Annotated in this window: 217 protein-coding genes, 2 tRNA genes and 1 pseudogene (1 of these 220 running past the window's edge); 116 read left to right on the top strand and 104 right to left on the bottom strand. The window is 64.4% G+C overall.

Features of this window, described 5'->3' with window-relative positions:
• The 8 genes from J6595_RS09095 to motA form a co-directional block, all read right to left on the bottom strand.
• Positions 1–283: the 5' portion of a flagellar basal body protein gene (locus J6595_RS09095; protein WP_209594135.1), read on the bottom strand. The gene continues 98 nt to the left of window position 1, outside the view; 283 of the gene's 381 nt are visible here — the first part of the coding sequence; the start codon lies at positions 281–283; its stop codon lies off the left edge, out of view.
• A 659-nt stretch (positions 284–942) separates the two neighbouring features.
• The gene (locus J6595_RS09090; RefSeq protein ID WP_209594134.1) at positions 943–1344 is read right to left on the bottom strand and encodes a hypothetical protein; all 402 of its coding nucleotides are present in this window, start codon (positions 1342–1344) and stop codon (positions 943–945) included.
• Positions 1345–1373: 29 nt separating this feature from the next.
• Positions 1374–2459: an EscU/YscU/HrcU family type III secretion system export apparatus switch protein gene (locus tag J6595_RS09085; RefSeq protein ID WP_209594133.1), complete on the bottom strand. Its 1086-nt coding sequence runs from the start codon at positions 2457–2459 to the stop codon at positions 1374–1376.
• Between the two features lie 117 nt (positions 2460–2576).
• Complete coding sequence (locus J6595_RS09080) at positions 2577–3623, bottom strand: FliG C-terminal domain-containing protein (protein ID WP_209594132.1); 1047 nt, start codon at positions 3621–3623, stop codon at positions 2577–2579.
• Between the two features lie 6 nt (positions 3624–3629).
• Positions 3630–4019: a flagellar motor switch protein FliN gene (fliN, locus tag J6595_RS09075; protein WP_209594176.1), complete on the bottom strand. Its 390-nt coding sequence runs from the start codon at positions 4017–4019 to the stop codon at positions 3630–3632.
• Positions 4020–4164: 145 nt separating this feature from the next.
• Positions 4165–4542, bottom strand: coding sequence for a hypothetical protein (locus J6595_RS09070; RefSeq protein WP_209594131.1), 378 nt, complete (start codon positions 4540–4542; stop codon positions 4165–4167).
• Positions 4523–5461, bottom strand: a complete 939-nt coding sequence (locus J6595_RS09065) for a FliM/FliN family flagellar motor switch protein (protein WP_209594130.1) — start codon at positions 5459–5461, stop codon at positions 4523–4525. The genes J6595_RS09070 and J6595_RS09065 overlap by 20 nt, the downstream gene beginning before the upstream one ends.
• Positions 5462–5465: 4 nt before the next feature.
• A complete protein-coding gene (gene motA / locus J6595_RS09060; protein WP_209594129.1) occupies positions 5466–6329 on the bottom strand; it encodes a flagellar motor stator protein MotA in 864 nt (287 codons plus the stop codon).
• Between the two features lie 219 nt (positions 6330–6548).
• Here motA and flgF point away from each other — a divergent pair, with 219 nt between their 5' ends.
• Both flgF and fliI read left to right on the top strand, forming a co-directional pair.
• Entirely contained in the window at positions 6549–7283 is a 735-nt protein-coding gene (gene flgF, locus J6595_RS09055) for a flagellar basal-body rod protein FlgF (protein WP_209594128.1), read from the top strand.
• Positions 7280–8620 carry a flagellar protein export ATPase FliI gene (gene fliI / locus J6595_RS09050; protein ID WP_209594127.1) on the top strand — a complete coding sequence of 447 codons (1341 nt, stop codon included), beginning with the start codon at positions 7280–7282 and terminating at the stop codon, positions 8618–8620. The genes flgF and fliI overlap by 4 nt, the downstream gene beginning before the upstream one ends.
• Positions 8621–8824: 204 nt before the next feature.
• On the opposite strand, the gene J6595_RS09045 is transcribed toward fliI, so the two are convergent.
• The 4 genes from J6595_RS09045 to J6595_RS09030 form a co-directional block, all read right to left on the bottom strand.
• Positions 8825–9397 carry an SMI1/KNR4 family protein gene (locus J6595_RS09045; protein ID WP_209594126.1) on the bottom strand — a complete coding sequence of 191 codons (573 nt, stop codon included), beginning with the start codon at positions 9395–9397 and terminating at the stop codon, positions 8825–8827.
• A 223-nt stretch (positions 9398–9620) separates the two neighbouring features.
• Positions 9621–10943: a TRAP transporter large permease gene (locus J6595_RS09040; RefSeq protein WP_209594125.1), complete on the bottom strand. Its 1323-nt coding sequence runs from the start codon at positions 10941–10943 to the stop codon at positions 9621–9623.
• Between the two features lie 18 nt (positions 10944–10961).
• The gene (locus J6595_RS09035; protein WP_209594124.1) at positions 10962–11522 is read right to left on the bottom strand and encodes a TRAP transporter small permease; all 561 of its coding nucleotides are present in this window, start codon (positions 11520–11522) and stop codon (positions 10962–10964) included.
• Between the two features lie 174 nt (positions 11523–11696).
• On the bottom strand, positions 11697–12776 hold the full coding sequence (locus tag J6595_RS09030; protein WP_209594123.1) for a TRAP transporter substrate-binding protein: 1080 nt from the start codon (positions 12774–12776) through the stop codon (positions 11697–11699).
• 326 nt (positions 12777–13102) lie between these two features.
• On the opposite strand from J6595_RS09030, the gene J6595_RS09025 reads away from it, so the two are divergent.
• Together J6595_RS09025 and lexA are read left to right on the top strand one after the other, a co-directional pair.
• Entirely contained in the window at positions 13103–14212 is a 1110-nt protein-coding gene (locus J6595_RS09025) for a 5-methyltetrahydropteroyltriglutamate--homocysteine S-methyltransferase (RefSeq protein ID WP_209594122.1), read from the top strand.
• Between the two features lie 179 nt (positions 14213–14391).
• A complete protein-coding gene (gene lexA / locus J6595_RS09020; protein WP_209594121.1) occupies positions 14392–15159 on the top strand; it encodes a transcriptional repressor LexA in 768 nt (255 codons plus the stop codon).
• A 164-nt stretch (positions 15160–15323) separates the two neighbouring features.
• On the opposite strand, the gene J6595_RS09015 is transcribed toward lexA, so the two are convergent.
• Positions 15324–17732, bottom strand: a complete 2409-nt coding sequence (locus J6595_RS09015) for a ComEC/Rec2 family competence protein (protein WP_209594120.1) — start codon at positions 17730–17732, stop codon at positions 15324–15326.
• Between the two features lie 115 nt (positions 17733–17847).
• On the opposite strand from J6595_RS09015, the gene gltX reads away from it, so the two are divergent.
• From gltX to J6595_RS08990, 5 genes are all read left to right on the top strand, one after another.
• Complete coding sequence (gene gltX / locus J6595_RS09010) at positions 17848–19269, top strand: glutamate--tRNA ligase (RefSeq protein WP_209594119.1); 1422 nt, start codon at positions 17848–17850, stop codon at positions 19267–19269.
• 141 nt (positions 19270–19410) lie between these two features.
• Positions 19411–20703 carry a citrate synthase gene (gene gltA / locus J6595_RS09005; protein WP_209594118.1) on the top strand — a complete coding sequence of 431 codons (1293 nt, stop codon included), beginning with the start codon at positions 19411–19413 and terminating at the stop codon, positions 20701–20703.
• Between the two features lie 335 nt (positions 20704–21038).
• A complete protein-coding gene (gene exbB, locus J6595_RS09000; RefSeq protein ID WP_245197721.1) occupies positions 21039–22136 on the top strand; it encodes a tonB-system energizer ExbB in 1098 nt (365 codons plus the stop codon).
• A gap of 5 nt (positions 22137–22141) precedes the next feature.
• Positions 22142–22627 (top strand): TonB system transport protein ExbD, encoded by a 486-nt coding sequence (gene exbD, locus J6595_RS08995; protein WP_209594117.1) that lies wholly within the window; start codon positions 22142–22144, stop codon positions 22625–22627.
• Between the two features lie 6 nt (positions 22628–22633).
• Positions 22634–23713 (top strand): energy transducer TonB family protein, encoded by a 1080-nt coding sequence (locus J6595_RS08990; protein ID WP_209594116.1) that lies wholly within the window; start codon positions 22634–22636, stop codon positions 23711–23713.
• A 60-nt stretch (positions 23714–23773) separates the two neighbouring features.
• On the opposite strand, the gene J6595_RS08985 is transcribed toward J6595_RS08990, so the two are convergent.
• From J6595_RS08985 to J6595_RS08960, 6 genes are all read right to left on the bottom strand, one after another.
• Positions 23774–24370 (bottom strand): MerR family transcriptional regulator, encoded by a 597-nt coding sequence (locus J6595_RS08985; RefSeq protein ID WP_209594115.1) that lies wholly within the window; start codon positions 24368–24370, stop codon positions 23774–23776.
• Between the two features lie 35 nt (positions 24371–24405).
• Positions 24406–24747, bottom strand: a complete 342-nt coding sequence (locus J6595_RS08980) for an integration host factor subunit alpha (protein WP_209594114.1) — start codon at positions 24745–24747, stop codon at positions 24406–24408.
• 106 nt (positions 24748–24853) lie between these two features.
• A complete protein-coding gene (locus J6595_RS08975) occupies positions 24854–25834 on the bottom strand; it encodes a beta-ketoacyl-ACP synthase III (RefSeq protein WP_209594113.1) in 981 nt (326 codons plus the stop codon).
• Positions 25831–26904, bottom strand: a complete 1074-nt coding sequence (gene plsX / locus J6595_RS08970) for a phosphate acyltransferase PlsX (RefSeq protein WP_209594112.1) — start codon at positions 26902–26904, stop codon at positions 25831–25833. Before plsX ends, J6595_RS08975 begins: the two co-directional genes overlap by 4 nt.
• A 93-nt stretch (positions 26905–26997) precedes the next feature.
• The gene (locus tag J6595_RS08965) at positions 26998–27561 is read right to left on the bottom strand and encodes a DUF177 domain-containing protein (protein WP_209594111.1); all 564 of its coding nucleotides are present in this window, start codon (positions 27559–27561) and stop codon (positions 26998–27000) included.
• A gap of 3 nt (positions 27562–27564) precedes the next feature.
• A complete protein-coding gene (locus J6595_RS08960) occupies positions 27565–28089 on the bottom strand; it encodes a ubiquinol-cytochrome C chaperone family protein (protein ID WP_209594110.1) in 525 nt (174 codons plus the stop codon).
• Positions 28090–28427: 338 nt separating this feature from the next.
• Here J6595_RS08960 and J6595_RS08955 point away from each other — a divergent pair, with 338 nt between their 5' ends.
• Positions 28428–28898, top strand: a complete 471-nt coding sequence (locus J6595_RS08955; RefSeq protein ID WP_425342136.1) for an outer membrane protein assembly factor BamE — start codon at positions 28428–28430, stop codon at positions 28896–28898.
• A gap of 90 nt (positions 28899–28988) precedes the next feature.
• Here the strand turns inward: J6595_RS08955 and J6595_RS08950 are convergent, their stop codons facing one another.
• Positions 28989–30104: an anhydro-N-acetylmuramic acid kinase gene (locus J6595_RS08950; protein WP_209594109.1), complete on the bottom strand. Its 1116-nt coding sequence runs from the start codon at positions 30102–30104 to the stop codon at positions 28989–28991.
• A 419-nt stretch (positions 30105–30523) separates the two neighbouring features.
• On the opposite strand from J6595_RS08950, the gene J6595_RS08945 reads away from it, so the two are divergent.
• Positions 30524–30600, top strand: a tRNA-Arg gene (locus J6595_RS08945).
• A 541-nt stretch (positions 30601–31141) separates the two neighbouring features.
• On the opposite strand, the pseudogene J6595_RS22940 reads toward J6595_RS08945, so the two are convergent.
• Together J6595_RS22940 and J6595_RS08930 are read right to left on the bottom strand one after the other, a co-directional pair.
• Positions 31142–32113 (bottom strand): annotated as a pseudogene (locus tag J6595_RS22940) (recombinase family protein); the annotation flags it as partial.
• 32 nt (positions 32114–32145) lie between these two features.
• Positions 32146–32445 carry a hypothetical protein gene (locus J6595_RS08930; protein WP_209594107.1) on the bottom strand — a complete coding sequence of 100 codons (300 nt, stop codon included), beginning with the start codon at positions 32443–32445 and terminating at the stop codon, positions 32146–32148.
• Between the two features lie 236 nt (positions 32446–32681).
• Between J6595_RS08930 and J6595_RS08925 the strand changes: the two genes are divergently transcribed.
• The 7 genes from J6595_RS08925 to J6595_RS08895 all read left to right on the top strand — a co-directional run bounded on the left by J6595_RS08925 (position 32682) and on the right by J6595_RS08895 (position 39827).
• On the top strand, positions 32682–33449 hold the full coding sequence (locus J6595_RS08925) for a hypothetical protein (RefSeq protein WP_209594106.1): 768 nt from the start codon (positions 32682–32684) through the stop codon (positions 33447–33449).
• A gap of 27 nt (positions 33450–33476) precedes the next feature.
• Positions 33477–33899, top strand: coding sequence for a hypothetical protein (locus J6595_RS08920; RefSeq protein ID WP_209594105.1), 423 nt, complete (start codon positions 33477–33479; stop codon positions 33897–33899).
• A gap of 79 nt (positions 33900–33978) precedes the next feature.
• Complete coding sequence (locus J6595_RS08915; protein ID WP_209594104.1) at positions 33979–34257, top strand: type II toxin-antitoxin system TacA family antitoxin; 279 nt, start codon at positions 33979–33981, stop codon at positions 34255–34257.
• Position 34258: 1 nt separating this feature from the next.
• Positions 34259–34750, top strand: coding sequence for a GNAT family N-acetyltransferase (locus J6595_RS08910; protein WP_209594103.1), 492 nt, complete (start codon positions 34259–34261; stop codon positions 34748–34750).
• Between the two features lie 305 nt (positions 34751–35055).
• Positions 35056–35301 carry a hypothetical protein gene (locus tag J6595_RS08905; protein ID WP_209594102.1) on the top strand — a complete coding sequence of 82 codons (246 nt, stop codon included), beginning with the start codon at positions 35056–35058 and terminating at the stop codon, positions 35299–35301.
• Entirely contained in the window at positions 35298–35630 is a 333-nt protein-coding gene (locus J6595_RS08900; protein WP_209594101.1) for a DUF3768 domain-containing protein, read from the top strand. Before J6595_RS08905 ends, J6595_RS08900 begins: the two co-directional genes overlap by 4 nt.
• Before the next feature lie 456 nt (positions 35631–36086).
• Entirely contained in the window at positions 36087–39827 is a 3741-nt protein-coding gene (locus tag J6595_RS08895; protein WP_209594100.1) for an NACHT domain-containing protein, read from the top strand.
• Here the strand turns inward: J6595_RS08895 and J6595_RS08890 are convergent.
• The 5 genes from J6595_RS08890 to J6595_RS08870 form a co-directional block, all read right to left on the bottom strand.
• The gene (locus J6595_RS08890) at positions 39814–41235 is read right to left on the bottom strand and encodes a type IV secretory system conjugative DNA transfer family protein (protein ID WP_209594099.1); all 1422 of its coding nucleotides are present in this window, start codon (positions 41233–41235) and stop codon (positions 39814–39816) included. The two genes, J6595_RS08895 and J6595_RS08890, sit on opposite strands and share 14 nt — an antisense overlap.
• Entirely contained in the window at positions 41232–41465 is a 234-nt protein-coding gene (locus tag J6595_RS08885; protein ID WP_209594098.1) for a hypothetical protein, read from the bottom strand. Before J6595_RS08885 ends, J6595_RS08890 begins: the two co-directional genes overlap by 4 nt.
• A complete protein-coding gene (locus J6595_RS08880; protein ID WP_209594097.1) occupies positions 41462–41962 on the bottom strand; it encodes a hypothetical protein in 501 nt (166 codons plus the stop codon). The genes J6595_RS08885 and J6595_RS08880 overlap by 4 nt, the downstream gene beginning before the upstream one ends.
• 61 nt (positions 41963–42023) lie before the next feature.
• Positions 42024–43331, bottom strand: a complete 1308-nt coding sequence (locus J6595_RS08875; protein WP_209594096.1) for a relaxase/mobilization nuclease domain-containing protein — start codon at positions 43329–43331, stop codon at positions 42024–42026.
• Entirely contained in the window at positions 43328–43813 is a 486-nt protein-coding gene (locus tag J6595_RS08870; protein ID WP_209594095.1) for a hypothetical protein, read from the bottom strand. The genes J6595_RS08875 and J6595_RS08870 overlap by 4 nt, the downstream gene beginning before the upstream one ends.
• Before the next feature lie 562 nt (positions 43814–44375).
• Here J6595_RS08870 and J6595_RS08865 point away from each other — a divergent pair.
• Positions 44376–44642 carry a hypothetical protein gene (locus tag J6595_RS08865; protein ID WP_209594094.1) on the top strand — a complete coding sequence of 89 codons (267 nt, stop codon included), beginning with the start codon at positions 44376–44378 and terminating at the stop codon, positions 44640–44642.
• 83 nt (positions 44643–44725) lie between these two features.
• On the top strand, positions 44726–45004 hold the full coding sequence (locus tag J6595_RS08860) for a DUF7218 family protein (RefSeq protein ID WP_209594093.1): 279 nt from the start codon (positions 44726–44728) through the stop codon (positions 45002–45004).
• A gap of 79 nt (positions 45005–45083) precedes the next feature.
• Here J6595_RS08860 and J6595_RS08855 read toward each other — a convergent pair whose 3' ends face one another.
• Entirely contained in the window at positions 45084–46040 is a 957-nt protein-coding gene (locus J6595_RS08855; protein WP_245197719.1) for a diacylglycerol/lipid kinase family protein, read from the bottom strand.
• Between the two features lie 246 nt (positions 46041–46286).
• On the opposite strand from J6595_RS08855, the gene J6595_RS08850 reads away from it, so the two are divergent.
• The 7 genes from J6595_RS08850 to J6595_RS08820 all read left to right on the top strand — a co-directional run bounded on the left by J6595_RS08850 (position 46287) and on the right by J6595_RS08820 (position 56161).
• Positions 46287–46451 carry a DUF1328 family protein gene (locus J6595_RS08850; protein ID WP_209594092.1) on the top strand — a complete coding sequence of 55 codons (165 nt, stop codon included), beginning with the start codon at positions 46287–46289 and terminating at the stop codon, positions 46449–46451.
• A gap of 164 nt (positions 46452–46615) precedes the next feature.
• Complete coding sequence (locus J6595_RS08845) at positions 46616–48370, top strand: PRC-barrel domain-containing protein (protein ID WP_209594091.1); 1755 nt, start codon at positions 46616–46618, stop codon at positions 48368–48370.
• Between the two features lie 257 nt (positions 48371–48627).
• Complete coding sequence (locus J6595_RS08840; protein ID WP_209594090.1) at positions 48628–49977, top strand: efflux RND transporter periplasmic adaptor subunit; 1350 nt, start codon at positions 48628–48630, stop codon at positions 49975–49977.
• Positions 49974–53144: an efflux RND transporter permease subunit gene (locus J6595_RS08835; protein WP_342453136.1), complete on the top strand. Its 3171-nt coding sequence runs from the start codon at positions 49974–49976 to the stop codon at positions 53142–53144. Before J6595_RS08840 ends, J6595_RS08835 begins: the two co-directional genes overlap by 4 nt.
• A gap of 96 nt (positions 53145–53240) precedes the next feature.
• The gene (locus J6595_RS08830; RefSeq protein ID WP_209594089.1) at positions 53241–53552 is read left to right on the top strand and encodes a type II toxin-antitoxin system TacA family antitoxin; all 312 of its coding nucleotides are present in this window, start codon (positions 53241–53243) and stop codon (positions 53550–53552) included.
• Between the two features lie 11 nt (positions 53553–53563).
• Entirely contained in the window at positions 53564–54088 is a 525-nt protein-coding gene (locus tag J6595_RS08825; RefSeq protein WP_209594088.1) for a GNAT family N-acetyltransferase, read from the top strand.
• 240 nt (positions 54089–54328) lie between these two features.
• A complete protein-coding gene (locus tag J6595_RS08820; protein ID WP_209594087.1) occupies positions 54329–56161 on the top strand; it encodes an ABC-F family ATP-binding cassette domain-containing protein in 1833 nt (610 codons plus the stop codon).
• 292 nt (positions 56162–56453) lie between these two features.
• Here J6595_RS08820 and J6595_RS08815 read toward each other — a convergent pair whose 3' ends face one another.
• Positions 56454–56966, bottom strand: coding sequence for a copper chaperone PCu(A)C (locus tag J6595_RS08815; RefSeq protein ID WP_209594086.1), 513 nt, complete (start codon positions 56964–56966; stop codon positions 56454–56456).
• Between the two features lie 71 nt (positions 56967–57037).
• Positions 57038–57445 carry a hypothetical protein gene (locus J6595_RS08810; protein WP_209594085.1) on the bottom strand — a complete coding sequence of 136 codons (408 nt, stop codon included), beginning with the start codon at positions 57443–57445 and terminating at the stop codon, positions 57038–57040.
• A 202-nt stretch (positions 57446–57647) separates the two neighbouring features.
• Here J6595_RS08810 and J6595_RS08805 point away from each other — a divergent pair, with 202 nt between their 5' ends.
• The 3 genes from J6595_RS08805 to J6595_RS08795 all read left to right on the top strand — a co-directional run bounded on the left by J6595_RS08805 (position 57648) and on the right by J6595_RS08795 (position 61670).
• The gene (locus tag J6595_RS08805) at positions 57648–58769 is read left to right on the top strand and encodes a D-alanyl-D-alanine carboxypeptidase family protein (RefSeq protein ID WP_245197717.1); all 1122 of its coding nucleotides are present in this window, start codon (positions 57648–57650) and stop codon (positions 58767–58769) included.
• A 458-nt stretch (positions 58770–59227) separates the two neighbouring features.
• A complete protein-coding gene (locus J6595_RS08800) occupies positions 59228–60595 on the top strand; it encodes a DEAD/DEAH box helicase (protein ID WP_209594083.1) in 1368 nt (455 codons plus the stop codon).
• Between the two features lie 763 nt (positions 60596–61358).
• On the top strand, positions 61359–61670 hold the full coding sequence (locus J6595_RS08795; RefSeq protein WP_209594082.1) for a polyhydroxyalkanoic acid system family protein: 312 nt from the start codon (positions 61359–61361) through the stop codon (positions 61668–61670).
• Between the two features lie 90 nt (positions 61671–61760).
• Here the strand turns inward: J6595_RS08795 and J6595_RS08790 are convergent, their stop codons facing one another.
• The 10 genes from J6595_RS08790 to J6595_RS08745 form a co-directional block, all read right to left on the bottom strand.
• Positions 61761–63440: a thiamine pyrophosphate-binding protein gene (locus J6595_RS08790; protein ID WP_209594081.1), complete on the bottom strand. Its 1680-nt coding sequence runs from the start codon at positions 63438–63440 to the stop codon at positions 61761–61763.
• A 208-nt stretch (positions 63441–63648) separates the two neighbouring features.
• A complete protein-coding gene (locus J6595_RS08785; RefSeq protein WP_245197715.1) occupies positions 63649–64884 on the bottom strand; it encodes an alpha/beta hydrolase in 1236 nt (411 codons plus the stop codon).
• A gap of 47 nt (positions 64885–64931) precedes the next feature.
• Positions 64932–65693: a TetR/AcrR family transcriptional regulator gene (locus J6595_RS08780; RefSeq protein WP_209594080.1), complete on the bottom strand. Its 762-nt coding sequence runs from the start codon at positions 65691–65693 to the stop codon at positions 64932–64934.
• 190 nt (positions 65694–65883) lie between these two features.
• Positions 65884–67152: an MSMEG_0569 family flavin-dependent oxidoreductase gene (locus J6595_RS08775; RefSeq protein ID WP_209594079.1), complete on the bottom strand. Its 1269-nt coding sequence runs from the start codon at positions 67150–67152 to the stop codon at positions 65884–65886.
• A 13-nt stretch (positions 67153–67165) separates the two neighbouring features.
• On the bottom strand, positions 67166–67453 hold the full coding sequence (locus J6595_RS08770; protein ID WP_209594078.1) for an MSMEG_0570 family nitrogen starvation response protein: 288 nt from the start codon (positions 67451–67453) through the stop codon (positions 67166–67168).
• Positions 67446–68450, bottom strand: a complete 1005-nt coding sequence (locus J6595_RS08765; RefSeq protein WP_342453135.1) for a sll0787 family AIR synthase-like protein — start codon at positions 68448–68450, stop codon at positions 67446–67448. The genes J6595_RS08770 and J6595_RS08765 overlap by 8 nt, the downstream gene beginning before the upstream one ends.
• The gene (locus J6595_RS08760) at positions 68447–69010 is read right to left on the bottom strand and encodes an MSMEG_0567/Sll0786 family nitrogen starvation N-acetyltransferase (RefSeq protein WP_209594077.1); all 564 of its coding nucleotides are present in this window, start codon (positions 69008–69010) and stop codon (positions 68447–68449) included. The genes J6595_RS08765 and J6595_RS08760 overlap by 4 nt, the downstream gene beginning before the upstream one ends.
• A complete protein-coding gene (locus J6595_RS08755) occupies positions 69007–70143 on the bottom strand; it encodes an MSMEG_0568 family radical SAM protein (protein WP_209594076.1) in 1137 nt (378 codons plus the stop codon). Before J6595_RS08755 ends, J6595_RS08760 begins: the two co-directional genes overlap by 4 nt.
• Positions 70136–71158 carry a Nit6803 family nitrilase gene (locus tag J6595_RS08750; protein WP_209594075.1) on the bottom strand — a complete coding sequence of 341 codons (1023 nt, stop codon included), beginning with the start codon at positions 71156–71158 and terminating at the stop codon, positions 70136–70138. Before J6595_RS08750 ends, J6595_RS08755 begins: the two co-directional genes overlap by 8 nt.
• An 80-nt stretch (positions 71159–71238) precedes the next feature.
• Entirely contained in the window at positions 71239–71721 is a 483-nt protein-coding gene (locus J6595_RS08745; RefSeq protein ID WP_209594074.1) for an MSMEG_0572/Sll0783 family nitrogen starvation response protein, read from the bottom strand.
• A 274-nt stretch (positions 71722–71995) separates the two neighbouring features.
• Between J6595_RS08745 and J6595_RS08740 the strand changes: the two genes are divergently transcribed.
• The gene (locus J6595_RS08740; protein WP_209594073.1) at positions 71996–73366 is read left to right on the top strand and encodes an aminotransferase-like domain-containing protein; all 1371 of its coding nucleotides are present in this window, start codon (positions 71996–71998) and stop codon (positions 73364–73366) included.
• Between the two features lie 27 nt (positions 73367–73393).
• Here the strand turns inward: J6595_RS08740 and J6595_RS08735 are convergent, their stop codons facing one another.
• Entirely contained in the window at positions 73394–74449 is a 1056-nt protein-coding gene (locus J6595_RS08735; RefSeq protein ID WP_209594072.1) for a LacI family DNA-binding transcriptional regulator, read from the bottom strand.
• Between the two features lie 166 nt (positions 74450–74615).
• On the opposite strand from J6595_RS08735, the gene J6595_RS08730 reads away from it, so the two are divergent.
• The 6 genes from J6595_RS08730 (at position 74616) to J6595_RS08705 (ending at position 80942) form a co-directional block, all read left to right on the top strand.
• Positions 74616–75806 carry an ABC transporter substrate-binding protein gene (locus tag J6595_RS08730; RefSeq protein ID WP_245197713.1) on the top strand — a complete coding sequence of 397 codons (1191 nt, stop codon included), beginning with the start codon at positions 74616–74618 and terminating at the stop codon, positions 75804–75806.
• Positions 75807–75921: 115 nt separating this feature from the next.
• Complete coding sequence (locus tag J6595_RS08725) at positions 75922–76812, top strand: carbohydrate ABC transporter permease (RefSeq protein WP_209594070.1); 891 nt, start codon at positions 75922–75924, stop codon at positions 76810–76812.
• Between the two features lie 146 nt (positions 76813–76958).
• Positions 76959–77804, top strand: a complete 846-nt coding sequence (locus J6595_RS08720) for a carbohydrate ABC transporter permease (protein ID WP_245197817.1) — start codon at positions 76959–76961, stop codon at positions 77802–77804.
• Complete coding sequence (locus tag J6595_RS08715; protein WP_209594068.1) at positions 77801–78994, top strand: ABC transporter ATP-binding protein; 1194 nt, start codon at positions 77801–77803, stop codon at positions 78992–78994. Before J6595_RS08720 ends, J6595_RS08715 begins: the two co-directional genes overlap by 4 nt.
• Positions 78995–79023: 29 nt before the next feature.
• Positions 79024–79791, top strand: a complete 768-nt coding sequence (locus tag J6595_RS08710) for a sugar phosphate isomerase/epimerase family protein (protein ID WP_209594067.1) — start codon at positions 79024–79026, stop codon at positions 79789–79791.
• Positions 79792–79808: 17 nt separating this feature from the next.
• Positions 79809–80942 carry a Gfo/Idh/MocA family protein gene (locus J6595_RS08705; RefSeq protein WP_209594066.1) on the top strand — a complete coding sequence of 378 codons (1134 nt, stop codon included), beginning with the start codon at positions 79809–79811 and terminating at the stop codon, positions 80940–80942.
• Positions 80943–81293: 351 nt separating this feature from the next.
• Here the strand turns inward: J6595_RS08705 and J6595_RS08700 are convergent, their stop codons facing one another.
• Positions 81294–81734, bottom strand: coding sequence for a hypothetical protein (locus J6595_RS08700; protein WP_209594065.1), 441 nt, complete (start codon positions 81732–81734; stop codon positions 81294–81296).
• Positions 81735–82276: 542 nt separating this feature from the next.
• Here J6595_RS08700 and J6595_RS08695 point away from each other — a divergent pair.
• The 3 genes from J6595_RS08695 (at position 82277) to J6595_RS08685 (ending at position 85480) form a co-directional block, all read left to right on the top strand.
• Complete coding sequence (locus J6595_RS08695) at positions 82277–83275, top strand: ABC transporter substrate-binding protein (RefSeq protein ID WP_209594064.1); 999 nt, start codon at positions 82277–82279, stop codon at positions 83273–83275.
• A gap of 308 nt (positions 83276–83583) precedes the next feature.
• Positions 83584–84420: an ABC transporter permease gene (locus J6595_RS08690; RefSeq protein ID WP_209594169.1), complete on the top strand. Its 837-nt coding sequence runs from the start codon at positions 83584–83586 to the stop codon at positions 84418–84420.
• Positions 84413–85480: a quaternary amine ABC transporter ATP-binding protein gene (locus J6595_RS08685; RefSeq protein ID WP_209594063.1), complete on the top strand. Its 1068-nt coding sequence runs from the start codon at positions 84413–84415 to the stop codon at positions 85478–85480. The genes J6595_RS08690 and J6595_RS08685 overlap by 8 nt, the downstream gene beginning before the upstream one ends.
• A gap of 185 nt (positions 85481–85665) precedes the next feature.
• Here the strand turns inward: J6595_RS08685 and J6595_RS08680 are convergent, their stop codons facing one another.
• A complete protein-coding gene (locus tag J6595_RS08680) occupies positions 85666–85899 on the bottom strand; it encodes a hypothetical protein (protein ID WP_209594062.1) in 234 nt (77 codons plus the stop codon).
• A gap of 187 nt (positions 85900–86086) precedes the next feature.
• On the opposite strand from J6595_RS08680, the gene J6595_RS08675 reads away from it, so the two are divergent.
• Both J6595_RS08675 and J6595_RS08670 read left to right on the top strand, forming a co-directional pair.
• Positions 86087–87019: a homocysteine S-methyltransferase family protein gene (locus tag J6595_RS08675; protein WP_209594061.1), complete on the top strand. Its 933-nt coding sequence runs from the start codon at positions 86087–86089 to the stop codon at positions 87017–87019.
• Between the two features lie 208 nt (positions 87020–87227).
• Positions 87228–90392, top strand: a complete 3165-nt coding sequence (locus tag J6595_RS08670; RefSeq protein ID WP_209594060.1) for an EAL domain-containing protein — start codon at positions 87228–87230, stop codon at positions 90390–90392.
• Between the two features lie 121 nt (positions 90393–90513).
• Here the strand turns inward: J6595_RS08670 and J6595_RS08665 are convergent, their stop codons facing one another.
• The 3 genes from J6595_RS08665 to J6595_RS08655 all read right to left on the bottom strand — a co-directional run bounded on the left by J6595_RS08665 (position 90514) and on the right by J6595_RS08655 (position 93476).
• Complete coding sequence (locus J6595_RS08665; protein WP_209594059.1) at positions 90514–90846, bottom strand: DUF1491 family protein; 333 nt, start codon at positions 90844–90846, stop codon at positions 90514–90516.
• 112 nt (positions 90847–90958) lie between these two features.
• Positions 90959–91705 carry a peptidoglycan-binding domain-containing protein gene (locus J6595_RS08660; protein ID WP_209594058.1) on the bottom strand — a complete coding sequence of 249 codons (747 nt, stop codon included), beginning with the start codon at positions 91703–91705 and terminating at the stop codon, positions 90959–90961.
• On the bottom strand, positions 91683–93476 hold the full coding sequence (locus J6595_RS08655; RefSeq protein WP_209594057.1) for a sensor histidine kinase: 1794 nt from the start codon (positions 93474–93476) through the stop codon (positions 91683–91685). Before J6595_RS08655 ends, J6595_RS08660 begins: the two co-directional genes overlap by 23 nt.
• Positions 93477–93905: 429 nt before the next feature.
• On the opposite strand from J6595_RS08655, the gene J6595_RS08650 reads away from it, so the two are divergent.
• Together J6595_RS08650 and J6595_RS08645 are read left to right on the top strand one after the other, a co-directional pair.
• Positions 93906–94499: a DUF5330 domain-containing protein gene (locus J6595_RS08650; RefSeq protein WP_209594056.1), complete on the top strand. Its 594-nt coding sequence runs from the start codon at positions 93906–93908 to the stop codon at positions 94497–94499.
• Positions 94500–94638: 139 nt separating this feature from the next.
• Entirely contained in the window at positions 94639–95058 is a 420-nt protein-coding gene (locus J6595_RS08645) for a SufE family protein (protein ID WP_209594055.1), read from the top strand.
• 63 nt (positions 95059–95121) lie between these two features.
• On the opposite strand, the gene J6595_RS08640 is transcribed toward J6595_RS08645, so the two are convergent.
• Both J6595_RS08640 and J6595_RS08635 read right to left on the bottom strand, forming a co-directional pair.
• Positions 95122–95655, bottom strand: a complete 534-nt coding sequence (locus tag J6595_RS08640; RefSeq protein ID WP_209594054.1) for a DUF6456 domain-containing protein — start codon at positions 95653–95655, stop codon at positions 95122–95124.
• Positions 95652–95999, bottom strand: a complete 348-nt coding sequence (locus tag J6595_RS08635; RefSeq protein WP_209594053.1) for a helix-turn-helix domain-containing protein — start codon at positions 95997–95999, stop codon at positions 95652–95654. Before J6595_RS08635 ends, J6595_RS08640 begins: the two co-directional genes overlap by 4 nt.
• A 370-nt stretch (positions 96000–96369) precedes the next feature.
• On the opposite strand from J6595_RS08635, the gene J6595_RS08630 reads away from it, so the two are divergent.
• The 6 genes from J6595_RS08630 (at position 96370) to J6595_RS08605 (ending at position 100603) form a co-directional block, all read left to right on the top strand.
• A complete protein-coding gene (locus J6595_RS08630) occupies positions 96370–96882 on the top strand; it encodes a hypothetical protein (RefSeq protein WP_209594052.1) in 513 nt (170 codons plus the stop codon).
• A 132-nt stretch (positions 96883–97014) separates the two neighbouring features.
• Positions 97015–97170, top strand: coding sequence for a hypothetical protein (locus J6595_RS08625; protein WP_209594051.1), 156 nt, complete (start codon positions 97015–97017; stop codon positions 97168–97170).
• Positions 97171–97219: 49 nt separating this feature from the next.
• Entirely contained in the window at positions 97220–97984 is a 765-nt protein-coding gene (locus tag J6595_RS08620; protein ID WP_209594050.1) for an ABC transporter ATP-binding protein, read from the top strand.
• A complete protein-coding gene (locus J6595_RS08615) occupies positions 97977–98711 on the top strand; it encodes an ABC transporter ATP-binding protein (protein ID WP_209594049.1) in 735 nt (244 codons plus the stop codon). The genes J6595_RS08620 and J6595_RS08615 overlap by 8 nt, the downstream gene beginning before the upstream one ends.
• Positions 98712–98717: 6 nt before the next feature.
• Positions 98718–99605 (top strand): branched-chain amino acid ABC transporter permease, encoded by an 888-nt coding sequence (locus J6595_RS08610; protein ID WP_209594048.1) that lies wholly within the window; start codon positions 98718–98720, stop codon positions 99603–99605.
• A 2-nt stretch (positions 99606–99607) separates the two neighbouring features.
• Positions 99608–100603: a branched-chain amino acid ABC transporter permease gene (locus tag J6595_RS08605; RefSeq protein WP_209594047.1), complete on the top strand. Its 996-nt coding sequence runs from the start codon at positions 99608–99610 to the stop codon at positions 100601–100603.
• Positions 100604–100740: 137 nt separating this feature from the next.
• Here the strand turns inward: J6595_RS08605 and J6595_RS08600 are convergent, their stop codons facing one another.
• Positions 100741–101244, bottom strand: coding sequence for an A24 family peptidase (locus J6595_RS08600; RefSeq protein WP_209594046.1), 504 nt, complete (start codon positions 101242–101244; stop codon positions 100741–100743).
• Between the two features lie 236 nt (positions 101245–101480).
• A complete protein-coding gene (locus J6595_RS08595; protein ID WP_209594045.1) occupies positions 101481–101660 on the bottom strand; it encodes a Flp family type IVb pilin in 180 nt (59 codons plus the stop codon).
• 348 nt (positions 101661–102008) lie between these two features.
• On the opposite strand from J6595_RS08595, the gene J6595_RS08590 reads away from it, so the two are divergent.
• The 8 genes from J6595_RS08590 to J6595_RS08555 all read left to right on the top strand — a co-directional run bounded on the left by J6595_RS08590 (position 102009) and on the right by J6595_RS08555 (position 108530).
• Complete coding sequence (locus J6595_RS08590) at positions 102009–102479, top strand: pilus assembly protein N-terminal domain-containing protein (protein WP_209594044.1); 471 nt, start codon at positions 102009–102011, stop codon at positions 102477–102479.
• 207 nt (positions 102480–102686) lie between these two features.
• Entirely contained in the window at positions 102687–103295 is a 609-nt protein-coding gene (locus J6595_RS08585; RefSeq protein ID WP_209594043.1) for a TadE/TadG family type IV pilus assembly protein, read from the top strand.
• Entirely contained in the window at positions 103295–103885 is a 591-nt protein-coding gene (locus J6595_RS08580; protein WP_209594042.1) for a TadE/TadG family type IV pilus assembly protein, read from the top strand. Before J6595_RS08585 ends, J6595_RS08580 begins: the two co-directional genes overlap by 1 nt.
• Positions 103886–103981: 96 nt before the next feature.
• Complete coding sequence (locus tag J6595_RS08575; RefSeq protein ID WP_209594041.1) at positions 103982–105178, top strand: phosphopentomutase; 1197 nt, start codon at positions 103982–103984, stop codon at positions 105176–105178.
• Entirely contained in the window at positions 105175–106230 is a 1056-nt protein-coding gene (locus J6595_RS08570) for an adenosine deaminase (RefSeq protein WP_209594040.1), read from the top strand. Before J6595_RS08575 ends, J6595_RS08570 begins: the two co-directional genes overlap by 4 nt.
• Before the next feature lie 39 nt (positions 106231–106269).
• Positions 106270–106899, top strand: coding sequence for a uracil phosphoribosyltransferase (gene upp, locus J6595_RS08565; protein ID WP_209594039.1), 630 nt, complete (start codon positions 106270–106272; stop codon positions 106897–106899).
• A gap of 256 nt (positions 106900–107155) precedes the next feature.
• A complete protein-coding gene (locus tag J6595_RS08560; protein ID WP_209594038.1) occupies positions 107156–107713 on the top strand; it encodes a DUF992 domain-containing protein in 558 nt (185 codons plus the stop codon).
• Between the two features lie 199 nt (positions 107714–107912).
• Complete coding sequence (locus J6595_RS08555; RefSeq protein WP_209594037.1) at positions 107913–108530, top strand: ribonuclease D; 618 nt, start codon at positions 107913–107915, stop codon at positions 108528–108530.
• A gap of 354 nt (positions 108531–108884) precedes the next feature.
• Here J6595_RS08555 and J6595_RS08550 read toward each other — a convergent pair whose 3' ends face one another.
• The 3 genes from J6595_RS08550 to ubiA all read right to left on the bottom strand — a co-directional run bounded on the left by J6595_RS08550 (position 108885) and on the right by ubiA (position 111679).
• Positions 108885–109715, bottom strand: coding sequence for a metallophosphoesterase family protein (locus J6595_RS08550; RefSeq protein WP_209594036.1), 831 nt, complete (start codon positions 109713–109715; stop codon positions 108885–108887).
• Positions 109712–110530, bottom strand: a complete 819-nt coding sequence (locus J6595_RS22835; RefSeq protein WP_209594035.1) for a 4'-phosphopantetheinyl transferase family protein — start codon at positions 110528–110530, stop codon at positions 109712–109714. The genes J6595_RS08550 and J6595_RS22835 overlap by 4 nt, the downstream gene beginning before the upstream one ends.
• Positions 110531–110671: 141 nt before the next feature.
• A complete protein-coding gene (gene ubiA, locus J6595_RS08540; RefSeq protein ID WP_209594034.1) occupies positions 110672–111679 on the bottom strand; it encodes a 4-hydroxybenzoate octaprenyltransferase in 1008 nt (335 codons plus the stop codon).
• Between the two features lie 167 nt (positions 111680–111846).
• Here ubiA and purD point away from each other — a divergent pair, with 167 nt between their 5' ends.
• Positions 111847–113118, top strand: a complete 1272-nt coding sequence (gene purD, locus J6595_RS08535; RefSeq protein ID WP_209594033.1) for a phosphoribosylamine--glycine ligase — start codon at positions 111847–111849, stop codon at positions 113116–113118.
• A 66-nt stretch (positions 113119–113184) separates the two neighbouring features.
• On the opposite strand, the gene J6595_RS08530 is transcribed toward purD, so the two are convergent.
• A complete protein-coding gene (locus J6595_RS08530; protein WP_209594032.1) occupies positions 113185–113697 on the bottom strand; it encodes a GNAT family N-acetyltransferase in 513 nt (170 codons plus the stop codon).
• 121 nt (positions 113698–113818) lie between these two features.
• Positions 113819–114199: a PH domain-containing protein gene (locus J6595_RS08525; RefSeq protein WP_209594031.1), complete on the bottom strand. Its 381-nt coding sequence runs from the start codon at positions 114197–114199 to the stop codon at positions 113819–113821.
• A gap of 245 nt (positions 114200–114444) precedes the next feature.
• Between J6595_RS08525 and J6595_RS08520 the strand changes: the two genes are divergently transcribed.
• Positions 114445–115653, top strand: coding sequence for an aminotransferase class V-fold PLP-dependent enzyme (locus tag J6595_RS08520; protein WP_209594030.1), 1209 nt, complete (start codon positions 114445–114447; stop codon positions 115651–115653).
• Between the two features lie 328 nt (positions 115654–115981).
• Here the strand turns inward: J6595_RS08520 and J6595_RS08515 are convergent, their stop codons facing one another.
• The gene (locus tag J6595_RS08515; RefSeq protein ID WP_209594029.1) at positions 115982–116719 is read right to left on the bottom strand and encodes a crotonase/enoyl-CoA hydratase family protein; all 738 of its coding nucleotides are present in this window, start codon (positions 116717–116719) and stop codon (positions 115982–115984) included.
• Entirely contained in the window at positions 116719–118527 is a 1809-nt protein-coding gene (locus J6595_RS08510) for an acyl-CoA dehydrogenase family protein (RefSeq protein WP_209594028.1), read from the bottom strand. The genes J6595_RS08515 and J6595_RS08510 overlap by 1 nt, the downstream gene beginning before the upstream one ends.
• A gap of 223 nt (positions 118528–118750) precedes the next feature.
• On the opposite strand from J6595_RS08510, the gene J6595_RS08505 reads away from it, so the two are divergent.
• Positions 118751–119593 (top strand): fumarylacetoacetate hydrolase family protein, encoded by an 843-nt coding sequence (locus J6595_RS08505; protein WP_209594027.1) that lies wholly within the window; start codon positions 118751–118753, stop codon positions 119591–119593.
• Positions 119594–119640: 47 nt separating this feature from the next.
• Here J6595_RS08505 and J6595_RS08500 read toward each other — a convergent pair whose 3' ends face one another.
• From J6595_RS08500 to J6595_RS08490, 3 genes are all read right to left on the bottom strand, one after another.
• Positions 119641–121746 carry a 3-hydroxyacyl-CoA dehydrogenase NAD-binding domain-containing protein gene (locus J6595_RS08500; protein WP_209594026.1) on the bottom strand — a complete coding sequence of 702 codons (2106 nt, stop codon included), beginning with the start codon at positions 121744–121746 and terminating at the stop codon, positions 119641–119643.
• A 76-nt stretch (positions 121747–121822) separates the two neighbouring features.
• Positions 121823–123109, bottom strand: a complete 1287-nt coding sequence (locus J6595_RS08495) for an acetyl-CoA C-acetyltransferase (protein ID WP_209594025.1) — start codon at positions 123107–123109, stop codon at positions 121823–121825.
• Positions 123106–125382, bottom strand: a complete 2277-nt coding sequence (locus J6595_RS08490) for an acyl-CoA dehydrogenase (RefSeq protein WP_209594024.1) — start codon at positions 125380–125382, stop codon at positions 123106–123108. The genes J6595_RS08495 and J6595_RS08490 overlap by 4 nt, the downstream gene beginning before the upstream one ends.
• Before the next feature lie 377 nt (positions 125383–125759).
• Between J6595_RS08490 and J6595_RS08485 the strand changes: the two genes are divergently transcribed.
• Together J6595_RS08485 and J6595_RS08480 are read left to right on the top strand one after the other, a co-directional pair.
• The gene (locus J6595_RS08485; RefSeq protein ID WP_209594023.1) at positions 125760–126419 is read left to right on the top strand and encodes a glutathione S-transferase family protein; all 660 of its coding nucleotides are present in this window, start codon (positions 125760–125762) and stop codon (positions 126417–126419) included.
• 154 nt (positions 126420–126573) lie between these two features.
• Positions 126574–127164 (top strand): NADPH-dependent FMN reductase, encoded by a 591-nt coding sequence (locus J6595_RS08480; RefSeq protein WP_209594022.1) that lies wholly within the window; start codon positions 126574–126576, stop codon positions 127162–127164.
• 99 nt (positions 127165–127263) lie between these two features.
• Here the strand turns inward: J6595_RS08480 and J6595_RS08475 are convergent, their stop codons facing one another.
• Positions 127264–127908: a LysE family translocator gene (locus tag J6595_RS08475; RefSeq protein ID WP_209594021.1), complete on the bottom strand. Its 645-nt coding sequence runs from the start codon at positions 127906–127908 to the stop codon at positions 127264–127266.
• A gap of 100 nt (positions 127909–128008) precedes the next feature.
• Positions 128009–128872 (bottom strand): outer membrane protein, encoded by an 864-nt coding sequence (locus tag J6595_RS08470; protein WP_209594020.1) that lies wholly within the window; start codon positions 128870–128872, stop codon positions 128009–128011.
• A gap of 224 nt (positions 128873–129096) precedes the next feature.
• Between J6595_RS08470 and J6595_RS08465 the strand changes: the two genes are divergently transcribed.
• From J6595_RS08465 to J6595_RS08450, 4 genes are all read left to right on the top strand, one after another.
• Positions 129097–130317, top strand: coding sequence for an argininosuccinate synthase (locus tag J6595_RS08465; protein ID WP_209594019.1), 1221 nt, complete (start codon positions 129097–129099; stop codon positions 130315–130317).
• Between the two features lie 515 nt (positions 130318–130832).
• Positions 130833–131954, top strand: a complete 1122-nt coding sequence (locus J6595_RS08460; protein WP_209594018.1) for a tetratricopeptide repeat protein — start codon at positions 130833–130835, stop codon at positions 131952–131954.
• Positions 131955–132030: 76 nt separating this feature from the next.
• On the top strand, positions 132031–132792 hold the full coding sequence (locus J6595_RS08455; protein ID WP_209594017.1) for a class I SAM-dependent methyltransferase: 762 nt from the start codon (positions 132031–132033) through the stop codon (positions 132790–132792).
• 235 nt (positions 132793–133027) lie between these two features.
• On the top strand, positions 133028–134077 hold the full coding sequence (locus J6595_RS08450; protein ID WP_209594016.1) for a hypothetical protein: 1050 nt from the start codon (positions 133028–133030) through the stop codon (positions 134075–134077).
• 151 nt (positions 134078–134228) lie between these two features.
• Here the strand turns inward: J6595_RS08450 and J6595_RS08445 are convergent, their stop codons facing one another.
• On the bottom strand, positions 134229–134375 hold the full coding sequence (locus J6595_RS08445) for a DUF3563 family protein (protein ID WP_209594015.1): 147 nt from the start codon (positions 134373–134375) through the stop codon (positions 134229–134231).
• A gap of 269 nt (positions 134376–134644) precedes the next feature.
• Positions 134645–136201 (bottom strand): catalase, encoded by a 1557-nt coding sequence (locus J6595_RS08440; RefSeq protein WP_209594014.1) that lies wholly within the window; start codon positions 136199–136201, stop codon positions 134645–134647.
• A 137-nt stretch (positions 136202–136338) separates the two neighbouring features.
• On the opposite strand from J6595_RS08440, the gene J6595_RS08435 reads away from it, so the two are divergent.
• From J6595_RS08435 to J6595_RS08415, 5 genes are all read left to right on the top strand, one after another.
• The gene (locus J6595_RS08435) at positions 136339–137250 is read left to right on the top strand and encodes a LysR substrate-binding domain-containing protein (protein WP_209594013.1); all 912 of its coding nucleotides are present in this window, start codon (positions 136339–136341) and stop codon (positions 137248–137250) included.
• Between the two features lie 142 nt (positions 137251–137392).
• The gene (locus J6595_RS08430; protein ID WP_209594012.1) at positions 137393–139147 is read left to right on the top strand and encodes an adenylate/guanylate cyclase domain-containing protein; all 1755 of its coding nucleotides are present in this window, start codon (positions 137393–137395) and stop codon (positions 139145–139147) included.
• 139 nt (positions 139148–139286) lie between these two features.
• A complete protein-coding gene (locus tag J6595_RS08425) occupies positions 139287–140435 on the top strand; it encodes a PQQ-dependent sugar dehydrogenase (RefSeq protein WP_209594011.1) in 1149 nt (382 codons plus the stop codon).
• Between the two features lie 112 nt (positions 140436–140547).
• A complete protein-coding gene (locus J6595_RS08420) occupies positions 140548–141609 on the top strand; it encodes a Gfo/Idh/MocA family protein (RefSeq protein ID WP_209594010.1) in 1062 nt (353 codons plus the stop codon).
• Positions 141610–141758: 149 nt separating this feature from the next.
• Complete coding sequence (locus J6595_RS08415) at positions 141759–142172, top strand: VOC family protein (protein ID WP_209594009.1); 414 nt, start codon at positions 141759–141761, stop codon at positions 142170–142172.
• A gap of 39 nt (positions 142173–142211) precedes the next feature.
• Here J6595_RS08415 and guaB read toward each other — a convergent pair whose 3' ends face one another.
• Positions 142212–143711 carry an IMP dehydrogenase gene (gene guaB, locus J6595_RS08410; RefSeq protein WP_209594008.1) on the bottom strand — a complete coding sequence of 500 codons (1500 nt, stop codon included), beginning with the start codon at positions 143709–143711 and terminating at the stop codon, positions 142212–142214.
• Between the two features lie 285 nt (positions 143712–143996).
• On the opposite strand from guaB, the gene purU reads away from it, so the two are divergent.
• Positions 143997–144848 carry a formyltetrahydrofolate deformylase gene (gene purU / locus J6595_RS08405; protein ID WP_209594007.1) on the top strand — a complete coding sequence of 284 codons (852 nt, stop codon included), beginning with the start codon at positions 143997–143999 and terminating at the stop codon, positions 144846–144848.
• 487 nt (positions 144849–145335) lie between these two features.
• On the opposite strand, the gene J6595_RS08400 is transcribed toward purU, so the two are convergent.
• Positions 145336–145411: transfer RNA gene (locus J6595_RS08400), tRNA-Phe, on the bottom strand.
• Between the two features lie 174 nt (positions 145412–145585).
• A complete protein-coding gene (locus J6595_RS08395; protein ID WP_425342135.1) occupies positions 145586–146587 on the bottom strand; it encodes a KpsF/GutQ family sugar-phosphate isomerase in 1002 nt (333 codons plus the stop codon).
• 250 nt (positions 146588–146837) lie between these two features.
• Here J6595_RS08395 and J6595_RS08390 point away from each other — a divergent pair, with 250 nt between their 5' ends.
• On the top strand, positions 146838–148592 hold the full coding sequence (locus tag J6595_RS08390) for an outer membrane beta-barrel protein (RefSeq protein WP_209594006.1): 1755 nt from the start codon (positions 146838–146840) through the stop codon (positions 148590–148592).
• A 138-nt stretch (positions 148593–148730) separates the two neighbouring features.
• On the opposite strand, the gene galU is transcribed toward J6595_RS08390, so the two are convergent.
• Positions 148731–149618: a UTP--glucose-1-phosphate uridylyltransferase GalU gene (galU, locus tag J6595_RS08385; protein ID WP_209594005.1), complete on the bottom strand. Its 888-nt coding sequence runs from the start codon at positions 149616–149618 to the stop codon at positions 148731–148733.
• A 30-nt stretch (positions 149619–149648) separates the two neighbouring features.
• On the opposite strand from galU, the gene J6595_RS08380 reads away from it, so the two are divergent.
• From J6595_RS08380 to J6595_RS08370, 3 genes are all read left to right on the top strand, one after another.
• Positions 149649–149894, top strand: a complete 246-nt coding sequence (locus tag J6595_RS08380) for a hypothetical protein (protein WP_209594004.1) — start codon at positions 149649–149651, stop codon at positions 149892–149894.
• Positions 149895–149940: 46 nt separating this feature from the next.
• Complete coding sequence (locus J6595_RS08375; RefSeq protein WP_245197710.1) at positions 149941–151152, top strand: lytic murein transglycosylase; 1212 nt, start codon at positions 149941–149943, stop codon at positions 151150–151152.
• Positions 151153–151238: 86 nt separating this feature from the next.
• Complete coding sequence (locus tag J6595_RS08370; protein WP_209594003.1) at positions 151239–152606, top strand: SGNH/GDSL hydrolase family protein; 1368 nt, start codon at positions 151239–151241, stop codon at positions 152604–152606.
• A gap of 96 nt (positions 152607–152702) precedes the next feature.
• On the opposite strand, the gene J6595_RS08365 is transcribed toward J6595_RS08370, so the two are convergent.
• Complete coding sequence (locus tag J6595_RS08365) at positions 152703–154157, bottom strand: glutamate synthase subunit beta (RefSeq protein WP_209594002.1); 1455 nt, start codon at positions 154155–154157, stop codon at positions 152703–152705.
• A gap of 417 nt (positions 154158–154574) precedes the next feature.
• Positions 154575–154811, bottom strand: coding sequence for a hypothetical protein (locus J6595_RS08360; protein ID WP_209594001.1), 237 nt, complete (start codon positions 154809–154811; stop codon positions 154575–154577).
• A gap of 257 nt (positions 154812–155068) precedes the next feature.
• Here J6595_RS08360 and J6595_RS08355 point away from each other — a divergent pair, with 257 nt between their 5' ends.
• The 3 genes from J6595_RS08355 (at position 155069) to J6595_RS08345 (ending at position 157597) form a co-directional block, all read left to right on the top strand.
• On the top strand, positions 155069–155773 hold the full coding sequence (locus J6595_RS08355; protein ID WP_342453133.1) for a Crp/Fnr family transcriptional regulator: 705 nt from the start codon (positions 155069–155071) through the stop codon (positions 155771–155773).
• A gap of 144 nt (positions 155774–155917) precedes the next feature.
• The gene (locus J6595_RS08350; RefSeq protein WP_245197708.1) at positions 155918–156310 is read left to right on the top strand and encodes a DUF2794 domain-containing protein; all 393 of its coding nucleotides are present in this window, start codon (positions 155918–155920) and stop codon (positions 156308–156310) included.
• A 126-nt stretch (positions 156311–156436) separates the two neighbouring features.
• Positions 156437–157597 (top strand): YihY/virulence factor BrkB family protein, encoded by a 1161-nt coding sequence (locus tag J6595_RS08345; RefSeq protein WP_209593999.1) that lies wholly within the window; start codon positions 156437–156439, stop codon positions 157595–157597.
• Between the two features lie 11 nt (positions 157598–157608).
• Here the strand turns inward: J6595_RS08345 and J6595_RS08340 are convergent, their stop codons facing one another.
• Complete coding sequence (locus J6595_RS08340) at positions 157609–158187, bottom strand: GNAT family N-acetyltransferase (protein WP_209593998.1); 579 nt, start codon at positions 158185–158187, stop codon at positions 157609–157611.
• A gap of 154 nt (positions 158188–158341) precedes the next feature.
• On the opposite strand from J6595_RS08340, the gene J6595_RS08335 reads away from it, so the two are divergent.
• The 6 genes from J6595_RS08335 to J6595_RS08310 all read left to right on the top strand — a co-directional run bounded on the left by J6595_RS08335 (position 158342) and on the right by J6595_RS08310 (position 163375).
• Positions 158342–160240: an ABC transporter ATP-binding protein gene (locus tag J6595_RS08335; protein WP_209593997.1), complete on the top strand. Its 1899-nt coding sequence runs from the start codon at positions 158342–158344 to the stop codon at positions 160238–160240.
• A gap of 110 nt (positions 160241–160350) precedes the next feature.
• Complete coding sequence (gene dapB / locus J6595_RS08330) at positions 160351–161160, top strand: 4-hydroxy-tetrahydrodipicolinate reductase (RefSeq protein ID WP_209593996.1); 810 nt, start codon at positions 160351–160353, stop codon at positions 161158–161160.
• Positions 161161–161280: 120 nt separating this feature from the next.
• Positions 161281–161901 (top strand): 2,3-bisphosphoglycerate-dependent phosphoglycerate mutase, encoded by a 621-nt coding sequence (locus J6595_RS08325; protein ID WP_209593995.1) that lies wholly within the window; start codon positions 161281–161283, stop codon positions 161899–161901.
• A gap of 479 nt (positions 161902–162380) precedes the next feature.
• Entirely contained in the window at positions 162381–162710 is a 330-nt protein-coding gene (locus J6595_RS08320) for an HNH endonuclease (RefSeq protein WP_245197707.1), read from the top strand.
• Positions 162711–162803: 93 nt separating this feature from the next.
• Positions 162804–163085 carry a type II toxin-antitoxin system ParD family antitoxin gene (locus J6595_RS08315; RefSeq protein WP_209593994.1) on the top strand — a complete coding sequence of 94 codons (282 nt, stop codon included), beginning with the start codon at positions 162804–162806 and terminating at the stop codon, positions 163083–163085.
• Positions 163082–163375 carry a type II toxin-antitoxin system RelE/ParE family toxin gene (locus tag J6595_RS08310; protein WP_209593993.1) on the top strand — a complete coding sequence of 98 codons (294 nt, stop codon included), beginning with the start codon at positions 163082–163084 and terminating at the stop codon, positions 163373–163375. The genes J6595_RS08315 and J6595_RS08310 overlap by 4 nt, the downstream gene beginning before the upstream one ends.
• Before the next feature lie 134 nt (positions 163376–163509).
• Here the strand turns inward: J6595_RS08310 and J6595_RS08305 are convergent, their stop codons facing one another.
• From J6595_RS08305 to minC, 4 genes are all read right to left on the bottom strand, one after another.
• Positions 163510–163659, bottom strand: a complete 150-nt coding sequence (locus J6595_RS08305) for a hypothetical protein (protein WP_209593992.1) — start codon at positions 163657–163659, stop codon at positions 163510–163512.
• Between the two features lie 75 nt (positions 163660–163734).
• Positions 163735–163998: a cell division topological specificity factor MinE gene (minE, locus tag J6595_RS08300; RefSeq protein ID WP_209593991.1), complete on the bottom strand. Its 264-nt coding sequence runs from the start codon at positions 163996–163998 to the stop codon at positions 163735–163737.
• Positions 163995–164810 (bottom strand): septum site-determining protein MinD, encoded by an 816-nt coding sequence (gene minD, locus J6595_RS08295; RefSeq protein WP_209593990.1) that lies wholly within the window; start codon positions 164808–164810, stop codon positions 163995–163997. The genes minE and minD overlap by 4 nt, the downstream gene beginning before the upstream one ends.
• 35 nt (positions 164811–164845) lie before the next feature.
• Positions 164846–165619, bottom strand: coding sequence for a septum site-determining protein MinC (gene minC / locus J6595_RS08290; protein ID WP_209593989.1), 774 nt, complete (start codon positions 165617–165619; stop codon positions 164846–164848).
• 211 nt (positions 165620–165830) lie between these two features.
• Here minC and J6595_RS08285 point away from each other — a divergent pair, with 211 nt between their 5' ends.
• Entirely contained in the window at positions 165831–166760 is a 930-nt protein-coding gene (locus tag J6595_RS08285) for a LysR substrate-binding domain-containing protein (protein WP_245197706.1), read from the top strand.
• A gap of 143 nt (positions 166761–166903) precedes the next feature.
• Here J6595_RS08285 and J6595_RS08280 read toward each other — a convergent pair whose 3' ends face one another.
• The 7 genes from J6595_RS08280 to petA all read right to left on the bottom strand — a co-directional run bounded on the left by J6595_RS08280 (position 166904) and on the right by petA (position 174503).
• Positions 166904–167839: an OmpA family protein gene (locus J6595_RS08280; RefSeq protein ID WP_209593988.1), complete on the bottom strand. Its 936-nt coding sequence runs from the start codon at positions 167837–167839 to the stop codon at positions 166904–166906.
• Positions 167840–168114: 275 nt separating this feature from the next.
• Positions 168115–169980 carry a Na+/H+ antiporter NhaC family protein gene (locus tag J6595_RS08275; RefSeq protein ID WP_209593987.1) on the bottom strand — a complete coding sequence of 622 codons (1866 nt, stop codon included), beginning with the start codon at positions 169978–169980 and terminating at the stop codon, positions 168115–168117.
• Positions 169981–170619: 639 nt separating this feature from the next.
• The gene (locus tag J6595_RS08270; RefSeq protein ID WP_209593986.1) at positions 170620–171177 is read right to left on the bottom strand and encodes an adenine phosphoribosyltransferase; all 558 of its coding nucleotides are present in this window, start codon (positions 171175–171177) and stop codon (positions 170620–170622) included.
• Positions 171178–171184: 7 nt separating this feature from the next.
• A complete protein-coding gene (hmuQ, locus tag J6595_RS08265; protein ID WP_209593985.1) occupies positions 171185–171505 on the bottom strand; it encodes a heme-degrading protein HmuQ in 321 nt (106 codons plus the stop codon).
• Positions 171506–171667: 162 nt separating this feature from the next.
• A complete protein-coding gene (locus J6595_RS08260; RefSeq protein ID WP_209593984.1) occupies positions 171668–172603 on the bottom strand; it encodes a cytochrome c1 in 936 nt (311 codons plus the stop codon).
• Positions 172604–172627: 24 nt separating this feature from the next.
• The gene (locus J6595_RS08255; protein ID WP_209593983.1) at positions 172628–173923 is read right to left on the bottom strand and encodes a cytochrome b; all 1296 of its coding nucleotides are present in this window, start codon (positions 173921–173923) and stop codon (positions 172628–172630) included.
• A gap of 19 nt (positions 173924–173942) precedes the next feature.
• A complete protein-coding gene (gene petA, locus J6595_RS08250; RefSeq protein WP_209593982.1) occupies positions 173943–174503 on the bottom strand; it encodes a ubiquinol-cytochrome c reductase iron-sulfur subunit in 561 nt (186 codons plus the stop codon).
• A gap of 550 nt (positions 174504–175053) precedes the next feature.
• Here petA and J6595_RS08245 point away from each other — a divergent pair.
• Positions 175054–175401 (top strand): response regulator, encoded by a 348-nt coding sequence (locus tag J6595_RS08245; protein WP_209593981.1) that lies wholly within the window; start codon positions 175054–175056, stop codon positions 175399–175401.
• Positions 175402–175492: 91 nt separating this feature from the next.
• Here the strand turns inward: J6595_RS08245 and J6595_RS08240 are convergent, their stop codons facing one another.
• Both J6595_RS08240 and betA read right to left on the bottom strand, forming a co-directional pair.
• Positions 175493–176173, bottom strand: a complete 681-nt coding sequence (locus tag J6595_RS08240) for an endonuclease III domain-containing protein (RefSeq protein ID WP_209593980.1) — start codon at positions 176171–176173, stop codon at positions 175493–175495.
• A complete protein-coding gene (betA, locus tag J6595_RS08235) occupies positions 176173–177861 on the bottom strand; it encodes a choline dehydrogenase (protein WP_245197705.1) in 1689 nt (562 codons plus the stop codon). The genes J6595_RS08240 and betA overlap by 1 nt, the downstream gene beginning before the upstream one ends.
• Positions 177862–178376: 515 nt before the next feature.
• Here betA and J6595_RS08230 point away from each other — a divergent pair.
• The 3 genes from J6595_RS08230 to J6595_RS08220 all read left to right on the top strand — a co-directional run bounded on the left by J6595_RS08230 (position 178377) and on the right by J6595_RS08220 (position 181479).
• Positions 178377–179975, top strand: coding sequence for a bifunctional metallophosphatase/5'-nucleotidase (locus J6595_RS08230; protein ID WP_209593979.1), 1599 nt, complete (start codon positions 178377–178379; stop codon positions 179973–179975).
• A gap of 141 nt (positions 179976–180116) precedes the next feature.
• Positions 180117–180701: a DUF2585 family protein gene (locus tag J6595_RS08225; RefSeq protein ID WP_209593978.1), complete on the top strand. Its 585-nt coding sequence runs from the start codon at positions 180117–180119 to the stop codon at positions 180699–180701.
• 208 nt (positions 180702–180909) lie between these two features.
• Positions 180910–181479 carry a tyrosine-protein phosphatase gene (locus J6595_RS08220; protein ID WP_209593977.1) on the top strand — a complete coding sequence of 190 codons (570 nt, stop codon included), beginning with the start codon at positions 180910–180912 and terminating at the stop codon, positions 181477–181479.
• Between the two features lie 69 nt (positions 181480–181548).
• Here the strand turns inward: J6595_RS08220 and J6595_RS08215 are convergent, their stop codons facing one another.
• The 3 genes from J6595_RS08215 to J6595_RS08205 all read right to left on the bottom strand — a co-directional run bounded on the left by J6595_RS08215 (position 181549) and on the right by J6595_RS08205 (position 185292).
• A complete protein-coding gene (locus J6595_RS08215; protein ID WP_209593976.1) occupies positions 181549–183171 on the bottom strand; it encodes an alanine/glycine:cation symporter family protein in 1623 nt (540 codons plus the stop codon).
• A 70-nt stretch (positions 183172–183241) separates the two neighbouring features.
• A complete protein-coding gene (locus tag J6595_RS08210) occupies positions 183242–183673 on the bottom strand; it encodes a universal stress protein (protein ID WP_209593975.1) in 432 nt (143 codons plus the stop codon).
• 398 nt (positions 183674–184071) lie between these two features.
• On the bottom strand, positions 184072–185292 hold the full coding sequence (locus J6595_RS08205; protein WP_209593974.1) for an ROK family transcriptional regulator: 1221 nt from the start codon (positions 185290–185292) through the stop codon (positions 184072–184074).
• Positions 185293–185565: 273 nt separating this feature from the next.
• Here J6595_RS08205 and J6595_RS08200 point away from each other — a divergent pair, with 273 nt between their 5' ends.
• The 3 genes from J6595_RS08200 to J6595_RS08190 all read left to right on the top strand — a co-directional run bounded on the left by J6595_RS08200 (position 185566) and on the right by J6595_RS08190 (position 188682).
• Positions 185566–186594, top strand: coding sequence for a sugar ABC transporter substrate-binding protein (locus J6595_RS08200; RefSeq protein WP_425342134.1), 1029 nt, complete (start codon positions 185566–185568; stop codon positions 186592–186594).
• Positions 186595–186829: 235 nt separating this feature from the next.
• Positions 186830–187900 carry an ABC transporter permease gene (locus J6595_RS08195; protein ID WP_209593972.1) on the top strand — a complete coding sequence of 357 codons (1071 nt, stop codon included), beginning with the start codon at positions 186830–186832 and terminating at the stop codon, positions 187898–187900.
• Positions 187876–188682 (top strand): ATP-binding cassette domain-containing protein, encoded by an 807-nt coding sequence (locus J6595_RS08190; protein ID WP_209593971.1) that lies wholly within the window; start codon positions 187876–187878, stop codon positions 188680–188682. Before J6595_RS08195 ends, J6595_RS08190 begins: the two co-directional genes overlap by 25 nt.
• 201 nt (positions 188683–188883) lie before the next feature.
• Here J6595_RS08190 and J6595_RS08185 read toward each other — a convergent pair whose 3' ends face one another.
• The 6 genes from J6595_RS08185 to J6595_RS08160 form a co-directional block, all read right to left on the bottom strand.
• Complete coding sequence (locus J6595_RS08185; RefSeq protein ID WP_209593970.1) at positions 188884–189138, bottom strand: BQ00720 family protein; 255 nt, start codon at positions 189136–189138, stop codon at positions 188884–188886.
• Between the two features lie 36 nt (positions 189139–189174).
• Positions 189175–189624, bottom strand: coding sequence for an Hsp20 family protein (locus J6595_RS08180; RefSeq protein WP_209593969.1), 450 nt, complete (start codon positions 189622–189624; stop codon positions 189175–189177).
• Between the two features lie 475 nt (positions 189625–190099).
• A complete protein-coding gene (gene msrB / locus J6595_RS08175) occupies positions 190100–190606 on the bottom strand; it encodes a peptide-methionine (R)-S-oxide reductase MsrB (protein WP_209593968.1) in 507 nt (168 codons plus the stop codon).
• Positions 190607–190855: 249 nt separating this feature from the next.
• On the bottom strand, positions 190856–191443 hold the full coding sequence (locus J6595_RS08170; RefSeq protein ID WP_209593967.1) for a fasciclin domain-containing protein: 588 nt from the start codon (positions 191441–191443) through the stop codon (positions 190856–190858).
• Between the two features lie 269 nt (positions 191444–191712).
• The gene (arfB, locus tag J6595_RS08165; protein ID WP_209593966.1) at positions 191713–192147 is read right to left on the bottom strand and encodes an alternative ribosome rescue aminoacyl-tRNA hydrolase ArfB; all 435 of its coding nucleotides are present in this window, start codon (positions 192145–192147) and stop codon (positions 191713–191715) included.
• A 188-nt stretch (positions 192148–192335) separates the two neighbouring features.
• On the bottom strand, positions 192336–193946 hold the full coding sequence (locus J6595_RS08160) for a phosphoenolpyruvate carboxykinase (RefSeq protein ID WP_209594163.1): 1611 nt from the start codon (positions 193944–193946) through the stop codon (positions 192336–192338).
• A 643-nt stretch (positions 193947–194589) separates the two neighbouring features.
• On the opposite strand from J6595_RS08160, the gene J6595_RS08155 reads away from it, so the two are divergent.
• From J6595_RS08155 to J6595_RS08135, 5 genes are all read left to right on the top strand, one after another.
• Entirely contained in the window at positions 194590–195303 is a 714-nt protein-coding gene (locus J6595_RS08155; RefSeq protein ID WP_209593965.1) for a response regulator transcription factor, read from the top strand.
• A gap of 180 nt (positions 195304–195483) precedes the next feature.
• Complete coding sequence (locus J6595_RS08150) at positions 195484–197310, top strand: stimulus-sensing domain-containing protein (RefSeq protein WP_425342133.1); 1827 nt, start codon at positions 195484–195486, stop codon at positions 197308–197310.
• Entirely contained in the window at positions 197216–197776 is a 561-nt protein-coding gene (locus tag J6595_RS08145) for an HPr kinase/phosphorylase (protein ID WP_342453131.1), read from the top strand. Before J6595_RS08150 ends, J6595_RS08145 begins: the two co-directional genes overlap by 95 nt.
• Before the next feature lie 407 nt (positions 197777–198183).
• Positions 198184–198585, top strand: a complete 402-nt coding sequence (locus tag J6595_RS08140; protein ID WP_083591679.1) for a PTS sugar transporter subunit IIA — start codon at positions 198184–198186, stop codon at positions 198583–198585.
• A gap of 68 nt (positions 198586–198653) precedes the next feature.
• Positions 198654–198983: an HPr family phosphocarrier protein gene (locus J6595_RS08135; RefSeq protein ID WP_209594161.1), complete on the top strand. Its 330-nt coding sequence runs from the start codon at positions 198654–198656 to the stop codon at positions 198981–198983.
• A 281-nt stretch (positions 198984–199264) separates the two neighbouring features.
• Here the strand turns inward: J6595_RS08135 and J6595_RS08130 are convergent, their stop codons facing one another.
• Complete coding sequence (locus J6595_RS08130; RefSeq protein ID WP_209593963.1) at positions 199265–199645, bottom strand: TIGR02300 family protein; 381 nt, start codon at positions 199643–199645, stop codon at positions 199265–199267.
• Positions 199646–199951: 306 nt separating this feature from the next.
• On the opposite strand from J6595_RS08130, the gene aroA reads away from it, so the two are divergent.
• The 3 genes from aroA (at position 199952) to rpsA (ending at position 204167) form a co-directional block, all read left to right on the top strand.
• Positions 199952–201310 (top strand): 3-phosphoshikimate 1-carboxyvinyltransferase, encoded by a 1359-nt coding sequence (gene aroA / locus J6595_RS08125; RefSeq protein WP_209593962.1) that lies wholly within the window; start codon positions 199952–199954, stop codon positions 201308–201310.
• Between the two features lie 211 nt (positions 201311–201521).
• Positions 201522–202175 (top strand): (d)CMP kinase, encoded by a 654-nt coding sequence (gene cmk / locus J6595_RS08120; protein WP_209593961.1) that lies wholly within the window; start codon positions 201522–201524, stop codon positions 202173–202175.
• Positions 202176–202463: 288 nt separating this feature from the next.
• Complete coding sequence (gene rpsA / locus J6595_RS08115) at positions 202464–204167, top strand: 30S ribosomal protein S1 (protein ID WP_209593960.1); 1704 nt, start codon at positions 202464–202466, stop codon at positions 204165–204167.
• 176 nt (positions 204168–204343) lie between these two features.
• On the opposite strand, the gene J6595_RS08110 is transcribed toward rpsA, so the two are convergent.
• Entirely contained in the window at positions 204344–204883 is a 540-nt protein-coding gene (locus J6595_RS08110) for a glycosyltransferase family protein (protein WP_209593959.1), read from the bottom strand.
• A gap of 126 nt (positions 204884–205009) precedes the next feature.
• Here J6595_RS08110 and J6595_RS08105 point away from each other — a divergent pair, with 126 nt between their 5' ends.
• From J6595_RS08105 to J6595_RS08065, 9 genes are all read left to right on the top strand, one after another.
• A complete protein-coding gene (locus J6595_RS08105) occupies positions 205010–206167 on the top strand; it encodes a PA0069 family radical SAM protein (protein ID WP_209593958.1) in 1158 nt (385 codons plus the stop codon).
• Positions 206168–206319: 152 nt separating this feature from the next.
• Entirely contained in the window at positions 206320–207069 is a 750-nt protein-coding gene (locus J6595_RS08100; RefSeq protein ID WP_209593957.1) for a ribonuclease HII, read from the top strand.
• A 331-nt stretch (positions 207070–207400) separates the two neighbouring features.
• Positions 207401–207793 carry a DUF4345 domain-containing protein gene (locus tag J6595_RS08095; protein ID WP_209593956.1) on the top strand — a complete coding sequence of 131 codons (393 nt, stop codon included), beginning with the start codon at positions 207401–207403 and terminating at the stop codon, positions 207791–207793.
• Positions 207794–208063: 270 nt separating this feature from the next.
• Positions 208064–208624 carry a F0F1 ATP synthase subunit delta gene (locus J6595_RS08090; protein ID WP_209593955.1) on the top strand — a complete coding sequence of 187 codons (561 nt, stop codon included), beginning with the start codon at positions 208064–208066 and terminating at the stop codon, positions 208622–208624.
• A complete protein-coding gene (atpA, locus tag J6595_RS08085; protein WP_209593954.1) occupies positions 208624–210153 on the top strand; it encodes a F0F1 ATP synthase subunit alpha in 1530 nt (509 codons plus the stop codon). The genes J6595_RS08090 and atpA overlap by 1 nt, the downstream gene beginning before the upstream one ends.
• Before the next feature lie 70 nt (positions 210154–210223).
• Positions 210224–211111, top strand: coding sequence for a F0F1 ATP synthase subunit gamma (locus J6595_RS08080; protein WP_209593953.1), 888 nt, complete (start codon positions 210224–210226; stop codon positions 211109–211111).
• A gap of 26 nt (positions 211112–211137) precedes the next feature.
• Complete coding sequence (gene atpD, locus J6595_RS08075; protein ID WP_209593952.1) at positions 211138–212577, top strand: F0F1 ATP synthase subunit beta; 1440 nt, start codon at positions 211138–211140, stop codon at positions 212575–212577.
• Positions 212577–212780 carry a glutathione S-transferase gene (locus tag J6595_RS08070; protein WP_209593951.1) on the top strand — a complete coding sequence of 68 codons (204 nt, stop codon included), beginning with the start codon at positions 212577–212579 and terminating at the stop codon, positions 212778–212780. The genes atpD and J6595_RS08070 overlap by 1 nt, the downstream gene beginning before the upstream one ends.
• A complete protein-coding gene (locus tag J6595_RS08065; RefSeq protein WP_209593950.1) occupies positions 212770–213174 on the top strand; it encodes a F0F1 ATP synthase subunit epsilon in 405 nt (134 codons plus the stop codon). Before J6595_RS08070 ends, J6595_RS08065 begins: the two co-directional genes overlap by 11 nt.
• 161 nt (positions 213175–213335) lie before the next feature.
• Here the strand turns inward: J6595_RS08065 and J6595_RS08060 are convergent, their stop codons facing one another.
• Positions 213336–214085 (bottom strand): transporter substrate-binding domain-containing protein, encoded by a 750-nt coding sequence (locus J6595_RS08060; protein ID WP_209593949.1) that lies wholly within the window; start codon positions 214083–214085, stop codon positions 213336–213338.
• 75 nt (positions 214086–214160) lie between these two features.
• Positions 214161–214682 carry an RNA pyrophosphohydrolase gene (locus J6595_RS08055; RefSeq protein WP_209593948.1) on the bottom strand — a complete coding sequence of 174 codons (522 nt, stop codon included), beginning with the start codon at positions 214680–214682 and terminating at the stop codon, positions 214161–214163.
• Between the two features lie 217 nt (positions 214683–214899).
• Between J6595_RS08055 and cysG the strand changes: the two genes are divergently transcribed.
• The 3 genes from cysG to J6595_RS08040 all read left to right on the top strand — a co-directional run bounded on the left by cysG (position 214900) and on the right by J6595_RS08040 (position 217336).
• A complete protein-coding gene (cysG, locus tag J6595_RS08050) occupies positions 214900–216441 on the top strand; it encodes a siroheme synthase CysG (protein WP_425342132.1) in 1542 nt (513 codons plus the stop codon).
• Positions 216442–216588: 147 nt separating this feature from the next.
• Positions 216589–216831 (top strand): type II toxin-antitoxin system Phd/YefM family antitoxin, encoded by a 243-nt coding sequence (locus J6595_RS08045; protein ID WP_209593947.1) that lies wholly within the window; start codon positions 216589–216591, stop codon positions 216829–216831.
• A 1-nt stretch (position 216832) separates the two neighbouring features.
• Positions 216833–217336, top strand: coding sequence for a type II toxin-antitoxin system VapC family toxin (locus J6595_RS08040; RefSeq protein ID WP_209593946.1), 504 nt, complete (start codon positions 216833–216835; stop codon positions 217334–217336).
• 59 nt (positions 217337–217395) lie between these two features.
• On the opposite strand, the gene J6595_RS08035 is transcribed toward J6595_RS08040, so the two are convergent.
• From J6595_RS08035 to J6595_RS08020, 4 genes are all read right to left on the bottom strand, one after another.
• On the bottom strand, positions 217396–218304 hold the full coding sequence (locus J6595_RS08035; protein WP_209593945.1) for a dihydrodipicolinate synthase family protein: 909 nt from the start codon (positions 218302–218304) through the stop codon (positions 217396–217398).
• Positions 218305–218520: 216 nt separating this feature from the next.
• On the bottom strand, positions 218521–219351 hold the full coding sequence (locus J6595_RS08030) for a CDP-alcohol phosphatidyltransferase family protein (RefSeq protein ID WP_209593944.1): 831 nt from the start codon (positions 219349–219351) through the stop codon (positions 218521–218523).
• Positions 219351–220235: a phosphatidylserine decarboxylase gene (locus J6595_RS08025; RefSeq protein WP_280890569.1), complete on the bottom strand. Its 885-nt coding sequence runs from the start codon at positions 220233–220235 to the stop codon at positions 219351–219353. Before J6595_RS08025 ends, J6595_RS08030 begins: the two co-directional genes overlap by 1 nt.
• Before the next feature lie 15 nt (positions 220236–220250).
• Positions 220251–222170 carry an ABCB family ABC transporter ATP-binding protein/permease gene (locus J6595_RS08020; protein WP_280890567.1) on the bottom strand — a complete coding sequence of 640 codons (1920 nt, stop codon included), beginning with the start codon at positions 222168–222170 and terminating at the stop codon, positions 220251–220253.
• Positions 222171–222464: 294 nt separating this feature from the next.
• On the opposite strand from J6595_RS08020, the gene nspC reads away from it, so the two are divergent.
• Positions 222465–223562: a carboxynorspermidine decarboxylase gene (gene nspC, locus J6595_RS08015; protein WP_209593943.1), complete on the top strand. Its 1098-nt coding sequence runs from the start codon at positions 222465–222467 to the stop codon at positions 223560–223562.
• Positions 223563–223600: 38 nt separating this feature from the next.
• Positions 223601–224848 carry a saccharopine dehydrogenase family protein gene (locus J6595_RS08010; RefSeq protein WP_209593942.1) on the top strand — a complete coding sequence of 416 codons (1248 nt, stop codon included), beginning with the start codon at positions 223601–223603 and terminating at the stop codon, positions 224846–224848.
• Positions 224849–225177: 329 nt separating this feature from the next.
• Here J6595_RS08010 and J6595_RS08005 read toward each other — a convergent pair whose 3' ends face one another.
• From J6595_RS08005 to J6595_RS07995, 3 genes are all read right to left on the bottom strand, one after another.
• Positions 225178–225564, bottom strand: a complete 387-nt coding sequence (locus J6595_RS08005; RefSeq protein WP_209593941.1) for a hypothetical protein — start codon at positions 225562–225564, stop codon at positions 225178–225180.
• 106 nt (positions 225565–225670) lie between these two features.
• Entirely contained in the window at positions 225671–226162 is a 492-nt protein-coding gene (locus J6595_RS22740; RefSeq protein WP_209593940.1) for a MarR family winged helix-turn-helix transcriptional regulator, read from the bottom strand.
• Between the two features lie 19 nt (positions 226163–226181).
• The gene (locus J6595_RS07995) at positions 226182–226607 is read right to left on the bottom strand and encodes an organic hydroperoxide resistance protein (protein ID WP_209593939.1); all 426 of its coding nucleotides are present in this window, start codon (positions 226605–226607) and stop codon (positions 226182–226184) included.
• Positions 226608–226879 lie beyond the last annotated feature (272 nt).

Here is a 226879-nt window from a genome sequence, read left to right as displayed (position 1 = left end):
CTTCCTCGATCGTCACGCTCTTGTCGGTGGCGGCCACGGTCCAGTCCTGGTGACCGGTGCGCGCTACGCCTTCGCTCGAACCACCGCCCAGCGCGATATGCGCCTTGTCATCTGCCGCCATGCGCATCCCGACGTCCTTCATGACGTCATCGAAGGCAGCAATTTCCTTGGTCTTGTAATCTGGCGTATCGGCATTGGCGACGTTCTCGGCGACCACGGCCTGACGAGCGGTCAGCCACGAGTTGCGCTGCGAGGTGAGGCCAAAGAGATAAACATTGTCCATTTCGAAACTTCCGTTGCTTCGACTGGCCCGGTTCTATGACGAAGCACTTGTCCGAAACTTGTAGGGAAGCCCCGACGCTGGCGCCGGCAGGAGCAAATACTGGTGATGGCGGACTGAATCGATGGTCCGAATCGGACCTGCCGCGTGCAGCCTTGCGCATGCAATCAAAAGACTTTGGGGAAACGGACAGGCCCCGATCGCCTGTCGTGGCCCGGCAACTCAAGGCCCGTCATCGAAGGCAGGAAGCGGTAAGGTCCAGGACTTGTGCTAAAGGATTTCGTGCGGACGCAAACGCCCCCCGGCGGATCAGCAACTCCGGTAATGTCGTCGGGAGAAGACGGATCGACGAGCCCGGACGGCGACCGGCACGAGCCGTGCGCCGCGCGTTGAAGAGCCCGCCGGAAGAAGGCTGCGAGACGGCAGAAGCCCAAGGCCCATCATCCGAATTTTCGTGCGGCGCCTGAGGCGGCTCATCGATTATCCGGGACGACGAACGCTGCGGCTTGAAACCTTGTCGCAGGCTGGCGGACGGTGGGGCCGGACGCCGATCGGGAAAACAATTTTGAGATACGCCATAAGGGCGAGCAAGCGGGCGGGCAAACGCTGAAGCGTTGCAACCCGCCCGATCTGCCGTCGGCCAATGACCGTGCCGACGACGGTCAGTCCGGCATCTTCAGATGAGCGTCGGCGATGGCGTTCATCAGATGCACCAGTTCCTCGTCCTGGGTGGCAGGGCGTTCGTCGAAACTGATATGGACAATGTCGACCGCGGCCGTGGTCGCGCCCAGTTCCAGATGGAAATGAGCCGTCACCCCGGCGTGCCGAAACTCCAGAGCAAGCATGATGATGGGAACCTCGCCCCATTTCAGTTGCACCTCGCCGCCATCGGCGAAGCGCAGGACGCCCGGCTTCAGATAGAGCTCCGAAGAAGACGTGATGATGTCGGCGAGGTTGCCGAACCGTTCGAGACGAAGAAAGGCAACGTAGTCGACAACGTCGACGAGCCGCAGTTCCGCCGCCACTTCCTTGATGCCGTCCGCGAGCGCACGCTCACGCGACATGGTCGATCTTTTTCTGATATCGAGCATGACTAAGCCGTGGCAACTCCCATTTTGATCCCCGACCGAGTGTAAAGATAATAGATGATTTCGGCGACGGCCTTGAAAAACTGAGGCGGTATCATCTGGTCGATTTCTACATGATCGTACATTGACCTTGCCAAGAGCTTGTCTTCGATGACGGGAACGTTATTGGCTTCGGCAAGTTCGCGAATTTTCAGGGCCAGTAGATCGGTTCCTTTTGCAACTACCATCGGCGCGCCGCCCTCTTCACGCGAATAGCGAAGGGCGATGGCGTAGTGGGTCGGGTTGGCGATGACGAGCGTGGCTTTCGGCACTTCCGCCATCATCCGACGGCGGATCCGCTCGCGCGCGATCTGGCGCTGGCGGGCCTTGACCATCGGGTTGCCCTCCATCTGCTTGGCCTCGTCCTTGATGTCCTGCTTCGACATCATCAGATCGCGCTTCCAGTGCATGCGCGAAAGCGCGATGTCGGCCGCGACCAGCAGGATCGTCGCGATCGAGACCGACGACAGGAGCTTCATCGCCATTTCCAGGATGAGTTCCGGCAACAGCACGGGATCGGCGTACATGCTCTTCAACATCGTCGGGAAACCCGAAACGAGGATGGAGCCGACAATGACGCCAACGGCGATAAACTTGAACATGGACTTGCCGAACTCCGTCACGCCCCTGAGGCCGAATATTCGGCTGAAACCGGACGAAATGGAAATGTGCGAAGCCTTCGGAACGATCCGTTCGAAATTGATCTGCGGCGCATTTTGCAGAAGCGATGCGACAACGCCGCCGCCGATGAACAGCAGCAGCGCAGGCATGACGAAGCGATAGGTCTCCACCGCGAAGAGTGTAAGCACGTGTAAGGCATCGGCCCCCGTCTCCAACTCCCATTGGAGCGGATTTTCCATCGTCGACTCGAGAGCAAGGAGAAGGTGCGACGCACCCTCCCTCACCTGAAGGACGAAGAAGGCCATCGCCGCCAGAAGCGAAGCGAGGATCGGAGCCTCACGCGAAACCGGAAGGTTTCCCTTCTCCACGGTGTCGCGGATTTTCTTTTCCGTCGGCTGCTCTGTCTTTGAGGATTTATCCTCGTCCGACAACGATCTACCCCCTCAAGCCGTTGACGTTGGATGAACCAAAAGCCGCCGGTCTGATATTACGGTTGCGTATCCGTTACTTTGCGGAGAGGCGAGGGCCAGGCCGCGACGGCCGGACCGTTATTCGTCGGCCTGCTCGCGCAGGACGAGCTTGCCCTCGCCGGCAAGCCGCAACGCTTCCTTGGCGATCTCCCGGCGAGCGCCGTCGATCTCGGCTTTCGGGACGGAAGCCTCCTGCTTGAGCTCGGCCTCCGCCATGCGCCGGGCCCTGGCACCGAGCGATGCGAGAACGAGTTCGACGATCTCGGTGCTGGCGCCGCGCAGAGCCTTGATGAGGACATCCGATTCGACCGCGTCGAACAGGGTAAGCCTCGAGCGAAGCGGCAGCGACGGCAGGTCGTCGAAGGCGAACAGCAGCTTTTCCAGAGCCTCGGCGTCCTTCGGACGCGTCGAGCGGAGCGAGCTGAGGATTTCCTCCGACGAATCCTTGTCGAGCCGATTGACGATTTCGGCGAGAAAAGCATGGCTACCGCCATCCTCGCTGTCATTCGACAACGCCAGGAAGTTGCGGCGGATCTGCCCTTCGAGGACGCTCTGCACCGTATATTGCAGCGGCTTCAGGGTCAGGATCCGGCGCATGATGTCATTGCGCATGGCCGGCGCGAACTCGCGGATCATCGAGGACGCCATGTCCGGCTCGACCTTGGCGAGAACGATCGCCACGAGCTGCGGATGCTCTGCGAGAAGCTTCTGCGCAAGCTGAGCCGGCTCGGCGGCCGCGACCGCTTCCCACACATTGCCTTCGTTCTGCATCTCGACCAGATCGGCCAGCGCGGGATCGCGACTGTCGGGATCGAAGATCGCGACATATTCTTCGCGCGACAGGGCGCTTTCGAGAAGTTCGGCCATTTCCTTGGCCGGCCCGGTCAACGCCGCGCCCTTCTTGAAGTAGCCTTGGAAATGCTCGACGACCTCGTCGATCTGCTCTGGTCCGACGGTCGGCAGCCTGGAGGCGCTCTCCCGAACGAGACGGATCTCGTCGGGCGAAAGATGTTTCAGGAGGCGGCCCGCGCCTTCGGCTCCAAGCGCGAGCAGCAAGATGGCTGCACGCGCTGTGCCGTCGTCGGGCATTCCTATCTGATCGGAGTAGGCGGCGACGATGGACATGGCGGATCAGGCGGCGCGCGACTTGCGGGCCTGCAGCTTGGAGCCGGGCTTGGCAACGTCCGTCAAAGTGATTCCGAAGCGCTGTTCTTCCTTGTCGATGACGACGATCTCGCCGCGGGCGACGATCCGGCCGTTGACGACCACGTCGACCGTCTCGCCCACCTTGGTGTCGAGCTTGACGACGGCGCCGCGGCCGAGCTTCAAGATGTTGGCGACGGTCATCGTCGCGGAGCCCAGAACGACCTGCATCGTCACCGGCACGTCCATGACGAGGTCGAGATCGACCCGCTCGGAGACGGGCTGCGCCGGCGCTACCGGTGCCTCATCATCGTCTTCGTCGTCGTCGGCCGCTTCGGCCGCTGCCAGCGCCGCGGCCGGATCAAATCCCGAGGGCATCTCGAAGCCGCCGAGATCGGAATCGTCATCGTCGCCGGTGTCTTCGAGATCTAGGTCCAGTTCGGAATCGATCATGGCGTGGTCTTCCCAAGTCTTGAATCATCGTACGGTTGGCGGTTCGGCGCAGCTTGCCCCTCGTCGAGGACTAGCGTTTCAGGCTGGCGTGAAGCCTGTCCTGCGCAGCCGCGAAGAAATCGCGATAGGTCTCGTGCTCCTGGGACTCGGCCGCCGGGGCGATTCGAACGATGTTCGCATCGGCGCGGCCGACGAGTTCGGCGAGGCGCTCGGATACTTCGTGGGCGTCCGCAAGCTGCCGTTCCAGGGCGCGAACCGCATCGACACCCTCGTGGCGCGCGGCGACGAGAGCGCCCGCCGCCCGGTTGAGCGAAGCTTCCGTATCGATCAGCGCCTGGGCGAGATCGGTCTGGCGCAGTTCGCGCAGTTCCGTGTGCATGCGACCGCACCGAAGAGCGGTGACGACCAGCGCGACCACGAGAAGAAGATCAATCAGATAGGATGTCATCGATGAATTCCTGAGCCGGGTCGATCCGTTCCTCGATTCGCAGGACATAGGAATCGCGAGAGCGCCCCACCTGCCCGCGAAACATCGGCCGATCCTCGCATTCGAGGGCAATGAGGCTGTTCAGGGCGACGTCGAGTTCGACGGTCGCGCCTACATGGAAACGGGCGACTTGCGAAAGCGGGATGTTCTTCTTGCAAAGAACCGCCTCGATCCTGAGGTCGCTCTGGGCAAAGCTTGCCTGGATGCCTTCCTTCCAGGCCTCGTCGGCATCCATGACGGGCTTTTCGGGCGTTCCGCTGAGATACCGGCGATGCGGCGTCAGGAAACTCTTCGGCAAGGCGAGCGCGAAGCCGGCCTGCAAGCCGGCCACCTCCATCTCGAATCGAAAGACGAAATATTGCTCCGGCTCATCGCCGAGCATCTCGGCGAGATCGGCCGCGCTCGTGAAATTGCCGAGGGACATCTCGAACGGCGCCATCGGCCGGAAAACCTTCGAGGCTGTCTCCAGCACCTTGGCGTAGAACAGCCGGACGAAGTGCTGGTCGAGCGCCGTCGGTTCGCGGCTTTCTGCAAGCTCCGGCGAAGGCTCGCAGCCAAGGAAGGTCGCAAGGATCGCCTCGACCAGCTTGCGGTCTGCGATGACGAAACTCTGCCTGGGAAAGCGATTCGACAAGAGCGGCGCAATCAGCGACCTGGCCAGTTCGGCATCGTCGGGATCGGGCGCGTTCTCGAGCTCGCACTGCTGGTAGGCGATCTCCAACTTCCCGGAGGCGAGGTCCTTGAGCCTTGCAGTCAGCTCTTCGGTCCAGGTCTCGCAGATGTAAGCCAGCCGGGGAAGCCGCGCCGGATCCAGCTCGTTCGCGTTCTTGAGACGAGCATGGATTTCGGCCGGGTCCGATGCGAAAGCAACCTCACTCATCGGATCAGGCACCCGAGCCGCCGCCGATGGTCTCGTTCTCGACCTGATCGATGGTCGGACGATCCGCGGCGGATATGACCTTGCGGCCGTATTCGAGAGCGACCTGCGGCATCGCGCCGTTCATGTAGGCGATCAGCGTCGCCTTGACGATGACGAAGACGCGGACCTGCTTCTCACGGACATATTTGATCTTCGCGCCGATCGGGCCGAACACGCCGTAGGAGAAGAAGATGCCGGCGAAGGTGCCGACGAGCGCGGCGCCGATCAGGTGACCGAGGACTTCCGGTGGCTGGTCGAGCGCGCCCATCGCCTTGATGACGCCGAGAACCGCAGCGACGATGCCGATCGCCGGCAGGCCGTCGGTGACGTCCTGGAGAGCGTGCTTGGCCTTGAGCAGGTCGTGGTGAATGGTCTGGATCTCTTCTTCCATCAAAGCCTCGATCTCGTGCGGACGGGCGTTGCCGATGATGATGAGCCGGGCATAGTCGCAGATGAAGTTCAGCATCGAGGTGTTCGCGATGATGTTCGGATAGGCCTGGAAGATCGTCGACTCCTTCGGGTCGTCGATATGGGCCTCGACCTCGCTGCGCGACTTCGACCGCATCTCGCGCATCAGATTGTGCAGGAGACCCAGAACCTCGAGATAGTCGCTCTGGTGCGGCACCTTGTTCTTGAGGGCTTCGCCCATCGCCTTGCCGGTGTCCTTGATCGTCTTGGCGGAGTTGCCGATGATGAAGGTGCCGAGCGACGTGCCGAGAATGATGACGTATTCGAACGGCTGTACGAGCACTTCCAGATGACCGCCCATCGCGACGAAGCCACCGAGCATCGCGCCGAGTGCGACCACAAGGCCAATCAGAATTCCCATTTGAACCTCGAATACGCGTTTCTTCCGCCAAAGGGACTAAGGCAGAAGCGCTTGTGCGAGGCTTGTCCGGCGCCGCCATCCGCCCCCTGAAATTGCAGGGGCCTTGCCTGCCAGTCTGGGACAAGGCTTGACCCGCATTGTTCTGCCGACACTCCCGGGGCTCGTGGCCATTGTCGCGCCGCCTTCGGATCCTGATTTTCGTTCGTGAAAAGGATGATCATGGAAGCCTCGTTTCCGGTCGCCTTGTCGGCCCAGCTTGCCATCGAGAAACGGCTCGACACCCTCGCCCACAATCTCGCCAACATCAGAACCGCCGGCTTCCGCGCCGAGGAAGTGAAATTCGACGAGATGTTGAAGAAGGGCGACGGGTTCGGCGCCGATCCGATCAGCATGGCGTCGGAGGGAACGAGCTTTCTGTCGACGAAGAACGGCGAACTGACACAGACCAGCAATCCGCTCGATATGGCCGTCGCGGGAGACGCCTGGTTCGGCTTCCAGGGCCCGAACGGCACCGTCTACACCCGTGACGGGCGCATGCGGATCAACGAGGCGGGCACGGTCGAGACGCTGACCGGCTACCCGCTGCTCGATGCCGGCGGCGCCCAGATCCAGGTCGACCCGAATGGCGGCCCGCTGAACATCGCCCGCGATGGCATGATCACCCAGGCCGGCCAGCAGCTCGGCGCCGTCGGCCTGTTCACGATTCCGCCCACCGCAAAACTGACCCGTTTCGACACGTCCGGCGTCGTTCCCGACCAGGCGGCGCAGCCGGCGCTCGACTTCTCCCAGGCCGGCGTCATGCAGGGCTTCGTCGAGGGCTCGAACGTCAATCCGGTGCTCGAGATGACCCGCCTGATCTCGCTGCAGCGCGCATTCGAGAGCGCCGCCAACCTCGTTCAGTCGAACGAGCGCAGCCTTGGTGACGCGATCCAGACGCTTGGAGGCTCCAAATGAGCATAGCCACTGAAAAGCTCTCCGATTTCTCGGCACTCGAGGCACCGCGCATCTCGGTGTCGGGCCGGATCGTCGATGTCGGGCCGCAGTCCTTCCGCGTCGCAGGGCTGTCGCCCTTCGTGCGCCTCGGCGACTGCATCTCCTGTCCGGGCTCTTCGGGCGAGGAGATCGGCGAGGTCGTGCGGATCGAATCCGACAACCTGACGGTCAAACCCTTCGGGATCCGCTCGACGCTCGGCGTGAAAAGCCCGGCACGCCGGATCGGCCCCTACACCGTCGCCCCGACCGCCCAGTGGAAGGGCCGCGTCGTCAACGCCTTCGGCCAGGCCGTCGATGGCCTCGGACCGCTCGAAAAGGGCGAGCAGGAGCGCATTGCCGACGGCTCGCCTCCCCCGGCGCTCAAGCGCGGCCGCGTCGGCAGCCCGGTGCAGACCGGCATCCGCACGATCGACATCTTCACGCCGCTGGTCAAAGGCCAGCGCATCGGCATCTTCGCCGGTTCCGGCGTCGGCAAGTCGACGCTGATGGGCATGCTGTCGCGGGCAGAAGGCTTCGACACCGCCGTCGTCGCCCTTGTCGGCGAGCGCGGCCGCGAGGTGCGCGAATTCCTCGAGGAGACCATGGCCGGCGGTCTCGACAAGCTCGTCACCGTCGTCGCCACCGGCGACGAGAGCCCGATGATGCGCCGCCTCGCCCCGAAGACCGCGACGGCGATCGCCGAATATTTCCGCGACAAGGGCGAAAACGTCCTCCTGATCATCGACAGCGTCACCCGCCTCGCCCATGCCGCACGCGACGTCGCGCTGGCCGCCGGCGAGCCGCCGGTCGCCCGCGGCTATCCGCCGAGCGTCTTTTCCGAACTGCCGCAGCTTCTGGAGCGGGCCGGTCCCGGCTTCGAGGGATCGGGCACCATCACCGGCGTCTTTTCCGTCCTCGTCGACGGCGACGATCACAACGACCCGATCGCCGACGCCATCCGCGGCACGCTCGACGGCCATATCGTCCTCGACCGGGCGATCGCCGAGCAGGGCCGCTTCCCGGCCGTCGACGTTCTCAAATCGATCTCGCGCCTTGCCGGCCGCGCCTGGAACGCCCAGGAGCGCGAACTCGTCACGAGGCTGCGGGCGATGACCTCCCGCTTCGAGGACACGCGCGATCTCAGGCTCCTCGGCGGCTACACGAGGGGCTCGGACGCGACCCTCGACCAGGCGGTCGATCTCGTTCCCCATATCTACGACTACCTCGTGCAAAATCCCGGCGACCCGGTGACCGACAAGCCGTTCAAGGACCTGTCGAAGAAGCTCAAAGAGGCGTTCGCGCCGCCGTCGGCGGGGTAATCCGCAAGCGCCGATCGAAGCTGCTCGGCCGGAAAGGCCGAAATTGTCCTCTGTCCTCTAGAACAGGGGGCAAGCGCGGTATCAGCTCGCAGAAGCCACCAACTGACGATAGCTTCCGACCCATCGCCGTCGTTATTGACTTATGCTCCGCGCCCCCGAAAGCGGTCGTTTGAGGAGGAGATCCCTGCCAAGCCGGTGTCGCCGTTAGTCTGCGCCTTCGATCAGCCCATGCTCGTCGATACGGCACGCCCCGCTCCGAAGCCGTTCCGCCAAGTGGCGCAGCAGCGCCTCCATGTCGGACGCGACGAGAGGGCGGTACGTCTCGTCGTGGTAGTAGGTAAGAAGCTGTCCGGGCGTGCCCGCTTCGGCCGGGTCGAGATCGACGCACACATGGTCGCCTCCGCCATTCTCCATGATCGGGATCCAGCCGCGCGACCACCAGACAGCGCGGATTTCAGGCGGCACGTCGATCTGTGCGTGATCCTCGTCGTGGACGTTGATGCCATCGGGGAACTCATCGTTCAGGAACGCCGCATTCTCCACCACATCCTTGAGCGGGACGAGTTGGAACGCCCCCCATAAGCTGATGCGGTCGGGCGGCTGCCCGTCCGCCAGTTGGTAGAGGCGCCGGATGGCGGGTGGAAGGGCTACGCCCAGACGACGTTCCGCCTCGTCGATCTGATGATCGGACGCGGGCGGGTTGAAGGCGGGCGCCTTCTTGCCGTCCTGTGCCCCGATCCAGTCGGTGATGGTGCGGAAATTTTCGTCCAGTGTCATGGCAGATGTTCCATCGGGCGTCCTGTCATCGTTTCCATATCCTGGCCCCATCGACAAGAACGAGACGGCAAACACGAGTCCGCTTCCGATACCCAAAGACGCAAAGCGGACCATCCCCTTTCCACCTGTCCCAGCCATTCTCAGCGGTCGTGCCACACGACAGTCGCGGACCTTTGCGACCGGACACCGCGCGATCGGCGGCGCCCGAGCAAGCCCCCTCTCCTCAATACAGCCACCGCACCAGAAACAGCGTGATCGCCGGGAAGGCGGTCAGGACGATCGTGCGGACGATGTCCGAAGCGACGAAGGGCGCAGCGCCCTGGAAGGTGCGGATCATCGGCGTGTCCTTGGCCATCGAATTGATGACGAAGAGATTGAGCCCGACGGGCGGGGTGATCAGCCCCACCTCCACGACGATCAGCACGAGAACGCCGAACCAGATGGCGAACTCGTCCGGCGACAGGCCGTAGTCGAGCCCCGAGACGATCGGAAAGAAGATCGGCACGGTGAGGAGGATCATCGACAGCGAATCCATCACGCAGCCGAAGGCGAGATAGGTGAGGAGAATCACCGTCAGCACCATCCAGGGCGAGAAGCCCTGGGCTACCACCCAAGCCGCCGATTCCTGCGGCAGCTGGCTGAGCGCCAGGAAGGAATTGTAGACGCCGGCGCCGAGGATGATCAGGAAGATCATGCCGGTCGCCACCGCCGTCTCGCGGATGCTGTCGCCGAGCGCGCCGTCCTTCAGCCCGCCATTGAACAGCGCGATCAGCCCGGTGCCGGCGGCCCCGATCGCCGCACCCTCGGTGGGCGTGAACCAGCCGAAATAGATGCCGAAGACGACGAGGAAGAACACCAGAAGCACCGGCCAGACCTCGAAGGTCAGCCGCAGCCGTTCTTCCATCGGCGCCTTGTCGCGCTGGCCGCTCGAGCCGGGCTTCAGCCGCACATAGATGGCGATCGTCAGCATGTAGCCGAGCATGGCGAGAACGCCGGGAACGACGGCGGCGAGAAACAGCTTGGCGATGTTCTGCTCGGTGAGGATCGCATAGATGACGAGGATCACCGAAGGCGGAATGAGAATGCCGAGCGTGCCGCCGGCGGCGAGCGCTCCCGTTGAAAGCCCGCCGTCATAGCCGAAGCGCTTCAGCTCCGGCAGCGCCACCTTGCCCATGGTCGCGGCGGTCGCGATCGACGATCCGCAGATCGCCCCGAAGCCGGCGCAGGCGCCGACCGCCGCCATGGCGACACCGCCCTTGCGATGACCGAGCCAGCCATTGGCGGCGCGAAACAGCGCCTGGCTCATGCCGCCCTTCGCCGCGAACTGCCCCATCAGGAGAAACAGCGGAATGATCGACAGCGAGTAGCTGGAAAAGGTGGTGAAGGTCAGCGTCTTCATCTGGGCGAGGATCGGCGTGAAGCGGCCGAGCACCAGATAATTGCCGAAGAAGCCGCAGATCAGCATGGCAAGCCCGATCGGCATGCGCAGGAAGATCAGGACCAGGAGAACCGGAAAGGAAAGAAGGGCGATTTCGAGATTGGACATCGGTCTTTCAGTGCCGGTTTAGCCGTGAGTGGGCGCGGCCGAAGCCCCGCCGCCGGAGATTTCGAGGATCGAGCGCCAGACCGTATAGGCGCTGACCAGAGCGAAAGCGGCGGCGCCGACAAGCGACATCGCGTAGCCCCACCACAGCGGAATCGCCAGAATGAACGTCGTCTCGCCGCTTCTCAGCTTGTCCTGAAAGCCGAGTTCGAGCCGCCAGAAAATGACGACCGCCGCCGCGGTCATCAGGACGTTGCCGACGAGATCGGTCAGCAGCACGCCGCGCCTGCCCAAAAACCCGCTGAAGATGTCCACCGTCACATGGCCTCGCTTCAGCTGGCAGAAGGGCAGGAACAGGAACACGGCGACCGCCGAGGCGATCTCGATCATCTCGACGTCGCCGGGCACGGGCCCGCAGCAAAGATCGAGGGTCAGCAGCGTTCGCCCGGCGATCGAAACGCAGGTCAGGGCGACGATGAAGAGAAGGAAGAGCCCACCGACGAAGGCAAGGCCTGAGCCGAGCGCATCGACGATGCGTCCGAACCGTCCCGTTTCGCGGCCGATTTCCGAGGTTTCGCTCACCGATTTCCCCTCCTGGCTTTTCGGGCGCAATACGCCGCACCTCTGCCGCGGCCTGCCCGCGCGTCTTTGGCCAAGAGCGCGGCACAGGCCCTGTCGATGCCGGCAAAGGGCGGAACCGGCCGGGCCGGTCCCGCCCCTGGCATGTCGTTCTGATGCTTGGCTCTGAAGGCGGCGCTACTGGCTCTTCGCCTCGCCGCTCGCGGCGTCCTTTGGCATCCCGCCGCCGGCCGCCTCGTTCTGAGCCGTGTACTTTGCGATCAGCGCCTTGGCATCGTCGAGCAGCGCCTGGCGGCCATCCCCCTGCGCGACCCATTCCGCGATGACGTCCTCGCTCGCATCCTTGAAACGCTGGGTTTCCTGCTCGTCCAGCGTCACGATGTTGTTGCCGGCGTCCTCGGCCTTCTTCAGCCCCACCGCGTCCTGCTTGGCCATCGCCTCGCCGGCCATCCGGGCGAGTTTCATGCCAGAATTGTCGTCGATCACCTTCTTCAGATCGTCCGGCAGGCCGTCATAGACATCCTTGTTCATGGCGATGGCGAAGGTCTGGGTATAAAGGCCGTTCTTGCCGGAAAAGCCGGTGTGATTCTTCACCAGCTCGGAGACGCGCAGGGGAAGCGTGACTTCCCAGGGAATGGTCGTGCCGTCGATGACGCCCTTCGACAGGGCCTCGGCCACCGCAGGCACCGGCAGGCCGACGGGCGTCGCGCCCAGCTTGGTCAAAAGCTCGTTGATCACCCGCGAGCCGCCGCGGATCTTCATGCCCTTGAGATCCTCGAGCTTGGTGATCGGCTGCTTGGTGTGGAACAGGCCCGGGCCATGGGTGTGGACGGCCAGAAGATGAACGTCCGCAAACTCCTCCTGATCGTTCTTCTCGACGAATTCCTGGAACGCCTCGGAGGTCGAGACCGCGTCGGTCATGATGAAGGGCAGTTCGAAGGTCTCGGCCTTCGGGAAGCGGCCGGGCGTATAGCCGAGCACCGTCCAGATCACGTCAACGACGCCGTCGCGGGCCTGATCGAAGAGCTCGGGCGGCGTGCCGCCGAGCTGCATCGAGGGATAGAGTTCGACCTTGATCCTGCCGCCGGATTCCTTCTCCACGGCCTCGCCCCAGGGGGCGAGAACGTCGTGGGGAATGGTCGCCTGCGGCGGCAGCATCTGGTGGATGCGCAAGGTGACGTCCTGCGCTGCCGCATAGCCGCTTGCCGCAGCGATGATGGCGCCCGCAAGCGCCGCCCTGATGATCGTCTTGAACATGTTTCCTCCCGTGTGGCTGCCGAGCTCTTGCGCCCTTGGGCGCACCTCCCGCGCGGTGCATCATTTCAGCGTGGTCGAAACTTCCCCTCAAAGCAACGTCACGACGGCCGGCCGCTCCCCGTTTCGACCGCCTGACGAAGATGATATGAACAAAGCGAGCGGTAAAATGACTTTGCTGGCGATTTTCATAACTAATGAGTTATATCCTCTCGGGATTATCGCCCGAAAGGCCCGGATCGATCTTGGCATTGACGCCAGTCCGCTCCAGTTCGAGCAGCAAGGATAACTCCTTTGCCGCGCAAACACGAACCAGGCAGGAAACGACCATGACCACAGCCCCCTTCAAGGCCGACCATGTCGGCAGCTTCCTCAGGCCCGAGCGGCTGCAGGCCGCGCGCGCGCAATTTGCCGACGGCAAGCTTGCCGCCGAAGAATTGCGCGAGATCGAGGATGAGTGCATCCGCGAGGTGGTCAGGCGCCAGGAAGACGTCGGCCTGAAAGGCATCACCGACGGCGAGTTCCGCCGCACCTTCTTCCACGTCGACTTTCTGGAAAAGCTCGATGGTGTCGACGTCACCTATGGCGAGTTCAAGACGCATTTTCGCAAGGACGACGGCTCGGAGGTCGGGTTTGCCCCGCCGACCATGCATGTCAACGACAAGATCATGCATTCGCAGGCAATCCAGGGCGCCGACTACGACTTCCTGAAATCCGTCGTCACGCAGACGCCGAAGGTCTCGATTCCCGCGCCCTCGATGCTGCACTTTCGCGGCGGCCGCGAGGCGATCTCCTCCAGCATCTATCCCGACCTCGACGGCTTCTACGACGATCTGGCGGCAGCCTACCGGGCCGAGATCAAGGATCTGGCCGATCGCGGCTGCCGCTATCTGCAGATGGACGATACCAACCTCGCCTATCTGTGCGACCCGGAAATCCGTGAGCGCACCGCAAAGCGGGGCGACGATCCGGACGATCTGACGCGGCTCTACTGCCGGCTGGTCAACGACGCGATCAGGGACCGGCCGTCGGACATGGTGATCTCGGTCCATCTGTGCCGCGGCAACTTCAAGAGCGCCTGGGTCGCCTCCGGCGGCTACGAGCCGGTGGCCGAGATTCTCTTCAACGAAATGGCGATCGACGGCTTCTTCCTGGAATATGACGACGAGCGCTCCGGCGATTTCGCACCGCTGCGGCACATGCCGAAGGGCAAGACGGTCGTCCTCGGCCTGATGTCCTCGAAATCGGGCAAGGTCGAGCCGGCCGACGCCGTGAAGAAGCGCATCGACGAGGCCTCCCAGTTCGTCGACCTCGATCAGTGCGCCCTCTCCCACCAATGCGGCTTCTCCTCCACCTCCCACGGCAACGACCTGACGCAGGACGACCAGTGGCGCAAGCTGGAGCGGTGCGTCGAGGTGGCCCGCTCCGTCTGGGGTTGATGGCGCCCCCCGGGCGGGCGGTGCCGGCCCGGGGGTCTCGACCACGCGATGAATTGAATTGCCATGTGAGCGGGACGAAACGCCGCGCGATCACAAATTGGAACAGAAAACACCGGGGGACTTGCGGAACACAACTAGAACAGATAACTTTGTTCAGGGTTTGTTTTTAGAGGTTCCCCATGCTCACGCGCAAACAGCACGACCTTCTGTTGTTCATCAACGAACGGCTGAAGGAGAGTGGCGTGCCCCCCTCGTTCGACGAGATGAAGGATGCGCTGGAGCTGCGGTCAAAATCGGGCATTCACCGGCTGATCACGGCTCTGGAGGAGCGCGGCTTCATCCGGCGGCTGCCGAACCGGGCGCGAGCGCTGGAAGTTCTCAAACTGCCCGAATCGATGCGCAACGCCCGACCGCAGAGCGCCCCGAAGAGCGGCTTCACGCCGAGCGTCATCGACGGCAGTCTCGGCACCGCCAGGGGCGAGGCCGCCGAGCGTAGCGCATCTCCGGCGCGCAGGCCGGCGGCGGTGTCGTCGGCCTCGCGGCAGGCCGAGCCCGCCCGCGATAGCGCCGTCTCGGTGCCCGTCATGGGGCGGATCGCGGCCGGCGTGCCGATCTCGGCGATCCAGACCAATACCCATACGATCCAGGTCCCGCCGGAAATGCTCGCCAGCGGCGAGCATTTCGCGCTCGACGTGAAGGGTGATTCGATGGTCGATGCCGGCATTCTCGACGGCGACACGGTCGTCATCCAGAGAGTCGATACGGCATCCCCCGGCGATATCATCGTCGCGCTCGTCGACGACGAGGAAGCGACGCTGAAACGGTTTCGCCGGCGCGGCGATACGATCGCGCTGGAGGCTGCCAACCCCGCCTATGAGACGCGTATCTTCGGGGCCGACCGGGTGAAGGTCCAGGGCCGCCTGGTCGGCTTGATGCGGCGCTACTGATTTTTGGTCCCGTCTGGTTTCGTCGGCGGTTTGGGTCGCCCGCGTGTCGAATCCGTACCGAGCTGAGACATTCGCATGCAGCGAGGCTGTCTTTACTGCGAACCGCTCACGCAATCCGGCCGCAAAGTTCGACGCAGATGACGCGGAAGTGGCTCGATCCGGCGTCAGCGGCCTTCCGGCTTGGCAGTCGCCGGAATGCGAGGCTCCGCGGCGATGTCGCCAGCAGGTGATGCGGCAGGCTTTCGCCAGTATTCGGGCCAGGGCGCCAGGCGGTGGCGGTTCCAGGGCGGCGGGTCGGGCACGATCGACCGGATGGCGACGGGGCGGTCGGTCTGCGGATCGCGAAAGAATGCGAGAGAGCCACTGGCGCGCAGTGTTCGCAGAGTGACGAGGACCGCGCCGGATCGGCATGCCGTCAATCGGATCGCCCGGGCGACGATCGCCACATCGCCGCCGTCGCAGGCCTCCCCGGTGCGTTCGTAATCGCTGGTCCAGGAGACTTTGAGGCCATCGCGCGTCTCGAATTGGCAGAAGTCGTCCGCGCAGCCCGGGCCGAGCCGCGTTGACGCTGCGGGCGTTCCCGGCGATCCGCTCTCTCCAGCTTTGGCTGGAATTGGCGTGAGGCCGAAGCTTCGCTCCCACTGGTCGGTGACGAAGCGCTTGGGCCGCGCGCCGAGATAGCTGACGGCGTCATCAGCACCGATGACGGCAATGGTTTTGCCGTCCTCGTAGACGAGCAGTTGCGGCAGTGCGCCGGTGTCGCGGATGGTCAGAAGACCGATCAGCGCCAGCGGCAAGGCGGACCATCGAAGCTGGCTGGCGAAGAACGAGGCGGCAAAGAGCGCGGCGGCCAGAAACGCGACGCCGACCCCGGAAATCGGCCCCGTCCCGCGATCGGGCAGGACACCGTAGAGCCACTTTGAAACCAGAAGGACGAATTCGAGCGAAAGCCCCATCAGGTGGAAGCACCAGGCGTCGAGGCCGAAGGGCATCAACAGCGAGCCGACGAGGCCGAGCGGCATGACGATCAGCGTGAAGAGCGGCAGGGTCAGGACGTTGGCGACGAGACCGAAGGGTGCGACGCGGTGAAAGTGATAAGCGGCAAAGGGCGCCGTCGCAGCCCCGGCGATGATCGAACTCGCAACAATGCCGAGGATCGTCGTTGCGACGAGCCCGGCGAGCTTCACGACCACCGGCCGTGCGACGGGCGGCCCTCCTGTGCCCCGGTGCCGCATGAAGGCGCCATAGCCGGCGACGAGGGCGAGCGTCGCGGCAAAGCTCATCTGGAAGCTCGCGGTCGTCACCGAATGGGGTGCAGCGAGAACGACGACGAGCGCGGCGATCGAGACGTTGCGAAGGGTCAGCGCGGGCCGGTCGGCGATGACGGCGGCCAGCATCACCGCCAGCATGACGAAGGCGCGCTGGGTGGCGACGTTGCCGCCGGACAGCATCAGATAGAGCGCGGCGACGAGAAGGGCCGCGATCGCCGCGATCTTCTTGACGGGATAGCGCAGCGAAAGGGCCGGAATCAGCGCGAGACAGCAGCGCAGGATAAGCAGCGCCGATCCCGCGACGATCGCCAGATGAAGCCCGGAGATCGACAGGACATGGGCCAGGCCGACACCCCGCAGCCACGTCTCGGCGTCGTCCGAAATGCCGGCCCGTTCGCCAGTGACGAGGGCGGCTGCGATCGCGCCCGCCTCGCCGCCGCCGGCGGCTTGCGTGATCCTCTCGGTCATCGCGGCCCGAACCCGTTGAAGGGCAATGCCAAGGCTCGCGAAAAAGCCGGGATCGGGCGGCGGGACGAGGCCTTCGGCGGGCCCGTCATCGGGTTTGCCGAGGGAAAAGCCGAGCGCGCCGACACCGGCAAAGAATGGCTGATACGCGAAATCGTAGCTGCCCGGCGCGGCGGGTCCGGAGGGCGGGCCAAGCCGGACGAGGCCGTAATAGGGATCGCCGGGCACCTTCGCCGAATGCCGCGCGGTGACCATGATGCGGGCGCTTTCCGGCGGCCGCGACAGCACCGGCCGCACCGTTCCGGTGATTGCGACGAGGTAGCGCATCCGGCCCTTTTCGTCCCGCGAAGCCTGCAGCACCCTGCCCGCGATCCGGGTCGTCGCCGTGCCCGATATGATGGTCGTCTGCGTCGTGCGAGCCTCGATGATCGAGACCAGCGCGGCGGCGAGAACCCCAGCGAGCGCAAGGCACAGCACCCGGACCGTCGGCATAGCCGATGCGCGAAGACTGAGGATGAGAAAAACCACCGCCGCAACGGCAGTCGCAACGAGATTCGGCCGCCAGTCCAGCGCGAAGACGGCGGCCGCACCGACGATCAACGAGACCGGCAGGACATGGAAACCGGAGCGTTGCGCCGCCTCGACATCGACCTGCCGGGCAAGCCAGCCCCGCAAGGCCGCAAGCCGGCCCGTGTCCTCGGCGAGACGCGGGTCGAAACCGGCAGCTGCGTCCGCGCCGCTCCCGCCGAAGGGCGGGCGCAGACCGAACGGCCAGCGACCCGGCTGTGCCGAACCGCTCGGGCGCTCTCGCCCCTCTCCCGGTGGCGCCTGCGGCAAAGGCTTTCCTGTCCTTGCTTGCACCTCGACGCGCCTATGCTACACAGCCGGCGCGCGAATGCGACGGTTTTTGCAAGATCCTCGCCACGACCAAGGTTCAAACACTGGAGCTGACATGGCGGATACCGTCGTCACCCGCTTTGCCCCCTCGCCCACCGGCTTCCTGCACATAGGCGGCGCACGCACCGCCTTGTTCAACTGGCTCTATGCCCGCGCCAAGGGCGGCAAGATGCTGCTGAGGATCGAGGACACGGACCGCGCCCGCTCGACGGACGAGGCCGTCAAGGCGATCATCGAAGGCCTCGAATGGATGGGCCTTGCCGCCGACGAACCGCCGGTTTCACAGTTTCAGCGTGCCGATCGCCACCGCGAGGTGGTCGAGGAGATGCTCGCCAAAGGCGCGGCCTATCGTTGCTATGCCTCACAGGCCGAACTCGACGAGATGCGCGAGAAGGCCAAGGCCGAAAAGCGCCCGCCCCGCTACGACGGCCGCTGGCGCGACCGCGACCCCTCCGAGGCGCCGGCCGGGGTCGCCCCGGTGATCCGCCTGCGGGCGCCACTCGACGGGGAAACCGTGGTCGAGGACGAGGTTCAGGGAACGGTGCGTTTCCCGAACAAGGACCTCGACGATCTCGTGCTGCTGCGCTCGGATGGCTCGCCGACCTACATGCTCGCCGTCGTCGTCGACGACCATGACATGGGCGTCACCCACATCATCCGCGGCGACGATCATCTCACCAATGCCGGCCGCCAGACTCTGATCTACCGGGCACTGGGATGGGACGTGCCGGTGATGGCCCATATCCCGCTCATCCACGGACCCGACGGCGCGAAGCTTTCCAAGCGCCACGGCGCACTCGGCGTCGAGGCCTATCGCGAGATGGGCTATCTGCCGGTCGCGCTTCGCAACTATCTCGTGCGCCTTGGCTGGGCCCACGGCGACGAGGAGATCATCTCCACCGAGAAGATGGTGGAGTGGTTCGATCTCCCGCAGATCAACAAGGGCGCGGCGCGATTCGACTTCAAGAAACTCGAGGCGATCAACGGTCACTGGATCCGGCAGAGCGACGACGAAGACCTCGTCGCCATGCTGATGGACAGCCGCGACGTCCTGCCCAATGGCGCTGTGCTCAAAGGGGAAAGCGACGAGACCGTTCGGGCCAAGCTCACCGAGGCGATGCCCGGTCTGAAGGAGCGGGCAAAGACGCTGGTCGAGCTTGCCGACGGCGCGGCTTTTCTTTTCGCCGCCCGCCCGCTGGCGATGGAGGAAAAGGCCGAGGCCATTCTCGCCGACGGCGGCCGCAAGATCGTGGCTGATCTTCTGCCGCTTTTTGCGGCAGCCGAGGAATGGCGTGCAGAGGCGCTGGAGGCGATCGTTCGGGGTTATGCCGAAAGCGCCGAAATCAAGCTCGGCAAGGCGGCCCAGCCGCTGCGCGCCGCGCTGACCGGCCGCACCACCTCACCGGGCGTGTTCGACGTTCTCGCGGTTCTCGGCCGGGACGAATCTCTCGCCCGCCTGGGCGATCAGTCGCACTGATGGTCGCCGTCGCATATTGCGCCGCAGCAGGCTTCGGATCATAACTTGTCGAGGTCCAGCCTTTGGAGTAGGCAGGGCATGGCTGAAACGTGTGCGCTGCGAAAGTTGCGTCCGTAGCCGCGATTCATGGAAGGACGACGCATGACAGAACAGTCGGCGAAACTCAATTTCGGATCGACGAATGCCGGTCTTGAGATGCGCAGCGGCACCCTCGGCCCGGATGTGATCGACGTGACGACCCTCTACAAGCAGGGCGGCGTCTTCACCTACGATCCCGGGTTTTCCTCGACGGCGTCCTGCGAATCGAAGATTACCTATATCGACGGCGACGAGGGCGTTCTGCTCCATCGCGGCTACCCGATCGATCAGCTCGCCGAACAGGGCGACTATCTCGAGACCTGCTATCTCCTGCTCTACGGCGAATTGCCGACCCAGCGGGAAAAGGATGATTTCGTCTACCGCGTGACGCGGCACACGATGATCCACGAGCAGATGAGCCGCTTCTTCACCGGCTTCCGCCGCGACGCCCACCCGATGGCGGTCATGTGCGGCTCGGTCGGCGCGCTTTCCGCTTTCTACCACGACTCCACCGACATCGCCGATCCGCATCAGCGGATGGTGGCGAGCCTGCGCATGGTCGCCAAGATGCCGACGATCGCGGCGATGGCCTATAAATACCATATCGGCCAGCCCTTCGTTTATCCGCGCAACGACCTCTCCTATGCGGAAAACTTTCTGCATATGTGCTTCGCCGTGCCGTGCGAGCCCTACCGGATCAACCCGGTTCTCGCCCGCGCGATGGACAGGATCTTCATCCTCCACGCCGATCACGAGCAGAACGCCTCGACCTCGACCGTCCGGCTCGCCGGCTCGTCGGGCGCCAACCCGTTTGCCTGCGTCGCGGCCGGCATCGCCTGCCTGTGGGGCCCCGCCCATGGCGGCGCCAACGAGGCGGCACTCAACATGCTGATGGAGATCGGTTCGAAGGACCGCATCCCCGAATTCATCGCGAGGGCCAAGGACAAGAACGATCCGTTCCGTCTGATGGGCTTCGGCCACCGGGTCTACAAGAACTACGACCCGCGCGCCAAGATCATGCAGCAGACCTGCCACGAGGTGCTCGATGAGCTCGGCATCAAGGACGATCCGCTGCTCGAAGTCGCGATGGAGCTCGAGCGCATCGCGCTCACCGACGAGTATTTCATCGAGAAGAAGCTCTATCCGAATGTCGATTTCTATTCCGGCATCACGCTGAAGGCGCTGGGCTTCCCGACCGCCATGTTCACGGTGCTCTTCGCCGTGGCGCGCACCGTCGGCTGGATCGCCCAGTGGAAGGAGATGATCGAGGACCCGAATCAGCGTATCGGCCGTCCCCGCCAGCTTTATACGGGCGCGCAGACGCGGGATTACGTCAAAGTCGACGATCGCGGCTGATCGACGTCCTGCAGACAACGCTTTTTTCGAGAACGAAGCCGCGCCAAGAGCGCGGCTTCGTCGTTTCGGGATGATATTCCTCTCCGCCTGCAGGAAAGCGGTGACGACACCACTCGCCTGAAGCTCCTCGGAGCAAGGCTGACGGCGCGCATCGGCCGCGGACAGGAGCCCTGACGGCTTGGCCGATCGCAAATTGGCGTGCCTTCGAGACAGCCCTTAAGTTGACTAAACGCCTCATCTTTTCATAAGGAAGACGCAACGAACGGAGCTCTCGCGCAAAACCTCGCGAGCCACGCTCCGGATATCGGCAAATCCTCTGCAAGGGTCCGCCAACCATGCGTCTCGGTTCAGTTTCACCTCTGCGGTCGGCGACGGCAGCGCTTCTTCTCACGCTTCTGGCCGCGCTGCCGCCGGAAATGGCCTGGTCTCAGGAAACTGGCGCAGCCCAGCCGATTGCGCCGGCCGCGGGCAGCCAAGCCCCCGAGCAACCATCGGCGACGCAGGAAGGCGCCACCGCCTCCGGCGAGGCGCGTGAGCCCGACACCGATTCGCAACCTGCCGACGCAGCGGACACTTCCGGCGCGTCGCAGCCTGAGAGTGAAAGCAGCGCGACGGGGAAGGCAGGCGCCGGGCAGCCGCCTGCCGAAGATCCCGCTGCCGCCGAAAATGCATCCGCCGAGGCGGTTGCCGCGGTGCCCTTCGTGGAACCGCGCGACGAAAAGCTGCCCCATGATCTCTCGCCGCTCGGCATGTTTCTCGCCGCCGACTGGGTCGTCAAAGGCGTCATGATCGGCCTCGCCCTTGCCTCTCTCGCCACCTGGACGATCCTTCTGGTCAAGGGTTTCGAGGTGTTTTCGGCGAAGTGGCGGGCCCGCGCCGGCGTCAAGCGACTGGCACGCGCAGACTCGCTCGACGCCGCCATCGGCGACGACAAAAGCGCGGCGCGCTGGCGCGGCCCCGTCGGCGCCCTCGCCAGATCCGCCGCCCATGAGTGGCACCGGTCCGGCGAGCTGTCGGCAGAGGGTATTAAGGAGCGGGTCGCCATCGCCCTTGCCCGCATCGAGGCGAACGCCGCGCGCTCGCTCAATCGCGGCACCGGCGTCCTTGCCACCATTGGCTCCATCGCCCCCTTCGTCGGCCTGTTCGGCACGGTCTGGGGAATCATGAATTCCTTCATCGGCATCTCGGAGGCCAACACCACCAATCTCGCGGTCGTTGCTCCCGGCATCGCCGAAGCGCTGCTGGCGACCGCGATCGGCCTCGTCGCCGCGATCCCCGCCGTCGTCGTCTACAACGTCTTCGCGCGTTCGATCGCCGGCTACCGGGCGATCGTCTCGGACGGTTCGGCGCTGGTCATGCAGCATCTGTCGCGCGACATCGAGCGAAGCGAGGCTATCGGCCAGCGCGCCCGCCTCGCCGAAGCGGCCGAGTAGGCGCCATGGCGGTCAAGCTCGACAACAACGACGACGGCGTCGGCGAGGTCTCGGAGATCAACGTCACGCCCTTCATCGACGTGATGCTCGTCCTTTTGATCATCTTCATGGTCGCAGCACCGCTCTCCACCGTCGACGTCCCGGTCGACCTGCCGGTCTCCAATGCCGCGCCCCAGGAACGGCCGGACGAGCCGGTCTATCTGACGATCCAGGAAGACCTGTCGCTCAGCCTCGGCGAAGAGCCGATCACGCGCGAGGCGCTCGCCGCCGGTCTCGACGCGAAGACCCGGCAAAACCGCGACGAGCGCATCTTCCTGCGCGCCGACGGTTCGGTTCCCTATTCCGACATCATGGACGTGATGAACACGCTTCGCTCCGCCGGCTACCTGAAGATCGGCCTCGTCGGCCTGGAGGATCCCGCGCGAGCGCAGGCTGCAACCGATCGGCCCGGCGCTGGCGTTGAGCCATCTTCGAACGGCACCGGACAGTAGGCCACCATGGCGCGCCCGGCAGCACGGTCTTCGACCGCCGATCCCTTTGCCGGCCATACCGGCCGCCGCAGCGCCGAGCGCTGGCTCATGGCCGGCATGGTCGTGCTCTTCGCCCATGGCGCTGCGGCCTACGCGCTGATGAACACGACAGCCGAAGCGCCGCCGCGTGGCGCCGAACAGGCTCCGGTGCTGATCGATCTCGCGCCCCCGGCCGAGTCCGAAGCCTCCAACGCGATCGAAGAGGCGGCGCCAGCCGAGGAGACCGTCGACAGCACCGAGCCCTCGCCGACCGAGAGCGAAGCCGAAACGCCCGAAAGCGCCCCCCCTCCCGAGCCGGAGGCGCCGCCCGAACAAATTTCAGAACCCGAGCCAGAGCCAGAGCCAGAGCCGGTTCAGCCCCCGGAACCGGAAATTCAACAGCCGGACGAGACCGCCCCGCCAGAGCCGGCCGAACCCGCCGTGAACGAGGCTGCAAAGCCGCAGCCGGCCCTGCCCGAGCCGGAGGAGGCGACACCGCCGCCACCGGATGCGGTTCCGCTTCCGGCGACGCCGCCCGAAAAGCCGGAACCGGCAGAGCCCGACACTGCCGCCCTGCCGCTCGATGTCCCGCTGCCGACCGCACGGCCGACGCCGCCGAAACCCGTGCGCGAAGCCGTGCGTCAGAAGCCGAAGGAGACGAAGCGGGCGACGCCCCGCAAACGCGAGGCCAAGCAGCCGACGCGCCGGAAGGAACAGACCCGCCAGCGCCGCTCGGCACAGCCCTCCGTCGCGTCCCGCGGCTCATCCCGGAGCCAGGCCTCGCAGGGCGCCAGCGTTTCGCGCGCGGCCCTCGCCCGCTGGCAGTCACAGATCCAGGCACGGCTGAACCGGTTCAGCCGGAATTTTTCAGGTCGAGGCTCCGGCACGACGCGGATCGCCTTTGCCATGGATGGCAATGGCCGCGTCACGAGCGTGCGCGTCGCCGGGTCGAGCGGCAACCGCACGCTCGACAGCCTGGCAGTACAGCTCGTGCGCCGGGCAAGCCCGTTCCCGGCACCGCCCTCGGGCAAGCGCGTGTCGCTGACCGTGCCGGTGCGGATCCGGTAAGGACGAAAATGGCCCGCGAGGGGTTGGTAGATCGGGAGTTTGCGGCCGCGCGGCCGGTCGTCAGCGGACCTGGTCGAGTTGCCGTTTGCACTCGAGGAGGTCGAGCAGAACCTGATCGAGCGTCTCGATGCTCTCACGCGGCAGCTTGAGCCGCTCGCCGTCCGTGTCCCGTTCCCGCCTGAGGAAACCACCGAGCGCGCGCGGCCTCGGCCGCTGTGCCGGTGCCGCCTCGTCTTCCGGAGCCGCCAGATCGATCGCGGTGACCGCCTCGGGCTCGGGGTGAATGAGGTCGAGATCGTCGATATGCGCATCCGCCGGCTCGGCATCGAAACCGCGCCCGTCATCGCCACCCGCATCCGACAGTCCGTCGAGACCGGCGAGATCACCCGAGCCGATCGCCACGACGAACCGGCTGCCATTCTCCTTCAACAGGCGCTGCACGCCCTTGATGGTGAAGCCCTTGACGTAAAGAAGGTATCGAATGCCGCGCAGAAGCTCGACGTCGTCCGGCCGATAGTACCGGCGGCCTCCGCCGCGTTTCAGGGGACGAATCTGTGCGAATCGGGATTCCCAGAATCGCAGGACGTGCTGTGGAAGATCGAGTTCTTCGGCGACCTCGGAGATCGTCCGGAACGCATCCTCACCTTTGTCGGACATGGATCGACTACCGATGCGTCAGAGTGGGCCGCTGCCTATTCGGCGGCTCGCATCAATTCCAGCCCCGAGGCGGCACGCTTGCCATGGGCTTCGAGAATGCGGTCCTTGAGGACGTTCGAAGGCTTGAAAACCGCGACCCGGCGCGGCGAGATCGGCACTTCCTCGCCGGTCTTCGGATTGCGGCCGACACGCTCGTTCTTGTCGCGCACGAGAAACGAACCGAAGGACGAAATCTTCACGGACTCGCCACTGGCGATCGTCGAGCAGATCTCCTCGAGCACCATCTCGACGAGCTGCGCCGACTCGGTGCGGGACAAGCCAATCTTGCGAAACACCGCTTCGGCGAGATCGGCCCTTGTGAGTGTCCTGTCCCCCATCGTCGTCCCCTGATCGATGTCCAACAACGCGCTGCGCCAATCGGCCGCGCCTCACATCTTACTTTTGCGTTACCTTACCGAAACCGCCATATGAATCAAGCGGTATCTACCACCTGACGAGGACGGCACCCCAGGTAAAACCACCGCCCATTGCCTCGAGCAGAACGAGACTGCCGGGCTTGATGCGCCCGTCCCGTGCCGCCGTGTCGAGCGCGAGCGGTATCGAGGCGGCCGAGGTGTTGCCGTGGCGATCGACGGTGATCACGACTTTTTCGGGAGCGATGCCCAGCTTCTTCGCCGAGGCGTCGATGATCCGGCGATTGGCCTGATGGGGGACGAACCAGTCGATGTCCTCGGCGGTGATCCCGGTGGCGCCGAAACAGGCCTCGATCACGTCGGTGATCATCCCGACCGCATGTTTGAAGACCTCGCGGCCCTGCATGCGCAGATGGCCGACGGTTCCCGTCGTCGATGGCCCGCCATCGACATAAAGCTTGCCCTGATGGGCGCCGTCCGACCGCAGCTTCGAGGCGATGATGCCCTTTTCACCGCCCTCTTCGTCTTGAGTGACGCCTTCGAGGACGAGCGCCCCAGCGCCGTCGCCGAACAGGACGCAGGTGGAGCGATCTTCCCAGTCGAGAATGCGCGAGAAGGTCTCGGCGCCGATGACGAGGGCGCGGCGGGCCTGCCCGGTCCGCAGATACATGTCCGCCGTCGTCAGCGCGTAGAGGAAGCCGCTGCAGACCGCCTGAACGTCGAAGGCGAAGCCATGCGACATGCCCAGGCGATGTTGCACCTGAACGGCCGAGGCGGGAAAGGTGTTGTCCGGCGTCGCGGTGGCGAGGACGATCAGATCGATGTCGGCCGGCGACACGCCGCTTGCCTCCAGCGCCCGGCGAGCGGCTGCCTCGGCCAGCGAGACGGTCGTCTCGCCTTCGCCGGCGATGTGGCGCTGCTCGATGCCGGTGCGTTGCCGGATCCACTCGTCGGAGGTCTCGACCACCCCCTCGAAATCCCGGTTGCGCATGATTTTGGCCGGCAGCGCCGAGCCGGTGCCGCGCACGACGGAGACGATCCTCGCATTCATGAATTGCCGCTTTCGGAAATGCTGGCCGCTTCCTCGGAAATGCGGCGATGATAACTGGCGAGATCGGCCTCGATCTTCTCGCGCAGGCCGGCGCGCGCCATGGCATGGGCAAGATCGATGGCGGCGGCGATGCCCTCCGCGTCGGTGCCGCCATGGCTCTTGATGACGATCCCGTTGAGGCCGAGAAAGACGCCGCCATTGACCTTGCGCGGATCCATCTTGTCGCGCAGCCGGTCGAAGGCGCTCTTGGCAAGGAGATAGCCGGCGCGCGCCAGCCATGTCCGGGTCATGGCCGCGCGAAGATAGGAGGCGATCTGCCGGGCCGTTCCCTCTGCCGTCTTCAGCGCGATATTGCCGGTGAAACCTTCGGTCACGACGACGTCGACCGTCCCCTGGCCAAGATCGTTGCCCTCGACGAAACCGCGATAATCGATGCCGGGAAGCGGGGTTTCCTTCAAAAGCCGGCCGGCTTCGCGAATGTCGTCCTGGCCCTTCACCTCCTCGACGCCGATGTTGAGAAGACCGACGGTCGGGCGCTCCAGCCCGAGCAGCGCCCGCGCCATCGCCCCGCCCATCATCGAGAAGTCGATGAGCTGCTGCGCATCGGCGCCGATCGTCGCTCCGACATCGAGGACGATGCTCTCGCCGCGAAGCGTCGGCCAGATCGCCGCGATCGCCGGCCGTTCGATATTGGCCATGGTGCGAAGGCAGAATTTCGCCATCGCCATCAAAGCACCGGTGTTGCCCGCCGAAACCGCGACGTCGGCCTCGCCGGTCTTCACCGCGTCTATCGTCCGCCACATCGACGACTTGTAGCGGCCCTGGCGCAGCGCCTGGGACGGCTTGTCGTCCATGCGGACCGAGATCTCGCAGTGGTGAAATGTCGAGGCCGCTTCCAGAGCGGGGTGCTTGGCCAGCACCGGACGGACGGCCGCCTCCTCGCCGAAGAGAATGAACCGTGTGCCGGGGCGGCGCTCGAGCGCGACGGCCGCGCCCGCCAGGACCACCTCCGGCCCGTGATCACCGCCCATGGCGTCGAGCGAAATGCTAATGCCGGCCGTTGAGGTCAACTCGTTCCCACCTTGATCCGTCGATGCCCCCGGGCCTTTCGACGCGGCGCGAAAATATCGAAATCCCGCTCACTTACAACCGGCGTCTTGAGATCACTCACGTCCGTCGTCCCGATCTTTCGAAATTTTGGCGAGGACGGCAAAGGGCGAGGGCCGCTCGTCTGCCTCCGGCACGTCCTCGACGACGGTGCCGAAACTCTCGCCCGGACGCTTGGGATAGGGCTCGACCGCAAGCGCCAGCGTCTCGTAAAGCCGCGCGCCGAGATCGATCCGGTCGCCCAGGATCGGCTCGGGCGGATCGTCGGCTTCGGGATCGACGAAAATTTCCCCACCGGCGGCAGCGTCCACCCCGCGCGGCAGGCGGGGCGGCGGGAGAAACGTCGCGTCGAACGCCTCGTCGATGCGCTGCTCGACCGGCTCGAGCGAGACGACGCTCTTCTGGACGACGACCGCAATCAGCCGGCCCGAGACGCGGACGCCGGCCCGGCGAAACGGGCGCGCGAGAAGTTCGGCCTCGATCGAGGCAACGCGATCGACCTCAAGCAGAGCGGCGACGCGAGCGCATTCCTCCTCGCTCGCAGCGTAGTCGATCGGGCGCCCTTCCGCCGGCAACGGGCCGATCGGAAGCAGCATCTGAAGCGGCGAAACCGCGTCCATGGTTCAATCTCCAAGGTCGAGCGAGCCGGCGAGGATGTCCCCGGCGGAGACGGCGCCCAGCCGCCCACTCATCGTCAGCATGTAAGTCGCAAGCTGCGCCGCCGCATCGTCCGGCGCCGCATCGTCGAGGGCCCGCCCGATCAGCGCCGTCTTCAGCGCTTCGTGCTGCGCCTCCTGATCGAAGGCGGCATCGTAGATCCGCACCCGCTCCAGGAAGACGCCGGCAAGCTTTCGCATGCGCTTCGGCACGGACTGGTCGCCCACACCCAGCTCACGGATCGTCGAATCGACATCGGCGGTGAAGCGATCGACCACATCCTGGGCGACCGGCTCCAGCGCGGCTTCGCCCCGGCAGCGCCGCAGGAAGAGGAAGACGTGAAGCGCGAGGGCCTCGAAGCGCCCCGAAAACGTATCGGCGATGCCAAGGCCCTCATAGAGCTTCGGCTGACGCGTCAGGGCGACGAGGCTCTGATAGAGCCGTTCCACGACCACGCGGTTCTGGCGGGCGATCCTCCACCGTTTCAGCATTTTCGTTCCGCAATTGGTCGCCAGCGCCCGGACGCATGGGACGGATCGGGCCGGTTCGACGATGGCCTGCGCCGCACGGCCACTCACCGCCGCGGCTCGATGAAATCGCGATCAGCCGCGGTCGGCGCCCGTGGGCGACGTAGGTGCCCTCACCCGTTCATTTGCCGGACGAGCGCATTCCCACAGGCGGTGCCATAGGTTCGGGGCGATTGCAACGTCGCTTAAGGTGGATTACCAACGCCCGGCCGCTGCGGCTTTCATACTTGCCTCGATATGGCCGCGGATGCCGGGCATGGAAAAGAAAACGAACCGGTTGGCTGGAACGGAGTTGGAATAGCGTGAGCAAGAAGACGCCTGCGACGCTGGCATTCGCCCTTGGCATTGCCGTGCTCTCTGTCTCGTCCCTGACCGCCTGCACGACCAGCGAAGTGCTCAACCAGGGCTACATCGTCGATCCGAAGTCGCTGGAACTCGTCCCGCCCGGCTCGTCGAAGGAGCAGGTGCTGCTCGCGCTCGGCTCGCCGTCCACGAAGGCGACCTTCGACAATGAAGTGTTCTACTATATCTCGCAGAAGCGGATCCGCCCGGTCGCCTTCATGAGCCCCCGGCTCGTCGATCAGCGGATTCTCGCCGTCTACTTCAACAAGGACGACCGGGTCGAGCGCATTGCCGATTACGGGCTGAAGGACGGCAGGGTGTTCGATTTCGTCACGCGCACGACGCCGACAGGCGGCAAGGACGCGTCCTTCCTCGGCCAGGTTCTTTCCGACACGGTCGGTGACGCAGGCGGCCCGACCAGCCTGTTCTGATCACCGTCGGCTGCCGGCCATCGAGACCGCTCTTTCTCATGCGATCTTTCCAGAGCGTCGTTCGCCCACCCGTGAGCGGCCGGCTCGCTTTCAGGGCCGGTTGACGATTCCCCCGGTCATCGGGCGGGGCACGCCCGTGGTCAGCGGGAAACTGATCGGCAGATCGCGGATACGCCGCATCGCCAGATGGGCGAAACACTCCGCCTCGACCGCATCGCCCCGCAATCCGCAACGATCGGCATCGACCGTCGCGACCTTTGCCCGCGCAGCGATTGCGGCCATGAGCGCCGGATTGCGGCGGCCGCCGCCGCACACGATCAATCGCTCGGGGCGAATCGCCAAAAGGTCGAGCGCCTTGCCGACGGCAGCGGCCGAAAAGGCCGTCAAAGTCGCCGCGCCGTCTTCCAGCGACAGACCCTCCGCCATGCCCATCCTGAAGCTGAACCGATCGAGGGATTTGGGATAGGGCGCGGTCAACCAGGGGTGTTCGAGCAGCCCTGCGAGGCGCTTCTCGTCGACCATGCCGGCAAATGCCAGCCGCCCGTTGATGTCCATGTCGCCCGCCTTATGCGCCTTGACCCAGTCGTTCATCGGGGCATTGGCGGGGCCGGTGTCGAAGGCGATCAACGCTTCGCCGTCGACGACGGTGAGATTGGCGACACCGCCGAGATTGAGAACCGCGGTCTCGCCTCCCGCGCCGAGCCTTTCCAGCATCGCCCGATGGTAGATCGCCGACAAGGGCGCCCCCTGCCCCCCGGCCGCGACGTCGGCCGAGCGAAAGTCGTGGACCACCGTCAGCCCGAGCAGTTTTGCCATCATGGCCCCGTCGCCGAGCTGCCGGGTGCGGCCGGTGGTCGATCCATGCGGCGGCCTGTGGAGAACGGTCTGGCCGTGAAAGCCGACAGCCGCGATTTCGGCACGCGGCAGTCCATGGCGATTCAAAAATCCGGCGACGGCTTCGGCCTGCGCCCGCGTCAACTGCGCCTCCGCGATCGCGAAGCTATCGGGCTCGCGGCCCGAAAACTGCCATTGAAGCGCATCGGCGACGGCGGTTTCGATCAGCGGCGTGACCGCGCCATCGTAGGGCACCAGCTCATACGGGCCGAATTGCGAGATCGTCTCGCCGTCGGTCCGGATCGCCGCCACGTCGATATGACCATCGAGGACGGTCCCGGTCATCAGGCCGATGGCCCATCCACTCTGCATCGCCCGTCATTCTCCCGTCGATCATCCATCCGTCGCACCATCGCGCCCGAACCCGCCGTGGCCGAACGGCCGCAACCCGCCCGCCGACCAATAAACCGGCTCGAGGCTCCTTGTCAGCAGTTGGAACGGGCATCCAACGGCCATGCTCCACCACCCCGCCTTGCTCCACCACCGCGCCTTCGACGAAAGCCCTGTCCCGGCCGTCGTCATTTGCGAGCGGGCGCCGGGCATATCGGCAGCCACCGCCCTGTCGATCCTGACCGATCGAGTAAACCGCCCGTCCTGCCGATCCCGAACGAGCCTGGGACGGACGAAAAGATTGCAGTTCGATGACGAAAGGGTGCTTGCAATCGGCGCAAGGAGCGGCTACCTACCGCGCCAACGAGGGCGGCCAGCCGGTCTTCACCTCGCTTTCAAATGCGCCCGTAGCTCAGCTGGATAGAGCACCAGACTACGAATCTGGGGGTCAGAGGTTCGAATCCTTTCGGGCGCGCCATCCCTTCTTCAGCACCGCATAATCGCTTTAACACCTTGAACGGCAAACTCATTTCTGCCGTTCTAAATCCTTTTTCACGGTCGTAGCGAAGCCGGTCCGTGAAGGCCAGTTTCAGCACTGTTCGACGGTCCTCCAGACGCCCTCCCGCCCATATATTCCAAGGGTTTGCAAGGAAGCCGAGGGCCGTTCTAACTGTATCGTCGAAGCTGCTCACGGGTTTTGCGCCGATTGCCCGCTTCTCGTTAATGACGATCTTGTCTTCTTCAAGCGCCTTCACCTTGCGCTCATAGGCACTGATGACGCTCGGCACGTCCGACGAGACGATGCGATCCAGAAACTGGCCGATCTGCTTTTCGATCTTGAGCAGCTGCTCGCCGAGCGCCTTGGCGTGATTCTCGGCTTGCTCCAGGCGATGGTCCCACAGCTGCCGGAACATGCCGGTGGCAACCTTGAACAGCCGCTCGGTCGGCTGGACCGACTGCAGCAGCGTCTCAAACTGCGCTTCCAGCTCATCGCGACGTATCGACTTCCCGTAGCTTGGACATCCTCGCTTGCGGCAGAGGTAGTACGGATAGCGTGCATGCGAGCCCGTCGACCAGGAAGCGGTCAGCGGCGTGTCGCAGTCGCAGCAGAGAACGAACCCACGCAGCGGAAAATCTTCGTTGAGGTTGCGGCGCTTCGGCAGCCGGTTCACGCCGTTGAGACGGTCCTGAATCTGCTTGTAGGTCTCGAAGGAGATCAGCCCCTCGTGCTGGCCCGGACGCAGACTTACGCCCCATTCCGGCGCTTCGATATATCCGGCATAGACGGGCTGCTTGAGCATGACGGCTACGCGCTCATTGGTCACGCGGCCTGCCGCCGGTTTGGGGAAGAAGGGGCTCTTTTCGAGGAAGCGCATGACATCCGCCTGCGTCTCGAAGCGGCCCGAGGCATAGCCTTCGAGCGCTTCGATGATGACGGACGCCACCGGCTCATCGCGTTTGAGCATCTTGCCGCGCCCCGAAACGCGCTCATAGCGATACCCCACGGGAGCCTGAAAGACGTGATAGCCATTCTGCAGGCGCGCCCGCATCCGGTTCTTGGTCTGCTGGCCGTTCTTCTGCCGCTGGTGCTGCGCGACCGTTGCCAAAAGGTTTTCGACCATGATTGAGTCGGGGTCTTCCCCGAACTCGATGGAGGGAGACTGAAGAACGCCGCCGGCTTTGAGGATCTTGGCGCGCAGCTGCAAATGGGCATCGAGCCCGCGCGCGAGGCGCGACACGTCGTCAATGATAACGGCGGTCTGCTCGCCCTTGCGCTTCTTGATATAGGCCAGCATCGCGGTCATGCCGGGCCGCTCGGCCTTGGAGCCCGAGACGTCATCGGTGAAAACGTGAAGGACCTCGTAGTTCTTCATCCGCGCAAACTCGCGGCACCTGGTCTCCTGGCTGCGCAAGCCGTCGCCTGCCGTGGTCTGCTTGATGCTGGACACCCGGCAGTAGATGACGGCAAAGCGGTTCTCGGTAACGGGCATGGCGGGTCTCCTCGTGGGCAAAAGCGGTGCGGCTATCGCGTCTCCGGTTTGTTGGTGTGGGACGAGTCTACGCCCGCTGAATCGTCTTCGGGAAGCAAATAATCTTCACCGAACACGGCGGAACAGACATCAACCTCGAAGCCGAGATCGACAAAGCCGCGCATGATCGACCACAGGGTCTGCAGCAGCTCGCGCTTTTGCGCCTCGGTCATGTCGAAATCATCGAGTTCGCTCATGTAAGCGTCCACGTCGAGATCGAGCGACCGGACGGGTGTCTCATTTGCTTTGGCAGCATCGCGCGTGGCGAGCGCCAGTTCATCTTCATTCGTCATGGCCTGCCTCCTTTCGCTTACCTGCCACGGAGGGCAAGTATACAGAACAATACAGGAACATACAAGGAAATAAATCCTATATGCGCCGAGCGAACTCTGCGCAATTCATCTGTTCGTTGCGGTCAGGAGAATCATAATCTAGCTTTGCGCGGCAGTTCCTCGTGCATTCCTCTTGGTGCATAAAAATGGCATTCAGGCACTACAGCGCGTACCAGCTCACTTTCATTCGATCCCGCTTGCTCCTCTATCACGAGAATTCTCTAGTTAATGGCAAGCCGATGTCATGGAGCCGAATTGCGCAGCGTATGATGGCGGACGAGATCGACGGAACGTTGTATGACTACGAGGAGCACGGTTTGATCGAGGGCGAGGCCCTTCGACGATTTGCAGCACAAATATCCATGCTTACCGAACCAAAGCTTGATTGGTGTGTGAATTGGTTGCGATCACAAAAGCAACTGAAAGAACAGGACTTCGAAACAATCTTCCCTGAGTTTGATACCGGCATGCATAACAGGCGCCCCAGGGATGATCCGTTTTTCACAAAATGGCATGGATATTGGCGCGTCATCCATAGCGACGACAATCAGGATGCACGAAAGCGCCGGAAGATACTATTTGAACTTAGCGGAAACGACCTCTCTTCATTCAGTGTAACCGAATTTGTTGAGTTCGTAGGAAATAAAGGAGACGGACTGGCTACTTCTGCAATCAAGCCACGTGAAATTATTATAGGGACTGGAGCACTTTATGAGGTTAGCTCGGTAAACCATCTGATACGTATTTCCGATCAGAAACGCATGGCGATCAGGCATTATTATGTGGTTGCCGACTTGAAGACTGCGCTGGTTGCTGTGCATGGCAACTCATTATCATCTTCCGACGCCCAGAAATTCATTGAGGGCTGGCGGAGGTTCGACTATGCGAACGATGTTCCTCGTCCATATAATACAATGCCTCCACTGGCACACTTGATGAATGTTGCTTTATTTACGAAAATGTAGGACAAAAGCTCAATAATTGAGGAAATTATGACAGTTCCTTCCGGCGACAATGCAAAATCATTGGCCATTATGATGGAGGAGCTGCTGTGGGAATTATCCCAAGATGATTGGCATGATTTTTATGAGAATACAGCAATGCGTAAGACTAAAGATTTGGCAGATTCAGTCTGGAACGACTGTTCGCTAAGGTTTGCTAAGAAATACATTCAGTCTGATATCGACTTTTCCTACAAAAGCCCGGAGACGAATTATACTCTATATCATATTGCTGCGGCTATGGGGCGCAAGGATTTGTTCGATCTTTTTTGCGAAGCTGCGCGTCCGGATACAGAGGCCGTTGATGCTCTGGGCAGATCGCCCGGAGATTTGGCTATGATGTTGGCGAATGATCCAGCTCTTTGTGAGCACGTGCACCGAACATTTGCTCAGTTTCGCAGACATGAACGGTAGTCCAACATGCTGATTGCATTATACCCACGTTTGTGGGTATAATAATCGAGAGAAGGCAGGTGCGACGATGGACCGAACGATGACGAACACACCGGACAAGGGCGACATGCTCAAAGTCCGCATGGATGCGGTGACGCTGTCCATGATGGACACGGCGCGCGCCTATCTCAAGCTCGACAAGAGCAAGTTCATCCGGGAGAGCGTCCGCGAGAAGGCGGAGGCGGTCATCGCCGAGCATCAAAAGACGCGATTTTCCGCTGAGGACTGGACCGCTTTCTTCGGCGCGCTCGATACGCCCGTCGCGCCGACGCCGCGGATGAAGAAGGCGGCGACGAAGTTCCGCGAGCTCCAGCGATAAGGTGGAGTTCGCCGCGCTCGATCCGAAGGGCCACGACCGCAAATCATTCGATTGCGGCGTTCCGGCCCTCAATCTCTATCTCCAGCGCTACGCCAACCAGGACCTCAAGCGCAGCCTGACGCGCATCTACGTCCTGGCCGACGGTCCCACCATCATCGGCTATTATTCTATCAGCGCGCATTCGGTCCGCCGCGATCATCTGCCGGATGACGTCCAGGCCGGCCCTTACGAAGACATCCCGTTTCTGCTCCTCGGGCGTCTCGCCGTCGATAGGCGCTCGCAGGGCCAGGGCTATGGCGACGCGCTCATCGTCCATGCCTTCCACACCACTCGTAAAGCGGCGAGCCAGATCGGCATCCTCGGCATGATCGTCGAGGCGAAGGACGAGAAAGCCGCCGCCTTTTATGAAGGGTTCGGTTTCCGGCGTCTCACCGCCACGACGAACCGCCTCGTCCTGCCGATCACGGCCATGGACGCACTCCTCGGCACCTGATCCGTCTCCACTGTCATACCCAACCTAAGCGGTAATACGGTCGAAGCGCCTGCAGTGCCGACGTTTTTGCGCGTTGCCGCGTCCTGACAATCCCCTTCGATCCGGCTGCCGGCCTGACCTCCAGCCGTGATGATGCGCTGTGTACCGTCCTCGGGACGGCTCTCCGGGTCAATGGCCTGCCCGCTCCATTCGCCTTCGCTGTCGCTCGGCTCCCGTGTTGGCCATGACCCGCGCCGCCCGGTCCGGTCTCCTTTGCGCATCGGCTGGATGGTCCAGCCCGTGCAACCAAACAAGGAGACGTTACCATGAGCACGACACACCAAGCAGACCGCCCTCTCTACCGGGTTACGTTTTCCCGCATCACCGGTCAGGACAGGGAGGGCAAAGACATCCTCTCCCGGCCCAAGGAGATCGGCGCCGTCTGGCCCCGGAAGAACGGCAAGGCGGGCGCGATTCTGAACCTCGACCTTATCCCGGTCGAACTGCCTCAGAGAAAGGGCGTCATCGTCCTCCTGCCCGTCGAAACCGCGAACAACGGGGGCCGGCGATGAGCCCCCGCACCGCGCGCATCGCGGCACTGAACGATGGCCTGCGCACCACCTTCACCGGTGGGCGCGTCCTCTGGACCCAGGGCATTGCCGCCTTGTCCGCCGAAGGACGGGCCGAGATCCTGAACCGGGTGCGAACCTTCGACGTATTCACCGGCGATAACGATCCGCACGGCGAGCACGATTTCGGCGCGTTCGACCAAGCGGAAGCCGGGAAGGTGTTCTGGAAGATCGACTATTACGATCTCGCCTGTGAAGGCCACAGCCCGGACGCGTCCGATCCGGCTGTCACCAATCGGGTGCTGACGATCATGCTGGCGTCGGAGTACTGATCGATCCGCCCGCATGTCCGGCAGCCTCAACCAGGCTGCCGGAGTTCCCGCGCTCATGTGGAAAGAGGAAAGCGGCGGTGGAATCGGTGGGCAGCGGAGGAGACGTCGGGCAGCTCGGCTGGACAGCGCGGCGGGAGCGGATAGGGTGGGCGGCAGCTGAAACGTCGGGCGGCTGAAATGGGAGAGGAAGGCGGCCAGCGGAGAGGGCGCAAGGCGGCGTCAGATGGTTCAGCCCAACGGCTCAAATCCTGTCCAGGCGTCACTATCGCAGATCGCAAGATGTGCGGGGTAATACCCCGCATCTTGGCAAGGGGGGCAAAGCCCCCCGTTGCATCCCCCCTGCGCCGTTGGCTAGTTTCAGTACGAACAACTAACGGTTGACAATGATACGCAAACATCTCTTAACATGTTTAACAAACCTTCGCTTGAAAGCTGCTGACTAGGGCCGGGAACGAAATGTATCATTATGAAATTTTGGGCGACGAAAAATTCCAACAGTTATGCCAGGTTTTGATCACTTCATCATTTCCTGAGGCACAAGCTCTTCCGGTCGGTCAGCCCGACGGAGGACGAGACTCTTTTGTCCGTCACCAAATACTTTACAACCGAACCGCTGCAAAGCACGGAAAAGAACTCAATGTGTTTCAGGTCAAGTTTGTCAAAGACCCGAACTCCAAAACAGAAAGAGAAATGATTGAAGCCTTGATCAAAAGTGAGGCTCCTAAAATTGAGCGGCTGAGAGCCCGTGGAATGAAAAACTACTTCCTTATAACCAATTTGAAAGGAACCTCTCATATCGATGCCGGGTCTATTGATCGAGTCAACAACCTTCTTTCAGAATTTATTGGTGTCCCGAGTTATTGCTGGTGGCGCGATGATTTAGACGCCAGACTAAATGCACAACCTGCCATCAAATGGAGTTTTCCGGAAATACTAAAGGCTACCGATTTATTAGACAGCCTTATGCGCAGTGAGCTTGGCGAGAATAGTGAACGGCGGATGTCTGCTATAAAAGCGTATCTCAGCTCTCAATACGATGATGACCAAGAGCTTAAATTCAAGCAAACAGACTTGCGTAGCACAATGACCGACTTATTTGTCGATCTCCCTATGCGTGTCACGAAATCTAACCCACAAAGAGTTCACAGATCCATTCGCTACGTCGGAGCAAGCCCACGGGTCGTCTATAGTAACGCAAGAGAGTATATTGTGGGTTTCGGCGATAACAGCGAACTCGCCGCTGACTTTATATTGCAAACAGCGCTTTCGTCCGTCAGGCGAATAGTCATTGAGGGTGCGCCGGGGCAGGGAAAATCCACAGTAACACAGTTTATATGTCAGGTGCTGCGTATGCATCTATTGAACAAAAAATCTGATCTTGCTAATATTCCGAAATCGTTCTCTGGGATTCCAATCCGTGTGCCTTTTCGTGTCGACCTGCGGGATCTTGCGAAATGGATCTCAGGCACAAATCCCTTTGTATCAAAAGCAACTTCTCTGCCTGATAGCGAACCTCGTTCCCTTGAGGGGTTTTTGGCAGCTCAAGTTCGACTAACCTCTGGCGGGCATGAATTCAATGTATCGGACCTAACGCAGATCGCCCGCGCAAGTCAAATCTTGATGGCGTTAGATGGGTTTGACGAGGTTGCAGATGTAGGGTTGAGAAAGCAGCTTGTCGAAGAAATAAGCCGTGGTGTGAACAGGATCTCGAATTCCAGTGAGCGACCTGTTATGGCTATCGTAACAAGTAGACCCGCTGCCTTTGCCAAATCCGTAATTTTTCCGAGAGAGAGCTGGTCGTATTTCGAGTTACTACCGCTTGAGCGAAGACAAATCGATGATTACACAAAACGCTGGACGAAGGCGAAAGGCCTGAAGGGAAACGAGGCGTTGCAACTCCAGCAAACACTGGACGTAAAGATGCAGGAGGCGCACACCGAATACTTGTCAAAGAATCCAATGCAGTTGACGATCCTGCTCTCACTAATAAACAGTCGTGGTTCGTCCCTCCCGGAAAAGCGAACGTCGATGTACGATGCTTACATGGACACATTTTTTTCCCGCGAGTCGGAGAAAAGTGAGATTGTGCGCGAAAACCGCGAGATATTGATCGATATTCATAGGTATTTGGCTTGGAAGCTTCAGACTGCTGCAGAAGGCGGAGAAAACGGGAGTATTGAGTATGGTGCGCTGCGCAGTGAGTTATTTCAATATCTCGATCGTGAGGGCGAGGATACTACGATTATAAATGACTTGTTCGACGGAATAATTGAACGGGTTGGCGCATTGGTTTCGAGGGTACAGGGAACATACGAGTTTGAGGTGCAACCCCTAAGAGAGTATTTCGCCGCGCGACACTTGTTCGAGACAGCACCCTACTCCGTATCCGATGAGCACTATAAAGGCGACAAATTTGAGCGGTTTAAAGCTTTAGTATCAAATCCGTATTGGCTGAACGTCGCTCGCTTCTATGGTGGTTGTTTTACCAAAGGAGAGCTTCTTACATTAGCATTTGAACTTGAGGAGATGTCAAAATCATCCATTTTTAAAAACACGAGTCACCCGCGAAGCGTTGCAATGATGCTTTTAAGCGACTGGGTGTTCAGTGCGTATCAACATGCGGTTAAAAGAGTTGTCAATTTTATCGGCGAGTATCCAAATCTTCGTCAACTTGCAGCCAACCCTGAGGAGGTTGGTTCGTCGCACTGGTCAAGCTTGCCAGACCGAAGCGGTAGGCAGGATTTTCTTGAAATTCTTTGGAAGCAAATAATTGATTCGTGCAATTCAGACGAACGATTTGCTTTGGCGTCTATTTTAAATAAAAATTCCTCTGTAGAAGAACGAATTGAGAAATGGATCAGCCTTATCGGCCATGTTGGAAAAGAAGCACATGCCGAAATTGGTATCGCGCTAAAAATATTTTCAGAACTTTCGCTCCATGATGTTGAAAAGCGTGGTATCCATATTGAGATTAGTATGATACGTGGTATGCTGATGTTCGATAGATTTGATTATCTCGAACGTTCAAAGTATGAAGCAGAAGCAAAGGCCCTTATACTCGCCGACGTACCGATGCCGCTAACGACTGTTGGTCCTCGCGAGAACGTCTTGTTGTACAATATGGCGTCTATGTTCAATGTGTATCAATATACACTTGCACTAAGTGACGAGAATACGACACTGGTAGATGTATTGTCCCAGCGTTTTTCACCTTATCGTGGTGGAAGCAAACGGCGCGAAAAGATTGAAAACGAACAGAAGGACGCTCGTGGTTTTACCGCCTCAGAAGAAGCAGTTATCAGTGAGTATAATAGATTTATCCATACTGATACGGCGTCGCTATCAAGCTCTCTTGAGCATTGGAGTTTGCTAGTTGAGAAAATGCGCGCGGCTTGGGGCGATCAGCCTGCAATTGATCGGGTTGCGCTTATAGCGGCGGGTATACGGTCGAGCGGAATCTCAGGTGATGGCGGCTCGCTAAGCAAGACGGATGATCTTGTAAGTGTAGCTCGATATATTCGTCTTAAGTCGGGTGCGTATCGTTGGTGGGAAAGTCATCTCTCAGATGAGTATGATCCCGCATCACTAAAGAGGATGTTGATATTTTTGCAAGTCTGGGGCACACCCGCCACGATTTGGAAAATTCGCAATGTGGTCAGTGAGGCATTGAAGCGCTTGGCTCCTGATGATTGGCAGGACGTAACGCGCGAAGCTAACCATCTTCGAGTAATCACAAGACAGGGCGCATTGGGCCTTGACCATGAACAAGCCAATGAGGTCGCCAACATGTCGTCTCGAATGTGCGTGTTCCTTGGTCGACGCGTTACCCCTGCTGAGCAATACAAGTTAGTTGTTGCGCTTTTACAAAGTTCCGTTGAGTTGACCCGCGAAGAGACCTCTTTCTGTATGGGAGCTATGATGGAATATTGTACAGATGAAGGAAAGCGCGGCGTCGCTATACCATTAATTAAAGAGTTGTATAAGCGGGGGGTGAGCACCCCGATGGTTTATGGTTATTGGAGGGATCTGCCGCTTGGTCTTGCCGTTGAAGTCTCAAAGGACGTCGATTTATTTCCGTTGCAGCTCGTGGGTGAAGCGGACCGGAAACTTAAATCGCAGGCTGGCTCTAGAGCGGTTGCGCTATTAGACACAGCTCGTTCGCAAGGCTGGTTCGAGACTAAAGCTATGAGTGATTAGTATTCATCTTCGGACCGTCTATATTATCCTTGATGGAACGTAACAGACCTCTTAACTGTAATCTTTCCCAGAACTCTGGCAGGTCAACGATGAAATACCCTTGATCCCTCGATTCGAGCAAGCCTGTCTCGCCACCTGTGGCTTCGCGTATGTCCTCGACCTGGAGCAGGGGCACGGCTTGTTCGACCAGATTGTCGCCCGAGCCGCTGACCTGGTTCTGGTTGACGTTGAATCCCCGGATCATAACGGAGGTTTTGCCGGACCGGTGTTCGATCTCTTTCAGCGTGTCGGTATCCGGCAGGCCGCGATAGAGGGTGTGCGCCACGGCTTTTTTCCAGATGCGGGCGATCTCCTTGCCATATCTCGCCTCGATCTGCGCCGGGGCGTTCTGGAACACGCCGACGAAGTTGATGCCGCCCGCGCGGTAAAGGGTCAGGATTTCATGGAAGTTCGAGACATAGAGCTGTCCCCATTCCTCGCCGATGAGGAGGGCGCGTAAGGGGCCGGGCGCGGCAGCGAACCGCTCGACGATGGCCGCCGTCATTGCGCCGACGAATGTCCGGCTCGTCTCGGACGTCGCCGCGCCCATGATGAACAGCGCCGTGCGCTCGGTCTTCATGTCCGCCGGATCGAAGGTGTTCGATGACGTGACCTCTCGCGCCGTCGTGCCGGGCTGGAAGCCTTGGAGCCGTTCCACCATCATCGAGGAATAGGCATTCCACTGATCCTGGCTGTCGGTCCAGCTGGCCACCAGCCGGCACATGCCGGAATCATCCTCCATCCTATTGTCTGCTGCCCACACCAGAAGATCGTCGGCAATCTCGAGCCGGCCCCGCCCGAAGAAGTCCCACAAGCCCCCCGGCGAGCAGGACCAGCGGCGGGAGGGAAAAAGGGGGGTGATCTTGTTGTAGAGGGCAAAGGCGGTGCGCACGCCCTGGCCGATCCAGCGGTTCTTGATGTCGCTATCGACCGGAACGAGATAGCTGGCCGCGTCATACGCCGCGTCATTCACCGTGCCGCGCAGGGCCGGATCGGTGGCCACTTCGAGAAGGCGCGTGTTGATGTTGAAAGACTCGGTCGGATAGCCGTGGATGCGGCGGGGATTGATAAACCGCACCCGGTAGCCTTCCCGCTCCAGCGTCTTCCAGCTGATCCAGGCCAGCTCCGCGTCCTTCGGATCGGTGATGATCTTGGTGAAGTGCGCGGTGCGCGGCGAGACGAGATTGACGCCGAGAAAGCGCGTCAGCTTGCCCTTGCCGGCCTGGGCGTCGATGGCGACGGGCTCCGTCCCGTCATAGATCAGCGGCTGACCATTGAAGAAGCCAAGCTCGATGCCGCGCCGGATAGTCCGGCGCGGCGCGTCTGCAAGGTCCGCCAGGAAGGATGGCGTCAGGTCCGTCCCGGTCATGGCAGGAGACCGGCGCGGCGCAGCGCCTCCTCGTCATCGAGGTGCGCGTGGCCCAGCGACCCGCTGGGGTTGGCGTCCAGCATCGCCTGAAGCTGCTGCGCGGCCAGTCGCTCGCTGCGTATTCGCGCGCGTCTCGCTTCCGCTGCATCGCGCCAACCCAGACGCTGCTGCGCGTGTGATTCAAACATCCAGGCGATCTCGTAGAGCTCGAACAGGCGGCGGACGCTCATTTGAACTCCTCCTCGTCATCCCAGCTGGCAAAGCGGAAGGGTTCGGCAGACCGCGCCGGACCTTTCATGCGGACCGGCTCGCGGCCCTCATGGCGCACGCGGGCCGGCGGCTCCAGCGCGCTCGGTGCCGGCATGGGCGGCGCGTCTTCCGCCTTGTCTTCATCCTCGTTCGATGCTTCGAGGATGGCGATGCCGACCGAGCCCACGACGTAACCGCCGACCACCATGTAGAACCACCAGTCTGGATTGATTTTGAAGCCGATGAGGATGGCGGAGAAGACCACGAAGGCCGGGACGAGGACCGCGCCGGCCAGCCCGCGATAGATAAAGAGACGCGCCTCATGCGGCTCGACGGTGATGCTGCCAAGTTTGAGCGGCTTCATCCAGGCGCACAGCGCCAGGATGGTCATGATGACGGCGAGAAACGCCAGCACGGCAAAGAGAAAGATGCCGATGAAGGCAAGGCCCGCACCCACGAGCGCGATGGCGAACGCCATCCCGTTATCCTGACTGTTGTTCGATGACATGCCTGTTCACTCCTCTTGATAAGAGCGCGGCCTATCGCTCCAGGCGAAGCCCCCGGCTTCTCTGGCGTCCGGTCCCGCGTTCCGGTTGACGGGCGCGGCTTGGATCACGCGCCGGGCCATCCCGCCCGGTCGTGAAGGCGAGGAAGCGCCCGATCTCCCCGCGCAATTCTCGAAGCTGCCTGGCCTGCTCGTCCCGCAGCGCCTTGATGCGATCCTGCAGGGCGGCCCGTTGGCTCAGCTGTTTGTCGATCAGCGCCTGCCGTGCGTCCGCCTGCCGCTGCCACAGCTCGGCCATCGCCGCCTCGTTGCGGCGGCGCATGTCCTGATACTGCCCGCTGACCCGCTGCCAGATGCCGGGAAGCCCGCGCGGCAGGGCGGCCGAGCGGCTTTTGATCTCGGCATGCCATTGCGCTTTATGCTCGGCTTCGAGGCGGACCCTTGCGCGGCGATGCCGGGCGGTCATTTCCGCCTTCTGATCGTTCAGCGCCTTGGATTCTTCCGCAAACTTCGCCTTGCTCTCCGCCACATGGCGGCGGATCGCCGGCGTCATGCGCTCCGCAATGCGCGCCTTGGTCTGATCGACGGACCGAAGATCGGCGCCGTCGCCGAGCCGGGCGCGCACATCCTTGGTCTTAAGGTCCAGCATTCGGGAGAGGGCGTGAACGCTGCCGTCATGATCGACGATCACATGACCGCGCCGATCACCGCGCGCGAGGAAGAAGCCTTTGCTTTCAATCGCGGCCTCGAAGCCGCGTTGGCTGTCCGAACTCTTCCAGCATTCCTGGACGATAAGTTTCTGCCAACGCGGATCGACGCCCTGGCGTTTACCCTGCTGCCATTCGGCGAGGGTGAAGCTGGTGGGATCGCGCGCGGCCTTGTCCAGCATGCCGCGCGGCATGTCCCAGCCGTGATCGAGATAGAGGGATCGCGAGACGCCCTGCAGCTTGGTCTTGAAGAACGACATCTGCTTTGCCGTCATCGTCTCGGCGTCGATGCGGCTCCAGACGCAGTGCGCATGCCGCCGTCCTTCCTTCTCATGGAAGACGACGGCGCGCGGCTGGCCCTGCAGCCCGAGCTTCTCCTCGACCTGGCCGATGGCCGCTTCGAACTGCGCCGCGCTGACGCGGGCGCTCTCCGGCGGGCTCAGGCTCAGTGAGAAGAGATATTGCTTGCAGCGCGTGCCGCGCGCGATGGCCTCGGCTTCCTTGAACGCGCCCTTGAGATCGTCCGAGGCAAAGCCGCGTAGCTCATGCACACGGACATGCTCGTTATCCTCGACCTTCATCAGATGGCGGGCGAGGTCCTGTCCTCCGCCGCGCTGCGAGCCTTTGAGGATCATGACGCGGCCCCGCCCATCTGCAGGCCGAGCGCCTCCATGAGCAGGCGGCGGAGTTCCCGCACATCCGCCAGCGTCTCTTGCAGTTGCGTCTGCGTCTCGGGATCGACGGGCAGGGAGCCGGAGCGGGCGGCACTGGCCAGCTCGGCGAGGTGCGCGCCCAGCTCGGATTTGCCGAGCAGGCCCAGCAGCCTCGCAAGCGCCTTCCGGTCCTCAATGGGTTGGCCGGTGCGCCGCTTGCGCTGACCGCTGCTATCCAGAACCTTGACCCGGATATAGGTGCCAAGCGGTTCGCCGCCGGCTTCTAGCGCCAGCTGGGCGCGCTCCTCTTCACTGAGGCGAATGCTGAACGGCGCGGCGCGTTTGCGCTTCGGCCCGTTCGCCGCTTCAGGCGGCGCGCGCCTGACAGGCGCAGGCCGAGGTTTGGAAGGCGGAACGTCCGGCAGGCCGGTCGCACTGGCGAAGACATCCCCTACAGAGAGCATGGCGGCACCTGAAAATCCGAGGATTTTCGGTGCTCAAGCAGGGTATTCCACGCCTCCAGCGTCTCGAAGAGCTCGTTCGAGGTCTCGCTGTCCAGGTGCGCCATTTTCCTTTTGTCCGTCTGCCGTCCTGTCGTGGGTGTTTCATGAGCCCGTTCGGAGTCTGGTATTGCCGGGCATGAGCGACCTACGGGAACGGCGAAACAGCTTCGCCTGACCGGTACTTTCGAGGCGGCCTCTGCCTCAATCGCAAAAGCCGGCGCTGCGCTGCGGCCTTCCCCATGCGAAACTGTCTTGCCCGTCCACTGCGCCCAGAAGTCGCAGCCGGAACGGGATTGGTCGCATCTGCGTTTCATCGTCACAGATCGGCATTTCAGGCGCGTCCTGCACAAGTTGGGCGATGGACTTGGCCCGATCGACCGGCAACCGGGCGATGACGCTTGGAACAGATCGGTTTCTTAAAACCCATTCACTCGCGCGGGGACGCGGACCGCCGGCCCCATTTCCACAGGAGCCCGGAGACGAGACGGTTCGACCCGGGCGCCTCGACAAGGAAGACGATCACATGACCAATCTCAACGACGAAAATGCCCGGCAGGGTCGCAGTGGCAGACCGGTCCTGGTCGTTCTCATTGCAGCTCTGGCGTTGTGCGTGATCGTTTTCGTCGGCCTGCAATTCTTCGGTGCCAGCGAGCCGAACTCCGATCTGGACGGTTCCGGGACGGCGGCGAGCGAAGCTGCGCCGGCTCAAAACAGCGCGCAGAGCAGCGACGACACCGTCGTCCAGCCGGATGCCGGCGGGGTGACGGGCACCGACAACGGATCGAACTGAGGCGGGCGAGGCGCTGGAACCTTTGAAGAGTTCGGCGCCTTCCCCCGCCGCGAGGAGATCGCGGCACGCAGAGGAGAGGAACGATGGCAGGGAAGCGGGACGAGACCAGCGACAACTCCTCCCTGAAGGATCCGGAACTTTACGAAACACTGCGTGACCAAGGCTATTCGAAGGAGAAATCCGCGCGGATTTCCAACGCCAGGGCCAATCCGGACATGCATCCGTCCAGGACGGGCGGGAAATCGCCGCCTTATGAAGAGTGGACCAAGGACGAACTCTACGAAAGAGCGCAGGAGATCGGCATCGAGGGACGCTCGGACATGTCGAAGGACGAGCTGATCGACGCCTTGCGCAACCACTGAGGACGAGCCCCTCCGGCGAGCGGAGCGGCAGAAGCGGCGGCGGCCAGTTCAGCGGCCGTCATGACGACGCGATGTCCCTCTACTCCACGACGGCCTGGTCGAGATAGGTCGCTTCGGCCGGCACGAGCACATTCAGCGACAGCGGATGCAACTCGACTTTCGACAGATCGTCCAGCACCTCCAGCTCGCCATCGCGCACGGCACGGTTCGAGCGCGGCTTGCCGCGGTGGGCGAGATCGACGTGCTTGGCGGATTTCACGATCAAATCCGCATTCTGGCGCCACTTGCCGGTGAAGATATCGAGCGTCAGCTTGGCAACGCGTGAAAGCCGCCGTTCCGTGCAGATATAGACGCCGAGCACCCCCCCCTTCGGATTGTCGGCGAATGGCAGATGTCCCGATCCGTAGAGGTTGTTGGAGATGGCGATCGCCGTACATTTCAGCCGCTCCGTCCGACCGTCGACATTGATCACCAGCTCGACCTTCGGAAGCCTGCGGAACGCAAGGGCGATCGCACGGGTCGTCGCCCACATCTTGCCCACCCGGGAGCCATAGGCGATCCTCTCGCGAAAGCGCACCATTCTGGCGTGGAGACCCGTGGCGAACTGGTGGACGAAGGGTTTCCCATTGACCGTTGCCACGTCCACCGCCGTGATCGTGCCGCCCGCCAACGCCTTGACCGCCAGTTCCAGCGCCAGCGGGATTTGCAGCGTCCGGGCAAAGAGGTTCATCGTCCCGGCAGGCAGAATGGCGAGAGCCGTCTCGGTGTCGTAAAGCGCCCCGACTGCCGCGGAGACCGTCCCGTCGCCTCCGCCGACGAGAAGGACGTCGAAGTCCGCACGCTTGGCGGCGTCTTCTATCTTCGAAACGATCTTCGAGCCGGGGCATATCTCGACCGAGACCTCGTGACCGTGAACGCCGAACTCGTCGCGGATCAACGCCGACAACCAGTCGAGGTCAGCCGTTTTCAGGGTGCCACCATCCTGATTGAGAAGCGCTAGTATGTGCATCGACAGAAAAACCACCCGAAACTTCAAGCGCCGGTCTTTCGCGCGCCGAAGTGTCTGACTTAGGCGGTCACCGGCGAAAGTCGACGCCCTCGCGCATACGCGTGTCCTGTGGAAAGCGTCCCTTCCGCCGCGGCGGCAACGGACGAGATCATCAATGCATCAAAGGCGAGCTTCGCCGGCCGCTCCATCCAAATCGTCGGGGACAGCCCTAAATGCTCGAAAGAGGCCGGCCGCAGCCGTTTCTCTCACTGAAGGTTTGCAAAGGAGTTCCATATGATCGAATGGATCATCATATTATTAATCGTCGCAGCGATCGCCAGCCTGCTCGGCTTCCGAGGCATAGCCGGCGTTTCGGCCGGTATAGCGAAGATTTTGATCTTCATTGTGCTTGTAGGCCTTTTGCTGCTCATCATCTTCGGCGTCCTCGTCATCGGATAGCGCGACGCCGGCGCCCTTGGCTGCAAATCGATCGTCGGACACGGATTTTCGGGAACCGATTGCCTAACAGTCCGTTCATCAATCATCCAAACCCCGCGCATCCTGACAAGAACGATCAGGCTGCGCGGCCGGTCTATCACTAATATAGACGAAGGTTATTCACGATGATTCGCAAGCTTCTCGCAACCACCGCCGTTGCCGCTCTTCTGACCGCGCCGGCCATGGCGCAGGACGCCAATTCGACCAACCAGCAGACCCAGCAGCCGGCCGCGACTCAGTCCGGCACGAATGCCTCGGGCGCAGCGTCCACGGACATGTCGGGCGACATGGCCAAGGCTTCGGCCTCGGGCAACTTCTTGACCAACCTGTCCAGTGATCAGTATCTCGCCTCCAACCTGACCGGAAAGTCCGTCTATGAGGGCGAAGGCCAGGACGCCAAGTCGGTCGGCGACATCCAGAACTTTCTCGTCGGCAGCGACGGCAAGGTCGTGGCGGCGATCGTCAGCGCGACGATCAACGACGAGTCCAAGGTCGTCGCAGTGCCGTTCCAGCAGATCGGCTGGACCATGGGCGAGAACAACGAACCCCGGGCCATCTTGAAGGCGAGCATGGACGAGCTGTCCAGTGCGCCGACGTTCCAGACCCGCGAGGAGCAGAAGGCCGCTCAGGATCAGGCATCCGCCGAGTCCTCTTCGGCTGGTGGCACGACCGCTCCGGCCGATGGTTCGGGCGAGCAGATGGCCTCTTCGAACACCGCCGAGGGGCAGACCGCCGAGGGTAAGACGGACCGCCAGACCGCTTCCAACGAAGCCGGCTCGGGCGAGTATCCGGCGACGGTCGGCTCTGACCAGTACCTGACCGAGAACCTCATCGGCGCCGACGTCTATTCGGGTCCGGGTGAGGATGCCAACGAGATCGGTGGCATCAACGATCTCGTGCTCGCTTCGTCCGGCACCGTCGATGCGGCAGTTGTCGGCGTCGGTGGCTTCCTGGGCATCGGCGAGAAGGAAGTTGCCGTCCCGTTCGATCAGTTGCAGATGGCTCGCAACGACAGCGACGAGCCGCGCATCACGGCTGCGCTCGACAAGGAGAGCCTCGAGCAGGCACCGTCCTTCGAGGCGGACAAGACGTCGGACAACATGGCGTCGAATGAAAGCGCCCAGCCCGCCGATCAGCAGTCCAACGACCAGATGGCCGCAACCACGACCGGTGCCGCGACGGGCGCGGCTGCGGGTTCCGCAGCAGCGAATGCCGGCGACAACGCCCAGCAGGCTGCCGACAACGCCGCCACCCAGACCGAGCAGACGGCCGAGAACGCCGGCCAGGCCATGGACAATGCCGGCGACAACGCCGAGCAGGCTGCCGACAACGCCGCCGCGCAGACCGAGCAGACGGCTGATAACGCGGGTCAGGCCATGGACAGTGCCGGTGACCAGACGCAGCAGGCTGCCCAGAACGCCACGACCGACACGTCGGGCGACGCGACCGTCACCGCTTCGACCGGTGGCGACCAGCGCCAGGGCATGACCAAGGTCCAGGACGACGCGCAGCTGACGGCCGATGACCTGATGGGCACCACCGTCTATGGTCCGAACGACCAGAGCGTCGGCGAAATCGGTGACATCGCGATGAGCGCCGATGGCAAGGTCGACGCCGTGATCGTCGACGTCGGCGGCTTCCTCGGCATCGGCGAAAAGCCGGTCGCGGTCGGCATGGACAACCTCAACTTCATGCGCGACAAGAACGGTTCGCTTTACCTCTACACGCAGTTCACTGAGGATCAGCTGAACAACGCGCCGGAGTACAACAAGGACACCTACGCCGAGAACCGCGACCAGATGCGGCTGGAGAGCGGCGACGCCGCCACCACCGACCAGTCGGGTCAGTCGGGTGAAGGCAGCGGTCAATCGTCGAACTGATCTTACTCATCTCGGGAAAATGATCGAGGGCTCGCCGCAAGGCGGGCCCTTTTTGCATTGCGTTCGTCTAGGGTCGCGGCAGCGACATGCGGGATTCGACCAGACCGTCGCGTCGGCCATCGAAGCCCGCTCGCAACTGGGCTTCGGTCTGCAATTGCAATTTGTTGCGAAGCGGCGGCAAAACCGCCTGATTTATGAATATGCTGCGGCACACACGTCAGGAATAGACAGTCGAAATTCATGGAGAACCGCGGCGCATGACCATGATCCGGCAGATCCTCGTCACTCTGGTCGTGCTGGTGCTGATGGGAGGGGCCTACATCTCGCTTGAGCCCCAGGCCGGGCGAGCTATCCTGTCCTCCGACCTGCCACTACCAGCGCCCGTCAGGGAGGCGATTGCATGGCTCGCCCCTGCGCAAAGTGATGCTCCCGTTTCGGAAGCGAGCGGGCGCCCTCGCGGCGGCCGGTTTGGCGGCGGCGCGCAGCTCGTCGTTGCCGATCCCGTCGAGACGGGCCGGACCAGAACCCAGATGCGCGCGATCGGAACGGGCGATGCGGCCCGCTCGGTCACCGTCTATCCCGACAATACCACCGGCATCATCGAAACCGTCGCGGTCAGGTCCGGCGACGCGGTGGAGGCCGGAGCGCCACTGATCATCCTCGATCATTCCTCTGAAGAACTCGCCGTCAGCCGCGCCCGCATCGCCGTCGATGCGGCGGAGGAAAAGCTCGCCCGCTATGAGCGGCTGGCGCAGTCGCGCACCATTTCCAGCGTCGAGGTCAACGACGTCATTCGCGAACGCGACAATGCCAAGCTCGACCTGGAGGCCGCGCAAATCGCCCTCGCCAAGCGCACCGTCCGTGCGCCCATCACCGGGCGGATCGGCATTGTGTCCGTCGACGAGGGGGACCTCGTCAGTTCGCAGACGGCCATCGCCACGGTGGACGATCGCCGGGAAATCAAGGTCGTCTTCTATACGCCGGAGAGTTTCGTCGCCGACCTGAGCCTGGACGCTCCCGTCGAGGCGGTTCCCACGGCTCAGCCGGATCGCATGTTCAAGGGCCGGATCAGCGCCATCGACAGCCGGCTCGACGAGGCCAGCCGCACGCTTCGCACCGAGGCGCTGGTCGATAACGAGGGCGACACGCTGCGACCGGGCATGTCCTTTTCCGTCTCCCTGTCGCTCGATGGCGAGGAATATCTCTCGGTCGATCCGCTCTCCGTCGTCTGGGAGCGCAGCGGGCCGATCGTCTGGAAAATCGTCGACGGCAAGGCGGTGAAGGCGCCGGTCAAGATCATCGAGCGCAATATCGATCGGGTGCTCCTGGCCTCGGACGATCTGAAGGCGGGCGATCGGGTCGTGGTCGAGGGGCTGCAATCGATGCGCCCCGGCGTCGACGTGCGAACCGCTGAAGACGCCCCGCGCTCGCCCGTTGCCGGTGGCGCGCCGGGCGAGGCCGGCACCGAGGGCGCGAATGCATCCGCCGGACGGCGCTCGTCGATCGATGCGGCAAAGAGCGCTTCATCCGGCCTCATTCGCGCCGCCGTCGCCGGAGAGATGCCGGCTTCGGCCCCAGCTGACCCGCAGAAGGCGGCCCGCCAGTGACGCCGGAGCAGCGCATCGACGGGCTGACGGCCTTCACGAGCCTCTTCATCCGCCGGCCGGTCCTCACCATCGTCCTCAACCTCTTGATCGTCGTCGCCGGCCTCGCCGCACTCAGCGCCGTCGAGATCCGCGAACTGCCCAATGTCGACCGGCCGGTGATCACCGTTTCGGTCGATTTCGACGGGGCGAGCCCCGAGACGATCGACCGTCAGATCACCAGCCAGATCGAAAGCGCCGTCGCGCGCGTCAGCGGCATCGAATCGATGTCGTCGGAATCGGAATTCGGCGACGCCCGGGTGACCATCGAGTTTTCCGACGCGACCGACCTCAACGTCGCCGCGAGCGACGTGCGCGACGCCGTCAGCCGCATGGCCAACCGCCTCCCCGAGGGCGCCGACGAGCCGCGCATCGTCAAGGCCGATGCCGACGCCCAGGCGATCATGCGCCTCGCCGTGACGGCCAAAAACATGAAGATCGAGGATCTGACGACCCTCGTCGAGGATCGCATCGCCGACCAGCTCGCCGCCGTCGACGGCGTCGCCGACCTGCAGGTCTATGGCGAGCGCGAGAAGCTCATCTATGTCGACATCGACCCGGACAAGCTGGCAACCCGGGGCCTCACCCTCGGCAATGTCGCAACCGCGCTCCAGAATGCCGCGCTGGACGTTCCGGCCGGTTCCCTCGCCTCGCCGAGCCAGCAGCTGATCGTCAGGGCCGACGCCAACGTCACCTCGCCGGAAGCCTTCGAGGCGATCTATCTCGACGCGCGCACGCAAGTCGGCGACGTCGCCTCGGTCCGTTTCGGACCCGACGACGCCGGCTCGCAGCTGCGGCGCAACGGCGAGACGGGGATCGGCCTCGGCGTCGTCCGGCAGGCCGGCTCCTCGACGCTCGACATCTCAGACGGCGTCAGACGGGAGGTGGCAAACCTCAACCGGACGCTGCCCGACGGCGTCCATGTCGAGGTGACGAGCGACGACGCGACCTTCATCAACGGCGCCCTGCACGAGGTGCAGCTCGCCATCGGGCTTGCGGTCGTCATCGTCGTCGCGGTGATCTTCCTGTTTCTGTTGAACCTCCGCGCCACCTTCATTCCCGCCGTCACCATGCCGATCGCCCTGATCGGCGTCGTGTCCTTCATCTATCTCGCCGGCTTTTCCATCAACATCCTCACCCTCCTCGCCCTCGTGCTGGCGACGGGCATGGTGGTCGACGACGCCATCATCGTTCTGGAAAACATTGTGCGCTGGCGCGACATGGGGGCAAAGCCCCGGGCCGCCGCCGTCATCGGCGCGCGCGAGATGTTCTTCGCCGTCATCTCCACGACGGCGACGCTCGCCGCCGTCTTCGTGCCGATCTCCTTCCTGCCCGGACAGGCGGGCGGGCTGTTCCGCGAATTCGGCTATGTCCTCGCCGCGGCCGTCGTCATTTCCTCCTTCATCGCGCTGACCCTTTGCCCGATGCTCGCGGCGACCTTTCTGAAGGCCCGCGAGGACGAGAGGAAGCCGGGGGGCTTCGCGCGCGCCATCCTCTGGACCGGTTCAAAGCTCGGCGGCTTCTACGCCCTCACCCTTCGCTTCTGCCTCGCCTTCCCGATCGTCGTCGTCGCGGCGGCGGCTCTGTTTTCCTTCAGCGCCTACACCGTCTTCAAGACGATGCCGCAGGAGCTGACGCCCTCCGAGGACCGTGCCGTCGTCCTGATGAGTATCAGCGGGCCGCAGGGGGCGAGCCTCGACTACACCAACGCCCAGGTCCGCAAGATCGAGGACATCCTGATCCCCTATGTCGGCACGAAGGAGGCGAAAAACGTCTTCGCCATCACCGGCCGGGGCGGCGCCAACCGGGCCTTTATGGTGCTCAGCCTCGCCGACTGGGCCGATCGCGCCAGAACCCAGCAGGAGATCGTCGCAGAGATCAACGGAAAGCTGCGCAACATCGCCGGTGTGCGGGCCTTCGCCATCCAGCCGAATTCGCTCGGCATCCGGGGCGGCGGCCGCGGCCTGCAATTTGCCATTGCCGGCCAGAATTTCGATGAGCTGGCGGCGAGCGCCGACGAACTGGTGGACAAGATGCAGGCCGATGGCCGCTGGGGCACGGTGCGGCTGTCCAACGACGCGACGCAGCCGCAGCTCTCGGTCGTCATCGACCGCGCCCGGGCCTCCGATCTCGGCATCGACATCGACGGTCTCGCCACCGCGATGCAGGCGCTGCTCGACGGGCGCGAGATCGGCCAGACCTATATCGGCGACAAGGAAGTGCCGATCCAGCTGATCTCGACCAGCGACCCGGTCAACGATCCCAGCGACCTGCGCAACGTCTTCCTCAAGGCCTCCGACGGGCGCATCGTGCCGATGTCGACCATCGCCACCGTCGAGGAAAAGCCGATCGCACCGTCGCTGAGCCGGGAAAACCGCAGCCGCGCGGTCGCCATCACCGCCTCGATCCCTGACAATTACGCCATTCAGGATGCCTGGATCGACACCCAGGCCTTCGCCAAGACCATCCTGCCGCCCTCCCAGCGGCTGATCCCGCTCGCCGAGGCCGCGACGCTCACCGAGACCAACAACGGCCTCGCTCTGGTCTTCGGCTTCGCCATCGTCGTCATCGTCCTCGTTCTCGCCGCCCAGTTCGAGAGCTTCGTCTCGGCCTTCATCATCATCGCGACGGTGCCGCTGGGCGTTGCCTGCGCGATCTTCGCCCTCTCCTTCTTCGGGATGAGCCTCAATCTCTACAGCCAGATCGGCCTCGTCCTTCTCGTCGGCATCATGGCCAAGAACGGCATCCTCATCGTCGAGTTCGCCAATCAATTGCGGGAAAGAGGCCTGCCGCTACGCCAGGCGATCGAGGACGCCTGTCTCATTCGCCTGCGCCCGGTCATGATGACGATGGTCGCCACGGTCGTCGGCGGCCTGCCGCTGGTCTTCGCCTCCGGCGCCGGCGCCGAGGCGCGCATCGCACTCGGCTACGTCATCGTCGGCGGTCTCGGCCTCGCCACCTTCTCGACGCTCTACGTCACGCCGGTCGCCTATCTGATCCTCGGTCGGTTCTCCAGGCCGGTGTCGGAACGCACCGCCGAACTCCACCGCGACGTGGCGGCGGCGGAAGCCGAGAACGAGGGGCGCCGGGAAGGCGACGAAAAGGGCGGGCATCCGGCGCCCGCGGAGTAGGGGCGGACAGGACAAGATCGCGTCAACCGGTATCAGCTTCTTGCATTGTGCGCCGCTTTGGCGTACATTCTTGGGGTTATAAGGGAGGCCATGGCCATGAGTTCTTCGCCGGATAGGCCGACACGCGACGACGAGCGGGCCAGCGAGCGCATGAACTTCCGCACCAAGCCCCGCATCAAGCGGACCATCCAACAAGCGGCAGCATTGAGCGGTGTCGATGATTCCGTCTTCACGATGACCGCGGCTTACGAGGCCGCACTGAGGACCATCGCCGCACATGAGGTGACGAGGCTGACGCCGGCCGATCACGCCGCCTTCTTCGAAGCGCTCGACAATCCGCCCGAGCCGACCGAGGCCCTGCGGGCCGCATTCTCGCGATATCGGGACACGGTCGATTCGCGAAAGTGACGCAGCCGCGGATGATCATCGAGACGTTCGATCCGGAACGACATGATCGCACGTCGTTCTCATCCGGGGTCGGACGGGTCGACAATTTCTTCCACAAGACGGCGAACAAGCTGCAGAAGGCGGACAATCTGCGGGTCCGCGTCATGCTCTCTCCAAATGGAGACCTGATCGGCTTTTACGCCATCAACGCCCACGCGGTCGCATATGCGGAGCTTCCAAGCCGGTTCGCGAAAAATCGGCCCGGCCATGGTCGGATCCCCGTCGGGTTCATCTCCATGATTGCGGTCGATCAGCGGTTTCAGGGCATGGGTTACGGCGGCGATCTCCTCCTCGACTGCCTCGCGCGGATGAGCCGCATCTCGGACGAACTCGGGATCGCTGCCGTGATGCTGGACGTTCTCGACTGCGGCGATGCCACATTGGTCGAAAAGCGACTGGCGCTTTATCGCCGCTACGGTTTCGAATCTCTGCCCTCCAACCCACTCAGAATGGTTCTCCCGATGGCAGTCGTCCGGAAATTGCTCTCGGGTCGGTAGCATCGTTGCCGGCAAGCAGGCACATGCGCCGCGGGCCGGCTCGTTCGAGGCCGCTCATCAGTTCGGGAAATGCCAATCGGCCAAATCCGGACATCGCCCCCATTCCCTCCGATCCCGCAATTGCTTAGAGCGCCGTGCGTCCGAATGGACGCACAAAGGACGCTCTAACCTATTGAATCTACGCATCGTGCTTTCCAAAAATCGATTCCGATTTTTGGGCCGATGCTGTAGAAGCCCCCCATGGCACCCCCTCCCCTTCTGCGCCTTGATGGCGTCGCGCTCACCTTCGGCGGCACACCGCTTCTGTCCGGCGTCGAACTCAACGTCCTGCCCGGCGATCGCATCGCGCTGGTCGGGCGCAACGGCTCCGGCAAGTCGACGCTTCTGAAGATCGCCGCCGGTCAGGTCGAGCCCGATCGGGGCGAGGTGTTCCTGAAACCCGGTACGACGCTGCGCTATCTCGCTCAGGAGCCGGATTTCGGCGATTTCCAGAGCGTCGGGGACTATGTCGCCGATGGCCTCGGCCCGGCCGACGATCCTTACCGCGTCACCTTTCTGATCGAAGCGCTCGGCCTCACCGAGGACATGTCGCCGGCCAATCTTTCCGGCGGCGAGGCGCGGCGGGCGGCGCTGGCGAAAACGCTCGCCCCCGAGCCCGACGTCATCCTCCTCGACGAGCCGACCAACCATCTCGATCTGCCGACGATCGAATGGCTGGAAGGCGAAATTCGCCAGATGAAGAGCGCCCTCGTCGTCATCAGCCACGACAGGCGTTTCCTGCAGACCGTGACGAAGGCGACGGTGTGGCTCGACCGCGGCGGGGTGAAGCGCATCGACGAGGGGTTCGGCTCCTTCGAGGCGTGGCGCGACAAGGTGCTTGAGGAAGAAGAGCGCGACCTGCAGAAGCTCGACCGCAAGATCGTGCGCGAGGAGCACTGGCTGCGCTACGGCGTCACCGCCCGCCGCACCCGCAACATGCGCCGGCTCGGCGAGCTCCACGCCATGCGCCAGCAGCGCCGGGACACGCGGCGGGCCGTCGGCCAGGCGGTGATGCAGGCCGGCGAGACCCGCGAGAGCGGCAAGCTGGTCATCGAGGCGGACGGCATTTCCAAGGCCTATGACGGCCGAGTGCTGGTCGATGATTTCTCCACCCGCATCGCCCGGGGAGACCGGATCGGCCTCGTCGGGCCGAACGGCATCGGCAAGACGACGCTGTTGAAGATGCTGATCGGCGAGTTGCAGCCCGACACCGGCAAGATCCGCCTCGGCACCAATCTCGATCTCGCCTTTCTCGACCAGAAGCGGGCCAGCCTGAAGGACGATGTCGGCGTCGCCGAAGCCCTGACCGACGGGCGCGGCGACCAGGTGATGGTCAATGGCGAGCCGCGTCACGTCGCTGGCTATCTGAAGGACTTTCTGTTCCAGCCCGAGCAGATCCGCACCCCTGTCGGCCAGCTTTCCGGCGGCGAGCGGGCGCGGCTTCTCCTCGCCAAGACGCTGGCGACGCCCGCCAATCTCCTCGTCCTCGACGAGCCGACCAACGATCTCGACATGGAGACGCTGGATCTTCTGGAGGAGCTGATCGCCGGCTATCCCGGCACGGTGCTCCTCGTCAGCCACGACCGCGACTTCCTCGACCGGACGGTGACGGGCGTCATCTCGCCGGCCGAAAATGGCGTCTGGCTCGAATATGCCGGGGGCTATTCCGACATGCTCGCCCAGAAGCGGGACGCGGCGGCATCGCAAAAGGCGCAGAAGCCGGCAGCTTCGGGAAAGGCCAAGGCTGCATCCGGCTCAGGCCCCGCTGCGCCGGCCGCAAAGCCTTCGGGCAGCTCGTCGAAGCTTTCCTACAAGCAGAAATTCGCCCTCGAAACCCTGCCCAAGACCATTGCCGAACTGGAAGCCGCGATCGCCGAAGCCGAAGCGGAGATGGCGGACCCGAGCCTGTTTTCCAGGAAGCCGGAGCGGTTCCAGCAACTGGCAAAGCTCATCGACGAAAAACGCGCGGCGCTGGCAAAGGCCGAGGACGAATGGCTGGAGCTGGAAATGCTCAAGGCCGAAATGGAGGGGTGACGCGGATAAAACATTGGAAAGGCTGGCTTTTCCAAGCGAACAACACCCCTGCGCCGTCATCCTCGGGCTTGTCCCGAGGATCTCCTGCCGTCGGCTGACGGGGCCGCGCGTCCATGACTGGCTCTTCGGAAACGCTTCTGATCCGGCTGCAGCGGTAGATCCTCGGGACAAGCCCGAGGATGACGTGATTTCGATGGGGTCGGCCGGAATTCCAGCCTCGGATGCAGTCGATGGCGACGCCACCGGGCTATCCTCGGCGTCAATGTGGACCGCCCACATCAAAATCCGGCACCTACTTCATCTTCATTGCCCCATGCGCTTCATGATCCACACCGGTCGCGCCGCCCGGCCCCATGGCGTTGGGCTTATCGACCGCCAGCTCGACCTTTACCTCCCCGGCCTTTTCGAAGCGCAGAGTCAGCGGCACGCGGTCTCCCTCCTTCAGACGCCCGGCCGGCTTCGTCAGCATCAGGTGATAGCCGCCGGGCTTGAGGGTAATGGTCTCGCCGGCGGGAATCTCCAGCCCGCCCTCGACCGGGCGCATCTTCATGACGTCGCCATCCATCGTCATCTCGTGGATCTCGACGCGCTCGGCCGCCGGCGTGGAACCGCCGATCAGGCGGTCGGCGCTCTTGCCGGTGTTGGTGATGGTCATGTAGCCCCCCGCGACCGGAGCGTTGGGCAGGGTCGCGCGGCTCCAGGGATGGGCGATCTCGAGGTCGCCGACCTTGTAGGAGTGGGCGCTCGCGCCGGAAACGGCAGCGACAAGGCTCGCGGCCGCAAGGGCCGTGGGGATGAAACGCATGGAAATTCTCCGAAGGAAGAGAGGCAAGGCCCCGCGGGTCGTCCGATCGGGGCTGATGACAGATCGCGTGTTCAGGCGGAGAAATCCGGCGGGTCGCGCAGGCGAAGCTGCCCCTGAGCCAAGGCAAGGGACGGTGGCGGGCCACCCTGCGCCAAGCGCTTGATCCCGCCCGGAGTCTCAAGCGCGAAGGCCGGTGCCGCCTCCGCAGTCTGCGTGGTGACAGACGGATGACCCTGGCCGCCACAAGCGATGGCGCAGGCGCAGCCCGGGCAGTGGTCCGACCCCGCGTCGCGCCGGGCCTCCACACCGTCCTGCGGAACGAGGCTCCCCGAGCACAGCACCTGCGGCCCTTCGGCGAAGGTCATGGCAAGGCAGTTCTGGCCCGCGACGAGCATCTGGAGCAGCATCAGCTGCGCCAGGACGGCGACGAACGCCGCCGCCGAGACCTTGTCACGCAGGAAGTGCCGCACGGTTCGCATCGAAGATTTGTGGCAAAGATCGCTTGCCTTGTCACCCGTGCGTCTGGACGCTGATCAATCCGGCAGGCGGCGCCAGACAACGCCCCGTCTCCCGTGCCGACCAAAGTTGCGTGAAGCGCTTGAAGCGCAACGCCTCCTTGGATACGCAACGGGCATGTGGAGATGCCGTTTACCCGCCCCTTTCACCGGACTTGCCAGCCTGTTGCAGGCCCTCTTGCTCGTGGTCGTCTTTGCCGCACCGGCAGGCGCGTTCGAGACGACGGCCCCGACGGCGATCCTGATCGACGTCGGCACGGGGCGCGTTCTTTACGAAAAGAATGCCGACGATCCGATCCCGCCGGCGAGCCTCGCCAAGCTGATGACCGCGACCGTCGTCTTCGACATGATCAAGAAGGGCGAGGCGTCGAGGGAAGATACCTTCGAGGTCTCCGAACATGCCTGGCGCGAGGGCGGCGCCAATTCCGGCGGCTCGACGATGTTCCTGCCGGTCCACAAGACCGTCAGCCTCGACGATCTGATCAAGGGCCTGATCATCCAGTCCGGCAACGACGCGGCGATCGTGATCGCCGAGGGGCTGTCCGGCAGCGAGGCGAAATTCGCCGATAGGATGAACGCCGAAGCCAGGGCGATCGGCCTATCCCATTCGCATTTCGTCAACCCCCATGGCCTGCCGGCGCCTGGCCAGGAGGTGACGATGCGCGATCTCGCCATCCTCGCGGAATATCTGATCAAGACGTTTCCGCAGGAATACCCGCTGTTCTCCGAGCAGAGCTTCACCTTCAACGGCATCACGCAGAAGAACCGCAACCCGCTTCTGGAACTGGGTGCAGACGGGCTGAAGACCGGCCATACCGCGGCCTCCGGCTATGGCCTCGTCGCCTCTGCGGCCAAGGGCGGCCGGCGCATCGTGCTGGCGATGTCCGGCATGCAGTCCCTGGCCGAAAGAGCGCGGGAGGCAAAACGCGTGATGGACTTCGGCCTGCAGGACTTCGAGGAGGTGACGCTGATCTCGGCCGCAGAGGCGATCGGCGAGGCGAAGGTCGCGGGCGGATCGCAGGAAAGCGTTCCCCTCTTCGCCCGCGAGGACCTGACGATGCTCGTTCCCCGCGGCAGTCTTGCGGATGTGACGCGCGTCATCGAGGGCAACGGCCCGATCCCCGCCCCCGTCAAGAAGGGCCAGCGCGCCGGCTGGGCAGTCTTTTCGCGCGGCGGCGAGCCGATCCGCGAAGTGCCGCTCTTTGCCGGCGAATCCGTGGAAAGCGCAGGCGTCTTCTCGCGCATCGCCGGGACGGTGGCAGCGCAGTTTCGCAGCGACGATCGCTGACGACGGAAGGACAAGCTGTCCGCCAAACGGCCGCGCGTTCGCTGCCGCTCGCGATTGGCCTGATCTCCCCCCTCGTGGGGGAGATGCCGGCAGGCAGAGGGGGGCGCGACGTGCGCCAACATCTCCCGGCCTTGGCGCGACAAACCCTGGGCTCTGTACACATCCCGCAAAAGTGGAGATCGAAGCGGCAGCGGCGGCGCCAGCCTTCGCAACGATCGCCCGCCCGCCCTTGACGCGGCGCAGCAAAAGGGCGATATGACCCTCATCACGCCGTGATCGCGCGATCGCCGTTCAGTCCGCTTGCTTTCGCAATTGGCACCATCCGGCGAATTCGGATCTGCCCAGTGGCTCCCCGCCGCCAGCCAGCCCGACACGGCCCGTCGAACCGTCCGCCCGCGCGAAGATGATCGACATTTCCTGCGGAGCCGCACCGGCCCGCACGCATCCATAGGCATGCTTTGACTTCTCAAGATTTTCAGGCGTTCGGCCTTGCCGAAACGCTTCTTTCCGCGCTTGCGCGTCTTTCCATCACCCAGCCGACGCCGATCCAGGCCCAGGCGATCCCGGCGGTCATGTCCGGCCGCGACGTCCTCGGCATCGCCCAGACCGGCACCGGCAAGACGGCCGCCTTCTCGCTGCCCGTCATCCACGATCTTCTCAAGAAGGGCGGCCGCCCTGCCCCGAGGCAGGTCAAGGCGCTGATCCTGACGCCGACCCGCGAGCTCGCCTCGCAGATCGCCGACAACGTCAAGTCCTATACCGTCGGCACCAAGATCGGCCATACGACCGTCTTCGGCGGCGTCTCGATCCGGCCGCAGATCACGACCCTCGCCAAGGGCGTCGACATCGTCATCGCCACGCCGGGCCGGCTGCTCGACCTGATCAATCAGCGCGCCGTCGATCTGTCCGGCGTCGAGCACGTCGTCCTCGACGAGGCCGATCGCATGCTCGACATGGGCTTCGTGCGCGACGTCATGAAGATCGTCGCCAAGCTGCCGAAGGAGCGCCAGTCGCTCCTGTTCTCGGCCACCATGCCGCGCTCGATCGAGGATCTCGCCGCCAAGATCCTCACCAAGCCGGTCCGCGTCGAGGTGACGCCCGAGGTGATCACCGTCGAGAAGATCGACCAGAGCGTCTATCTGGTGCCGCAAAAGGCCAAGAAGCACTGGCTGATCGACCGGCTCGCCGACGCCTCGCTCTCCAAGGTGGTGATCTTCACCCGCACCAAGCACGGCGCCAACCGGCTGGCCGGCGATCTCGAAAAGGCCGGTATTCCGGCGCTGGCGATCCACGGCAACAAGAGCCAGGCTGCCCGCCAGAAGGCGCTCGCCGCCTTCCAGAAGGGCTCGGCACGGGTGCTCGTCGCCACCGACATCGTCGCCCGCGGCATCCATGTCGACGAGATCTCGCATGTGGTGAATTACGAGCTGCCGGAAGAGCCGGAGAGCTATGTCCACCGCATCGGCCGCACCGCACGGGCCGGCCATTCGGGCGCAGCGATCTCGCTGATCGATCCGTCCGAGCGTTCGAAGCTCAAAGCGATCGCGCGGCTGACGCGCCAGACGCTGGAGCCACAGCCAACCGACTTCAAGGTGCCGGAAGGGGCAATGAACGAGCCCGACGATCGGCCGGCGCGCGGTCCGCGTCAGCCGCGGGGACGCAACGGCCAGCAGCAGCGCCGCGGCAATCCCGGCCAGGGCGCGCCGCGCAATGCCGGCGGCGGCGAAAACCGTCGCCAGGACAAGCCGGGCGGCGGCCAGCAGCGTCGCCGGCGCCGCAGCGGTGGCGGCGGTGGTGGACAGAGCCGGGCCGTCGCCGGCGCGTGAGCCGCATCGACTTGTGCGAATGAAAAGGAGCGCGGAGGCAACTTCGCGCTCTTTTTCGTCATTAGGATGCGGGGCGTCCGAATGGACGCCAGTGTGCACGACACGATCCTCGAGGGCCGGCCACGACTTGATCGAGAAGGCGCACCATTCGACGCTTCGTCATTCTCGGGCCCCGTCCCGAGAATCCAGAGCCGTTTGAAACAACAGAAGCTTAATCGGCGCACTGGATGCTCGGGACGGGCCCGAGCATGACGAGCGCGATAAAAGCGGACACCTAATCTCAAACTGTCAGGCACTCGATATGCGCCGTTCGACGAGAATGTCGTGCACACTGAACGGACGCATTTAGGATGCTCTAACCTACTGAATCTACGCATCGTGTCCGACGCCGTTGGCCGTGCCCCCCGAAAGACGCGAGATCCGTGTGGCAGACCTGCCGCAAAGCCGGACGCTTCGTCATCCCGGCCTGCGAGCCGGGACCCATTCCTCCGCGTAGAATTTGCAGTTCGCTTCAGAACAAACACTCCCTTGACGAGGGCTTGCGAGATGTCGTCACCGATTTGGAATGGATCCCGGATCAAGCCCGGGATGACGAAGCGGTGATGTTTCGCGTCCCGCCCGGCGAATGAGCGGCCGCCGCGCGAATGACCAGCTACAGCGTGGGCGCGACAGTTGACGCCGTCCCGCCCATTCCGCGGCACGACGTTGCGCGACAGGCGGTCGATCGCCATATCCCATGCAAGTTGAACGTTAGGAGAACCCGATGGCCGAGACGGTGAAGGTCGACATCCCCCACAAGCTGACCCGCGAGGCGGCGAGAGGCCGGATCGAGGGCGGCTTTGCGAGCCTGCGCCAGGACATGCTGGGCGGTGTCGTGAAGTTCGAGGATACATGGACCGGCGACCATCTCGACTTTCGCGCCAAGGTGATGGGCCAGACCGTCACCGGCCGGCTCGACGTGCTCGACGACAACGTCCATGTCGAGATCGACCTGCCGGGTTTCCTCGCCGCGATCGCCGGCAAGCTCAAGGGCAAGCTGCAGAAGGAAGGCACGCTGCTTCTCGAAAAGAAGTAGGTCGCCGAGCGCCCGCCACTGTCGAAGCCTGCCAGCGTCTCGTCGAGACGGGGCGCCGATCTCCTTGCATGGGACCTTTCGGGTCTTTCATCAATGCGCGCCCTTGCCGGCCGAAAGGGCGGCTGCGCGCATCTCGCTCAAGGTCTGGCGCGGGGTCAGCACTTCCGGCGAGATCGCAAGATCAAGCACCGCGCCGGTCGTGGAGGCCAGCGCCCGCTCGAAGGCGGCCGGAAAATCGGCCGTCGCCTCGACCCGCTCGCCGTAGAGGCCGTAGGAGCGGGCGAGCATGGCAAAGTCCGGGCTGATCATGTCCGTGCCCGAAACCCGGGCCGGATAGTTTCGCTCCTGATGGGCGCGGATCGTGCCGTAGATGCCGTTGTTAAGAACGAGGATGATCGGCGCCGCGCCGGCCTGCCTTGCCGTTGCCAGCTCCTGCAAGGTCATCTGAAAATCGCCGTCGCCGGCAAAGCAGACGACGGTGCGCCGGGGATGGGCGATCTTCGCGGCGATGGCCGCCGGCACGCCATAGCCCATGGCCCCTGACTGCGGCGCGAGCAGCCGCGCCTTCGGGCCGTAGCGGAAGAACTTGTTCGGCCAGACCGTGAAATTGCCGGCGCCGTTCGTCAGGATCACGTCGTCCGGCAAGACCTCGCGCAGATGCGCCGTCACCTTGCCCATGTCGACGGGCGAAGCGAGATCCGGCAGGTCGAAGCCCGCCTCATAGGCTGCCCGCGCCCTCTCCCGCCATTCGCCCCAGCTTCCCGTCACCGGTTCCAGGGCGCCCAGCGCCTCGGCAAAGGCGTTGGGACCGGCATGAATGCCGAGTGCCGGGCGATAGACCTTGCCGATTTCGAGATCCGAGCCGTGGACATGGACGATTTTCTGCCGCGGCTGCGGCACGTCGAGCAGCGTGTAGCCATCGGTCGAGTTCTCGCCGAACCGGGCGTTCAAGGCGATGACGAGATCGGCGTCGCGCAGCAGCGCCTTGACCTGCGGCGCCATGCCGACGCCGGCCTCGCCGCAGAAGGTCGGGGAGAAATTGTCGAACTGATCCTGGTAGCGAAACACCGAAACGACCGGGATGTCGGAGGCTTCGGCAAATCTCTGGACCGCCCCCATCGCGCCCGGACGCCAGTTGCAGCCGGCGTAAAGGATGACCGGCCTCGCCGCTTCGCGAAGCATGTCGCGAAGCCGGCTCATGGCCTCGGCCGGCGGCGCGGGCTCGAAGATCTCCGCCGGGCCGGACAGCGGCGCGGCGTCGGTCAGCGTCGTCAGCATGTCTTCCGGCAGGGCGATCACCACCGGGCCGGGCCGGCCGGTGACGGCGAGCGTCCAGGCCCGGGACACGATCTCGGGGATGCGCTCCACCCGGTCGATCTCGACGGCCCATTTGGCCATGGTGCCGAAAACGGCGCGGTAGTCGAGCTCCTGAAACGCCTCCCGTCCCTTCATGTCGGTGCCGACCTGGCCGACGAAGAGCAGCATCGGCGCCGAATCCTGCATCGCGGTGTGAACGCCGATCGCCGCGTTGGTGGCGCCGGGGCCCCTCGTCACCCAGGCGATGCCGGGCGACCCCGTCAGCTTGCCCCAGGCGGCCGCCATGAAGGCCGCGCCGCCCTCCTGCCGGCACAGCACGTAGTCGAGCCGGCCTTTGGTGTCGTACAGCGCGTCCAGCGCCGCGAGATAGCTCTCGCCCGGCACGCCGAAGCTCTTGGTTGCGCCGAGCCCCAGAAGGCATTCGACCAGAAGCTGTCCACCATTGCGCATCATCGATCTTCCTTTCACGAGCGAATGGAGATCGGTCCGGCCGACGCCCCTTCAGCATCCTGCCGAAGCCTTCCATCGCTTCATGCCGGGATGCCAGCCTTTGCCGCCGCGAGCAATGGCCGCGGCCAGTCGAGGAGGAGGGCGAAAGGAAAAAAGCCCTGGCTTTCGCCTGCCGCGCAACGGTAGGACGGCCGCCGCGCCGGCGCCGACTTCAGCGCCCGCTAGCCGTCCTCAGCGAACCCGCGAAAGCCTCGCGCGAATTGAAGAATTGCTGGCGGAGCCGTTGTCGCGCGGCGGGATCGACCACCGCGATCGGCGCCGTGACGCCGGCGCCGATTGCCGAACCGACCCCTTGCGCCGCACCGAGCGCCGTCGCCCCGACGGTCTCCCCGAAGCCCGGCCTCTGACCGGAGATGTCATCACCCGCGGCAAGTCGCTGGCCGATCGCCAACACCATCCTCGGGCTGTCGGCGAAATTGATGTGGTTGAGGCCGTCATTGCTGTTGGCGTCGCTGAGATCGATGGCGGTGATGCCGTGTTGGACGAGCGCCTGCCTGATCGCTGGATTGCGGATGTCGATGGCGCCGAGCCGCTGATCGCCGCCGGCGAGCCGTCGTGAAACATCGAGGGCGATGTCGTCGGTCGCGGTGAAGATGGTGATGCGTTTGGACGCGTCGCCGATCTGGTCGAGCTGGGTCCTGAAGACGTCGACGTCGATGTCCGGCGAGGCGAGGACGATGTTGGCGAGCTTCCTGGGAAGCTTGCCCTGGTGGCGGATGGCCATCTGGCGCACCGCCTCCATCGCCAGCCAGCCGCCCATGGAATGGGCGAGAAGCGTGATCTCGCTGACGTTCCGGCTGGCCGAAATCTGCTCGATCATCTCTTCCAGTGCATCGCGGGAGTAGTTGGCGCTGTCGCGATCGTAGAGATAGTCGAAGACCGAGCCGCCAGAGGGCCAGGTGAAAAGCACCGGCGCGGCGTCGACCGGCATGTCGGTGCTGATCTGGGCGAAGCGCAGGACGGCGTCCTCATAGGTGTTGTTGAAACCGTGAACGAAGATCAGCACCCGCTTCTTCGGCCCGGCGACACGATCGTACCAGGCGATGGCGCCCTTCAGGGCCAGCGGCCGGATCTTCTGGACGACGAATTGCTTGGCCGGATCGCCCGGATTTTGCGGTGGATAGATCACCTCGCCCGGCCTGCGGACGTTATCTGGCGGTACGGAGACCACGACGTTGTCGAACGAGACCTTGCCGCCACGACGCCCGCTGAACACCTCCCCCGGCACCTTCGAGGGCGCCCGCGTCGTGACCACCAGCATATCGACCCGATGCGCGCCGGGGACGGTTTCCGGCACCGGTTCGAGCGTCGTGCGCGGAACGCCGGCGCAGCCGGCGACAAGCATCACCAGACAAAAGACCGGCACGAACGTAAATTGAAATCTCATTGGGCTTCGAGCCTGACTTTCATCCTTGGAACTGCAATTTGGAAAGCTCACGCCCCAGGGCTCGACGCGGTTTCGCCGGGCTCCGCCCGCCCGCCCGCTGCCCCGCTCACGGCTGGTGAGCGGGGCTCGATCGCCCTCAGGAAGAGTGAGACGGCTGCCTGGCGCCTCTCCTCAAGCGCCGCCTCCTCACCTTCGACGGGCAGGAGCGGCATGCTGACATAGGGGCCAGTGACCATCGCGAGGAACAGATCGGCAGCGAGTGTGGGATCCTCGATCGTCACTTCGCCCCGCCGGGCATAATCCTCGAGGAGGGTCGCGACCGCCCCGATGACCCGCAGCCGGCCCTCCTTTTCGGCGAGATCGGCGAGTTCTGGAAAATCGGGCGCCTTGGCGATGAGGATTCGCTGCAGCGATATCGCCTCGGGCTGGCGCAAGACATCGACCATGTGCCGGCTGATGGCGTCAATTCTCTCGGCGAGATCCGTTCCGCCCCGGCGCTCGCCCGCCTGCGTTTCCGTGGATTGCGACAGCGGCTCCAGGCTGAGGCCGATCCGAGCTCGCAGAACTTGCGCGAACAGGCCGCGCTTGTCGGTGTAATGGGCATAGAGCGTCGCCTTGCTGACACCCGCCGCCTGCGCGACCGCCTCGATCGACGTCGCGTCGAAGCCGCGCTCCAGAAACAGGCGGGTTGCCGCATCCATGACCTTGAGCTGGCGACGTTCCGACTCTTCGCGGGTCGGCCGCCCACCCCTGGCCTTTGCCGCGCGGGAAAGTCTTGCCCGCGCAAGAGCCTGTCTCGACCACGCCATCGATCCTCCGATCCGGGCAGGAAATGCCCTCCCGCGAAGGAACTAAACGATATCGTTTAGTTGATACAGGGACGATCCGTCGCAGCCCCCGCCGATTGCGGACGAGCGTTGCAAATCTGCCATCACGGCGGTCAGGCGATCATCTCGGCAGGTTCAGAGCGTCGCTTGGGACATGATGCCGCGCGACGGATCACGCCTTTTCGAGAACGCCTTCGCGCGCAACGGTTTGGATCATCTCGGCGAGATAGCGGCTGTCCTCGTCGATGGCGAGAAAGCGGCCGGATCCCCAGGTGTTGAGCCATCCGAGACCGACGAAGTAAAAGCCCGGGACCTTTGTGACGCCGCGATCGTAGACCGGCTTGCCGAGCTCGTCGAAGACGGGAACCTCGATGAAGGAATAGTCCGGCCGGAACCCGATGGACCAGACGATCGCAGTGATGCCTTCGGCCTTCGCGTCGATCTCGGTGATCTCGCGCTCCGGCCGCCAGACCTTCTCGAAGGGCGGCTCGACGGGCGCCTCGATGCCGTTCCTTTCGATATGGGCGTCGATCGCCTCGCGGATGCCGACATAGCTCCTGTCGGCGTCGTCGAGGTTCTTTTCCAGATCGGGCAGGAAGCCGATCTTCGTCCCGTCCATGCCGCCCAGCGTGCCGTAAAGCGCAACACCGTCGTCCAGGGCATAGCGGCGAAGGTCGATCTCCTTGCCGCCGTCGCGTCCGGACATGTAGTGGTTGGTCTGGCTCACCGCCTTTTGCGGGTCGGGGTGCTCGCGAATCGTCATCGCATAGTGGCCGGCGTCATAGAGCCAGTCCGTCGCGTCGCGGCCGCGATATTTGCGCGGGCTTCTTGGCGCCGAGCCGACCGCGAGATGCACCTTGCGGCCATCGAGAACGAGATCGTCCATGATCTGGACGCCCGACTGGCCGGTGCCGACGACCAGCGTCGCCCCCGCCGGCAGCTGCGAGGGCCGGCGATAGTCGCGCGAATGGATCTGGACGATCGAAGCGTCGAGATCCTTCGCATAGGGCGGAACGATTGGCGTGTCGTAGCCGCCATTGGCGATCACCACCTGATCGGCGGTCCACACACCTCGTGAGGTTTCGACGCGGTAGCCCTCGCCGGTCGGCGTGATCCGGGTGACGGCGACGCCTTCGATGAGCGGCGGATCGAAGCTGTCGGCAAAGGCGTCGAGATAGGCGACGATCTCGTCCTTCGGCATGAAACCGTCAGGGTCGCCGCCTTCGTAGGGAAAATCCGGAAGACGGCACTGCCAGTTCGGCGTCACCAGACAGAACGTGTCCCAGCGGTTCTCCCGCCAGGAATGGAACCGCCGGTAGCGCTCGAAGACGACATGCCCGATGCCGCGCTTTTGCAGATGCCGGCTGACGGAAAGGCCGGCCTGACCGCCGCCGACGATCACGACGGGGACATGTTTCGACGCGGCGGGATCGCTGGTCATCGCCCGTTCCTCTTCATTCGTCGACGGCAAGACAGGCGACGCTGGCGCCTTCGCGGCCAAGGAAGGGCTTGGCCCGCGCCTCGATATGGGCGAGCTCGGCCATGGCCGAGGTGCAGGCAAAGCCGTATTTCGCCGCCACGCGCTCCGAAGCGGCGTTGAGGCCGTCTCTGGCCCGGGTCAGGAACTCGCCGAGCGGATAGGTCTCGCCGGGCGCGACGTAGCGCTTGATGGCGGTCGAGGGCGAATAGCAGCGCTCCTCCTCCCCGTCCGGCCAGCGGATGGTGAAATGAACCTCAGGCATGGTGAGCCTCCGAAGATGGGGCAGCGGGGCGCAGATAGGGGGTCTCGCGCCAGTCCCAGAAGACGGCGGAGCTTTGGCCGGAATGAAAGGTCACCCTGGAGGACCGCTCGACCTTGCCGATGGCGCCGGCGAAAATGCTGCGCTCAAGGAACAGCTCGGCGGCGCGCTGAACCTTGTCCGGCTTAATGGAAAACAGGAATCCGAAGCTCGGAAAGCTCCGCATCCAGCGCTCCAGGGAGATGCTGCCCGGCGGGTAAGGCATCCACACACGGTCGAGATCGAGGGCGATGCCGACGCCGGAGGCCTCGGCCAGCATCAGCGCCGTGCCGGCGATGCCGCCCTGGCTGATGTCCTTGCCTGCCCGGAAGAAGCGGCGCTCGGCAAGGTCCGAGACCAGCGCCAGATCGCCGCGCAGCTGCTTTGCCGGAACGTCGAGCGCGGCGCAGAAATTGTCGTAGTTGCGGTATTCGCCGCGCATGTCGACGGCGATCATCAGCGCGTCGCCGGGCTTGGCGTCGAAGCTCGTGACGAGCGCGCGCGAGCGGCCGAGGACGGAAACGGCAAGGCCGAGCTCGGGGGCGCCGAAATTCGTATGGCCGCCGACGATCGGCACGCCGTAAGCCTCCGAGGCCGCCTTCAGCCCGTCGAGCAGCGGCTTGGCGGCTTCCGGCGACGGCGCCCAGACCTGATCGATCAACGCGACGGCCCATCCGCCCATCGCGGCGATGTCGGACAGATTGACCATAACCCCGCACCAGCCGGCGAACCACGGATCGTCCTTGACGAAGGCGGGGATGAAACCCTCGCCGGCGAGAAGGTCATAGCCGCCGGCGGCGTTTTCCAGAACCGCCGCGTCGTCGCCGGGCCGGCCGATGCTCGTCGCGGCAAGGCCGAGCGCCCCCGTCGCCCCGCCGATGGCGAGCTTGCCGCGGATCGAGGGATGCTGGCGCAGGCTCTGTGCCAGCGCCTCGGGGTCGATGGCCATGTCCTCGCTCACCAGGCGATCGCCGGCGGCGGCGCGCTGCGCTTGGCCAGCGCCAGGAAACCCGCCTCGGGATCGGTGATCGGCGGATAGGCGGCAAGGTCGGCGCGCATTCGCGCATGGGGCATTCCGTGAAGCACGATCTCCTCCTCGACACGCCAGTGAAGAGCCTCGAACATCGGAACGTTCTGGGCCTGCACATGGGCGCTAAAGCTTCGGCAGCCTCGGCCGTTGGCGGTCGAGACGGCGAGCCGGATCAGTTCCCGGCCGAGCCGGCCGACATGGCGGAAGCGGCTGTCGACGGCCAGGCGCGAGCCCCACCAGAGGCCGGGCGCCTCCTCGTGGATGCGCACCGTCCCGACCACCTCGTCGGCCTCGTGGGCATAGGTCGAAAGCGCGACCAGCGAGGTGCAATCCTTGTCGATTTTATCGCGATCATGGACGGGAAACAGGCCCTGCTCCTCGACGAAGACCCGATGCCTCAGCCGCGCCGCGCCGGCCTTCTCCCAGCTCGCCATCGCCGCGCGGATGAAATAGCCGGGCGAATGAAAGACGGAGTGGTCGATCGCGCTCATCGCTCTGTCCGTTGCTCGTGGTTGGCCGGCGTCCCAGGAACCGCCAGTTTCTCGTAGGTCGACAAGGCCGAGCAGGCGCCGCAGCGGCCGCAGCCGGCCTTGATCTCTTCCGACGACATGCCGGCCGCGCGGATCATCGTCGCAAGCGGCCCGAGAACCTGCGCCATGAAGTCCGCGCCCGGCGACGGATGGCTTTCCAGCGGCGTGCCGGAGATCGGCACGAAGGGCACGACGAAGGGATAGACGCCAAGGCCGCACAGCGTCTCGGACATTGCGAGGATCGCCTCGGGCGTATCGCCGAGCCCGGCGAGAATGTAGGTGGAGACCTGACCGCGCCCGAACACCTTCACCGCCGCCTCGAAGCTCGCAAAATACTTCTCCAGCGGAACCGAAGCCTTGCCGGGCATGATCTTCGCCCGGACATCTGGGGTGACGGCTTCGAGATGCATGCCGAGGGCATGGACGCCGGCGTCGCGCATGCGCTGATGCCAGGCGTCGTCCTCCGGCGGCTCGCATTGCGCCTGGATCGGCAGGTCGACGGCCGCCTTCACGGCACGGGCGCTGTCGGCGAGGATGGCGGCGCCGCGATCCTTGCCGGGCGGCGTGCCGGTCGTCATCACCATGTGCTTGACGCCGTCGAGCTCGACGGCGGCCCTGGCGACTTCGGCGAGTTGCTCGGGGGTCTTGCGGGCGATGGTACGGCCGGCCGCCAGCGACTGGCCGATCGAGCAGAACTGGCAGGTCTTCTTGCGGCTCTCATAGCGGATGCAGGTCTGCAGGACCGTCGTCGCCAGAACGTCGCGCGAGTGGAGGACGGCGATCTTGTTGTAGGGGATGCCGTCGGCCGTAGACAGATCGTAAAAGCGCGGGCGCGAGGGGAAACGGACTTTGGCGACCTCGACCCGATCACGCGTCACCCGTGAGACACCGGCGGCATCCGGTGCATCGACGAGATAGGGGCTCTCGAAGGCCGGCGCGGTGTGGACCGGCACCATCACGGTGGTGCCGCCGATCGTCACCGCCTTGTGGTCGGAAGGCCCGGCGCCACCACGGCGGCTGTCATTGCCGGCGCGCGGATCGACGAGGCGCATGCCGCGGGTCTGGAGGTCGTTGATCAGTGCGGCGTCAGACATGATCCGCCTCCTCGTTCGGCCTTGTCGCCGCCGGCATCATTTTGTGACGCTCCGTCTCTTCGCCCGGCGCAACCGGCGGCGGCACGGTGATCTGATGGATCGGCAAAGCGGGCTGGGCGTCATGAACGAGCGACAACAGCTCCGGCCGCGCATAGTGGCCGACCGAATCCATCATCCGCTTGCGCTTGGCGATCAGCCGCATGTCGAGATCGGCGATCAGGATGCCCTCGCCCTGTGTCAGCGGCGGCGCCAGATGGCGTCCCTCCGGCGAGACGATGCAGGTCATGCAACCGTCTCGCAGCCCCTTCTGGAGCTTGGGATCGGGATGGATCCCGGCGATCTGTTCCTCGGTCAGCCATCCGGTCGCGTTGACGACGAAACAGCCCGATTCCAGCGCATGGTGGCGCATCGTCACCTCGATCTGCTCGCCGAAGATCGGGCCGACCAGGCTGCCGGGAAAATGGCTTGCATGGATCTCTTCATGCTGGGCCATCAGCGCGTATCTTGCGAGCGGGTTGTAATGCTCCCAGCAGGCGAGCGCGCCGACCCGCCCGACGGCGGTCTCGGCCACCTTCAGCCCGGAGCCGTCGCCCTGCCCCCAGATCATCCGCTCGTGATAGGTCGGCGTGATCTTGCGGCGCTTGAGGACGATCGTCCCGTCGGCGTCGAAGACGAGCTGGGTGTTGTAGAGCGAGCCATGGTCGCGCTCGTTCACCCCGAGAACGATCACCAGCCGGCGCCGCCGCGCGGCGTCGGCCACCGCGGCCGTCTCGGCGGAGGGGACGACGACCGCCTCCTCATACAGTTTCAGATGCGGCGCGCCCTGTTGGACCGGCGGCAGCACGAAGGAGAAATACGGATAATAGGGAACGAAGGTCTCGGGAAAGACGATCAGCTGCGCGCCCTTGTCCGCCGCCTCCGCAATGGCGTTGAGGACCCGCTCCATCGTGCCGGCGCGGCCGGAAAGATCCGGCGCGATCTGGACGGCGGCGGCTCTGACGTTGTCGGTTCGCATGCAAGGGCCCTCGCTTCGACCTCACTTCGGCAACAGGCGGACACCGGCATCGGCCGGCGGCCGCTTCGCTCAAGGACGCCTCAGACCGTCCAGGTGTCGAGGATGACGGCGTTGGCCTTCTTGTGCAGGAGGATGCAGTCGAGCACGTCCTGCGGGGCGATCGGGGTGATGCCCGGAAGCAGCGACGGCTCGCCATGGCCGTAGAGCGCCTGCAGCGCGAAGCGGCAGGCGAAGACCTTGCCGCCCTCGTTCATGAACTTGTTGAGGTTGACCGCGAAGTTCTGGTGGCCCGGAAACGCCTCGTCGCCGAGCTTGGGAAAGCCGCGCTGGATGCCGAGCGTGACGCCTGGGCCGTAGAGCAGGATCGAGGTCTCGAAGCCCTTTCGATTGAGCCGGATCGCGTTGAGGATGTTGACGAGGCCGATCGAGCCCTCGAAGGCGACGGTGTGGAAGGTGACGAGGGCTTTTTCGCCGGGTGCCGCCTTGACGTCCTCGAACACCTTCTCCTCGTAATCGACGAAATAATCGCCATCCTTGTGGGCTTCCTGACTGACTGCCGGCATCGGTGCTCTCCTCTTGTGCCGTGATCCGGAGGCGAGACTGGAAGCCTGGAATATATCCCGTCAATCTCCATTCGATATTCCATACAATTATTTCATCTGCCACACATGCATATGCCCATGCAAAACCCAATTGCCAGCTTTTTCATCCATGATTTGCTGGAGAAAGAGGCAGTTTTCGCATGATTATGGCTTGCCTTGCCGACGAACAATCTCCATACAATCGGCGAGACGTGGCAGAGCAGCATTTGACTGCCTTTCCGGCAGAGACCGCATCATGATCGACTGGATCCCCGACCTGCCGAGAAGCGGCAAGCCGCTCTATCTCGACATCGCCGACGCCATCGGCGCCGACATCCGCGCCGGACGGCTGAAATCCGGCGACCGGCTGCCGCCGCAGCGGCGCCTCGCCAAGCGCCTGTCGATCGACTTCACCACCGTGTCGCGCGCCTATGCCGAAGCGCGCACGCGCGGTCTCGTCGACAGCCATGTCGGTCGCGGCACCTTCGTCGAAGCCGCGCAGGCGATCGATCATCAGCCGGACGCGACGCGCGAAGAGGCCGAAGACCTCACGATGAACATGCCGCCCGAACCCGTCGACCCCGTGCTCATCGGCAAGATGCGCGACGGGCTTGGCTATGTCGGGGCCAATCTTCTGCCGCTGTTGCGCTATCAGTCCTCGACGGGGAGCGAGAAGGACAAGGTCGCCGCCTCGTCCTGGCTGTCGATGCGCGGCATGGTGCCGAAGCTCGAGCGCATCGCCGTGACGCCGGGCGCCCATCCGACCATCACCGCGATCCTGTCGATCCTGGCGAAATCGGGCGACACCATCCTGTGCGAGGCCATCACCTATCCCGGCCTCCGCGCGATCGCGCGCCTTCTGAATCTCGAACTCGTCGGGCTTCAAACGGATCGCGACGGCATTCTCCCGGAAGCTCTGGAGGCGGCGATCCGGCGGCACGGCCCAAAGGCGCTCTACGTCAATCCGACGCTGCAGAACCCGACCACCGCCACCATGCCGACCGAGCGGCGTCTTGCCGTCGCCGAAATCCTGACGCGGCACGGCCTGCCGGCGATCGAGGACGACGCCTACGGCTTCATTCCCCTCAAGGCGCCGGCGCCGCTCGCCGTCAGCGCGCCCGACCTGATCTGGCATATCGGCGGACTGGCGAAATGCATCGGCGCCGGCCTGCGCCTTGCCTATACGGTGGCGCCCACCGGCAAGGACGCGCTGCAACTCGCCCAGGCGCTAAAGGCGATCAGCGGCATGGCCTCGCCGATCTCGGTGGCGCTGGCGACGCAGTGGATCGAGGATGGCACCGCCGACGGCATCCGCCGCTTCATCCGCGCCGAGAGCGAGGCGCGGCAGAAGATCGCCGCCCAGGCCCTCGACGGGTTCGACTATGATACCAATCAGTATGCATTCAACATCTGGCTGCGCCTGCCCAAGGGGTTCGGACGCGCCGACCTGATGGGCCGCATGGCCGGCCGCCATGTCGGCATCATGCCGTCCGACGCCTTCACCGTCTCGGGGACGCCCGAGGAGACCGTGCGCGTCGGCCTTGGCGGGCAGATCACCCGCGACCGGCTGCAGACGGAACTGATGATGATGGCGAATGCGCTGCACAGCCCCGCCTGGGGCGGCTGAGCGAAAGGAGCCAGCGGGAGGACCGCTCTATTCGACCGCCCGCGTGCTGTCCCGCGCCAGAAGTCTGCCCTGCATCACGATCCGGCCGCTCTCGGGCATCACGTCGCCGGGCTCGTTACCGTCCAGAAGATCGACCAGGAGCCGTGCGCCGACCCGCCCGAGCTCGAAACGCGGCTGCGCGATCGTCGAAAGCGTCGGCTCGCAGAAATCGGCGAGCTCGATCCCGTCGAAACCGATCACCGAAAGATCGTCAGGAACGCGCAATCCGGCGGAGCGAACGGTCTTGACGAAGGCAATGGCGGTCTCGTCATTGCCGCAGATCACCGCGGACGGCCGATCCGACAGCGCGAGATAGGCTTCGCCCCCCGATATTCCCCCCGTGAAGGCAAAGTCGCCCCGATATTCGATCAGCGCCTCCGGGCTCAGCCCCCCGGCTTCCAGCGCCGAGACGATGCCGCGCTGGCGCATCGTCACATTGTAGTTGCCTTCCGGGCCTGAGAGGTAGAACAGGCGCCGGTGGCCGAGGGCGATCAGATGCTCGACCTGCATCGCCGCCGCCCGCTCGTCGTCGAGCAACACGGCCGGCAGACCCGCAACTTGCGGGTCGGCGCAGATCGCGACGGCCGGCAGGCCCGCATCGAGGATCGACCGGCCGCCGACATTCGGCAGATCGCCGGAAACCGTCAGAAGCCCGGCGACATGGCCGGAAGCGGCAAGCTCGATCAGCCGCAGGTCGTGATCGTGCCCCTCCATGTATCCGGTGATGAGCACGTACCCCGCCTCCGCCAGCGTCACGTCGATACCGTGCAGCACCTCGGCGAAGAACGGCGGATTCGTCCGCTGCGGCACGATCACCAGGACGAGGCGGGAATTGCCGGCCCGAAGCTGCCGCGCGACCGAATTGGGCGTGTAGCCGAGCGCGGCGACGGCCGCCAGAACCTTGTCCCGCGTCTCGGGCTTCAGCTTGTCCGGCGCCGACAGGGCCCGCGACACGGTGGCGACCGAGACGCCTGCCGCATCCGCAACATCGCTGATCCGGGGCGCACGCCGGGGCTGTTCGCGCCGGCGTGCGCTATCTCGCATCGAATTTCAGCATGTGCTTGTCATTATGATTTTTTCGTCTTACCATTGATGTAATCGATTACAGAACTTGTGATCTCAGAGACCAAAAGGTCCGAAATCGGGAGGAAATGCAATGAAGGGTTTGGTTCGATCCATTCTCGCGAGCGCAGCCATAGGCGTGGCCGTTATGCCGGCGGCAGCCCAGGAGAAGCCGCGGGCCGAGGTCATGCACTGGTGGACGTCGGGCGGCGAGTCCGCCGCGATCAAGACCTTCGCCGACGCCTATAACAAGGCCGGCGGCGTCTGGGTCGACACGGCGACGGCGGTCGGCGAGAACTCGCGTGCGGCGACGATCAACCGGATGATCGGCGGCAAGCCGCCGACGGCCGCCCAGTTCAACACCGGCAAGCAGTTCGACGATCTGGTCACGCAGGGGCTGATCAGGCCGATCGACGATCTCGCCGAAAAAGGCGGCTGGAAACAGGTGATGCCGGCCTCGCTGGTCGCTGCGGCAAGCCGCGACGGCGAGATGTATGCCCTGCCGATCAACATCCACGGTCAGAACTGGATCTTCTACTCCAAGGCCGCTCTGAAGAAGGCCGGCCTTTCGGAGCTTCCCAAGACCTGGGAAGAGATGGTTCCGGCGATGCAGAAGATGAAGGATGCCGGTCTGACGCCGCTCGCCCTCGGCGGCCAGCCCTGGCAGGAGCGCTCGCTGTTCAACGCCATCCTGCTGCAGCAGGGCGGCAAGAACCTCTACATGGAGGTCTATCAGGACAAGAACGAGGAGGCGGTGCGCTCGGAGGGATTCCGCAAGGCGGTCGAGACCTACGGCAAGCTGCGCCAGATGGTCGATCCCGGCTCCCCGGGCCGCAGCTGGAACGACACGACGGCGCTGCTCATCAAGGACGAGGCCGGCCTTCAGGAGATGGGCGACTGGGTCAAGGGCGAATTCATCAACGCCGGAAAGAAGCCGGGCGTCGACTATGGCTGCACCATCGGCCTCGACGATTCAATGCTGATGGTCGGCGGCGACGTCTTCGTCTTCCCGAAGATCGACGACCCGCAGCAGAAGAAGGCGCAGGATCTCCTCGCCGAGACAATGATCTCCAAGGACGCGCAGGTCGCCTTCAACCTCGCAAAAGGATCGATGCCGATCCGCAAGGACGTCGACACCTCGGCCTTCGACGAATGTGCCCAGAAGGGCCTGAAGCTCCTGCAGAGCGAGGACAGCCAGGCGCCGGTCTTCGAGATCCTCGTCTCGGCGAGCCTTGCCGGAGCGGTGGACGACGTCATCACGCAGTTCTGGAACAATCCTTCGGCCAGCCCCGACGACATGATCGAGGGCTTCGTCAATGCCTTCGAACTCGAAGGCTGACACGGATTGCCGAGACCGGCCGGCGCCTTTCGCGCCGCGCCGATCCGGCAAGCCGGATGCCGCGACCGAGCGGGCCTGCCCGCTCAGACAGCTTCGTTCCGGGAGATGATGTGCCATGGCGGCGCAGCGCAAGCGGCTGAACACCGCAACCCTCGTTCTTTTACCCTTCTGGGCGGTGGTGCTGGCCGCCTATGTCGGCACCATGCTCTGGACCGTGCAGATCTCGTTCACGGCGTCCAAGCTCCTGCCCGTCGATGAATATGTCGGCTTTGCCCAATACGAGCGGCTGTTCGGTTCGACCCGCTGGTCGGTCTCCATGCAGAACGCCGTGATCTTCGGCGTTCTGTTCATCGGCGGCGCCCTCGTCCTCGGTTTTCTCCTCGCCGTCGTTCTGGACCAACGAGTGCGTTTCGAGAACACGCTGCGCACCGTGTTTCTTTATCCCTACGCCATGTCCTTCATCGTCACCGGCCTGATCTGGCAGTGGCTGATGAATCCCGGTCTCGGCATCCAGAAAGCGGTGCGCGACTGGGGTTTTACGAGTTTCGATTTCGCCTGGGCGGTGGATCGCGACATGGCGATCTATGCGCTCGTCCTTGCCGGGCTCTGGCAGGCCTCCGGCCTCGTCATGGCGCTGATGCTGGCCGGGCTTCGCGGCGTCGACGAGGAAATCTGGAAGGCCTCGCGCATCGACGGCATCCCCGCCTGGCGGGTCTATCTCTTCGTCATCGTCCCGATGTTGAGGCCACTCATCGTTACCGCCGTCGTGCTTCTGGCGATCAGCGTCGTCAAGGCCTTCGACCTGGTGGTGGCGCTGACCAATGGCGGGCCGGGCATATCCTCGGACATGCCGGCGAAATTCGTCATGGACAATCTCTTCACCCGCCAGAACATCGGCCTCGCAACGGCCGCCGCGACCGTGATGCTGATCACCGTCGCCGCCGTCCTCGTGCCATGGATCTACACCGAATATTTCCGCAAGGCGCGGGTGGGAGGAACGGCGTGAGCACCGAAACCGCCACGCCTCGCGGTCCCCATGCCGAGAGCGCCCGTCTGGCCTTCGACCGGGGCGAGCGCGACCGGGGCGAGCGCCCCACGAGCCGGGGCACGACCCGCGAAGGAACGACCGCGCGTGGCCGGAAGCCCAAAACCCTGACGATCGGACGGATCGGGCTCTACGGCTTCGTCGTCGTCGCCGCGGCCTTCTTCCTCCTGCCCGCCGTGGTGATGGTCCTGACCTCGCTGAAATCGATGCCGGAAATCCGCGACGGCTCGATCTTCGCCCTGCCGCAAAGCCTCGATCTTTCCGCCTGGGCCAAGGCCTGGTCCAGCGCCTGCACCGGGCTCGACTGCGAGGGCATCCGTGTCGGCTTCTGGAACTCCGTCATCATCACCGTGCCGAGCACCATCGCCTCGATCGCGGCCGGCGCCCTCCTCGGCTACGCCCTCTCCTTCTGGCGGGTGAAGGGGGCCGACATCCTCTTTGCGGTCCTCCTGCTCGGCGCCTTCCTGCCCTACCAGATCTTCCTCTATCCGATGGTCCGGGCCTTCTCGATGGTCGGCCTCTACAACACGCTTTCCTGCATCGTCATCGTCCACGTCATCTTCGGCCTGCCGATCATGACGCTGATCTTCCGCAACTTCTATGCCGGCCTGCCGGTCGAGCTGTTCAACGCCGCACGAGTCGATGGCGGCGGCTTCTTCCGGATCTTCTGGAACGTCATGCTGCCGATGTCGACGCCGATCCTCATCGTCGCGGCGATCCTGCAGATCACCAACATCTGGAACGACTTCATCCTCGGCCTGGTCTTCGCCGGCCGCGACAACCTGCCGATGACGGTGCAGCTGAACAACGTCGTCAATTCCACCTATGGCGAGCGGGAATACAATCTCAACATGGCGGCGACGATCCTCACCGCCGCCGTCCCGCTCCTCGTCTATTTCGTATCCGGCCGCTGGTTCGTCCGTGGCATCGCAGCGGGAGCCGTGAAGGGATGAGCCAGACAAGCGCCACCTCCGTCCGCACCGCCGAAGACCGCGAAGGCTACCCGCAAACGGCCGGTGCTGCCGGGGCGCAGGCTGGCGAGCCTTCGGTCTCGGTGCGTGAGCTCGACATCGCCTTCGGCGCCCACAAGGTGATCACCGGCCTCGACCTCGACATCGCCCCCGGCGAGTTCCTCGTCCTCCTAGGACCGTCGGGCTGTGGCAAGTCGACCCTCCTCAACGCCATCGCCGGCCTTCTCGACATCGCCGACGGCGAGATCTGGATCGACGGCAGGAACGTCACCTGGGCCGAGCCGAAGGATCGCGGCATCGGCATGGTGTTTCAGTCCTATGCGCTCTATCCGCGCATGAGCGTCGAGAGGAACCTTTCCTTCGGCCTCAGGATCGCCGGCCTGCCGAAGGCCGAGATCGCGCCCCGGGTCAAGCGCGTCGCCGAACTCCTTCAGCTCGACGGCCTGTTGAAGCGCCGGCCGGCCGAGCTCTCCGGCGGCCAGCGCCAGCGCGTCGCCATCGGCCGGGCGCTGGTCAGAAACGTCGACGTGTTCCTTTTCGACGAGCCCTTGTCCAACCTCGACGCCAAGCTGCGCAACGAACTGCGCGTCGAGATCAAAAAGCTGCACCAGCGTCTCGGCAACACCATGGTCTACGTCACCCACGACCAGATCGAGGCGATGACGCTGGCCGACCGCATCGCCGTGATGCGCGGCGGCGTCGTCCAGCAGCTCGGACCGCCGAAAGCGATCTACCGCCGGCCGGTCAACCGTTTCGTGGCCGGTTTCATCGGCTCGCCCTCGATGAACTTCTTCTCCGGACGGCTGGAGCGCGAGGCGGACCGGCCCGTCGTCCAGCTCGACGGCGCGACCGTCCCGCTGGAGCGCTACGAGTTCTCCACCCGCCCCGCCAACAAGGAAGCGATATCCCGCAAGCGGGAAGTGACATTCGGCATCCGGCCCGAGCACATCACCCTCGGCGATCAGCCGGACGCCGCCTTCGCAGCCGAAGGCAAGGTCGACCTCGTCGAGGCGATGGGTGCCGACACGATCGTCTGGACGAGCTTCGCCGGGGCTCCGCTCACCATCCGCACCGACGGCGAGACCGAGATCCGCCCCGGCGAAACCATCCGCTTCGGCTTCGACCCCGCCAATGCCTGCCTGTTCGACGACAAGACCGACCTTCGGCTCTGACCCCTCCCCATTCGATCGAGGACCACACGATGGCACCCACCGCGCCGATTTCCTTCCAGCTCTATTCCGCCCGCAACGCTCCGCCCGAGGCGAATGTCCTGAAGACGCTGGCCGAGGCCGGCTTCACCAATGTCGAGACCTATCGGCCGAACTACGAGGATGCGACGGCCTTCCGCAAGGCGCTCGACGAGGCCGGCCTCACCGCAAGGAGCGGCCATTTCGATCTGACCCTCGCCGAGGAGAATTTCGACCGGGTCGTCGAACTCTGCCGCACGCTCGGCATCGAAACGGTGGTGATCCCCTATCTCGTCCCCGACGCAAGGCCGAGGGACGAGGCCGGCTGGCGTGAACTCGGCCAAAGGCTCGCCGAATTGTCCGCCGAATGCAATGACGAGGGTCTGCGCCTTGCCTGGCACAACCACGATTTCGAATTCGTGGCACTTCCATCCGGCATCTATCCGATCGAGCTGATCCTCGCAGACGGCGTCCTTTGGGAGGCCGACGCGGCTTGGATCGTGCGCGCCGGCGGCGATCCGGCCGAGTGGATCGAGCGCTTCGCCGGCCGCATCGTGACGGTCCACGTCAAGGACATCGCGCCCGAGGGCGAAAATCTCGACGAGGACGGCTGGGCCGACGTCGGCACCGGCATCGTGGACTGGGACCGGCTCTGGCCGCTTTCGGTCGCCTGTGGCGCGACCATGATGATCGCAGAACACGACAATCCATCGGATTTTGGCCGCTTTGCGCGCGTCAGCGCAGCGAAGATGCGACAATTGTCCGGCGCAAACGCCTCCTGACCCAGAAAGCCCGAACCATGACCCTACGCATCGGCCTCGTCGGCTGCGGCAACATCTCCGACATCTACCTCATCAACGCCCCGCGCTTTCCCGGCATCCGCTTCGTCGCCTGCGCCGATCTCAAGCCGGAAGCCGCAATGCGGCAGTCGGAGAAATACGGGATCGAGGCGGTGAGCGTCGCCGAACTCCTTGGCCGTGACGACATCGACATCGTCCTCAATCTGACGGTCCCCGCGGCCCATGCCGAGATTTCCCTCGCGGCGCTCGAAAACGGCAAGCACGTCTATTGCGAAAAGCCGCTGGCAGCCACGCTGGAGGACGGCATGGCGATTGTCGAAACCGCCCGGGCGAAAGGCCTGAGGGTCGGAAGCGCGCCGGACACGGTGCTCGGCGCGGCCATGCGCGAGACGCGGCGGCAGATCGACGCCGGCGTGATCGGACGCCCTGTTCTCGGCACCGCCGCGGTTCTCTCGCACGGCATGGAATTCTGGCATCCCGACCCGACCTTCTTCTTCAAACCGGGCGGCGGGCCGGTCTTCGACATGGGGCCCTATTATCTGACGACGCTGGTCAATCTGCTCGGGCCGGTCGCCAGCGTTCAGGCGGCCGGCATGGCGGCCTTCGACACGCGGACGGTGACGACGCCCCATTCGCCGATCAGGGGCCGGGAGATCGCCGTCGAGGTCCTGACATCGGTGCAGGCGCTGCTCTGTTTCGAGAGCGGGGCACAGATCACCTTCCTCGCAAGCTGGGACGTCTGGCGTCATGGCCTGCGGCCACTGGAAATCCATGGCACGCAGGGCTCGATGCGACTTCCCGATCCGAACTGGTTCGGGGGCAAGGTGCGGACGGCCATCGCGCGTGGGGACTGGGAAACGACCGCGACGAGCGATCGGGCCTTCGGCCGCGCCAACTGGCCACAGGGCGAAGATCGCTACGCGAACTATCGCGGCCTCGGTATCGCCGAAATGGCCGACGCCATCGAGACCGGCCGGCCGCACCGGGCAAATGGCGACGTCGCGCTGCACGTGCTCGCCGTCATTGCGGGGATCGACGAGGCGGCGAAATCGCAGGCCCGTGTCGAGATCGGCCCAAGCTGCGACAGACCCGAACCGCTCGACGAAAGGCAGGCCGCGGCTCTTCTCGGCTAAATGCAATCTCTGACTGCATTTGAATATTTTCACACGCATATGATTGCGCGGTGTTGCTTTGCCCGAAAACAGAAGCAAAAGCAGCGACGGGGCGTCCGAAATAGACGGGAAAACACCGGATGTGCCGCCGCGATACGCGAAACCAACTTCGAAGCCAGCCACATCCGGTGTCGAAGACAGTTCTAGCGAAAGGCGGTTACCGTTCTCTTTACTTGCCCGAACCGGATCGAATTTTTGTGCAGAGGCATCGATCGGGGACGTGACACCTGCCTCGTGCCGGCCCGCTGTGTGCCGGGAGGGCCAAGCTGCGACGCGCAGCTGAAACCATCTTTTCTACCCGGCTGACCCGGCTCAGCCCTGCGCCGACAGGCGATCGCCATTCGCCTGCAAACGCGTAAGGCTCGGCGCGAGACCGGCCGCGAAGATCATATCGGCCGCTTCGAACATATGCCATGGAAAGAGCCGGCCGCTGATCGTTTCGGCCTGAAGCGCCAGGAAAGCCGCGAGTGTTGCGGCTTGGGCGGCAGCCACGCCCTCGAAGAAAGCGCCGGATTTCTCCGAAAGCGACAGACGCGTCTCCTCGCGATCGACCGGCGAGAAGATGGCAGTTTCTCCGATGAGGAGCGGAATGCGCAGGGAAAGAACGACCGGCACTTCGCAGGCCATCGCCATCAGCGTGTGAAACGCGCCCGGGCTCGTTTCATCGGTCTTTGAGCCACCTGCCGCAGCGTCGTGCTCCGGCTCGCCATCCGGCGGGAGGAGCGCGGGATCACATGGGTCGGCGTCAAGCACGTGCGGTCTCCGGACACGGGATGTCTGACTTTTGCGGCGTCAAGCCCGTGCCGCGCCCGCCCCCGGTCACTTCATCGGCATTTTCGGACACGGACGCCCTGCGTCAGGCGTCGGCCGAAGCGACCGTCATTGTGCAGTGCAATATACCTTTGCCGTCCCCGGTTCAATCACCCTTCGCCCGCCGGCGCGTCTTGCCGGCCCAAAGCCCGGCTCCGTCTGACATCCGGTGGCAGGACGGCAGCGCAGACGACGCGGCCGCTCGAGAGCTGGAGCATCACGCAGACTGCCCGATCGGCCGCCAGTCACGACTGGTGGCAAATCAGCGCATCGACCGGCAACAGCCAGCTTTCCGGTAAAATTATGTCCTGCCCGGTTGGCATTGCGCGCCATGCAGTCTAGTTTCGCCGCTGTATCAGCATGATCGTCGGTGGCTCGCGGACGCAATTCGGCAATCAGTTCGTCTGTCGCACCAACCTTCGTGGCTATATTCAGCAGGTATCAAGGACGATACTTGTCCATTTCGACCTACACAGGGAGAACATATGAAGACGCTTCTCGCATCGTCTCTTTTCGCCGCTACTCTGCTTGGCTTTTCTTCAAACGCGCAGGCGCAAGACAGCTGCGACCTGACGATCTCCAACATGAACTGGGCGTCGGCCGAGGTCATGGCTTCGATCGACAAGATCATTCTCGAGGAAGGCTACGGCTGCACGGCAAATCTCGTGCCCGGCGACACGATGCCGACCTTCGCCTCGATGACGGAGAAGGAAGAGCCCGACGTCGCCCCCGAAATGTGGGTGAACCAGTTCCGCGAGCAGATCGACAAGGCGGCGGAAGAAAAGCGGGTTGCATTCGGCGCCGAGGTCCTATCCGACGGCGGCGAGGAAGGCTTCTGGATTCCCGAATACATGGCCAAGGAGCACCCCGAGATCAAAACGGTCGCGGATGCTTTCGACCATCCCGAGCTCTTCCCCTCCAAGGAAGATCCGTCCAAGGGCGCCTTCTACAACTGCCCGGCCGGCTGGGGCTGCCAGATCACCTCGGCGAACCTCTTCAAGGCCTATGGCGCCGGCGACAAGGGCTTCGTCCTCGTCGACACCGGCTCGGCCGCCGGCCTCGACGGCTCGATCGCCAACGCCTACGAGAAGAAAGAGCCGTGGTTCGGCTACTACTGGGCGCCGACCGCGATCCTCGGCAAGTACCCGATGGTCAAGCTCGACTTCGACGTGAAGCACGATCCGCAGGAATGGCAGAACTGCACGACCGTCGCCGATTGCGCCGATCCCAAGAAGAACGCCTGGACCAAGTCCGAGGTCTACACGATCGTCACTCCGAAGGTCGAGAAGATGACCAACGGCGTCAAGGAATACCTCAACACCCGCTCCTGGGGCAACGACACGGTCAACAAGCTGCTCGCCTGGAAGGAAGACAACCAGGCGACGGGCGAGGACACGGCCTATTATTTCCTCGAGAACAACGAGGACATCTGGTCGAAGTGGGTCTCGCCGGAAGCGGCCGAGAAGATCAAGGATTCGCTTTGATTTGAGCGAAGCAGCCACTGCACCGGGAGGGATGGCGTTGTTTGACGACGCCGTTAGATGCCATCGGCACCGAAATGGTGTCCGGCTGGCGACGCTCTCGGCTCTGTTCCGGCTTTAATCGAGACCCCGGACGGTGACCGCCGTCCGGGGTTTTTGGCATGTGGCTCGCGCCGCTGCTCAAGGAAACAATCCGAACGGAGCAACAAGCTCCGCCAAGAAAGGACACCTGACACGTGCAATCGCTGTTCGAGGGCCTGCCTGACTGGCTGGTCGAATTTCCACAGATCGCCGGCCGCACCTTGCGGCTGATGTCCCGTTCCATCGATCAGGAATATCGCGCCTTCTCGCGCGAATGGGGCGACGCGATCGAGAATTTCTTCCGGCCGCTGCTCGACTTTCTGCTCTGGTTCGAAAACCTCCTGATCCATACCCCCTGGTGGATCGTGATCGCGGCGATCGTCGCCATCGTCTGGTTCTCCAGCCGCTCCGTGAAGATCAGCGTCGGCACCTTCGTCGCGCTCATCCTCATCGGCCTGTTCGGCATGTGGGAAGACACGATGCGCACGCTGTCGATCATCACGGTCTGCACCTTGATGTCGATCCTGATCGGCATGCCGATCGGCATCCTGATGTCGCGCTCCGACAAGCTGCAGGCGGTCGTCAATCCGATCCTCGACGTCATGCAGACGATGCCGTCCTTCGTCTATCTCATCCCCATCGTCATGCTGCTCGGCATCGGCCTGATCCCCGGCCTCCTCGTCGTCGTCATCTACGCCATGCCGCCGATCATCCGCCTGACGAATCTCGGCATCCGCCTCGTCGACAAGGAGGTACTGGAAGCGGCGAACGCGTTCGGCTCCTCCGGCTGGCAAAAGCTCGTCGAGGTCCAGCTTCCCCTGTCGCTGCCGACCATCATGGCGGGCATCAACCAGACCATCATGATGGCGCTCGCCATGGTCGTCGTCGCATCGCTGATCGGCGTCAGGGGGCTCGGCCAGCCGGTTCTTCAGGCGATCACCAATCAGTATTTCACCCAGGGCGTCCTCAATGGCCTCGCCATCGTCGCCATCGCCATCATCTTCGACCGCACCAGCCAGGCCTACGGAAAGCGGCTGCAGCGCCACCGGGAGGCGTCACATGGCTGAGCCGGCAATCAAGATCCGCAACCTCTACAAGATCTTCGGCCAACGCGACCGCGAGATGGTCGAAAAGGTCAAGGCGGGAATGTCGAAGACCGATCTTTTGGCCGAGCACGGACACGTCCTCGGCCTGAAGGACATCAACATCGACATGAAGCCGGCTTCGATCCAGGTCGTGATGGGGCTTTCCGGCTCCGGCAAGTCGACCCTGATCCGCCATCTCAACCGGCTGATCGAGCCTTCCGCCGGCGAGGTGATCGTCGACGGCGTCGATGTCCTGCAGATGTCCGACAAGGATCTGCGCGAATTTCGCCGCCACAAGATCTCGATGGTCTTCCAGCGTTTCGGGCTTCTGCCCCACAAGACGGTGATCGACAATGTCGCCTACGGGCTTCACGTGATGGGCAAGTCGGCGAGCGAACAGCGCGACGGCGCCATGCGCTGGATCGAGCGGGTCGGTCTCGCGGGCTACGAGGACAACTACCCCGCCCAGCTTTCGGGCGGCATGCAGCAGCGCGTCGGCCTTGCCCGGGCGCTGGCGACGGATGCGGACATCCTTCTCATGGACGAGGCCTTCTCCGCCCTCGATCCCCTGATCCGCACCGACATGCAGAGCGTCCTTCTCGATCTTCAGAAGGAGCTCGCCAAGACCATCGTCTTCATCACCCACGATCTCGACGAGGCCCTGCGTCTCGGCGACCAGATCGCCATCCTGAGAGACGGCGAGATCGTCCAGCAGGGCACGGCCCAGCAGATCGTGCTCGATCCGGCCGACGAATACATCTCGTCCTTCGTGCGCGAGGTGAATCGCGGCCGGGTGATCCAGGCGGAGACGATCATGGATACGCCGGCGCCGCCCGGCCAGCCGGCCTCGGGCAGCATCCGCGTCGAGGAAGGGACGGTGCTCGAAGAGGTCGCCCGCCGCATGACCGAAGAGGATAGCGATCGAGCCCATGTGGTCGACGAGACGGGCGACTCGATCGGAACCCTGACGATGCGTTCGGTCATGGCGGGAATGGCGACGCCGGTCCTGAAAGACGTCGTCGAGGACGACGCTGCCCGATAGCCTTGGCGGCTGTTGCAAACGGCGAACGACTTGCCGGCTGCCTTCGGGCGGCCGGTCAAGGTCAGCGGCGAGCGCCGCGTGCTGATCGGGACGCGGGACGGAATGCTGGAAATTTCCGATTCAACGGATCGCGCTTGCCGGAGATCGCAATCGATCGTCGGCAGGACCGGTGGTGGCGTGGGCGGTCAGGCCGCCCGCTGCGCACCCGGAACGGCCGGCCGACTGACATCCGCATGCATTGCAGCGCTCGCCTGCGTGAGCTTTTGATAGCACTCTGCGAGAAGATCGAGATCGACCGGCGCCTGACGGATCAGCGCTTCCTCGATCGTCTCGCGGCCATAGCCCGCCTTGAGCAGCGCGCCGACAAGGGCGCCGATGAGTTCCGGGTCTTCCAAACGCTTCACGGAGCGCTCATACATCGGTTTCGATCCCCTGCTGATCGCTCCTGCGGCGACAGGCCAGTCTTCGCGTTCGGAAGCGGCCTGCTTCCCTAGCGAGACGCGCTAATTGACCATCCGAGCCTGTCTCGGAACTTGTCGCCGGGCGGCCCGAACCTTCGGAGACCGCGGCATTCCAACGCAGTGAGAGCGAGCGGCACGACCCGCCATGACCCTATCGCCGACCCTTGGCCTTCTGGATGACACCGTCATGCTGGCGGACGGCGCGATCGGGACGAACCTTCTGTCGGCAGGTCTTTCACCCGGCAGCGCCCCGGAAGGCTGGCTGGAAGACCGGCCGGACGCGATCGCGGCGCTTCATCATGGCTTCGTTGCGGCAGGCTCGGACATCATCCTGACCGCATCCTTCGGCGCCAATCCGCCACGTCTTTCGCTGTGGGGCGCCGCGACACGGTGTTTCGAGCTCAACCGCCGTGCCGCGGAACTGGCGCGGCAGGCCGCGGATCGCGCAGCGCGGCGCGTCTTCGTCGCCGGATCGCTTGGACCGACCTGGCGCCAGCCGCCCGCCATCAACCAGAGCATCGAAGACGACGGCGAGACCGCGCAAATCTACGCCGAGCAGATCGCCGGATTGCAAGCTGGCGGTGCCGACTTCCTCTGGCTGGAGACGATGGTGACGGCGAGCGAGGCTCGCGCAGCGGCAAAGGCAGCGATCGCGGCGGGACTTGCCTATGTCGCGACGGCGAGTTTCGGCTCGGATGGGCTGACACCCGCCGGGCTGTCGCCTGCCGGTTTTGCCGCCGCTTTTGACGGCTTGCCGGTACCGCCTCTGGCAATCGGTGCCAACTGCTGTGAAGGCCCCGGGACGACACTCGCCAGTGCCGGTGCCATGCTCCGAAGCGACGGCCAGACCCTCGCGGTCAAGGCAAGCTGCGGACTGCCCGTCCTGGTCGACGGGAAAGCCGAATATGCAGTTGGACCCGCAGCCATGGCCGCTTATGCAAGACGCGCCATCGGCGCCGGTGCCCGGATCGTCGGCGGATGCTGCGGCACCACGCCGGACCATGTGCGGTCCATGCGGCAGGCGATCGACGACGAGATCGGCATCTGGCCAGCGCGGCGAATGCGACCCCAGACCTGATTGGACCTGATGACCTCGCCTGCGGCCGGGTCACCCAAAGTTGCCGTCCGCCTTGCGGCGAAAGTCTTCGTAGAATTCCAGGCGGCGGCCGTCCGTCACTGTCCGGATCGCGAGATCGCCGCTCCAGACTGGTTATGTGTAAAGATATTCAGTCAAACTTCATAAAAACCCGTTCAGATATGTCCAGCGTTACTGGCATGGTTTGGTTATGCGATATCCCATTTTCACGGTCGCACTCTACCTCGTTTGCAGCAACACCGCTCACGCTACAGGGGTCGACACGTCGATCGTGAGGCATGGCGGTGACGACGTCCATGTCTGGGTGCTCATCTCGGCAGGCCTCGTCCTGTTGATGCAGATCGGTTTCCTCCTTCTGGAAGCCGGCCTCGTCCGCTCGAAGAACTCGATCAACGTCGCCCAGAAGAACCTCCTCGATCTTCTCCTGTCGATCGTCGCATTCGCGGCCCTCGGCTTCATGCTGGCCTTCGGGCGCGACAGCGGGCTGGGGTTCGGCCACGACGGACGCTTTGCCTTCCTCAGCGACCTGACACCGTCAGAGCTCGCCTTCTTCGCCTTCCAGGTGATGTTCTGCGGAACCGCGGCGACCATCGTCTCGGGCGCAGCGGCCGAGCGTTTGCGGCTTGCCGTCTATGGCGTCGTCACGATCCTGATCGCCGCCCTGATCTACCCGATCTTCACCCACTGGGCATGGGGCAACGCGCTCCATCCCAGCCGCTCCGCCTTCCTTGCCAATGCGGGTTTCATCGATTTCGCCGGATCCACGGTCGTCCACTCGACCGGCGCCTGGATCTCGCTTGCGGCCTGTATCGTCCTCGGTCCGCGTATCGGGCGGTTCATGCCGGACGGCACGCCGCGGCGCATCCAGGGCCACAGCGTCGTTCTGGCCACGGCCGGCGCCATGATCATCTTCGTCGGCTGGATCGGCTTCAATGGCGGCTCCACCATCCACGCGACGCCCGCAATCGCGGGTATCGTCGCCAACACAGTCCTCGCGGCAGCCTGCGGCGGGACGGCAGGCTATCTCTACGGGCTATGGCGATATGACGGCATGACAATGCCGGAATTGCCGATCTGCGGCCTCATTGGAGGTCTCGTCGCGGTCACCGCCGGCTGCCATGTCCTGGACGGCTTCGGCGCGATGGCAGTCGGTCTTGCCGGTGGCCTGATCGCCATTGTCGGCAACGACCTCGTCGAACGCTGCGGCATCGACGACGCCGTCGGAGCCATTGGCTGTCACGGCTTTGCCGGCATCGTCGGCACCCTCGGCCCCGCTCTCCTGGCTCCGAGCGAGATGCTCGTCGAAGGCGGCCGCATGGCGCAATTCGGCATCCAGGCCGCGGGAGCCGGCATCAATTTCCTCTGGACCTTCCCGATCGCCTATCTCTTCTTCAAGCTCGCCGATCGCATCGAGCCGATACGGGTCAGCCCGGCCGACGAGGAACGTGGCTTGAACCAGGCAGAGCACGGCGCCGTGCTCGGCACGGGCAGCCTCGAGACGGCCCTCTCCGCCTATATCTCGGGGCGCATCGATCTCAGCCACCGCCTGCCGGTCGAGATCGGCGACGAGGTCGAGCAGGTGACCCGCTTGTTCAACGCCTTTCTCGACGAAATCGAAAATTCCGAGATCGCCAAGCGAGACTCCGAAGCCCTGCGGCGCACGACGCAGGAGGCCGAGCGTCTAGCGGCGATCGGCGACGCCGCCTTCGAGGGACTGGCCGTCGTCATCGATGGCCGGGTCGTCGACATGAACGCGGCCTTCGCTCGAATGCTCGATCGCCCCGTCATGGCGCTTGCCGGTTCGCCCGTCGCCGACCTCGTCGGCCCCGGAAGCGAGGCAATCCTCGCGCAGGTGATGGCTTCGGATGTCAATAAGGTTTTCGAACTGCGGCTTCGGCGCCATGATGGCGTCGCGATTCCGGTCGAGGTGCGATCGAGAGCGATCGTCATCCGCGGCGCCGCCGCGCGCGTCATGGCCTTCGCGGACATCAGCGAGCGCAAGGTCGCCGAGGAAAAGCTTCGCTTCACCGCCCACCACGATCCGCTGACCCACCTGCCCAACCGGGCTCTCTTCACCAGCCGGCTCGATGCGATCATCCTGAAGGCCAGGGAGACCGGAAGCAGCGCTGCCCTGATCAGCATCGATCTCGACCACTTCAAGGATATCAACGATCTCTACGGCCATCCGGCCGGCGACGCCGTTCTGCGCGCCACGGCGAGCCGGTTGTGCGAGGCGGCCGGACCGACGAGTTTTGTCGCTCGCCTCGGCGGTGATGAATTCGCGATCGTGCTCACGGAGATTTCCTTCCGCAATCAGGTCGCCGATCTGGCTTTCCGCATCGTTCGCGCAATGTCGCAGCCGGTGGATATCGGCAACGGCGCCAAGATCCGTCCCGGCGCAAGCGTTGGATTTGCCCTCGCGCCGCAAGATGCGGTGGAACAGGAAGCGCTGATTTCGCGGGCCGACGTTGCGCTCTACCACGCCAAGCGCAACGGCCGGAATACCTTCGCCGGCTTCGAGCCGGGCATGGACACGGATCTCAAGGCTCGGCGCGAACTCGATGCCGATCTCGCACAGGCGGTCGAGCGCGGCGAACTGTCCCTCGCCTTCCAACCGCGGGTTGGCCTGAAATGCGGGTCTTTCGTCAGCTACGAGACGCTCGCTCGCTGGCATCATCCCAAGCGCGGCGAGATAAAGCCAAGCCTCTTCATTCCGATCGCCGAACAATCCGGCAAGATCAACGAGATCGGCAACTGGGTGATCCGCGAGGCTTGCCGGCAGAGCCTCGACAAACTCGGCGGCGCGCCGATTTCCGTCAATGTCAGCGGCCACCAGCTACGCACCCGCGACTTCGTCGAAAACGTTCTCGCGATCCTTGAAGACGTCGGCTTTCCTCCCGATCGTTTCGAGATCGAGTTGACGGAAAGCATCCTTGTGGAAGACCGCGACCGCGCTCTGACCGTTCTCAAGGCGTTGAAGCGCCGCGGAATCCGGCTGGCTCTCGACGATTTCGGCACCGGCTATTCGTCGCTGAGCTATCTGCGTGCCTTCCCCTTCGACACGATCAAGATCGACCGCAGTTTCATCATGAACCTCGCCACCGACAAGAGTTCGCTCGCGATCGCCGAGGCGGTGATGGATCTCGGCCGGGCTCTCAACCTGTCGGTCGTCGCCGAGGGGGTCGAAACCGTCGAACAGCTGACGATCCTTGCAAGCCGCCATTGCGACGAGGTCCAGGGTTATCTGTTCTCGCAGCCGCTGCCGGCCGACAAGGTCGCCCATGAGGTCGACAAAAATCTCGCAAGGATCCTTGGCAGCACCGTCGCCGATAATCACGCGACCGCAAGCGCCTGAGCCGGTCGTAAGTTTCGAGATCAAGCCGATTGCGTCTCCCACGCTGCGAAGCAGCGAAACGCGGCCGGCGGGCTCCGGCCCGCACTCGAAAAAGGGATCTGCCGGCTCTTCCCGTCGAATGTCAGCCTTCGACGATCTCGAGGAATCTTTCGGGCTCTGCCGTCTCGATCTCGATCACCCAGAAATCCGGATCGAACCGCGCTTCGCGCAGGAATCTCGCTTCCAGCGCGGCGTCGTCGTTTGCCGGCTCTTCCATGAAGCGACGCAAGCCGTCCTCCTCGAACAGGCTCTGGACGGCCGGCCCGAACAGACGCAAGCCCCCCTCCCGCGATCGCGCAACGATGAAGATTGCGCCCGCCGCCTCCGCCCCGCGGCGAATGACGGTCGCAAACTCGCCGTCCTGGAACAGACGGCGGGTGAGTTGGGCGACAAAGAGTTCGCTGGTGATCCGCACGCAGCGGGGCTTACAGCATCGGCCCGAAAATCGAAATCGATTTCTGGAACGCATGATGCGGTAGTCTGAAAGGCTGGGCTTCCTTTCTGCGTCCGTTCGGACGCACGGCGCTCTATTGCACGAGGCCGATTTCGGCAAGCCGCTGCAGGACCTTGGCATCCGGTTTGCCGGTGACGTCCATGCCCTCCAGAGCTTCGAAGGTGCGGATCGCGGCCTTGGTCTTCTCGCCGAGAATACCATCGACGGAAAGATCGGCGACCTGTGCCGAGGCAAGCGCCGCCTGGATGCGCTTCACCCGCTCCGCCTCGCTGAGCGATGCGAAACGGCCGGACGAAGCCGCGCCGTGGCCACGGGCCGCAGCATGGGGTGTTGGAACGACACGCCCGCTTTGGTGCGCCGTGATCGAGGCGGTCTGTTCGGGATCGGGCTGCGGCAAAGGCCGCGGCGCGGGCGCCGGAACGCCGGAACGATCCGCCGACGCCGTCTTCTCTGTCGCTTCGGCCGAGGACGCGTCCTCGCCCGCCGCGCGGGCGAATGCGCCAGCCACGCGATCCTGCGAGAGCGCTGCCGAACGAGGCTGGCGCACGGCGTCTTGAGCCGCCTGCGAGGACGCCGATGCGACGTTCTCGGCTGGCGCAGGCTCTTGCACCTTGCGCGTCACCAGCATCGGATTGGGATGCCGGCCGCTCTGTTCGTAGAGGCCGTTGATCGAGACGCTGGCGAAGATCACGCCAAAGGCCGCGATGCCGGACGACAGCGCCGGACGCCGCGCAACGGCGCGCAGGGCGCCCATGGCACCGCGCGTCGAGAGCGTCGCGACCGCGTCGAGCAGGCCTTCAGGCCGAGCGTCTTTTTTCACGGATCTGCGCTTGGAAGTTCGTTTTGCTGCGGGCATCACTCAACGCGACGATGTTTTCAGGGGTAGAGGCGGAAGGCTCAAGGTCGGCCGACGGACCATCGACCGGCACACGAACGGTGACCATGGTCCCGACACCGGGCTGGCTCGTGACGCTCATCGCGCCGCCATGCAGCTCGGCGAGACCCTTGACGAGGGAGAGACCGAGGCCGGTTCCCTGGTACCGGCGCGACAGTCCGGAGGAAAGCTGAACGAAGGGCGCACCGAGGCGACCGATATCGGCTTCGGCGATGCCGATGCCGGTGTCGCTGACAAGCATCTCGCAGTCGGACCCGCAAAGGCGGCTTTCCACGGTGACGACGCCGCTCTCGGTGAACTTCAGGGCATTGGAGACGAGATTGAGGAGGATCTGCCGGCAGGCCCTGCGATCGGCGACGAGTTCCAGACCCCGCGCCGGCCTCACGTCCAGGCGCAAGCCCTTGCAGCGGGCCTCCTCACGCATCAGATCGCCGATTTCCCGCATCAGGACCGACAGATCGAACGTCTCGGGATCGAGGTCGTAGCGTCCGGCCTCGATCTTCGAGACATCGAGCAGCGTGTTGACGATGGACAGAAGATGCTGGCCCGACTGGCGGATCAGACCGACATATTCCTTTTGCTTCACGCTTTCGAATCCGCCGAAATACTCGTGGTCGAGAACGTCCGAAAAGCCGATGATGGCGTTCAGCGGCGTACGCAATTCGTGACTGACCGTCGCCAGGAACTGGCTTTTGGCAGCCGAGGCCTTGCACGCCGCCTCGAGATCGGCGCTGAGGTCGGATTCCGGCGCCAGAACGAGGCTTTCGGCGATGACGAGGACATCGCGGTCGTCGTCGCCGTCCTGCGCGAGCGGGCCAAGCTGGCGGATGGTCAGACCGAAGCTGCAGAAACGCCCTTCTGCCACCTTCAGCCTCGCCGCGAAAGGCGCCGGCCGATTGCCGGAGCGCGCATCATCGATCGCCTGCATAACGGCCAGCCGGTCGGCGACATGGCAGAGCTCGCCGAACAGGTCACCCGAGCAACTGTGACCGCCGCCTGCGATGACCTCGCAGGCTTTCGAAGACGCGTGATCGATCCGCCCGCTCTGGCGGACCTCGAAGATCAACGTGCCGAATTCCTCGGCCGCCCGGCGGCGCGCCCGCCGCTCGTCGTCATCACGCTCGTGACGGTCCAGACCGCGATCCGCAGCGCCGCGAACGACGAGCCTCAGGCCGTAGAAGACGGCTGTCAGGCCGAGCAGCAGGCTGCCGGCCGTCATGCCGGCCTCCTCCAGCGCCGCTGTCGCCGCGAGCAGGCCGCCGCAGGCGAGCGACACGGCGACGAGACCTGCCGCCAGCCGGTAGCGCTTCGCGTTTCCCGCCTCGAGCGGCAAAATGGCGAGCGCCGCGATGGCAAATTCCGGCGGCAACGCCCGGTTCAGCGCCATCAAGGTGAGGCTGATCGAGACGATCGTCCCCCAGAACCAGAGCACCGCGTCGGCTCGTCCGGCGATCGACAGCCAGGCAGCGGAGGCCAATGCGACGGCGGCGAGTATCAGCGGCAGCGCGGCGACGGAGGCCGCTGCCCCGAAGAAAAGAACAAGGGGAAAGCACAAAGCCCCGCCGAGAGCGAAGGCCAGAAGAACGCAGAGCACACGGGCCTGGAAGCGACGTTCACCGCCCCTCGTGACCGAGGGCGCGACGAATTCGTCGAGCCGCGTATTCATGAAGCGGACGGCGGCCTGGGAGACACGCAAACCGGTGTCCTTTGGACGCTTCGCAGCTTGCCTCATTCTCGGTCTCACCCTGGCAGATCATCTGTCAGCCGGCCGAACTCGCCGAAAGGGGCGTTCGAACCGACATTCACGATCATGCCGGGCGCGCATTAAGGAAGCCATAAACCGGCTCGCCCTCAAGCTGGCCTGAAGCCTGCATTCCCCAGAAAACTACGCTTTTCATATGATGCTCGGCTTCGAACATGGTTAATGAAAAGTAAACGCCGTGACGATGACGGTCGCGCCGAAGACGTTGGTCTCACGCTTGTCCGAATCAATCGGAATTACCTAAAATTTTCATCGCAATTTCAACGTGAGATTCCGCTCCGCCTGTCATGCTCTCCCAATAGAAGCTGCGACCCGTGACGGAACGAGGATCGCGGCCCGGGATGAACGGACGGGGAAAGAGCGATGATTCGCTTCGTCATCAAGGTGGCCTTCTTTCTGGGCCTGATCGCCATGATCGTGCCGGGCGGCGAGCCGCGCGACGGCGAGCCCACGATCAACATGTTCGCCGTGCTCTACGGAGCCCAGGCCGCCTTGTCCGACCTTTCGGGCATTTGCGATCGCACGCCGGCCGCATGCGCCGCCGGAGCGGACGTCGCGCGCTTTGCCGGCGAACGCGTCGGCGATGGACTTGCGATCGCCTACGGTTTCATCGACGACGCCGTCGCGAGGCGCCAGCGCTCCGAGCCGGCGAAAGAGGAGGCAGAACCGTCGAGGAGCAACGTGGCGGCGAGTGCTGTCAAACACACCGCGCCGTCGCCGCGGACCGACAAGATCACCACCGCCGCGATTCCGGCCACCGGCCTTTCGCCTGCCCCGGTCCCGCAGGATCGGGCGGAGGGAACGCGCGGCACCGAAACGGCCTCGCAGACCAGCACCCCGCCGCTCTCGGACCATCTGCCGGCTGCGCGAAGCCGCCCGCTGCCGCCGAGGACGACGCCAAGCGATCACCACCTCGCAACGCGAGTGCCGCTGCCGGTTTCCGCGCCCCGGACCTGACAGGCTCGCCGATCGCGCCTATATGTCGGCGAAAGCGTCGGCGGACGCCGGCTTCCTTCAACGGAGCCGGATCGGTCTGAGACAGCGCTTCGCCGCAGTCTCGTTCCGCCACTTTCGCCTACAAGTTCCCGGAGCGGCCATGCAGACGATCGACGAGATCACCACGGATTTCGAGCTTCTCGACGATTGGGAGGATCGCTACCGCTATCTCATCGAGCTCGGCCGGGCGCTGCCCGACCTTTCGCCGGAGGAGATGACCGACGCGACCAAGGTCCGCGGTTGCGTCAGCCAAGTATGGCTGGTGAGCGAGAGCGACGGAAAGAGCCCGCCCCATCTGACCTTTCGCGGCGATTCCGACGCGCATATCGTCAAGGGCCTCGTTGCGATCGCCCTTGCCCTGTTCTCCGGCCGCAGCGCCGACGAAATCCAGACCATCGATGCCGAAGCGGTGTTTTCCCGCCTCGGCCTCCAGGACCACCTGACGCCGCAGCGCTCCAACGGCTTGCGGTCGATGGTGACGCGGATCAAGACCGATGCGCGCGAGGCGGCCGCCGCCTAGATAGAGGCGCCGCAGCCTCCCTCGCCTGCCGGCGGGAGCACGGCCCGCCGCGGACAGGCCGGCTCAGCCATTGCGGCCCGAGGCAGTCTCTCGTGATGCGCCACTGCCCGGCCTGTCCCCCTCCTCCTTCGGCGCGCGCCAGCGACGGATGCGTCCCTCGCGGCTGCCGCCCTGCCGGTCGAAGCCGTAGTGCCGCGCCAGGATGGCAAGCCCCGTCTTGAGGAGGAGTTTTGCCGAACGGGCCGGCCATTGCCGCTCTCGCTCCACGCTTTCGAGCCCCTTCAGGAAACAGCAGACGTCGAGGATGAGGCCCGAAAGCTCCGGCCCGACTGCCTCGCAAGCCTCCGCGACCCGGCGCCTGGCATCGATCGCGGTATCGGACAGATCGTTCGAGCCGCCATGGCGTGGCGCGCGCGGCATCGCGTCCCAGCGCTGACCGAGCGACGGCGTCATCTGGCCGCGGGTGAAATCCGCCCGGATCCGCTCGCCGGCCATCGCCTCGGCGGGCGCCAGGAACGGCTCGCCGCCTCGGCCGCGCCGGGTCGCAAGCCGCGTCAGCGGCGTCTCGTCCTCGTTGAAACCCGGCCCCCCGCTCATGGCTGCGCCTCCGCGGCCATTTTCACCGCAACGCCGCTGTCGATGGCCCGGCAGGCAGCCGTCGCAAGTCCCTCCAGTCTCTGCAGCGACTGCTCGAAAGCCTCGTCGTCGCGCCATTCCTCGACCCGGCGAACGGCATAGGCAATGCTCGTGCGGTCGCGGCCGAAAGCGAGCGCGATGCGGCTCAGCGAAATGCCGAAGGTCGTATTGGCCAGGTACATGGCGACATGGCGCGCGTCGCAGGCCCGATTCTCGGCGCGGCTCGGCCGGCGGATCTCGGCGACGGGCACATCGAAGCCGACGGCGGCGATCTCCTGCGCCAGCCGGCATGCGGCAGCGGCCATGCGGTGCCGGCCCCGCGAAGGCGAGCAGGTTTCGCCGGCGAATGAAGGTCCATGGCCCGGCGGCGCGTCGCAGCGCCAGACCGCATGGGCGATGTTGCACCCCTCGGTCGCATCGGTTCGTTCTGGCGGCCTTGGAAACTGCATGGGTCCGTCTCCCTGCTGGAATGATCGCAGGTTTATAAGCGAACTTGCCCAACATGTGAATATCTTCCTAGTCCTGAAAGATTCTCCCTGGGTCCCTTTTTCCATATTTTCCGGACCACAGCGCCGAGAGTGCGGCGCGAATTTCCTGCGGTCAACAAGGAAGATATCCCCACCCCCTCGGCAACGGGCGATGCTGGTCGGCTCTCATGTCGCCTGGAGTTCCGCGATGACAACCGCCGATGACCTTTCCCCCTTTCTTGAAATTTTCGCCGCTCGCATTCGCCGTCAGGTAGAAGCAAGACGCGAGCAAGACCGGCTCGCCATTCAGCGGCTCGAGCTGCAGGCCGCGCTTCGCCGCTACGGCGCCGAGGGGCCGAACCTCGCCAGGGCCTGCCGAATGGATGACCCTTCGAAGCTGGAAGCGGCCACGCGCGCAACGATCGCCGAGAAGGTCAGCCGGGAGGCGCGACGCCAGGCGCGCTTTTGCCGCATCCGGGACGCCCGCTACGACATCAACCGCCATATCGTCGTCGCCCGGCTGATGCGCTGGCTTGCCGGTGACGGGCCGTGGATCCGGCAGCCCCCAGGCGAAGCCGACCCCAAGCCCGTCCGACGCGAGACCGCAAACGGCAGGAGAGATCCTTCGCGAGCAAGCCCGAACGCCGGGCCATCATCCCATGCAACTCGGCGCCACACCCCGTCACTGCGGCGGCAAAATCGACATTGTCCTAAAGTATGAGCCTGCCGGCTCGTATCGCCGATTGCCGATGAAGCCGTTGACATCGGCCTCCGGCCTGTCTCTCATTCGTGGCGAATGGAAAGTCCAGGGAGGACGACGGACTTTTCGTGTTTCGCTCGGGAGGAGCAGACAATGCGAGTGGACAAGACAGCCTCGGTCGCGGCCGGCATCGCCGGCCGTGCCGCGCCGGTGAGCGCGATGGCGCTGCCGGTGATCAGTCCCGCCGTCACGACCGGCCGCTTCGGCGGCCCGTCCGGCTGCGACGGTCGGCGCGCGGAAGAGTGCTGACGAAGATGCGGATCACAGCGAAGGCCCGCGACCGGAGAAGAGGACCGCAATGAGTTCTTCCCCGGCAGATGCGATATTGTCGGCCCGCGGGCTCACCAAGGAGTTCTTAGGCTTCAGGGCCGTGAGCGACGTCGATCTCGACGTGCGCGAAGGCACGATCCACGCCCTGATCGGCCCGAACGGCGCCGGCAAGACCACCGTCTTCAACCTTCTCACGAAGTTTCTGACGCCGAGCTCTGGAACCATCTTCTTTCGCGGCGACGACATCACCGGGGTGAAGCCGGCAGACGTCGCCCGGCTCGGCCTGGTCCGCTCGTTCCAGATTTCCGCCGTGTTCCCGCATCTGACCGTTCTCGACAACGTGCGCGTGGCGCTCCAGCGAAAGGCCGGCCTCGACACCCAGTTCTGGCGGTCGAACCGCGTGCTGGACCGCCTCGACGACGAGGCAAACCGGCTGATCGACGCCGTCGGCCTCTCCGCCTTCGCCGGCCACGACGCCGCCGAGCTGCCCTACGGCCGCAAGCGCGCGCTGGAGATCGCGACGACGCTCGCCCTCGACCCGCCGGTGCTTCTGTTCGACGAGCCGATGGCCGGCATGGGCGTCGAGGACATCGGCCGCATTTCCGATCTCATCCGCCGCATCGCCAAGGGCCGCACGGTGCTGATGGTCGAGCACAATCTCTCCGTCGTCGCCGATCTGTGCGACCGGGTCACCGTCCTGGCGCGCGGCGAGATCCTCGCCGAAGGCGACTACGACACCGTCAGTTCCGACAAGCGCGTGCGCGAGGCCTATATGGGGAGCGAGGATGAGTAGAGGCCAGCCGGAACGCGCGAACGGCGCCGAGCCGCTCCTCAAGGTCCGCGATCTCAACGGCTGGTACGGCGAAAGCCACGTGCTGCACGGCGTTTCGCTCGACCTTGCCGAAGGCGAGACGATTACCCTCGTCGGCCGCAACGGCGCCGGCAAAACGTCCACCTTGCGGGCGATCATGAACCTCCTTCCCCGCCGCGAGGGCGAGATCCGCATCGCCGGCGAGGACATGATGAAGGTGCCGGTGCACCGCACGGCCCATTCCGGCATCGGCTACGTGCCGGAGGAGCGCGGCATCTTCGCGACGCTGTCCGTCTCGGAAAATCTCATGCTGCCGCCGAAGGTCGCCGAGGGCGGCATGAGCGTCGAGGAGATCTACGACCTCTTCCCCAATCTGGCCGAACGGCGCAACTCGCCGGGCACCAAACTCTCCGGCGGCGAGCAGCAGATGCTTGCGATCGCCCGGATTCTCAGGACGGGCGTCAGGATCATTCTCCTCGACGAGCCGACCGAGGGCCTCGCGCCGGTGATCATCCAGCGCATCGGCGACGTCCTCATCGAACTGAAGAAGAAGGGCATGACGCTGCTCCTCGTCGAACAGAATTTCCGCTTCGCCAAGAAGGTCGCGGATCGCTTCTATCTGATGGAGGACGGGCATATCCTGGAAAGCTTCCCGACCTCCCAGCTCGATGCCAAGATGGACCGGCTCAACGAAGTGGTGGGAGTCTAAGCCGATATGACGATGATTTTCGGTGTTCCTCTGCCCGCCCTTCTCGGCCAGCTTTTCCTCGGCATCATCAACGGCTCGTTCTACGCGATCCTGTCGCTCGGCCTCGCGGTGATCTTCGGCCTGTTGCGGGTGATCAACTTCGCCCATGGCGCGCAATACATGCTCGGCGCCTTCGCGGCCTATCTCCTTCTCGCCTATACCGGCATCGGCTTCTGGCCGGCGCTCGTCATCGCGCCGCTGGTCGTCGCCGCCGTCTCGGCCGTGATCGAGCGCACCATGCTGTCGCGGCTCTACGACCTCGACCACCTCTACGGCCTCCTTTTCACCTTCGGCCTGGCGCTGATCATCGAGGGCTCCTTCCGCTGGTATTTCGGCGCGGCGGGCCAGCCCTATTCCGGCCCGCAGATCCTGTCCGGCGGCACCAATCTCGGCTTCATGTTCCTGCCGAACTATCGCGGCTTCGTCGTCGTCGCCTCGATCGTCATCTGTCTCGCCGTCTGGCTTCTGATCGAAAAGACCCGGCTCGGCGCCTATCTGCGCGCCGCGACCGAAAACCCGCAGCTCGTCCAGGCCTTCGGCGTCAACGTGCCGCTGCTCCTGACACTCACCTACGCGCTCGGAGCCGGTCTCGCCGCCCTCGCCGGGGTTCTTGCGGCGCCGATCTATCAGGTCTCGCCGCTGATGGGCTCGAACCTCATCATCATCGTCTTCGCCGTCGTCGTCATCGGCGGCATGGGCTCGATCGGCGGAGCGATCGTCACGGGCTACATGCTCGGCATCCTCGAGGGCCTGACGAAGGTGTTCTATCCCGAAGCCTCGAACATCGTCGTCTTCGTCATCATGGCGATCGTCCTGATGCTGAGGCCCGCCGGCCTGTTCGGCAAGGAGGTCTGACCATGACCAGCCTGACGCAATCCGGCCCGGCCCGCCCAGAAGACAAAGCTGCGACCGCGGCCCACGACCGGCAGAAGAACCTCTCACGGATCGGTCTTGTCGTCGCCGTGATCGCGATCATCGGCCTGATCGCGGCGCCCTTCTTCGTCTATCCCGTCTTCGTCATGACGGTCTTGTGCTTCGCGCTCTTCGCCACCGCCTTCAATCTTCTGCTCGGCTATACCGGGCTCCTGTCCTTCGGCCACGCGGCCTTCTTCGGCGGGGCCGCCTATTTCACCGCCCATGCCGCCAAGGTCTGGGGATGGGAGCCGCTTTCGGCCATCCTTCTCGGCGCGGCCGGCGCCGGCCTCATGGGCCTCGTCGTCGGGTTCGTCGCCATCCGGCGCCAGGGCATCTATTTCGCCATGGTGACGCTGGCCCTGTCGCAGATGGTCTACTTCATCTTCCTGCAGGCGCCCTTCACCCACGGCGAGGACGGTATCCAGAACGTCCCGCGCGGTGATCTCCTCGGCCTCGTCGATCTCAACCGGCCGCTCAACATCTATTATTTCGTGCTTTTGATCTTCCTCGTCGGATTCTTTGCCGTCTGGCGGATCGTCAATTCGCCCTTCGGCCATGTTCTCCAGGCCATCCGCGAGAACGAGAACCGGGCGATCTCCCTCGGCTACCGGGTCGAGCGCTACAAGCTCGCCGCCTTCGTCATGTCGGCGACGATCGCCGGATTGGCCGGGGGCACCAAGGTGATCGTCCTGCAGATCGCGACGCTGACCGATGTCGCCTGGCAGATGTCGGGCGAAGTCGTCCTGATGACACTGCTCGGCGGCATGGGCACGATCTTCGGGCCCTCGATCGGCGCGACGCTGGTGATCACCATGCAGAACTACTTCGCGACCTCCGACGTGCCGGTCACGGTCATCGTCGGTGTGATCTTCGTTCTGTGCGTCCTTTTGTTCCGCCGCGGCATCGTCGGCGAGGCGATCCGGCTGATGAAGCGATAGAGCATGATCGCGATAAGTGGGGACCGGTTTTCGGAAAAGATCATGCCTCGACAAGAGGACAGACCGGGAGGGTGAGCGAAGCTCATCTCATCCCGCTCCAGCCGTAGGCTCCGATCGATCGGCCGGGCGCATCGGCCTCAGCCGACGGCGGCGGTCAACCAGAAGCTTTGGGAGTAAACGACGAGGCCGGCCGCGCCGAGGGCGATGCCGTATGGCACGCCCGTGTCCTTTTCCATCAGCCGGTCGACGAAATCGACACCGGTGATCGGCAGAAGTTGACCCCGCATCAGCAGGATCACGATGGTCAAGCCGCCGCCCATCAGGGCGCCGTAGAGCAGATATTCCACCGCGAGCATGCTCGGGCCGAACCACAGCGCCGTCGCGGCGATCAGCTTGGCGTCGCCGCCGCCCATCCACCCGGCCGCGAACATCGCAAAGGTGACGCAGAGGCAGACAAAGCCCAGGAGCAGATGGCTGGCGAAGACTTGCCAGGGCATGCCGATGAGAAAGGCCGCCGGCACGAAGGTCGCGGCCAGAACGATCATGATCCGGTTCTCGATCTTCATCTCGAGAAGATCGGTCGCGGCGCTGTAGATCATGGCGAAGGGAAAGACGGTGAGCAGCAGCGTGGCGGTCAGCATGTCGGTGAACGGTCTCCCCAGTGATCCGGGTATCGAGCCGACTTGGCCCGGTCTTCGTCGCCCGCAACATCGCGGAAAAATCTTAAGTCTTTGGGTGCGTCCTGCGTGAGGTCGCCAAAGGCGCAAGCTCCGGCCGCGCAGGCCGGGCTCAGAAAAAATTGCGGGCGGCGGTTTTGAACCGCCACCCGCAAGAGAATTCTTTTCGATCGGTCACGCTGCAAAGCGCGACCTGCCGATTACTCGCTGACGCCGTCTTTCATCGTGGTGGCGACGTTGTCGAAGGTGCTCTTGAGCTGCGGGGCGAGCATGCCGAAAGCGGCGATCAGCGCGACGGCCATGATACCGGCAATGAGGCCGTACTCGATGGCGGTGGCGCCGGACTCGTTCTTGGCAAAGCGTGCGATAAGGTTGGACATCGTGACTCCTTGAGATCCCGTGGTAGCGCTCCCGTCGACTGTCCCGTCGTTCGGGTGGGGGCCACGCTATTCGGCGGCTGTTGCGATGACCTTAAGACGAATGGTTGATTTTTACTTATCGGCGCTCTGGCTGCGCGACATTACGCCGCCGGCCGGGACAAGTTGACGCAGCAGGATGTCGCAATGTCCTTCGCGCAGCTTCGGATGCAAGGCATGAATCCGCGACGTTCAAACGTCTTGCGAGCATTTACCGGTTACGGCCACCGAGCCATGTTAATGGTTCGTTCAGCCTGATCAACAATACTGACGATAATTCGCCCGCAAGCTCGATCGATCGGATCAACACCCATGGTATTGCGCCCGGCCCTTGCCGCCCTGATCTCCAACGTCCTGATCTTCAGCCTTGCGTCAGTGCCAGCGCTGGCGGCCGGACCGCTGATCAATGTCGAAATGGATCAGGCCAAGGTGATCGAACTCGACAAGGCCGCCTCCACCGTCATCGTGGGCAATCCGGCGATCGTCGACGTTCAGGTCCTTTCCTCGAACCGGCTCGTCTTGACCGGCAAGAGCAGCGGGATCACCAACATGGTGATCCTCGGCGAGGACGGAAAACCCTTCATCGACGAGGAGGTTTCGGTCCAGAGCTTCGAGGCCAACACCGTGCGCGTCTACCGCCAGGCCAGCCGGTCGACCTACGCCTGTACGCCAAAATGCGTGCCCACCATCACCATCGGCGACAATATGGAGAACTTCAGTTCTGCGGCCCAGCAGCAGACCCAGCGCCAGAACATCATCGATCAGGCCGCTCAGAGCCGCTGAGCGCGCCGACATCCGCATCGACATCTTCATGGGTTCCCTTAAGACATCGCCTCGACGTCAGAGCGATTTTCCGACGTGACGTAACCAATCTCTAAGTGTTGCCAGGGAAAATCTGCGCTGCTGCTTTCATGCCGGCGCGGCACCAGACTGGACAACGGCCGCTTTGATCCATCAGCGGAACTCGGCATCGATTTTTTGGAAAGTCAGATGCTCACATTATTCAGATCGACCCCCGTTTTGAAATCCACCGAAGCGCGGCAGCGTGAAGACGGCGATCGGGCTCACAAGATTGCGCGCCAGACGAAGCCGAGCGGCAAGGCATCGTTCATCCGCAACCGGGATGGCGCCGTCGCGATCGAATTCGCCATGCTCGCCCTTCCCTTCTTCCTTCTCATGACGGTGCTGATCGAGACCGCGACGATCTTCGTCGCCGAACTCGTCATGGATCGGGCCGTGGCCAAGATCGGACGCGAAGTGCGGACCGGCCAGATCACCAGCGCCGATCTCACGCAGGCCGAATTCGAGCAGAAGCTCTGCGACGAGGTCGACTTCATGTTCGACTGCTCGAAGCTCGAGGTCGATCTCAAGAGCTACAGCTCCTTCGGTCTCGTGCCGACCAGTGTCCCCATCAAGGACGGGGATCTCGACAGCAGCGGCTTCAGTTTCACCAAGCCCTCCGGCGAGACCATCGCGGCCTTGAAAGCCTATTACAAATGGCCGCTCTACCTGGACGTCCTCCGCGAACTTGCGACCGGAATGAACGACCATTCCTTCGTCATCGTCGGCAGCGCCGCTTTCATGACGGAGCCTTACTGATGAACGGCTGGATCGAACGTCTTCGCCACCTCATGAGCGACCTGTCGCTGGCCTTTGGCCGGTTCAAGGGCAATCTGCGCGGCTCCGCAGCCGTCGAGTTCGCGCTCGTCTTCCCGTTCATGGCCATCGTCTACATGGCCGGCTCCGATACGGCGATCGCGGTTTCGATCAACCGCAAGATCCACAATGCGGCCGACACGATCGGCGATCTCGTCGGGCAGGTCGAAGCGACAACACCGAGCCAGCTCGATTCACTCTTCGACGTCACCGCGTCGCTGATGCAGCCCTACAACGCCTCGAACGTGTTCCTGCGCATCACGCAGGTGAAGATCGACGACGATGGCAAGGCGACGGTCGATTGGACCGTATCCCACAACACCCTTGTCGGCACCACAGCGCTCACCAAGGGCCAGACCTACACGCTGCCGAGCGAATTTGCGGACGAAAAAGATGTCTATCTGATCGTGACGGAAGCCTACTATTCCTACGATACGCTGGGCGGTTTCGGCCTCGTCGGTCCGATCGTGATGGGGGAAAAGAGCTATCACGCGCCGCGTCTCAGCGATAAAGTCGCCTGCTCCACCTGCTGATACGCCTGTCAAACTCCGCTGCCGGGTCCACATCTTCAAATGTGGCGGTCTTCAGCGAGCCGGCGACCGCTCTTTTCTTGCAGGCAGGAGGCGGACATGGCGCGGGCAATCATCATGGTGCTGGACTCATTCGGCATCGGAGCCGCGCCCGACGCGCAGGCTTTCGGCGACGAAGGGTCGAACACCTTCGGCCACATCCTTGCGGCTGCGAGCGCCGGTGCGGCCGACGGCGAGGGCCTTCGGACGGGGCCGCTCGATCTGCCCAATCTCGAGCGGCTCGGCCTCTTTGCTGCGGCGGGCCTCGGCAATTCCGCCAAGCGCCCCGAGGCCATCTGGGGCTCGGCCCGCGAGATCTCGCATGGCAAGGACACGCCGTCCGGCCATTGGGAAATCGCCGGCGTTCCGGTGCTGTTCGACTGGGGCTATTTTCCGCAGACCGTCCCGGCCTTTCCGGCCCAGCTGATCCAGCAGATCTGCGACGATACGCAAATTCCCGGCATTCTCGGCGACAGGCACGCATCCGGGACGCAGATCATCGCGGAGCTCGGCGAGGAGAGCATTTCGAGCGGCAAGCCGATCTTCTACACCTCGTCAGACAGCGTCCTGCAGATTGCCGCCCATGAGACGCATTTCGGCCTGGAACGGCTCTACGGGCTTTGCGCCGCCGCGCGAAAGCACGTCGATCCGCTCAATATCGGCCGGGTGATCGCGCGGCCCTTCCTCGGAGAAACGGCGCAAGACTTCACACGCACCGCCAATCGCCGCGATTATTCGGTGCCGCCGCCGGGACAAACGCTCCTCGACCGGGCCGTCGCGGCCGGCCGCAACGTCCATGCGATCGGCAAGATCGCCGACATCTTCGCCCATCGCGGCATCACCCGGACGCTCAAGGGCGACGGCAACATGGCGCTGTTCGACCGCATGCTCGAAGCGGTTCGCGAGGCGAATGACGGCGATCTCGTCTTTGCTAATTTCGTCGATTTCGACATGATCTACGGCCATCGCCGGGACGTCGCCGGCTATGCCGCGGCGCTCGAGGCCTTCGACGCAAGGCTTTCAGAGCTGGACGGCGAGATGAAGCCTGGCGACCTCGCCATCGTCACCGCCGATCACGGCTGCGACCCGACCTTCCGGGGCACGGACCATACCCGCGAGATCGTTCCGGTTCTCGCCTATGGCCCGGGCATCGAGCCCAAGCCGATTGGCCGGCGCGAGAGTTTCGCCGACATCGGCGCCAGCGTCGCGACCCATCTCGGGCTCGCTACCGGCGAATACGGCAGGAGCTTCCTGTGAGCGCGGCCGTCGCCCCCCGCGGATCGGCCGGGCTCCGCGGATCAGCCGGAACGCGCTTTCCGCTCGCCGAGCTTCACTGTCATATCGAGGGTGCGGCACCGCCGCCCCTCGTGGAACGGCTCGCCGCGCGGCACGGGATCGACGTCTCGCCGATCATCGCCGACGGGGCCTATGTCTGGCAGGGCTTTTCGGGCTTTCTCGCCGCCTACGACCTTGCCGCCAGCGTCTTCAAGAGCGAGGAAGACTTCGCCGATCTCGCCCATTCCCACCTGTCTGGTCTCGCCGCACAGGGTGCGATCTATGCCGAGATCTTCATCTCGCCGGACCATGCACGGGCAAGCGGCATCGAGCCGGCGATCTACGCCCGCGGCCTTGCGGCGGGTATCGAGCGGGCCAGAGGGGAGACGCGGATCGAGGCCCGCATGGTCGTCGTCGGTGTCCGCCATCTAGGCCCCGACGCCGTGGAAATGGCCGCGCGATTTGCCGCCGAGCCCGGACGGCCGCTGATCACCGGATTCAATCTGGCCGGCGACGAGCGCGTCGGCGAGCCGCGCGATTTTGAAAGGGCCTTCGACATCGCCCGTGACGCCGGCCTCGGCCTGACCGCCCACGCGGGAGAACTCTGCGGGCCACAAAGCGTGCGCGCGGCGATCGAATCGTTCAGGCCCGCCCGCATCGGCCACGGCGTACGTGCGATCGAGGACGCGGGTCTTGTCAGCGAAATCGTCGAGAAAGGCATCGTGCTGGAAGTCTGCCCCGGCTCGAATCTCGCGCTCGGCATCTATGACGACATCAAGGCCCATCCGCTGAAGCAATTGGTCGATGCAGGCGTCAGGGCGACTGTCAGCTCGGACGATCCGCCTTTTTTCCACACCGATCTTTCCCGCGAATACCGGTTGGCGGCGCAGAACGGCCTCGGCGAAGCCGAACGGATCGCCCTCACCCGCACCGCTCTGGAAGCGGCCTTCGTGGAAGAGGACGTCCGGCGCGCGCTCATCGACCGGTTTCAGATCGCCGCGCTTTCGCTTGGCGCGCCGGCCGCATCCGACTAGACCGGGAATACGCGAAACACGAAGCGAGAGAGAGTCACCATGGAAGGCGTTACCGTCATCGATCACCCGCTGGTCCAGCACAAGCTGACGATCATGCGCAACAAGGAGACGTCGACGGCGAGCTTCAGGCGGCTGTTGCGGGAGATCTCGACGCTGCTGTGCTACGAGGTCACGCGCAATCTCGACCTCACCACGGTTCAGATCGAGACACCGCTGACGACGATCGATTCGCCGGTTCTGGAAGGCAAGAAGCTGGTCTTCGCCTCGATCCTGCGGGCAGGAAACGGGCTTCTTGAGGGCATGCTCGATCTCGTGCCGGCCGCGCGCGTCGCTCATGTCGGCATCTATCGCGACCACGAGACGCTGCAGCCCGTCGAGTATTACTTCAAGGCGCCGGAAGACCTTGCTGACCGGCTGGTCATCGTCGTCGATCCGATGCTGGCCACGGCCAATTCCGCCATTTCGGCGATCGAGAAGCTGAAGGAGCGCGGGGCCCGCAACATTCGCTTCCTGTGCCTTCTCGCCGCGCCCGAGGGCATCGAGCGGTTCAAGGCGGCGCATCCGGACGTCCCCGTCTTCACCGCCTCGATCGACAGCCATCTCAACGAGAAGGGCTACATCGTCCCCGGCCTCGGCGACGCCGGCGACCGGATGTACGGCACCAAATAGGCCGATCGCGACAAAAGCGCCCAGGCTTCGCTCGGGCGTGGAGCGCTCGACGCCGGTCTTGCGGGCGCCTTCCTGCTCCGGCTGGCGTTGAAAGGCGGCCTTTTCAACGGGACGGTTCCGACCTGAAAAAGTCGGGCGGAGGGGCAGACAGGGGTAAAAAAACCGTCTTCCCCCGCGTCAGAAGATGGAACATGCGACGAGGTTCGACGGTTTGCCCCACCCAAAGCGGACAAACGCTGAACTGAGGTCAATTCCCATGAAATTCCACCACACGGCACTCGCACTCGCCACTGCAACCGCGCTGTCGCTCCCCCTTTTCGCCATGCCTGCCTCCGCCGCTTTGAAGGCCGGCACCCTCGGGTGCCACAGCAAGGGATCGACCGGCTTCATCATCGGCTCGTCTGACGATCTCGTCTGCGAGTTCACCCCCGCCGGTGGCGGCCCGCGCGAGGTCTATACGGGCACATTGAACACCTTCGGTCTGGATGTCGGTGTCACGGGCCGCACCGTCATGACATGGGCGGTGGTGACCGAGGACGGCAACGCCTATCGCAACGGCGCGCTCGCGGGCACCTTTGTCGGCGCGACGGCCGATGCGTCGGCGATCGTCGGTGGCGGGGCCAATGTCCTCGTCGGCGGCGCCAATGACAGCTTCTCCCTGCAGCCTCTGAGCGTCACGGCGCAGGAGGGCATCAACGCCGCCGTCGGCGTCGCCAAGCTCACGTTGCAGCCAGCCGCCGCCGTGCCGGCCGCGCCGGCTCCCGCCGTCGTCCCCGCGCAGCCCGTCGGAAATGGCGAGGTTCGCCCGGACTGAGGGTTCGACTTTCGGCTTCACCGGACCAGCGTCCCGGTGAAAGGCAGATGGGAGGGCAGCGTCACCAGCGCTGCCCTTCTTGCATTCCGCAAGCTTTGAGCGCCGCCGGGCCTATGCCTCTTGCGACGGCGGTTTTGGGCTTTCTCCGGAAATCCGCTATCGATTTGTCAAAATCCGCGAATCGAAACAAAGGCAGATCATGACCATCCGCGTGCACAAGGGCGACCTTCCCGATCTCTCGCGCTACAACGGGCCCGTGGCCATCGACACCGAAACGCTCGGCCTCGATACGCGGCGGGACAGGCTTTGCGTCGTCCAGCTCTCGCCCGGCGACGGCACGGCGGACATCGTCCAGATCGCCAAGGGGCAGAGCGAGGCGCCCAATATCGCGGCGCTTCTGAAAGATCCTGCCAAGACCAAGATCTTCCATTACGCCCGCTTCGATGTCGCCGCGCTCTATCATGCCTTCGGCGTGATGACGCAGACGATCTTCTGCACCAAGATCGCCTCGCGGCTGACGCGTACCTATACCGACCGGCACGGGCTCAAGGATCTCGCCCGCGAACTCATCGGCGTCGACATCTCCAAGCAGCAGCAGTCCTCCGACTGGGCCGCCGAGACGCTGTCGCAGGCCCAGATCGAATATGCCGCCTCGGACGTGCTGCATCTCCACGACATCATGGGCGTCCTCTACAAGCGGCTCGAGCGCGAGGAGCGCATGGAGATCGCCAAGGCCTGCTTCGGCTTCCTGCCAACGAGGGTGAAGCTCGACCTCGCCGGTTGGGAGGACGAGGACATTTTCTCCCATTCGGCCTGAGCGTCGGGGCAATCCGGCTAGCGGCTTCGCCCGCCGATCTTTGCGAAAAATTGACCGAAGCTGACGAATGTGCGGGTTGCGTCACGGCGTGTCGCAAACCGGATGCCGTCGCGCGTTCGAAACAGCCACATGCGTGGCCGAACGCTCACGCCATCCACGAGACCCGCGCCATGATCACCAAGCTCCTCCGCCACGAATTCGCCCAGACGGTCGCCGTCACCGGCCTCATCTCCGCCGCCCTGTTCCTGACGGTCGGTTTCCTGCATCTCGTCGCCTGACCGACGCCGGGACAGTGCCGGCCCGCGCTTGACGCTTCGGGCGACAATATGGGCCTTCCGAGCCGGATTTGACGGCTCACACAACGATCCGGCGCAGGGCGTCGTCCGGCGCCCTTCGCCCCTGCCACTGCTTCGGATAGCCGAAAGAGACTTCCTCGAAGCGAACGCCGTCGATCACCCGGCTCGACGGCATGTGCAGATGACCGGAAACGACGGCGGCCGCATTGTACCGCCTGTGCCAGTCCTCCGTCTTGCGGGTTCCGCACCAGAGCGAAAAGCGCGGGATCCGCGGCGGCTTCGCCAGTTCCTCGCGCAGCGGCCAGTGATTGACGAGAATGCGCGGCGCCTCCTCCTCGCCGAGGCCGAGAAGCCGCGCCTCCGTCGCCTCGCAGAGCGAGCGACACCATGCGGCGCGGCTTGCATGGGGATGCGGTGACAGGAACTGCTCGTCGGCGCAGCGCACACCGCCCTCCCGCGCCCAGGCGAGAGCATCCGCGTCGGCGATGCCGGGCGGGCGAAACGTATAGTCGTAGAGCAGGAACATCGGCACGAGCCGCGCCATCGTGCCCTCGACGTCGATCAGCGGATAGTCGTCCTCAGGCGTCAAGACGCCGTATTCGCGGCACAGATCGACGAATGCGAGATACCGCTCCTCGCCCCGAAGAGCCGGCTTGCCGGGCTCGTCGTCGCGTCCCGCGACGGCCCAGAGCTCGTGATTGCCAGGCACCCAGACCAGCCGCCTGAATTTCGGCGACAGCGCATCGAAGGCAAGGCGCATGTGGCGGATGGTTTCGCCGACATCGCCGGCAAGGATCAGCCAGTCATCGGGCCGAGGCTTGATTTCGGCCAGAGCGTCACGATTGGCGGCAAAGCCGAGATGAAGATCTGCGACGGCGAAAAGTCTCACGAGGCGTGCCGCCCCTCGCCGCGCAGCAGCACGACCTCGCCCGGAATGCGAATGCCGGCTCTGTCCTTCACGCCGCGATCGCCCTCGTCGCCGCGCATCAGCGCTTCGGCCCACTGGAAGCGCACGCGAATATCCGGCTCGAGCGACGCGACTGCCAGAGCCAGCCTGTGGCGGTCTCCGACCGGCCGTCTCAGAAACCGCCAGCGTGCCGGATCGTCCGGGCAGCTCGGCTCGAAACGGATGGTCGGCGGCTCATGGGTGATGTCGTAGGCAAAGCCGTCCAGCGGCAGGGCGAGCCCCATGCCGCGTGCCTTGATATAGGCCTCTCCCAGCGTCCAGAAGGCAAAGAATCGTTCGGTCAGCTCCTCGCCTTCGGCCGCCCGCACATGGGCGGTTTCGTCGGGGGCGAAGTAGCGGGTGCAAAGTTCGGCGAGACGGCTTTGGCGATCGATCCACTCGATATCGAGCCCGAGCTCACAATCTCGGCCGACGGCGAGCGCCACGAGGCCGCGCGTATGCGACAGGTTGAAGACGAGCCCCGGCGCCTTTGCCGCCTGCTCCGGCGCGATCGCCGGTCGGCCGTACTGGTTGGCTTCGAAGCGCCAATCCGCCGGGGCAATGGCCGCGTAGCGCGACAGGGTGGAGCGCACGAGCGCGCGACCCGTGAGATATTCCCGCCTGGCGCCCTCGACCTTGAACCGGTCGCAGCGCGCCCGCTCGGCCGGGTCGAGAAGCGCGAGCCAATTGTCCGCCGCAGCTCCCACGGCAACGGCCGGATCGGCTATGTGGATATCGATCGAGGACGAAGAAATCACGGAAGGATCACGACTGGAGTTTCAAAGCCGCCGGGGACGGACCGGCGCAGGCCTCGATGAGGAAATGCCGCAACGCGGCGGCCGGGCCGCGATCATCAAGAGCGCCCGCGGGCACACTTCATTTGGGGATGCGCCGGGCGATCAGCCAACGGCGACCGGAACCGACAACGACCACAAGGCCGAGAAGACAAGTCCGAAGAAAATGATCCAGCCGAACACGGTGTTCGACTTGAACAGGACGAGGCACTGGTCGGGATCGTCGATGTCGAGGCTCGTCAGCTGCCAGATCATCTGGACGGCACCGACGGCGAGCGCGGCATAGGCCGGCCAGGACGGTCCGCCGGCCGGCCCGATGCCGGACGTCGCGAAGGCGGCCAGGAACAGGGCGATCGTGCCGAGATAAAGGACCGCGAGCGCAAGCCGCGTGTGGCGACCGAACAGCCTCGCCGTCGAGCGCACGCCGACGAGGGCGTCGTCCTCCTTGTCCTGATGGGCGTAGATCGTGTCATAGCCGATCGTCCACAGGATCGAGCCGGCATAAAGCAGGAGCGGTGCCAGCGACAACGATCCCCAATGCCCGGCCCAGCCCATCAGCGCCCCCCAGGAAAAGGCAAGGCCGAGGCCGAGCTGCGGCCAGTCGGTGACGCGCTTCAGGAACGGATAGATCGCGACCGTCGCGAGCGACAGGATCCCGAGAAAGACGGCGAAGACATTGAACTGGATCAGCACCAGGAAGCCGAAGAGCGCCTGCAGTACGAGAAAGATCTTGGCCTGGCGGCGGCTGACCCGCCCCGACGGCAGCGGGCGCGAACGCGTGCGCGCCACCTTGTCGTCGATCTCGTGGTCGACGAGATCGTTGTAGGTGCAGCCGGCGCCGCGCATGGCGATAGCACCAAGGAGAAACAAAGCGAGATGCCACAAGCTCGGCAGCCCGGTATGCACCGCGCTCGGCGCGACCGCTTGGGGCGCCAGCGCCGCGGACCACCAGCACGGCCACAAGAGAAGCTGCCAGCCGATCGGCCGGTCCCACCGCGCCAGCTGCGCATAGGGCCAGATGGCCTTTGGCAGCATACGGTAGACCCAGTTGTAGACCGGCGCATCGGAGACCCGATCGGAAGGTTCAGCCAGGCTGGATTTGGGATTCGCCATGGTGACAGAGTCAGTGCATCGATGCTGCAGTCAAGTGAAAATCTCGTCGCGATCGAGGTTTTGCCACGTTTTCGTCCGTTCGTCGCGCTTGACCTGCCCCGGTCGTGCCGCCTATCGCCTCTGCGACGACGAAAGCTGCCGAAGGCGCGGCGCGCAAGGGAACGCGAATGAATGTCCTTTTGATCGGTGCGGGCGGCCGCGAGCACGCTCTGGCCTGGAAGATCGCCCAATCGCCGATGCTGGACCGCCTTTATGCCGCGCCCGGCAATCCCGGCATCGGCGAATGCGCCGAGCTCGTGCCGCTCGACCTCCTCGATCACGACGCCGTCCGCGATTTCTGCCGCGAGAAATCCGTCGATCTCGTGGTCGTCGGACCGGAAGCCCCGCTGGTGGACGGGCTCGCCGACAGCCTGAACGACGCCGGGATCTGCGTCTTCGGCCCGTCGGCCGCCGCAGCGCGGCTCGAGGGCTCCAAGGGCTTCACCAAGGACCTGTGCTCGCGCCACGACATTCCGACGGCCCGCTACAAGCGCTTTTCCGACGTTGCGGCGGCCAAGGCCCATCTCGACGAGAGCGGCTACCCCATGGTCATCAAGGCCGACGGGCTGGCGGCCGGAAAGGGCGTCACCATCGCGGCGAGCCGCGCCGAGGCGGAAGCGGCGATCGATGGCTGTTTCGAGGGCGATTTCGGCGGCCCGGGCGCCGAGATCGTCGTGGAAGAATTTCTGGAGGGCGAAGAAGCCAGCCTCTTCTGCCTTTGCGACGGAACCCGCGCGCTGGTCTTCGGCACGGCGCAGGATCACAAGCGCGCCTTCGACCGGGACCGGGGCCCCAACACCGGCGGCATGGGCGCCTATTCGCCGGCACTCGCCCTCAACGACCGGATGGTCGAACGGGTGATCAGCGAGATCATCGAACCGACCCTGAAAGGCATGGCCGAAATCGGCGCGCCCTTCTGCGGCGTCCTTTATGCGGGGCTGATGCTGACCGAGACCGGGCCGAAGCTGATCGAATACAACGTCCGCTTCGGCGATCCCGAGGCCCAGGTGCTGATGATGCGGCTCGAAAGCGACCCGCTGCCGATCTTTCTTGCGGCGGCAAAGGGCGATCTGTCGGGCATCGCGGTCGAATGGTCGGGCGATCGCGCGCTGACGGTGGTGATGGCGGCGGACGGCTATCCGGGCGCTTACGACAAGGGCACGGAAATCTCCCGGCTGCCGGAGAACGACGCGACGACGCAGATCTTCCACGCGGGAACCAGCCGGGACGGCGGTCGCCTGCTCGCCACCGGTGGCCGCGTCCTCAACGTCACGGCGCGCGGCAGGACGGTCCGCGAAGCGGCCTCACGCGCCTATGACGCGGTCGAAAAGGTCCAATGGGAGAAAGGCTTCTTCCGCACCGACATCGGCCATCGCGCCATCATGATCGAGGACAGCTGAACCGGTCTGCCCTTCGCAGATCCCCGCCGGGCGATGGCGTTCGCCGCGTCCGCCTGGCGGCTGATACTATTTGACGTGCCAGCCATAGGCGATCTTGCGCAGTTTCGTCCCCGCAAAGCACTCCTCGCCCTCGGCCAGCGGCGTGCCGCACAGATGCTCGTAGAAGCCGGTGGCGAGCGAGTTCTCGCAAAGCGCCCAGACCGCATGGCTCGACAGCCCGCGCTCGCGCAAGAGTGTCTGCGAGGCGGAAAAAAGGCGCCGGCCAAAACCGACGCCCTGATAGGACGGCTTGAGATAGAGTTCGTAGATCTCGCCGGAGACGGCGAGCGCGTCGGTCCGGTTGCGCCCCATGGTCGCGTAGCCGACTGTCTCGCCGCAGTAATCGGCGACGAGGATCGCGGCTCCGCCCCGTATGGCGCGCTGCCACCAGTCCGATTGCCGGCGTTGCACCATGGCATTCAGGCATTCGTGCGGAATGATGCCGGCATAGGCTCCGCGCCAAGCCGCTTCATGGACGCTGGCGAGAGCCAGAGCGTCTTTCGGTTCGGCAAAACGGATGGCGGTCATGATCGTCGGCATCGCCGCTTAACACGCTGGCGATGAATTCGATCCATCAATCTTGAAACTTTTTTTCACCGACAGTGAATTATCCGTGAACCGGAGATCGCCGGCACCGAGATCCGAGCTGTCCTCTCCTGCGTCATCGCCGGCCGAGGACACCTTCCGCCAGGGCTTTCTGAATGCCGGCAATGTTCGAGCGCCTGGAGAGCTCGCGATGCAGAGGCGGCTGGCCGCTCATCCAGATGGTCATCTCGGAATCGGTGTCGAAGGTACCGGCCGTCTCGATCGAGAAGGTCGTGATGGCACGGTAGGGGATCGACTGGATCGTGCGCTTGCGGCCGGTGACGCCCTGCTTGTCGACGATGATCAGCCGGAGATCGGTGAAGACGAGAATGTCCCGCACCACCATGAAGGCGAGAACGATCTCCTCGCCGTCGATCATGATCGGCCCCAGCTCCGCGCGGACCTGTTCCACATCGACGTCGCTGGTGAGGCCCATCAGGCCAGAAAGAAGTCCCATCGCCGCTCGGGCCTCCGTTGCTAGAAAAAGGATGTTCGATCCCCCGCCGCGGGCGGTGTCTCTCGCCGGCAGATAAGGCAGAAAAGCCCGGATGTCCGCATGCCGGTAAAATAAACTTTCTCCCTTGATCAGAAATTGAAAGTTCCCGTTACATCGCTCGTGTGGGTACTGTCGTTTCAAAAACTGGGCGCCGATGGCGCCCTGCTTGTGCGCTCGCCTGGCGAAAGCGCTTTCGGGAGGACGATATGAAACACGGCATCACGCAGCTTTTCATTCCAGGCCCCACCAACGTGCCGGACCGCGTCCGGCGCGCGATGAACGTTCCGATGGAGGATCAGCGCTCACCGGACCTGCCGGCGCTGACGCTGGGCCTCTTTAAAGATCTCAAGACGGCGTTCAAGAACGAGACGGGCCGCGTCTTCATGTTCCCCTCTTCGGGCACGGGCGCCTGGGAAGCGGCGATCCAGAACACGCTTGCGCCCGGCGACAAGGTGCTGATGGCGCGCTTCGGCCAGTTCTCGCATCTGTGGGTCGAGATGGCCGAGCGGCTCGGCCTCGAAGTCAACCTCATCGAAGTCGAATGGGGCAAGGGCGTTCCGCTCGACGCCTACGAGCAGGCGATCGCCGCCGACAAGGCCCACGACATTCGCGCCGTCTTCGTCACCCATAACGAAACCGCGACGGGCGTCACCTCCGACATTGCCGGGGTGCGCAAGCTACTCGACGCCCATTCGCATCCCGCGCTGCTCTTCGTCGACGGCGTCTCCTCCATCGCCTCGATCGATTTTCGCCAGGACGAATGGGGCGTCGATCTGGCGGTTGCGGGCTCGCAGAAGGGCTTCATGCTGCCGGCCGGCCTGTCGTTTCTCTCGGTTTCGGAAAAGGCCCTCGCCGCCAATAAGGACAACCGGCCGAAGATGCCGCGCAGCTATTTCATCTTCGCCGACCAGATCACGCTGAACGATCAAGGCTATTTCCCCTACACACCGCCGACGCAGTTCTTCCATGGCCTCAGGGCCTCGCTCGACATGCTGTTCGAGGAAGGTCTCGAAAACGTCTTCGCCCGGCATCATCGCCTCGCCGAGGGCGTCAGGCGCGGGGTGGAAGGCCTCGGGCTGAAACTCGTGGCGGCAGGGCCCGAATGGTATTCGGACACGGTGTCGGCGATCTACGTGCCCGAAGGCGTCGATGCCAACCGGGTGATGAAGATCGCCTATGAGCGCTACAACACCTCCTTCGGCGGCGGTCTGGCGAAGCTCAACGGGAAGGTGTTTCGGATCGGCCATCTCGGCGATCTCAACGAGGTGATGTGTCTCGCAGCGCTCGCCTCGGCGGAAATCTCGCTCGCCGATGCCGGGGCGAAGATCACGCCCGGGGCCGGCGTCGCCGCAGCCCACGCCTATTACCGGGAGGCGCACGCCAACACCGGGTCTGAGCGCGCCGCGGCGGAATAGGCTGGCCTCAGAAAAGGCTCTTCCGCGGCGCCGACGCGGCGGAGCGAGGGCAGGCATCGAGATCTCGTCATCCCGGCCTTAAGCCGGGAGCCTTTCCTCTGCGGCCAAACGATCCTCTTCGACGCAGAAGAATCGATCTATTGGCAATGCGACGCCATAGCAGCGTCGATGATTTGGAATGGATCCCGGCTCAAGGCCGGGATGACGAAGCTTTGATGCTCATGACCATTCTGCACGCCGGCGTGACGGGCCTATGCGACGAAGCATGGTTCCACCAACGCCGCCCGGAAGAGACGTTCAGGCCACCCCCAGAGGACGATAGCGCTGCCTAGCGATTGAGGAACGCTGCAAAAGCCGCCCTCGCCTCGGCGGACCGCAGGCGTTTGGAGAAGATCTCGATCTCCTCGTCCATCCGCAAAAGCACGTCGGCGCGGCGACCGCGCAACAGGTCGCGGGCGATCCGCAGCGCCTCGGGCGGCTTTTTCGCCAGCGCGGCGGCAGCCGTCGCCGCCTCGGCTTCGGGGTTCTCCACCACCTTGTAGACGAGCCCTGCCACCCGCGCGGCCTCGGCGTCGAAGCCCTCGCCCAGCACCAGAAGCGCAAAGGCCCGCTGGTCGCCCATCATGCGCGGTGCGATCAGGCTGGAGCCCGCCTCAGGCGTCACGCCGAGGTCGAGGAACGGCGTCCTGAACAGCGATCGGGGGCTGGCGAAGGCGAGATCGCAATGCATCAGCAGCGTCGTGCCGATGCCGATCGCAAGGCCGTCGACGGCCGCAACGAGCGGCTTGTCGAAGCCGGCGACGAGATGGAGAAAGTCCCGTGTCTCGGCCGGCAGCGAGCCGCCCTCGGCGATCGCCATGAAGTCCTTGATGTCGTTGCCGGCGCAAAAGGCGCCCGGCGCGCCGGCGACGACGACGGCCCGGGTTTCAGCATCACCGGAGGCCGCCGTAAGCGCCTCGCTCATCGCGACATACATTTCGCGATTGATGGCGTTCTTCTTGTCCGCCCGGTTCATGCGGATCGTGGCGACGCCACCCTGCGTGGCCGTCTCAATCAGATCGGACATCACGCAGCTCCCGCAAGAAGAAGATCATGGGCGGCCGACAGGCTTGCCGCGCCACGCACGACCGTCTGTTTGAGACCAGCCGTTTCGGGAACGAGGTTTTCGGCAAAGAAGCGGCAGAGAGCCACGCGCTCCGCATGGTCCCCCGCAAGGGCGCCCTTGGCGAGCCACACGCCACCCGCCGTCAACCCGAAGAGTTTCAGATAGGGCGTCGCGCCGGCGAGCGCGGTGTCGGTCTCGCCGTGTTTCAGGCATTCGAGCAGATAATCCGTCGCAGCCCTCAGATCGGCCAGGGCCGCCTCGAGGCAGCGGCCCGTCTCGCCGAATTCCGGCGTGTTGCGGCGGGAAAGTTCGGCCAGCGTCTCGTCGAACTCGGCAAACAGCGCGGCCGCCGTCTCGCCGCCGGACTGGCCGATCTTGCGGGCGACGAGATCGATCCCCTGAATGCCGTTGGTGCCTTCGTAGATCGGCGTGATGCGGGCATTGCGCAGGAGCCGTGCCGCACCCGTCTCCTCGACGAAGCCCATCCCGCCATGGACCTGGATGCCCATCGAGGCGACATCGCAGGCGGCATCGGTCGAAAATGCCTTGGCGACGGGGGTCAGGAGATTGGCACGCTCCTGCCAGGCTTTCGCCTTGTCCGGATCGCTTTTGCCATAAGCGCGGGCCCGATCGATGGCGATCGCGCAGGAAAAGGCGATCGCCCGCGAGGCGTCGGTGAGGCTCTTCATGGTGAGGAGCGTGCGGGCAATGTCGGGATGGGCGACGATCGGGCTCATCGCGCCGGACTTCTCCGCATCCGGCGCGAGCCGTGTCGCCCTGCCCTGCTGGCGATCCCGCGCATAGGCGAGCGCCCGGTCATAGGCCGCATCGGCGAGCCCGACGCCCTCCATGCCGACCATCAGCCGGGCGTTGTTCATCATCGTGAACATGCAGGCGAGGCCGCGATTTTCCTCGCCGACGAGATAGCCGATCGCGCCAGGCTCCTCACCGTCCACGGTGCCCTCGCCGAACAGCATGGTGCAGGTGGGCGAAGCATGGATGCCGAGCTTGTGCTCGATCGAGTGGCAGACGACGTCGTTGCGCTTGCCCGGATTGCCCTCCTCGTCGGGCAGGAACTTCGGCACGAGAAAGAGCGAGATGCCCTTCACGCCGGCCGGCGCGTCGGGAAGCCGCGCCAGCACCAGATGGACGATGTTGTCGGTGAGGTCATGCTCGCCATAGGTGATGTAGATCTTCTGGCCGAAGACGCGGTAGCTGCCGTCGTCCCGCCGCTCGGCGCGGCTTCTGAGCGCGGCGAGGTCCGAGCCCGCCTGCGGCTCGGTGAGGTTCATCGTGCCCATCCATTCGCCGGAGACGAGCTTTGCCAGATAGGTCTGCTTGAGTTCATCCGAACCATGCTTGTCGAGGGCTTCGACCGCGCCGATGGTCAGAAGCGGGCCGAGCGCAAACGGCATCGAGGCGTGGTTCCACATCTCGGAAACGGCGGCGGCGAGCGCCGTGCCGAGTTCCTGGCCGCCGAATTCCGCCGGGCCGGCGATGGCGTTCCAGCCGCCAGCGGTCCAGTCTCGGTAAAGCTCGCGCCAGCCTTCGGGCATAGTCACCGCGCCGTCGTCGAAACGCGCGCCCTGGCGATCGCCGACGACATCCATGGGCTCCATGCGCTCGCTGGCGAACTTCGCGGCCTCCTCCAGCACAGCCTCGACGAGGTCGGGCTCCAGATCGGGGAACAATCCCTCCTCCATCGCCGCGTCGAGGCCGGCGATCTGCCTTAAGGTGAATGCGATGTCCTTGACCGGTGGTCGCGGCATTGTCTCGTCTCCTCCTTGAAGAGGGGCGGCCGGCCGTGGCGCAGGCTTTGCCACCTCTCGAATAATTTATGCTTCTGCCCTGCGCCGTTATCGACGGCAAGGCGCCCGTCCCAGTATGAGACGGGCTGTGATTCGCCTCCCGGCCACCGAAGGGGAGAGGCGGCTACACGGAACCCGGCGGGCCCTCCAGCCATTCCGGCGACAGAGTGTCTGGGAGGTATCGATGCGGCTTGTTCGATTTGGTGATCGCGGCGCGGAGCGTCCGGGTCTCGTCGACGAGGCGGGGACCATTCGCGACCTCAGCGAACATGTCACATCGCTCGACGGCAGGGAACTCGACCCCGACCGTCTCGCGGCTCTCGCCGCGATCGATCCGGCGACATTGCCCAAGGTCGCGGCCGGAACGCGGCTGTGCAAACCGGTGGACCGGATCGGCAAGATCGTCGGCGTCGGCCCCAACTTTTCCGACAGCGCCAGGCTCGCCGGCTTCCGGGTCAATCCCGAGCCGACGCTGTTTCTGAAATCGGCCACCGCCGCCTGTGGCCCGACCGATCCGATCGAGCTGCCGAAGCTCGCCACCCGCGTCGACTGGGGCGTCGAGCTGGCGGTGGTCATCGGCCGCGTCGCCAAATATGCCGGCGTCGAGGACGCCCAGCGGGCCGTTGCCGGCTACTGCCTCGCCAACGACGTGACCGAGCGCAACTTCCAGCTTCAGCGCGGCGGCCAGTGGACCAAGGGCAAGTCCCACGACACCTTCTGTCCGCTCGGCCCCTATCTCGTCACGCCCGACGAGCTGCCCGACCCCGACCGGATCGAACTGTGGCTGGAGGTCAATGGCGAACGCCAGCAGGTGGGTTCTCTGGAAGAGATGATCTTCAAGATCCCCTATCTCGTTTCCTACATCTCGCGCTTCATGCGGCTCGAGCCCGGCGACGTCATCCTGACCGGCACGCTTGCCGGCGTTGGCCTCTCCTACGATCCGCCGCGCTTTCTGAAGCCCGGCGACAGGGTGCGCCTCGGCGGCACACGGCTCGGCGAACAGGACAATCTCTGCGTCTCGATCTGACGCAGTGGCCGCGAGAGCCTCGGTGCCCCGTTTCGCACGGACCGTCGTCATCGCGCCTTGAGCCGTTCCCAGCCGGGATGCGGCTCGAAACGCGGCCCGTGCTTGCCGGCGAGATCCTTCATCCGGCCGACGATCTCGTCAATGCCGCGCTGGCGGGCGTAGTGAACCGGCCCGCCGCGGAAGGGCGCGAAGCCGGTGCCGAAGATCATCGCCCCGTCGGTGATCTCCTCGTCGGTGATGACGCCCTCGTCGATGCAGGCGACGACGGCATTCAGCATCGGCAGGATCAGTCGGTCGAGCATGTCGGCATCGTCCTTGGAATCATCGGGCAGCGCTTCGGGCGAGATCTTCTTCGGCTTGCCGTCCTCGTCATAGTCGTAGAGCCCGCGTCCGGTCTTTCGCCCGAGCCGCTTCTCCTCGACCATCTTCGTCAGCCATTCCGGAGCGGCGGGCAGCGTATCCTCGCCGAGGCGCTCCCTCAGCGACGTCGCGACGTCGAGGGCGATGTCGAGCCCGACCTGGTCGGTCAGTTCGATCGGCCCCATCGGCATGCCGAACTGTTCCGCCCGCCGGTCGATCCGCTCTTTCGGAATGCCTTCGTCGAGCAGAACCAGCGCTTCGGCCATATACGGCGTCAGCGCCCGGTTGACGAGGAAGCCCGGCGCCGAGGCGACGGGGGCGGGAAGCCGCGAGATTTCGGCGGCGAAGGCCGTCGCGCGGCGCTCGGTCTCGGCGCCGATCTTGTCGTGGCGCACGATCTCCACGAGCTGCATGCGCGAGACCGGGTTGAAAAAGTGCAGGCCGACGAAACGCGACGGGTCCTTCAGCCCGGCGGCAAGGTCCGCGAGCGGTAGGGCCGAGGTATTGGTGGCGAGCAGCGCGCCTTCCTTCAGCTGCGGCTCGATCTCGGCATAGATCTTGTGCTTGAGTTCGATCTTTTCCGGCGCCGCCTCGATGACGAGATCGGCATGGGCGATGCCGAGCCCGTCCGGGTCCGGGATCAGCCGGTCGAGCGCGTCGCGAACCTTCAAGGGGTCCTTCAGAACCGCCTTGAACATCTTCGCCGCCTTGGCCACCGCCCCGCCGATCGGCTCGACCTTGATGTCGCCGAGGGTGACGCGCAGGCCCTGCCCGGCCGCCCAGGCAGCGATGTCGCCGCCCATGGCGCCAGCGCCGATGACGTGGAGATGCTTGACCCCGGAGGAGCCTTCTTTCAGCCCCTTCATCTTCTCGCGCAGGAAGAAGACGCGCACGAGGTTCTTCGAGGTATCCGACTCGATCAGCTCGGCGAAACTGTCGATCTCGGCGCGCTGCATGGCTTTGGGATCGCCGCCATGGGCTTCCCACAGATCGATCAGCTTGAAGGGCGCGGGATAGTGTTCCTTGCTCGCCTTCTCCGCCGTCTTCTTGCGCATCATCCGGGCGGCGAACTGGCGCGCCGGCTTGAAGCCCATCGCCTTGCCCTGCAGCGACTGCGGTTTATGGCGCAAATCGCCGTAGAAGGCGGCCTCGACCGCCGCCTCGACATGCCGCTCTTCGACCACGGCATCGACGAGGCCGACCGACTTCGCCCGCCGTGCCGGCATGGAGCGGCCGGTCAGCATCATCGTCATCGCCTCGACCGGATCGGCGACGGCCGGCGCACGGAAGGTGCCGCCAAGGCCCGGATGAAGGCCGAGCATCACCTCGGGGAAACCGAGCGTGGCATCGGAGACGGCGATGCGCCGGTCGCAGGCCAGCGCCAGTTCGAGCCCCGCTCCGAGGCAGTGGCCGTGGATCACGGCGATGGTCCGGCAGGGGAGCGCCGCCAGCCGGTCGAGCACCTGATGGCCCTGATCGAGCGCGGCCTTGATCTCGGCGGTCGAGGCCCCGACGAACTGGTTGATGTCGGCGCCGGCGGCAAAGCCCGCCTTCTTGCCGGAGCGGATGACGACGGCCGCCGGCTTTTCCTTTTCGAAGCGCTCGATATGGGTGGCGAGTTCTTCGAGCACCGGGCGGTCGATCGTGTTGACCCGCTTGTCGGTGCGGTCGAGCACCATCCAGACGACGCCGTGGAGATCCGTCGCGACCTTGAAATGACCGCTGGCCTCGGCGTTCCTGGCCGGTCCCATTTCGAGAGAGCGCTCGGAAAGAGCGTTCAGCATCCTGCCCATGTCGTTCGTTACCGTCCGCTTTTCTCGCGTTTCTCGTTGCATGCGCGGGCCATGCTGCCGCGCAGGTCGGGTGTCGTCAGGCTGCTTCCAGAAGCATTGCGCCGCCGAGGCCGCCGCCGATGCACTGGGTGGCGATGCCGCGCTTCTTGCCGAGGCGCTTCAGCGTGGTGGCGAGATGCAGCGTGATGCGGTTGCCCGAGGTGCCGACCGGATGGCCGAGGGCGATCGCCCCGCCATCGACATTCAGCCTGTCGTGGTCGATCCGCCCGCCCCGGCCTTTAAGGCCGAGCACGTCATCGGCGATGTCCGGCTGATCGAGCGCGGCGACGCAGGACAGAACCTGCGCGGCAAAGGCCTCGTTCAGCTCCCACAGATCGACATCGGCGACGCTCATGTTCTGGCGGTTGAGAATCGGCGCGATCGAGGTGACGGGTCCAAGCCCCATGATCGACGGGTCGAGGCCGCCCCAGTCGCTGTCGACGATCCGCGCGAGCGGCTTCAGCCCGTATTTCTCGACCGCCGCTTCCGACGCCAGGATGTTCCACGACGCCCCGTCGGTGATCTGCGAGGCGTTGCCGGGCGTCACCTTGCCATAGGGCCGCTCGAAGACCGGCCTCAGCTTGGCGAGGTCTTTGACCGTCGTACCGGGGCGAATGCCGTCGTCGTGATCGTAGACCTTGCCGTCCTTCGCGACGGCCGGGAGCATCTCGCCTTTGAGATACCCGTTCTTCGTCGCCTCGCCGAGGCGGCGATGGCTCTCGACGGCATATTCGTCGGCCTCGCGGCGCGAGACGTTGAAGAGATGGGCGAGAATCTCCGCCGTCTGGCCCATGTTGAGATCGGTGATCGGATCGGTGAGCCCGCGTTCCAGGCCGATGACCGGCTTCAGATAGCCGGGCTTCAGTTGCGAAAAGACCTTGGCCCGATCACCCATGGTCCTGGCGCGGTTCAGCCGCGCGAACCATTCGACGGCGCCGCGCGTCAGCACCAGCGGCGAATGGCTGAGCGCCTCTGCCCCGCCGGCGAGGACGATCTCGTGGGTGCCGCGCTCGATATAGCGGAAGGCCGTGTCGAGCGACTGCATGCCCGAGCCGCAGTTGATCTGCACCGTGAAGGCCGGCGTCTCGTCCGAGATGCCGAGCCGAAGCGAAGCGACGCGCGCCGGGTTCATCTCCTCGGCGATGACGTTGACGCAGCCGAGGATGACGAGGTCGATCGCCGAGACAGGGAAATCCTGCCTCAGCAAAAGCGGCCGGCCGCACTGGACGGCGAGATCGACCGGCGTGAACGGGCCGGGGCGGCCGCGCGCCTTGATGAAGGGCGTGCGGGCGCCGTCGACGAGATAGACGGGTTGCGAATTCACTCGGCCGCCTCTCGCGTCTGCAGCTCCTCGGTGCCGGTCCGGCGCTGGGTGACGTGCTGATCGGCGATCGGCGAGACGTCGTGCGGGTCGTGGGCGTCGACGGCGACCACCTTGGCGACCGCTTCCTTCACCTTGCCGAGACGCTCGTATTCCTCCGCCGTGATGACGCCCTGATCGCGCGCGGCGACCGGGTCCTTGATCTTCTTCTCGCGCATCTTCTTCTCGATCGGGGCTGCGTCGCAGACGAGCTCGAAGGCGGTTTCGAGATCCTTGATCCGGTGTTCGGCATGACGCTCACCGAGATAAAGATCCGGCGACAGCCGGTCGCGCTGGGAGGACGGACGCATCATGATGCCCGCCACCTCGCTGGTCAGCTCGTCGGACGGCTCCTCGTAGGGCACTCCGAGCGGGAAGGCGAGGAAGCGCACGAGCACCGCCGCCCAGCGGGCCGGCAGATTGTCGAGCACGCCGTTGAAGGCGATGGAGAGCCGGCAATAGCCCTTCTCCATGATGTACTCGACCAGCGGCTTGTCGGCCTCGGGCCGGCCTTCCACCTCGAACCGCTTCAAGACGGCGCCGAGAAGATAGAGCTCCGACAGGATGTCGCCGAGACGGGCCGAGAGCATCTCCTTGCGCTTCAGGGCGCCGCCCAAGGTGAGCAGCGAAAGATCGGCCAGAAGCGCGAAGGCCGCGGCATAGCGCGAGAGCTGGCGCCAGTGGCCGGTGAAGGCCGCGTCTTTGGGGGCCGGCGCTGCGAGGCCGCCGGTCCAGCCGCGCGCGAATGTGCGCCAGGCATTCTTCAGGGCATGGCCGACATGGGCCCAGAAATGCTCGTCGAACTCGGCGAGCCCCTTCTCCCTATCCGGATTGGAAAGGGCCAGCATCTCCTTCAGCATGTAAGGATGCGCGCGAATGGCGCCCTGACCGAAGATCATGAGATTGCGCGTCAGGATGTTCGCGCCCTCGACCGTGATGCCGATCGGCACCGACTGGTACATCGGCGCGAGATAGTTCTTGTCGCCTTCGATGATGGCCTTGCCGCCATGGATGTCCATCGCCCGCTCGACGCATTCGCGCATGCGGTAGGTGGCATGGGCCTTCATGATCGCCGAGAGGACCGAAGGCTTGTGCCCCTGGTCGAGAGCGGCGACCGTCAGCCGACGGGCGGCGTCGATGAGATAGGCGTTGGCGATGATCTCGGCGAGCGGCTGCTGGATGCCCTCGAACATGCCGATGGGCACGCCGAACTGGGTGCGCACACGGGCGTATGCACCGGTCACGCGGGCGCAATAGGCCGCCGCGGACGCCGACTGCGAGGGGAGAGAGATCGAGCGGCCGGCGGCGAGCGCCGTCATCAGCATCGTCCAGCCCTGGCCGATCTGCTTTTCGCCGCCGAGGATCCAGTCGAGCGGGATGAAGACGTCCTCGCCGGAAAGCGGGCCGTTCTGGAAATAGGTGTTCAGCGCAATGTGCCGGTCGCCGCTCTTCACGCCCGGCGTCGATGTCGGCAAGAGCGCGACGGTGATGCCGAGTTCCTCGCCCCGGCCCAGATGGTTCTCGGGATCGCGCATCTTGAAGGCGAGACCCATCACGGTCGCGATCGGACCGAGGGTGATGTAGCGCTTGTGGAAGTTCAGGCGGATGCCGAGAACCTCCTTGCCCTCGTGCTGGCCGTATTCGACGACGCCGGTGTCTGTCATCGCAGCCGCATCCGAGCCGGCATCGGCCGAGGTCAGGCCGAAACAGGGGACGTCGCGACCATCGGCAAGCCGGGGCAGCCAGTAATCGCGCTGCTCGTCGGTGCCGAAATGCATGAGCAGCTCGCCTGGTCCGAGCGAGTTCGGCACCATGACGGTGACGCCGGCGACGACCGAAGCCGAGGAGACCTTTCGCACGATTTCCGAATGGGCCGTGTTGGAAAAGCCGAGGCCGCCATATTCCTTGGGAATGATCATGCCGAAGAATTTCTTCTCCCGCAGGAAAGCCCAGACGTCCTCGGACAGATCGCGATCACGCGACGAGATCGTCCAGTCGTCGATCATGCCGCAAAGCTCGTTGACCGGCCCGTCCATGAAGGCCTGCTCTTCGGGCGAGAGCCTCGCCGGCGGGGTCTTGATCAGCTCGTCCCAGTCGGGATTGCCGGAAAACAGCTCGCCGTCCCACCACACGGTACCGGCGCCGATCGCCTCCTCCTCGGTCTTGGAGATGGCGGGCATCACGCCCTTGGCCCATTTGAAGATCGGGCGGGTGATCTTGTCCTTGCGGAACGACATGGAACGGCTCCCTTTCAGCTCCTCACCCACGATAATGCCGGAGTGGCCCCGCAGGTTTCGACTTTGGCAGTGTGATAGCGAACTTTTACGTAAACGTCAAAATACGGCGCGTGAAAAAATCCGGTGTTTCGCCCCGCCGGTGATCTCCACACTACGCGCCGGAAGGCTCGACAGATATCCCCGCCAAGCTGCGCAACATCAGCGCAAGCGGGCGCAGACGCCCGCTGCCGGCAGATCCGTTCGCCGAGGTTTACAGGGGCCTTCAGGCCAATGGCCAGCGCTTGCGCGATGGCATTGCCCGCGCGAGCGCACTACATCGTGATGCAAGATCGTCGGTCGTGACCGCCCGCCTCACACCTTTTTCGGGAATTTCAACCTTGCTTACCGTCCACCACCTCAACAATTCCCGCTCCCAGCGCGTTCTCTGGCTGCTCGAAGAACTCGGCGCGCCATACGACGTGAAGCACTATCAGCGCACCAAGGACCTGCAGGCGCCCAAGGAGCTGAAGCAGGTTCATCCGCTGGGCAAGTCACCCCTCGTCACCGACGAGGGCCGCACGATCGCGGAGACCGGCGCGATCGTCGAATACATCCTGACGAAATATGGCGAGGGCCGGCTGATGCCGCCGGTCGGCAGCGACGACTACTGGACCGTGCGGCATTTCCTCCATTACGCCGAAGGTTCGGCGATGCCGCCGCTGTTCCTGATGCTCGTCCTGCAGATGATCCCCGACCGGGCGCCGTTTTTCGCCAAGCCGATCCTCAAGACCGCGATGGAAAAGGTCGACGAGATGCTCGTCCAGCCGCAGATGACGCTGCACATCAATCACTGGGAGCGATCGATCGAGAAGACCGGCTGGTTCGCCGGGCCGCAGATGACCGTCGCCGACGTGATGATGAGCTTTCCCGTCGAAGCCGCCGCCACGCGTTTCGGCTACGAGCATCACCCGCGCCTGCGCGAGTTCCTCCAGCGCATTCACGAGCGCCCGGCCTATCGTCAGGCCCTGAAGCGCGGCGGCCCCTATGCCTATGCATGAGGGGTTTGAGGGCGACGGATCGGCGCCGATCGACGCCGCGCCGCGACCCGTGCTTTCGAGCGTCCTTTCGGCTTCACGGCGATTTGGCTGCCAGACCAGCCCCGCCGGGCTATGATCCCGCCCGCGGCTTGGCAGAGCGGGAGGGAGACGTCGCATGGCTTTGAACATTCTGGTGTTCTACGGCTCTTACCGGCGCGACCGGATGGGCATCCGGCTCGCCAGCTACGTCGTCGAGAGCTTCAAATCACGCGGCGATGCCTGCGAACTGGTCGACGCCAAGGCCGTTGATCTGCCGATGCTCGACCGCATGTACAAGGAATACGATCCGGGCACCGCGCCAGCGGCGCTTCAGGCTCTGGCCGCCAAGATCAAGGCGGCCGACGGCTTCGTCTTCGTGACCGGCGAATATAACTGGGGCGTTCAGCCGGGGCTGAAGAACCTGACCGACCACTTCCTCGAGGAGTGGTTCTGGCGTCCCGCCGCGATCGCCAGCTATTCGGCCGGGCGGTTCTCCGGAGTCCGGGCCGCGATGGCCTGGCACGGCACGCTGTCGGAGATGGGGATAGTGGTGATCTCGTCGGCGCTCTCCGTCGGCCCGATCGCAGCGACCCTCGACGAGAATGGCAATCCGACGGGCGACGCCGGCGGCCATCTGGAAAAGGCGTTTCCCCGCTTTGCGAGCGATCTTCAATGGTGGGCCGAGGCCGCGAAAGCGCAAAGGCAAAAGATCCCGCCGCCCTATTAAACAGCTTTCACCTCCCTTTGGCGAACGCCCTGGCAAAGCCGCCTCGACGGCGCCCTGCCCCGCTCGGCGGAGGCTCGATCCGGCCGAGCCGGATACGCTTCACCGCCCCTGCGTCATCAGGATCTTCACCGCGAAGACCGAGAAGACGCTGGCAAAGATCCAGTCGATCGCCCGCGTGATCTTCGGCCGACGTCTGAGCGCCGCCGACAGGCCGTCGGCGGCGAAGATCATCGCCACGCAGAACGGCGCCGCAAAGACGATGAAATAGACCCCGAGGAAAAACAGCTTGGCCCCGGCATGGGGATCGCCGGCCTGGATGAACTGCGGCAGGAAGGTCACGAAGAACAGGATGATCTTCGGGTTCGACAGGTTGATGCCGATGCCGGTCAGCCAGCTGGCCTTGAGCGAGCGGGGTTTCGGCGCGCCCTTCGTGTCCACGCGGAAGGTCGAGCCGGAGCGGATCGCCTGGACGGCCAGAAAAATCAGATAGCCCGCGCCGAAGATCTTCAGGACGAAGAACGCCTCCGGCGACGCCGCGATCAGCGCCGACAGGCCGACGGCGGCGAGCGTCGTGTGGATCAAGGATCCCGTCGAGGCGCCGGCAAAGGCGGCGATCCCGGCGGCCCTGCCCCCGGCCAGCGTGCGGCCGAGGAACAACGTCATGTCCGGCCCCGGCGTGATCGTCAGGATGAAACAGGCAAGGGAGAAGGCAAGAAGGGTCGAAAGATCGGGAATGAAGGTCATGACGCGCCTGCCGAAAGCTCCTTGATCATCAGGAGGCTCTACGCCGACTGCCCAACCCCCGCAACGACAACTTCTTCAGCCTTCGCCAGACACCCCCAGCTCAGAAACGGAAGCTGAAACCGAGTCGTGCCTCATGGACCTTGGTATCGAATTGGACATCGAGGTCTGGCAGGTCAGAGGATTGGAAGACGTAGCGCTGTGTTCCCAGATCGGTGAAGGCATACTCGCCTCTCAGCGAAATGTTCTCGTCGACGAGATATTCCAGTCCCCCACCGACGGTGTAGCCGAATTGGATTTCGTTCTCGGAGACCTCGGCGAGATAGTCGGAACGGCCGACCAGCTCACCATCGACCCGGCGTTCCGATGCGATCCGGCCTGCATAGTCGATATCGGTGCGGCCGACACTTACGCCGCCTGTCACGAAAGGCATGAAGCGACCGACCACATAGCCGGCTCGCAGTTTGGCGGAAACAGTTTCGCGGATCCTCTGTCGGTAGGTTTCGGATATGTCGATCTGCCGTTCGCTGACGCTCGGCGAGACTGACGAGCCCGGCTCTGTCCCGGCCGCCGCCCCGATACCCTGACCTGCGAGAGCGCCGCCCCCGACCGAGGAACCGCTCCATCGACTTGCGAATTCGTCCGTCCCGGCAACGCCGTCATCGTCGTAAAATCGAACGTCGCCCTCCGTGCCGAGATAGAAGGCGCCATAGGTCGTGCCGTAGCCTGAATGGAAGCCGGCCGACGCCTGATCGCTCGCCTCTTTCGCAGATGGCAGGAGCCCGAAATTCGACGAAAAGTCCCGCTCCGCCCGAGAAAAACCGCCGCTGAACCCGACATAGGCTCCATCGAAAGAGAGGACTGACTGGAAGTTGTCAGGGGAATCGAAAGAGCCGGCGTCTTGCGCCTCCGCCACCCCGAACGGCGAAAAGACGACGATGGCGATCAGTGAATTGCGCTTCAACATCAGTCTCTTTCGCGGATTTAGCCGGTTTACTCGGCTGCGATCGACGAGGCGCGCGAAACAACTCAAAGCTGCCATCACCGCTGTCAGACGGACTTATCAGATGACGACAGGAAAGGGTGTGCTCTTGACAACACATGCCATGAGAATGCCTTGCCTCTGTCAGACGCGGCCATAAAGTTCGGCCGAAACCGGAATTTCGACGAAAACAGGATCCCAGCCCCGCCATGACCCTCCCACGCGACGTCAAAAAGGTCGTCCTCGCCTATTCCGGCGGGCTCGACACTTCGATCATCCTGAAATGGCTGCAGACCGAACTCGGCGCCGAGGTGGTGACCTTCACCGCCGATCTCGGCCAGGGCGAGGAACTGGCGCCGGCGCGCGAAAAGGCCGAGCGGGCCGGCGTCAAGGACATCCGGATCGTCGACGTGCGCGAGGAGTTCTGCCGGGACTTCGTCTTCCCGATGTTCCGGGCGAATGCCGTCTATGAGGGCACCTATCTCCTTGGCACCTCGATCGCCCGGCCGCTGATCTCCAAGCACCTCGTCGACATCGCCCGCGAGACTGGCGCCGACGCGATCGCCCATGGCGCCACCGGCAAGGGCAACGACCAGGTGCGCTTCGAATTGTCGGCCTATGCGCTCGCCCCGGACATCAAGGTCATCGCCCCCTGGCGGGACTGGGAGTTCAAGTCGCGCACCGCGCTTCTCGATTTCGCCGAAAAGAACCAGATCCTCGTCACCAAGGACAAGCGCGGCGAAGCCCCCTTCTCCGTCGACGCCAACCTCCTGCACTCCTCCTCCGAGGGCAAGGTGCTGGAGGATCCGGCCGAGACGCCGCCGCCTTACGTCTTCATGCGCACGGTCAGCCCCGAAGAGGCGCCGGACAAGCCGACGATCATCACCGTCGGCTTCAAGAACGGCGATCCGGTCTCGATCGACGGCAAGGCGATGAAGCCGCACGAACTGCTCGCCGCGCTGAACGATCTCGGCCGAGACAACGGCATCGGCCGGCTCGACCTCGTCGAAAACCGCTTCGTCGGCATGAAGTCGCGCGGCATCTACGAGACGCCGGGCGGCACGATCCTGCTCGCCGCCCACCGGGCGATCGAGAGTATCACGCTCGATCGCGGCGCCATGCATCTGAAGGATCAGCTGATGCCGCAATATGCCGAGCTGATCTATAACGGCTTCTGGTTCTCGCCCGAGCGCGAGATGCTGCAGGCGGCGATCGACAAGAGCCAGGAGCACGTCGAGGGCGAAGTCCGCCTCAAGCTCTACAAGGGCAATGTCATCGTCGAGGGCCGCTCCTCGCCGAAATCGCTCTATTCCGACGCCCTCGTCACCTTCGAGGACGACCACGGCGCCTACGACCAGAAGGACGCCGCCGGCTTCATCAAGCTGAATGCCCTGCGGCTGAGGACGCTGGCGAAGCGGGACGGGCGCTGACGCGTCGGCTTGCCAGAATTGCCACAATCAAGGCCCATCGCTTCAGCGCGTTTGGAATGAGACCCGTGGCCGGTCGTGGTCGTATCGGGTCAAAGCCGGCGGCTCCGGCCGCCATCGCCCAACCGGGCCGCGCAGTGCAAGGAAGCCGAGAGACGTCGGACGTCTGAGGCTTCTTGGCAAACCGGCCGAAAAGCCGATAAGACCCTCGCCTGACAGCCCGATTCGGGAACCGGAAGATCGTATGCACAGCATGTTACTCCCTGAAAAGCCTGTCTTCCCGGGGAGAGTGAGCATCTTACGAACCCGCGCTCGCGTAGTTCATGCGGACGCAGTGCCAATCAACTTAACCGGTGGCTGCAAGCGCCATTGACCACACCGTTGATGGATAAGGCGAAGAATTGTTGTTCGGGAAGAAGGACGCGCGACGTCAGTTGAGTAAAGACGATCCTTTCGAGCTGCTAAGGCAAGGCGTAACCCTTAGGAACAAAGGCGAGCTGCACGAGGCAGAACGAACGTTGCTCGCAGCCAAGGAGGCGCAGCCGGACAACTTCCAGCCTAGCTACGAACTTGGCATTCTCTACCAGAGCGAGAAGCGCAAGGCCGATGCGCTTGCTGCCTTCTCCTATGCCTATGACCGAAATCCGTCCGACGCGAGAACCGTCATGGCCTTCGCGTTGCATCTGGCGACCGACGGCCATACGGATGCGGCCCTGAGCGTTCTGGAAAGAGCTCTTCCCAGAAGCATCGAGACCCTGCGCAATATCGGCATGGCATCGCAGTTCACGCGCTTTGTCACCGACTTCCGCCACGAAGAGGCAAATGCGCTGCACGAAAAGGCGAAGCCCTTTCGCACGACCCTCGACAACATCAAGAAGAGCATCACGAACGCCGTCCAGACCCAGACGCCTTTCGCCATGGTGCGGATCGGCGACGGGGAAGGCACCTGGCTCCACCGCTCGACGCGCGATGAAACCCGTTACGGTGCCCTTTACGATCGCAACCGCGAGGAGTTCTGGAACATCTGGTTCGGGGCAGACCAGATTTCGGCGCAGGGCGGCTTCTACGCGGCGCTGACCGATCTGCGCCATGTCCTGCGCACGGCAGACGTCATCGGCTCGCCGTCCCTGAGCTGGATCCGGCACGAATACGAGATCGCCAGCATCCGCGGCGTCCCGGGAACGATCAACGCCCTGCGCTGCGCTTTGGAACTGAAGTCCCGCAAGGCCGCGCTCTTCACCGAATCCCTGCACTATCAGCTCGATTCGTCCGGCTTTTTGAAAGAGCTCCTGGCCTCGCAGAGCCGGGTCGGCGTGATGTCATGCCATCCCGATATCGTGGACCACATCAAGGGGCAGTTCGGCGTCAAGGACGTCGATTACTATCCGATTCCCGGCGAACCCTCGCGCCGGCATCTCCACGGCGAGGGAACCGTCACGGGCCGCCACTTCCCCGACTTCTTCCACAAGAACATGAAGTTGATCGCCGAAAACGATCAACGTGGACGGGTGGTCTTGGTCGGCGGCGGAATATTGGGTAAGCTTTACGCATTGCGGTTGAAACGTGAGGGAGCGATCGCTCTCGATATCGGCTCGATTGCAGACAAGTGGATGGGAAAGAAGACGCGACCGGGGTTCTAGGGTCGCTCGGACACCGGAACCTGCGGAGGTCGCATTCATTCGAGATGAGCCCTCCGCAGCTTCGCTTCTGTCCGCAATGGTGCGTTCCGTACTCGCCTCGGGGACAAAGCTCGTCATCGACGGCTCCTTCTATCGCGAGATCGGCCCGCTTCTGGCCCGCTCGGATGAGCTGGTACGGGGCCCCGAGCACCTCCTGGCAAAGGAAAGCTCCGGGAGCGGGCAGACGCTCCTGGACTTCGGATGCGGGACCGGCGCCTACCGCAAGGCCTGCGAGCGATACGGATTTCGCTGGACGGGCCTGAACTATGCCGAGGGCATGGCGGCTTCGGCGCACGACGCCGCCCGAGGCGTGAACGACATCATCTTTTACGACGGCGTGAGGATCCCGGCCGAGGACGGCGCCTTCGACGTCGTGTTCTCCATGCAGGTCTTCGAACATCTCACCGACATTCCCCGGACCTTTTCAGAAATCTCGCGGGTGCTGAAACCTGGCGGTGCCATTGTCGGTTCGGTCTCGCAGCTGGAGCAGATGCACGACTTCAGCACCTTCAATTTCACGCCCTATGGCTTGAAGGTGGCAAGTCAGGCGGCCGGGCTTGAGCTTGAGAAAGTCTATCCGCGCTTCGATGGACTGACCTTCCTGCTTCGCCGCCTGCTCATCGTCACACGCGGGACCAATCAGAATTCCCTCGCCGGCGAGCTGCAGCCCGACAATGCGGTCATGCGGGAGATCGAACGTTACGGCGCCAGGATCGGTGCAGACGAAATGCGGATCAATCTGATGAAGCTGATGTTTTCATCGCACTTCGCGTTCATCGTCCGCAAGCCGGGGCCGTAGAGATCGCGGTTTCGGGCGGCCACCCGTGGGCTGCCAGACCTTCTGCCGCCTCGCCGCCCCTCGCGTCGCCCCTCACCTAGCGAATGCCGGCGGCTCACGCCAGATTTCCCGTCACGCCCCTCGACCATCAGCCATGCGACCACTTGCGCGGTGAGCAGAATCGCTAATCGAGTGGAAATGTTCTATGCGAGCGCGCTCCAGCCGTTCGTCGCAATGCCCAGGAAGAAAACCTGCCATGCTGTACCTAGTTTCGGGATCGCACTCCGCCTATAGCCGCTTCGGCTTTTCGATGGTCCAGGCGATCGGCAGGGCTGCGCATGGCGACGTCCAGCCGGCCCAGTTCTCCCGGCTCGAGCAGTTCTACGACGCCTACAAGGATCGCAAGACCGACGCGTTCGTCGCCTTCATCCATGCCGGCGACAACCGGGTCGCCAAGCTTCTTCAGAGAACGCAGTCCAAGGTCGTTCTCTTCGACGACGACCTCTCGCAGACCGTCGGGCGAATGCTCACCGATCCCAACAAGGAGTTCCGCAAGGTGCTCTGTTCCGCCACCATGGCCTCGGCGACGCTCTCCTATCTCGCCGAAACCACCAATGCGATGGTTTATCCCCGGCCGGACACCAACTCGCTGCTCCTGCCCTTCATTCAGTCGCTGGCGTGGTTCTTCGGCATCGAGCCCGATCAGGCGCTGGTGGACACCGTCGTCGCGCGCCTGAAGCTGGGCGCCATCACCCCGAGGACGACGATCATCGAGGGGATGAACGCGTTTGCCTCAGACTACAAGGACGCGCAGGCCGCCATCGACGCGCTCAACGACGACGAGATCGCGCTGCTCGGGGCGGTGCGGGAGGCTTATGGAGTGGGGCGCGGGCAGATCGAGGGCGGAACGATCTCCTGGCCGATCCAGTCGCTTTTCGATCCGCGCAACCGCCAGGAGCCCGCGCCCGAATACATCGAACTGCTCGGCAAGGCGCGGCGCCTGCTCAACGGGCCGGAATACCGCCTCGTGCCGGGCAACTGGCTCTGCGAAGTGGTCATCCGGGTCAGCGATAACCCATCCAAAAATCGCCTGATCTGGCTGATTTCGGAACTCGACAAGCGCCGCGGAATGCTGTCCTGCGACCTTCCCACCGAAGGGCGGCTTGCGCTGACCCAGGAGTTCACGGTCGAGAGCGCCGCCAACCCGATCACATTCGCCTTCGACATGAAGGAAGGCGCGATCGAGGGGGTGTTTTCCGTCGAAACGATCCGCCTTCGCAGAGTGAAGGCGGCGCCGCTCGAGTGACGGCACGATGAAGAGCCGCTGCGGCCCCTGACCGAAGGGGTGCCAGGGGTTTGGTCATCTGGTCTTGCCCGGGCGGGAACAACCGCTTGTCCGCGACGAGCGATGCGCTGAGCCCAAGACAAAACGGGCCCCTCGGCGTCCCGGTCGGACCTTAGCGCTGGCGGAACATGCCGCGGTCGATTTCGCGCTGACGGCGCTCGAGATCGGCCATCGAGACGGACTGGTCGAGATAGCGATGTTCACGGGTCTGCTGCGTCTCAGAACCAAGCAGCGAGCGGATCGTCTTTGCAAACTTCATGGCTTTTCTCCTTTGTTGCCATGAAGCTATGTCTTCTTGTGCAATGCAGCAATCGGGGCAGATGCAACGCTCCTATGCACCAGGAGAAGGCGCAGCTTCACTGGAGCTTTACGGATTTGGTGTCCCGGCGGCCGGCATTCGCGCGACCGGTTTGCCGTCGACACGGCCGCTCGAAAGAGAGGCCCCTGACAAAAAGGGGCCGGGCAAAAAGCCCGACCCCATTGGTCTCATCGGCAACAGAGCCCTTGTCGGGCGCTCCTCGCCGATGATTATTCGGCCGCCTGCGGGCGATTACCGGCATTGTTGCCGGAAGTCATCTGCGGGGTGTCGTCGGTCACCGGGTGCGAGTTCGGCGAGTAGCCGGAAGAGGCGTTGGCCTCGTTCCATGCCGCGCGAACGCCAGCCTCGTAGTCCGGATGCACCTGCTTCAGATGACCGAACCAGCGCTCCGCGATCTGTGAGGGAATGCCGGCCATGGCGCCGCCCATGTTGGCATAGAGCCGCTGGCGCTGGGCCTCGTCCATGACCTCCATGACGAGCGCGCGGACCTGCAGGTAGTCGTCATATTTGGTGTGGTCGTAGCGGGCCGCATCGCCCGAGATCCGCAGCGGCGGCTCCTGGGCCGAACGGTCTTCGACGGCCGCGCCTTCGTCTGCGAAGGAGTTCGGCTCGTAATAGGCGTTCTCGTTGCCGGTCCGAACGCCGCCGAAGACGTTCATCTCGCCATCCTTGTGGTAGTTGTGCACTTCCACGATCGGACGGTTCACCGGGATCGTCTCGTAATGGGTGCCAAGCCGGTAGCGATGGGCGTCTGCATAGGAGAAGACGCGAGCCTGCAACATCTTGTCGGGCGAAAAGGAGATGCCCGGCACGACGTTCGACGGCGAGAAGGCGGCGTTCTCGATCTCGGCGAAGTAGTTGTCGGCGTTGCGGTTCAGCTCGATGTAGCCGACGTCGATCATCGGGAACTGGTCATGCGGCCAGACCTTGGTGAGATCGAACGGATTGAAGTCGCACTTGTCGGCGTCCATCTCCGGCATGACCTGGATCTGGAACTTCCAGCGCGGGTACTTGCCTTCCTCGATCGTGTTGAACAGCCGCTCCTGATAGCCCTCGCGAGTCTTGCCGATGATCTTCTCGGCCTCGGCGTTGGAGTACCAGTCGTGGCCCTGCTGGGTCTTGTAATGGAACTTCACCCAGTAGCGCTCGCCGGCGTCGTTCCACAGCGAGAAGGTGTGCGAACCGTAGCCGTTCATGTGCATCGGCGACTGCGGCAGGCCGCGGTCGGACATCAGGATCGTCACCTGATGCAGAGCTTCCGGCGACAGGCCCCAGAAGTCGAACATGGCTGTCGGCGAGCGCATGTTGGTCTTCGGGTGACGCTTCTGGGTGTGGATGAAGTCCGGGAACTTGTAGGGGTCGCGGACGAAGAAGACCGGCGTGTTGTTGCCGACCATGTCCCAGTTGCCGTCCTGGGTGTAGAACTTCAAGGAGAAGCCGCGCACGTCGCGCTCGTGGTCGGCGGCGCCGGCCTCGCCGGCAACCGTGGAGAAGCGCGCCAGCATCGGCGTCTCGACGCCCTTCTGCAGGCACTTCGCCTTGGTGTATTTCGAGATGTCCTCGGTGATCACCATCTTGCCGTGGGCGCCCCAGCCCTTGGCGTGCACGGTGCGCTCGGGGATGCGCTCGCGATTCTGATGGGCGAGCTTCTCGATTAGCTGGTAGTCCTGGATGAGAAGCGGGCCGCGTTCGCCGGCCGACAGCGAATCCTGATTGTTCGGCCACGGCGCACCGGCGGATGTGCGTAAGGTGTTGCGATCAGCCATAAATGGCCTCCCTCGTCTTGATTGTCGGCTCGCGACATGGCGCAAGCCTTTGAAGTGTTCCAAGCTACTATGTAGGATCCGCGCGATCAGCTCCAATCGTATTTGTCCTCGCCCACGATCAGCATAACTTATCGCGCATGTTCACACTCCGGCAGATCCGCTATTTCCAGGCCCTCGTCGAAACGCGTCATTTCGGCCGTGCGGCCAAGCGCCTCAACATCAGCCAGCCCGCGCTTTCCGGCCAGATCTCACAAATGGAGACGGAGATGCACGCGGCGTTGTTCCGGCGCGAGCCGTCCGGCGTTCATCTGACGGCCGACGGCGAGCTGGTCGCAGAGCGCGTGCGCCGAATCCTGTCCGAGGTCCGCGAGCTCGAAAGTCTGGCAGAGCGCAGCGCCAGCCTTCTCGGCAGACGCTTCAGGGTCGGCATGATCGCCACCGTCGCCCCCTATCTCCTGCCTCGCCTCTTGCCCGAGCTCTCGCGGGCCTTTCCCGACCTCGAATGCCAGGTGCGCGAAAGCATCACCGAGACTTTGCTGGCCGACCTTCGCATCGGCGACATCGATTGCGCTGTCGTCGCGCTGCCCCTCGAAAACGACGCGGACATCGAGACGATCACCCTGTTCGACGATCCGTTCTGGCTCGCGGTCCCCGCGGCCGAAGCAGGTCTCCTGCCCGATCCCGTGCCGGTCGAAGCGCTTCTTCGGCAACGCATGATCCTCCTCGAGGAAGGGCACTGCCTGCGCACCCAGGCCCTCGACATCTGCCGCATGGCGGCAGATCAAGACTTCGCGAGCCTCGGCGCCACGAGCCTGACGACCGTCCTGCGGATGGTGGCCGGCGGTCTCGGCACGACCCTCATCCCCGCCATGGCCGTTGCCGACGAAGCAAGGGCCGAGGGCATCACCGTTCTGCCACTCGAACGTCCGGTGCCATCGCGCCGCCTCGTTCTTGCCTTCCGCCCGACATCCGTGCGCCGGTCCGACTTCGAGGCGTTTGCGAAAATCATCTGCCGGTCGATGGACAAGACATCTTGGCCGGGAGCATAGGAAACGGCTGCGAGCCTCATCGTTCTAACGGGCAGCCGCCGGAACGCCGTGCAAGCAACTAGGCGCGACACGATTTGGTCGCCGTTCTGCGCGCAGGGTGGCCACTTGATTCAATTTCCCGAAAGCACCCCGAGGACCGGTCTTGAAGTCTGCTGCCATCGAAGGGGCTCGCCGGCCCGGCGCCATCGGCCGGGCACTTCGCCGAAAGATCCCGCTCCGGCTGCGCGATCCGCTGAGGTGGCGGCAGGGGACGGGCATGGTGCTGTTCGCCTATGCCACCACCCATCTTCTCAACCACGCGCTCGGAAACATCTCGCTCGACGCGATGTTCTTCGGAGCGTCCGTCAAGCGGCTGATCTGGGACAATCTTGTCGGAACGGCCCTGCTCTACGGCTCCCTCGTCCTGCACGTGATCCTGGCGCTCCAGACCCTGGCAAAACGCCACAACTGGCGCATGCCGACCACCCAGGCGCTGCAGATCGCGACCGGCCTCACCATCCCGGTCCTTTTGTTTCCCCACATCGTCGCCACCCGCGGCGCCGAGATCCTGTTCTCCGAACGTGTCGGCTATTCCCGCCTGCTCGCCCAGATCTGGCCGACCGGCGCCGTGTTGCAGACCCTTCTCCTGGCATTCGTGTGGATTCACGGCTGCCTCGGGATGCGCCAGTGGCTGCAGACCAAGCCCTTCTATCAGAAGGCCGCGCCCGGCTTTGCCGCAGCGGCTACGGCGATCCTCGTCTTCGCCTTCACCGGCTTCGTCTCCAGCGGCCGCATGGTCGCGGGCGCCGCCACCCCGCCAGACGCCTTGCCCGAGGCGGTCCTGGCCGCCGCCCAGGTAACCCGCACGGGCGTTTACGCCGCACTCGCGATACTGGCGAGCCTCTACGTACTGAAACCCGTCCTCCGACGGCGCCGCCGGCGCATCGTCATCCTCTATGACAATGGCGACGCCGAGAGGCGTGCCGTCGTCGCGAGAAAGGGGGAATCCATCCTCGATGCGAGCCGGGGCGCCGACATCCCCCATGCTTCCGCCTGCAATGGCCGCGCCCGCTGCTCGACCTGCCGGGTTCTGGTGCTGAAGGGGCACGACAGCGAGCGCGATCAGCCCGGCGCGGCGGAAGGCGCGCTCTTGAAGAAGATCAAGGCGCCGCCGAATGTGCGGCTCGCCTGCCAGTACAAGCCGAGCGGCAATGTCACCGTCAGGCGTCTCGTCGGGGCTGGCGAGATCTACGACGCCTCCACCCTCGACGACCCCTACCGGTTCGGCGTCGAGCGCGAGGTGGTGGCGCTGTTCGCCGACCTCCGGGGCTTTACCGGCATTTCGGAGCGCTGGCTGCCCTACGACGTCGTCCACCTCCTCAACGCCTATTTCGACCGCGTCACGCGACGCATCGAGGCCAATGGCGGCGAGATCGACAAGTTCATGGGCGACGGCGTCATGGCGCTGTTCTCGCGCAAACGACAAATGGAGCGGTCGGCCCGCCAGGCGCTGGCGGCAGCACTCGACATTCTCAAGACTGTCGAGGCGATGAATGCGGAAAACACCGACGAGTGGGAGGTGCCCCTGCGGGTCGCCATCGGCATTCATGGCGGCCTGGCGATCCTCGGGCAGATCGGTGGCGGCAACCATGGCCAGACGTCCCGCACCGCCCTCGGCCGGACCATCAATGCCGCGTCCCGGCTGCAGGACTTCGCCAAGACGAAAGAGGCCGCCCTCGCCGTCTCCGCCGATATCGTCAGGCTCGCCGGTCTTGCCGAGGACGCCGGCGGCGAGAGGGTCGTCGCCGAGCTGAGGGGATCGACCAGGGCCCTCGACGTCGTCGTCTTCGCCGATTCGGCATCGCTCGAGCGAGCGCTCGAAAGCGCCGGTGAAAAAAGCCTGATCACGACAGGGTGAAACGGGATTGACCGGCACGGGGCTCTCGCGATGGCACCCGCCTCCCATATCCGGAACGATGATCCGACGAAGCTTACGAAATTTCGATGGCTTCGACCCGCCGCTGAAAGCCGGCACACACGATTTTCGCGAGGAAACGATGCTCACGAGCCAGACATTCGGCAAGATCGCCGGCGCCCCGCTCTTCGGCGCGCTGCTGTTCACCGTGCCTGCCGCAGCCCAGACGACGGTCGAGAGCGACAAGGGAAGCACGATCAGGGTCCAGCCCGTCGCGACTTTCGACGAGCCCTGGGCGATGACCTTCATGCCCGACGGCTCGATGCTCGTCACCGAAAAGGCCGGCACGCTGATGCATGTCTCGGCCGACGGCAGCGAGAAGACGCCGGTCGCCGGCGTTCCGGCCGTCGCCTATGGCGGCCAGGGCGGTCTCGGCGATGTGGTGCTGCATCCGGACTTTGCCGAAAACGGTTTCGTCTATCTCTCCTTCGCCGAGGAGGGCGAAGGTGGGCAGGGCGCGGCCATCGCCCGCGCGAAACTCGTCACGGCGGGCGACCGGCCGACGCTCGAAGGCGTCAAGGTGGTGTGGCGGCAGGTGCCGAAGGTCTCCGGCATGGGGCACTATTCCCATCGCATCGCCTTTTCGCCGGACGGAAAGATGTTCGTGACCTCCGGCGAGCGCCAGGAGAAGACGCCGGCGCAGGCGATGGACACCAATCTCGGCAAGGTGCTGCGTCTGGAGGACGACGGCACGGCGGCGAGCGACAATCCCTGGCAGGACGATGGCGAAATCGCCAAGCAGTTCTGGACCATCGGCAACCGCAACATGCTCGGCATCGACTTTGCCGCGGACGGCAAGCTGTGGGTTCACGAGATGGGGCCGAAGGGCGGCGACGAACTCAATCTGATCGAGAAGGGCGAAAACTACGGCTGGCCGGTCGTCTCCAACGGCGTCAACTACAGCGGCAGCCCGATCCCGGACCACGACACCCGGCCGGAGTTCAACAAGCCGGAAATCTCCTGGACGCCGGTGATCGCGCCGGCCGGTTTCGTCATCTATGACGGCGAGATGTTCCCCGACTTCAAGGGCGACGGCCTCATCGGCGGGCTCAAGAGCCAGGCGCTGGTGCATGTTTCCTTCGACGGCAGCACCGCCCGTGAGGTCGAGCGCTTCGACATGGGCAACCGCATCCGCGAGGTCGAACAGGGTCCGGACGGAGCGCTGTGGCTCCTGGAAGATGGTTCGGGCGGCCGGCTCCTGAAGCTGACGCCGGAAGGCGCGGACGGCTGAGGCCCTCTGGCCTTGCACGAACCGCCTTCCCACGCCCCGACCTCGCGGCTAACGTCGTCTCGATGCGCGCCGCCCGTTGCGGCGGCCCCGCATCCAGACGGGAGCGGCACGAATGACGGCATCGCCGATTCGCTGGGGCATTATCGGCACCGGCCACATCGCCCGGCGCTTTGCCGGCGATCTCCGCCATTCTGCCACAGGCCGGCTCGTCGCCGTCGGCTCGCGTGATGCGGGCAAGGCGGCGGCCTTCGCGGCGCAATTCGGCGATGAGATCGCCTCCGGCGAGACGGCGGCCGTCCTCGAGCGCGGGGATGTCGACGCGGTCTATGTCGGCACGGTCAACCGCGCCCATGCGCCGTTGGCGCTTTCCGCCCTCGAGGCCGGCAAGCCGGTGCTGGTCGAAAAGCCCCTCGCCCCGACATGGCGGGACGCCGAGGCGGTTCGCGCAGCGGCGTCGGCACGCGGGCTTCTTGCGATGGAGGCCATGTGGATGGTCTTCACGCCCGGCATCATCAGACTGAAGGCCATGTTGGCCGAAGGCGCGATCGGCTCGGCGCGCAGTCTCTCGGCGAACCTCTCCTATGCCCGCCCCTATCGTCCCGGCGAGGAGATTTTCGACCCCGAGACCGGTGGCGCGCTGCTCGATCTCGGCGTCTATCCGGTCGCGCTGGCGCTACATCTCTTCGGAGCCGCGGACGAAACGGCGGCGATCGTCGAGCGCAACGGCGCCGGCAGCGTCCGGCAGGCATCGCTGATCAGCCGCCACGGCCAGGTGCTGACCAAGCTGTCCTGCGGCTTCGAGACCGAAGGGCCGAACGGCGCGACGGTCTCCGGCGAACATGGGCGCATCGCTTTGGCCGGGCCGTTCTTCTGTCCCCCGTCCCTGACCCTCACCCGGCATTTCGCCGGCAGCAGGCTCGACTATCGCGACGAGCGCGCCGCTGCGACATCCGGGGATGCGGCCGGCGACCAGCCTCCACCCTCCCGCCCGGCCCTCAACGCGCCAAAGGCCGAGACCCTGCCGACGCCCTTTGCCGGCAGCGGGTTGCAGTATCAGGCCGACCACTTCGCCGAATGCCTGTGCGCCGGATTGGTCGAAAGCCCGCTCCATCCCCTGTCCCGCAGCCTCGCGGCGCTCCGGATCATGGAACAGGCACAGCGCTCGGGAGGCTGACTGACGCCTGTTCGAGCCGCCTTCTTCCCGAGTGCCGGAGACAACCGGCGGATCCTGCCGAACAGCCCGGTTTGACATTCGGTCCGTGACCGGGCAGCTCACCGGCCGAGCTGTTTTTCCCTTCTCCGCCACCAGCGATCGGAGCCGTCATGCGTTCCCTGTTTCATCTCGCCTATCACGTCACCGATCTCCAAGAGGCGCGGGCGTTCTATGGCGACGTCCTCGGCTGCAAGGAGGGGCGGTCGACCGACAGCTGGGTGGATTTCGACTTCTTCGGCCACCAGATCTCGCTGCATCTCGGCGAGCCCTTCGCGGTGACGCGGACGGGAAAAGTCGGCGATCACATGGTGATGATGCCGCATCTCGGCGTCGTGCTGCCGCTCGAAGACTGGCTGGCGCTCTCGGAGCGCCTGACCTCGGCCGGCATTGCCTTCGACATCCCGCCGGTCGTGCGCTTTGCGGGCGAACCGGGCGAACAACGCACGATGTTCTTCTTCGACCCGAGCGGCAATCCGATCGAGGTCAAGGGTTTTCGCGATTTCGACGGCGTCTTTGCCAGCTGAATGCAGCGCCCGACGTGATCGGGCGCTGCCGGCTCGGCCTCAATTGCCCGGATAGTTCGGGCTCTCGCGGGTGATCGTCACGTCGTGCGGGTGGCTTTCGCGCAGGCCCGCATTGGAGATGCGGATGAACTTCGCGCGTTGGCGCAGCTGTTCCAGATCGGCCGCGCCGACATAGCCCATCGCCGCCTTCAGGCCGCCGGCGAGCTGATGCAGGACCGTCGCCACCTGCCCCTTGTAGGCCACCTGCCCCTCGATGCCTTCCGGCACGAGCTTCAGCGTATCGCGCACTTCCGCCTGGAAGTAGCGGTCGGCCGAGCCGCGGGCCATCGCGCCGACCGAGCCCATGCCGCGATAGGATTTGTAGGAGCGGCCCTGGTGCAGATAGATCTCGCCGGGGCTCTCGTCGGTGCCGGCCAGCAGCGAGCCGACCATGGCGGCCGATGCGCCCGCCGCGAGCGCCTTGGCGATGTCGCCGGAAAACTTGATGCCGCCATCGGCGATGATCGGGATACCGGCTTTATCGGCCGCCTCGAAGGCGCTCATGATCGCCGAAAGCTGCGGCATGCCGACGCCGGCGACGACGCGGGTGGTGCAGATCGAGCCGGGCCCGATGCCGACCTTGACGCCGTCGGCGCCCACGTCGATCAGCGCCTTGGTGCCGTCGCCGGTGGCGACGTTGCCGGCGATGATCTGGACGCTGTTGGAGATCTGCCGGGCCCGGGCGACGGCGTCCAGAACCCGCTGGGAATGACCATGGGCGGTGTCGATCACGAGAAGGTCGACGCCGGCGTCGATCAGCCGCTCGGCCCGCTCGAAGCCGTCGTCACCGACCGAGGTCGCCGCAGCCGCCAGAAGCCGCCCCTGCGGGTCCTTGGCGGCATTCGGGTTGAGCTGGGACTTCTCCATGTCCTTGACGGTGATCAGACCGATGCAGTTGTCCTCGGCATCGACGACGACCAGCTTCTCGATCCGGTGCTGATGGAGGAGCCGCTTGGCCTCCTCCTGATCGACCGTCTCGCGCACCGTGATCAGATTGCGCTTGGTCATCAGCTCGGCGATCGGCTGACTGTCCTCGGTGGCAAAGCGCACGTCGCGATTGGTCAGGATGCCGACGAGCCGGCCCCGCGTCTGGCCGCCGCGCCCGCCGTTCTCGACCACCGGAATGCCGGAGATGCGATGCGACGCCATCAGTGCCCTCGCGTCGCCGAGGGTCGCCTCGGGGCCGATGGTCACCGGATTGACCACCATGCCGCTCTCGAACTTCTTCACCTGCCGAACTTCCTCGGCCTGTTCGGCGGGCGTCAGGTTGCGGTGGATCACGCCGATGCCGCCGGCCTGGGCCATGGCGATGGCGAGCCGCGATTCGGTGACGGTGTCCATCGCCGCCGACAGGATCGGCAGGTTGAGCTCCAGCGTCTTGGTGATTCTGGTGCGGATATTGGTCTGGTTCGGCAGGACCTCCGAGTGGCCGGGCTGCAGGAGCACGTCGTCGAAGGTGAGCGCCGTCGCGCCGGTCGGGGTCTCGATGATTTGGGCCATGCCGTGCCTCCAAAGAAAGGCGAAGCGCTTTTCGCAGCGCGTCAAATGGGATGGCAAGGGCTGCTACCACGCGATCATGACAATGGGAAGCACGCCGCGACGAGAAGCGACCATCAGCCCGTGTGGTTGGCCGTCATGGAAGCCACGAATCCTGGTAACACTGCGTTCGACAATTCGCATCGGCTGGAAAGCGCGTCCCGCATCTGGCAATCAGGCGAAAAACAAAGGCGCCTGCGGATCTCTCCGGGATCGCCCCCGCCCACTTCAGGAAAAGGCGACAGCCCCATGGCCACGAGTTTCATCATCACCCTGTCCTGCGAGGACCGTCCCGGCATCGTTGCCGGACTGACCACCGAACTCTACGAAGCCGGCGCCAACATCGCCGAAAGCGCCCAGTTCTGGGATCGCGATTCGGGCCGGTTCTTCCTGCGCGTCGCCGTCGACTTTCAGGGCGACGTCGCCCATGACGCCCTCGAGCGCCAGCTCTCGCCCCTCGTCGATCGATTCGCCATGCACATGAAGATCATCGACGCGGCCCGCCGGCCGAAGATCATCATCATGGTTTCGGCCTTCGATCATGCCCTTCTCCACCTCCTCTACCAGATCCGCACCGGCTGGCTCGGCGCCGACGTGGTTGCCATCGTCTCGAACCGCGAGGTCAGCCGCGAGACCGCCGAGGCTGCCGGCATTCCCTTCCATCACTGGCCGGTGACGAAGGAGACCAAGGCCGAGCAGGAGGAAAAGCTCCTGAAGCTCGTGCGCGAAACCGACTGCGATCTGGTCGTCCTGGCCCGCTACATGCAGATCCTCTCCGACAATCTGTCGAAGCGGCTGTCGGGCAAGGTGATCAACATCCACCACTCCTTCCTGCCGAGCTTCAAGGGCGCCAAGCCCTATCACCAGGCCCATCAGCGCGGCGTCAAGCTGATCGGCGCGACGGCGCATTACGTCACCGCCGACCTCGACGAGGGACCGATCATCGAGCAGGAGACGGAGCGCGTGTCCCACGCCCTAGCCGCCGATGATCTCGTCGCCACCGGCCGCGACATCGAAGCCCGCGTGCTGGCACGCGCCGTGAAGCTGCATCTGGAAGGACGGGTGATGCTGAACGGCACGCGAACGGTAGTGTTCGGGTAGAGCGTCGCTCGATCCGAATGGACACCATGGCGCAGGACGGTCTCGTCGCACGGCGCATATCGGGTGCCAAGCGTTCCGAGATCAGGTGCCCGTTCTTATCGCGTTCGTCATGCTCGGGCCGCGTCCCGAGCATCCAGTGCGCCGTTTGAGCTTCTGTTGTGTCGAACGTTCCTGGATTCTCGGGACAGGGCCCGAGAATGACGAAGCGTCGAATGCTGCGCCTTCTCGATCAAGTCGCGGTCGGTGCTCGAGCAACGTGTCGTGCGCTGCAAATGGACGCACAGAGAACGCAATAACCTGTTGACTCTATGCATTGTGCTTTCCGAAAATCGATCAAGATTTTCGGGCCGATGCTGTAGGGAAGGTTTCCGGCGAATGCGAGTTCCCCTGAAACCCTCATCGCTTCGTCGAACCGCATTGTCCGCAAGTGCAAGGCGAACCGGCTTTCCCGGGTCATGCTCAGTGGGCTGGATTGTCAGGTGGATAGTGGTGCCCGGGACTGGAATCGAACCAGTGACACTGCGATTTTCAGTCGCATGCTCTACCAACTGAGCTACCCGGGCCCCCTGCCGGAGAGCGTTCGCAGCGTTGTGCGACGTTCGATCCGGCGAGTAGTGGCGGCCTTATAGAAAAGCTGATCTCGCCTGTCCAGCGCCAATCCGGCGAACCGGCAGGGAGTTTTTCATTTCGCCGACGAAATCATTTTGCGGCTGGCCGGCCGATGGCCTTCCTTCGCCTCAGGCGACGCCGAGACGCAGGAGATCGTGCAGATGGACGATGCCGACGGGCCGGCCCTCGCGCACGACCATGACGGCGGTGATGTTGCGGGCATTGATCATTTCCAGTGCCGCGACGGCGAGCGTGTCCGGCCGGATGGTTTTCGGATCGGCGGTCATCACCTGATCGACGGTGCGGGACAAAAGCCCCTCATGCAGATGACGGCGCAGGTCGCCGTCGGTGATGATGCCCTTCAGCCGGCCATCCTCGCCGATCACGCCGACGCAGCCGAAGCCCTTGCGCGAGATGGTGATGATCGCCTCGGACATCATCGTGCCCGAAGCGCAGAGCGGCATCGCCTCGCCGGTGTGCATGATGTCGGAGACGTGCTTCAGGCTGGCGCCCAGCTGGCCACCCGGATGGAAGACGTGAAAGTCGTCCGGCGTGAAGCCCCGCCGCTCGAGCAGCGCGACGGCGAGGGCATCGCCCGTGACCAGCTGCATCGTCGAGGACGAGGTCGGCGCGAGGCCGAGCGGGCAGGCTTCGAGCGCCCTCGGCAGGATGAGAGCGACGTCCGCCTCCCTGGCGAGCGTCGAGTTCGGCCGCGAGGTGATGGCGACGAGCGGAATGCGGAAACGCCGGGAATAGGCGACGATGCCGTAAAGTTCGGCCGTCTCCCCGGACCAGGACATGGCGAGGATCGCGTCGTCCTTGCCGATCATGCCGAGATCGCCGTGATTGGCTTCCGAAGGATGGACGAAAAAGGACGGCGTGCCGGTCGAGGCGAATGTCGCGGCGATCTTCGAGCCGATATGGCCGCTCTTGCCGACGCCGGTGACGATCAGCCGGCCGGTGACCGATGCGATGAGATCGAGCGCCCGCTCGAAACTGTCCGCCATATCCGTCTTGATCAGCGTCGAAAGCGCCTTCAGCGCCTCGATCTCGGTCTCGATCGTGCGGGCGGCGGACCGCGAACCGGCATGGTCGTTGGCGGCGGCGAGTTCGGCAATCTGCATGGACATTCCGTCTCTTCTCAACATGGACAGGCCACGGCCTGCTGGCCTGGGGCGACGCCCCCGGTCCCTGTTATCGAACTCTCGGCTATGTGATGCAAACTTGACCGCATCGGGACCAAGCGCGGCGATCCTGTTTCACGCAACCAAGAGGGCTTAGCTTCCCGCCAAGGAAGTGGCCGATTTGCAACAGTCGTTCACGATTGCTGAGGATTTCCCGGGGGCGTTCCCGGGACTGCATTCCACACGAGGCGGGACGATGAGTCGGAGCCGAGGCGAGGTCTTGAAGCGGATGCTGCTGGCGGCGGCATGCGCAGCCATGTGGCCGGGCCCCGTCAACGGCCAGCAGCTGCTAAGCGACGACGCGCTGCGAGAGACGGTGGAGCCCCTGCCGAGCGAGACGCGTCTCGCCGATCCGAACGCCGATCTGATCGAGTCGCTCGGCGCCGACGACCAGCAGACGCTCACCGCGCCCGACGAAAAGGGCGAGGATCCCGCAAGGCTGCGCTCGGTTCCCGATCCCGCCTCGCCGGATACGACGGAGAGCGATGCGGCGAGCGACGACGCGGTTCCGACGCCGCGGCAAAGCTTCGATCTTGACGACGGTGCGCCGTCGCTCCTGTCGCCGGACGGCCCTGCCCGTTCCGCCCAACCTTCCAACACGGCGGCAACGCCGCTCGCGGCCGACGGCGCCAGCGAAGACGATGCGCGCGGCGTCGCAGCGGACGAGCGGACCGGGACCTCGCGGTCGAAAGAGGATCTGCCGTCGCTGGCCAATCCGACGCTCGGCGCCGGAATTGCGGACGAGGCCCTGCCTGCCCGCTCGACACTGCGCAGCAACCAGGCCGCCGAGACGGTCGACCGGATCCGGCGGCTGAACCAGGCCGACGACGGCGACCCGTTCGCGCCGGTCGGCATCCGCGCCGGTACGTTCATCCTTTATCCGGAGCTGATCCAGACGATCGGCTTTTCCAATAATCTCGAAAACGACACCACCAACACCAAGGGTGCGTTCACCGAGACGATCCTCTCTTCGCGCCTCGTATCCGACTGGTCGAGCAACGAAGCCGAATTCAACTCCCGCCTCGCCTATCGCCAGAATTTCGCCGGCGACGCCAAGGAGAATCCGAGCGCGGCGGTGGATGGCCGGCTGCGGCTCGATATCTCGCACGATACCGTGGCCACGCTGCGTGGAGCAATCGATTTCGACCGCGAGGACTATTCCGACGTGCTCGACGACACGGCGCTATCGGGCCGTGCGGGGGTCGTCAGCAGCTCGCTCGCTGCGGAGCTTTCGCATGATTTTCATCCGGTGAGCGTTGCCGGCACGCTGACGGTGGCGCGCAAATCCTATTTCAGCCTGCCGGAGGGCAGCATCGACGAGGACTATACGACCCTGACGGCGGCGCTGCGGGCAGGCTACGACCTCTCGCCGGCCATCCAGCCCTTCGTCGAGGCGAGCGTCGGCCGACGGATCTTCGACGTCGCCGATCCGGCCGAACGGGACGGGCCAGGACGCAACGCCTGGCTTCCGGCGATGCGGGCCGGCGTCGGGATCGACCTACGCGACAAGCTCAAGGGCGAGGTGGCCCTCGGCTATGCCTTCAACGTTCCGGACGATGCGTCGGTCGAGACCATGGGCGCCCTCACTGTCGACGCCAATCTCGTCTGGTCGCCGCGACGCGGCACCGATGTCACGCTCTCGGGAAGAACCAGCTTCGAGCCGGAGCTGACCGGCCTGTCTTCGACGACGAATTACGAGACCTCTCTCGCCATCGCCCATTCGCTCGGCGCCCGCACCACGCTCACCGCGGCGGCAACGCTCGGCTACGAGGATTCGACGCTGGAGAACGAGGACAAGCTGCTCCTGTCGGGCGTCGCCGGCTTCAACTACTGGCTCAATCGCCAGCTCGCCCTCACCGGCTCCTACGAGCACCGACGGTCCTTCGCCGTCCTGCCCGGCAACCGCTACAGCGCCGACACCGTCAAACTCGGCGTCACGCTGCAGCGCTGAGACGAGAGCGCTCCGCGTCTTCTGATCAGGCAGCGCGGCAGCGCATACAGCGACGCCCTGGCCTGATCCGTGTCAATGACGAAAGCATCGCGCCCGGGTCCCGTGAAGCCGGCCCGGCGCGCGATGCCATGGCCGCCGCTATTCGGCAGGCTTCACGGTCTTCATCAGCTTTTCCATATTGCCGATGACCTTCTGGCGAATGTCGGAGCGGTAGAGGGCGAAGGCGACATTGGCCTCGATGAAGCCTTCCTTGGAGCCGCAGTCGAAGGTGCGGCCGGTGAAGGGATAGGCGGCGAAGTCCTGTTTCTCGGCGAGCTTCAGCATGCCGTCGGTCAGCTGGATCTCGTTGCCGGCGCCCTTTTCCTGGGTGGCCAGAATGTCGAAGATCTCCGGCTGCAGGATGTAGCGGCCCGAGATCGAGAAGTTCGAGGGCGCATCCTCGGGCTTGGGCTTTTCCACCATGCCGGTGATCTGGAAGCCGTTGCCGACCGTCTCGCCCTTGCCGACGATGCCGTATTTGTGGGTCTCGGCGGGATCGCATTCCTCGACCGAGATGACGTTGCCGCCGGTCTTTTCGTAAAGCGCCACCATCTCGGCGAGGCAGCCCTTTTCCGCCTGCATGATCATGTCCGGCAAAAGGATCGCGAAGGGCTCGTTGCCGACGAGATCGCGGGCACACCAGATCGCATGGCCAAGGCCGAGCGGCGCCTGCTGGCGGGTGAAGCTCGCCGTGCCGGGCTTGGGCTGGAGATCGTCGAGAAGCTTCAATTCGGCGGTCTTGCCGCGCTCGGCCAAAGTGTCGGACAGTTCGACCTGAATGTCGAAATAGTCCTCGATGACACCCTTGTTGCGGCCGGTCACGAAGATCAGGTGATCGATGCCGGCCTCCTTCGCCTCGTCGACCACATACTGGATCACCGGCCGGTCGACGACCGTCAGCATTTCCTTGGGAACGGCTTTGGTGGCGGGCAGGAACCGTGTGCCGAGACCGGCGACGGGAAATACGGCTTTGCGGACCTTCTGCATCGGTAAAAGCGTCTCCTAGGGAATGCGACCATGCATGGGGATCATGCTGGGAACGAAGATTTTGCTGCTGCGACAAATGTCAACATGACAGACTTTGCGGCCTGTTCCAAAACGAGCTACCACACCGTCACTTCGGGTTTTGGAAAAAATTTACCGTCCCTGACCTCAACCAGCCGAAAGCGCGTCCGCCAACCGGAGGAAATCGCCCTGTGCCGCCAAGGACATGGTAAACATCCCGTTAACATCTTTGCTGCAGAATTGCCGTTCTCTTGTTGAACCATGTCAAACGACGACGGACATGATGAAAAATTCAAGGACGACGATGACTCTCAACCGACTGGCTGCCGGTCTCTGCGCCTTCCTGATTCTCGTCGGCGCCTCGGCGCCGGCCGCCGCAGACGCCGGATTCGTACGATGGATCCAGAACTTCGAAAATGTCGCGGCGCAATCGGGGGTGTCCCGACAGGTCTACCGCGCCGCCTTTGCGGGAATCACCGAACCGGACCCGGAAGTCCTGCAGAAGGCACGCTACCAGCCGGAATTCCGCGACAAGGTCTGGGACTACATCGACAACCGCGTCAATGACGAGCAGGTGGCGAAGGGCCGTTCGGCGCGCTCGCAGCTGTCCGGCTGGCTCGACCGGATCGAGAAGCGTTTCGGCGTCGATCGGGATGTGCTTCTGGCGATCTGGTCGATGGAAAGCAATTATGGCGCGATCCTCCAGCGCGAGGATGTAATGCGCAACCTGCCGCGCTCTCTGGCGACGCTCGCCTATCTCGACAAGTCGCGGGCGAAATTTGCCCGCCAGCAGTTGATCGCGGCCCTGAAGATCGCCCAGTCGGGCGACATCAAGGTGAGCGAACTGATCAGCTCGTGGGCCGGGGCCATGGGCCACACCCAGTTCATCCCGACGAGCTACCTTGCCTACAAGGTCGACATGGATGGCGACGGCCATGCCAACGTCTGGGAATCGGTGCCCGATGCCCTGGCGACGGCGGCCAATCTGCTCCGCAAGAACGGCTGGCAGACGGGTCGCACCTGGGGCTACGAGGTCATCGTGCCGGACAAGTATCGCGGCAAGCTGGAGCGCGACAATCGCACCATCGCGCAGTGGGCGAGCCTCGGCTTTCGCCGCGCCAACGGCCGCCCCTTCCCGGATGGCGGCGAGCGGGCGAACCTCTTGCGGCCGGCGGGCGACAACGGCCCGGCCTTCCTGATGACCAAGAACTTCTTTGTCCTCAAGCGCTACAACAATGCCGACAAATACGCCCTCGCGGTCGGACTTCTGGCCGATCGGATCGGCGGCTATCCGGGCCTCGTCGTCGACTGGCCGCGCGGCTACAAGCCGCTTTCGACGGACGAGCGCTACGAGCTTCAGAAACATCTTTCGCGTTTCGGCCTTTATGACGGAAAGATCGACGGAAAGATCGGATCGGGCTCCAAGGCCGCGATCATGGCATTGCAGCAACAGGCGGGAATGCCGCAGGATGGCAACGCTTCGAAGGCGCTACTCGAATTCTTGCGCAAGCGCTAAGCTGACCGGATGCGGCGTCGATGATCGATGTCGCATCCGCTTGCGGTCTTTCGACGAGCCCGCAGCGAGATGACAGGAACGAGCGAATGGGACGTGCTGGCGAGACATTGGGAGGGAGCCGGCGGCGACGGGGGTCGATCGCCACCGCGCTGCTCGTCATGCTCGCCTTTCTGGCGGGCGACCTCTTGGTGCATTCCTCGCCCGCACAGGCCCAGCAGCGGCCGCGAACCATCCTCGACATGCTGTTCGGCGGCGGCGAGCGCCGCCAGCCCTACCGCGTGGTGCCGCGCTATTCCAAGCCGCCCGCCCGGGCCGCGTCTCCCGGGCCCGCCCGCCGCAAGACGCGCGCCCGCAAATCGGCGCCGAAGCCTGTCGTCGCCGCTCCCGCCACGCCGGAAAAGTCAAAAGACGCCAAGACCGTTCTCGTGGTCGGCGACTTTCTCGCCGCCTCGCTCGCCAGCGGCCTGAAGGATGCTTATGGCGACAACGAAGGCGTCAGCGTCAAGTCGGCCGTCAGCGGCTCGTCCGGCCTCGTTCGCCAGGATCATTACGACTGGAGCAAGGAGCTCGGGCCGCTGATCGATGCGGACAAGCCGGCCGTCGTCGTGGTGATGCTCGGCGCCAACGACCGCCAGCCGATCGACGGGCCATCCGGCAAGGTCAGCGTCCGCTCGCCGGAGTGGAACGCCGAATATGAACGGCGCGTGGACGAGATCGCCGGCATCGTCGAAAAGAGCAAGGTGCCGCTCGTGTGGGTCGGCGCGCCGCCGTTCAAATTCGATCGGATGAGCGAGGACATGGTCTATCTCAACGATCTCTACCGGCAGGCCGCCCAGAAGGTCTCCGGCGAATATGTCGATGTGTGGGAGGGGTTCGTCGACGAGACCGACGGCTTCATCTACAGCGGGCCGGGCGTCGATGGCCAGACCGTCCAGCTGCGCAATTCGGACGGCATCTCGATGACCGATGCGGGCGACGACAAGCTTGCCTTCTTCGCCAAGAAGGCGATCGACCGCTTCGTCTCGGCGGATGGGCCCGTCGCGCTCGGCGGCCAGCCCGACGGGATGCAGCTGCCGCCCCTCGCCAATGCCGCGACGGCTGTGCGCTCGCCGCCGGTCGCGCTCGACGACCCCTCGCTCGACGGCGGTGAATCTCTGCTCGGCGGCAACGCGACGAGGATCGGCATGACGCTGGAAGCCTCCCCACGCGACAAGCTTGTCCTGACCGGGCGCGGCACCGGCCATGTCGATGGCCGGGCCGACGATTTTGCCTGGAACGACAAGTCCGGCGCCGTCGCCTCGGACGACCAGCCGGTGGCCTATCGCGGATCCATCGACCTGAAGAAGGTTCGCAAGGAACAGGGCATCAAGCCGCCCGAGGCGATGCCGACCATCCTCGACGCCATCATGGACGACTGGTCGAACGACAATCAGGCAGCCAAAGGCGACAAGTAGCTCCGCCTGCAGCCGAGCAGGATCAGCCTGGACCTTGCTTTGCCGCGACGCGGCGGAGCTGGCCCGTGATCCTGTCAGGTCCCGGGCCGGCATCGCCTATCGCGGCAAGGTGGTCTTGCCCATCAGCTGAAGGTCGATGGATCGTGCCGCCTGGCGTCCCTCGCGGATCGCCCAGACCACCAGCGACTGGCCACGCCGCGCATCGCCGGCGGCATAGACCTTATCGAGCGAGGTCAGATAGCGCTCGTCGTCCGCCGCGATCGAGACGTTGCCGCGCCGGTCCGTGCGGGTCTTCAGGGCGTCGCCCGCATCGGCGAGGAAACCGGTGGCGAGCGGGCCTGCAAAGCCGATGGCGATGAAGGCGAGATCGGCCTTGATGACGAATTCGGTCCCGGCGATCGGCTTGCGGCTTTCGTCCACCTCGGCGCATTTGACGCCCGCGAGCGCGCCGTCCTCGCCGATGAATTCCAGCGTCGCGATCTGAAACTCGCGAACCGCGCCCTCGGCCTGGCTAGAGGACGTGCGCATTTTCGTTGCCCAGTACGGCCAGACGGTGAGCTTGTCCTCGGTTTCGGGCGGCTGCGGACGGATGTCGAGCTGGGTGACCTTCACCGCCCCCTGCCGGAACGCCGTTCCCACGCAGTCGGACGCCGTGTCACCGCCGCCAACGACGACGACATGCTTGCCGCCGGCCCAGATCTCCTCCGCGGGCCAGCCGCTGCTCCGGATGCCTTCGCCGCCCACGCGGCGGTTCTGCTGCACGAGGTAAGGCATCGCATCGTAGACGCCGGTCAGCCCCTCCTGCGGAATGCCGCTGTCGCGCGGGGTCTCCGAGCCGCCGCAGAACAGCACGGCGTCATACTCGCCCTGGAGCTCCTCGACCGTCTTGTCGACGCCGACATTGACGCCGCAATGGAAGGTCACACCCTCCTGGCGCATCTGATCGACGCGCTTGTCGATCCAGTGCTTTTCCATCTTGAAGTCGGGAATTCCGTAGCGCATCAGGCCGCCCGGCTGCGATTCGCGCTCGAAGACGTCGACGTCGTGACCGGCGCGGCCGAGCTGCTGGGCGGCGGCGAGGCCGGCCGGGCCCGAGCCGATCACCGCGACGCGCTTGCCGCTCTTCTGCGCGGCCGGCTGCGGCCGGATCAGGCCGAGCTTGTAGGCCTTGTCGGCGATCGCCTGCTCGACGGTCTTGATCGCGACCGGCGTGTCCTCGAGATTCAGCGTGCAGGCTTCCTCGCAGGGCGCAGGGCAGATGCGGCCGGTGAATTCGGGGAAGTTGTTGGTCGAATGGAGATTGCGGATCGCCGTCTCCCAGTCGCCCTGATAGACCAGATCGTTCCAGTCCGGGATCTGGTTGTGAATCGGGCAGCCCGTCGGTCCGTGGCAATAGGGAATGCCGCAATCCATGCAGCGGGCCGCCTGCTTGCCGACCTCCTCGTCGGACATCGGCAGAGTGAATTCACGGAAATGGCGAATCCGGTCGGAGGCCGGCTGATATTTGTGGGTCTGCCGATCGATTTCGAGAAATCCGGTCACCTTGCCCATGCGCACCCCCAACTTTCGTCGCTTCCTGAGCGCCGTTCGTGCCGCGCCGCGTTCGCGGCCCGCATCGCACGAATGCTGCGGCGCATACACCATAACTGTCTTGTTTTTGTTAGGACAGCCCTACTGCCCCATCCTGGCGGTATCGGCAAGCCCCATCACTGACGACAAGATGCCTTATTCCTTTTCCAGGCCCTTGTAGCAAGGAGGGCGGCCTCCGCGGCAAACTGCAGGACGGTGAACCAGAAAGCTCTGGCGCTGTGACGGCGTCACACCTGTCGTTGTCCTTGGAGCCGGTCGAAGCGCATGCGGCCTGCCGATCGGCGATGCGGGCAAAATCCGCGGTAGGCACCAGACGGAAAACCCCGGAGCCGCGCGGGCACCGGGGTTTGGGAAAGACGTCACGGCGCTTGGCCTCGATCAGAAGCAGACCTTGACGCGCTTGAACCGGAAGATCGGATGGCCAACTTTCGAGTACCCGACGAAGACCTTCTTCTTGATGATCTTGCAGTGGCTGTAGCCGAAGCCCTTGCCGGAGAAGTGCGTGTGATGGCCATGGCCGAAACCGACCTTGAAGCCGTGGGCCTGGGCGCCGCCCATGGTCGCGCCGGCGACGACGGCGGTGGTGGCGAGGGCGAGGATGGTCTTGCGAAGCATGGGGGCAGTCCTTTTTCGATCGGGGCCATTTGTCGTGGCCCGGGGTTGGGGTCCTCGGCGGCTCGTCCCGTCCGCCGATGTGATGACCCTAAAGGCACCCCCTCCCCGCTTCAGTGACCGAGGTCACAGGCGCGGCAGGCAGACGATTTGACCTGAGCGAGCATCCCCCTGCCCCGACAGCCGCGGTCATCGTGACTTCGTCTTGCACAACTCCTATGCTGGGATGACGAAACCTGCCGTTGAAAGGACGCACTGCCGTGGCCGACGCAGCCAGACCGAACGACAAGATGGCCGCCCTTGCCGGCTGCATGGTGTTCGAGGCGGTCAGCGAAGCGACTCGCGAGGAACTTTCGGCCCATGCCTATTCGAAGACCTTCGCCGCCGGCGAGCTGATCTTCTCGGCCGGCGATCCCGGCCAGACGATGATGGCGATCGTGAAGGGCTCGGTGCGCATCGCCATCGTCACCTCGACCGCGCGGGACGTCGTCTTGAAGGACTGCCACCAGGGCGAAGTCTTCGGCGAGGTCGCCCTCTTCGACGGCGGATACCGCTCGGCCGACGCTCGCGCGCTCACCAATGTCGAAGTCCTCGTTCTCGAACGGCGGGACGTACTCGCCGTCCTCGGCCGCCATCCCGAAGGCGCGCTGCGGCTTCTGGAGCTCCTGTGCGCCAGGCTCCGCCGATCCGACGAGCGGATGCAGGAACTGGCGTTTCTCGACATCGCCACGCGGCTTGCGCGGGCGCTTCTGCGCATCCTGGAGGAGCCCGCCCATGCGAGCGCGAGGCGTCCGGTGCGGCTCTCGCTCTCCCAGAGCGAACTCGGCAACATGATCGGCAGCGCGCGGGAAAACGTCAATCGCTGCCTGAAGGGCTGGCAGCGACAGGAGATCGTCGATCTCAAGGACGGCTGGCTGATCATCCGCGACGAAAAGAGCCTCAGGCTGCTCGCGGATATGGAGTAGCCGCAACTTCACGGGCTTCGCTGCATCTTAACGGAATGTGTCGGTGCCGGCCGGATCGCTTTGCTCGAAACGCCGTTTCGTGTCACCATATCGTCATGGCGGGCGGCGTTGGCCGGCCGCCGATCCGGAAAGACAGGGGACGTCTTGACGCAATCTTCCGTGAACGACACCGGTCTTGCGACCAGCCGGTCATCCGCCGATCTCGTTGCATTTCCGACCAGAAACGCACGCGCCGCGGTCGTTTCCTTCGACAGGCGGGAACTTTCGGCAATCCTGAAGGTCTACGGCCAGATGGTCGCCAGCGGCGAGTGGCGGGACTATGCCATCGACATGCTCAAGGATCGCGCGGTCTTCTCGGTCTTCCGTCGCACGAGCGAGATGCCGCTCTACCGCATCGTCAAGGATCCCAAGCTCGCCCGCCGTCAGGGCGCCTATCAGGTGGTCGCGGCAGGCGGCCTCGTGATGAAACGCGGCCACGACCTCAATGCCGTCCTCAAGGTCTTCGACCGCGAACTGCGCCTCGCCGACAAGGGCTGAGGGACGATCTCCCATCGCGGTCGTCAGACTATAGCCGGCTAACGAAATGCGGCCGGATTTTGCACCTGTGGATCGCTCGGTCCCGCAATAGATGTCTGCGCTCATAGAGCAGACCGGGACGAATTGATGGCGAAGCCGACCGCAAACAAATCCAGCGACGCGATGGCCGACAGGCTCGGGCTCCGGGCGACCGCTCCAAGGGAGATTCCGAAGCCCGGCTGGAAGAACATCCTGCTTCGCGTGTTCTCGGAGATCTCCAACGACCGGGTGCTGCTCGTGGCGGCCGGTGTAACCTATTATCTCCTCCTCGCCATGGTCCCGGCGATGGCAGCCTTCGTGTCGGTCTACGGCCTCGTCGCCGACCCGTCGACGGTACAGCAGCATATTTCGGCGCTTTCGACGCTGCTTCCCGGCGGCGCGGTCCAGATCGTCGACGAGCAGCTGACACGCCTGACCAGCGCCGCGAACGGAACGCTCGGCCTGTCGCTTGTCCTGTCGGTCGCCATCTCGCTTTGGAGCGCCAATGCCGGCGTGAAGGCGCTCTTCGAAGCGATGAACGTCGCCTATGACGAGCGAGAAGAACGCTCCTTCATCAAGCTGACGCTGATCACCTTCGCCTTCACCCTGTGTCTCATGGCGTCCGCAATGACGATGATCGCGCTGACGGTCGTCCTGCCGATCGTTCTCAATTTCGTCGGCCTTGGCGAGGGGACCGAATGGGCCATCACGGGAGCCAGCATTCTCGCGACGCTCGCTCTGGTGACGCTCGGCATTTCTGCGCTCTACCGCTGGGGCCCGTGCCGCGCCAATGCCAGATGGCGCTGGATCACGCCGGGCGCCATCCTGTCCGTCGTCGTGATCGGCATCGTCTCGTTGCTGTTCTCCTGGTACACGGCGAATTTCGGATCCTACGACGCGACCTACGGTTCGCTCGGCGCACTGATCGGCATGATGACCTGGATGTGGCTGACGGTGATCATCCTCATCGTCGGCGGCGAGCTCAACTCGGAGATGGAGCATCAGACCGCCCGCGACACCACGACCGGGCCGGAGCAGCCGATGGGCGAGCGCGGCGCCACCATGGCCGATCGGGTGGCCGATGCCTCGGTCGCGGGGGGCCGGCTCTATGTTGAGAAGGACCCCTCGCTGAAGAAAGAGATCGACGCGCTCTACGATGGAGCCGGATACCGGCACCGGCAGCGCGACCAGTGGATCGCCGCCGCGGTGCCCGCCGCCATCGCGCTCGTTGCCGTGGCCGGGCTGTCGCGGTCCGGCCGCCGGGGCTGATCGCGGCAGCCTCAGTCGGACGATGGCAGAGCGGTGAAGTCGCCCGGATAGGCGGTCTTGTCGGGAATGGTCTGCGCCCCTTCCCCGAGCGGCCGCTGCATCAGGACGGTATCGACCCAACGGCCGAATTTCAGCCCCGTCGCCGGCATCGTCCCGATCATCTGAAAGCCGAGCTTCCCGTGCAGGCGCACCGAGCCGTGATTGTCCGAACCACCGATGACCGCCAGCATCTGGCGGAAACCGAGCCGCTCGCATTCCTCGATCAATCGGGTCAGAAGCGCCGTGCCGACGCGCCGCCCTCGCGCCTCCGGCGCCAGATAGATCGAATCCTCGACGAACCAGTTATAGGCGGGACGAACCCGAAACGTGCCGGCATAGGCGTAGCCGATCACCGCGCCGTCGTGATCCTCGGCGACGAGATAGGGATAGTGCTTCGCCTTCAAGTCGAGGAAGCGGCGCCTCATCTCCGCCTCGTCAGGCGGGGCCAGCTCGTAGGTTGCCGTACCGGTCTCGACCTCATGCGCATAGATGGCGGTGATCGACCGCAGATCAGCCTCTTCGGCGGGACGAAGCACATAGGCGCCGGCCATGGGAATTCCTTTTCACAAGGCCCCAAGCACTGCGGCCAGGGGCGAATCGTTCCGACATTCCATCCCGCTGGATGCATTCCTGCAACGTTTTCGCAGCATTTTTGCCCATAGTTGACCGCATTCGGACCATTCGCCCATTGCGGCGCCTTCCATCATGGGCATAAGCCCTCGGTTCAATTGCCCGTGCGAAGGCGCTACACAACCCAACGAGCAGCGACGGGACGAAGGCGTGAGTCAGAAAAAGAAGAAGAAGCTTTCGATTGTCCTGCCGGAGCAGCGCGGGCTGGTGATTGGCCTCATCCGGCGCATCATGCGCGAGAACGGCCACCTTTTCGTGCGGCAATATGCGATCGCCATCGCCTGTCTGGTGGTCGGGTCGGGCTGCACGGCGTTCCTCGCCTGGATCATGCGCGACGTGATCGACAAGATCTTCGTCCAGCAGAACCGCGCGGCGATCTTCACCCTGCCGGCCATCGTCTTCGTGACATTCGCGATCCGCGGCATCACCAGCTACGGACAGGCCGTCGTCCTGGCGCGGATCGGCAACAACATCGTCGCGCGCTATCAGCGCCGGCTGTTTGCCCACATCACCGAACTATCGGTGGATTTCTTCGCCGAGAACCGCTCGGCCCATCTCGCCGCCCGGATCAACCAGAACGTCTCCGGCATTCGCGACACTTTGAACCTCACCGTCACGTCGCTGGCGCGCGACGCTTTGAGCCTCGTCTTCCTCATACTGGTGATGATCTGGCAGGATCCGGTGCTTTCGGGCATCGCGCTTCTCGCCGGCCCGCCGATCGTCCTGATGATCGGCAAGCTCGCCCGCAAGCTGCGCGCTGCCACGCGCCAGGCGATCGACATCAATGCCCGGGTGCTCGCGTCCATGCAGGAAGCTGCACAAGGCATCACCGTGGTGAAGGCCTTCACCATGGAAGCCCCGCTGCGCGAACGCATCGAGCGGCTGATCCTGAAGGCCGAGGAGCGCTCCAACAAGATCGCCGGCATCACCGAACGCACCAGCCCCGTGACCGAGATGGTCGCAGGCCTCGCGATCGCGGGCGTCATCGGCTATTCGGGCTACCGCGCTGTGGTCTACGGCTATTCGCCGGGCTCGATGTTCGCCTTCATCACGGCGCTGCTTCTGGCCTATGATCCGGCGCGGCGCCTCGCCAAGCTGCAGGTGCAGCTCGAGCGCGCGCTCGTCAACGCCTCGATGATCTACGAAATCCTCGACATGGAGCCGCGCCAGCCCGATGCTCCCGGCGCAAAGACCCTGACCACCCAGCGCGCCGAGATCGCGTTCAACGACGTCACCTTCGGTTATTACTCCGGCGAGCCGGTGCTTCGCAGCCTCTCCTTCGTCGCGCCGGCCGGCAAGACGACGGCGTTGATCGGCGCCTCCGGCGGCGGCAAATCGACCATCGTCGCTCTCCTCCAGCGATTCTATGACGTTCAGGAGGGATCGATCACCGTCGACGGCGAGGACATCCGCAACGTGACCAAGCGCTCCCTGCGCTCCAAGATCGCTTATGTCCCGCAGGCGCCCTATCTCTTCGAGGGCACGATCCGGGAGAACATCCGCCTCGGCCGGCCCGACGCCACGGACGAGGAGATCGAGGACGCCGCCCGCCAGGCCCAGGCCGAGGAGTTCATCCTCGCCGCGCCGCAGGGCTACGACACCCCGGTCGGCGAAAACGGCATGACCCTATCGGGCGGCCAGCGCCAGCGTCTTTCGATCGCCCGGGCGCTCGTTCGCAACGCCCCGATCCTGCTTCTCGACGAGGCGACCTCGGCCCTCGACACGCGCTCCGAAACCCTCGTCCAGGCAGCGCTCGATGCAGCGATGAAGAACCGCACCGTCATTGTCGTCGCCCATCGCCTGTCGACCATCACCAATGCCGACCAGATCCTCGTCATCGACGGCGGCCAGATCGCCGAACGCGGCACCCATCAGGACCTCGTCGATCGCGATGGCGGGCTCTATGCCCGGTTCTACGGGCTGCAGGCCGGTGGCAGTCGCCGCTCGGCCGATCTCGCCGAGGCCAGAGGCTGAGCGCGCCTGGCCCGCCAAACGAACGCCCTGACGGCGGAACGGATTGACCAATCCGCCGGGTGGACCGTAGTAGCGCAAAGCTCGATGCGTCGCCGCGTGAAAGGAAAACCATGAAGCTCGTCGTTCTGGGAGCCGCCGGCCGGATGGGCCGCACGCTCGTCAAGGTCATCGCCGAGACGCAGGGCGCGACGCTCCACGCCGCGATCGAGCGCGACGGCTCGCCGGCGCTGGGAAGCGATGCGGGCCTGATGGCCGGGATTGGCGAGAATGGCGTGACGATCGGAAGCGACATCGACGCCGCGATCGACGGTGCGGATGGAATTATCGACTTCACCGCCCCCGCCGTCTCCGTCGAAATGGCGCGGCACGCGGCCGACAAAGGCCTCGTCCATGTCGTCGGCACCACCGGCTTCGAGGCGCAGGACGACGACGCCATCGGCAACGCCGCCAACTCCGGCGCAACCATCGTCAAATCCGGAAATATGAGCCTCGGCGTCAATCTCCTCGCCGTCCTCGTCGAACAGGCGGCCAGGGCGCTCGGCCCGGACGCCTTCGACATCGAGGTGCTGGAGATGCATCACAAGCACAAGGTCGACGCCCCCTCCGGCACCGCGCTCCTCCTCGGCGAGGCGGCGGCCAAGGGCCGTGGCATCGCTCTTTCGGATCACGCCGTGCGCGTCCGCGACGGGATCACCGGTCCGCGCGAGGAAGGCACGATCGGCTTTGCCACCCTGCGCGGCGGCTCGGTGGTCGGCGAACATTCGGTGATCCTCGCCGGCGAGGGCGAACGGATCGAGCTGTCGCATCTCGCCGGCGACCGGGCGATCTTCGCCAGGGGCGCCGTGCGCGCCGCCCTGTGGGCGAAGGACAAGCCGGCCGGGCTTTATTCCATGCGCGACGTTCTCGGCCTGAACGCCTGATGGCGGGCGGCACGGGGCCTCGACGCATGTCACGCCCCGCGAAGTCGCATGACGCGCCGCGACTTGGGGCCCGCGCGCCCTAAACTTTAGTTTCGAAGCTTCGATCGAAAGGCACCCTCGATGTCCCGCATTCTCGTTCTCGTGCGCCACGGCCAAAGTGAGTGGAATCTCAAGAACCTCTTCACCGGCTGGAAAGACCCCGACCTGACGGAAAAGGGCGTGGAAGAGGCGAAATCCGCAGGCGTCAAGCTCAAGGCGGAAGGCTTTACCTTCGACACCGCCTTCACCAGCCAGTTGTCCAGAGCTCAGCGCACGCTCGACCTGATGCTGACGGAGCTGGGCCAGACCGGGCTTTCGATCACCCGTGACGTCGCCCTGAACGAGCGCGACTATGGCGACCTCGCAGGCCTCAACAAGGACGACGCCCGGGAAAAATGGGGCGAGGAGCAGGTGCATGTCTGGCGCCGCTCCTACGACACGCCGCCTCCCGGCGGCGAGAGCCTGAAGGATACGGGCGCGCGGGTCTGGCCCTATTACATTCACGAGATCCTGCCGAAGGTCATGGCCGGCGGCACCGTCCTCGTCGCCGCCCACGGCAATTCCCTGCGCTCGCTGGTGATGGCGCTGGACGGGATGACGCCCGACGAGATCGTCGGCGAGGAAATCGCGACGGGCGTGCCCATCATCTACCGCCTGAATGCCGACACTACGGTTGCGGAGAAGCGGGTTCTCAAGGACTGAAGCCGGCCCGCAAGGATCGTTTGAGCAGGCATCGAGCGTCTGCCAAGCCGGCGAGCGGTCGGACGGATCCTCCCCGTCGTCGTCGGCGGCTCTCACCTCGTATCAAAAGCGTGGGCTCATGCCCCCAGTCTTCGTCATCCCGGCCCCCGAGCCGGGATCCATTCCTCGGCGTCGAAGCGGCTTTTCGTTTCAGAAAAATCAGAGCGCCGGGCGAAAAAGTGGAATCCGGTTTTTCGTTAAGCCGGCGCGCCAAATAGAATAATCTACAGCATCGGGCGATGCGAAGTTATCGCCCGATGCTGTAGTGCGTTGGATGTCGAACTGCGCGGCGGGGTCAGCGGTTTGGAATGGATCCCGGGTCAAGCCCGGGATGACGAGGCGTTGATGCTATGCCCGCTGTGCCCCCGGCACGCCATCGACCGGCTGGGACGAAGCATCGCGGGTGACGCCGGCTCTGGTCCGCCCCATCTTTCTCGGCGATGGCAAGACGACCTTCCGACCGCGCGGCCGGTCCTCCCCTGCCCTCTGGCACCTCATCGGTACCCGAGACATGCTGGCTGTGCGAACGCCCTCTCGGCCGCCGCGTCGAGTGGCATCATCCGCTGCCGAAGAGCCGCGGCGGCAGAAAGACCGTCCCGGTCCATCCCATCTGCCACCGGACGCTGCACGCCACCTTCACCAATCTGGAACTCGCCCGCATCGCGGCCGCGGGTGACGACATTCGTCAGGCATCGGCCTTGCGCCCCTTCCTCGACTGGATTGCCGGCAAGCCGCCGGATTTTCACGCGCCGACGAAGAGGCGGAAATAGACCCCGAGGCGAAGCCGCAACCCCGGCGCCGCGGCCTATGGAGGGCAGCCGGCGCTTGTGCTAGCGTTCTGCAAAACAACGTGGAGCCAACTCGTGACGGCCGGCACGACACGCAAGGTCAGTTTGTCCCCGGAGCAGGCGGCTTTCATCGACCGGCTGGTGGCCTCCGGTGCGTATGCAAGCGCGGACGACGTCATCCGGGACGGGCTGCGCACCCTTGAGGAACGGGACGGCAAGATCGAGCGCTGGCTGCGCGATGAGGTGGCCGGAAGCTATGATCGGTGGCAGGCCGATCAGAATGGCTTCCTGACGCCTGAAGAGATGGCCGAACGGGCACGCTGCCGCGACGCGGCAGGCTCGACCGGAAGCAGGTGAAGCGAAGGAGCGTCATCTACGCTCCAGAGGCCGCCGACGATCTCGACTGGATCTACGGCACCATCGCGGCTGCTGCGAGCCCGGTCGTCGCCGAAGGGTACGACCTGCGGATTCGGACCTTCTGCGAAAGCCTCGAATATGGCGCCGAACGCGGTTCGCTTCGAACTGATATCCGTCCGGGCCTGCGCGTCATCGGCTTCGAGCGACGCGTCGCCGTGGCCTTCCTCGTCGAGCCTGACCGAGTAGTGATCCTGCGCATCCTTTACGGCGGCGCCGATCTCGGTCTCTGACCGTCCGCTCATCGCCCATCAAACGAAAGGCGCCCACCGCATCATGCGGCAGGCGCCCTGCAATCGTTGACCGTCGGCAATCTGCCGACCGGGAGCCGCAACCCGCGTCCGGTGGGACGCGAGGGGCAGGCGCCTCAGCGCGCGGCGGCTTCCTCGCAGGCCTGGACGTGCTTTTCCAAGGCTTCGTTCGGCAAGAAGCCCGCGATCGAGCGTATGTCCCGCTTTTCGAACTTCGGCATCTTCTGCAGTTCCTGCAACCGCGTGATCATCTGTGCTCGGCTCATGCCTTTGTCCTTTCGTCTTGCCGCCCCGGCCTCATGCCGATCGGCGGCCATTGCAAGAGACCCTGTGACGTCATGTCAGGCGGCGCGGACGCTCGCCGTCGCCGGGATCTCGATGTCGACCTCGAGGGTCGAGACGTTCTCGCCCCTTTGCGTGGAGACGGTCACCTTGTCCTCGTCGAGCTGGACATGGCGGGCGATCACGGCAAGGATTTCCTCGCGCAACAGCCCGACAAGGTCGGCGTGCCCGACCTGGGCCCGCTCATGGGCGAGCAGAACCTGCAGACGCTCGCGCGCCATCGGCGCGGTATTCCGCCGATTGAGAAAGCTGAAGAGGCTCATGCAGCCCTCCGACCGAAGAGCTTGTTGATGAAGCCGCGACGCTCGCCCGGGATGGTCATCGGCACCTGCTCGCCGGCGAGACGGCGGGCCGCGTCGCGATAGGCGAGCGAGGGGGCGCAGCCGGCGTCGTTGATCGTCACCGGGGCGCCGAGATTCGATGCCCGCAGAACGTCCATGGATTCGGGGATGATGCCGAGCAGCGGGATCGACAGGATCTCCAGGACGTCGTCGACCTTGAGCATGTCGCCGCGCTCGGCCCGGGCCGGGTCGTAGCGGGTGAGCAGGAGGTGCTTCTCCATGCGCTCGCCGTTTTCCGCCTTCTTGGTCTTGGCGTCGAGGAGGCCGATGATGCGGTCGGAATCGCGGACCGAGGACACTTCCGGGTTGGTCACGACGACGGCGGCATCGGCATGGCGCATGGCAAGCGTCGCGCCGCGCTCGATCCCGGCGGGCGAATCGCAGATGATCCAGTCGAAGCTCTGGCGCAGCTCGTCGATCACCTTCTCGACGCCCTCGGCGGTCAGATTGTCCTTGTCGCGGGTCTGGGAGGCCGGCAGGAGGTGCAGCGTATCGAGCCGCTTGTCGCGGATCAGCGCCTGGGTGAGCTTGGCGTCTCCCTGAACGACGTTGATCAGGTCGTAGACCACCCGCCGCTCGGCGCCCATGACGAGGTCGAGGTTCCTGAGGCCGACGTCGAAGTCGACGACCACCGTCTTCTCGCCCCGCTGGGCAAGCGCCGCCCCGAGGGCGGCGGTGGACGTCGTCTTGCCGACGCCGCCCTTGCCCGATGTCACCACGATCACTTTCGCCATGTCAGTCTCCTGCTTCTGCCCGGCCTGTCATGGCCTCAGGCCAGCCTTTCGGCCTTGATGGTGTCGCCTTCGAGCCAGACCGTGACGGGCTGGCCCCGATGTTTGGGGTCCATGTCGTCGGGCATCTTGTAGAGCCCGTCGATCGCCAGAAGCTCCGCTTCCAGCTTGCTGCAGAAAATCCGCGCCGTCGCATTGCCGATGGAGCCGGCGAGGGCCCTGCCGCGCAGGGTGCCGTAGATGTGGATCGAACCGCCCGCGACGACCTCCGCCCCCGAGGCGACCGAACCCAGAATTGTCACGTCGCCTTCGGGAAAGACGATCGACTGGCCGGAGCGCACCGGTTCGGCAATGACGATGGAGGAAACGGCGCGCGGCGCTTCGGCCCGCGGCTCGGGCTTCTTGTCCGCCTTGTCGTCGGATGCCGCGGCCGCCGCTCCCGTCTGCGCGGCGGGCGCCGCCGAGGCTTCGGGCTCGATGTCGCCGGCGGGCCGCCCGCCCTTCATCAAGGGCGGCATGTTGGCACCGATCAGCGAGCCACGCGCCCCTTCGAGGCCCATGACGCGAACGCCGCGCTCGCCAAGCTCGCCGAGAAGGTCCTTCAGATCGGCCTGGGTGATGTCGAGGCCTTCGAGATCGAGAACGATCGGGCGACCGAGAAAGAAACCGGTCGACCGGGCCGCAAGATCGTCGAGCCGCTCCAGCCAGTTCGAGAAGGGCAATTCGGGCGACAGCACCAGCGCCAGAAAGGAGCGTCCCTTCAGACGAATCGGGCGGGTGTCGGTCAGCGTCTTTGCAGTCGTCTTTGTCATGGTGCGCCGGGCTGGGGTCCAAAGGTTCGGTTGCGGATGGGGTGAACCGGTTAACAAGAATTAACCACGGGAGTTTGCGCCGGGCTGACTCGAATCGGGCGCGCCCCCATCCGTCGCTCGTGCAGCCAGCGAAAGGCGGCGGCGTGGTGAAATTGAGACCTTTGGAAGACAGATCGATCGATGCGGCGGATTGAACTTTTGCGGTTGATCGATGAAAACGAACGAACTGCTGCATGGAAACACCCTCCTCATGACCCTCGAACAGCTCCGCATCTTCCTCGCCGTGGCCGAGCGCCAGCACGTGACCCGCGCGGCGCAGATGCTGAACCTCACCCAGTCCGCCGTCTCGGCGGCCGTAGCGGCGCTGGAAGCCAGGCATGTCGTGACCCTGTTCGACCGCATCGGCCGGCGCATCGAGCTGACCGAGGCCGGCCGGGCCTTCGTTCCCGAAGCACGGGCGATCCTCGACCGGGTCGAGACGGCGTCACTGATGCTGCAGGATCTGTCCGAACGGACCAGCGGCCGCGTCCGGATCGCCGCCAGCCAGACGGTTGCGAGCTATTGGCTGCCCGGCCCGCTGATGGGATTTCACGAGCGCTTCCCCGATGTCGAGATGACGCTTTCGGTCGCGAACACCGCCCAGGTCGTGGAGCGGCTGATCGAGGGTGCCGTCGATGTCGGTGTCGTTGAAGGCGCCGTCGAGGCCGGCGAAGTCGAGGAAATCGTCGTCGGGACTGACGATCTCGTCGTGGTCTGCGCGCCGGACCACCCGTTTACCGAAGGGCGCGCCCTCTCACCGGCCGAATTCGGCGAGACGTCGTGGATCCTGCGCGAAGAGGGGTCGGGGACGCGATCGGAATTTGAAGCCTGGTTCGGCGCCTTCGGCGGTCGCTTCGACGATCTGAAGGTCATGCTGGAACTGCCGTCGAACGAGGCGGTGCTCGCCGCCGTGGCGGCCGGCAAGAGCGCCAGCGTCGTCTCCGCCCAGGCCGCCGCCCCCAACGTCGCGCTCGGCCGCATCGTCGCCATTCCGCTTGCCGGCGCGAAGCGCAGCTTCTCCGCGCTCACCCACAGCCGGCGCCATCGAACCAAAGCCGTCACCGCCTTGCTCGGCTATCTGTCGAATTTCGGCAAAGCATGAATGGGCCGAGCCTGCGTCGCCGCGGAACGAAGACGATGAGGCGTCGGTAAAGTCTCTGAAGGCACCCGCACCGCCGCCGGGACATCGTCGCGCCAATCCGCTCCACCTGCTCTCGCACGGGCGGCAGCGGCCGGAAGCGGATGCTACTCTTGCAGCTGTTCCACCAGCTCGACCCGCCGGTTCAGTTGGCGGCCTGCATCGTTGCCGTTCGAGGCGAGCGGCACCAGCGGCCCGACGCCGCCGGAACGAAGACGGCCCGCATCGATCCCATGGTCCTCGACCAGCGCTTTGACGATGGCGGCGGCGCGCTCCTCAGACAGCTTCATGTTCATCTCGAACCCGCCAGTGTCGTCGGTATGGCCGACGATGTAGAAGCCCCCTTCGCGCGTGTTCAGGACGTCGGCGATGGTCTGCAACGAGCCGGCCGACGAGGGCCGGATCACCGCGCTTCCGGTATCGAACTGGACGCCACAGAGAACCGCCTTGCCGGCTTCCTCGATTTCGCCGACGAGCGCTTCGGCACTGACTTCGACCGACCCTTCCGCCATGGCGGCGCTCGTCGCTTCCTCCATGAGATAGCGCGGCTGGTTGCGGCTGATGGTGAGGGCAAAGACGGTTTCCTGGCCGTCCCTGCTGCGTTTGGCCGAGAGGTAGTGGCCGGGAAACACCGTGACCTGTTGGGCGGCGTAACCAAAGCCGCGTTCACCGAGCCGATTTTTCTCCTGCAAGGCGTTCAGGGCCTTTTCCGCGTTGGAGAATTGCGGAATCTCGGCATTGACGAGGATCTCGAAGCCCGCCTCATCGAGCGCCCGCTCGAAACTGCGCCGTATTTCGATCGCCGCCTTGCCCTTCGGCCACGCATAGAGAGCGGAGCGGACCTGCCCCTCGATCTCGGCGCTTTCGGCCGCCTTCCCTTCAAGGAGGGTAAAGTAGTTCAGAACGTCGAAATCGACGGCAAACGGCCTGTTGACCTGCTCGGAATCCGCAAAGGGGCGCACGACCGTCCCCTCCTGGGCGGCAGCGGTCCATGTCTCGAAGACGATGAAGACGGCGGCGATCATGATCATCTTGAACGACATTTCTCTGCATCCTTCGACAGGAGGGAGGGAAATCATCGGTGACCGACAGTTTCGATCATGCCACAGAATAACCTTCGGCACTATACCGTCTGGATGCTTGGGTGCCGGGATGCGAGCGGATGCAGACGTGTTCCATTTGTTGTCCGGAAGCCGGGCCGCTCTCCCCCGACTCTCTCCTGACCGACAAATCGGTGCCCGACTCGTTGTGACGCGCCGGTCTCGCGAGCGATGCGATCGATGGCGACTGCGGCGCAGCCCCCATCGATCGTTCGGCGTCACTCGGCAGGCTGGGCCTGCGCCTCGCCTTGCGCCTCATCGCTGGTCACGACCGAGCCGACGAAACGGACGACGAGGACGGCGGCCAGCATGGTCAGCGGCAGCGTGATCCACCAGGGCACCCCGAATCCGGTCGGCACCAGACCGATGGCGATGGAGAGCGCGCCGACGGTCAGCGCGTAGGGGATCTGCGTGCGCACGTGGTCGATGTGGTCGGAACCAGCCGAGACCGACGAGATCACCGTCGTGTCCGAGATCGGCGAGCAGTGATCGCCCCAGACGCTGCCGGCGAGGATCGTGCCGACGGTCGCATAGAGGATGTAGGCGTGCTCCTGATCGGCGATGCCGCCATTTTCCATCAGGCTCCAGATCAGCGGGATCGCGAGCGGCATGAGGATGCCCATGGTGCCCCAGCTGGTTCCCACCGCGAAGGAGACGGCGGCGGACAGGAGGAACAGGAGCGCCGGCAGATATTGCGGGGCGATCGTGTCGCCGAGCACCGAGACGAGATAGGCTGCGGTGTGGAGATCTTCGGCCATGGCCGAGAGGGACCAGGCGAGCGTCAGGATGATCATCACGAACAGCACCGACTTCAGCCCGTCGAACCAGGAAGCGACGATCTCCTTCATCGGCATCAGCCCTTGGACCAGCGTCAGCCCGCCGGCGGTCAGGACGCCGAGAAGGCCCGCCCAGACGAGAGCCTTGTTGCCTTCGGCCGAGCCGATGATCTCCCGGATCGTGTCGCCCTCGCCGGTCACGTAGAGGCCGGCCGCCACGGTGACGATCAGCACCGCGATCGGCAGAAGGGCGTTGATGGAGCGCTGGGTGACGCCCTCCTTCAGCCACAGCTCGCCGCCCTCTTCCGTTTCGTCGTCACCCTCCTGGTCCGAGCTTGCGACCTTTGCCGCCTGGCGGGTCACGTGGCCCTCCTCAGCCGCCCGCCGCTCGGCCTTCAGCATCGGGCCGAAGTCGCGCCCCATCGCGGCGATCGACACGACGAAGACCAGGGCGACGATGGGATAGAAGTTGTAGGGCAAGGCGTTGAGGAAGATCGAATAGGCGCTTTCCTGAAAGCCGATCGCGCCGATCGAATCCTCGATCAGGCCGAGCTGATAGCCGATCCAGGTCGAGATGATGGCGATCGACGCGAGCGGCGCGGCGGTCGAATCGACGATATAGGCGAGCTTCTCGCGGCTGATGCGCATGCGGTCCGTCACCGGCCGCATGGTGTTGCCGACGATCAGGCTGTTGGCATAGGTGGAAAAGAAGATCGCAAAACCGAGGCCGTTGGTCGCAAGTTGGGTGCGGCGGCGATTGGAGGCGAAGGAGGCGATGCGATCGGCGATCGCATGGGCGCCGCCATTGCGATAGATGATGCCGATCATGCCGCCCATCATCAGCGTGAAGACCACCACCTGCATGTGGCTCTTGGAACCGTCCGGCGGCACCAGCGCCTCGAGGATGTAGACCTGGATGGTATCGAGCAGGCCGTACCAGATGCCCGGCAGCGAGAGGCCGTAGGTCATCCAGGCACCGAGCGCGACGCCCAGAAACAGGGAGGGGACGACCTGGCGCGTCACCAGCGCGATGATGATCGCCGAGAGCGCCGGGATCAGCGACAGCCAGCCCCAGATGATCGGCACCTCGGCTTCCTGGCTCGTCTGGCCGCCGGCAACGAGCGCCAGCGTCGCATTCTCGCCCGTGGCGGTGATGTCCTTGATCGTCGAGGTGAATCCGAGCCCGTCCTCATTCGCCTCGAAGGTGTCCGGCGCAGCTTCGTACCGCTCACCTCCCACCTCGATCGCCACGGGCTCCTGCGGCCGGATGTTGGACTTCACATCCTGCTCGAACGGGATCCCGCCCAAGATGACTTTCGGCGGCTCGAAAGACAGCTCCAACGGCGCATCGCTTGCCGAGGAACCGCCCGAAGAGCCCTCGTCCTGCGCCGACGCGGACGTCGCGCCCAGAACAGCGAAGAAGAGCATGATGAAGCGGAGAAGAAGTCGCCTGAGCGTCAAGTCCGCAACGGCGGAGCTGATGTGGTGTCGGCCGAAGGGGCGGAGATGCGATGCGGGTTGCGACATGCGATCGGCTCCTCAGTCAAAATGAAATGCGACTTCCGACACACCACGACTAACCGTCGAGGCACTACGACGCCTTGTCCGCTAGCCATGTCATCGTCGCACCTCTGAGATGCTAAGACGCGCGGACATATTGTCGACACCAAACCGTCAAGATTCTGCAATTTCAGACTGTAGACACCTAAGCTTTCGCGGCGAATCCCCTACGAATCTGGCACCCGCGCGCCTCCCGCGAGCGGTACGCAGCCGGTCGGCTCCTTCCGCAAACGGGCCGGATTGTCAGGCAGAACGTTCGAAATCTCGTCGCCGAGGCCGCCGTTGGAACAAGTGGCCAAGCGTCGGACACGCGGTCACGCGGTCTGCGCGCCCGGCATCATGCCGGCCGAAAACCGGCAGCGCTTGACGCTGAAAACTGGCGAAACGTCAGTGGCCGTCGAAAGCGACGAGGGTCTTGACTGACACACCCATCGCCTCGAGCTTCCTGCGGCCGCCGAGTTCGGGCAGATCGATCACGAAACATGCGCCGACGATCTCGGCGCCGAGCTCACGCAAGAGCTTCACGGCGGCCTCTGCGGTTCCGCCGGTTGCGATCAGATCGTCGGTGAGAAGAACACGGGTTCCGGGAGCCACGGCATCGCGGTGCACCTCCATCTCGTCGACGCCGTATTCCAGGCTGTAGGCGACGCGGATTGTCTCGTGGGGCAGCTTGCCCTTCTTGCGGATCGGCACGAAACCGGCCGCGAGCTGGTGGGACATCGCGCCACCGAGGATGAAGCCCCGCGCCTCGATCCCCGCCACGAGCGCGACACCCTCGCTTCTGTAGGGCGCGACCATCGTATCGACGGCCGAGCGGAAGGCTTCGGGACTGGCGAGCAGCGTCGTGATGTCCCGGAACATGATGCCGGGCTTCGGATAGTCCGGGATCGTGCGGATCACGTCGTGGAAGTCGCTCGACGCGTCGAAGATGGCGCGGGTGCTCATCGTCGCCTCAGGCCTCGTTGCTGATCGTCTGGATGACCGCAAAGCCCTCGAAGTTCGGATGGCCGGCATAAAGCGGGCGGGTGCCGCCGGCGCTCCCATGCGCCGCGCGGAAGGCCTCGGACCGCGTCCAGGCGACGAAGGCCTCCTCGCTCTCCCAGACCGTGTGCGAGGAGTAGAGGCGATGGCCCTCCCCTTCCGGTCCCTTCAGCATGTGGAATTCGACGAAGCCAGGAACGCTCTTCAGCTTGGAATCGCGGTTCAGCCACATCTGTTCGAACTCCTCCTCCGCGCCGGGCAGCACCTTGAAGCGGTTCATGGCGATATACATGGCGTTTCCTCTTCCCGTGGACAGCGATCGCGCGAAGGCCCAGATGCCGGGCGCGCAGTCTTCCCCTTCTTGCATCCGGAGGCACGACTTTCCAACGAAAAAGGGGAGCTCGCGCTCCCCTTTGCTCGATCACCCGAAGTCACGAGAGCGTGGCGGCATCGCTCAGTGCGGCGTGCCGGCCCAGACCCTGCGTTTCACCACGAAGAGCAGCCCAGCGAAGACGACCAGGAAGATCATCACCACGAAACCCGTCGCCTTGCGTTCGGCGAGATGAGGCTCGGCCGCCCACATCATGAAGGCCGAGACGTCGCGGGAATACTGATCGACCGTCTGTGGCGCGCCATCGGGATACTCCACCTGGTCGTCCGCGATCGGCGTCGGCATGGCGAGGGCGGGGCCAGAGATGAAGTACGGATTGTAGTAGGTGCCGTCCTGGATCAGATCCGCGATTTCGGCCGGCGGCTCCTGATCGTATCCGGTCAAAAGCGCGTGGATATAGTCCGGCCCGGCTTCCTGATACTGGCTGAAGAGATCGAAGAGGAAGGTCGGAAAGCCGCGTTCGACGGCCCGCGCCTTGGCAAGCAGCGAGAAGTCCGGCGGGGCCGCGCCGTTGTTCGCCGCGGCGGCAGCCTCCGGGTTCGGGAAGGGCGACGGGAAGTAGTCCGACGCGATGCCGGGGCGATCGAACATCTCGCCGTCGGCGTTCGGGCCGTCCTGGATCGTGTATTCCGCCGCGAAGGCCTTCACCTGCGCTTCGTTGTAGCCAAGATCTTCCAGATTGCGGAAGGCGACGAGGCGCATGCCGTGGCAGGCCGAGCAGACCTCCTTGTAGACCTTGAGCCCGCGCTGCAGCTGGGCGATGTCCCAGTGGCCGAACGGGCCGGCGAAGGACCAGGAGAGCTCCTCCGGCTTCTTCAACGGATAATGCGGGGATTCCGAATGCCCCTCCTCCGCCGCGATCTCGCCCGCGTCTTCGGTAGCGGCATCGGAATTGGCCTCCACCGACGCGCCGGAGCCCTGGTTTTCCTGGGCCGAGGCGATGCCGAGCGGCATGGCCATCAGGCCGGCGGCCAAGAAAGCCGACAGGAGTGTCTTCATCGGTCTGTCCCCCACGTTCGTCCCTCAGCCCTTGGTGTCCGGTGCGGCAGCCGCACCGACCGGCGCACCGCCGCCGCCGTTCTTGGCGAGCACCGCCTCGGTGATCGAACCCGGCAACCGTCTCGGCGTCTCGACGAGACCAAGAACCGGCAGGACGATCAGGAAATGGCCGAAATAGTAGATCGTCCCGGCCAGAGCCAGCGCCGGATAGATGCCTTCCGCCGGCTTCGAGCCAAGCCAGCCGAGGAAGATGCAGTCGGCGACGAGGATCCAGAAGAAGATCTTGTACATCGGCCGGAACGCCGTCGAACGAATGCGCGACGTGTCGAGCCAGGGCACGAAGAACAGGACGATGATCGAGCCGAACATGACGAGCACGCCGCCGAGCTTGGAATCGATCGGTCCGATGTTGAAGGTGATCGCCCGCAGCATCGCGTAGAACGGCAGGAAGTACCATTCCGGCACGATGTGCGACGGCGTCTTCAGAGGGTTCGCCTCGATGTAGTTGTCGGCATGGCCGAGATAGTTCGGCAGGTAGAAGATCATGTAGGCGAAAAGGATGAGAAAGACGACCATGGCAAAGCCGTCCTTGATCGTCGCATGCGGCGTGAACGGCACGGTATCCTTGGACGATTTCACCTCGACACCGGTCGGGTTGGTCTGCCCGGCGACATGCAGCGCCCACACGTGCAGGATGACGACACCCGCGATCATGAACGGCAACAGGTAGTGCAGCGAGAAGAAGCGGTTGAGCGTCGCATTGTCGACTGCGAAACCGCCGAGCAGGAGCTGCTGGATCGAATCGCCGATCAGCGGGAAGGCGGTGAAGAAGCCGGTGATCACCGTCGCGCCCCAGAACGACATCTGGCCCCAGGGAAGCACATAGCCCATGAAGGCCGTCGCCATCATCAGCAGGAAGATGATCACGCCGAGGATCCAGAGGATCTCGCGCGGCGCCTTGTAGGAGCCGTAGTAAAGGCCGCGGAAGATGTGGACATAGACGGCGATGAAGAAGAACGACGCGCCGTTGGCATGCATGTAGCGCAGCATCCAGCCCCAATTGACGTCGCGCATGATCTTTTCGACCGAATCGAAGGCGATCGCCGAATTGGCGGCATAGTGCATCGCAAGGACGATGCCGGTCAGGATCTGCACGCCGAGGAACAGCGCCAGAATGCCGCCGAACGTATAGGCGTAGTTCAGATTGCGCGGCACCGGATAGGCGACGAAGGAATCATACATCAGCCGGGGCAGCGGAAGCCGCGCGTCCAGCCATTGCATGAAACCCTTGGAGGGTACGTAGGAAGAATGACCACTCATCGGTTTTGCTGCCCCCCAGTCAGCCGATACGGATATTGGTGTCGGACGTGAATTCGAATGGCGGGATCGCCATGTTGGTCGGTGCAGGCCCCTGGCGAATGCGCCCTGCGGTGTCGTAGGCCGAACCGTGGCACGGGCAGAACCAGCCGTCGTAAGGGCCGGACTGGCCGAGCGGGATGCAGCCGAGATGGGTGCACACGCCGATCATCACCAGCCACTGTTCCTTGCCTTCGGCGGCGCGATTGACGTCCGTCGCATCGGCATCGCTCGGCAAATTGGCGTTACGGGCGATCGGATCCTTGAGCGATCCGAGATCGACGGCTTTCGCCTCCTCCACTTCCCTCGCCGTGCGCTGGCGGATGAAGACCGGCTTGCCGCGCCATTTGGCGGTGATCGACTGGCCTTCCGCAACCTGGCTGACATCGACGTCGATCTCGGCGAGTGCTAGCGTTGCGGCGTCCGGATTCATCTGGTCGATGAAAGGCCAGGCAAGCGAAACCGCTCCCACGGCCCCAACAGCACCTGTCGCGATGTAAAGAAAGTCCCTGCGATTCGGTTCGGCGGTATCGTGGACGCTCACGGTCGCTGCAACTCCCTGGATGCTGGACCGGAACGGACGGCCAGCCGACTGACGAGATCAGTGTCGCCGCGACATGCGAATGGCCATAAGACGAACAACCACGCCCCCCGCCGCGATGATTGCAGCGGTTCTAAGCGGGAAGGCCGGGGCTTGTCCAGTGCCGAAGCTTGCCCCATGGCAACGTGTCGCTGCATTGCAAGCAGAATTGTTTGATCGAAACAGCGGCCAAGATGAAATTGTCGGAATCTCGAGACGGGCCTGACGCAAGGTTTCGGCCGACGCCCCGCAAGGAAACGACCAGCACGCCCGACCTTCGAATCTGGCGGCTCGCATGCGCGGGGGCGCAAGCTCCAGTCTTCGTCTTGGAGCCTCTTGTCGAGACCCGGACTGGCCATGCCCGCCCGGTCGCCTGTCGAACCTCGAACGAGGCGATGGCCGGCGGCCCTCGCGAATATTGTGTCAAAATCGCGTCATATTGTTTCTGATTTCGGCACCCCAGCGCAACCAATTCGGACTCCGCTCATTCCTCTGGCCAAGGAAGGGCAAAATCATGACGATTCTTATTCTCGAGGACGAACCGATCATTGCCGTCGATCTGGAAGAGATCGTGAGCGGGCGGTTCGCCGACGACGTCGTCGTCGCATCGACGCTGGCAGAGGCGATGGTCTATATGAAGGACGGTGACCGGCGCATCGACTTCGCTCTGCTCGATCTCCAGCTGGGCCGCGACGGCTCGACGTCGCTTCCGGTGGCGCAGATGCTGATGGACGCCGAGGTTCCGTTCTGCTTCGTTTCGGCCACGACCGAGAGCATCCCCGGCGAGATGCAGATGGTGCCACAAGTGAGCAAACCCTTCGAGCCGCAGGAGATCGAGGCCGTCTTGCCGCTAGCGGCATGATCGCAGCCTAATAGCGGCACTGTTCTGGAATCGCGCAGCCGCCGGCATCCTTTCTTCGGGTGTCGGCGGTTTTTCGTCGTCGTGGCGGCGCTCAATCCGTGACGGCGTTGAAACGGCAGATATCGGCCAGGAAACAGGCGTCGCATTTCGGCCGGCGCGAGAGGCAGACCGCCTTTCCGAACTGTATCAGCCAGAAATGCCCGTCGCGCAGGGCCCATTTCGGCGCGGCCGCTTCCAGTTGCCGCGCGGTTTCGTCCGCCGTCTTCGCGCCTGTCAGGCCGATGCGGTTGGCGGCACGGTGGACATGGGTATCGACGGCGATGACGTCCTTTCCGAAGGTGAAGCTCAGGACGATGTCGGCGCATTTGCGGCCGATGCCGGGAAGCTGCATCAACCCCTCCCGCGTCGCGGGAACCGTGCCATCCAGTTCCTCGATCAGGAATCGGCAGAGCCTTTCGATATTGCGGGCCTTCATGTTGTAGAGCCCGCAGGGTTTGATCGCTGCCGCAATCGTCTCCTGCGACAGCTCACGCATCCCTTCCGGCGTCGTCGCCAGCTCGAACAGGGCTTTCGTCGCCGCAGCCGTGTTGACGTCGCGGCTTTGGGCGGAAAGCAGGCACGAGATGACGGACCGGAACGGATCGGGCTGATCCTTCGGCCCCTTGGCGGTGGGCGTGCGGCCGGGCATGTGCTGCGAGAGCCGGCGGAAGACCGTTTCGGTCTCCTGCGCCGACAGGACTCGCTTCGAACCAGCCGCCGCCCCTTCAGCCATCAGCGCTGTTTCGTCTGCCAGTCCGGGTTGATCCAGGGCTTGTTCGAAGGCTCCGGCGCCAGCATCCCCTCGCCGAGAATATGATCGGCGGCCTTCTCGCCGACCATGATCGAGGGGCCGTTGAGATTGCCGTTGGTGATGCGCGGAAAGATCGAGGAATCCGCGAGGCGCAGGTTCTCGACGCCGATGACCCGGCAGTCGGGATCGACCACCGCCATCTCGTCGTCCCTGTCGCCAAGCCGCGCGGTACCGCAGGGGTGATAGGCGCTCTCGGCATGTTCGGAAACGAAGCGGTCGAGATCCTCGTCGGTCTTCGCCTCGGCACCCGGCTGGATTTCCGGGCCGCGATAGGGCTCGAAGGCGTCCTGGGCGTAGATCTCGCGGGTCAGACGGATCGCCTTGCGGAATTCGGTCCAGTCGTCGGGATGGGACATGTAGTTGAAGCGGATCGAGGGCGGCTCCGTCGGACTCGAACTCTTCAGCCTGATCTCGCCGCGCGATTTCGAGCGCATCGGCCCGACATGGGACTGGTAGCCATGGCCCGGCGCCGCCGCCTTGCCGTCGTAGCGAATGGCGCCCGGCAGGAAGTGGTACTGGATGTCGGGATATTCGATGCCGGCGTCGGAGCGAATGAAGGCCGCCGCCTCGAAATGGTTGGTGGCGCCGTAACCGGTGTGCAGCATCATCCATTCGAGGCCGACGCGCCCCTTCGAGAACAGATCGAGATAGCCGTTGAGCGTGATGGGCTGGAGGCAGGTTTCCTGGATGTAGAGCTCCAGATGATCCTGCAGGTTTCTGCCGACGCCCCTGCGCGGCGACGTGACGGCAATGCCGTGACGGGAAAGCTCGGCCGGATCGCCGATGCCCGAATGCATGAGCAGAAGCGGCGAGTTGATCGAGCCGGCGGCCAGCACCACCTCGCGCCGTGCCTTCACCACCCCCGAGACGCGCCTGGAGGAGCCGAGGACGACGCCGGTGGCGCGGCTGCTGCGCGGGTCGATCGCAACGCGCAGCGCCTGGCCATGAAGCAGCCGGCAATTGTCGCGCTTCAGCGCATCGCGAAGATAGGCATTGGCGGCGGACCAGCGGCGACCCTGCCAGATGGTCTGCTGCATCGGGCCGAAGCCCTCCTGGCGTTCGCCATTGTAGTCGTCGGTGACCGGATAGCCGGCCTGCCGCCCCGCGTCGATGAAGGCCTCGTAGAGCGGGTTCTCCATGTCGCCATTCTTGACGTGCAGCGGCCCGGCGGTGCCCCGCCAAGCGGGATCGACACCGCGTCCCGCGCCGCCATGGAAATTCTCCATGCGTTTGAAATAGGGAAGGACGTCCGCATAGGCCCAACCGGCAGCGCCGCTCGACGCCCAGTGTTCGTAGTCGAGCGCGTGACCACGCACATACACCATGCCGTTGATCGAGGAGGAACCGCCGATCACCCGCCCGCGCGGCGTGACGAGGCGGCGGCCGGCAAGCGTCTTTTCCGGTTCGGCGACATAGCCCCAGTCATAGCGGCGCATGTTCATCGGGAAGGAGAGCGCGCCGGGCATCTGGATAAACGGGCCCGCATCCGTTCCGCCAGCCTCGATGACGAGGACCTCGTAGCGGCCATTCTGCGACAGGCGGTAAGCGAGAGCTGAACCGGCGGATCCGGAGCCAACGATGACATAGTCGGCTTCGTCGATGGTCTTCATTGAGCCTCGATCTCTCTTTTTGATGACGCGTCGTCTGACGCAGGCAGGAATCGCCGAACCAACGGCTGCTGGCTGGAGATAGGGCGCGGCGACATCGGAAAAGAGCGATAATGGCATCGGCGCCGTGAGAAAAGGCCTGCCCCGGACGACGCGGCAGCCGTCGCCGGACGCACGGGCCGCTGCTTTCGACCAGAGTTCTCCGCGATGCCCGCACCACCGACGAACCCGCGACGAGCGATCTCGTCCTGGCCTGCACCCTCGTCCTTTGCCCCTAAAGACCGCGCCGATGCCCTGTCGATGTCGATCGCCAGAGCCAGCTCCCAGCGAGACAACGACATGCGGGCGGGCGACCATCCCTCGGCGAGCGGCATGACACTTGACCGTTCACGGAGCTGATGACCGGAGACGACTGCAAAGCCGCAGAAACCGTTGAAATCACGGAAATGCGCGATGGCCTCGCGCCGGCGCCTTTGCTACTTTGGCTGTCAGGCAATCATTGAGGGAAACGGGTCACGATGAAGCTGCGCAAGATCCTTTCGGCAGGAATGCTCATGTCGGTTTCGGCAAGCCCCGCCTTCGCCGACTACACGCTGACGATTCTCCACACCAACGACTTCCACAGCCGGGTCGAGCCCATCAACAAATACGACTCGACCTGCGAAGGCGACGATATCAAGGAAGACAAGTGCTTTGGCGGCTCGGCGCGGCTCCTGACGGCTCTTCGCGAAGCCAAATCAGCGGCTGAAAACCCCATCCTCGTCGATGGCGGCGACCAGTTCCAGGGCACGCTTTTCTATACCGAGTACAAGGGCAAGGCGGCCGCGGAGTTGATGAACGACCTCGGCTATGAGGCGATGACCGTCGGCAACCACGAATTCGACGACGGGCCGGAGGTCCTCACCGCCTTCATCAAGGCCGTCGACTTCCCGGTGCTTCTTGCCAATGCCGACGTCTCGAAAGACCCCGAACTTGCCGACGTCGTCAAACCCTCGACCATCATCGAGAAGAAGGGCGAGAAGATCGGCCTCCTCGGCGTCGCTCCTGCCGACACCGGCGAGCTGTCGAGCCCCGGCAAGGCCATCACCTTCTCGGACCCGACCGAGGCCCTGAAACGCGAGGTCAAGAAGCTGACCGATGCGGGCGTCGACAAGATCATCCTCCTCAGCCATTCCGGCTACAAGGAAGATCAGCGCATCGCCGCCGAAGTGCCGGGGATCGACGTCATCGTCGGCGGACACAGCCATTCGCTCCTGTCCAACACCGACGACAAGGCCGAAGGCCCCTACCCGACCATGGTGAAGGGCCCCGACGGCCACGACGTGCCGATCGTCCAGGCCTATGCCTACGGCAAGTATCTCGGCGAACTCAGCGTCACCTTCGATGACGACGGCGTCGTCACGGCGGCGTCCGGCCAGCCGCTCATTCTCGACGGCAAGATCGCCGAGGACACCAAGCTCAAGGAGCGCGTCGCCGAACTCGCCAAGCCGCTGGATGAAATCCGCAAGAAGGTCGTCGCCGAGACGACCGCCCCGATCGACGGATCGCGCGACACCTGCCGCGCCGGCGAATGTGAGATGGGCGACCTCGTCGCCGATGCGATGCTGGACCGCGTCAAGGACCAGGGCGTCGAGATCGCCATCACCAATGGTGGCGGGCTCAGGGCCTCGATCGACAAGGGCCCCGTCACCATGGGCGAGGTGCTTACCGTCCTGCCATTCCAGAACACGCTTGCGACCTTCAAGCTGAAGGGTTCGGACCTCAAGGCCGCGCTCGAAAACGGCGTTTCGCAGGTCGAGGAAGGCGCCGGCCGGTTTCCGCAGGTCGCCGGTCTGCAGTTCACCTGGTCGAAATCCGCCAAGCCGGGGGAGCGTATCAAGGAGGTGATGGTCGAACAGGGCGATGAAACGGTTCCGCTCGACCCGGACGCGACCTATCTCGTCGTCTCGAACAACTACATGCGCTCGGGCGGCGACGGCTATACGGTCTTCGCCGAGAAGGGGACGGATGCCTACGACTTCGGCCCGGCGCTCGACGAGGTGGTGTCCGAATATCTCGCCAAGGACAACATTCCCTACGAGCCCTACACCGACGGCCGCATCACCGCCGCGGACTGAGCCGGCGAAGGTGCGGCGGTGCGACCGCACCGCTGACTGAGAGCGGATTTGACGCCCTGTTTGCCCGGCGTGCCGAACCGCGATAAGCGATCATTCAGGTGGCCCGCCCTCTGGCGGGCCTTCGCTTGTCTGGAGCGTTTCGTGCCGCAATCCTCCTCCGCCACCAGGTCACGCCGTCTGCGCTACACCCTGATCGGCCTTGCCATCGTCGCCGCAACGGCGGCGATCCTCTTTGCCATGGGGCGCAATCCGATCTGCCCCTGCGGCGAGGTCAGGCTGTGGTGGGGCGTCGTCAACAGCCCGGAAAACTCCCAGCACCTGTCGGACTGGTACTCCGCGTCCCATCTCATCCACGGCTTTCTGTTTTTCGGCGGAACCTGGCTGATCATGCGCCGCTACGGCTTCGCGCCCCGGCTGATCCTCGCCCTTCTCGTCGAATGCGCCTGGGAGATCGTCGAGAACACGGACGCCGTGATCAACCACTACCGCGAGACGACGATCTCGCTCGATTATGCCGGCGATTCGATCCTCAATTCGCTGTCGGACATCGGCTTCATGGCGCTCGGTTTCTGGCTGGCGGGCAGGCTGCCGGTCTGGCTGACGATCGTGATCGCCATCACCCTCGAAATCGTCGTCGGCGCAATCATCCGCGACAACCTGACGCTCAACGTCCTGATGCTGCTCTGGCCGATCGAGGCGGTGAAAGAGTGGCAGGCGGGCGCCTGAGCGCACTCAGCCGGAGAATTGCCGCAATATCGGCGTTCGATTCTGACAGCATCGGCAAAGATCGAACTCGATTTTTGGAAAGAAAGATGTCTCAATTCAAAGGTTTAGACCGTCCTGCGTGCGTCCATTCAGACGCACGGCGCTCTAACCGCCGTCAGTTGGTTCGGGGTCTCTCGAGACGGAAGCACGGCAATCGCGGGAAGCAAGCGTGAGACTGACCAGATCCGTCCGGCGGATCGTCCTGACCTTGAGCGGCGGGCTGGTTTTCGGCGCGGCCTATCTCGGCCTCGAGCATGTCACCGGCAACGTCCATACGGTCATAGCCGGCGAACTCTACCGCTCGGGAACCCTCTCCCCGGCAGCCCTGCAAGCGCTCGTCGACGAGAGGGGGATTCGGACGATCATCAATCTTCGCGGGCGCCATCCGGACCATGCATGGTGGAGAGGCGAGGAGCAGATCGCGGAGCGGAACGGCATCGAACTGATCGATCTCGGCTGGTCCGCCAGCAAGCCCCTCAGCGACAAGCAGGTCACCGCCTTCTACGCGGCCATCGACGCGGCGCCCAAACCCGTTCTCATCCATTGCATGTCGGGCTCCGACCGCTCGGGACTGGCGTCGGCTCTCTATCTCGCCCATCGGCTGAAATCGGACGAGGAGACCGCCGAGGGGCAGCTGTCGATCGTCTACGGGCATATCGGCCTGCCCTTCTTTCCGGCCGAAGCGATGGACGATACCTTCGAACGCCTCGAGCCGTCGCTCGGTTATTACGGCTCCTGACAGAGAGAAGACGAGCCTGAAAGAAAGCGGCGGCCGCGCAACCTTGCCGGCCTGCAACCGCCCGCCGTATCACTCCGCCGGGCTGGTCGCGCCTGCGCCTTTGGGAAATTTCGGGATCTCGCCACCGCGCAGCTTCGCGATGTAGCTGGTCATCTCCCGCTTCACGATCGGTGCCAGGAAATACAGGCCGATGATGTTGAAGATGCCCATGGCGAACAGCGAGGCGTCGGAGAAGTCGAGCACCGCGCCGAGGCTGACGGCCGCTCCGAGAACGACGAACAGGCAGAAAAGCAGCTTGTAGATCAGCTCGGAGGTGTAGTTGTCGCCGAAGAGGAAGCACCAGGCCTTCACGCCGTAATAGGACCAGGAGATCATCGTCGAAAAGGCGAAGAGAACCACCGCGAGAGCGAGCACATAGGGGAACCATGTGATCCTCGTTCCGAAGGCCGCGGAGGTCAGCTCGACGCCCGACAGATTGTTGGTGGTGGCGATCTGACCGGCCGCTTCGTCCCAGACATAGAGCCCGGTCGCCGGATCCTGCTGCAGGACACCGGAGATGGTGATGACGAGAGCCGTCGCGGTGCAGATGATGACCGTGTCGATGAAGGGCTCCAGCATCGAGACGAAGCCCTCCGTCACCGGATGCTTGGTCTGCACAGCCGAGTGGGCGATGGCCGCCGAGCCGATGCCGGCCTCGTTGGAGAAGGTCGCGCGCCTCAGGCCCTGGATCAGCGCGCCGATCAGACCGCCGGCGACGCCGAGCCCTGTGAAGGCGCCCTCGAAGATTTCCGCGAATGCCGCGCCGATCTGGTCGATATTGGCGAAGATGACGATCAGCGCCGCGGCGAGATAAAGGATGCCCATGAAGGGCACCAGCTTTTCGGTCACCCTTGCGATCGACTTGATGCCGCCGACGATGACGAGGAAGACGACGACCGCCATGACGAGGCCGGTGATCCAGCCGCGATCGGCGAGGAAGCTCGCATCGCCGCCGGTGATGACGACGAGCTGGGAATGGGCCTGGTTGGCCTGGAACATATTGCCGCCGCCCCAGGAGGCGAGAACGCAGCACACCGCGAAACACACGGCCAGAACCTTGCCGAAGGTGGTGTGGCCGATCTCGGCCATGCCCTTCTTCAGATAGTGCATCGGCCCGCCCGAGACGCGACCGTCGGGATATTCGGTGCGATATTTCACGCCGAGGGTACATTCGGTGAATTTCGAGGCCATGCCGAGAAGGCCGGACAGGATCATCCAGAAGGTGGCGCCCGGACCGCCGACAGACACCGCGACGGCGACGCCGGCGATGTTGCCGAGCCCGACCGTGCCCGAGACCGCCGTCGCCAGCGCCTGAAAATGGGTGACCTCACCGGCGGCGTCGGGCGAGGTGTAGCGCCCGCGCACCAGCTGGATCGCATGGGGCACCATGCGAAACTGAACGAAGCCGAAATAGACCGTGAAGATCGCCGCCGCCGTAATCAGCCAGAGCACGATCCAGGGCAGTTCGGTGCCCGGGATCGAAGCGAAGATGAAACTGACGAAGGGAGAGGTCACCGGCCCGACGACACTGTTCATCCAGGCATCGATCGACGCCGTATTGCCGCCCCCCTCTTCCGCTTCCTGGGCGAGAGCCGGCCCGGCAAGGGCCAGCATGAGGATCAGGAAAGAGAACAGTCGGCCGAATACACGCATGGACAGATTCCTCAATGCGGGACGATACGGAACTCAGAATCGAAACTTGCAGCCCTCGTTCTGCGCCCGATCACGGGACGATGACCGTCGGGATGGTCGCGGCCTGGGCGAGACCGAGGGTCACGCTGCCAAAGATCTTGTTTTCGAGGCCGGATTTGCCGGAACGGCCGACGAAGATCTGGCAGGCGCCCTTGTCGCCGGCGACGTCGAGAATGACCGCGGTGGGCGAGCCGAAGCGGATCTCGCTTTCGACTTCGAGGCCGGCGCCCTTCAGTTCGGCGACGAGCGGATCGACGAGGGCGCCGCTCGCCCGATCGAGCTCCTGGCGCCGGCGCATCTTGCGCTCCTCCAGCTCCTCGGGCGTCAGGAAGCTGTAAGGCGACCATTGCAGCACGTGAACGAGGCAGATCGCAGCGCCGCTCGCCTTGGCACGCTTTGCCGCATAATCGACGACACCCCGGTCGGCCCCGTCATAGGCGACGACGAAAATCTCGCTGGCCATATGTCACCCGTCCGTCACATCAGGGCCGAAGCCGCTGGCAATCCATTCATTACGGTTACGTTAACATCAATTTCATCGATGGCAACTTTCTTGTGCAAAAAACCGGCAAGACAGATTCAAGCATCTGATTCTAAGGGCTTTTTTCATGGATCACACGAGCCGGCGGGCGTCAGGTCCGCCTAGAAACGGACCAGAGCGCGTCTGCTGTATCTTGCGAAACGGCGGCATCTCAGCCGCGGCAGCGAAAGCGGTCGATGAACGCGCGAGAGCTCTCGAGCTTGGCCTGGATGATGCCGATCGCCGCGGGGGGATGCTCGCAAGCAGCCATTTCGCCCCCCCCCCCCCGCAAGCGCGCCGGAATGACGCGCGCGGCCGCCGCTTCACCGGCGTCGAAGAGATCAATCGGCCTCGGTGAACAGCACCTGATGATCGAGCAGATAATGCGCGAAGAATGGCAGGCTTGCCGAGCCGATCTCGCGCGCATCGGTGCCGATCGTTCCCGCCCTGAGGGTCACGGGCGCCAGTCCCTGGCGGTTGATCTTTTCGATCGCGGCCGCCGTGCGCTCGACGAGCTGGCTGCGCACGTTTGCGGGAAAACGGCCGTCGATCACGGCGGATTCGAAGTCGTAGATGGACGATGCAGAAACGATCGCATGGGCAAGCCCGTAGGCTGCCCTGTCGAGCCAGCGCTCGAGCAGCGGCCCGAAACTCTCCCAGGAGACCTTGCCGCGCCACAGGGCGAGCGCGTCGCCGCCCTCTGCCTCGTACATCTTTTCCAGAAGGTGCAGCGAGGCGAAGTTGATCAGCTGCGCGTAGCCGCCCTCTTCTCTTGGAATGGGCATCGAGCCGACGGCGCCGGCATTGCCGAGCCGGCCCGAGACGAGATCGCCATTCATCACGATGCCGCCGCCGATAAAGGCGCCGACGAAGAAGTAGACGAAGTCGGCCGACTGCGTGGATCCAAACACGTTCTCCGCCGCGCAGGCCGCCGTCGCGTCATTGGCGACGTTCACGGTCAGGTCGGTCACCGCCGCAAGCGCCGAGCGCACGTCAAGATCGCGCCACTCGTCCATGATGCCCATCGGGGCGCCGATCTCGTCGGCCCAGGACCAGAGTTCGTATGGCAGGGCGACGCCGAGACCGGTGATCCGGCGACCGAGCCTGGCCGGCAGCAAGCCCCGCAGCTTCGGCTCGGCTTCCGCGACGAAGTCGATCACCTGTTGCAGCCTCGGAAACGGATAAGCGATCCGCTCGTGCCCCCTGATCCGCCCTGTGAAATCCATCAGGACGAGATCGACCGAACGCCGGCCGATCTTCAGCCCGAGCGCGAAGGCGCCGTCGGGGTTGAGCCGCATCGGGATCGAGGGCTGGCCGACACGGCCACGCTGCGGCTGATCGCGCAGCACGAGTTCCTCCGCCTCCAGGGCCCGCATGATGACCGAAGCGGTCTGCGGCGACAGCCCCGTGCGCCGGGCGATCTCGGCCTTGGCAAGACGGCCGTTGCGCCTGATCAGCGACAGCACCGCGCGCTTGTTGTGGGCCCTGAGGCCAGACTGGTTGGAGCCGCGCATGCGGCCCTCCGCCGCGTCCATCCCGTTGCCGTCAAACCCTCTTTCCATCAAGGTCCTCCCACCGTCACCTCGCGCCTTCGCCGCATGCGCCGCGCGTCTCCCCGGTCAGGCACGAAGGGACTTGCGCAAGGCTATCATTGCAGCGGCAGCACAACCACCCGTGGACGATGATACATGGCCCAATAGATAAATCCAGATGAATTATAATTGTTGACAAGGCGCGCGCCATCATGTTCCTTGTTGCGAGCCGGTCGATTTGGAGGTCGATCGGACGACGCTGGTGAAGTCCGGCGCGACCAACGGTTTCGGGAGGAATATCACGTGAAGATCCGCACCCTCATTGCAGGCACGATTCTGTCGTCCGCTTGCGCCTTCGCAGCGCCGGCTCTCGCCCAGAGCGGCGACGTAAGCGCCTGCCTGATCACCAAGACGGACATCAATCCGTTCTTCGTCAAGATGAAGGAAGGCGCCACCGAGAAGGCCAAGGAGCTCGGCGTCAAGCTGTCCACCTATGCCGGCAAGGTCGATGGCGACCACGAGACGCAGGTCCAGGCGGTCGAGAGCTGCATCGCGGCCGGCGCCAAGGGCATCCTGATCACCGCTTCGGACACCAAGGCGATCACCGGCGTCGTCAAGGAGGCGCGCGATCGCGGCATTCTCGTCATCGCCCTCGACACCCCGCTCGAGCCGATCGACGCCGCCGATGCGACCTTTGCCACCGACAACTTCAAGGCCGGCGAACTGATCGGCGAGTGGGCGAAGGCGACCCTCGGCGACAAGGCGGCAGACGCCAAGATCGCCTTGCTTGACCTCTCTCCGGCGGCACCGTCGGTGGACGTCCTGCGCGACCAGGGTTTCCTCAAGGGCTTCGGCGTCGACATCAAGGACGAGAAGACGATCGGCGACGAGGACGATCCGCGCATCGTCGGCCACGACGTCACCTCGGGCAACGAGGAAGGCGGGCGCACCGCCATGGAGAACCTTCTCCAGAAGGATCCCAACGTGAACGTCGTCTACACAATCAACGAACCGGCCGCAGCCGGCGCCTACGAGGCGCTGAAGTCCTTCGGCATGGAAGACGGTGTCCTGATCGTCTCGGTCGACGGCGGCTGCCCGGGCGTCAAGAACGTCCAGGAAGGCGTCATCGGCGCGACGTCCCAGCAATATCCGCTGCTGATGGCCTCCAAGGGCATTGAGGCGATCGCCCAGTTCGCCAAGGACGGCACCGTGCCCAAGCCGACCGACGGGCTCGACTTCGTCAACACCGGCGTCAACCTCGTCACCGACAAGCCGGTGGATGGGGTGCCCTCGATTTCGGTCAAGGAAGGCCTCGATCGCTGCTGGGGCTGACCCCGGCGATCTGACCCTGACTCCGACGCATCGCCGCCCTTGATCGGGATTGTGCGGTGCGTTGGCGCAGAAGGCAGCGCCCCAAGCCGTCGGATCATGCATCCATCGGCTCGCCCAAGGCCGCGAGACGCCCCTGTCGGATGGATCGTCAGATCGGCGCTGCGGGCCTTTCGCCATGGCACCGCCGGACGCACCGGCCGGCGGGCCGCCCCTCAAAGCCCGAGGAAAAATCGCCATGAGCGAAACGAAGAGTCGCGACAACGACTACGAATCCTCGCTGAAGGACAGCGATCGCGCGGTGGCCGCCTTCAAGCCACGCCGCCGCGGCGCCCTCGGAACGGCGCAGCATTTCCTCCATGGCAGCCCGACCATGGTTCCGGTGATCGTGCTGCTCCTGTCGGTGGCCGCCTTCGGCATTGCCGCACCGAATTTCTTCTCCGCCTTCAATCTCTCGCTGATCATGCAGCAGGTGGCCATCGTCGGCATTCTCGCCGCGGCGCAGAGCCTCGTCATCCTGACGGCCGGCATCGACCTTTCGGTCGCGGCGGTGATGGTGATGATCTCGGTGATCATGGGCCGCCTGAGCGTCGAGTTCGGCATCCCGGTGCCGGTTGCCATCCTTCTCGGCCTTGTCTGCGGCGCCGGCACGGGCCTTCTCAACGGTCTCCTGGTGACCAAGGTGCGGCTGCCGCCCTTCATCACCACGCTCGGCACCTGGAACATCTTTCTGGCGCTGAACTACTATTTCTCCAATCGCGAGACGATCCGCTCCCAGACCCTCGACGCCGAAGCGCCGCTTCTGAAACTCTTCGGCGAGCGCTTCACCATCGGCGGCGCCGTCCTCACCTGGGGTGTCGTCCTGATGGTGGTGATCTTCGTCGTCCTGTGGTTCGTCCTCAATCGCACCGCCTGGGGCCGACACGTCTACGCCATCGGCGACGACAAGGAGGCGGCGGAACTCGCCGGCATCCGCACCGACCGTACGCTCGTCTCGGTCTACATGCTCGCCGGCGGCATCTGCGCCGTGGCCGCCTGGGCCTCGATCGGCCGCGTCGGCTCGGTCAGCCCGACCTCGTTCTTCGAGGCCAATCTGGAATCGATCACCGCCGTGGTGATCGGCGGCATCTCGCTGTTCGGCGGCAGGGGCTCGATCATGGGGCCGATGATCGGCGCCCTCATCGTCGGCGTCTTCAACTCCGGCCTCAGACTCGCCGGCGTCGATGTCCTGTGGCAGCTGTTCGCGACAGGATGGCTGATCATCATCGCGGTCGCGATCGACCAATGGATCCGGAAGGTTTCGTCATGAGCGCTCGGCAACCAGTCCTTTCAGGCCGCGGCATCGTCAAGAATTACGGCCGCGTCACCGCCATCGACAATGCCGATTTCGACCTTTACCCCGGCGAGATCCTCGCCGTGATCGGCGACAACGGCGCCGGCAAGTCTTCGCTGATCAAGACGCTGTCGGGCGCCGTCGTGCCCGACGAGGGCGAGATCCGGCTGAATGGCGAGCAGGTCCACTTCACCTCGCCCATCGAGGCGCGCGAGGCCGGCATCGAGACGGTCTACCAGAACCTTGCCCTCTCCCCGGCCCTGTCGATCGCCGACAACATGTTTCTCGGTCGCGAGATCCGCAAGGAAGGTTTCGCGGGCAAATATCTGCGAATGCTGGACCGCAAGGCGATGGAGCGCATCGCCCGGGAAAAGCTCTCCGATCTCGGCCTGATGACCATTCAGAACATCGGCCAGACGGTGGAAACGCTCTCCGGCGGCCAGCGCCAGGGCGTCGCCGTGGCGCGGGCGGCGGCCTTCGGCTCGAAGGTGATCATCCTCGACGAGCCGACCGCCGCACTCGGCGTGAAAGAATCGCGAAAAGTTCTGGAGCTCATTCAGGACGTGCGCTCGCGCGGCATGCCGATCGTCCTGATCTCGCACAACATGCCACATGTCTTCGAGGTCGCCGACCGCATTCACGTCCACCGGCTCGGCAAACGCCTTTGCGTGATCGACCCGAAGCTCGCCTCGATGAACGACGCCGTGGCTCTGATGACCGGCGCGAAGACGCCGGAAAAGTCGATGATGGCCGCCTGACAAGCGCCATCGACGGGATGCTGCAGGGCTTGATGGCGAAAAGGCCGGGATCGGCGTGTGACGCAGCGCCGTGGTCTGCGGCGAGGACCGAGCCACTGACCGATGCCAAAAGAGCCGGCACGGACCATGAGCCGGCACAGACCGGACGCGAGCGAGAAAGACGCGCGCCCGCGCGCGAGGCTTGCGCCTCGCGCAGAAGCGTCAGTGCACGCTGACGGTCAGAAGCTCGTTCTGCGACGCGCTCGCGACGATGCTCGAACGGTCGTCCGACACGGCAAGCGGCGTGCCGTCGGCGCCGAACAGCGCCCAGAGCTTCAGACCCGGCTGGATCGATTTCGCCGCCGGGAAGCGCGCACGCATTTCGTCAGAGCTCATCTGACGCATATAGGCCAGCTGCCCTTCGCCGAGCGAGGCAAGGTCGAACGCAACTGTTTCGCTGGTCGCATGATCACCCATGATCGTCTCCTTTGTGAAGGCAAACGCGAAATCCGGTCATTCGTTGACCGCGATCTCAATTCTCCTGACGACGCGTTCGGGTTCCGGCTTCGCCAGATCGATCAGGAGCAGGCCGTTCTTCAGCTCGGCTCCGATCACCCGCATGCCATCGGCAAGGAGGAAACATTTCTGGAACTGCCGCGCGGCGATGCCCCGATGCAGATATTCACGTTCGCTGTCGTCGCTCTGGCGGCCGCGAATGAGGAGCTGGTTCTCCTCCACCGTGACCTCGAGATCTTCCGGCAGGAAGCCGGCGACGGCGAGCGTTATGCGAATGAGATCGCCAAGGTCACACCCCTTCACCTCGCCAGCGGTCTCCGCGGCGCGGATACGCTCGATATTGTAGGGCGGATAGCCGTCGCCCCCCTTCGCGATGCGTTCGAGGGTCTTCTCGACGCTGTCGAAGCCGAGCAGGAGCGGGCTGGAAAAAGGCGTCATGCGATTCATCGACGAAAGTCCTTGGTCAAGCGACTTTACCGACGCGGGCCCGAAACCAGCACCCCCGTCCAACCGATGATATGGCGTCGACCGGGGCGCGCTTCAATGCCGGCACGCGGGCAAAGCAGCTCAGGACAATCCTGCGCCAAAATTCTTCCCAAGAGTTGAAGACCGCCGAGAACCGGCGCTGACTGCGTCGAAGATACCCTGCAACGCGAGCGCGGCGCCCCTCGGTTCATGGCCGGAGATGTCGAGACGTGCCGCGGACACGACGCCGGTACCACGGCGCCAGGATGTCTCGATGCGCAGGAGCGGCGATGCCGGAACACCTCCGCAGCCCCGATCAGGCGGCAAGCCGCCGAGAGAGCGGCGACCGACAGGCAATGGGCGATCGGTAAAAACGGCCGAGCCGGACTGCCGCAGCGTTTCGATCGCCCGCACGCGCCTACAATTGAGGGGCGGCCTTCGCTCCGGCCGACCGACCTCAGGACGCTTCGGTCGCGCCCGGCTTGAAATTCAGGGCGACGCCGTTGATGCAGTGGCGCTTGCCGGTCGGCTTCGGCCCGTCGTCGAATACATGGCCGAGATGGCCGCCGCAGGTGGCGCAATGCACCTCGGTGCGCGGATAGATCAGCTTGTAGTCGGTCGTCGTACCGACCGCCGTCGCCGAAATCGGCTCCCAGAAGCTCGGCCATCCGGTGCCCGAATCGAATTTGGTCTTGGAGGAATAGACCGGCGTATCGCAGCCGGCGCAGGCATAGATGCCGGCCTTCTTGTTGTCGTTCAGCGGGCTGGAAAACGGCCTTTCGGTCGCTTCATTGCGCAGGACCGCGTATTGATCGGGCGTCAGCAGCTTCTTCCATTCGGCGTCGGTGTGCGAGACCGGAAAGCTTTCCTGCGCCGCGCCCGCGCCGCGCCATCCGAGCGCCACGGCGCCGACCGCTGCCGCGCCTGCCGCAAGGCCCGCCTTGATGAAATTCCGTCTGATCATCGCCAGTCACTCCATTCATGTCCCGCTCGCGAGCAAGAGACGGGGTCGCGGTGTTCGGCGTGCCGCCCCCTGCGCGATCGAGATGGTGCAGGAAAGTCGTCTGCGCCAGGGAGTCGAGCCGACGACGCCTTCACGAATATGTTCGGGGACGGAAGGGCAATCGTTACACGCCGCCCCGCCCCCGATTTCAACGCACCATACTCGAGGTGCGCTCGTCGATGCCAGCGACAGATCCGCCGGCGGCGCCGATTACATCGCCGGCATCAGCACCGTGTCGATCACATGGACCACGCCGTTCGACTGCATCACGTCGGCCTGGGTGACGGTCGCCGTCCCGCCCGAGGCGTCCATCACGACGATGTTGTCGCCGTCCATGGCGAGCGTGATTTCCCCGCCCTCGACGGTCTTGGCCGGATGCTTGCCGCCATCGTCCTTGATCATCTGCATGGCGGCCTCGGACGTCGCCTTGGCCGGAACCACGTGATAGGTCAAGATCTTGGTGAGCTTGTCCTTGTTTTCGGGCTTCAGAAGATCGTCGACGGTGCCGGCCGGCAGCTTCTCGAAGGCAGCGTTCGTCGGCGCGAAGACCGTGAAGGGGCCGTCGCCGCTCAAAGTCTCGGCAAGACCTGCCGCCTTCACGGCCGCAACGAGCGTGGTCAGATTGTCGGCGGTCGAGGCGTTCTCGACGATCGTCTTCTGCGGATCCATCGGCGCGCCGCCGACCATCGGCATGTCGCCGGAGCCCATCGCGTCCTGAGCGGAGGCTGCGCCCGAGAAGGCGACGGCGCCAGCAAGAAGCGTCGTCATCGCGGCGGTGCGGATCAGGGTCTTCAACATATAACGTCTCCCAAATATTGGTCTGTCATTCCCCTCCAGGTGGAGGAGGATGCGGGAGCTACGAAAAACTCAGTCTTCCGGTTTCAAAATACTTCAGTAACACTTTATTTATTGGACGCTGAAAATCCGTCACATGCGGGTCACATCGCGAAGTTCTTGAGACTTACTTTTTCCCGAGTTTATCATCCGTGCGAAAGCCGGGCGACCTGCTGCGAAGATGTTCGTCGCCCCGCGCCCCTCCCCGCCCCTTAGCGGCGACCATCACCGGTTCAGTCGTCGACCGAGCGCCGCATGGCCTTGATCCTGGAGCGCCCCTTCTTCGCCTTGATCCGGCGTTCGACCGCCCCCTTCGATGGCCGGGTCTTCTTGCGCGGCGGGGGCGGCGGCTTGACCGCCTCCCGCAACAGTTCGGCGAGCCTCTCGCGGGCATCCTCGCGATTTCTCTCCTGGCTGCGGAAACGCGAAGCCTCGATCAGGACGTCGCCGTCCTTGGTGGCCCGCTGGCCGGCCAGCCGGTAGAGTCGCCGTTTCACGTCGGATGAAATCGCCGAGGACTGCGCCGCGAGATAGCGCAGCTGAACGGCGGACGAGACCTTGTTGACGTTCTGGCCGCCGGGCCCGGACGCCCGGATGAACTGCTCCTCGAGTTCGGCCTCCGGCAAGGTGACGGATCCCGTCACCCGCAAGTCTCCCATCTCCGCCATTTCGTCCTTCCGCCCCGCAATCGCGCTTCCTCGCATCCGGACGGCATGGGGGAAGCCGGCGCGACCCTATCGGAACGGCCGCAACTCGCACAGAGCTGCGCTTGAAGAAGTTTCGGCACCGGCGGCGACTGCGTGATCCAGCGCCGGCCAGTGCCGAGCGTGATTCGACCCGAAGAGTTCGTCGACGGCTATTCCGCCGCCAGCGGCATGACGGGGGCGGCCTGCGCCACGTCACCGTCGACGTGGTCGGCGAAGCGCTCGAAGTTCTTGGCGAACATCGAAACGAGCTTTGCGGCCTGGCGGTCATAGGCCGCCTTGTCGCTCCAGGTTGCACGAGGATCGAGGATCGCCTGATCGACGCCCTCCACCTCGACGGGAACCTGGAAGCCGAAATTCGGGTCGGTCCGGAACTCGGCGTCGTTCAGGCTGCCGTCGAGCGCGGCATTGAGAAGCCGGCGCGTGACCTTGATCGGCATGCGCTTGCCGGTGCCGTAGGCGCCGCCGGTCCAGCCGGTGCTGACGAGCCAGCAGTCGGTGCCGTGGCGGGCGATCAGATCACGCAGAAGATTGCCGTATTCCGTCGGATGGCGCGGCATGAAGGGCGCGCCGAAGCAGGTCGAGAATGTCGCCTCGGGTTCGGTGACGCCCTTCTCCGTGCCGGCGACCTTGGCCGTATAGCCCGAAAGAAAGTGATACATCGCCTCGGCCGGGGTGAGCTTGGCGATGGGCGGCAACACGCCGAAGGCGTCCGCCGTCAGCATGATGACGTTCTTGGGATGGCTGCCGCGCCCGCTTTCCGAAGCGTTGGCGATGAAGTGCAGCGGATAGGCGGCGCGGGTGTTCTCGGTCAGCGAGCCGTCGTCGAAGTCCGGGACGCGGTTTTCATCGAGCACGACGTTTTCGAGAACCGTGCCGAACTGGCGGGTGGTGGCGAAGATCTCCGGTTCGGCCTCGGCCGAGAGGCGAATGGTCTTGGCGTAGCAGCCGCCCTCGAAGTTGAAGATGCCGTTCTCGCCCCAGCCGTGCTCGTCGTCGCCGATCAGCGTGCGGGTCTTGTCCGCTGAAAGCGTCGTCTTGCCGGTGCCCGACAGGCCGAAGAACACCGCGCCGTCGCCCTTCGGCCCGACATTGGCCGAGCAGTGCATCGGCATGACGCCCTTTTCCGGCAGACGCCAGTTGAGAGCGGTGAACACCGACTTCTTCATCTCGCCGGCATAGGACGTGCCGCCGATGAGGACGATGTTGCGGGAAAGGTCACAGCCGATCACCGTCTCGGTCCGGCAGCCGTGACGCTCGGGATCGGCCCGGAAGCTCGGCAGATCGATGATCGTCATCTCGGGAACGAAGTCCTGAAGCGCCTCTTTTGAGGGGCGGATCAGAAGGTTGCGGATGAACAGCGAGTGCCAGGCATATTCGGTGACGACCCGCACCGTGATGGAATTGGCGGGGTCGGCGCCGCCGATGAGATCCTGGACGAAAAGGTCGCGGCCCTTCGCCATCTCCTTGAAGTCGTCATAGAGGCGCTCGAAGGCCTCGGGCGCCATCGCGGCATTGTTATCCCACCAGACGATCGGGTCGGTCGTCTCGTCGCGGACGATGAACTTGTCCTTGGCCGAGCGGCCGGTGTGCTTGCCGGTGGTGGCGACGAGGGCGCCGTGGGCCGTCAGGCGGGCCTCACCCCGGCGCAGGGCAATCTCGACGAGTTCAGCCTCCGGCAGGTTCCAGCGAATGGAGGAAAGCCCCTCCAGACCCGTCGTTTCGATCCCGCTCTGCGGATTGTGCGTCCCGATTTGATCCACCACTCGCCTCCTGAAAAACTCGGCCCTTCGGCCCCGGCTGCGGAAGACAGATAGACGACACACTTGTGCAGGGCAAGCAGCGCCACCTGTAAAACTTAACGATTTCAGTAATTTAATCGATTTAGACGGGTTTGTATTCAATCTAATCGTTTCGATGCTTCGATGCGGACGGATTGACTGGCCAATCCGCCGGCCGAAATCATGCCCGACATCGGCCCTGCCGCCGCCCCGCACAGCCGGTGCCGGCCGCAAGCCTTGAAACCTGTCCGATCAGAAAGCTGATTTGTCGGCGCCGTCTGCTATCATGGCGGACGAATCCCAGCCCGCTTCGAGAAGGCATCGCCCATCCGACCGCCATACGACGCAAGGGAAGATGTCCGGCGCGACCGCCGAACGGGTTTCATCCGTCGCTTTGTGGTGCGAATTGGCCCTTTGTCATTGTCAGACGCGCAATCCGCCACATTTTACGCGGATTGATGTCAACGAAGGGGCTGATGAATGCGGTGGCACCGGTTTGAGACGGTGGCATGCGGGGCGCGAGCCCCACACGGCCGACTTTCCCACGCCACGCTTGATCCGGCGGCAGAGCAGTTGCGAAAAGCACAGCGGCGAGGAGCCGGATCGATGACTGGAGAATGATGACATGCCGACAATCGCCCTCGTGGATGACGACCGAAACATTCTGACGTCCGTCTCGATCGCACTGGAGAACGAGGGTTACAGGGTCGAAACCTACACCGACGGCGCTTCGGCGCTGGAGGGGTTGCAATCGAGCCCACCTCATCTGGCGATCTTCGACATCAAGATGCCGCGCATGGACGGCATGGAGCTGCTCCGGCGGCTGCGGCAGAAGTCCGATCTGCCGGTGATCTTCCTCACCTCCAAGGACGAGGAGATCGACGAGCTGTTCGGCCTGAAGATGGGCGCCGACGACTATATCCGCAAACCCTTTTCCCAGCGGCTTCTCGTCGAGCGTGTCCGGGCGATCCTGCGCCGCGGCGCGCCGCGCGAGGTCGGGGCGAAGCCGATCGCCGGCACCACCGCCGCGCCCGAAGCCTCGCTGGAACGCGGCCAGCTGGTGATGGATCAGGAGCGACACACCTGCACCTGGAAGGGCAAGCCGGTCACGCTGACGGTGACGGAGTTTCTCATCCTGCACGCTCTGGCGATGCGGCCGGGCGTGGTGAAGAGCCGGGACGCGCTGATGGATGCCGCCTATGACGAGCAGGTCTATGTGGACGATCGCACGATCGACAGCCACATCAAGAGGCTGCGCAAGAAATTCAAGGCGATCGACGACGACTTCGATATGATCGAGACGCTCTATGGCGTCGGCTATCGCTTCCGGGAGGCATGATCGCCCGAACCGCCGGGCTCACGCTCATGCAGAACGACTTGGCGGCCTCCGCACCTCCGAGCGTCGGCGAGTGTGGCGCACGGCACTGGAAGCGGACGCCGGCCGCCTGAAAACGCTGCCTCGATCCGACGTTTTGCCGCAGCTTTTCGGATCGATCGCCCCTGCAAGACTCGAAAGTTCATGGTTTCAGTATCTGAAAGCAATGACAGGCAGGCCGATCTACCGGACGCAGCGGCCGCAAGACGGCGCCGCGATGCGATGGCGCGCAAGCGCCTGACGCGCCTGCCGTTCATTCGCCGCGTCCTGTACCGGCTGCGCTGGCTGCTCGGTCATTCGATCTTCTCGTCGCTGACCCGGCGCATCGTCTTTCTCAACCTTGTCGCCCTGATCGTTCTCGTCTCGGGCATTCTCTACCTCAACCAGTTCCGGGCTGGGCTGATCGACGCACGGGTCGAGAGCCTTCTGACCCAGGGCGAGATCATCGCGGCGGCCATCGCATCCTCGGCGACGGTCGAAACGAACTCCATCACCCTCGATCCCGAGCGCCTGCTGGAGCTGCAGGCCGGCGACACGTTGGCGCCGTCTGCCGAGGTGACGGACAGCCTGGACTTTCCGATCAATCCGGAGCGCGTCGCGCCGCTTTTGCGCCGTCTGATCTCGCCGACCCGGACGCGAGCCCGCCTCTACGACCGCGACGCCAACCTGATCCTCGATTCGCGCCATCTTTACTCGCGCGGCCAGATCCTGCGCTACGACCTGCCGCCGGTGTCTCCCGACGCGCCCGATCTGATGAGCCGCATCGTGACCTATCTGCGCGGCATCATCACCGGCAGCGACCTGCCGGTCTATCGCGAGGCACCCGGTGGATCGGGCACCGCCTATCCGGAGGTGATGAATGCGTTGACCGGAGGCCCGGCGACGGTCGTGCGGGCGACCGAGAACGGCGAACTGATCGTGTCGGTCGCCGTGCCCATCCAGCGCTTTCGCGCGGTGCTCGGCGTCCTCATGCTTTCGACCCAGGGCGGGGATATCGACAAGATCGTCCAGGCCGAGCGCATGGCGATCGTCAGGGTCTTCGGCGTCGCCGCGCTCGTCGTCATCGTTCTGTCGACGCTGCTCGCCTCGACGATCGCGACACCGCTGCGGCGGCTTTCCGCGGCCGCCATCAGGGTGCGGCGCGGGGTCAACGACCGCGCCGCAATTCCCGATTTCGGCGATCGCACCGACGAGATCGGCAATCTCGGCCGTGCCCTCAGCGACATGACGCGTTCCCTCTACGCGCGGATCGACGCGATCGAATCCTTCGCCGCCGATGTCAGTCACGAACTGAAAAACCCCCTCACCTCGTTGCGAAGCGCGGTGGAGACGCTGCCCCTCGCCAAGAACGAGGTGTCCAAGAGCCGGTTGATGGAGATCATCCAGCACGATGTGAGACGCCTCGACCGGCTGATCACCGATATTTCGGACGCCTCCCGGCTCGACGCCGAGCTGGCTCGCAGTGTCGCCGACAAGGTCGATCTCGCCGCCCTGCTTCGCTCCGTCGTCGATGGCGCGCGCAGCCACACCGTTCCCGGCCGCAAGATCACCATCAATTTCGAGGCACAGAAGCCGCTTCCCACCCAAAGGCCCGGCTTCGTCGTTTCCGGCCACGATCTCAGACTGAGCCAGGTCTTCACCAATCTGATTGAGAACGCCCGCTCCTTCGTGCCTGCGGACAACGGCCGGATCGATGTGATCGTCCGGCGACGCGGGCAGCGCGTCGTCGTCAGCATCGAGGACAATGGCCCGGGCATCCAGGCCGAGGTGATCGAGCGGATCTTCGAGCGGTTCTATACCGACAGGCCGGCGGGCGAGGCCTTCGGCCAGAATTCCGGTCTCGGCCTGTCGATCTCGCGCCAGATCGTCGAGGCGCATGACGGCACGATCCGGGCCGAGAACATCATCGACGAGGAGGCGCCGAACGGCATCGGCGGCGCCCGCTTCGTCGTTTCGCTGCCTGCGGAATGACGGGGCCGACGAGATGACGGCGCCAGCAAATCTCCACGCGTCGGCGGTCGCCGTGTCGGATCGCGGAATCTTGATCCGCGGACCGGCGCAAAGCGGAAAATCCGCCCTCGCTCTGGCTCTCCTTCGACGTGGGCCGGGCCTCGGCATGACGTCGGAACTGGTCGCCGACGACCGGGTTCTCGCGGAGGCCGCCGAGGGGGCGGTCCGGTTGTCCGCGCCCGGCACGCTCAAGGGCCTGATCGAGATATCCGGCATCGGCATTCACCGCGAACCGGCACGGCCGTTCGTCGATCTGTGGCTCGTCGCGGAGCTGGTCGAGCCTCGGTCGATCACGCGTCTTCCCGGCACGCTGGTGACGGAAATCGTCGGGCGGGAATTTCCGCTGGTGCGACTGCCATGGCGCGAATCGGGCCGGGCTGCGGATATCTTGCTGACGCTGGCCCTTTCCGGCCGGCTGCCGGACTGATCGCTAGTCGATCACGGCGCCAGGAACGCCCTTCGGCAAACCTCACAACTCTTCGCTGCAGGTGACATTCCATTCGCCACAAAGACCGTTTCCGATGCACGCAAAAGCATCACGCAAGCCCAATCTCCTATCATTTAACTTGCGGATTTGGACAGGACTGCCAAGATGTCGGTCGCCAATGACGATCATTGCGCAGAACTAGCGGCCGCTGGCCGGCTGGCAAAGCGCGGCAAGTCTTCGGCGGACAGAAATTGGACATTTGGCTCGTCGCCCCGTTCGGGCGCTCGGCCAAATGGCCGGAGCGCTGGCGCTCTGGATGCTGCGTATGCCCGCAGGGCTAAAGGGTGATGGAGAAATCGGGGCATGACAAGCGCGAGGTTCAGGCTGATCGGCGAGGCTATCCAGGCATGATCGGGCTGGTTCTCGTGACCCATGGCCGCCTTGCGGACGAGTTTCTCAACGCCGTGGAACACGTGGTCGGCCCCCAGGATGCCTTCGAGACGATCTCGATCGGCCCGGAGGACGACATGGAGCAGCGGCGGATCGACATCGTCGAGGCCGTCGCCCGTGCGGACCGCGGCTCCGGCGTCATCATCCTGACCGACATGTTCGGCGGAACGCCGTCGAATCTGGCGATTTCGGTGATGGAGGGCAGCCGGGTTGACGTTCTGGCCGGCGTCAACCTGCCGATGCTGATCAAGCTCGCCAGCGTGCGAGAGGAAAAGCCGATGGCCGAAGCGCTCCTGGCAGCGCAGGAGGCAGGCCGCAAATACATCAACGTGGCAAGCCGCGTCCTGAGCGGCAACTGAGAGCGATAGCCGTGCGAAGCCTCGATTCAAAAACAGACGACGGGGCCGGCGGCGGCAACGGATCGGTCATTCGCAGCCGCGCGGAACCTTCGGCCGCAAGCCTCGATGGTTCGAGCGACGCAGACGCTGCCAATTCACGCATCTTCGCCATCGTCAACAAGCGTGGGCTGCATGCGAGAGCCTCGGCACGCTTCGTCGAGACGGTCGAGAATTTCGACGCCGAAGTGACGATCACGCGGGAGGGCATGAGCGTCGGCGGCCTGTCCATCATGGGCCTTTTGATGCTCGCGGCCAGTCAGGGCACGACGATCGAGGTCAGTGCCATCGGTCCGGAGGCGGTGGCCGTCCTCGATGCGCTGGAGGAACTCATCGCCAACCGGTTCGGCGAGGACGGCTGAACCGGGAGGGATCGTGTTTGCCGAGCGGCCAGCGCTAATTCTGCAAGCGATGTGGGCTCGAACGCCGCGGCCAAGATTGGGCCCGACGATGGTCGCTTGAGCACCATGAAAGCGGTCTGCGGCTTTCAGGCCGGGCGATAACGTCCTGACATTTCGGTTTCAGGCATCACGCTCGGATTTCAGACATGATGCCGGCCGAAAATCGACACCGATTTTCGGCCGAGCTTGTCGCGAACCAGGTTGCGCGAAGGGAACTGTGAGCCCCTCCGGCATCGGACCGCTCAGTCGTCGTCGTCTTCGCGTCCACCGCCGATGATGTCGGAGACGTCGTCATCTTCCTCGTCGTCCTGAAGGAAAGTGTCGTCTTCGTCGGAATCATCGGCATCGTCGGAATCGTCGTCGATGTCGGGAAGGTTCGCATCCTCGGCGTCGTTCTCTTCCTCGGCGACGTCCTCGAGCGAGACCGTGTCCGGCGTCGCCTCGACTTCGACGGCCTCGGTCTCCTCGACCTCCTCTTCTTCCTTCACCGTGTTGCCCTCGAAGTACGAGCGCGGGTAGGTCTTGCCCGTGAAGGGGGAGATGATCGGATCTTTGTTCAGATCGTAGAACTTGCGTCCGGTTTCGGGATCGACGCGCTTGGTTCCGAGCTCGGGCTTCGCCATTACTGCCTCATCATGGTCTGTCTTAATTCAATGCGTCGCGGACCGATGCGATTGCGCCGACGCGATCGTTCGCGCTGGCTTGGCGCACGCCCGAAAGCCTGCTTTTTCGTCTGGACTTACGGTAGCAATACCGCCGGACCCTGGTCCTGCAAAATCGGCTGGTCCTTACGGCGTCGTCCAGCCCTTGTCAAAGGCCCATTGTGCGGACACAAAGGGCGAATGCCGGGCATGACGGAGTCTGCCCCGAAAACGCCCGCCGATGCCCGCGCGCGGTGAATGAAAGACAAGACCCAAGGATTGAGGGCCATGCAGCCGATCGACCAAGCTTTTCGCCCACTCGCGGCAGTCCGGGCGGGAGCGCTCACCGGTCGCGTGCGTGTGCCGGGTGACAAGTCGATTTCTCATCGTGCCTTTCTGTTCGGGGGACTGGCCGCCGGTACGACCCGCATCGAGGGTCTTCTGGAGGGCGAAGACGTGCTGGCGACCGGCCGGGCCATGTCCGCCATGGGCGCGAGGATCGAAAAGAAGGACGGCGTCTGGATCGTCGACGGCGTCGGCAACGGCGCCCTTCTGGAGCCCGCGGACGTGCTCGACTTCGGCAATGCGGGAACCGGCGCGCGCCTGACCATGGGTCTCGTCGGCGCCTACGACTTTTCCGCCACCTTCGTCGGCGACGCCTCGCTTTCGCGCCGGCCGATGGGCCGCGTCCTCGATCCTTTGCGGCTGATGGGGCTGCAGGTCGTCTCGCGGTCCGGCGACAGGCTGCCTCTGTCCATCCACGGTCCGCGCGTTGCCGCCCCGATCACCTACCGCGTGCCGATGGCCTCGGCGCAGGTGAAGTCCGCGGTTCTTCTGGCCGGCCTGAACGCGCCGGGGGTGACCACGGTCATCGAACCGGTGCCGACGCGGGACCACACCGAAAGGATGCTGGCGGGCTTCGGCGCCTCGCTGGAAACGACGATCGACGCCGACGGCGCCCGGCATATCGCGCTTCAGGGACAGGGCAGCCTTCGCGCGGTCGGCGAGCTGACGGTGCCGGGCGACCCCTCCTCCGCCGCCTTCCCGCTGGTTGCCGCGCTGATCGTTCCAGGCTCCGACATCGTGATCGAGAACGTCTTGATGAACCCGACCCGGACGGGCCTGATCGAGACGCTTCTGGAGATGGGCGCGTTGATCGAAATCGCCAATCGCAGGCAGGAAGGGGGCGAAGACGTCGCCGATCTGCATGTGCGTCATTCGCAGCTCAAGGGCGTCACCGTGCCGCCCGAGCGCGCGCCCTCGATGATCGACGAATATCCGGTGCTTGCCATCGCCGCAGCCTTTGCCGACGGCACGACCCTGATGCAGGGCCTTGAGGAATTGCGCGTCAAAGAAAGCGATCGCCTGTCCGCGGTCGCTAAAGGTCTGGAAGCAAATGGAATTCGGCACGAAGAGGGCCGCGATACCCTGAGCGTCACCGGAATGCCGGACGGCAAGGGGCTTGGCGGCGGGCGGGTCGACACCCATCTCGATCACAGAATTGCCATGAGCTTCCTCGTGCTGGGCATGGCAAGCGAAAAGCCGGTCAGCATCGACGACGCGCGAATGATCGCGACGAGTTTCCCGAAGTTCGAACCGATGATGGCGGGACTTGGCGCAAATCTGGAGACCATTGCGGCGAAGTGAAGAGCGAGACAAGACAGTTTCTGATGACGATGTTCCTCGTCCTTCTGTTCAGCATTCTCCCCGCTGCCGGCAACGTCGGCACGCGCTCTCGCTTGCTTCCGATTCTGCGTGACCTGCCAGAAGCGCGACTCGGCACTTTCCTGGCCAGTGCGTTCGCATCCGCAAGGTCTCTCTCATGCCGCAGGTGGTGCAACGGCGGGGAGTTCGCGCCATGACCGCTCCCCTGACCATCGCCATCGACGGCCCTGCGGCCGCCGGCAAGGGCACGCTCGCAAAACGCGTCGCGGAGCGTTACCGCCTCCCCTATCTCGATACCGGCCTGCTCTACCGGGCCGTCGGGCGGCAGGTCACCATCGGCAATGCCGATCCAGACGACCCCGAAATGGCCGGAGCTATTGCCCGAAAGCTCGACATCGCCCATCTGGACGAGCCGGGCCTGAGGGGCCACGATGCCGGCGAGCTCGCCTCGCGGGTCGCCGTCCACCAGCCGGTGCGGGAGGCCCTCGTCGCCTTTCAGCGCAGCTTCGCGTCACGCGCCGAAGGCGCCGTCCTCGATGGCCGCGATATCGGAACGGTGATCTGCCCGCACGCCCGGGTCAAGATCTTCGTCACCGCATCTCCCGAGGTCAGGGCCCGCCGCCGCACCGACGAGCTTCTCTCCCACGGCCGCGAGGATATCGACTACGATCGCATCCTCGCCGAGGTGAAGGCCCGGGACGAACGGGACTCCCTTCGCGCCGTCGCGCCGCTTCGGCCGGCGGCCGACGCCCACTTGCTGGACACCAGCGAATTGGATATAGATGCGGCATTCCGGGCAGCTTGCGAGGTCGTAGACCGCGTTCTGGCAGAACCGGGCAGGCATTGAGGGGCCGCATCCTGAAGGAGGCGTGCCCTTTTCGGTTATGAGGGGAACGCCGCAGCGCCCGCTCAGACCATGCTGCAAATTCGTCCGGTCCAGGCTCTTCAGCGCCGACCATCTGCGCCCGCGCTAGGCTGCGGGCGCCTCTGGACAAGGTTCCGCGCGTCGCTTGCGGGACTTTGGGAACCGGGAACGGACGATCCATCAACGATGAACCCGCGCGGGGCGGATACCCCGAGGCGCATGCCCTTTTATGCCTGAACGACAGGCGAAAAGGGTCCCCAAGGAGAAAGAATGTCTAACCTCAACCCCTCGCGCGAAGACTTCGCGTCGCTGCTCGAAGCCTCATTCCATGAGCAGGACGTCGCAGAAGGCATGGTGGTCAAGGGCACCGTCGTCGCGATCGAAAAGGACATGGCCGTCATCGATGCCGGCCTGAAGGTGGAAGGCCGCGTGCCGCTGAAGGAATTCGGCGCGAAGGGCAAGGACGGCGAGCTGAAGATCGGCGACACCGTCGAGATCTATGTCGAGCGCATCGAGAACGCGCTGGGCGAAGCCGTGCTGTCGCGCGACAAGGCTCGCCGCGAAGAGAGCTGGGTCAAGCTCGAGAAGCAGTTCGAAGCCGGCGAGAAGGTCGAAGGCCAGATCTTCAACCAGGTCAAGGGTGGCTTCACGGTCGACCTCGACGGCGCCGTCGCCTTCCTGCCGCGTTCGCAGGTCGACATCCGGCCGATCCGCGACGTCACGCCGCTGATGAACACGCCGCAGCCGTTCCAGATTCTCAAGATGGACAAGCGCCGCGGCAACATCGTCGTCTCGCGCCGCACCGTTCTTGAGGAGAGCCGGGCCGAGCAGCGTTCCGAGATCGTCCAGAACCTCGAAGAGGGTCAGGTCGTCGAGGGTATCGTCAAGAACATCACCGATTACGGCGCCTTCGTCGATCTCGGTGGCATCGACGGTCTCCTCCACGTCACCGACATGGCATGGCGCCGCGTCAACCATCCGACCGAGATCCTGCAGATCGGCCAGACCGTGAAGGTCCAGATCATCCGGATCAACCAGGAAACCCACCGCATCTCGCTCGGCATGAAGCAGCTCGAGGCGGATCCCTGGGACGGCATCGGCGTCAAGTACCCGATGGGCGTCAAGGTCACCGGCCGCGTCACCAACATCACCGACTACGGTGCGTTCGTGGAGCTGGAGCCGGGCATTGAGGGCCTCATCCACGTTTCGGAAATGTCCTGGACGAAGAAGAACGTCCATCCGGGCAAGATCCTCTCCACCTCCCAGGAGGTCGAGGTCGTGGTTCTCGAGGTCGACCCGAACAAGCGCCGCATCTCGCTCGGCCTCAAGCAGACCCTGCAGAACCCCTGGGAAGCCTTCCGCGACAAGTTCCCGATCGGCACCCAGGTCGAGGGCGAGGTCAAGAACAAGACCGAGTTCGGCCTGTTCATCGGCCTCGAAGGCGACGTGGACGGCATGGTCCACCTCTCCGATCTCGACTGGAACCGTCCGGGCGAGCAGGTGATCGAGGAGTTCAACAAGGGCGACATGGTCAAGGCCCAGGTCCTCGACGTCGACGTCGACAAGGAGCGCATCTCGCTCGGCATGAAGCAGGTGGGCGGCGATCCGTTCGTCGATGCGGCCGAGGCCGGCGAAATGCGCCGCGGCTCGATCGTCACCTGCGAGGTCGTCGAGATCAAGGATGGCGGCATCGAGGTGAAGATCGTCGATACCGATCTCACCGCCTTCATCCGCCGTTCCGATCTGGCCCGCGACCGCGACGAACAGCGCCCCGAGCGCTTCCAGGTCGGCCAGAAGCTCGACGCCCGCATCACCCAGTTCGACAAGAAGGCCCGCAAGGTCGGCCTGTCGATCAAGGCGCTGCAGATCGCCGAGGAGAAGGAAGCCGTGGCGCAGTACGGGTCGCAGGACTCCGGCGCATCGCTCGGCGACATTCTCGGCGCGGCTCTGAAGAAGAGCGGCGACGACGAGTAAAACCGGCTCGCCGGCGGGGGACACCCGCCGGCTTGGCGTCCCACATGAAAAAGCCCGCGGCGAGCGATCGCCGCGGGCTTTTTCATGTCGCAAACGCCGTCGCTCGAGCAGCAACGGGTTTGCCGGAAACCCGCCGTCGCAAACGAGCGCCAGGAGGCTCTACCGACGAAGCGGGCCTACCGGCTCGCAGCCTGGGCCGGGCGCATCTCCGCATCGAGCCGGACCACCGCGACGCCCTTTGCCATCCGTTCCAGCGTCGGCGTTACACCTGACTGTCCGGCAAGGCCGATCGCCTGGCTCTTTTTGACGAGAAAGCCTTCCGCGATCGCCGCGCGAATCTGCCGAAGCCTGCGCAGAAATCCCGGCCTGTCGATCGCCGCCCGGCGAAACCGCGCGCAAGGAGGCCCGGCCCGGCCGGCATCGACCCGTTCGACATGCTCGATCACCGCGCCGATCCAGCCGGGCATGAGCCGGGCACCGGGCTCGACCAGGAGCAGCCACTCGCCCTTCGCGGCTCGGATCGTTTCCCGCAGATCGCCGGCTTGGATCACCCGGCAGCCGGCATGGTCGGCGACCTTGCGGGCGTCGCTGCCCATGCCGCGATCGACGAGGACGACCTCGCGCACGATGCCCTCGACCGCGCCGGGAATGAGACTTGCAAGGGTCTTGGCCAGCTTCTGGTCGTCCGGCCCGCAGTCGATGAAAACACTCAGCATGGATCGGGCCTAGCGCAGCTCGGTGTGCCACGCCAGTCCGATCGCATTTTGTTCTTGTCTTGTTCTTCATTTGTCGTTAGGATTTTGGTCATCGAACGTGAACGCCCATCGCCAGGAGGGCAGACCATGCAGCAGATCACCGCAGCCGACCGCGCGGCCTTTGCCGGAACCAACGGCATCGACGTCGCCAATCACATCGTCGAGGGCGCCAATCTCAGGGTTCCGGCCGAAAGGCGGCGCGGCCGCGGCGCCGGCGTCAATCCGAGCGGACGCTACGAACCGTTCGCCCGGTCGAGCTTCGACGACGGCTGGGAAACGCTCGACAGCCTTCCGGCCTTCAAGACCGAGGTGCAGGTCGAGAAGCCGAAGACGATTATCACCCGCAACACCTCGCCAGACATTTCCTTCGACCGCTCGATCAATCCCTATCGCGGCTGCGAACATGGCTGCGTCTACTGCTTTGCCCGGCCGAGCCATGCCTATATGGGCCTTTCCCCCGGCCTCGATTTCGAATCGAAACTCTTCGTCAAGCCGAACGCCGCCGAACTTCTGGAGCGCGAACTCTCCAAACCCGGCTATGAGGTGAAGTCGATCGCCATCGGAACCAACACCGACCCCTATCAGCCGATCGAGAAGGAGCGGCGCGTGATGCGCGAGATCCTCGAGGTGCTGGAAGCGGCGAACCATCCGGTCGGCATCGTCACGAAGTCGGCGCTGGTGACGCGGGACATCGACATCCTGTCGCGCATGGCCGCCAAGGGGCTCGCCAAGGTCGCCCTGTCGGTGACCACGCTCGATCGGACGCTGGCGCGGGCGATGGAGCCGCGCGCGGCAACGCCGGCAAGAAGGCTCGATGCGGTCAAGGCGCTGTCGGAGGCGAAGATCCCGACAATGGTGATGACCGCGCCGATCATCCCCGGCCTCAACGATAGCGAGATCGAGCGGCTGCTCGAGGCCGCCGTCACCGCCGGGGCAAAGGAGGCCGGCTACGTGCTGCTCAGGCTGCCGCTGGAAGTCGCGCCGCTGTTCAAGGAGTGGCTGCTGCGGCACTACCCCAACCGTTACCGCCACGTCCTGTCGCTGCTGCGCTCCATGCGCGACGGCAAGGACTACGACGCCGAATGGGGCAAGCGGATGCGGGGCTCGGGGCCCTACGCCTTCCAGATCCGTCGCCGGTTCGAGATGGCGGCGCGGCGTCTCGACCTCAATGCCGATCGGGTCAAGCTCAGGACCGACCTGTTCACCCCGCCGAAGAGCGCCGGCGTCCAACTCGCCCTTTTGTAGCCGGCGACAAGTCAGGCCACCCGGATCGCCGCATCGCTCCGGGTGGTTGCCAGGCGGTCGTCACGACCGTCGGCGGGCCGAAGATGCCTGTGGCCCTCAGGGCATCGGCGGCCTTGCATGGGATCGGAGGATGCGCGAGTCTCCGCCGCAAGATGACCGCGCATTCCTCCGATTCTCCTGCACTCGCCCCTGTCTCCAAAGGCCGTGCCGCGGCTCGCGACGAGACCGGCTCTCCCGCAAACAAAGCCGCGGGGGCCCCGCGCCGTCGCGGCGCGGCGAAAATCCGCCAAGGCCCCGACTTCGAGCGCGAGCGGCAACTGATCGCGCTCGGCCAGCAACGAGTCGCCGGCGTCGACGAGGCTGGCCGCGGCCCGCTCGCCGGCCCTGTCACGGCGGCTGCCGTCATCCTCGACCCTCAGAACATCCCGGACGGCCTCGATGATTCCAAGGCCCTGACGGCGGAGCGGCGCGAGGAACTCTTCGCTCAGATCCTTTCCACGGCGATCGTCGCATCCGCCTGTGCAAGTGCCGCCGAGATCGACCGCTTCAACATCCGCGGCGCGACCCTCATCGCCATGCGCCGTGCGGTCGCAGCGCTCGGCACATCGCCCGATCACATTCTCGTCGACGGCCGCGACGTGCCGCCCGGCTGCCGTTGCCAGGCGTCCGCCGTCATCGGCGGCGATGCCGCATCGCTGTCGATCGCGGCGGCCTCGATCGTCGCGAAAGTCGTGCGCGACCGGATGATGCGCCGGGCCTGCCTCGCGTTCCCGGCCTACGGCTTTTCCCGGCATATGGGCTACGGCACCGCCGCCCATCTCGCCGCGATCGAGACCCACGGCCCCTCGCCCCTTCACCGCATGACCTTCAGTCCGTTGAAACAGCGGCTGCTTCTCGTCTGACGCAAAACCGGACCGCAGTCTCGCAAGCAGTTTGCGGAGCATCGCCATGCCACTGCGTCCCCGCCCTTTGATCACCACGCCGGCTGTGCGCGGCCCTGAACCGGCAGCCTCTGCGAATCGCCGATCTGACAGACGCCGCCGCTCCGCCCGGTCCCGGGCCGAGCCATTCGCATCGTCCGCCGCGAATTCGCCCCTCGCGGCGCATTGGCGCACGGACCCCGGCCGGCAAAGAGACATATCGGCACAGCGAGACTTGACGCGATCGTCGCCTGCGGTGTCTTGAGCCCGCTGTCGCCCGACAGGAGGCCGGCACGAAGACGAAGGAAGACCGATGGATTTCGCATTGCCCACCAACAGCGCCGGCTGGCTCCCCTTCGCGGCGGCCCTCGTCGCCGTGATCCTCGGTTTGGCGGCCCTTTTCGCGCCGCGCCTGATCCTCGCCGCGATCGGCCTTGCACCGAGCGCGGGAAAGCTCGACGCGCTTGCCGGATCGAGGGCAAGCCTTGGCGGCTTCTGGATCGGCGTGGGTCTCGTCGGTGCAGCCCTCTACGATCAGCCCTTCGTTCAGCTCGCGCTCGGCGCTGGATGGCTGTTCTCGGCATTCGGCCGTCTGGTGTCGCTCCTTACCGACGGCACGACGTTCCGCGGGCTGTTCTACTTCTGCGCGGAACTGATCCTCGCCGCGGCCGCGCTCGCCCCGGCCCTCGGCTTCATCTCCTCCTGAACGCGACTTGGAGCCGTGGCGGATATGATGCCGGCTGTCGTCACTCAGTTGGGGAAGCATGACGAATAACCCGTAAAACCTTGCAAATTGCCTCACCCAAGCGTGTTGTCGCGGTCAAATCCCTATGCTAGACGAACGCAGTCTCAAGGAGGAGGGCCGGCATCTCGTTGGCAGTCCGCTTGGTTTCCATCCAACGGTTCAAGGCCTCGCGGCGCCGGGATCATCCAGCGTGGCAGGCGTTGAAAAAACGCGAAAGAGAAACGGTCGTCCGTGGCACAATCATCCTCTCCCGTTTCGGGGGTCGCAGACCGCTACGCCCAGTCCCTGTTCGAACTCGCACTCGAAGAGAACGCGCTCGATACGGTTGAATCCGAGCTCGATTCCTTCGAAAAGCTGATGTCGGAAAATGCCGATTTCCGCCGACTGGTGGCGAGCCCGGCATTTTCGTCCGACGAGCAGCTTCGCGCCATCGAGGCGATTGTCGAAAAGACCGGTCCGAGCCAGCTCACCGGGAATTTCCTCAAGGTGGTCGCCGACAATCGGCGGTTGTTCGTTCTTCCGGGTATGATCCGTCGCTTCCGCGAACTTGCCGCCGAACAGCGTGGCGAGGTCGAAGCCGAGGTGACGAGCGCCCATCCGCTGGACGATAGCCAGAGGACCGCACTGTCCGAAGCGCTCGGCTCCTATGCCGGCAAGACCGTGACCGTGCGCGAAAAGGTCGATCCCTCGATCCTCGGCGGCCTGATCGTCCAGATCGGCTCGCGCCAGATCGACACCTCGCTTCGCTCCAAACTCAATTCGCTCAAGCTTGCACTGAAAGAGGTCGGCTGATGGACATCCGCGCCGCAGAAATTTCCGCGATCCTGAAGAACCAGATCAAGAACTTCGGCGACGAGGCGGAAGTCTCCGAAGTCGGACAGGTTCTCTCGGTCGGTGACGGCATCGCCCGCGTCTATGGTCTCGACAACTGCCAGGCCGGCGAGATGGTCGAGTTCCCCGGCGGGATCCAGGGCATGGCCCTGAACCTCGAGGCCGACAATGTCGGCGTCGTGATCTTCGGCTCCGACCGGGGCATCAAGGAAGGCGACACCGTCAAGCGGACCGGCAACATCGTCGAGGTCCCTGTCGGCAAGGGCCTGCTCGGCCGCGTGGTCGACGGTCTCGGCAATCCGATCGACGGCAAGGGCCCGATCGAATCGACCGAGCGCCGCCGCGTCGACGTCAAGGCGCCCGGCATCATCCCGCGCAAGTCGGTGCATGAGCCGATGGCCACCGGCCTCAAGGCCATCGACGCGCTGATCCCGATCGGCCGCGGCCAGCGCGAGCTGGTCATCGGCGACCGCCAGACCGGCAAGACCGCCATCCTGCTCGACACCTTCCTCAACCAGAAGCCGGCCCATGACGAGGGTCGCGACAGCGACAAGCTCTACTGCATCTACGTCGCCGTCGGCCAGAAGCGCTCGACCGTCGCGCAGTTCGTGCGCACCCTCGAAGAGCGCGGCGCGATGGAATATTCCATCGTCATCGCCGCGACGGCGTCCGACCCGGCGCCGATGCAGTTCATCGCCCCCTTCGCCGGCTGCGCGATGGGCGAGTTCTTCCGCGACAACGGCATGCATGCGGTGATCGGCTACGACGATCTGTCCAAGCAGGCCGTCGCCTATCGCCAGATGTCGCTGCTCCTTCGCCGCCCGCCGGGCCGTGAAGCCTATCCGGGCGACGTCTTCTACCTGCATTCGCGCCTCCTGGAGCGCGCGGCGAAGATGAGCGACGACCACGGCGCCGGTTCGCTCACAGCGCTGCCGGTCATCGAGACCCAGGCGGGCGACGTTTCGGCCTACATCCCGACCAACGTGATCTCGATCACCGACGGCCAGATCTTCCTCGAGACGAACCTCTTCTACCAGGGCATCCGCCCCGCGGTGAACGTCGGCCTGTCGGTGTCGCGCGTCGGCTCGGCCGCACAGGTCAAGGCGATGAAGCAGGTCGCCGGTTCGATCAAGGGCGAGCTCGCCCAGTATCGCGAGATGCAGGCCTTCGCCCAGTTCGGCTCCGATCTCGACGCCTCGACCCAGCGGCTTCTCAACCGCGGTGCACGCCTGACCGAGCTTCTGAAGCAGCCGCAGTTCTCGCCGCTGAAGACCGAGGAACAGGTCGCGGTGATCTTCGCCGGAACCCAGGGCTATCTCGACAAGCTGAAGGTCGACGAAGTCGGTGATTTCGAGGAAGGCCTCCTCGCCGCCATGCGCAGCGAGCACAAGGACATTCTCGACGCGATCGCCAAGGAAAAGGCGCTCTCGGACGATCTGCGCGGAAAGCTGAAATCCGCGATCGATTCCTTCGCCAAGACCTTCGCCTGATCTGTAAAACCAGGCGTCAGCCTCACTCCCTGCGGAGTGGGGCCGCGCCAGCGGGAGACTGCGCCAGACCATGGCATCACTGAAGGACCTTCGAAACCGCATCTCGTCGGTGAAATCGACGCAGAAGATCACCAAGGCCATGCAGATGGTCGCGGCGGCGAAACTGCGTCGGGCCGAAGAGGCGGCGGCCGCTGCGAGGCCCTATGCCGAGCGCATGGCCTCCGTTCTCGCCAACATCGCCGGCGCCGTCGAAGGCGACGGCCCGCCGCTGATGGTCGGCACCGGCAAGGACGACACCCATCTTCTCGTCGTCTTCACCGCCGAACGCGGCCTTTGTGGCGGCTTCAACGCCTCGATCGTGAAGAAGGCGCGCCAGCACCAGCGCAAGCTCGAGGGTGAGGGCAAGACCGTCAAGTTCCTCGCCGTCGGCAAGAAGGCCTGGGACCTGATGCGCCGCGATCTCTCCGACAAGGTGATCGAGCGGATCGACTTCCGGGAGGTCAAGCAGCCCGGCTTCGACCAGGCCGACATGCTCGGCGAGAAGGTGATGGAGCTGTTCGAGAAGGGCGAGTTCGACGTCTGCACGATCTTCTATTCGGAGTTCGAGAACGTCATCACGCAGATCCCGACGGGCCAGCAGATCATCCCGGCCGACCTCTCCGAGGCCGGCGAAGAGGAAGAGACCGACGAGAAGTCTGCCGCCACCGTCTACGAATACGAGCCGGAGCCTGGCGAAATTCTCGACGCGCTCATCCCGCGCAACATCAAGGTCCAGATCCTGCACGCCATGCTCGAAAATGCCGCCTCCGAACAAGGCGCGCGAATGACGGCGATGGACAATGCGACGCGCAATGCCGGCGATATGATCGACAAGCTGTCGGTCTCCTACAACCGCCAGCGCCAGGCGCAGATCACGACGGAACTGGTCGAAATCATTTCGGGCGCCGAGGCGCTCTGACACGAGAATCGAGAGGAGGCCTCGCTATGGCTGACAAGAATACCGGCCGCATCCAACAGGTCATCGGCCCCGTCGTCGACGTCGAATTCGACGACCACCTGCCGCCGATCCTGAACGCGCTCGAATGCGACAACCACGGCCAGCGCGTGGTGCTCGAGGTTGCGCAGCATCTCGGTGAAAACACCGTCCGCACGATCTCGATGGAGCTCACCGAAGGCCTCGTGCGCGGCCAGGAAGTCACCGACACCGGGGAGCCGATCCGCGTTCCCGTCGGCGAGGCGACCCTCGGCCGCATCATGAACGTCATCGGCGAGCCGATCGACGAGGTCGGACCGATCAACTCGAACGAGAAGCGCGCGATCCACCAGTCCGCTCCGCCCTATATCGAGCAGTCGCCGGAAAGCCAGATCCTCGTCACCGGCATCAAGGTCATCGACCTTCTGACGCCCTATGCCCGCGGCGGCAAGATCGGCCTGTTCGGCGGCGCCGGCGTCGGCAAGACGGTGCTGATCCAGGAGCTGATCAACAACGTCGCGAAAGCCCATGGCGGTTATTCGGTGTTCGCCGGCGTCGGCGAGCGCACCCGCGAGGGCAACGATCTCTATCACGAGATGATCGAATCGGGCGTGAACAAGGACCCGCACGAGCATGAAGGCTCGGCCGAAGGCTCCAAGGCCGCGCTTGTCTACGGTCAGATGAACGAGCCTCCCGGCGCCCGCGCCCGCGTCGCGCTCACCGGTCTCACCATCGCCGAGCATTTCCGCGACCAGGGCCAGGACGTTCTGTTCTTCGTCGACAACATCTTCCGCTTCACCCAGGCGGGCTCCGAGGTGTCGGCGCTTCTCGGCCGCATTCCCTCGGCGGTGGGCTATCAGCCGACGCTCGCCACCGACATGGGCGCGATGCAGGAGCGCATCACCACGACGACCAAGGGTTCGATCACCTCGGTGCAGGCCATCTACGTTCCTGCCGACGATCTGACCGACCCGGCGCCGGCCACCACCTTCGCCCACTTGGACGCGACCACGGTTCTCAACCGTGCGATCTCTGAAAAGGGCATCTACCCGGCCGTCGATCCGCTCGATTCCACCTCGCGCATCCTTTCGCCGATGATCGTCGGTGAGGAGCACTACGAGGTTGCGCGTAACGTCCAGGAGCTTCTGCAGAAGTACAAGTCGCTGCAGGACATCATCGCCATTCTCGGCATGGACGAACTGTCCGAAGAGGACAAGCTGACGGTGGCGCGCGCCCGCAAGATCGAGCGCTTCCTGTCGCAGCCCTTCTCGGTCGCCGAGGTGTTCACCAACACGCCGGGCCAGCTTGTCTCGCTGGAAGACACGATCAAGTCCTTCAAGGGCCTCGTCGAGGGCGAATACGACCACCTGCCGGAGGCCGCCTTCTACATGGTCGGTTCGATCGACCAGGCTGTCGAAAAGGCCAAGAAGCTGGCACAGGACGCCGCCTGATGAGCGACGATCGTGGCCTTCGTATCGAGGACGCGATCAACGAGACTTGCCCGTGGTCGGGAAAACCGATCGCGGGCGATTCCCTGACGACATTCGACGGCGCGGTGGTCGGTTTCTGCAACCCCGGCTGCCGCGACAAGTTCGAAACGGCGGTCCGGCATTTCAAGGCCGCCGCGAAGGAACCAGAGACCGATGGCCGATAGCTTCCAGTTTGAACTCGTCTCCCCGGAAAAGCTCCTGATGTCGGAGGCCGTCACCGCCGTCTCCGTTCCGGGCTCGGAGGGCTTCTTCACCGTCATGGCGAAGCATGCCCCGGTGATGACGACGGTGAAGCCTGGCATCGTTCTCGTCACCAAGGACGGCGGCTCCGAAGAGCGCATCTTCGTGCGCGGCGGCTTTGCCGACGTCAACGAGAACGGCCTTACGCTGCTTGCCGAACATGCCGAGCCGGCGGACGAGGTCGACATGGCTGCGCTCGACCAGAGCATCAAGGACGCCGAGGAAGACGTCGCCGACGCGGACGGCCAGGAGGCCAAGACCAGGGCCCAGCACAAGCTCGACCAGCTGAAAGAGGCGCGCGAAGGCCTCAAGGGCTGATCGCCCTCACCCCTCTTTTCCCTTCAAGACGAACGGCCCGCAGACCATGTCGGTTTTCGGGCCGTGTTGTTTTCGGCGCGTTCTTTTCGCCGCAGGGCAGCATCAAGCAATGGTCAGAAGATCGATCCGGATGCTGAGGCCACGGCTGGAGCTGATCGCCGTCAGGCTGCAGGATCTGCGACGACCAGGCTGTGCATACCAGTAAGGTCGAGCGCCTCGCGCACGAAGCCGTCACGCTTTCTTGCCTCGACGAATCCGGTCAGTGCATCGACGAGCCCGGCGTTACGGATCGGCAGGGCCATCGCCTGCTCGATGGCGGTGATGCGGCCCTCGAGAAAGCGAAAGCTCTTCTCGCCCCCGAAAGCTTTTTCGAGCGACTGCGCGACGCCGGCAACGGCGTCGGCGCAGGACGGATCCGCCTTGAACCCGTCGAAGGAGGCGCCGGGCGTTTCGGCGCGGACAAGCGTCATCGCCCGGGCATGTTCGCTGAGATAGAGATCGTAAGCCGAGTTGGCGGCGACCAGAAGCGACACGCCGTCCCGGTCGAGTTCGTCGACATGGAGCAGCGAAGACCCAGCGGGAACCACCGCCTTGGCCTCGATCAGCACATAGGGGCTCGAATAGGCCACCACCTCCCGGCGCTTGGGGTCGATCGCGAGAAAGGCGACATCCCAGACATCGGCCCCGGCATCGGCGACCACCTTTCCCGCGCCGGGATAGGTCGATACGTGCAGCTCGGCTTGCAGTGCCGCAGAAAGGGCCCGCGCCAGCGCGACGCTGACACCCGACAATTCGCCGGTCTCGGGATCTCTCTGCGCAAGCGACGCATTGCCGAGATTGATCGCGACACGCAGCCGGCCGTCCTTCACGAGACCGCTTCTGAGAGCCTCGACTTCGCGATCGCGGGTCACGGTTGCGCCTCCTCACGCTCGCGCCGCGTTTCGCCGGGTCGCAGCTTGCATCGACCGGCCCGAGACAGAGGCGTCTTACCCAACGGTGTTCTCCAGATGGCGGAAGGCCTTGACCACCTCCTCGTAGACCGAGCGCTTGAACGGCACGATCTCGTCAAGCAACTCGTCGAATGACTTCCATCCCCAGCGGTCGAACTCGGCGTCGTGCCCGCCCGGCGGCGGGTTGATCGCAATCTCTGATTCATCGCCTTCGAATCTGAAGGCGAACCAGCGCTGCTTCTGGCCGCGATACTTGCCCTTGAAGGCGACGCCGACGAGATCGGCCGGCAGATCGTAGGTGATCCAGCCCTCGGTCTCGGCGAGGTAGGACACCGTCTTCATGCCGGTCTCCTCGTAAAGCTCGCGTTTGGCTGCCTCGAGCGCATCCTCGCCCGCGTCGATGCCGCCCTGGGGCATCTGCCAGAGCTTTTCGGCGCCGGTCATCTCGCCCTCGTCCTCGACCAGCCGGCGACCGGCCCAGGCAAGGCCGTCACGATTGAGAGCCATGATGCCGACGCAGGGGCGATAGGGCAGCGTCGCGGGATCGACCTTTGGCATGAGCTGTTCGTCTCTCGGTTCTTGGGGGCGAAATCTGCCGACCACTATCGCTCGCATCCATCCGCGCGCAAGAGCCGGCACCGTCTGCCGCGGGAAGGGCAAGACGTCCGCGTGAGTAAAAACTTGCCAACTCTTTCGCAATTGCGAAATATTTGCTCTCGTCATCGAGGGGTCTTGCGACCTATCTTCGGATCCATCGATAAAGCCGGAAACCGCCATGTCGTTGACGCCCATCCTCTCGCCGAAGAAGAACCCGACCCCGGCGCGCCCCAAGCGCATGGGCGAACTCTCGGTGCTGCCGGTGTTCTTCGCGCTGAAGGGACGGACGGTCCTGATGGCCGGCGGATCGGCCGCCGCCGCGTGGAAAGCCGAGATGCTGGCCGCAGCCGGGGCTGCCGTCGAACTCTACGCGCCTTTCGACGAACTCGATCCGGAGATGACATCGCTGCTTGGCGAGATCGGCACCAAGAACCAGCCGGGCGCCGGGCAGATCCGCCATCATGATCGCCCGTGGGCGCTCGATCTGTTTGGCGCCGAGGCCCCTCGCCCGGCCCTTGCCCTTCTCGACACCGAGAGCGAGGCCGAGGGTCACGCCTTTGCCTGCGCGGCCAGAGCCGCCTCGGTTCCCGTCAACGTCGTCGACAAGCCGGCCTTCTGCGATTTCGCCTTCGGCTCGATCGTCAACCGCTCGCCCGTCGTCATCGGCATCTCGACCCGTGGCGCGGCGCCGATCCTCGGTCAGGCGATCCGCCGACGCATCGAGACGCTTCTGCCCCCTGCCCTTTCCGGCTGGGCGGCGCTCGCGGCAGAGCTGCGTACGGCGACGATGGAGAAGCTGTCTCCGGGTCTCGAGCGCCGCACCTTCTGGGAGCGCTTCGCCGACAAGGCCTTTCTCACCCGCGCGCCGGACGCCGGCGACGAGAGCGAAGCTGCAAAGCTGATCGAAGAAATCGCCACCGCACCCGAAAGCCAGGCCCATGGCGCAAAGGTCGGAAGGGTGACGCTGGTCGGCGCAGGCCCCGGCGAGGCGGAACTGTTGACGCTGAAGGCCGTGCGCGCGCTTCAGGCCGCCGACGTCATCCTGTTCGACGACCTCGTCTCCGACGCCATTCTGGAGCTCGCCCGGCGGGAGGCCAAACGCATGCTCGTCGGCAAGCGGGCATCGCGCGAAAGCTGCCGTCAGGAAGACATCAACGCCTTGATGGTGCAGTTCGCCCGGGCCGGCAAGTCGGTCGTGCGGCTGAAATCCGGCGACGTTTCGGTCTTCGGCAGGGCCGGCGAGGAGCTGCGCGAACTGAAGGCCGAGGGCATCCCCGTGTCGATCGTGCCCGGTATCACCGCGGCTTCGGCGCTCGCCGCCAGCTTCAACATTTCGCTCACCCACCGCGACCACGCCCAGGAGCTGCGCCTCGTCACCGGCCATTCCAAGAAGGGCGGCCTGCCGGAAGACGTCGACTGGCCGGCACTGGCAAAACCCGGCGCGACGACGATCTTCTACATGGGTGGCCGCATGGCCGGCCGGATCGCCGAGCGGCTGATTGCCGAGGGCCTTTCCCCATCAACGCCGGTCGGCGTGGCCGCCAATCTGTCGCGCGAGGACGAGACCCGCGCCGCCGGACGGCTGTCGGACCTCGCCGCGATCGTCACGACCATCGGGCTCGATCGTCCGATCCTCATCGGCGTCGGCGATGTCTTCGGCGAAGCGGTCGAGATGGCGGAAAGCGGCAATCGGGAAACACGGGCGGCACTGGCCGGATAAGCTCCCCCGCCCCTTTGCGGGCGGAGAGGACGGTTTCCGGCGTTGGACTCGAAGAGGTCCCCCGTGCGAGGGCCGTTCACTCGCGTGGATTGCCGGCAGAGTCTTTGAACGCTACATATGACTATAGTAGTCATATCGAGGCGAGCCATGCGCGAAATTCAGCTGAAAGACGCCAAAGCCACCCTGTCGGCCGTGGTTGACGACGTGGTTCGCGGTGAACCGGTCGTCATCACCCGCTACGGGGAACCCGAAGCCGTCGTCGTGAGCTTCGCTGAATGGAAGAAGCTTTCGACCGTCCCGAGCTTCGGGCGCCTGTTGATGGCGTCGGGACTGGAGGACGGCGACCTGCCGGAGCGCAACCGGACCTCCTCGCGCAAGGTCGAGTTCTGACGTGTACCTCCTCGACACCAACATCCTGTCGGCTGGTTCCCTGGCCGCAAGGGTTCCGTTCGCGGCATTGGTGGAGTGGCTCGATCTGGCGTCCGACGCGCTGTTTCTATCGACGGTCACCGGCGCGGAGATCGTGGACGGCATCGAGAAGAATGAGCGCGAAGGCGCGAACCGCAAGGCGGCACTGCTGCGCGCGTGGTGGGAAACCGTCGAGCATCTGTACGCTGACCGCATCCTGCCGTTCGACATCCGCGCGGCGCGGATCGCGGGCAAGCTTCTGGACCGGGCACGGGGCGAGGGTCTGGATCCAAGCTTCGCCGACATCGCGATCGCAGCAACGGCCGAGGCTCACGACCTCTCCGTCCTGACGCGAAACATCAAGGATTTTGCTCCGCTGGGCGTCGCCTGCATCAACCCTCATGACGGGTTGCCGGCTCTGCCGAAGCGTGAACTATCCCGGAAACAAACTGGCCCAGCGATGCGACCAGGAGGCGGTGCGCCCTAAAAGGACGCACAAACGGCCTTGCGAAGTCATGGGATCTGCGCAGGCGAACCCGCGCCCACTCAGCCCATGACGGAAAGCGGCTCGACGGCGCGAAGAACCTCGGCGTGCGAGGCGGCATCCAGGGGCAGGATCGGACGTGGCGGCTCGGCGCGCCCAAGGCCGAGGGCTTCGTAGAGCACATACATCACGCGCAGGCTGCCAAAAGACTTGAAGGTGCTGCACAAGGGCTGGAGCAGATCGTCGAGGCGCCCTGCCTCATGCTCGTCACCAGCCTGCGCGGCCCGCATGATCGCAAGAACCGGATCCGGCAGAATACCGCCAAGGACGCTGTAGAAGGCATCTGCCCCGGCCAGCATCGCGTCCTTCATGCCCCAGTCGGCGCTGTAGCCGACGGCAAGGTCGGTGCGCTCGCGCAAGGTCGAAAGCTCGCCCGCGAAATCGCCGCCCACGGGCATGGGCATCTTCACGGCCACGATGGCTGGCAGCCGCGACAGGCGCTCGAGGAGATCGAGGCCGAAGGTGAAATGGGTCGTGCCGGGATTGTTGTAGACGCAAAAGGGGAGAGCCGATTCGGTCGACACCGCCCTGTAGTGCTCGAACGCCTCGTCCTGTGTCAGGGGCGTATAGGAGACAGGCGCCATGAGGAGAGCGTCTGCGCCCGCCGCTTCCGCATCCCGTGCGATCTCGATCGCCTTGTCGGTGCGAAGCGCCCCGACGCCCACGACCAGCGGCACCCGGCCGTTCACGCACTCGGCAGCGGCTTCGACGGCACGTCGCCGTTCCTCACGCGTCAGATAGGCGTAGGTGCCCGTCGAGCCGAGAAGGCCGATCGAACCGACCTTCGCCGCGCACAGCCGTTCCACCAGCCGTGACAGCCCTTCGGTGTCGACACGACCCGAAGCATCCGTCGGCGTCAGGGGAAAAGCCGAGAGGCCGAAAAACGGGTGGGACGGAGCCTCGATACTCATCGAGCAAACCTTTCTGGCAATGGCGACGCAGGCGCATCGCTACCATACGCATCATCCCGTGCGGGATACGAAACGCCAATGTCCACTTATGAATATCAGGGCGCCGGGTCCGCCACGCGGGTTTCCGCCCGGCTCAGCAATGTCATCTGAGGCGCTGCCGACACCGTCTCGTGGCTCTTGCCGGCAGATTAGCGCGTCAACGCCTTCGACAAACCCTCACCCGGCCGGCGGGCCGAACTGGCGAGCTTCGCGGTTCGACCGTTTGGAAAATTCCCGCCAGGAAAACGGGATCGAGACGTAATAGGCAAGGATCGACACCGTCAGCGTCTCCCAGAAGAAGCTGACCAGCATGGCGACATAGAGCACCAGAAGCATGATGATCGGGATCGCATAGCTGCGCGGCACGCGGATGCCGGCACCCTTGCCCGACCAGGTGGGAATGCGGCTTGCCATCAACAGGCCGACGAAGACCAGATAGATCGCCGTGACGCCGGCGGTCAGCTGCGGAAGATGCAAATCGACGCCGACGAAGCTCACATACATCGGCAAGAGCGCCAGCGCCGCCCCGGCCGGTGCCGGCACGCCGACGAAGAAGGCCGAATGCCATTTCGGCCGATGCGGATCGTCGAGCATCGTGTTGAAGCGGGCGAGCCTCAGCGCGCAGCCGGTCGTATAAAGCAGCGCCGCCGTCCAGCCGAAGGCACCCGCCTCGTTAAGCACGAAGGCGTAGAGAAGCAGCGCCGGGGCAAGGCCGAAATTGACGATGTCGGCGAGCGAGTCCATCTCCGCGCCGAAGCGGCTCTGGCCCTTCAGCATGCGCGCCACGCGCCCGTCGATACCGTCGAGAAAGGCCGCCCCCAGAACCATCGCGACGGCCAGCTCGAACCGCCCTTCGAACGCCAGCCTGACGCCGGTCATCCCGGCGCAGATGGCCAGAATGGTGATCAGGTTCGGCACGATCCGCCGAAAGGGGATGCGCCGCCGCTCACGGTTCTCGTCGTCCGGCTGCCCCGGATCGAACGGTGGGAAGACCTTCTCGAGCAGCATCAATCGCGCCTCGCTGGCCAGGAACGGAGGTGATCGCCGAATTCGGCGATGATCGTCTCGCCGGCGATGGCCGTCTGGCCCTCGGCGACGCGCGGCTTGACGCTGCCCGGCAGATAGACGTCGAGCCGCGAGCCGAAGCGGATGAGGCCGAAGCGCTCGCCGGCCTCGATCCGGTCTTCCACCTGCCCCCAGCAGACGATGCGCCGCGCGATGAAGCCGGCAATCTGGACGACGCCGATCTCGCCCTGGGTTGTCTCGATCACCATCGCATTGCGCTCGTTGACCTCGCTCGCCTTGTCGAGTTCGGCATTCTTGAACTCGCCCTCGCGATAGAGGATCCGGGCGATGCGGCCGCGCATCGGCGCGCGGTTCACATGGCAGTTGAACACGTTCATGAAGATCGAGACGCGCAGCATCGGCTCGGCGCCGAGACCGAGTTCGCTCGGCGGTGCGACATGGCCGACGAGCGAGACCGTGCCGTCGGCCGGGCTGACCACCAGATGATCGGCGACCGGGGTGACGCGTTCGGGATCACGAAAGAAATAGGCGCACCAGGCCGTCAGGATCAGGCCGAGCCAGAACAGCGGCTGCCAGAACAGGCCGAGAATGATCGACACGCCGAAGAAGACGGCGATGAACGGATAGCCCGCCCGGTGAATGGGGACGAAGGCGTTGCGGATCGAGGTGATGATATGCACGTTTGTCGACTTCTTCCCGTTCGTTTCGCCGGATCGTTTCGGCGCGTTTAGCCGATGCGGCCTTTTTCCGATACTCCGTCCGCTGCGATCATTGCGCCCGGCATCGTGGATGCCGCTAACGCAAAGCCCTCTTGCCTCAAGCTCAACGTGACCGCGAGGGAGCCGTTCCAGGCAAGCCCGGCACAACGGCTCGAGCGCGCATCAGCTCGGCTGGGTGCGGCGCCGCTCGATCACGCCGAACTCGTCGCTCTCGCGCGCCCGCCTCAGCGCTTCTTCGGCTTCCGTCGCCTCGCGCTGCATCGCCCACATCTCGGCATAAAGTCCGTTATTGGCAAGGAGTTCGCGATGGGAGCCGCGCTCGACGATCTCGCCGGCCTTCAGGACGAGGATCTCGTCGCAATTGATGATCGTCGACAGCCGGTGGGCGATGGTCAGCGTCGTACGGTTCTTCGACACGAGGTCGAGCGCCGACTGGATTTCCTGCTCCGTATGGGTGTCGAGGGCCGACGTCGCCTCGTCGAGGACGAGGATCGGCGGGGCCTTGAGGATCGTCCGGGCGATTGCGACGCGCTGCTTCTCGCCGCCCGAAAGCTTCAGCCCGCGCTCGCCGACCATCGAGGCGAACCCATCCGGCAGCTGCTCGATGAAGCCGGCGATCTGGGCGAGTTCGGCGGCGCGCACCACCTCCTCCTCGTCGGCGTCGATGCGCCCGTAGCGGATGTTGTAGGCGATGGTGTCGTTGAACAAGACGGTGTCCTGCGGGACGATCCCGATCGCCGCGCGGACGCTCGCCTGCGTGACCTTCGAAATGTCCTGGCCGTCGATGGTGATCCGGCCGGCGCCGACGTCGTAGAAGCGGAACAGAAGCCGCGAGATGGTCGACTTGCCCGCTCCCGACGGCCCGACGATCGCCACCGACTTGCCCGGCGGCACCTCGAAGGAAACGCCCTTGAGAATGGCCCGGGCCGGATCGTAGCCGAAGCGCACGTCCTCGAAGCGGATCGCCCCGTCGCTGACGACGAGCGCCCCGGCATCCGGCTTGTCCTTCACCTCGGCCTCGACATCGAGAAGCGCGAACATCTCCTCGATGTCGGTGAGGCCCTGGCGGATCTCGCGATAGACGAAGCCGATGAAGTTGAGCGGGATCGACAGCTGCATCAGCATGGCGTTGACGAAGACGAAGTCGCCGAGGGTCTGGGTGCCGTCCCTGACCGCCAGCGCCGACATCACCATGACGATCGCCATGCCTGTGCCGAAGATCACGCCCTGGCCGAAGTTCAGCCAGCCGAGCGAGGTCCAGATCCGCGTCGCGGCGATCTCGTAGCGGGCCATGGAGCGGTCGAAGCGCTCGGCCTCCATCGCCTCGTTGCCGAAATATTTGACCGTCTCGAAGTTCAGAAGCGAATCGATCGCCTTGGTGTTGGCGTCGGTGTCCGAATCGTTCATGTCGCGGCGGATGTTGATCCGCCAGTCGCTGGCCTTGATGGTGAACCAGCCATAGAGCCAGATCGTCACGGCAATGACCGCGACGTAGGAAAGCCCGTAGGAAAAGCCGAAGATCACCGCGACGAGGGCAAATTCCAGGATCGTCGGGATGGTGTTGAGAATGGTGAAGCGGACGATCGCCTCGATGCCCTTGGTGCCGCGCTCGATGATCCGCGACAGCCCGCCGGTGCGCCGCTCCAGATGAAAGCGCAGCGACAGACGATGCATGTGGGTGAAGGTGCGATAGGCGAGCCGTCGCACCGCATACTGGCCGACGCGGGCAAACAGCGCGTCGCGCAGCTGGTTCAGACCGACGGAGATCACCCGTGCGACATTGTAGGAGACGACGAGGGTGATCGCGCCGGCGAGGATGATCGGCAGCCAGCCGGTCTCATCGCCCGAGGGGCTGGCAGTCACCGTGCCCGAACTGCCGTCGAGGGCGTCGGTCGCCCATTTGTAGAAATAGGGAACGCCGACCGTCAGAAGCTTGGCGAGGACCAGAAACAAGGACGCGTAGACGACGCGCATCTTCAGGTCCGGCCGGTCGCTGGGCCACATATAGGGCCAGAGATTTTTCAGCGTCGAAAAGGTCTCGCCGCTGTCGCCTGAGACGCGGGCGTTGCTGGTATTGGCCAAGAGTGTCCTTCACGGGCCGCGATGCGGCCGCGCTTGCTGGTGAGCGGATCGATCTGGAACCGATCTAAGCCTTGTCTGCGCAAAGATCGACCGTCGCGGGCGAGAATTGCGCAAGTCTGTCGTCACCCGGACAAGACGGCGTGTTCTTCGCGCATGTCGCAGAGCGGCGGGATGGCGGATCTTGCTCGTGCCGGCGGGTCGCCGGCGTCCGTCCCGGCGCCTCCCTTGCACCCCTTGCCCGCTTTCGCCTAAACACCGGCCACAATCCTGAACTTCTGGCGAAACGGGCGGGCGATGGTCGACACCCCCTATTATCTGATCGACGAGGCGAAGCTTCTCGCCAATATGCGCGTCATGGACGAGGTGCGGGAAAAATCCGGGGCGAAGGTTCTGCTCGCCCTGAAGTGCTTCGCGTCCTGGGCGGTGTTCGATCTGATGGCCGAGCATATGGACGGGACGACGTCGTCCTCGCTCTTCGAGGTGAAGCTCGGGCGCCGGAAGTTCGGCGGCGAGACCCACGCCTATTCCGTCGCCTATGCCGATCACGAGATCGGAGAAGTGATCGAGAACGCCGACAAGATCATCTTCAACTCGATCTCGCAGCTCGAGCGCTTTGCGGAAAAAAGCGCCGGGATCACCCGCGGGCTGCGCGTGAACCCCGGCGTTTCGACATCAAGCTTCGACCTTGCCGACCCCGCAAGGCCGTTCTCGCGGCTCGGCGAATGGGATGCGGCAAAGGTCGAGGCGGTGATCGACCAGATCTCCGGCTTCATGGTCCACAACAATTGCGAGAACGGCGATTTCGCGTTGTTCGACAAGATGCTGGGTGAGATCGAAGCAAAGTTCGGCCATCTCTTCGAACGGGTCGACTGGGTGAGCCTTGGCGGCGGCATCCATTTCACCGGCGATGACTATCCGGTCGATGCGCTCTGCCGGCGGCTCAAGGCCTTTGCCGAGAGATACGGCGTGCAGGTGTATCTCGAGCCCGGCGAGGCGGCGATCACCCGCACGACGACGCTGGAGGTGACGGTGCTCGACCGGCTCTTCAACGGCAAGGAGCTGGCGATCGTCGATTCCTCGGTCGAGGCCCATATGCTGGACCTTCTGATCTACCGGGAAAGCGCCAAGATATCGCCAAACACCGGCGCGTATCCGGTGATGATCTGCGGAAAATCCTGTCTCGCCGGGGATATTTTCGGCGAGTTTTACTTCGAACAGCCCTTGGAAATCGGCCAGCGCATCTCCATTCAGGATGCAGCCGGTTATACAATGGTCAAGAAGAACTGGTTCAACGGCGTGAAAATGCCGGCAATCGCGGTGAAGTCGCTCGACGGGTCCATTCGCCTCGCCCGCGACTTCACCTATGAAGACTATGAACTGAGCCTCTCGTAAGGCCGGACAACGAACGTCCTGAAGGGGAATGACATTCAATGGCTAAGAACGTCCTGATCATCGGCGCCGGCGGCGTCGCGCAGGTGGCCGCCCACAAATGCGCTCAAGCCAACGACAAATTCGGCGAGATCCACATCGCCTCGCGCACCGTCGCCAAATGCGAGGCGATCATCGCCTCGGTGCGTGAGAAGGACGCGATGAAGGTCAAGGATGGGGTGATCGCGGCGCATCCGCTCGACGCTCTGGACATTCCCGCCACCGTCAAGCTGATCCGCGAGACCGGCGCCGAGATCGTCATCAATGTCGGCTCGGCCTTCGTCAACATGTCGGTGATGAGCGCCTGCATCGAGACGGGCGCCGCTTATATCGACACGGCGATCCACGAAGATCCCTTGAAGATCTGCGAGACGCCGCCCTGGTACGGCAATTACGAGTGGCGCCGGCGCGAGGAAGTGGAGAAGGCCGGGATCACGGCGATCCTCGGTGCGGGCTTCGACCCGGGCGTCGTCAATGCCTATGCGCGGCTCGCCGAGGACGAATATCTCGACGAGATCACCTCCATCGACATCGTCGATGTGAACGCCGGCAGCCACGGCAAGTGGTTCTCGACCAACTTCGACCCGGAGATCAATTTCCGCGAGTTCACCGGCGTCGTCTATTCCTGGCAGAAGGGCGCCTGGCAGACCAACCAGATGTTCGAGATCCCCCGCGAGTGGGATCTGCCGGTGGTCGGCAAGCGGCCGACCTACATGACCGGCCATGACGAGGTGCATTCGCTGGCGGCGCGCTATCCGGGCGCCGATGTGAGGTTCTGGATGGGCTTCGGCGAGCGCTATGTGCAGGTCTTCACGGTTCTGAAGAATCTCGGCCTCCTTTCGGAGCAGCCGGTGACGACGGCCGAGGGGCTGGAAGTCGTGCCGCTGAAGGTGGTGAAGGCCTGCTTGCCGAACCCCGCGGAACTCGCCCCCGAATACGAGGGCAAGACCTGCATCGGCGATCTCGTCAGGGGCAAGAAGGACGGCAAGGACGCCGAGGTCTTCATCTACAACGTCGCCGACCACAAGGACGCCTATAACGAGGTCGGCAGCCAGGGCATTTCCTACACGGCGGGCGTGCCGCCGGTGGCAGCGGCGCTTCTGATCGCCGACGGCACCTGGGACGTGAAGAAGATGGTCAATGTCGAGGACCTGCCGCCGAAACCGTTCCTCGATCTCCTCGGCAAGATGGGCCTGCCGACGCAGGTGCAGGTGAACGGCACGGAGGCCGCGATCGACCTCGCGGCGTAAGGGGACGGGCGTGGTGATTGGATGAAAGAAGGCGGGTCCGGCGGGCCCGCCTTTTTCTTGCGTCGAGGCGCCCACCTCAACGCGCCGTCATTCTCGGCCCCCGTGCCGAGAATCCAGCGATCGCAGGGCGCCAGTGGCTTCAGTTGCCGAAGAAGCAAAGGACCGACGTCGCGGCATCCGCCCCTGGATTCTCGGGACGGGGCCCGAGAATGACGCAGCGTGAAGTTTCGTCGCTCTCGACCTTGCGAACGTTTTGCCCACTCGACTTGCCGGAGCCTTCAGCGTGAGACGGGTGAAGCGTGCTGTCCCCCAAACGGTATTGCGTGCCGTCAGAACGGCTTTGCGACCATCACCCCATAGGCGACGACGACGAGGGCGACCATGGCGACCGAGAGGCCGATGGCCGTGCCCTTTTGGCCGGCCGCATAGGCTCGGCGGCTTCTTGCGCCGAGGATGGGATAGGCGACGAGGACGACGAGGCCGACCCATGTGAAGGCCTGGCCGGCCCAGCTGGGCATCATCGCCAGGAGAACGAGGCCGAGAAGGCCGACAAGGCTCGTCAGCGCGACGGCGCCGATATAGACGCCCTTGCGCATGCCGGAGACGGTGGTGACCGCGCCGGAGGGTGCGGTCATCGCAACGCCGACCCAGAAGATCGACAGGAGCAGCGCCAAAAGCGCGAGGCCGCCATGGGCCTTGACCAGGATCTCGTACATTTTCGTCCTAACGTCGAACTGTTCCAGATTTGAGATCGAGCCATTCCACGCGCGGCCGCCCGAATGCAAGGCCCTTCGCTCGGCCGGGCCTTTTCGCCCTAGCCGGTCAGTCCGCTTCGACGGGCGGCAGATAGGATCCCGGGCGCGAATGGGCGGCGAGCAGATCGACGAGCTCGCCGACGGTCTGGCGCAGGCCGTCGAGGTCTTCGCGGCCGAGCCCGAGCCCTGCGCCAAGCGTCCGAGGTATGTCGGAAGCCTCCGCCTTCAGGGCCTTGCCGGCATCGGTGAGTTCGACCAGGACCCGCCTTTCGTCGGCCGGGTCACGCCGGCGGACCACCAGGCCTGCGGTTTCCAGGCGTTTGAGCAGCGGCGTCAAAGTGCCGCTGTCGAGATGCAGCCTCTCGCCGAGGCTCCCGACGCTCTGGGGCGCGGCCTCCCACAGCACCAGCATGACCAGATATTGCGGATAGGTCAGACCGAGGCGGGCCAGCGCCGGGCGGTAGAGCCGGGTGATGAGATTGGAGGCGGCATAGAGCGGAAAGCAGACCTGCCGGTCGAGGGCGAGGTCGTCGTCCTCTGATGGTGTTCTTCTCGTCAACGCCGCCTCCTACGTTCGTCTATTTCACCGAGACTTTCAGCTTCACGTCGATATTGCCCCGCACCGCATTGGAATAGGGGCAGATCTGATGGGCCCTGGCGACGATGTCGTCGGCCGTTCCCTGATCGACGCCGGCGATCTCCACCTCGAGCGTCACCGACAACTGAAAGCCACCGCTGTCATTGGGGGAAAGGCCGACTTCGCCGACGACGACAATGTCGTCGTCGCGGATCTTCGTGTCCGACTTGCGGGTGGCGTGGATGACGGCGTTTTCGAAACAGGCGGCATAGCCGGCCGCGAACAGCTGCTCGGGATTGGTGGCACCGCCCTTGCCGCCGAGTTCCTTCGGCATGGCGAGGTCGAGGGCGAGGATGCCGTCCTCGCTTTCGACCCGGCCCGAACGGCCGCCGACGGCTTTGACGCGGGTTTCATAGGCTGCACTCATGATGAAAACACTCCTGGTCTTCGGCCGCTTCGCCGCGGGCCGGCCTCAGATTGACGATGACACAATTATATTTTGTGCAATCTATCTGGTGCGATGAGCCGCGTCCTTCAAGACGGCTGCCGCAAACACCTCGAAACAGCGCCCCGCCGAAACGCGAGGATCCGTCGCGACACTGATTTTCGTGGGGAGAAGCGCGCCGTGGTCCGTAGACACTTCCCACACCGATCGTCCATCCTGTGACGACCAGATGGGCCCGGTGGGCCACCAACGGA

The organism is Jiella mangrovi, from assembly GCF_017815135.1.
GTDB lineage: Bacteria > Pseudomonadota > Alphaproteobacteria > Rhizobiales > Rhizobiaceae > Jiella > Jiella mangrovi.
This window is presented reverse-complemented; position numbering and strand designations above follow the sequence as displayed.

Excerpts from the sequence above, each read along its gene's own strand:
- J6595_RS09090 (WP_209594134.1), bottom strand. The coding sequence starts at position 1,344 with ATGTCGCGTGAGCGTGCGCTCGCGGACGGCATCAAGGAAGTGGCGGCG.
- J6595_RS09080 (WP_209594132.1), bottom strand. The coding sequence starts at position 3,623 with ATGTCCATCGTCGCCGCCTACTCCGATCAGATAGGAATGCCCGACGAC.
- fliN (WP_209594176.1), bottom strand. The coding sequence starts at position 4,019 with ATGCCCTCGGGATTTGATCCGGCCGCGGCGCTGGCAGCGGCCGAAGCG.
- J6595_RS09070 (WP_209594131.1), bottom strand. The coding sequence starts at position 4,542 with ATGACATCCTATCTGATTGATCTTCTTCTCGTGGTCGCGCTGGTCGTC.
- J6595_RS09065 (WP_209594130.1), bottom strand. The coding sequence starts at position 5,461 with ATGAGTGAGGTTGCTTTCGCATCGGACCCGGCCGAAATCCATGCTCGT.
- motA (WP_209594129.1), bottom strand. The coding sequence starts at position 6,329 with ATGGGAATTCTGATTGGCCTTGTGGTCGCACTCGGCGCGATGCTCGGT.
- flgF (WP_209594128.1), top strand. The coding sequence starts at position 6,549 with ATGGAAGCCTCGTTTCCGGTCGCCTTGTCGGCCCAGCTTGCCATCGAG.
- fliI (WP_209594127.1), top strand. The coding sequence starts at position 7,280 with ATGAGCATAGCCACTGAAAAGCTCTCCGATTTCTCGGCACTCGAGGCA.
- J6595_RS09045 (WP_209594126.1), bottom strand. The coding sequence starts at position 9,397 with ATGACACTGGACGAAAATTTCCGCACCATCACCGACTGGATCGGGGCA.
- J6595_RS09040 (WP_209594125.1), bottom strand. The coding sequence starts at position 10,943 with ATGTCCAATCTCGAAATCGCCCTTCTTTCCTTTCCGGTTCTCCTGGTC.
- J6595_RS09030 (WP_209594123.1), bottom strand. The coding sequence starts at position 12,776 with ATGTTCAAGACGATCATCAGGGCGGCGCTTGCGGGCGCCATCATCGCT.
- J6595_RS09025 (WP_209594122.1), top strand. The coding sequence starts at position 13,103 with ATGACCACAGCCCCCTTCAAGGCCGACCATGTCGGCAGCTTCCTCAGG.
- lexA (WP_209594121.1), top strand. The coding sequence starts at position 14,392 with ATGCTCACGCGCAAACAGCACGACCTTCTGTTGTTCATCAACGAACGG.
- gltX (WP_209594119.1), top strand. The coding sequence starts at position 17,848 with ATGGCGGATACCGTCGTCACCCGCTTTGCCCCCTCGCCCACCGGCTTC.
- gltA (WP_209594118.1), top strand. The coding sequence starts at position 19,411 with ATGACAGAACAGTCGGCGAAACTCAATTTCGGATCGACGAATGCCGGT.
- exbB (WP_245197721.1), top strand. The coding sequence starts at position 21,039 with ATGCGTCTCGGTTCAGTTTCACCTCTGCGGTCGGCGACGGCAGCGCTT.
- exbD (WP_209594117.1), top strand. The coding sequence starts at position 22,142 with ATGGCGGTCAAGCTCGACAACAACGACGACGGCGTCGGCGAGGTCTCG.
- J6595_RS08990 (WP_209594116.1), top strand. The coding sequence starts at position 22,634 with ATGGCGCGCCCGGCAGCACGGTCTTCGACCGCCGATCCCTTTGCCGGC.
- J6595_RS08985 (WP_209594115.1), bottom strand. The coding sequence starts at position 24,370 with ATGTCCGACAAAGGTGAGGATGCGTTCCGGACGATCTCCGAGGTCGCC.
- J6595_RS08980 (WP_209594114.1), bottom strand. The coding sequence starts at position 24,747 with ATGGGGGACAGGACACTCACAAGGGCCGATCTCGCCGAAGCGGTGTTT.
- J6595_RS08975 (WP_209594113.1), bottom strand. The coding sequence starts at position 25,834 with ATGAATGCGAGGATCGTCTCCGTCGTGCGCGGCACCGGCTCGGCGCTG.
- J6595_RS08965 (WP_209594111.1), bottom strand. The coding sequence starts at position 27,561 with ATGGACGCGGTTTCGCCGCTTCAGATGCTGCTTCCGATCGGCCCGTTG.
- J6595_RS08960 (WP_209594110.1), bottom strand. The coding sequence starts at position 28,089 with ATGCTGAAACGGTGGAGGATCGCCCGCCAGAACCGCGTGGTCGTGGAA.
- J6595_RS08950 (WP_209594109.1), bottom strand. The coding sequence starts at position 30,104 with ATGCAGAGTGGATGGGCCATCGGCCTGATGACCGGGACCGTCCTCGAT.
- J6595_RS08930 (WP_209594107.1), bottom strand. The coding sequence starts at position 32,445 with ATGACGAATGAAGATGAACTGGCGCTCGCCACGCGCGATGCTGCCAAA.
- J6595_RS08920 (WP_209594105.1), top strand. The coding sequence starts at position 33,477 with ATGACAGTTCCTTCCGGCGACAATGCAAAATCATTGGCCATTATGATG.
- J6595_RS08915 (WP_209594104.1), top strand. The coding sequence starts at position 33,979 with ATGACGAACACACCGGACAAGGGCGACATGCTCAAAGTCCGCATGGAT.
- J6595_RS08905 (WP_209594102.1), top strand. The coding sequence starts at position 35,056 with ATGAGCACGACACACCAAGCAGACCGCCCTCTCTACCGGGTTACGTTT.
- J6595_RS08900 (WP_209594101.1), top strand. The coding sequence starts at position 35,298 with ATGAGCCCCCGCACCGCGCGCATCGCGGCACTGAACGATGGCCTGCGC.
- J6595_RS08895 (WP_209594100.1), top strand. The coding sequence starts at position 36,087 with ATGTATCATTATGAAATTTTGGGCGACGAAAAATTCCAACAGTTATGC.
- J6595_RS08890 (WP_209594099.1), bottom strand. The coding sequence starts at position 41,235 with ATGACCGGGACGGACCTGACGCCATCCTTCCTGGCGGACCTTGCAGAC.
- J6595_RS08885 (WP_209594098.1), bottom strand. The coding sequence starts at position 41,465 with ATGAGCGTCCGCCGCCTGTTCGAGCTCTACGAGATCGCCTGGATGTTT.
- J6595_RS08880 (WP_209594097.1), bottom strand. The coding sequence starts at position 41,962 with ATGGCGTTCGCCATCGCGCTCGTGGGTGCGGGCCTTGCCTTCATCGGC.
- J6595_RS08875 (WP_209594096.1), bottom strand. The coding sequence starts at position 43,331 with ATGATCCTCAAAGGCTCGCAGCGCGGCGGAGGACAGGACCTCGCCCGC.
- J6595_RS08870 (WP_209594095.1), bottom strand. The coding sequence starts at position 43,813 with ATGCTCTCTGTAGGGGATGTCTTCGCCAGTGCGACCGGCCTGCCGGAC.
- J6595_RS08865 (WP_209594094.1), top strand. The coding sequence starts at position 44,376 with ATGACCAATCTCAACGACGAAAATGCCCGGCAGGGTCGCAGTGGCAGA.
- J6595_RS08860 (WP_209594093.1), top strand. The coding sequence starts at position 44,726 with ATGGCAGGGAAGCGGGACGAGACCAGCGACAACTCCTCCCTGAAGGAT.
- J6595_RS08850 (WP_209594092.1), top strand. The coding sequence starts at position 46,287 with ATGATCGAATGGATCATCATATTATTAATCGTCGCAGCGATCGCCAGC.
- J6595_RS08845 (WP_209594091.1), top strand. The coding sequence starts at position 46,616 with ATGATTCGCAAGCTTCTCGCAACCACCGCCGTTGCCGCTCTTCTGACC.
- J6595_RS08840 (WP_209594090.1), top strand. The coding sequence starts at position 48,628 with ATGACCATGATCCGGCAGATCCTCGTCACTCTGGTCGTGCTGGTGCTG.
- J6595_RS08830 (WP_209594089.1), top strand. The coding sequence starts at position 53,241 with ATGAGTTCTTCGCCGGATAGGCCGACACGCGACGACGAGCGGGCCAGC.
- J6595_RS08825 (WP_209594088.1), top strand. The coding sequence starts at position 53,564 with ATGATCATCGAGACGTTCGATCCGGAACGACATGATCGCACGTCGTTC.
- J6595_RS08820 (WP_209594087.1), top strand. The coding sequence starts at position 54,329 with ATGGCACCCCCTCCCCTTCTGCGCCTTGATGGCGTCGCGCTCACCTTC.
- J6595_RS08815 (WP_209594086.1), bottom strand. The coding sequence starts at position 56,966 with ATGCGTTTCATCCCCACGGCCCTTGCGGCCGCGAGCCTTGTCGCTGCC.
- J6595_RS08810 (WP_209594085.1), bottom strand. The coding sequence starts at position 57,445 with ATGCGAACCGTGCGGCACTTCCTGCGTGACAAGGTCTCGGCGGCGGCG.
- J6595_RS08795 (WP_209594082.1), top strand. The coding sequence starts at position 61,359 with ATGGCCGAGACGGTGAAGGTCGACATCCCCCACAAGCTGACCCGCGAG.
- J6595_RS08790 (WP_209594081.1), bottom strand. The coding sequence starts at position 63,440 with ATGATGCGCAATGGTGGACAGCTTCTGGTCGAATGCCTTCTGGGGCTC.
- J6595_RS08785 (WP_245197715.1), bottom strand. The coding sequence starts at position 64,884 with ATGAGATTTCAATTTACGTTCGTGCCGGTCTTTTGTCTGGTGATGCTT.
- J6595_RS08780 (WP_209594080.1), bottom strand. The coding sequence starts at position 65,693 with ATGGCGTGGTCGAGACAGGCTCTTGCGCGGGCAAGACTTTCCCGCGCG.
- J6595_RS08775 (WP_209594079.1), bottom strand. The coding sequence starts at position 67,152 with ATGACCAGCGATCCCGCCGCGTCGAAACATGTCCCCGTCGTGATCGTC.
- J6595_RS08770 (WP_209594078.1), bottom strand. The coding sequence starts at position 67,453 with ATGCCTGAGGTTCATTTCACCATCCGCTGGCCGGACGGGGAGGAGGAG.
- J6595_RS08760 (WP_209594077.1), bottom strand. The coding sequence starts at position 69,010 with ATGAGCGCGATCGACCACTCCGTCTTTCATTCGCCCGGCTATTTCATC.
- J6595_RS08755 (WP_209594076.1), bottom strand. The coding sequence starts at position 70,143 with ATGTCTGACGCCGCACTGATCAACGACCTCCAGACCCGCGGCATGCGC.
- J6595_RS08750 (WP_209594075.1), bottom strand. The coding sequence starts at position 71,158 with ATGCGAACCGACAACGTCAGAGCCGCCGCCGTCCAGATCGCGCCGGAT.
- J6595_RS08745 (WP_209594074.1), bottom strand. The coding sequence starts at position 71,721 with ATGCCGGCAGTCAGTCAGGAAGCCCACAAGGATGGCGATTATTTCGTC.
- J6595_RS08740 (WP_209594073.1), top strand. The coding sequence starts at position 71,996 with ATGATCGACTGGATCCCCGACCTGCCGAGAAGCGGCAAGCCGCTCTAT.
- J6595_RS08735 (WP_209594072.1), bottom strand. The coding sequence starts at position 74,449 with ATGCGAGATAGCGCACGCCGGCGCGAACAGCCCCGGCGTGCGCCCCGG.
- J6595_RS08730 (WP_245197713.1), top strand. The coding sequence starts at position 74,616 with ATGCCGGCGGCAGCCCAGGAGAAGCCGCGGGCCGAGGTCATGCACTGG.
- J6595_RS08725 (WP_209594070.1), top strand. The coding sequence starts at position 75,922 with ATGGCGGCGCAGCGCAAGCGGCTGAACACCGCAACCCTCGTTCTTTTA.
- J6595_RS08715 (WP_209594068.1), top strand. The coding sequence starts at position 77,801 with ATGAGCCAGACAAGCGCCACCTCCGTCCGCACCGCCGAAGACCGCGAA.
- J6595_RS08710 (WP_209594067.1), top strand. The coding sequence starts at position 79,024 with ATGGCACCCACCGCGCCGATTTCCTTCCAGCTCTATTCCGCCCGCAAC.
- J6595_RS08705 (WP_209594066.1), top strand. The coding sequence starts at position 79,809 with ATGACCCTACGCATCGGCCTCGTCGGCTGCGGCAACATCTCCGACATC.
- J6595_RS08695 (WP_209594064.1), top strand. The coding sequence starts at position 82,277 with ATGAAGACGCTTCTCGCATCGTCTCTTTTCGCCGCTACTCTGCTTGGC.
- J6595_RS08690 (WP_209594169.1), top strand. The coding sequence starts at position 83,584 with ATGTCCCGTTCCATCGATCAGGAATATCGCGCCTTCTCGCGCGAATGG.
- J6595_RS08685 (WP_209594063.1), top strand. The coding sequence starts at position 84,413 with ATGGCTGAGCCGGCAATCAAGATCCGCAACCTCTACAAGATCTTCGGC.
- J6595_RS08680 (WP_209594062.1), bottom strand. The coding sequence starts at position 85,899 with ATGTATGAGCGCTCCGTGAAGCGTTTGGAAGACCCGGAACTCATCGGC.
- J6595_RS08675 (WP_209594061.1), top strand. The coding sequence starts at position 86,087 with ATGACCCTATCGCCGACCCTTGGCCTTCTGGATGACACCGTCATGCTG.
- J6595_RS08670 (WP_209594060.1), top strand. The coding sequence starts at position 87,228 with ATGCGATATCCCATTTTCACGGTCGCACTCTACCTCGTTTGCAGCAAC.
- J6595_RS08650 (WP_209594056.1), top strand. The coding sequence starts at position 93,906 with ATGATTCGCTTCGTCATCAAGGTGGCCTTCTTTCTGGGCCTGATCGCC.
- J6595_RS08645 (WP_209594055.1), top strand. The coding sequence starts at position 94,639 with ATGCAGACGATCGACGAGATCACCACGGATTTCGAGCTTCTCGACGAT.
- J6595_RS08640 (WP_209594054.1), bottom strand. The coding sequence starts at position 95,655 with ATGAGCGGGGGGCCGGGTTTCAACGAGGACGAGACGCCGCTGACGCGG.
- J6595_RS08635 (WP_209594053.1), bottom strand. The coding sequence starts at position 95,999 with ATGGCCGCTGCCGCATGCCGGCTGGCGCAGGAGATCGCCGCCGTCGGC.
- J6595_RS08630 (WP_209594052.1), top strand. The coding sequence starts at position 96,370 with ATGACAACCGCCGATGACCTTTCCCCCTTTCTTGAAATTTTCGCCGCT.
- J6595_RS08625 (WP_209594051.1), top strand. The coding sequence starts at position 97,015 with ATGCGAGTGGACAAGACAGCCTCGGTCGCGGCCGGCATCGCCGGCCGT.
- J6595_RS08620 (WP_209594050.1), top strand. The coding sequence starts at position 97,220 with ATGAGTTCTTCCCCGGCAGATGCGATATTGTCGGCCCGCGGGCTCACC.
- J6595_RS08615 (WP_209594049.1), top strand. The coding sequence starts at position 97,977 with ATGAGTAGAGGCCAGCCGGAACGCGCGAACGGCGCCGAGCCGCTCCTC.
- J6595_RS08610 (WP_209594048.1), top strand. The coding sequence starts at position 98,718 with ATGACGATGATTTTCGGTGTTCCTCTGCCCGCCCTTCTCGGCCAGCTT.
- J6595_RS08605 (WP_209594047.1), top strand. The coding sequence starts at position 99,608 with ATGACCAGCCTGACGCAATCCGGCCCGGCCCGCCCAGAAGACAAAGCT.
- J6595_RS08600 (WP_209594046.1), bottom strand. The coding sequence starts at position 101,244 with ATGCTGACCGCCACGCTGCTGCTCACCGTCTTTCCCTTCGCCATGATC.
- J6595_RS08595 (WP_209594045.1), bottom strand. The coding sequence starts at position 101,660 with ATGTCCAACCTTATCGCACGCTTTGCCAAGAACGAGTCCGGCGCCACC.
- J6595_RS08590 (WP_209594044.1), top strand. The coding sequence starts at position 102,009 with ATGGTATTGCGCCCGGCCCTTGCCGCCCTGATCTCCAACGTCCTGATC.
- J6595_RS08585 (WP_209594043.1), top strand. The coding sequence starts at position 102,687 with ATGCTCACATTATTCAGATCGACCCCCGTTTTGAAATCCACCGAAGCG.
- J6595_RS08580 (WP_209594042.1), top strand. The coding sequence starts at position 103,295 with ATGAACGGCTGGATCGAACGTCTTCGCCACCTCATGAGCGACCTGTCG.
- J6595_RS08575 (WP_209594041.1), top strand. The coding sequence starts at position 103,982 with ATGGCGCGGGCAATCATCATGGTGCTGGACTCATTCGGCATCGGAGCC.
- upp (WP_209594039.1), top strand. The coding sequence starts at position 106,270 with ATGGAAGGCGTTACCGTCATCGATCACCCGCTGGTCCAGCACAAGCTG.
- J6595_RS08560 (WP_209594038.1), top strand. The coding sequence starts at position 107,156 with ATGAAATTCCACCACACGGCACTCGCACTCGCCACTGCAACCGCGCTG.
- J6595_RS08555 (WP_209594037.1), top strand. The coding sequence starts at position 107,913 with ATGACCATCCGCGTGCACAAGGGCGACCTTCCCGATCTCTCGCGCTAC.
- ubiA (WP_209594034.1), bottom strand. The coding sequence starts at position 111,679 with ATGGCGAATCCCAAATCCAGCCTGGCTGAACCTTCCGATCGGGTCTCC.
- purD (WP_209594033.1), top strand. The coding sequence starts at position 111,847 with ATGAATGTCCTTTTGATCGGTGCGGGCGGCCGCGAGCACGCTCTGGCC.
- J6595_RS08530 (WP_209594032.1), bottom strand. The coding sequence starts at position 113,697 with ATGCCGACGATCATGACCGCCATCCGTTTTGCCGAACCGAAAGACGCT.
- J6595_RS08525 (WP_209594031.1), bottom strand. The coding sequence starts at position 114,199 with ATGGGACTTCTTTCTGGCCTGATGGGCCTCACCAGCGACGTCGATGTG.
- J6595_RS08520 (WP_209594030.1), top strand. The coding sequence starts at position 114,445 with ATGAAACACGGCATCACGCAGCTTTTCATTCCAGGCCCCACCAACGTG.
- J6595_RS08515 (WP_209594029.1), bottom strand. The coding sequence starts at position 116,719 with ATGTCCGATCTGATTGAGACGGCCACGCAGGGTGGCGTCGCCACGATC.
- J6595_RS08510 (WP_209594028.1), bottom strand. The coding sequence starts at position 118,527 with ATGCCGCGACCACCGGTCAAGGACATCGCATTCACCTTAAGGCAGATC.
- J6595_RS08505 (WP_209594027.1), top strand. The coding sequence starts at position 118,751 with ATGCGGCTTGTTCGATTTGGTGATCGCGGCGCGGAGCGTCCGGGTCTC.
- J6595_RS08500 (WP_209594026.1), bottom strand. The coding sequence starts at position 121,746 with ATGGGCAGGATGCTGAACGCTCTTTCCGAGCGCTCTCTCGAAATGGGA.
- J6595_RS08490 (WP_209594024.1), bottom strand. The coding sequence starts at position 125,382 with ATGTCGTTCCGCAAGGACAAGATCACCCGCCCGATCTTCAAATGGGCC.
- J6595_RS08480 (WP_209594022.1), top strand. The coding sequence starts at position 126,574 with ATGGCTTTGAACATTCTGGTGTTCTACGGCTCTTACCGGCGCGACCGG.
- J6595_RS08475 (WP_209594021.1), bottom strand. The coding sequence starts at position 127,908 with ATGACCTTCATTCCCGATCTTTCGACCCTTCTTGCCTTCTCCCTTGCC.
- J6595_RS08470 (WP_209594020.1), bottom strand. The coding sequence starts at position 128,872 with ATGTTGAAGCGCAATTCACTGATCGCCATCGTCGTCTTTTCGCCGTTC.
- J6595_RS08465 (WP_209594019.1), top strand. The coding sequence starts at position 129,097 with ATGACCCTCCCACGCGACGTCAAAAAGGTCGTCCTCGCCTATTCCGGC.
- J6595_RS08455 (WP_209594017.1), top strand. The coding sequence starts at position 132,031 with ATGGTGCGTTCCGTACTCGCCTCGGGGACAAAGCTCGTCATCGACGGC.
- J6595_RS08450 (WP_209594016.1), top strand. The coding sequence starts at position 133,028 with ATGCTGTACCTAGTTTCGGGATCGCACTCCGCCTATAGCCGCTTCGGC.
- J6595_RS08445 (WP_209594015.1), bottom strand. The coding sequence starts at position 134,375 with ATGAAGTTTGCAAAGACGATCCGCTCGCTGCTTGGTTCTGAGACGCAG.
- J6595_RS08440 (WP_209594014.1), bottom strand. The coding sequence starts at position 136,201 with ATGGCTGATCGCAACACCTTACGCACATCCGCCGGTGCGCCGTGGCCG.
- J6595_RS08435 (WP_209594013.1), top strand. The coding sequence starts at position 136,339 with ATGTTCACACTCCGGCAGATCCGCTATTTCCAGGCCCTCGTCGAAACG.
- J6595_RS08425 (WP_209594011.1), top strand. The coding sequence starts at position 139,287 with ATGCTCACGAGCCAGACATTCGGCAAGATCGCCGGCGCCCCGCTCTTC.
- J6595_RS08420 (WP_209594010.1), top strand. The coding sequence starts at position 140,548 with ATGACGGCATCGCCGATTCGCTGGGGCATTATCGGCACCGGCCACATC.
- J6595_RS08415 (WP_209594009.1), top strand. The coding sequence starts at position 141,759 with ATGCGTTCCCTGTTTCATCTCGCCTATCACGTCACCGATCTCCAAGAG.
- guaB (WP_209594008.1), bottom strand. The coding sequence starts at position 143,711 with ATGGCCCAAATCATCGAGACCCCGACCGGCGCGACGGCGCTCACCTTC.
- purU (WP_209594007.1), top strand. The coding sequence starts at position 143,997 with ATGGCCACGAGTTTCATCATCACCCTGTCCTGCGAGGACCGTCCCGGC.
- J6595_RS08395 (WP_425342135.1), bottom strand. The coding sequence starts at position 146,587 with ATGTCCATGCAGATTGCCGAACTCGCCGCCGCCAACGACCATGCCGGT.
- J6595_RS08390 (WP_209594006.1), top strand. The coding sequence starts at position 146,838 with ATGAGTCGGAGCCGAGGCGAGGTCTTGAAGCGGATGCTGCTGGCGGCG.
- galU (WP_209594005.1), bottom strand. The coding sequence starts at position 149,618 with ATGCAGAAGGTCCGCAAAGCCGTATTTCCCGTCGCCGGTCTCGGCACA.
- J6595_RS08380 (WP_209594004.1), top strand. The coding sequence starts at position 149,649 with ATGCATGGGGATCATGCTGGGAACGAAGATTTTGCTGCTGCGACAAAT.
- J6595_RS08375 (WP_245197710.1), top strand. The coding sequence starts at position 149,941 with ATGACTCTCAACCGACTGGCTGCCGGTCTCTGCGCCTTCCTGATTCTC.
- J6595_RS08370 (WP_209594003.1), top strand. The coding sequence starts at position 151,239 with ATGGGACGTGCTGGCGAGACATTGGGAGGGAGCCGGCGGCGACGGGGG.
- J6595_RS08365 (WP_209594002.1), bottom strand. The coding sequence starts at position 154,157 with ATGGGCAAGGTGACCGGATTTCTCGAAATCGATCGGCAGACCCACAAA.
- J6595_RS08360 (WP_209594001.1), bottom strand. The coding sequence starts at position 154,811 with ATGCTTCGCAAGACCATCCTCGCCCTCGCCACCACCGCCGTCGTCGCC.
- J6595_RS08345 (WP_209593999.1), top strand. The coding sequence starts at position 156,437 with ATGGCGAAGCCGACCGCAAACAAATCCAGCGACGCGATGGCCGACAGG.
- J6595_RS08340 (WP_209593998.1), bottom strand. The coding sequence starts at position 158,187 with ATGGCCGGCGCCTATGTGCTTCGTCCCGCCGAAGAGGCTGATCTGCGG.
- J6595_RS08335 (WP_209593997.1), top strand. The coding sequence starts at position 158,342 with ATGGGCATAAGCCCTCGGTTCAATTGCCCGTGCGAAGGCGCTACACAA.
- dapB (WP_209593996.1), top strand. The coding sequence starts at position 160,351 with ATGAAGCTCGTCGTTCTGGGAGCCGCCGGCCGGATGGGCCGCACGCTC.
- J6595_RS08325 (WP_209593995.1), top strand. The coding sequence starts at position 161,281 with ATGTCCCGCATTCTCGTTCTCGTGCGCCACGGCCAAAGTGAGTGGAAT.
- J6595_RS08320 (WP_245197707.1), top strand. The coding sequence starts at position 162,381 with ATGGCAAGACGACCTTCCGACCGCGCGGCCGGTCCTCCCCTGCCCTCT.
- J6595_RS08305 (WP_209593992.1), bottom strand. The coding sequence starts at position 163,659 with ATGAGCCGAGCACAGATGATCACGCGGTTGCAGGAACTGCAGAAGATG.
- minE (WP_209593991.1), bottom strand. The coding sequence starts at position 163,998 with ATGAGCCTCTTCAGCTTTCTCAATCGGCGGAATACCGCGCCGATGGCG.
- minD (WP_209593990.1), bottom strand. The coding sequence starts at position 164,810 with ATGGCGAAAGTGATCGTGGTGACATCGGGCAAGGGCGGCGTCGGCAAG.
- minC (WP_209593989.1), bottom strand. The coding sequence starts at position 165,619 with ATGACAAAGACGACTGCAAAGACGCTGACCGACACCCGCCCGATTCGT.
- J6595_RS08285 (WP_245197706.1), top strand. The coding sequence starts at position 165,831 with ATGAAAACGAACGAACTGCTGCATGGAAACACCCTCCTCATGACCCTC.
- J6595_RS08280 (WP_209593988.1), bottom strand. The coding sequence starts at position 167,839 with ATGTCGTTCAAGATGATCATGATCGCCGCCGTCTTCATCGTCTTCGAG.
- J6595_RS08270 (WP_209593986.1), bottom strand. The coding sequence starts at position 171,177 with ATGAGCACCCGCGCCATCTTCGACGCGTCGAGCGACTTCCACGACGTG.
- hmuQ (WP_209593985.1), bottom strand. The coding sequence starts at position 171,505 with ATGTATATCGCCATGAACCGCTTCAAGGTGCTGCCCGGCGCGGAGGAG.
- J6595_RS08260 (WP_209593984.1), bottom strand. The coding sequence starts at position 172,603 with ATGAAGACACTCCTGTCGGCTTTCTTGGCCGCCGGCCTGATGGCCATG.
- J6595_RS08255 (WP_209593983.1), bottom strand. The coding sequence starts at position 173,923 with ATGAGTGGTCATTCTTCCTACGTACCCTCCAAGGGTTTCATGCAATGG.
- J6595_RS08245 (WP_209593981.1), top strand. The coding sequence starts at position 175,054 with ATGACGATTCTTATTCTCGAGGACGAACCGATCATTGCCGTCGATCTG.
- J6595_RS08240 (WP_209593980.1), bottom strand. The coding sequence starts at position 176,173 with ATGGCTGAAGGGGCGGCGGCTGGTTCGAAGCGAGTCCTGTCGGCGCAG.
- betA (WP_245197705.1), bottom strand. The coding sequence starts at position 177,861 with ATGAAGACCATCGACGAAGCCGACTATGTCATCGTTGGCTCCGGATCC.
- J6595_RS08230 (WP_209593979.1), top strand. The coding sequence starts at position 178,377 with ATGAAGCTGCGCAAGATCCTTTCGGCAGGAATGCTCATGTCGGTTTCG.
- J6595_RS08215 (WP_209593976.1), bottom strand. The coding sequence starts at position 183,171 with ATGCGTGTATTCGGCCGACTGTTCTCTTTCCTGATCCTCATGCTGGCC.
- J6595_RS08210 (WP_209593975.1), bottom strand. The coding sequence starts at position 183,673 with ATGGCCAGCGAGATTTTCGTCGTCGCCTATGACGGGGCCGACCGGGGT.
- J6595_RS08205 (WP_209593974.1), bottom strand. The coding sequence starts at position 185,292 with ATGGAAAGAGGGTTTGACGGCAACGGGATGGACGCGGCGGAGGGCCGC.
- J6595_RS08195 (WP_209593972.1), top strand. The coding sequence starts at position 186,830 with ATGAGCGAAACGAAGAGTCGCGACAACGACTACGAATCCTCGCTGAAG.
- J6595_RS08190 (WP_209593971.1), top strand. The coding sequence starts at position 187,876 with ATGGATCCGGAAGGTTTCGTCATGAGCGCTCGGCAACCAGTCCTTTCA.
- J6595_RS08185 (WP_209593970.1), bottom strand. The coding sequence starts at position 189,138 with ATGGGTGATCATGCGACCAGCGAAACAGTTGCGTTCGACCTTGCCTCG.
- J6595_RS08180 (WP_209593969.1), bottom strand. The coding sequence starts at position 189,624 with ATGAATCGCATGACGCCTTTTTCCAGCCCGCTCCTGCTCGGCTTCGAC.
- msrB (WP_209593968.1), bottom strand. The coding sequence starts at position 190,606 with ATGATCAGACGGAATTTCATCAAGGCGGGCCTTGCGGCAGGCGCGGCA.
- J6595_RS08170 (WP_209593967.1), bottom strand. The coding sequence starts at position 191,443 with ATGTTGAAGACCCTGATCCGCACCGCCGCGATGACGACGCTTCTTGCT.
- arfB (WP_209593966.1), bottom strand. The coding sequence starts at position 192,147 with ATGGCGGAGATGGGAGACTTGCGGGTGACGGGATCCGTCACCTTGCCG.
- J6595_RS08155 (WP_209593965.1), top strand. The coding sequence starts at position 194,590 with ATGCCGACAATCGCCCTCGTGGATGACGACCGAAACATTCTGACGTCC.
- J6595_RS08150 (WP_425342133.1), top strand. The coding sequence starts at position 195,484 with ATGGTTTCAGTATCTGAAAGCAATGACAGGCAGGCCGATCTACCGGAC.
- J6595_RS08145 (WP_342453131.1), top strand. The coding sequence starts at position 197,216 with ATGACGGCACGATCCGGGCCGAGAACATCATCGACGAGGAGGCGCCGA.
- J6595_RS08140 (WP_083591679.1), top strand. The coding sequence starts at position 198,184 with ATGATCGGGCTGGTTCTCGTGACCCATGGCCGCCTTGCGGACGAGTTT.
- J6595_RS08130 (WP_209593963.1), bottom strand. The coding sequence starts at position 199,645 with ATGGCGAAGCCCGAGCTCGGAACCAAGCGCGTCGATCCCGAAACCGGA.
- aroA (WP_209593962.1), top strand. The coding sequence starts at position 199,952 with ATGCAGCCGATCGACCAAGCTTTTCGCCCACTCGCGGCAGTCCGGGCG.
- cmk (WP_209593961.1), top strand. The coding sequence starts at position 201,522 with ATGACCGCTCCCCTGACCATCGCCATCGACGGCCCTGCGGCCGCCGGC.
- rpsA (WP_209593960.1), top strand. The coding sequence starts at position 202,464 with ATGTCTAACCTCAACCCCTCGCGCGAAGACTTCGCGTCGCTGCTCGAA.
- J6595_RS08110 (WP_209593959.1), bottom strand. The coding sequence starts at position 204,883 with ATGCTGAGTGTTTTCATCGACTGCGGGCCGGACGACCAGAAGCTGGCC.
- J6595_RS08105 (WP_209593958.1), top strand. The coding sequence starts at position 205,010 with ATGCAGCAGATCACCGCAGCCGACCGCGCGGCCTTTGCCGGAACCAAC.
- J6595_RS08100 (WP_209593957.1), top strand. The coding sequence starts at position 206,320 with ATGACCGCGCATTCCTCCGATTCTCCTGCACTCGCCCCTGTCTCCAAA.
- J6595_RS08095 (WP_209593956.1), top strand. The coding sequence starts at position 207,401 with ATGGATTTCGCATTGCCCACCAACAGCGCCGGCTGGCTCCCCTTCGCG.
- atpA (WP_209593954.1), top strand. The coding sequence starts at position 208,624 with ATGGACATCCGCGCCGCAGAAATTTCCGCGATCCTGAAGAACCAGATC.
- J6595_RS08080 (WP_209593953.1), top strand. The coding sequence starts at position 210,224 with ATGGCATCACTGAAGGACCTTCGAAACCGCATCTCGTCGGTGAAATCG.
- atpD (WP_209593952.1), top strand. The coding sequence starts at position 211,138 with ATGGCTGACAAGAATACCGGCCGCATCCAACAGGTCATCGGCCCCGTC.
- J6595_RS08070 (WP_209593951.1), top strand. The coding sequence starts at position 212,577 with ATGAGCGACGATCGTGGCCTTCGTATCGAGGACGCGATCAACGAGACT.
- J6595_RS08065 (WP_209593950.1), top strand. The coding sequence starts at position 212,770 with ATGGCCGATAGCTTCCAGTTTGAACTCGTCTCCCCGGAAAAGCTCCTG.
- J6595_RS08055 (WP_209593948.1), bottom strand. The coding sequence starts at position 214,682 with ATGCCAAAGGTCGATCCCGCGACGCTGCCCTATCGCCCCTGCGTCGGC.
- cysG (WP_425342132.1), top strand. The coding sequence starts at position 214,900 with ATGTCGTTGACGCCCATCCTCTCGCCGAAGAAGAACCCGACCCCGGCG.
- J6595_RS08045 (WP_209593947.1), top strand. The coding sequence starts at position 216,589 with ATGCGCGAAATTCAGCTGAAAGACGCCAAAGCCACCCTGTCGGCCGTG.
- J6595_RS08035 (WP_209593945.1), bottom strand. The coding sequence starts at position 218,304 with ATGAGTATCGAGGCTCCGTCCCACCCGTTTTTCGGCCTCTCGGCTTTT.
- J6595_RS08030 (WP_209593944.1), bottom strand. The coding sequence starts at position 219,351 with ATGCTGCTCGAGAAGGTCTTCCCACCGTTCGATCCGGGGCAGCCGGAC.
- nspC (WP_209593943.1), top strand. The coding sequence starts at position 222,465 with ATGGTCGACACCCCCTATTATCTGATCGACGAGGCGAAGCTTCTCGCC.
- J6595_RS08010 (WP_209593942.1), top strand. The coding sequence starts at position 223,601 with ATGGCTAAGAACGTCCTGATCATCGGCGCCGGCGGCGTCGCGCAGGTG.
- J6595_RS08005 (WP_209593941.1), bottom strand. The coding sequence starts at position 225,564 with ATGTACGAGATCCTGGTCAAGGCCCATGGCGGCCTCGCGCTTTTGGCG.
- J6595_RS07995 (WP_209593939.1), bottom strand. The coding sequence starts at position 226,607 with ATGAGTGCAGCCTATGAAACCCGCGTCAAAGCCGTCGGCGGCCGTTCG.